The sequence below is a fragment of the Anaerostipes hadrus ATCC 29173 = JCM 17467 genome (assembly GCF_030296915.1).
GTDB lineage: Bacteria > Bacillota > Clostridia > Lachnospirales > Lachnospiraceae > Anaerostipes > Anaerostipes hadrus.
This window is the reverse complement of record NZ_AP028031.1, coordinates 534,044-764,729: the sequence shown is the minus strand read 5'-3', so window position 1 is coordinate 764,729 and position 230,686 is coordinate 534,044. Positions and strand designations below refer to the sequence as shown.

Genomic DNA, 230,686 nt, shown 5'->3' with positions numbered 1-230,686 from the left:
TATTATCAATGTAACGTTATTAATCATTGCCATTCTGAATTAAAAAAAATAGCCATTCTGCTCCCTGGCAAGAATAGAATGGCTATTTAGCAACTATATCCGCCGGGACGGATGGGCTTTATCCATCGTACCGACTTCTTTGTTAGGTTTATTATAATCGATTTTTGTTAAAATACCAATATAAATTTATTACCTGACACTTCCACCTTCAATAAATTCATATCCCACAATCTGTTTCTTGGATACTGGTTCTCCTGTAATCATCTTAAGAATCGTTTCCGCTCCAAGGTATCCCATTCCATAGGAATCAAACTTTAGCGTTGTAAGCTCTGGCGTCAGGAGTGTACTTTCATCATATCCTCCAAACGCTGCCACAGACACTTCTTCTGGAATCCTCTTCTTATGTTCGTGTAAAATCTTATATGCACCAAACGCAAGCCGGTCTGTTGCACAGATGATCGCATCTAAATCTGATTCCATCTCAAGTAATTCTCTTGTAACCATCTGTCCACCAATAAAACTATAATCACTCTTCCCTGTCACTGGTGTGATCCCATATTCTTTCAATCCATCTAACACACCATTTCTACGCTCGATTCCAACTGCCTGGTCTGTCTCATAGACACCAATATATCCAACCTTTTGATGTCCTTTCTTCCCGATATACTCTCCGATCGTTTTCCCTGCATGATAATCATCATAAATAATGGAAATTCCATCTTCATAATCCTGTGTTAAAACAACCACTGGAATCCCCGCTTTCTTTAACAGCTCTTTGTGGTCCTTTGTGATCGCTATGGAACTGATCAAGATCCCATCCACATTTAACTGGATCAGGCGCTGGATATTCTGTAATTCCTGATCAATATCGTGGTCTGAGTTCTGAATAAGGGTTGTATACCCCTTTTCTCTTAAATACCGATCGATACTTGTGATCACACGACTTGTGATCTTAGAATTTAATGTCGGCACAACTACACCGATCACGTTGCTTTGTTTCGCATTCAATCTTGCAAATGCATTCGGTGTATAGTTGTATTCTTCAATGACCTTCTGAATCTTCGCTCTCGTCTCATCCTTTACATATCCCCCGTTAAAATAGCGAGATACCGTGCTTTTTCCAACTCCTGATAAATTCGCGATGTCTGCCATGGTCATCTTCTTTGCCATATATTTTGATCTCCTTTGTTACTTTATCTCTCATTATCTTAGCACAGAAAAAGCTATAAAGAAATAAGATGATATAAAATTTCTTTCTCATCCAATAAACGAAGTATTTCTTTCCTGCCCGTAAATAAAAAGATCTGACGATCTGTATGGTGACTTAAATACTGCATCGTCTGTGCCAGTCTTTCGTCATCATAATTACCGAACACATCGTCTAAAAACAGCGGAAATGCATCATTTTCATATAAAAGATCGGCCGATGCAAGGCGCAGTGCAAAGTATAATTGTTCTACCGTGGCATTGCTTAAATACTTCATATCGATATGATCAAATCCATCATAAACCATCATCGAAAGATTCTCATCCATGACTGCCTGCGTATATTTTCCATTCGTCATATCACAAAAAATCTCTGAGATCTTCTCATTTAGTTCCTGTCCAAAAGTCTTTTGTACCTGGCTTGCAGCTTCCTCGATCGCTTTCATTGCAAGTTCTATCTCGTGAATCTCAAGTTCTTTCTTCCTTTTCTGCCCCAGCAAAATCTCGTATTCCTGCTTTTTCTTATCTGCCTCTTCCTTTTGCTGCATAAGCTGTGCTTTCTCGATCTCTATGATCTCTAAGCGATGTCTTAGTTCTATTTTGCGAATTCGTTCTTCATCTTCCCCACCAAATAACTTTCGAAACCACAGCAAAATCTTCTGAAGCAGCGTCAACTTTCTCTTTTGTCTTAAACGTTTCCGAATCTCTCTCTCTTCCTGTTCATATTCATTCAACGCTTGTGCATCATACTGCCATGACCCCTGCTGTCTTCGCAAATTGTCAATCTGTGCAAAAACAGGATCTTTTCGCATTTGTCTTCGTCTGGCTTTCAAATGATCGGTCGCTTTTCGAAGGTCGATCGCGGCATCCTTGCTGCTTCGCAGATTCGCCATGGAATTTTGCAAAACTTCCTTCATCTCTCTGCCTGTACGAATCTCTGCCTGTGTCATCGAAACCGTATTCTCAAATGCCTGTTGATCGGATTCGAATAAGTATTCCTTCCCCTTAAGTTCCTCCATCGTATCTGCATCAAATATGCGATACTCTGTCTGCCCTTGTGCGAAGTTTCGCATGATCTTATATCTGATCCCGTCCTTTTCAAAGACCATGGAGCCACCGTAAATGCCGCCATTTACTGGCTGATATCTGGTGAAATCATCATATCTTGCAGCAAGTCCTCTTGATTTCTCCAGCCCAAACAGCATTGCGATCATAAACTTACGAAGTGTTGTCTTGCCAGATTCATTCTTGCCATAGAAAACTTCTAACTTCCCAGATGTCTGGCAATGATATTTATGAAATTTTCCAAATCCATCAATATTGATCTCCTCAATCTTCATCTTTTACTTCTCCCTGGCATATGTTAAAGCTTCCATCGCATAACGCAAAGCCTCTGGTTCATCTTTTAAAATATCTGCAACCTTCTGGATGATAAAATCATCTTCCTCTGATAGCTGTTCGTATTCCCATTGATTCTTCGTTTCATAAATGATATCTGTGACCATATATTGGCTCGTGATCTCATAAAAGTCCAGATGGATCTGTGGATCAATACTTCCTGTCAGTACAATCTCATATATATTCTCTCTTCCACGATATGAAAGTTCCGTTTCTACCCGATCTACGATCTCTAACGCTGACATCTCATCAGATATCATGACTTCCACTTGTGTATACATTCTTTTTGCAAAGGGAACGAAGGTTATCTGTTTCTTTTCTTCGCTGATCTCCCCTTCGATCAGCCCATGATATCCCGTCTCTGTGTGATCCAATGGTTCCAGCGATCCTGCATATGCCATCAGATCTTCGAAAATGATCTCTGGTTTATGGATATGTCCAAGAGCGATATAGTCGAATCCAGACCATTTTAACGCTTCTCTCTGAATCGGGATATGACTTTCATCCCCTCCATGTGCCAGCAGGATTGAAAAATCACTGCCTTCGCTCTCATCTGGTTTCATGTGATCATACAATGGTTTCGTGATCTGATTCTTCCAATAACTAAAGCCATAAATGGTTGTTTCAAGATCTTCAAAAGAAATATGATCTCTTTGTTTTCCATCCAGAAGATAAACTTCCGAATTCCATTTATACTTGGAAAATGCATCATGCGGTTCCAGATGATCGTGATTCCCTGCGATCAAAACCGTTCTTGTATGATTCAATCTGGACAACAGATAATCCACTTCTCTCAGCTCCTGCTGCGTTGGCGGCTGATCAAACAGATCCCCTGCGATCAATAACAGATCTACCTGTTGCTTATTCGCATGATCAATGACTCTTTGAAATGTCTCTTTGATCTCTTGTTCTCTGATCCTTCCAAATGTCTGCTCTCTCTCTGGTCTGGCTCCCCAATGAACATCTGCGATATGAATAAATTTCAAAAAATCACCTGCTTTCTGATCATCTTCTATGATCTTATTCTGTCATCATACGATCGATATTCTTTAATAATTCTTCGATCTGTTCTCCCGTTATATGATCCATGTGCACCCCGCCTGTGCATACCACTACTTTTCCTGTTTCCCTGCATCGATTCTCAGCCAGTCTGCGGCATAGAAATTCGTCTTTGTGACCTGTCAGGTTGATCACAGATGAAGTGACACTGATCGTTCCGTCACCACTCAACGAAGGGCGTGGAACTGCCTGAACAACACAGCCAATATGCGGTTTCTCACCACCGCTTAGAGTTAAAACAAGATCTTCTCCTATTGCTTTTTCACAGATCTCTATCGTAATTCCTGCAATTGTTTTGCTATATTTCATTTTGATCCTCCTTATTCTATTCCAAATCGGACCTCACCAAAACTTCCTCTGAAATAAAACAGGCAGCCAGTTCAACACTGACTGCCCCTAAATTATGCCATATATCTTAGCCCCATAAATTTGCTGGGTAGACACCTTCTTTGATCAATCCGGCAAATGCTTTCTGTACAGCTTCCTTATCTTCCTGATAAGTTACACCGAACCATCGATCCTGTGTCTCTAATACTTTGACGTTTGCACGTCCTTCTTTCAATAATTTATCTACGATGTTTGGTAATAAATATTCTTTCTTTAGATCTCCTTCTTCTACTTCACTTAAGAAAGTCTTGAAGTCTTCTGCAAGGAACTCTAAAAATTCTGGATATGCAGCCCACATATTCATAGAAACCTTATCCTCTGGACTGATCCATTCCTGAACATTTGGAAGATCACACTTGATCTTACCATCTTCCCCCATCATAATTCCTGTTGTCTCATGAACCTGGCTTAATAATCCATTCTCATCTACAACACTAACTCCTCGTGTGACAGTTCCATTGTCACTTAATGTATTCTTCAGGATAAATCCTGCCATTCCCATTGTGAATTCTCTTCCAAGATCTTCTCCAGATACTAAGAAATCATGAAGCTTCACAAAAGCTTCCTTTCCATAGTAATCATCTGCGTTGATGATCACAAATGGTTCCTTGACAACATCCTTGCAGCAAAGAACAGCCTGTCCTGTTCCCCAAGGCTTTGTACGTCCTTCTGGTACTTCAAATCCTTCTGGAAGGTCATCTAATTCCTGAAATACATATTCTACATCAATCTGATCTTTAATTCGATTGCCGATTATCTCTTCAAATTCTTCAAAGATGTCCTTACGGATAATAAATACAACCTTATTAAATCCAGCTTCTTTCGCATCACGAATTGAATAATCCATAATGATCTCACCATTCGGTCCCATCTTCGCAAGCTGTTTGATTCCTGCACCGTATCTTGATCCGATTCCGGCTGCCATAATTATTAATGTAGTATCCATAAATCTCCCCTTCAGTCATCTGACCTGTTTTGTTACCTGTATACTTGTTATATCCTGTGTAAAACATTTCATATATTTGTCTTCACATATACCCTTTATTATAAATATTATTCTCTATAATGTCAATAGATTCTGGCTATCCTTTTCTTAAATACTTCCTTATTGTAAGATCAAAAAGAGCAGGTACTCTGTTTCGTACCTGCTCTTTTATCTCATTGGTCTTATACTTAACAACTTCTTAATGTTCTTGCCCCTGGCTCTCTGGATGTCTTATCTTCTGATACCCATAAATCTTTGTAATTTAATTTTAAAAGCCCTGCGATCATTAAGCTTAACACTAAGATCATTGCAATTGTTCCTAATAAATGCATTGTTATTCTCCTCTTTATATTATGTTGTATTATGTATCCTGTATTTATGCTTTATATTTTATCAAATTAATTTCGGAGAATCAATATGTAGCATTATTTTCTAGGAAATTACAACATTTCACTTGCATTTTCCCTCTGGTGTTAGCAAAATTTTCAGTAATAAATCTGTCTTTGTTATTGTTTTTGTGCAATTTGTAGTACCAATTTCTGAATGGGGTGTTTGTGTTTTGTCGTATTTAATTTCTCATTCGTCTAATCCGTTCTGCCATAGCATTCACTAGAAAATAAATAATTCCTCCTGCTAACCCGCCAATTGTATTAAAAAATAAATCTGATATTTGAAATGTTCCTAATCTTAAAAACAACTGCAACAGCTCAATTGTCAGAGATGACAGAAACGCTATTTGGATACTTTTTAATATGATTTTCCCTATATACACTTTCTTACCAAATATTTTTTCTTCAAAATTCCAAAACATTAATACTATATACGGCATAAGCAGGAAAAAATTTTCTATACACTCTGATGTTAAAATGCGCTGGCCTGTCACTGTATTATATCTGTATATTCCCCATACTCCCCACACATCACATAATGGATTCATCCACATATTTCGGTTGATCAATGTCTTAAATAATACCATGGTAATATAGAAAAACAATATATATTTTTTACGGAATTCTCTATCTCTTTTAAAATGATCGATCCATGTCCGGATAGCTGCTTTCCATCCCTTGCCTGCTCCTTCTGGACATTTTACATACAAATAAAAGAACATTGTCATTATTGATAACAAAATTGCAAACCAAAACGGCTGATAGATTGATGTTAGAATGTCTATTGTGATTTTTCCTATGATAGTCTTCATTCTTGTGCCTTCTCCTGTTCTCCAGTTTCTTTTTCAAATGATATTCCATAATCTTTATTAATAATGTGTCCTATTTCATGTAATGAAATTCATGGGATACCCTCTTCTCTCGTAGAACTATGAGAAGATTATACCAGAAAAAGGGCTCACCTGACAGATGAAAATATAAAACAGGTAACAATAACGGTAATCCCTAATGGATACAGACTTTTTGAAGTCATTGTCGTTTTAACTTCACGGATTCAGGACTATTTTATACTCTTGTACATCAATTGGAAATAGCTTGTATTTCTTCCCTCCTCAGTGTTATAATTTGCTATAGTCACAGCCATCACAACACATATATAAGTTTACAAGATTTGGCTTTGAAAAAGAAAGGAATTTTTTTTATCATGTTCAAATGTCAGCCCGGATATACACTTCGAAAAATCAAAGGTATCAATTATCTCTTACCTTATGGTCAGCAGATTGCCGATCTGAAAAAAGGCTTTGTGCTGAATGAGACCAGTACTTTCCTGTGGAATGTACTTCAGCATCATGAAGGTGCCGAACCGCAGCAACTGGCAGAAATACTTGCCAGGACTTATCAACTGGATGAGTCTTATTATCCTGAACTTCTGAAAGATGTGACAGATTTTCTGACACAGCTTACAGCCATGGGAATGATCACAGAAGATCTCCACCTGATTTCATCAATCCCTTCTGTCTCTATGATAATCGCAGGAATCTGCATAAAACTATACGGTTCTGCAGAACTGATTTCCCCAAATTTCAAACCTTTTTATCATGAATTTTCGGATGATGATACCTCACAGGAAATCGAACTGGTCACCACGCCTCCGCCCAGCCGTTGTTACGGACAGGTTCTTCTGCAGAATTCTGAAATGACTGTTTTTGAAAATCCCAACCGTTATGTTGTCCTTTTTCCACAGATGCAGAACCTTTACGAAGCTCATATGCTGAAAGATGGTACTTATGTACGGGTTTACTGCCACCCACAGGTTTCCGAAACAAATATAGAAAATTTATTTCACGCCATACGGCTGTTTTTCCTTTTCACAGCACAAAGAAACGGACTGTTTGCAATCCACTCAGCTTCTGTTCTCTATCAGGGAAAAGCATGGCTGTTTTCCGGTCATTCCGGAATGGGAAAATCCACACACACTGCTCTGTGGCATGAGCTTTTTGACACACCGTACTTAAATGGAGACCTGAATCTTCTCGGATTGCATAAAGATCATATCATCGCCTATGGCATCCCCTGGTGCGGAACTTCCGGGATTTTTACTGCTGAAGCATATGAACTCGGAGGAATTATCCTCCTTGGGCGTGATCTGCAGACAGATTATCTGGAAGAGTTAAATCCTTCGGAAAAAATCCTCCGTGTCATGCAGCGCATGATCTCCCCTGCATGGACTGAACGCCAGCTTTCAGAAAATCTTTTCTTTGCCGGGGAAATCGCTGACCGCGTGCCGGTACTGCATCTTCTCTGTACAAAGAATTCTTCTGCCGCCTGCATGATGAAAAATACCATTGATCAACTGGAGGAGCTGCAATGAAAGAAAAAATACTCCTGATCTGGAAGCACCTGAAACAGGGAACCCTGAAAAAAATGTGGAAACAGACATTATGGATCTATCAGTACGGCAGACGTTACTGGAAAGCCATGATCCTGTATACACTGCTTGGTCTGGTCGGAACAGGTGTCTCTCTGGTTTCCAGTCTGATTTCCAAAGATCTGGTAGATATTATTACCGGACACCAGACCGGGAAACTTATAAGTACCTTTGTCGCAATGATCGGCTTCTCTGTCGCAAACATTCTGGTTTCGCAGGCATCCGGATATGCCTCTACTTTCATTAACCTGAAGGTGGACTCCGAAATCAAGAACGACATCTTTGCCAAAATGCTGGTAACTGACTGGGAATCCCTGACCGATTACCACACCGGAGATCTGGTGACACGCTGGAGTTCCGATGCCTCCAATATTTCAAGCGGAATCCTGAACTGGATTCCCAACCTGATCATTTATACTTTTCGTTTTATCAGTGCACTGGCAATCGTGCTTTATTATGACCCTACTTTCGCACTTTTTGCTCTGCTTGGAATTCCCTTCAGTGCTCTGCTTTCAAAGCCGCTGCTGAAACGAATGCGTGATAACAATCAGAGAAGTGCAGCTATGAATGCAAAGCTTTATGGATTTAACCAGGAAGCTTTCTCCAATATCCAGACGATCAAGGCTTTCGACCTGATTCACTTTTATACAGAGAAACTGAAATCTCTTCAGAAAGATTATATTAACATGAGACTGGACTTCCAGAAGATGTCCATTCTGACTTCTGTTCTCATGTCCATTATCGGATTTATCGTATCCTACAGCTGTTATGGATGGGGAATTTACCGTGTATGGAGCAATGCAATCAGTTACGGAACTATGACCATGTTTCTGTCTTTGTCCGGTACATTGACAAGTTCGGTAAATTCTCTGGTAAGTCTGATTCCGTCAGCCATCTCACTGACTATTTCGGCAGGAAGACTGATGGATATCGTGGAAATGCCGCAAGAGGACTACAGTCAGGATTCTGCTGTAGGCAACTTCGAAAAGCAGCATAAGTCAGAAGGAATCGGTCTGAACATGCAGGATCTCAGTTATACCTATCATAATGGTACTGCTGTTTTCGCCAATGCTTCCATAGAGGCTTATCCTCATGAGATCGTGGCTCTGGTAGGACCTTCCGGTGAAGGTAAGACAACTATGCTGCGCCTGATCCTGTCTCTTCTGACACCGCAGGAGGGTTCTTCTCATATATGTGCCGGAGCAGATCATGAACACATGATTGATATGTCCCCTTCTACAAGGAAATTATTCTCCTATGTACCACAGGGAAATACAATGTTTTCAGGAACAATTGCAGAAAATATGCGAAATGTGAAACAGGATGCTACAGATGAAGAAATTATTGAAGCGCTGAAACTTGCCTGCGCATGGGATTTTGTGGAAAAACTCCCGGATGGAATTGAAAACATCGTTAAGGAACGGGGCGGCGGTTTCTCCGAAGGTCAGGCACAGAGGCTCTCCATTGCCAGAGCATTACTGCGCAGATCACCGATCCTGCTGCTGGATGAGGCTACTTCCGCACTGGATGTAGCTACTGAGCGAAAAGTCCTGCGAAATATCATGCAGGATACCTATCCCAGAACCTGTATTGTAACCACACACAGACCTACAGTTCTGAATATCTGTAACAGGGTTTATGCAATACGGGATAAGAAATGTGAGATACTAAATGACGTGGAAATTCATGAAATGATACAGACATTTTAAAATTAATTTCATGGATTGAGTTAAACACTCTAACTCAATCCCTTTTCCTGTCAGCCAGATATTCTCTTTAGTTCACAGAATAAGTAAATCCTGTCATCTTAAGATCATCAATACTTGTTCCATGATTTATATGCACTCCAATAGTCAGCGGATTTGATGCTGTACTTGCAAATGTCAGTGTTGCAGTCTTACCTGACCAGGATTTCTTTACAGAAGCATCATCTGTCTCAACCTGATCTAATGTATCATTAAAAGTGATATTTAAAGTAATTGTTCCATTAATACCTGACCAGTCTGCCGTTGCCAGACCCTTGCCACCATTAGTTCCCCATTTGTCCCATACTCCATGATATGTTACATTTAATGTTCCCTGGCTTGCACCACTTGCTGCATAAACACCCTCTGCCATTCCTGCGTCAACAGTTACTACCGGCTTCTTATATGTTTTCATAATTAATCATCCTTTCCTGAAATATGACCTTTACATTGGTTTTATCTTTTTCTTTATCTTATCCATATCCCCTCAGAAAGTCAAGTATGCTTACGCAAAACATACAGTTTTTTATTACAACTGGAAAACACTTTCTGTTGTCCTTTTGTTTTCTTAATGTTATAATACGCCTGTTCAGAACTTTATTTCTGAACATCAGCTATTTTTATAACAGGAATAAGGACAAATACTATGAATACCACAAAATCAGACCCAGTTAAAATCGATCTGGAGCAGCTTCTCCGGGAGGGAAATATTATTCGCATCAAGCCTCAGGGTTACAGCATGTACCCTCTCTTTATTCCCGAACGGGATGAAGCACTGATCCAGCAGACAGACTACACAGACTGCCACAGGAATGATGTAGTCCTCTACAGGCGTGATCAGGGCATCCTTGTGCTTCACCGCATCTGCCGGATAACATCTGACGGCTTTTATATGGTAGGCGACAACCAATACGAAGTGGAAGGTCCTCTGCGTCAGGATCAGATTATCGGAAAACTGATTGCTGTAAATCGTAACAGCAGAGAATTTACTGTAGGAAATCCTTTCTACAAATTTGTTTCTTCCCTGTGGCTTTTTATGCTGCCTGTTCGCCCCTTCTGTTTTAAACTGTCAGCATTTCTCAGAAAGCTTCATCACTCATGATCATCCATTTTTCATAGGAGAATTCATTGACTTCTTCTGTTCTTCTTCCTGACGGAAGTAAGAGATATTCATCCTCCAGTCTCCTGACTATATAACCTTCTGTCTTTTTCATTTTCCCTTTTTCTCTTCCTTTTCCTTTATTTCCACGCAATAACATGATATACTTACTATTATTTATTACTGCCATTCAATCTCTGAACGGTACCCATTTTACGCACTTTCAGGAGACTCCTATGGAACGAATATACAATACTTATCTGAAAATAATAAAAAATATCTGCACCGGTTCTGATCATTCTGTTTCCGTACATCCGGAAGACCTTCCTGCTCTGGCAAAGCTGGCACAGGAACATTGTACTGTCCCATTTGTACTGCCATATCTCCGGTCTGCTTCTGTCTATCCTGCCATGAAGCAACAGGTAAAAGGCATGATGCTGAATTATTATCAGATTGAGCATTTCACCCGGCTTACCGTCTCTCTTTTAAGAAAGAACAATATTGACTGTTATCTTCTGAAGGGTCTGAGTCTGGCTGACTGCTATCCGGTTCCTGAATATCGTAAGCTTGGAGATCTTGACCTATATCTGGCTGATCCTTCTGACCTCGCCAGAGCACAGGCAATTCTTGAAAGCAACGGATATATCTCTGAAGATGAACTCAGTGACCACCATGTAACCTACCGTTATATATTTCCCAAAACCGGGCGCCGTTTTCTCCTGGAGCTTCACTATCGTGTAGTTGGCCAGTACCAGTACAGCCCCGCCAACAAACTTGTGGATTCTGTCTTCTCACCGGAATGTCTGAAAGCATCCACACAGACAATCCACGGATATACTTACACAGTCCTGCCGCCTACAGAATATACTTTCTATATGCTTCATCATATGCTGAAGCATTATCTGTACAGCGGATTCGGTATCCGCCTTCTCTGTGATTTTACCTTTTATCTGAAGCGTCATGAAAAAGAAATCAATTTCCGGCAGATTCATGAATGGTGCAGAGAATCCCGCATCAGCCATCTGTACGAAATTATTCTGGAATGCTGCAGGAAATATCTGGGTCTTCCGGATTCTATAGACGCCCGGACACAGTACAATCCACACGACTGCCATGATTTCATAATACAGATTCTTAAAGACGGCGATATGGGAACCGATATTTCCCAGTCACTAGTTGGAAGCGGTTCGTATCAGAAGGTTAACTTCCTTACTTATTTCAAAGAAGGGCACATCCAGATGAAGGTCCGCTTTCCAAAAGCCAGCCATTATCCAGTCCTCTGGCCTGCACTCTGGTGTATCACATTTATCTGTTTTATCCGCAACACCTACACAGTACGAAATACAACATTCCACCAGACCCTTCACAGCTTTAAGAAAATCAATCAGAAGACAAAATTAATCCATATTTTTGAAAACAGTGACTCCTGACCAGGAGCCACTGTCTTTACTTTTTCCTTATTCCAGTATCAGAAAGTCTTTCATCTACCCGGCAGGAAACCAAGATCTTTATTCCCACAGACATCAACAGATACCACCTCCATTTCATTCCCAACGAAAATGTCCGGATCATAATCTTCCACAATTTTTGCGTGATCTGCAGTTTTTTCCTTCTGTCTGCCAACTCTGTAAAAGCCTTTCTCCCCATCGGATTGCTTCCATATTTCTTAAGAACCTTTCTGACAGCCCACAGAGATTTTTTATGCTGCATATATTCCATTTTTCCGTCAAAAAATGCCGCAAAAATAAGCAAATATCCAATCAATGAAGTATATTCTTTCGGATCCTTGTCTTTTTTCTCTATCCAGCTTTTCAGTTCATATACAAGTTTGAACCAGTTTTCTACAGAATCCGGACGATACTGCCAGGAAACTGACATATCATTTTTTCTGTAAATATACCCTATATCTTCCAGAAATGCATACTTCGCATCACAGATATAACATTGCATATTAAACAGTTTATCTTCTGCATAAGAAAGATCCGCAAAATAAATCTGATGATTTCTCAGGAACTCTCTTCTGTATAATTTCCCCCACGCATAAGAAAGTGTTCCTACTGAGAAAAATCCCTGAAATCTGAATTCTTCAGATGATGGACTACATAATGCAAATGATTGATGTTTAGTAGCCGGCAATATTTTATCTTTCCACAATCTTGCATAATTGCTGACAACAATATCCGCATCTGTCTGCTCTGCAAGATTTATATATTTACAGAATATCTCCTTATCAGGAAGATAATCATCTGCATCGGCAAACACAATGTAGTCACCCTTCGCAAGCTTCAGCCCTCTGTTTCTTGAAGCTCCTGGACCCTTTCCCGATCCTTCAATCATATGGATCTCCGGGTATTTTGCTTCATATTTCTGTATAATATCAGGACTTCTGTCCTTTGATCCATTATCTATCAATATAATTTCAAGATTTTTATAACTCTGCTTTATAATACTGTCCAGAGTTTCTCTGATGTACTTTTCTGCATTGTATACAGGTATGATCACAGAAATCTTTTTCTGCTGTTTTTCCAAAGCTGTCATCTTTTATCTCCTATAAAAACTTTTTCTACAATTTTTTTCAGTAAATTCCATAATACTTTCCACTCTGCAGTTCTCCTGTAGGCAAACCACAATAAAATATTCGGCACAATCAGGCAGATTCCCAGTCTGCATACCAGAATCATAAATGCCTGTCCGGAAATAAATCTGCAAAAATATTCCGTTATTCCCCATACTGCAGCCATCACCCCCAGATATCCTGCATATTTTACAAAGAAGCCGGTAACAGGCTTTTTCAGTCTGTATTTATAAATCACATAGGGTTCTACCCATACAGAAGTAAGTACTGTACTGCAGAATGTACCTGCAAATACTCCTGCCACACCAAAATGTGTAACCAACAGAATGGAAATTACCAGATTTAACACTGCTTCAGCTATCGCTTTGTATCGATCATTCCAGAACAGTCCCATAGATTCCTTAAAAATCAGCACTGCACGTCTCATCCCATTAATAAAAAAATTAATACACAGTATCAAAACAATTTCCTTTGGAAATAAATATTTTTTACCAAATGCCAGCTTCACAAAAGGATTCAGCAGTTCCAGCAAACAGACACCTGCAAAACCAAACAGCCAGTACCCTATAAAAAACAGACTGTCAAAAATCCGTCCTATCTTTTCGTTCTCTTCCGTCACACCAAGATTTCCCACACTTGCCGCAACTCCCAGCATTGCCTGCTCCAGAACCTGCCTGACTGATCCTATGATCAGATAATAATTGGAATAAATCCCTGCACTGATAATTCCCACAAAACTTGAGATCAGCAGATTATCTGTATTATTTACTACTACATTACCAATTTTATGCATCAGCATTGCCTTTACATTCCTTAAAATATCATGACGTTCTTCCTGTGGAAGCTGCTCCTTACACGGTTCTTTCAGATATGGGAACAGCCTGTCTGCCTTTCGGGACATACAGATATTTCCGATTATGGTACATACAACCGCAATAACAAGAAACAGGATAAAGTTTCGTGTCAAAAACAATACTATAATCTGAAGGATATCTTGTAGTACAAGAAAACCATTATGATACATCACCGTAATATAATTCATCTGATGGGCATCTACCAGTGTTTTTTTATAAATCAATAAATACGAAACAACGGAATTAAGCAGATACAGAAGATAAATTATAATCAGATGATTCACATCTGGACGATCCTTCATCAAAATATCCAAAAATGGTATCAGGCATAAGCCGGCAAGCACAACAAAGCCCGCTGTTATCCTGTAGAAATTCCGAAACATCCGCATCAGGATCTGTTGTTTTTTTATATCTCTTCTGGCTATAGGAGCGTAAAGAGCATATGTGATTGCTGTTCCGACCCCAAGTTCTGACAAAGACAATATATTTAATATATCTGTAAACAAACCATTAATTCCTACATAACCTTCACTGAGAGTCCTGGTAAAAACAACTCTTGTAAAAAAACCCATAAAAATTGCCAATGTCTGTGCCAAAAAAGCTACCGTCGTATTCATAACAGAATATTCTGTCCTTGATTTCTGTTTCACTCTTCACTTATCCTTTCTTTTTGGTTATAATACATTATAGTCAATTCATAGTTATATGTATAGATATTTTCAAGTATAAGGAGCAAATATTCATGAAAAAAAAATCATCAATCATCCTGCACAGTCTTTTTTTTGTTATCTGCTCGGTGCTGGCTGTATTATGTCTCTACCACATAATCTCCATCAGACGGCTAAATGTAAAATACACTCCTGCAATGACAGAAGAATCCTCCCGTGAACTGGACAACCCATATCGTGGTTTCTATCAGTTGAGCGGATACATTCTTTCAGATAAGCAGAAGCCGGAGAAATCTGCTGACTGGTGCAGAAAAAGTTGCGCTTCCAATCCATATCCTCTGATGCTTCTGGAGATTAATCTGAAAAATTACTCCAATACCAGCATAAGCACAAATGCCAAAAATCAGTTGGATAAAATACTGGAAGAATGTGTTCGGGCAAAAAAACAAGTTATCCTCCGTTTTCTGTATGACTGGGATGGACAGGCTCTGTCCACGGAACCATCTGACCTGCCTCAGATAAAGAATCATATTTCCCAGATTTCTTCTACTGTCAACAAATATGCAGACTGTGTTTATATTCTTCAGGGTACTCTGACAGGAAATACTGGAGAAATGAATCATTCCAATTACGGAGATATTAATCAGATAAGACAGATTATAGAAGCACTTGATCAGAATATTTCCTCTGATATTTTTCTGGCAGTCCGCACTCCTGGTCAGCTGCGTGGCATACTCCGCACCAGAACGCCCCTGTCCAGTACAGATGCCGGCAATGGCAGCCTGCAGGCAAGACTCAGTCTTTTTAATGACGGCATGCTTGGTTCTGTTTATGATCTGGGTACTTACGATGATACCCCTTTACAGTCGGACAGTAATCTGGATGAGCAAGGCACACGAAGTGAGGAACTTCTTTTCCAGTACAAACTCTGCCAATATGTTCCTAATGGGGGTGAGGTTACAGTTGATAATGAATATAACGATCTGAACAATGCGATTGCCGACCTTTCACAGATGCATATATCTTACCTGAATTCCGAACACGATACCGCAGTTCTGGATAAATGGAAGAATTCCACTTATACAGGATCACGGACAGACGTTTTTTCCGGATGTACAGGGTACGATTATATAAGTACACACCTTGGTTATCGGTATGTTATGAAAGAATCCTCTGTTGATTTTCACTCCGACCTGAGTGACACAGCCTCTCTTTATATAACAATTGCAAACACAGGATTTTCTTCCGCATATACCAGATTCGATACTGTTCTGTTCCTCACTGATGAAAGTACCGGAAAATCAAAGAAAATAGAAACAAATATTGACAACCGTACCATAGCAGGCAATGACTGCTCCACATTTAAAACAGATCTGGATATCCGTTCCCTGAGAAAAGGAACTTACTCCATTTCACTGCGTATGGAAGATCCATACACAGAAAATTCTATCCACTTTGCCAATCAGGGGGCAGAAAACAGCAAGACAGTTCCTGTAGGTACTCTTATTCTTCACTAAGATAAATTTTTCCACAGTGCAGACTTCCCAGGTAAAGGGTGTCTGTACTGTTTTTATTTGCAAAATGAATGATCCGTCCATCTTTTTTTCTCTGAAGTTTCAAGGATACTCTGCCCTCCATTAATTTAATCACTGTTTTTCCACATATCCTGGTTCCTGCCTGGATTTTTCTCATATCCATGGATATCGGAACTTCTCTGGTCTCATTCCTGTTTTTCATTATCAGAAACAATTCTGTTTCCTGAAATACCCTTCCAAACCCGGTATTCTCAATTTCAAACATAAATTCTGCTCTTCCTCTTCGAATCGGTTTCAACTCCACAGTTCGCACTACAAGCCGATATCCCAGGTGTTCTCCTATATACTCATAGAGGCTGTATCCCTTCCATATTTTCAAATTATCAAATCCATCCCACGATATACTTTTCCATAAATCCAGTGCTTTCATATCATGAGTACTGTCCAAATAAGTAATATGCATCTTTTTTAACTCGTTGACTATGAACTTTGCCTCATACATTCTGTCGTTCTCAGTACAGGCTACTACTTCTCCACCACATGGCATATCTTCCGTAAGACAATTAACAAATTCCATTTCCTCTTTTCTTGTCCACGCCTGTGCCCAGCCTGCCGCCTCCCTGAGTTCAGTTCCAAAGGTTCCCAGATGAGTCATGGAACCCAGAATCCCATCATCAAATAATGCCAGATGCGCATATTTCTTTTGTCTGAATTCTTTTTCACTTCTCAAAGTTCTCCACTGCGCCGGAGTACGTACAGCAAGATATATCTCATCTCCCAAATACTGCCGCATACAGTTCCACATTCGATTGATACACTCTGGTGACAGATATCTGGAATCATGCATTTCTCCCCAGCTTCCGACAAGCATCCCCTGGAAGATGAATACCGAATGTTGCATATCCCGGAGCAAACCACCAATCTGCTGTAAATGCTCCAGCACCTGTTCAAAACTATCCGGCTCACATTCACGCCCTTTTCCTTCCCGATCATAAACCGGCCGCAGAATCACATCTTTTTTGTAATACATAAAAAAACTGAGAATGCTTCTGATATTATTCAGGGCATTCTCATCCAGTTGCATACTGCGATATATACTGATATCCAGCAATACCAGTGCAAGAAGTTCTCCATCTCTCAGACTCCATCTCAGTTCTTCTGGATTTATGGAATCCTGAACAACAAACGTATAGATTCCATACCATCCTCTGCCTGGATTTTCCAGGCAGACATTACTCTCGATGAGTTCCACCTGTTGGAATACCCAGTTGTTTTTATTCATTATATTTTTCCAGTTCACGTATTTTATCCTCATCCATCTTAAGAATCTTTTCCCTGATCCACACAGTCAGAATAGAAACAGTCATCCTGAACATATAGACGATCGGTTTAAGGCCGGAATGCATACTGACACCGGCAGTTCTGACATGCATCACTGCCGGAATCTCTCTGACTCTGAATCCAAGCAGCAACATCTGCATAAGCATATTTGCATCTGGATATTTGTCATCAAAATTATTATATTTTGAATAAAAAAGAAAAGTTTTCCAGTTCAGTCCCTGAAGACCTGTAGTCGGATCTGTTATTTTTTTCCCTGTTCCAAGTTTCAGAATTGCACGAAACCATACAAATGCAATTTTCTTTGCCCATGAGACCGTATATTCAGAACTTCCTTCCATAAATCTTGAACCAAGGACAATATCCGGCAATTTCCCATTCTCATCCTCTTTCTGCAATTCCTTATAGATTTCCAGAAGGTTACATACGTCATGCTGACCGTCTGCATCCATTTGTATAACATAGCTGTATCCTTTACGCACCGCATATTTATAACCAAGCTGCAGACCACTCCCATAACCCAGATTAAATACATTGGTAATCACCGTATGGTTTCTCTTTTTAGTCACATGATTTGTCTCATCCTGAGACGCATCATTCACGACCAGTACATCTGCAAACTGTGTAATCTCCGGCTGTTCCAGTTTTTCCAGAAGCGGTACAATGTTTTTTTCCTCATTATATGCCGGAATAATAATTAAAACTGCTTTTTTTGATTCTTTTCTGACGTTCTCTCTGTTATCCATAGATGCCTCTCTCTCTTCTTATACTATCTCAAACAGTTTCAGGATATCTCCCTGTTCATCGGATATCCGGACTGTAGCTTTTTTTCCATATTCTCTGCATTTCTCTTCATTTCCCAGCAGTTCAGCTATCTTCCTGCTGATATCCTCCGGTGAAAGCTGACACAGTATACCATCCGTCCCATTCTTCACCTGTTCCCGGTTTCCGCTGCAATCAGATACCAGAATCGTACAGCCCAGAACCTGAGCTTCCTGTATTGCAATACTTTTCCCCTCAAACCGGGTCGCATGCACATACAGATCACATTGCTTATAATATGGATAAGGATTCTCCTTCGCACCCAGTAACAGAAAATCTTCCTTCAGTCCAAGACTGTCTATTTTCTGCTGAAGCTTATTTCGTAATTCTCCCTCGCCCAGAACATACCAGCGCGCTTTTATCCCCTGATCCTTCAGGAGCTTCATCGCATCAACAGCTACTTCATACGCTTTCTGTGCAGTCAGCCTTCCCACTGTCAGTATACGCTTTCCGGTGTATGTATCACTGAATCCACCGGGAAGTTCTGATTTTCTGTATATTTCCTCTCTGTCGATCAGATTATGGAAAATAAAGGTTTTATTCCGGCATTCCGGATATACACTGTCAAATACACTCTTTACTTCCCCTGATACTGTAAAGATCCTGTCAAAGTCCAGGTAACAGTCCCTGTCCAGTCCTCTGCTGTAGCCGGCATATTTATAATCAACATGCAGGAATGTGAACTTCTTCCTGGCCTTAACATGATCATGGACAAAATATGTAGCCCCACCTTCCAGATAAGCAACTGCCATATCATAGCTTTTATTCAGTTTCATACCACTGTCTGACATGATACGCCATAAAAACTTGTCCGGATATATTTTTTTTCTGCCAAGCATGGAAAACGTATTTTTTATAAGATATGGTATATTTTTCAATAATGCCCTGTGTATAAATAATCGTCTGAGAACCTTTCTGTTCAATTCTTTCTTTCCCTCTGCTGAAAGAACTGATTCTGCCGTATAGTCCCTGTTCAGAATATTTACATAACCCGGCACCTGACTGATCAGTTCTCCCTGTTCCAGAAGCACGTACAGATCCACCTCATACCGGTCCGGGGTAAATCTTTTGAGCAGTTCCAGTAATGCCTTCTCTGCACCTGCACCTCCAAGAGTATTAATTACAAACAGTACTCTTTTCATATTTTTATTTCTCTTTCTCTAATTTTTCCAGTTCTTTGATGATTTTCTCGTAATCATTGTTTAATAAAGAAACCTGCATGGCAAGCTCCTGATTTTTTCTTTTCAGGATAGAAACCTGCGTACTGATAAACCATAATCCCCACAGAACACCTGACACAATTATTATAGTCAGAATCAGTCCGCGTGTACTGACATAACGCTTCATCTGAGATGGATTTAAAAGTGCACCTGAAAGAATCATTAATGCAAACAAAAACACCCATGCAAGACAAAATGGTTCTGTCATCTTTCTCTTTGCAAGTGACAGAATTGCCCTCACAACCATAAACACTCCTGATACGATCACAAATAACCTCAGTATATCTCCCACTTCCATTTTTTTCTTTCGTTCCTTTCTTACTATTCATATCTGTCAAATACTTTTGGTGACGGACAATCACCTTTTTTCTTCTTCAGCAGATGACCGTTACAAAATATATGGACATCCAGATGTTTCTCCATCCACCGAAGTCTTCCATAAGCCACTGTCCATCCGGCAAAGCTCCCGACAACAAGCCCCGCCCCATACCATATCTCTGTAAAATGAGAAGATATTATACTTCCCACCAGTGTGATAAGGCAAAACACCAGTCCCGTCAATACGCAACCCTTCATGTCATTAAAATAATACATGAAAATAATCTCCGCATACATCAGAAACAAGATAAAATATCCTGACGCCAGACAGGGATATATCCTCATTGTCATTCCTCCAAAACCAAGCTGCGGAAGAAAAATCATACAGATCAGAAAGATCACCAGCGTAATAATAAACTGCACTCTGGCAAGACTCATAAGCTCTTCGGAAAGAGCACGGAACATCCCCTTCTTTGTAATATCAATATCAGCTCCTCTTCCACCGATAACGGCTTCTGAGTATGCTTTATATCTGCCATGAAAATACATCTCAACTCTACTGATAAAGATAACACTTGCAGAGATATTTGTAAACATTGCAAGACAGGTTGCCATATCATATGTTGTCACACATACAAAAGATTTTACTACTATCATGTGAAGATCTGTTGTCCAGAAAACAAAATTGTGTACATAAAGTCCTAAAGTGTAAAGAAAATTTGTAACCACCAACGGCCAATATTCCTTAAAATAGACCAGAACCTGTCTGTATTTTCCACTGTTTTCCTTAAAATAACTCCGGACTACCGACATTTCCAGACAGGCGATCAGCCAAAATCCAATTGTCAGCGAAAACAGCATTCCATATGTAATACCCCAATGAAATACTTTTACAAGCAGAAAAGATAAAAACACTGTCACTGTCATACCAACGGCAAAGAAGAATGATATTTTTTTGTAATCCTTACAGATAGACAGGTACAACATAGAATAGAACACAAGAACCAGGGCAATGTATCCGCAATAACCTGTAAAAACATAAATAATGCCCACTTTTCCAACCAGATACTCCCGGATACAGAATGGAATTCCCACAAGAGCACTCAGTGAAATATTCAAAAGCATGCCCACATAATAGCACGGCAAAATATCTTCATATGTCTCTTCATAGATCACATCTGACATATATTTGGATAATACAGAGTTAAATGGAGACGCCGTAAGCAAGGAAAAAATAAATATATACAGAACCGTACAGGAAAACAGTTCTCTTGTAACATAACCTACTGAAGAGAAATCCAGAAAATACTCCATGATCATAAGCGCACCGATCACCAGCAGCATGGGGGCGATTGTAACGACCATACTGTATCCCGCACCTATGATATCAGTAGTCAGCGTATTCTTTTTATAGATATTTGTAAGTTTTACACCTATTCCTGCCATATGTCCCCTCCATCCCGTAATTGCTTATCTTATGTTTGTTATCCCGATCTCAGTCACATTATGCTTTCATTTAGATCATCTTTTCATACACACTGATCTGAAAGGGTTCCTCTGTCCACGAAAGATTCTGTCTATCTGAAAATCCTTTGTATATTTCTCTGTATACTTCCTTCATCTGATCAATCCTGTAAAGTGCATTTACACGTCTGTATCCTGCTTCTCCCATACGCCTTCTGTCTTTCTCATTTACAGACATGGTAACCATTGCATGGGCGATCTCTTCTATATTCATAATGTGTGTGAGGATTCCCGCTTCCCCAAATCCGTCATTATTTCCATAGATCAGTTCCCTGCAATTTCCCACATCTGTGGCAATTACAGGTTTGTGAGCCGCATAACTCTCAAGGATTGTCAAAGGCTGTCCTTCACTGATACTGGTAAGCAGTGTGAAATCCATCTTGCCCAGATAATCCTTTACATTAACCCTTCCTGTGAATTCCACATCCTGAACCCCAAGGGATTCTACCAGATCATAACATTCTTTTGCATATTTTTTATCTTCATCTGCCGGTCCCATAATCCAGAGCTTCATATTTTTTACTTTTTTTTTGGCAAAAGCAAATGCCTGTATCATGGTTTTAACATCTTTGATAGGAGTTACACGAAGTACAGCCCCGGCATTGATAAACTGCTTCTCTTCTTCTGTCTTGCCGGGAAGATCTGCAAGCGTCTGTGTATTGATCCCATTTGGTGTCACCCTGATCTTCTCAGGCGGACATCCCAATTCTATCTGCAGGTCCTTTGCATGTTCATACAGACAGGTTACCATATCTGCCTTTTCATATGCAAGAAGTGACATCTTCTTAAACTGTTCAATCCAGATATTCTTATATACTCCCCTTACCCAGGAAGCTTTGATCAGTTCTTCCTCCCTTTCTCTGGTATAAATCCCATGCTCGGAGATCAGTAATGAACTTCCATGAAAATGTTTTGCCATACTTCCAAGAATTCCAGAATAACCGGTGGCCACACAATGATACAAATCCGCCTTCGGTACATCCATTCTCAGTGCCCAGAACATCGGCAGATAAATGGATCGCAGCGTCCAGAGGAAATCCGAGAAATTAATATTTGAATAATTACGGTCATAGCACTCCCTGGCAATCCTGAAGAAATCCTCCCCCATAAGAAAATCATCTACAGAAAGATGCTTTCTGTGAAACAGGTCAAAAATCACACCCCAGTCTGTCCTCCGGTTCAGCACCATATTCAGCATTTCGTCATATTCTTTATGAGAGAGATTGACTTGCCTTAAAGATTTTCTTTTTCTGTTTCCGCTTTCCCATTCACAGTCATCCAGATATACTTCATAAACCTGTGTAAGGTTTTCCGGCAGCTCATAGACAAATTTCCCCCTGAAGGATCTGTTCGCCACAATTGCCAGCAATATAAATTCTACATTCGGAAAAGATCTGATCAGACTGTTGATCCAGCCGGAAACACCTCCGACCACATATGGGTAACAGCCCTCTGCCACAATACAAACTTTCATACTTTTCTGCTCATTTCCTCTCTGTCATAACAGCTATCTGTCATAATGAAGTCCTGATGTTTTTATCTGAATCTTCACAGTAGTATCCTGCGCCTGGATCAGATAAGTTCCATCTTCTATTTCCTTTTCTGTACCGCCTTCTATTTCTGCGATTTCTTCTCCATGCGTCCTGAGAAGAAACCAGCTTCCTTTCTCAGAAGTTTCCAACGTAATCTCATTCTCTGTTCTGGACTCTGAGAAATCCAGATTCAGAAAAGTTCTGATTCTAGTGTTGCTTTCTGAAAGAGTCATACTGTCAAAACCTGTAAATTTTTTCCAATAGGTAAGGATATTACTGGAAAAATGCTTCTGCATAATCTGCCATCTGTCAGTTTTCTGCTGCGGCCAGAAAATATCATGCATATTTAACATAACATTCGTATATGCCAGCGAACTCTGGATACTTCTCATCCGAATATCATCACTATAACTGTAATTCATCCCATCACTTGTCACAGACTGTAAAGTTACAGAATCCGTACAATAAGAAACCACCGGCTCTTTCTCTGTATATTCACATACCAGTGTACTTACATTTTTCAACAATTCAGTATTCATCAATCCTGTTATCGTATCCAAATCCCTTTCTTCCGCAAAAGCAGCTCCATATTTATAACTGCTGTCCGATTTCTGAAAAAAGTCTGCATCCTGATCCAGTTTTTCCCGCAAAGAACCTGCATTTTTATACTCAAGAGAAAGTCCTACTTCCGCTTCCTGCTCTTTCATCTGCTTCAGGTAAAATATCATATCTTTTGTATCCGGCTCTATACCATCTTCATAATCTGCCTGTGGCTGCATAAAGCAGGTCATTTTCAGCTTTCCTTTTTCTACAATGGATACCAGTGATGGCCACATAATATCTCTGGTCATACCTGTCACAGACTGACTGTACAGTTTCATCATTTCTTCATCATTCTCATCTGCAAATGCCGGAAAATTGATCATTGAGAGATTCTGGGCATTTACTACCGGATAAATATAATACTCAGAAGCCTCTGTTATCATACCATTCAACAGTCCCAGTGCTGTGCTGTCCTTCATATAGTCTCCCACTATACAAAAAACACTTCCACCCTTGATTCCATTTCTCCACAAAATCGTAGGAAGATCTTCATTCTCCACCTGAGTTTTTTGTTTACTATGATCCAAAAGTCCGACCATATATGTTTTCGTACCGCTTCCTACCTGATACCATGGTATCTCCAGCTGCAGATCCTGACGTTCTTTCTCTTCTTTTTCCTTCGGAGTTTCATAGACTACTTCTCCGCCCAGCAGAAGACCTTCAAAAAGTTTCACACCTGTCAGTTTTGTTTTCTCAGACACAACCTTATAAATTCCCAGAAAATCCATCAGTTCCTGATTTTTTTCAATATTCTTTGGATTTTCCAGACATCCAAAAACAATGATCACACCTTTTTGTTCCAGTTTCTTTAATTTTTCCAGATTATCACCAAGTGCATATTTCTCTGATTCCAGTATCAGCATCCCCGGCAATGCCTTATCATTCTCCTGGTAATCCTCCAGATTTCTGCACTGTGCCATATCCCACTTTGCATAAATGCACCATCTGCTTACGGCTGTAGCCATATCCGATGAACTGTCTCCTACAAAAAGGGCATAGCTTCTGTCTGTTGTTCTGACAGCCACAGGATCTATCTGTTTATTTTTCCAGACATTTTTACCATCTTTCTGCCTTGTCGTGAAATTTGAATTTACATCATATGTGTTCTGTCTGTCTCTGATAACCATAGAAAACTGAAACAAAAACAAAAGAACAAACATCATGATTGTAATACTGAAAAAATTTCTTTTGGAAACCATTATATTAATTTTTATCCTCCTGTGTCCGGAACTGATTATAACCGTAATCTATTGCAAAATTATACTGATGATACATATTTTGTGGCATTACATAACACACAAAATCTTCTGATTCATAATATACCTTCATATCATTGGGATATCTCTCCTTAAATGCCTGTGCCCAGTAATACATCCGGGACATCAGAATCCATCTTCCCTCCCCTTGATACATAGTTATTCCACCTGAATTTGGTAATGACTGGCTGGCTGCCTTTTTCGAAATGGACTGACCACTGCCTGAGTAAAGTACCGCATAATTCAGCGGGATTTTTTCTATAAAGAAGTATACATTCTTTGTCGGAATAATCAATTTAGTGTCTTTATTCATATACTCCATATTTCGAAGGAAGCTAATTGTCTCGTAATGCCAGCCATGATCAAGCCCCATCTGTGTCTCATCATTTGCTGATACAATCGTCCATGTCTTGTCTTCATTTTCTTTAATAATATTCGACAGACACGTCAATGCTCCATTAGATACATAATCTGAACCGAATCCCGGCATTTTGATCATTCCCTGATGGATCATACTCCCAACAATGGACACAGTCAAGATAAAAGATAACACATTTCGCGGAATTGTAAATAAACGACACATAAAAATCAGATAAAGAATTCCATCCACCAGAACTGTCAGCGTTAATATCAGAAGATACACATAATAAATACTACATCTGGCAGGATCCATCAGCATCGGAAGTCCGAGCCCTGACGCACAGAGCAGCAATGTGAGAATTCCCATACAGAATCCTGCTGACATAAGCATCTCACCATAAGTAGTCTTTCGCAGGATAATAAATATCAGACCAAGCAGAATGACAACTGCAATTCCGATAAGTACCGCATATGCACACCATTGTTTCGGCAAGTTTATGATAAATTCCCCGATACGCTGAGCCATCATATTCCAGATGTTTTTTATTTTCTCCGAAATTTCTCTGACTTTATCTGCAAAAGTGGATTCAGGAGTTTCCGTCATAGCAGGAATCCTTTTTGTCTGCATTGATTTCGCATTATTACTTTTAATATTATTCTTCGAGTTTTCATTCAGACGCGCTGCCATCTCTTCCATGGTTATATCCTGGATTGTTTTATCCTCTGAATCCTCAGTATCTGATTTGCCACCATTGATGACGCTTAATCCCCAGCCAAGTGAGCCCTGCAGAGGTGTTCCTCCTGCAAATGCAATCCCCATAGGAAGCACAGCCAGAAATACACTGATAATACCAGTCATCATAATTCGTTTAAAATACTCTTTATTCAGGAAGCGCGGACAAAAACCGACAGCAATTCCAATACAGCAAAGCCCTGCAATCATAGTTCCATAAAAATGAATCGCCAGAGTCAGCGAAAAAGCCAGCGCAAAGCATCCTGAGAGCAACTTTGTTTCTCTGGTTTTCAGTTTCTCCTTCTCTGTCTGAAAAAAACTGATCAGGAAGTAAACAGACGGAATCACAAAAATCATTCCGAATTCCTGGGGCAGTGATGCCCCAAAACGACTATATGTCTGTTTTGCCCAGAGATTTCCCAATATATATACAAGCACTCCTGCATATGGCAGATACAATGATCTGCATAACAATTTCATCACAGCAAGAAGTACCATATGAATAAAGAATACCTGTACAAGATAGAACACACACAGAATCGCATACGTATCAACCCTGAAAACTGTATGAAGATAATATATCATACAGTGAAATCCAAACGGATATACACCATCGGAAAAAAGATTTCCTCTGACCATCTCATTAATCCAGTTCAAATGTACCGGTATATCTGAAGCACAATATCCATAAGTGAGCAACAGGTTTCTTCCATAAATCCAGAACAAAGCTATAATAACTGCCCCTACCAGAATCCACTGAAGCGTATTACAGATTACTTTGTAATAAAACAGACGGACTGAGCGTTTTAATACTGCCTTAATCCTGTTACAGACTCTGTATAAAGCCCCCCTCATTCCCATACTTCCCTGAAGTATTTTCTTACAGATAATTCCTGTCTTTATGCAGAGTTCTCTTAGAGAAACCCTGTTCACCCTGCTCCAGATCAGAATCCCTGGTACAGCAGTAAACAATACAAGTGCCCAGAAACCTGAAATATGCAAAAGCTGGACTGCAAACACAATATTTATAATATAAAAATTTCCAAATGTATAACACATCAGAAACTGCTCTGACAGTCCTCTGCCTACCAGTATCCGACGAAACATAATCGCAGGTAACAAAACTGTTAAACCTGTATAAGCAGCAAATATACCTGCAAATCTTAATATAACCAGAGTTGTCATTGACATATCTGTTCATCCTTTTACTCTACATAAATGTTCTGATCAGTTCAAGGGTTTCATTATCAATCGCAATATCCGAATCTCGAAGTTCCTGCATAACCTGAAAGAACTTCTCTTTCTTTCCACATGAGAAATAGAGTTTCATCTGACAGGTATAGCTAGACAAAACTCTCGGATATTGTTCCATTGCCCGGTCACACCACAGTGTGCATTTCTCATAATCCTTTACTTCCAACAGGCGCTGGCAGACCTTTTCATAGACAGTACTGCTGATTTTTATCTTATCAAATTCCCAGGCTTTTTGCAACACCTCCTGCATCCTCTCTGCCATGGAACGCTGTTCCAGATTTGTAAGTACCTGCTGTTCCAGAATCGGATTCATATATTCAACAAGTTTTATACAATTTTCCACCTGCTGTTCATTTTCTTCCTGGCATAAAAGATAATCTGTCTGTACTTTACTTCGAAAATCATTCAATACATCCTGAAGAACAGATGCTGCATAATGGGCAGTCTCTGAATCCTCGCTGTTTAATGCCAGATTAATCGCCGCAAGAGAATTGCGGTAATCTCCTCTGATCACATTCAGCATCAAAGTACGAAGGCTCTTCTTATCTGTAACTTCCAGGGCTTCTTCTAAAGAGACCATATTTCTCTCCATTTCCTCATCAGGACGGAGAAAATTCTCTTTCCTGTCTTTGCTAAATACAACGTCCGACAAATCCATACCCTGGGAAGAAAATAACTTAAAAAGCAGGAATGACAGGAATACAAACGCAGGACCTGTCACCGGACATAAAAGCATCATAACTGCCTTCATCCATACACTTCCGATTTTTTCTTTTCTGCAGACATAATTCCAGATCAGATAGAACACAACCACGATCAGATTTATGATCAGCAGGAAAATAAACAACTTCATTCTCTGTGACATACTGACATCATCTCCACGTATTCTGTTTTATAGCCATTCTTCTCAAATCTGTCCTGTACAATAACAGCACCCTCTCTGGTTGTGTTGGTAAGCAGGACATACAGATTTCCATCAGGCAGCATTCCCATGTAATCACTGTCCCTCATATATCCGGACATCTGCTCATCCGTTTTTTGATATTCCGAGTTCTGAACATCTACTTTAATTAATACACATTCTACAAGATTTTTCAGTTTTGCCTTCATATATGCCTGAACCAGGGACTCAAATGCTTCCGGTTCCAGGATTCTGGAATTCTGGCTATAACGCTTCTCTTCCAGTGCCTGCATATATCTCTGTGCCCTGAGGACTGCATTCTGAATCAGATAGCTGACGACTGTAAGAAAATTGGCTTGTCCAAGGGTCATTTTTTCCCAGCTTAGTCCCCACATCATAACGATCATCTGTACCTCTTCACCTTCGTAGATTCCTCTTGCCATAAGTGGATACTGCTCATCCATTTTCTTATTAATATATACCTTCTGCTCTTTTAATGCATCATAAATGTCCGTCATCTCCCTGTAACGGATTGAATTTCCAAGACTTCTCGCCTTTTGGGAACTTGCAGAAAAGATACGGGCATAATCTTTACTGACCACATTATAGAGGGCTACATCCTTTGTCTTCATAAGTTTTCCCAGCATTTCCACTGCATAGAAAATAACCTCATCCGGCATATGCTGTTCCAGTCCTGCTGTAATGCTGTAAATTTTACCGATACTGTCCTTATGGTCGATCAGCTGCTGCTCCATGACCTCTTTTACACGGACATTACTTTCATTGATATCCTGGATATCCACAATCTGTCTGTGCAAATGTTCTTCCAGTTCCTGACTCTCCAGGCGCATGATACGTATCTGGTCTCTCATATATCCTACTACAAGCCCCAGGATAAAAAGCTGTGCGATCCAGACATAAGTGTTATAATCTATCAGTACCTCAAAACTATTTCTGGTATACATCTGCCGGAACATATAACCTGCAACTGCCAATATTGCAGAAAACGTCGCCTGCTGCTGCCCATATACAATTGCAAATAGCAGCACATACAAAAGAAACGGATCCAGATTTGCAAAATATTCACTGCCCACAGTCCTGTTATTCATCATGAAAAACGGAACAAAACATACCAGATTCTCGAAAAACGGAAAAAGTGTCCTGATCAGCCATTTCCATTTTTCATAAAGCATTTTCCACCATGAAAGCTTTAAGTCATCCCCCTTCAGGAAAACTGATTCATGTTTCTTCATATAAGAAACCATGTCTTTTATATTCTTCTCAAGATTACCAAATGCATGAACTCCAAATTCTCTTTCAAAACGATTGCCCGACAAAACACATCTTCCATTACTGTCGGAAAAAGCGACAATATTCGATTCGATTTCCATAGCTTTCTGAATCATAGCTGCAAGTTTTACTTCACTTACTACATCATTAGAAGATAAATTATAAAGACTATATTTGTGGTTGCTGGTTTTTATAAACTGGTAAATATACTCTACTGCATCATTTTCATAGAGAAGTGAAAATGTATGGTCTGTTTTTGCCTTAATATGCCCGTCACACATGCAGTTCAGACACATATCTGCACAAATATTATTTACGTCTTTTCTCTCTTTCGGAATATTGTAGAGATGATCCAGACGCAAAGTTATAATATCCAGACTTCTGTTGATTCTGAAATTATCGCAGATCTCTTCTGCCTGTGACAGTGCATCCGCTCTGATTCCCACTCCGGAAAAGGGTTCTTCTTCCTTTATATCTTCCGTGTAGTTTCCATTATAAATTTCATCTGAAGAAAGAAAAATCAATCTTTTTTTGTTTTTTACTGAATAAGCAACCAGAATATTGACAAGATGAGAAATAAAAAAAACTGTCTCTCTTTCCTCCCCATTCCAACAGTAATTTGTATCAAACGCACCCATAAGAATTGTTACATCTGCATTTACACTTTCCAGAATATCATTCAGATTCTCGCAATCATAAGAAAACTCGTATTTTTCAAATACTCTTTCATATTTATTATGTCTATATTTATCTCCCGTCAGCAGAAAAATTCTGTGTCCCTCTTTTCTTAATTTCAGGATCATACTGTTTATCAGGCTGCAGGAGCCTCCGACCAGCAGAATATTCATTTTTATACCTTTCTTATCTTAATTTTGTAACTCCAATATTCAATATATTTCTATCATTCTTCCCATATATATCCACTGCACATTACTTTGAACATAAGTATACCATATCTGTTTAGCTTATGGAATAATAGCTGAGTAAATTCTATCATAAAAGAAAATACTGCTACAACTTTTGTGGCTTTCCAAACGGTCTTTCCAAATCTAATATTCTCAGATTCATCAAGTAATTCTTTTTGAAATGCCCAGAAGGAATTAGAAAAACTAGCACCATGGAATGAAGAAGTGCAAAAGATGTTTGCTAGGAAAATGAAGTAAAGTAATAGCATTCTATTATTCTAGCAACACCCTAAGATAAAGCGCTTACAACTGATCCTTCACGATCGAATATAATCCATCGATCTGTTTTCTCATATCCGTATATCCACAGACAATATAAATATCATCCACAACAGAGATATCGCCTAACATGAGAATGCTCCTATAAGTTTTAATGTCTGTTCCAGTAATCGTGGATCGGTCTGATTACTGATCCGCAGAACAGCCTGTCCGATCTGAAGTTCCATTGTTGCAACGGGTTTTGTGATCTCTGCAATATCTTCTGTAGAAGACGGTCCATAAAGATCGGTTGACTGGTCTGGAATGATCTCCATTTTTACAACTTCCTGATGGATCGCCTGAAACCGGTCTTTTCCTGCTGGTGCTGGAAATTCACAAGCCTGCTTGCGAAAACGACGGACCCAGTTATAAAAAGTTCCTGGATTGATGTCATGTTCCAGACACCACTGGTGATCAGAAAGTCCGCTCTGTCTGCATTCCATAATGATTTCATACTGTTCCTGTTCGGTACGTCTTTTTGCTCTCATTGTACTCCTCCATAATTGTAGTAAAGTACTAGCATTTTCATTCATCTAGCAAACGATGGAAGTAAAACACTAGCATCTAGCAATCATTATGACAGGATTTGTGTGCATTGAAAATCCACCCTTAGATAAAGCGCTTACGTTTGAAGGGTTACACAAACTTTAGGATACTCCCTAGGCGTTGTGGTGCCACTGAGATGTTTATTTGTACTGCCAATACAACACCTCATCTCTATTATCCTTTTGTATTTAATATTGTTTAGTTATCTTAATTTGTTTTTGTAGCCATACGATAAACAATGACTGATTGTAACAGATGTCTTGTTATATTATGCAAGTCCCATTTGCAAAGAATCCTAATATCTCCTTAAAGTCTTAGACTACAGGTAGAAATACTTTTTATTCAAAAATATCTTTTCTCATACTAATAGTATGTTTTGCATTTCTACGCTTATCAAAAATCACTTTTTCATATGTACTTTTATCACATCCATGAAAACCAAAGACAAGATTAGGTAATTTCTCATACATCTGATTATACCCCATCATACTCCTCATCTCCATTCAATTAATCACAAATTTGTTTCTTAGGATTTCCTTCTTCATCCAAAACACCAGATTCAATCAAGCTTTCCTTTGCTCTTATTTTAGCCTCTTGTGGGTTTTCTTTTTTTAGTTTTTCAAATTCTTTGATATAATCATCCATCCCTTTTATATAGCTTTTATAATTAATATCTATTTCAAAACTCATATCTACTCACTCCTTAATAAATCACCATTGCCTCTGCTTCCTTATATGCTTCCATATAGCTAGCTTTAATTTCTAATATTTTTTTCCCTACTCTCTTTATATTGTTCTTATATTCTACATTATTGGGTGATTGTATTATGATTATTTGCTCCTCATATTCCCTTTTGATATCAGGTATTATTCTTGTCATGATAAATATCCTTTCAAATTATCTCCATTAAATTGATACGGTTCAATTTTTTCCTTTAGCATCTTCCATTCTTCTTTATCATAAAATTTAATGCTAGTATCATCATGAACCAACAACCATGGAGATGTATCACCAGCTGAATCTGTACTATCTGCAATAATTCTTGCAGATACCTTATTCTTTGTATACATATTTGGGCATCTCAAGTCTCAATAATATATCTTGCAATTTAGGATTTATCTCTGTATTTTGTAATACTTTTTCTTTTAACTTATTAGATGATAATAAACAAATTTTTACAATTATTCCTGATTTTACATTTAAATTATTTGTCTCTATATAACTTTTAACTCTTTCATACAATGCTCTGTATTCCAAATGAATTCGGTTATATAAGGGTATTACTGCAAAATCAATATCACTAATTGTAATATCTGCTTCAGCCTTCGCTTCTCTTTTGCATTCTATTTTTCGATATGGCAAATAATTATCATCACTAATATATAGTTCATCTATATATTCTGCATGCATAATAAATTCTTTATTATCTTCTATATCATTTCTATTTTTTATTTCTCCATGTCCAATTATAGAAAATACATGCTCTTTTGTATTAGATACTGCTAATACTGGTATTCCTGATTCAATATATGCCAATACCTCTCTAAAAAACTCATCCTCCTTTCCTTCTTCTCTTTTTATAATAATCGGTGTAAAATTATATGCTTTAAATATACTAGAAATTTGTTGCAAATTCAAACCTGTAGAGGGTAATTTCCTATTTGCTTGTTCTGATAAATGTTCAACTATTTCCCCTATTGATAAATTCTTACCACCCGTCAAACTGAAACTATTTTCATAATATTTCAGAATACTCCATGCAGCAATATGTCCACACATTGAAAAATCTCTTTGCTGATTCATCCAAGGAAATGCTTCTATATAATACTTTTTTCCGTATATATGTGATTTGAATCTTTCACATATAAGATATGCCGGACTTTCTAATAATAATTCTGGATTTAAAAAACTTTTACTGAAATTAAAATAATGTTTTGTTTGGAATATTTTTAATAATTGTGTTTAATATTGCAATTTATTTTGTAGACTGAATTCTTAATGTCCCTGGGAACTTAAGTTCTTCTCAGTGAATAAGCCACAGCTATGAGCATTCTGTACTATTCTTAGCTTAATTTAAGTTTCTCTCATCTAGTAATGCCTCCGCCTCCTGTTTCATGTCCCGCTCTACTTGATCACGTATATATTCTATTTCTTCACAATCATGTAATAATGAATTAATTCGAATTTTATTATTTCTACTTGTTGTTTCATCTTTTTTTATATCTACCAATACTTTTTGTGCAACCAATGTATTATTAATTATTATACTTGATAATTTACGCATTATAATTTCACAATTCTTTTGGTCTTTCATACTTTTTAATACTTCTTCAATTAATTTTTTACATTCTTCTTCTTGCAAATCTCTTCTTGTTTCATATTCTTCTAAAATATCCTTTCCTTCAATTCTTATTTTAGATTGCTCTAAATCACCATTCTCTTCTATTACTTTTTTCTTTCTTTCATTCAAATCCTTAACTTTGTTAATAAATTCTACCAATCCTTTAGGTTGATATTCTCTTTGATCTATTGATATATAAAACCAATCATCTACATTAAAACTTTCTGATTTTTCAAAACCTTCTATAACCTGAAGCATAAGTTCTGCACATTTTTTTGATACCAATTTCTTTTCATACATTTCATAAAACACCCTAACCACATTTTCTTGATTTTGAAAATATTTTGTATCTCTATCTGTTATCTTCATTTTTAATTTAGCCAACAAATTATCCATTTCCTCATCATTCATTTTATCTAAAATTGATAATTTTCTTATATCTCTTTCTACATCAAATGTACTATCTTTAATTTTTTTCATATCTGTTTGTTTGATAAATTTTATTTGGTTTTTCAATCGTTCTAATAATTCTTCTCTTCCTATTAATTTAATCAAATTGGCAATTTGACTTCCGTATGCTTTTTTATCTTTATAAAATATGTACACTTCACAATTCTTATTTTTTAAAAATTCTAGCAATATATCTTTATCTGTGACATCTAATGAATGACCAAATATATAAACTTTTATTTTATTATTTTTATTTTCATCTTTTAATTGTTCCAGCCATTTATTGAATGAAAAATATGTTTGCTTTTTAATTCGTTGATAATATTTTTGAAATTCTAAAAAATCATCATTTTCTTGTCTCTCATCATCTTCTAAATACTCATCTATACCTAGTATCATATTACAACTTTCTTTTTTATTTCTTCGTATTTTTCCATGAATATAACAATATAATTTTTCTTCATCTCCCAACTTATATATTTTTTCATATGTATCTGTATAATTAAATGAAAGTATATATTTAGGATTCAAATCTATAATATTTTGACTATAACTATCTATATCATATTTTCCCACATAATCTCTTAAATATGTTTCTAATGCCTCTATTAAATTTTCTAAATCTTTTAACAATATTTTATTGATATTTTCAAAATCCTTTGAGGTGATTTTATTCCCATTTGGATTTTTATCCAATCCCATACAATCCAAAAAAATATCATATTCTTTTATACCTTCTATCTCATCTATTTTTCTTACAGCCTTCACATAATATTTTTTTCTAATTTCTTCCAATAATTTAATAACATCTGCTATTTCACTTTCAAAATCAATCCAATTTTCTTTTCTGTTTTCCTTATTTGTTTTAAAATAATATACCCATTTATTATTATTTAATAACTCTACTAATTTAATATCTATCTGGGCATTTTCTATCAGAAATTTTTCTACCTTTTCATCTTTTCCATCTTTCAACTCACATTTTTCTTCTAATAATGTCTTTATTATTCTCGATGCCTTTTCTTGATTTTGATTCTCATAAAAACTTGTATCTGATAATGCTAATACATATTCTGTAAATTTTAAAAATTCTTCATATTTTGTTGGTAAATCATGTGCTAAATCAAATCCATTTCCTAAAATCAATACTTGCTCTTTTTTACTCATTTTCACATCCTCCATTATTTTCAAATTTAATATGACAATTCACCAACAATACTATTTGAAAAATCAATTAAATTATCATAATGTAATAACTTTATATTCTCTTTTAAAAATGATTCTCTGGCTATTCGATAAGTCAAATCATTAAAATCTGATCTTCTCCCTGCAACGACTACATAATGCATTCTACTTTCATCATATTCAATAAATTCTTCTGGTAAACATTCTTCTCTATTTTTTAACTCTTTAAATTTTCCAAACAAAGAATCATAATTTGCTTGCAACCATCTTGACCAATCTTTCACTTGATATATTCCTTTGTGAAAACACTCTCCCAATTGCCCATCTTTAGTCGTAATTCTTCCATATACACTTTCTAATTCTACAAAAATAAATTCGTATCCTCCTGAACTCTTCCCTATCAATAAATAATCTGGTCTCATAGAACTTCCTAATTGAAATTCTGGAAATAAAAACGCATCATGATGACCAAAGTTATATCCTCCACACTTTAATATTGATCCTATTATATGAAACCCATCATTTTTATTTATATACTTTGTAATATTTCTCTCAATACATTCATTATCAGAAATTATTTTACTAAACTCCTGATTTTTCTCTTTTAATAATTCCTCATTTTGCAAATTATTTATATCTAAATAGTTATTAGGAAATAAACTTAAACAATGTCTTACAGCCTTTGGATACTCTCTAAACATATATACTCTTCCAAATCCACCAGCTCGTCTTTTTTCTTCTTCTAAAATTTCCCTGTATTTTTCTTGCTCTTTCTCTGTTAACCCTTCTAAATAATCTCTCTCTTGTAATCTCATATATTCTCCCTGTTTCATATACAAACATAGCCAATAAAACATGATCCTAACAAAAACCACATTCTATTGGCTACCACCTATTCATCTACTCCCAAAGCTTCTCCGCATAAACTCCATCAGCAATCAACTCCCTAAAAGCCTTCTGCACAGTCTCTTTATCTTCCTTATATGTAACTCCAAACCAACGATCCTGTGTCTCCAGCACCTTCACATTCGCTCTTTCTTCTTTCAAAAGCTTGTCCACGATGTTCGGTAACAGATATTCGCTCTTTAAATCTCCTTCTTCCACATTCGCAAGGAAATCTATGAAATCTTCTGCTAAGAAATCTAAAAATTCTGGATATCCTGCCCACATGTTCATGGATACTTTATCTTCTGGACTGATCCATTCTTGTACTTCTTCACTGTCGCATTTGATCTGTCCGTCTTCTCCCATTTCGATTCCTGTTGTCTCATGTACCTGACTTAATAAACCATTCTCATCGACAACACTGACTCCTCTGGTCACTGTTCCATTGTCGCTTAATGTGTTCTTTAAAATGAATCCGCCCATTCCCATGGTAAATTCTCTTCCAAGGTCTTCTCCAGATACTAAGAAATCATGCAGTTTCACAAATGCTTCTTTTCCATAATAATCATCTGCATTGATGATCACAAATGGTTCTTTCACTACATCTTTGCAGCATAAGACTGCCTGTCCTGTTCCCCATGGTTTTGTTCTTCCTTCTGGTACTTCAAAACCTTCTGGCAGATCATCAAGCTCCTGAAATACATATTCGACATCGATCTGTTCTTTGATCCTGTTTCCGATAATCTCTTCGAACTCCTTGAAAATGTCTTTGCGGATAATAAAGACTACTTTATTAAATCCTGCTTCTTTTGCATCATGAATGGAATAATCCATGATGATCTCTCCGTTTGGTCCCATCTGGGCTAACTGTTTGATTCCTTCTCCAAATCTAGAGCCAATTCCTGCTGCCATGATAATTAATGTTGTATTCATTCGTATTTTCTCCCCTTTACAATATAAAAGTTCCTTTTTTATAAAAAGTGAACCTATTTTTCAAATTTTTTCGTATTTTTATTCAATATAACTATTCACTTTGTAGACTGATTTCTTAAGGTCCCTGAGAACTTAAGTTTGTACAAGAAAATATATTATACCTCCTGCTATTCCACCCAATGTATTAAAAAACAAATCTGATATCTGAAACGTTCCAACATGAAAAATTAATTGCAACGTCTCTATCACAAATGAACTCAAAAAAGAAATCAAAAAACTTTTCTTTAATATCTGACTTAATTTCAAATTATCTTTCAATAACCTATCTGAAAAATTATATAATATCAATATCATATATGGCACAAATAATATCACATTTTCTATACATTCTGTTGTTAACACCATTTGTCCAAGATTAACATCAAATTTATATATTCCCCAAACTCCCCATACATCTTCTAATGGATTAGTACTAATTGACCTGTTTAATAATGTCCGAAATAAAATCATCGCACAACAAAATGATAAATAAAACATTTTTCTGAATTTTGAATCTCTTTTTAAATGTTTTCCCCATACTTTAACCGCTGAAAGCCAATTTTTTTGCGACTCTTCTGGATAGTGGACATATAAATACATAAACATAAATAACATCGAAAGCAAAATAGCAAATAATAACGGCTGATAAAACGCTATTAATACATTGGTAACTATTCTTTTTGTAACTTCTTTTAGCATTTTTAGTTCCTCTATTTACTTTTCCTAGATTTTATAATTTTTTATCTTTTTAATATTCTCATTAAATATTTCTTTATTGTTCTAAAATAAATTAAAATCAAAATTAACAGACTTACAATCTGAATTATTATACTTTCTTTCAAAAAATTATTACTTATAATTAATCCTATAGCTTGCACATATAATATTATATAAGCGAATATATCTTTTTTTAAATTTATATTCAATTCCATTCTTTTATATATTTCCCTTAATCGAATTGCCCATATAATCATATATGATACAGATGTCGCTACAGCCGCTCCTATTGCTCCCATGCAATATACTAAAACAATATTTAAAATTGTATTAATAACTGCACCTATCATAATAGTTTTTCCAAAAACCACAGATTCTTTTGTAGCTGCAAATATCCCACCTAATAACTGTACCAATGCTCCAAAAACTACAGAAATCATTAAAAATGGAGCATACTGCCATGCTAAATAAAATCCTTTTCCAAACAAGATTTTTGCAATCACTTTATCAAACAATATTAAAACAGAACATGTCAGTATCATTCCTATATTATAACAATTGTATACATTACTATAAAATTCGTTTTTATTAGAATCGTATTCTTTTACAGCTGATATAGTCCATGCTTGATTAAATATTTGTTGGAACATAGATAATAAAGATGGTATTTTGTAGGCAACTGAATATATTCCATTCACACCTACTCCGCAAATCCATGTAACTATATACCTATCAGAAACATTGTTAATCCACCAACCTATATTTCCTAATCCCATTGGCACACTATATTTTACCATTTCTTTCTGAACTTCTTTATTAATATTTTGTACTTTAATATATTTCCATATTTTTAATCGTATAAACAAATAAGCATCTGATAATATATATGCCAAGCAATTAGCTAGAAAATATCCTGTTAATCCCATATGAAAATATACTAAAAATAAAATATTACTTACTAACATTGTAACTGAACTAATAATTCCAGCTATACCAACATCTAAAATCTTTTCTGTACCTCTTGCAAATTGGCTTAAAATATCAAACAATAAGCTAACAGCAAAATATATACAAAAAAAGTGTATATACGAATTAAATACTTTAAAAATATTTAATTTATAATTTATAACTGTTAAAACAATACAAACAGCTGTTGCTTTTAGAAATATTCTAAATGCAATTCCTATAATTTCTTCTAATTTTTGATTTTTATCCATGCTGAAACGCATGATTGCATCTGCTATATTCAATGATAAAATAGGAACAAATAAAAATAATGTTGTTTGATATAAATCATATGTACCATATTCACTAGTTGAAAGTAAATTAGTATACAATGGAACCATTAAAAATGAAAGTATTTTTGTTCCAAAATTACTAATAGTCATAATCCCTATATTTTTAAATAAATATTTATACTTTCCCATCTTTACTCCTATTTTTTATTTCTATTTTTGCTATAACTTCCACCTAATACCATTCCTATTGCAATTGCACTAATAACGCCTGCTGAACTAGACAATATTGCTGAACCAACAGCATGTATTAACTGTGCCGCATACGCTGCATAACAAAAAGCTCTCTGTTCTAAATTCAATTTCACTTTCTTTATGCTATTAAAAATTCTAATATAAACAATAACATATAAAGCAAAACCAATCCACCCAAATTGTCCCAATGCCATCGCCCAGAACGTATCACTCAAAAATGAACCATCTTTTTGATTCATACCAAATAATCCATTAAAACCATATCGAAAATATAATTCAGAATAATTTCTTGCAGCTTGATCAGATCCAAACGTTGAAAAACCAGCTCCAAAAGGGAAATAAGTATTTGCTGTTTTTCCTCCATAATAAAAGAACAAATATCTTGGAGCATTCTCATTTAGCAGATATGTCTGTATTTGAAATGTTCCTAGTATTAATACTAATATCCCTAATATTACAAGTGTACTCGTTTTTAGTTCTTCTCTCTTTTTAAAATACACTAATAATATTAAGAAAAATACCGAGAATAATAATGGTGAACTTTTAGTTGCTAAAATCAAAGCTATACACATACAAATGTAATATCTATAATTTTTTCTTGATTGTTTATTTGATATTACAGCAACTGCTACCATTGCTACTGCTAAAAACTGAAATGACATAGGAAAGAAAAATTTAAATTCCTTCAATCCATATCTTTCACTCCCCGTCATCCCTATATTTACAACTTGAGATATTAATGCAAAAATCATAGCCGTAACAGCAAAAAGCTTTGCAAATGGTCTTAGAATCCTGCTTACATCCTTCATTTCTACTTGTGTAACAAAATATTTTGCTCCAAAGAATACCCATAAAAATTTAGATTCTACGACAAGATCTATTAAAATAGAATACAGTGATACATTAATTTTACTATAGATATTAGATAATACCCCAATACATATTACTGTTAACAATAACAAAACCGATATTTTATCTTCATTTGTCAGCCTTCTAGCAAACAATAGTAATATCATATATAACATGCTACATAAACCTAATATCTCATCAAAATAGCTTCTACCACCAAGCACTTCAAATAAGATTAAAATAAATAATATAGCGATAGTTATAATAGCTTTAACACCATATTTTTTTGTTCTACAGACTACAGTATATCTAGACATTTTGTAACTCCAATTCAATTTAATTTCTTGTATAAATTTTCTAATTCATCTGCGGTTATATTATCTTTATTTTTTCTACTATATTTATATGTTAATTTATGTACTGATGTTATTTTCATGATTTCTTGACATCTTTTTTCATCATACTTTTTATCCAACTCTCTCATCATATAATGAGCATCCATTTGTCCAATCATCGGAATATTTTCTAGTTCCTTTGGATTTTTTTCAACTATCATTCTAAAAAACATATGCCAAAAAAAATAATTTTTAACATAATTATATTTGTCCCAGTATTTATAAATTAATCTCTTTGTCTCTACTAATAAAAAATTATTTGTTTTCTTAGCGCTAATTAACCAATTACCAATATTTATTAATTCCATGTCCATCCAACCATTTCTATAGACAAAAAAATCATTATTTTCTATGTAATCTGGTAATGGTCCTGTTAAATATGTAGTCGCATCCAACCATAATCCACCATGGTTTATCAATAATTCTAATCTCAATAAATCAGAAAAATGCGTATTACTTATAATACCCTTTTCCCATTTTTCAATAATATAATCTGGAAACTCTACATATTGTTTATAATTTTCTTTCGTTATTACAATTATTTCCTTATCTTTTAACCAGTATCTTATTGAATTATAACAATCTTGTACCAACTTTGGTGCTGAATCAATTCCTTGTAACCAACAAAACCATACATAATCTTTTTTTGCTGGCATTTCATTTAGTTCCAACTCTTCTTTTGTCTGAACTTCTTTCCAAAATCTTTTTTTTAACCAACTATATGATTTATACATAGTAACTTGACCAGCTAAATATTTATCTGCAAATTTAGTTACAATTAAACCATATCCAAAAATATCTGTTAGTAATGTTTTCGACTTAATACTTTTAAAAACCAATTCCTTAATTCTCATTTTTCTTCCTTTTCATTTTCAATGCCTTTACTGGTTCAAACCAAAATAATAACATCCAATTCTTAGATGCAATCTCATATATGACAATAGGAATTAATATACTTGCTATCAATTCTATAGAAAAATGTAATAGAAAATTTTCTATTCCTATTTTTAATAATATACTTCTTAACATAGCTGCAACTATAGTATGTAACACGTATACAGGCATAAAACACTGATTTAATTTATGTACAAATCTTCCTTCTTTGTCTGGACTTATGCTCATAAAAAAATAAAGTATCGGAAAGATCATACAGCTACCTATTATAAATTGTAGTACATTATTTTCAAGGGGGGTTGAATAATATATCCATGATATTCCTAATCCCAATCCAAAAATCACGACATTCATCCAAGCTTTCATCAATGTCTTAGATATATAAATTTCTGATATCAACATTCCTAGCAAAAACCATACTAAATTTGCTAAAATCTTGTTTACTACATCTGGAAGATTGAAATTACAAAGCCATACTACATATAATACTTTTAAAAATACAGCTCCTACAAAAATCTTTTTTATAAACTGTTTATCTTTAAAATATGGAACAAGACAAAACAAAAAAAACAATGTATACAAATACCAATATGGAGCTATTGGTTCTATAAATAATGTTCTTACTATTGGTGTTGCTTGATTATTAACCTCTGATGAAAATACAATTTTCAACACTAATGTTATAATGGAAAATGTAAAATACGGAACTCCTAAAGCTAACAATTTTCGTTTCACATTCTTAACATGTTTTTCTAATGTCCATTCTTTGTTTTTATTAGAAGATTGATATAAGAAACCACTACATATAAAAAATAATGGCACATGAAATGTATAAATTGTTTGTACTGGCCAACAATAATATCGTGCCGTTTCTTTTATCCAACCACCTGCCATCATTGACATATATAGGTGACCAAATACAACCAATAAACATGCAAATATTTTTATATAATCAACCCACACATATCTTTTTTGACTTTTTCCCATTAATTTGTAGCTTCCTTTCATTTCATAATCACTTCTTAATTTTCTTCATCATCTCTTCAACTGTACATGGTTCCCTCAATCCCATATCTAAATATGGTTTAGAAAATTCTTTTGCTTTTCTCTTAGCATCTTCATATGTTCCAATCTGTTTCGCTGGAACACCTCCCATAACACTTCCTGCCGGAACATCTTTAGTCACTACAGCACCTGCAGCAATAATGCAATTATCTCCAATTGTAACTCCATAATTAATTATTGCATCTGCTCCTATATAAACATTATTTCCAATTTCAACTTTGCCATATCTGCATAAATAAGTATCTGTATTTTCTTCATGATTAAAAACCGTATTTACGGCACTATGCGTAACTAAACGTACTCCTGCAGAGATAGCAACATTATTATGTAAATACACTAGAAACGGTTCTGCTGGTAATATATTAGATTGAAAATAACAATTCTCTCCAACCTGCGCAAACATATTATGTTTTTTTATGTAATCCATCTTTTTCCATCCATCGCGTATTGTTAACATATGTATTTGTCTCCAATACCTTCTGAATTTATCAAATATCACATATAATCTCATTGTTTTATTGCCTCTAATCTTCTTTATATTTTAACATACCTTTAATATTAAATATAATTCTTTCTAACGTTATCTTTTTTCGATTAAACCATAATACTTTTGTATAAAATTTTATCTTACTTCTTTTACTTCTCTTCATTATTAATTCAGGCGTAATTTCATAGAATTTATCAGTTGTTGTATCAGCATAAATCAAATACTGTTTCTGCTCTTTGTACTCAGAAATTCTAAACGTCGTTGGTCGACACCAATAATGCAAATACATATATTCTTCTTGATGTATTTTACCATTTGCAAGATAATGTCTAAGTAATTGCCCATTTTTCCATGTGAAAACTTGATGCTCATTTTTATATGCATCCTCTTTTGGTTCCCAATCTAAATAGAATCCGTAATCATACTTCAATAGATTAGCAAAATCGATTTTTTCGTATACCGGAATTTCAAGTTTTTTATAAATATTGTCCATTCCTGGCTCATCAAACGCATAACCTTTATCTGTGGTATACACATCTTTATAATAATCTATACCTTCTATATAAGTTCGATATCTAGCATTAATTTCTGGTGTGTTTTTATATAGCATTGAATGTCCATTAAAACCAACTTTTTCATATTTTTCTAAAATTTCATCTGTGTAAAATTTTCTTATATTTCCCCAAACCAAATCAATATCGCAATTTCCCCAAAAATCATATCCTGCTAATTCATCTTTAAATACTTCTCCATATGATGGTTTATAATCACAAAGTTTATACGGACGTTCCAATGATATTGGAAAATCGAAAATTCTCTGAATTCTTTCTTTCATTTTTTCAAATGAAAAATACGTCACTTTTACATTTTCAGGATAATCATATGGTGTTTGATCATCTGTAAATATCAACCAATCTATCGTAGGATTACATTTGCAACTTAATAACCAAAATTCGAACCCTTTAGGAAACTTTCCAAAAAAAGGAACTACATAAGCTATTTTATACATAACTTCTCTCTCTTTCATAATTTCTTTTGCATCATTTTTTCCAATAGATATTTTACAACACAAGAAAAAATAATCGCACATGCTAATGTCATAATTACAGTAACTATATATGATAAAATTTCATTTCCAAATAAATGATTCATATGTACTTTTTCTATCATTCGATAAAAAACCATATGGCACAAATAAATCTCTAAACTGATATTTCCAATAAACTTAGTAAATTTATTTTGAAGAATTTTTCCTGTATTATTTTGGGATGCAATAGAATAAATTAATAGTAATCCAAATAATACTAACATAATAAATGGTTCCGATTTTCCTTGGTAAAAATATATTCCTGCAATTATTACTGTTAACAATGCTATTAATATTTTTTTCTTTTGGCAAAATTCATATATGCTATTTTTATATAAGAATAGTATTCCACCTAACATAAAAAACATTGCTGAATATATAATATTTCCTCTTACATCAAATCCACTTATTACATGATTATTATCAAAAAAATAAATTCTACATATTATATTAAAAATCATGGAAATAATAAATGCCCCCCATGCTCTATTTCTATTACTAATCAAGTAACAGAAAAATGGAAAAATCATATAAAACACAAATATTAATCCCAAAAACCAACCAATGCCGATTACTGATATATTAGCATTTGGTAAAAGTCCAAAACATAGTGTCAAATTTGCAAACAATTCATATACTGCATTTATACTTGGAGATATTATTGCATCAACAAAACATAAAATGGCAAAAAATGGCCATATTTTCTTATATCTTCTGGCATAAAACTTTTCTACTGATATCTCCTGATTAATTAACCTATCATAATATCCGCAACACATAGAAAATGCACTAATCATCATAAAGAGAAACACTAAATTTCCTAACGATTGTATAAATGGATCAAAAACAAAACCACTTACTTTATATTTTCCATTTGATAAAATATGCATCATCGCAACACCTATGGCTGAATAAGCTCTTAAACCATCTAATCCCCCATAATGTATCTTATTTTGTGTTTTCATCTGCTCTCCTTTATTAATTCTCTTTCATTTTTCTAAAGCAATTCATAAAATCTTCTACCTTTGACAAGGTCGACAATTTTTCACGATATTTTAGGCAATTATTAACATATACTTCGTTATCATTTACTATTTTCATTAGATCCTGTTGATCCCATTCTTTAGCAATACCTAATTTATATTTTTTTATATATGATGCATTTAATGGTATCTCTGTTGTCACTACTGGAGTTCCAACAGCAATAGATTCCACTATAGAAATCATGCTATTATCTTTAATTGTATTAACTAAGAGTGCTTTCGCATGAGCTAAGTATGGTAATAATTCTTCATGATTTAATTTTCCCTTGAAAATAACCTTTTCTTCTAATCCTAACTCTCTACTCTGCTGCTCTAACGAAGATTTTAATTCTCCATCTCCAATTATAATTAATTTGCTTGAGTTTCCACTGATCTTTAAATATTCTCCAAATTTTAATAAAATCCCATCAATTCTCTTTCTTTCAATTAATTGAGAACAAACCACAAAATAATTCTTTTTATCTGTTGAATATATAAATTTATCAAGGTTTACTCCATGTTCAATAATTTTTGAATCTGTTTTTCTGCAATATTTTTTTATAAAATTCTTTGCTTCTTCTGATCTTGCTACTACTTTTACATTTCTCATCAAAAATCGTGCTACAAAATTATACCATATCTTTGATGGTATTTTTTTCATCATAGCATTATGTTTTGCTAACTCATGCCAAACTATAACTTTGTTCTTGTTAGTCAACACAGCATTTAATGTATTAATTGAAAAAACTTCGCTACAAATAATAAAATCTATATTATTGCCATTTTTCTTTATGTATTTTGATAAGTTATACATGTAAGGGAAACAATGTGGCATAAAAATTGATTTAAACTTACATTTTCCCCATATAACTTTGAATGGATATTTTTCTTCATTTACTGGTTTAAATGGTTCAGCAGCATACAACGTCACATTATGACCTTTTTTTTCAAAAGCCAAACATAAATCATAAATCATTGTATCCTTAATAGAATTCGCTCTTATAATATTTTTTGTTTCAGAAGTATATACAATCGGATTTACAATCAATATATTCATCTTCTACTTCTCCATCTGTGCCGCAATATCCGCATCCACAATCTCTTCTCCACTCTTACCAACTAACTGCTCCTTAGAAGCTGCAGACAATCCATCATTGATCGTCGCACACATATCACATGTAGAACACTTATCAAGTTCTTCCTTCGTAACAATACCCTTCTTATAGTCACGAACGATTTTATTCTCATACATACTATATTTTTTCTTCTTAAAGAACCGTAAAAATTTATGTTTCATAACCCAAAGAGCAGGAACCCAAATATACTTATGCATAGCAGGTGATACAGAACCGATCATCCAGCAGTCACGATCGCAGCAACGAACTTTCTTACGAACTTCTTCTGCTTCTTTACTATTCCATAATTCATTCCAGCTCTGTTTATTTAAGTTACCCATAACTTCTTTATCTTTTGTTCCATTACATGGCATAACATCACCATATGGATCAATAAAGAATGTGTCAAAACTCATATCACATGGAAGTAATCTCTTCTGTCCATAGATATAGTTGATCAGTCCATGGTTAAAGTAAGCACGGAACCATTTCTTTGGTGAATTGCTGTTTAACAGTTCGTTTACTAAGTTTTCAAACTGTTTTGCAACCATTGGACGGTTTTTAATAATATTCTTTGCTTCTACAAAGTAAAAACTGTTATGTAAAGAAGCTGTTGCAAATTCCATTCCCATCTTATCTGAAATCTTATAAAGAGGTACTAAGTCTTTACAGTTTGCATCCTGTACTGTCATACCAAATCCAACGTCTTTCATACCCATTTTTCTTAATTTCTTTAATGTTGTATATCCACGCTGGAATCCATTTTCTAATCCACGGATCTTGTTATTTGTTTCTTCTAATCCTTCAATAGAGATACGAATTCCGATGTCAGGGAATTCTTTACACAGATCTACAATACGATCTGTAAAGAAACCATTTGTTGAAATAACGATACGATCTGATTTCTTATATAACTCACGCACAATGTCTTTTAAATCTGTACGGATAAATGGTTCTCCACCAGTAATGTTTGTAAAATACATTGGTGGTAACTTCTTAATTGTCTCTAAACTAATCTCTTCATCTGGTGTAGATGGTTTCTTGTAACGATTACACATATTACATCTTGCGTTACAACGATATGTAACAATAACTGTACCATTTAACTTCTTAACTTTCTTATCTTTACTCATATTTTTCTCACTCAACTTCCCTTTTTGTTTATTTGCTGCTCGATTACCTCGAACTCTTCCTGTATAAATCTTCATCAACTTCTCATAATACTCATCGATTGTATCAAAACTAATATTTTTACAATTTTCTGTATAAGAAGCTGTTAGTTCCTTATCTTCCCACAGATGTTTAATCTTTTCTTTCAAATCAACTGCATCTGCACTTTCAAATAATTCTCCTGTTTTTCCTTCCTGAATCAGCTCTGGAATTCCACCAATGTTCGCTCCTAATACTGGAGTTCCATACATCTGTGATTCCATCACTGAGAATGGGCAGTTTTCATACCATTCTGATGGATAAATAGAAAATCTTGCTTCTCTGATCAGTTTTTCTAAATCTTTGCCTGTCTGGAATCCTACATTCTTAATGTTTGGAATTCCTTCAATTTGATTTTCTAACGGACCAGTTCCAGCAAAGATAAATGGAACATCTGGTAATGACTTACATACATCAATTAATGTCCCAATTCCCTTTTCTTCAGAAAAACGTCCAAAATACAGAACATAGTCTTTTTTCTCTGTATTCTTCCATTCTACTTTATCAATAAAGTTATGTAATGCGATTGTTTTCTTTGCAAACAATGGATTACTATCTAACTTTTTTTTCATAAAATGACTGCAACAGATCATTGCATCAATATATTTATAAGTTCCTTTTAGTTTCCAAAACTCAGCTTCCATGGTTCCAACTGCACTCTTTGCGGTGCTTCCATGGATACATTTTCCTTTTGTACAATTTAAGAAATGTCCACCTAAACATTTTTCACAGTTTTCATGTGTGTTAGGATTGTTACACATATGGTTTGGACAGACAAGCTGATAGTCATGTGCTGTAAATACGATTCTGCAGTTCTTTCCTGTCTCTTTTCTCCATTTCTGGATTTCTACAATAATACTTGGTGTCAACTGATAGTTGAAGTTATTAATATGACACACATCTGGCTGAAAATCATCCAGCACCTGTCTAATCTTTGTTCTTGCTTCTTTGGAATAGATTGTTTTTAATGGATATGTTAACTTTGCAAGTTTACTTCCACCATGAAAGTCCATATCAGATGTATACGCATCTACATTGTTTCCTACACATCTTCCTTCATGTTCCATTCCAAAAAACTCTACTTTATGTCCCTGTTTTTCTAAATATTCTCCTAATTTGAAGATATATGTTTCTGATCCACCATTAGGATATAAAAACTTATTTATCATTAAGATTTTCATTGATCTTTTTTCCCTTCTGATATACTCTCAATGTTCTCTCCACAACATCTTCCCAATTATACTTCCCACAAATATATTCCGAAGCTTCACTCTTATATTTCCGAACGATTTGTTCATCATCACAAACCATCTGCAGCTTTTCTTTCAGATCCTCAACATTAGCCTTCTTAAACAATATCGCCTTATCCTCAACCACATCAGCAATCTCAGCAATATCAGACCCGATCACACAGTTCCCATAACTCATAGCCTCAAGCAGACTAAGTGGCATACCCTCCAACTTAGAAGGCAGCACATAAACATAAGCATTACTATAAATCTCTTCCAGTAACTTTCCAGAAACAAATCCAGTAAAGATAATATTCGGATCATCTCCAGCCATCTCTTTCAGCATCTTCACATACCCATCCGTATCACTCGTAGCCCCAGCGATCACTAGTTTCTTATCTGTTTTAAGTTCCTTATACGCCTCAATCAAGAAATGAATTCCCTTTTCTTCTGTCAGTCGTGATAATGCACAAATATACTCATCCTTATGAAGTCCAAATTTCTGAGTGATCAAATCCGCTTTCTGATTCTCATGCGTCATAACCCCATTCGGAATCAAAACAGTATCTCTATCATAAAACTTCTTAAAATACTTCTGTACTTTTTCACTTAATACAATCACTTCATCTGCATACTTTGCTGCAATATATTCCCCAAACTTAATATATCTGGAACCAAATCCGTGTTTCCATTTATCTCTCGCCCAGTCAATTCCATGAATCGTTACGATACAGCGCTTTCCAAACAGTTTCGGAATCCATAGAAATGCACTTGGTCCTTCTGCATGAAAATGTACAATATCATATTTTCCAAATGCTGCACAAATTGCAGCAGAAAAAGAGGATGTCATCGCTGCTAATCCTCTTTTATTGATCGTTATTACTTTCTTTAACTGAACTCCCCTATACTTTTTCCTTTTTACAGTTTTTACATATTCATTTTCCACTTTATCGCCAGATCGGTTAAAGCATGTTACTTGGTGGCCTTTTTTTATCATTAATGGACACATAATCGTCAATACACGTTCAATTCCACCTCTTCTAGATGGAACAACCTTATGACCGATCATCGCAATTCTTAAATTCTTGTTACCTCTTTTTTTCAATTTGATAGTCCCCTTCATTCAATCAACAATCAACTAATCCACAACTCCACACTCTCAAATCTACCTACTGTGCCCCATCATCCCCACAAACAACAAGCCACACTGTCTTAATCAATATCCCAATATCCCTCCAAATAGACCAATGATCGATATAATCAACATCCATCTGAACAATCTCCTCAAAGTCTGTGATCGTGCTTCTTCCGCTAACCTGCCAAACCCCAGTCAGTCCAGGCTTCTGGCAAAGTCTCTTCTTATGGTAAGTACTATACTGTTCAAACTCATCCACTGTAGGCGGTCTTGTCCCTACCAGACTCATATCCCCCTTCAGTACATTCCAAAACTGTGGAAGTTCATCAATACTTGTCTTCCTGATAAACTTTCCAACCTTGGTAATTCTCGGATCGTCTTTCATCTTAAACATCAAGCCGTCCATCTCATTCTGCGCCATAAGCTCTTTCTTGCGCTCTTCCGCATCCTGATACATCGAACGAATCTTATAGATTTTGAAGATCCTTCCATTCTTCCCAACTCTCTTCTGTGAGAAGAACAGCGGCCCCGGTGATTCTAACTTCACCAGCGGTCCAACAATGATCACTGCGATCGCTGTGATCAACATTCCAACCAATCCCCCGGCAATATCCATTGCTCTCTTCATCATCAGCATGACAAATGATACATTATGACCAGAGAAACTTACACTTTCATAAGGACCAACTTTCTCAAGTGATCGTTCCAGATTCTCATTGATCTGAAACTGGGAAATGTTAAGATTCGTCTTAATTCCCATGTCCTCAAGGTTCTGTATTGTCATCGCGATTGGAAATTCGTCATCCATCGGTATATATAAGAATACTTCATCTACAACCGACCGCATCGCATATTCAAAAATACTTCGATATGAATGTGCTACAACCGGAATCTCGTTGATAAGCCATCCTGTCATATCTTTGTCCACAACTGCAACACTTGTGATCCACAGATCCCAGTTCTTCTCTTCCATGATATTCCCGATCACTTCTTCTGCATGATCACTCGTTGTGATGATCATCATCTTTCTTGCATAAGAATGATCCTTTCTTCTTGATAGCCAATACTTCCGATAAACTCGATGTGTGATCTGCATCCATACAAAACTGAATCCAGAAGTAAAGATATAGATAAATCTGGAGTAATCTTTTGCATCTTGGATCAGGAATGCAACCATCGCCATTCCTGCTGCCATCAGAATGACCGTCTGCAAATTCATTCTCATTTCTTCTATAAATTTGCGCTTAAAAAAACCACGATTCGGACGAAACAGAAAGTAGATCATCATAAGTACTACGATCGCAATGAGCCAACGATAATACGTATCGTTCCCCATCACGGTATACCCTGTTTCAATATTTCCAAACCGCAGCCATACTGCTGCAAAATAACCAACAGTAACTCCCACCAAATCTAATAAAAAGATCAGAAAGTTCTGCATCTGTAATCTTGTTGCTTCCATATTCTATTCCATCCCCATTTATTTTTACACTTTGTGTTAATTATCCATACTTTTCAAAGTATAGCATATATTTTCTAAATTTCAATACGAATCTTTGTTCTTTTTGTCGAACTTTAATTTTTTTCTTATTTCGTATATTGTTTCTTTGAACTTTTGGCTTTTATTTTGAACTTTTCATTGAACTTTTCTTGCTTTTGTGCTATATTAAACAAAATTATTTGAACTTTGAATTTTATTTTGAACTTTTATCGGAGGGTGTTATGAATCAGACATTTACCTTTGCAGATCGTTTGAAGTCTGCAATGGAACAAAAACATATGAAACAGGTTGATCTTATTCATGCAGCAGAGACTGCCGGAGTCAAGGTCGGGAAGAGCCATATCAGCCAGTATGTCAGTGGCAAGACGGTTCCTCGCGCGGAGATTCTTCATTTCTTATCTGAAACTCTTAATGTTGATGCTGACTGGCTTTCTGGAAATGGAGGGAATACTGTGAATCTAGAAACTTCTCCAAAGAGAACATTTAGCAAATCTACCAAATTAGATAATGTACTTTACGATGTACGTGGTCCTGTCGTAGATGAAGCGAACCGCATGGAACGTAATGGAACTCATATCCTGAAATTAAATATCGGGAATCCTGCCCCATTTGGTTTCAGAACCCCGGATGAAGTCATCTATGATATGAGACATCAGTTAGCTGACTGCCAGGGATATTCTGCTTCTCAGGGATTATTTGCTGCAAGAAAGGCGATCATGCAGTATGCGCAGCTTAAGAAGATCCCAAATGTTGATATCGACGACATTTATACTGGAAATGGTGTCAGTGAGCTGATCAATCTGTCAATGTCTGCTTTATTAGATGATGGGGATGAGATCTTGATCCCTTCTCCGGATTATCCTTTATGGACGGCTTGTGCAACGCTTGCTGGTGGGAAAGCAGTTCATTATATCTGTGATGAACAGTCTGAATGGTATCCTGATATGGAAGATATTAAGAAGAAGATCAATCATAGAACGAAAGCGATCGTTTTGATCAATCCGAATAACCCAACTGGGGCTTTGTATCCTAGAGAGGTCTTACAGCAGATCGTTGATATTGCGAGAGAACATCAGCTTATTATCTTCTCTGATGAGATTTATGATCGTCTTGTGATGGATGGAGAGGAGCATGTATCCATTGCTTCTCTTGCTCCTGATCTATTTTGTGTGACATTTTCCGGATTGTCTAAATCTCATATGATCGCTGGTTTCCGTATTGGCTGGATGATCTTAAGTGGTAATAAGGCGGTTGCAAAGGATTATATCGAGGGACTTAATATGCTTTCTAATATGAGACTTTGTTCAAATGTGCCTGCGCAGGCGGTTGTCCAGACGGCGCTTGGTGGTCATCAGAGTGTTAATGATTATATTGTTCCTGGTGGACGTATTTATGAGCAGAGGGAATATGTTTATAAGGCACTTTGTGATATTCCTGGTATTTCTGCTGTGAAACCGAAGGCTGCGTTTTATATCTTTCCTAAGATTGATACGAAGAAGTTTAATATCACGAATGATGAGCAGTTTGCTTTGGATCTTTTACGTGAGAAGAAGCTTTTGATCGTGCATGGTAGTGGATTTAACTGGAAGGATCCGGATCATTTCAGAGTGGTTTATCTGCCTCGTATTGAAGTTTTGGAAGATGCTATGGGGAAACTCGGGGAATTTTTGGAGTATTATAGACAGTAAAGTTTGTTTGCCATAGTCTTTCATATATATCACATATTCAAAAAATAGTTATTGCCGCAAAACACACATTTTATTCAGCATTTTTGACAGGTCGCTGATTCGCTGGCATTCCTGCATAACTCTCTTGGTGCGACCAAAAATGGCCGCACCATCGTTCAGACAATGCCCATGCCAGCTGCGAACCCGTCAAAAATACTGATAAAATGCTAATCGTTTTGCGGCAATAACTATTTTTAAGATATGTGATATATAGCGAAAGGTATTGGAAAGGAAACTGTTGGTTATAAAATACAAGAAACGCTCAAGTTATACATTTATCTAAAATACTACTATTTCCTCATATCCTCTATCAAAAGCCCTATATTACTCCCAATAGAATGTTTTAATCCTTCTATATCTTCGCAGAATTCTTTTTCATTTTTGATTGCTGTATCAATATTCCCTACAAATTCTTCCGCTTTGTAATTGCTTTTCTTATAGCTAGGATAAATTTTATGTAATTCATATTCTGCATATCTTTTTTTAGATGTTACCTTTGGATTTTCTGATAGTTTTTCTTGATCTAAGTCGAAAACTTTTTCTGAATGCATCAGTAGCCAAAATTCAAAACATGGATTGGTTACACAGAAACGAAATCCTTGTTCTTCACATTTTTGTTTTACATATTCATACTGTGATTCTATAAAACTTTCTTTATCTCTGTCTACAATTAAGCAAATTTCATCATAATTTTCTTCATATGTTAAGTCTTCAAACTTGATGATTTCTGGAATATATTGAATAATGTTGTCAATCTTATATTTTTGTCCTAATTCTGTCAAAACTTTATTACAAACAAATTCAGGATCATCAATAATATCTTCTAATGTTTTTTCAAATTCTTCTTCACATATTTGTTTCATTGTTTTCCAGATAGCCCTTTTCAACACTTTACTATTAATTATAATCTGTTTTTCATGAAAATAGTCAATAATTTTATCAAACAGGGTTTTGAAAGATATAGTTCCTGTATCTCTTTCCTTTAAATCTTGAATAACTCTATCCAATATTTTTCGAGGATTACTCCATCCTTCTTCACTAAAACATCTAATAATAGGCACTAGTTCTATTAATGAATTAAGCTCTATTTCTTTTCGCATATCTTCTATTGCATCAAAATATAATACTTCAGTATCTGAGCCTTCATATAGTAAAAAATACTTTTTTATAGCTTGCTTTGATTCTGATGCAACTGAACGTCTACCAAAACCAGAACCTTTTCTTTCTCTCATCCATTACTCATCCACTTTCACAGGAAATACAGTACTGAATTTTGGAACTCCCCCATACCGTCCATCTAAATAGGCCTTATCTATCTTCTGGTCAAATCTTGTATTATATTCTTCCAAAGAATAAATATCACTTTCTCCTGTAATTCTTTTATTAACAAACCACACTTCGTCTCTTCGAAGAATATCAAAATCTAACAATCTTGATTCATGTGTTGTCACAATTAACTGAATATTCCTTTCTGCTGCCAATTGTAAATATGTTTCTACAAATTTACAAGTTAAACTTGGATGTAAACATCTATCCAGTTCATCAATCACATATGTTTTATTTGCTCCCGAAAGTAATACTTCTATTAAATCTAATATTCTAACCGTACCATCTGATTCTTCTGATAAATTAAACAAAATATTCTCTTCCCCATGCAAGAATTTAATTGTCTTTCCTTCAACTTTTCCGTTACTAGCAATATTTAAAATAAAAAAGTCTTTATTGGATCTCATCACAATTCCAATTTCTTTTAATTTCATACGATTTACTGTTACTTTTTTATTCTCTACATCCTTTAATATTTCTTCTTTAATTCTATTTGGAATCATTCTAAATATTTCTTCTGGATCTACATCTACCATCTGAAATCCTGTGATACCTGTTCCAAATGCTTTAATAATTTTACAAACTTCATCTATTTTTTCCGTTTTTGCCATATATGAATAGTCCGAAATTGGTCGATCTGGATAATTAATATCTAATTTTCGTTCTATCCACATATATACATTTCGAAATACTTTAAGATTATTATATTTTTCATATAGAGTTTTCTTATTTTTATTCATTATTGATAATAATAATACTTCTGAATCCTCTTGAATATCTTCGGCATAATTTTTTAATTTTTCATATGACTTTTTATCTCGTTTTAATTCACTGCTAAACTCGGTTTCACCATTTTCAATATCTCTAGTAAAAATATTTTTTTCACTGCCATCACTTTTAAGTTCAACAAGCCATTCTGAAACAAACTTGCTTTGACTTAAAATCACTTCAAATCCATATGCATAATATTTATCATCTAGCATAATTTCTAATTCAAAATAGCTTTTCTTTTCCTTATTTGCTCTGTCAGTTTTACAATACATATCAGTGTGCCCTTTAGGAAGTCCATCTACAATTGTTTTTTTCATAAAATTCAATGCTTTTACTAAATTGGATTTTCCAGATGCATTCGCTCCATAAACAGCTGCAAATTTTAACAATTTAATTTTATCATTATCGTATATGTGCTCTCTCTTACTTCTAACTTTTCCAGCTATCATAGAAAATTCTTCTGATTGCCCTGATTCATTTTCAAAAAACGAAAGAAAATTCTTTACATTAAATCTAATTAACATTTTAGCACCTCCTATATTCATAGTTTACGTGATTTCCTCACTTACGTCAATATTTGACAATGTTTATTCGCATATTTTACATGTATTCTATGTGTTTTTTTCACATTTATTCATATTATTTTTTACATCTGATACAAATAAACAAACACCGGCATTGTAATGATCGACAATAGTGTCGTCATAACATTAATCGCACTTGCATATTTCGAATCATTCCCATACACCTGACACATCTGTGTAACAGTCGATGCGCATGGTGTGATCGCTGCGAGGTATGTGATGAGAATTATCTTATCTCCTTGTGGATGCCATCCTCTCATTCCTAAGAGATTAATGACTGCTAATGCAATCAATGGTTGAATGATTAGTCTTAGTACTGTTACCAGATAGACTCTCTTGTTTGTAAAGATATCTTTTAGGTTTACTTCTGCGATCAGCATTCCTGTGACGATCATGCTTAGTGGGCCGATCATGCCTCCTACAGATGAGAGCGTATTGTTGATGATCTCTGGGAATCTTATTTTTGTGAAGAATAGGATGACTCCTAGAAATACGGAGATCATATTGATGTTTAACAGGATCTTCTTTAGGTTGATCCCTTTTTCCCTGCTGATCATGTTTTTGCCCTGGCTCCAGATGAAGAATAGCTGGATACTCATGAATACACAGCCGTATACGACCCATTTTCCTCCTAATATATAGGTAACTAATGGTACGATCAGGTTTCCGGAGTTTGAGTAGTAGGCGGATGTGAATTCTACAGAGTCTAGGTGGAACATTTTTTTCATGATGTAGGTTACGAAGAGTAGTAAAAACTGCAGGATAATGGATGCTATGCAGGCTGTGATCAGTCCTTTGGTTACGTTTGGGCTGTAGTCTACCTGAAATGCGTTGATGATGACTGCTGGGATGATCAGGTATAGGATGATCTTTGAGAGGACTTTGCTGTCTTCTCCTTTTAGTAACTTTGTTTTGACGATGATGTAGCCCATTAGGATCATTAAGAATAGCTGGGCAATCTGTTTTAGTAGTAATATGCTCATTTGCATGGGTTGTGTTCCTTCTTTCTTTTGTTTATTATTACCTTTTATTTAAAGAAGAGAGCGGCAATTCAAGCCCCTCCCTTATCCATTATCACTAATCTTATGATCCCTCTCCATTCGTAAAACATAAAATTTTTCGCCTTCTCTATATCCAAAACATCTTTTAGTATTTTTACAGCGAAATTTATAAATTTTCTTATCTTTAAATTCAGATTTTCGAAACCAATCATCTTTATTAGAAGCTGGCGAATATCGTTTGAAATTTAAAGTTCTATCTCTAACAATTTCGTCCCATCCTTCTGCTTCTTCAAATCTATCAAACGCTTCAATACAATCTTCTATTTCAGATTGTGAAAAGTCTAAAAATCCATATTCTTTTTCAAACTTTGAAAAATCCAATCTTCTATCAATGTATCTGGCTTTCAAGTAATCGTATATATCCGTTTCTTTGTTCTTCCATAAATACTCTTCCAAATAATCATACGAATACACTGATATTACACTTAAACATTCTTCTTTATTTTTAATTATTTCTAATTCTTTATTTTCATAATCCTTATGTAAAAATGACAATATTACTTTTTCATCTTCTGATGCTTCTGCAATAGATGTTGCTGTAACATCTATTGTCCCTAAAAAATATTTTGATGAAATATCTTGTTTAAAAAACTCTTCTTGATCCCAAAATGGGGGATTATCTGCCATACTTAATAACAATCTTTTTAATCTTCTCGCCTTATCATTTTTCACCCCTCTTAGATCATTAAATTTTTTATCTTTTGTTATTCTTTGATCATAAAAATTTGATTGTTTACTTACTCCTATTCCCTGTTCATTCATATATTTTAAACATTTTATCACAGGCATTGAATCATCTAAAAACTGATCAATATCTCGGAATTGACCCTCTAAAGATAATTCATTTAAGTATACTTTTTCCATCTTATCACAACCCCAGTAATTCATCTAAATCTTCATCAAATTGGTCAAACAATCCTTTTTCTTGATTTTTTATCACTCCATTTTCATCAATTAGAATTTTTACAGGTGTACTTAATAACTCTTTATTTTGTTTAAAGAAATATACACTTGTATCTTCTGCCTGAATTCGTTTAGAATTTATATTCTTTCTTAATCCATTAAAAATATGGTCACTATGTGTTTCTATAATAACTTGCAAACCTTTTGAAGCAAGAAAACTAAAAAAATCAAGTAAACGCGATTGAGCACTTGGATGTAAATGAATTTCTGGATTCTCAACTACAAATAAACTACCTTTTTTACAAGATAATGCTGCTATAATCACATTCGAAATATAACTAATTCCAGTTCCCACATGCTGTGGCTTAACATCCATACTTCCATCTGCATTTTTTCTGTAAGATACTTTTACTATTTCAGTCCCTGGAATTCTTTCTGCTGTAATTGAATATCCCATAATATAATTCAACCAATAGTCTACTTGATTTCCAAAATTGCTCCCTGTTTCTTCTTCCATATTTCGGAAATCCTGCTCTGCAATAGAATTCATACGTTCTTTACTCAAGTAATCAAAAGCATATTCTCCGTGAATTCCAATTCTATATTCTTTTTCTAAATTTTGTTTATACACATCCTCAACACCAATTCTCTCAGCACAAAGATATACAAAATCAAGTCCTTTTATTTTTTCAAAATTGTTTTTTGTGATCTTCTCTTCTGAATTAATTGCTATACTACACTCAAATTCATCATCTGCATTTTTTACTGTCATTCCTATATCTATTTTTTCTGGCATTTATGATTGTATTTCTGACTTCTTGAAATCTACCTAATTTAATATATTTTCCATTTAATAATCCATTTTCACTTTGTCTTTGTTGCAGTAATAATAATATTGCCTGAATCGCCGATGATTTTCCCGCAGAATTCACTCCTGTAAATAATGTCAGATTATTTAGTTCCAATTTTATATCTTTAAAACACTTAAATCCTGCTATTCTCAGTTCCTTTACCATCTATTTATAATCTCCTTATATTTCTCCTTCACTTTTCCAAATCTTTTTTTCACATTAACTGAACTATCAACTGAATGTTGCAAACTCCTTAAATACTCTTCATCTTGTAATAACTCTACCACTCCTTTTTTCATTTCTAAATTACTTACTGATGTCTTATCAAAACATGTAAAATAATAAAATAATGTTTCGAACAAAGTCATACTAATCGGTCTTCTTATTTTTCCATTTGACGGAATACGAAATCCATCTTTTCCTAAACATTGATACGCTCTTGTCATTGTCCTGTCAAATAATTGCTTCAATAAAAATATAGAATTAAGATCCATTTTATTAAACAAGTTCATCCCTGCCCCAAGTAATTCTTCCATATCACTTCGATATTCCATTCTTTTCTTATTTTTATCCAAAATATTTCCACGCCATAACAAATAGAAACACAATGCTCTCAAAATAACATATTTATCTTTCATATGTTTTGGGGAAATTGCTCCTCCTGTAGCATCTTTAAAACTCTTCATCTTTGATAATTCATCCAACAATTTCGTTGCATTTCCTTGATACAACGCATTACGCATTTCCTGTTTATTCAATGGTGTTCCACCACGATTTACTCTATCAAATATATCAAACCTTACTCTATCTTTTGTAGGATATTTAATAATCTGTACTACTAACTGTGTATCCTCAATTATTGTAACATATCTTGAATATAAATGACTTTCTTCTAGCTCATTAAAATTCATTCCATTAATTTGTGGTAATATTTTTAAATCTTTTAAACGAAATTCATTATCCAAAAACTGAAAAAATGTTGTTAACCGCTGTCTTCCATCTACCACCACAAGTTTTCCGTCTTCATTCTCTGCCAAATAAATTAATGGCAATGGTATTTGCATAATCACTGATTCAATCAATTCTGATTTTTGTTTATTGGTCCATACTAAATTTCGCTGAAAATCTGGATCTATACAAATCCTATCCTTATCATACTTTCTTTTCAATTCAAAAATAGAATACTGTGCTTGTTCTATTTTTATACTTAAATTAGGATAATTATCAGTATTTTCATCTTGTTCTTTTTCCTCTGCTTCAATATTTATATCAACTGTATTATAATCTTCTAAATCTTTTTGATCGTCTATATATTTCATATTCATGATAATACCTTACTTTCCACAATTAAATTACCTTACAATTTCTAATTTTATTCATACTTCTTTCTTCATATTATCATATTATTTATATTTTAATCAACTTTCTAGCGTTTTGTTAATATTTTACTTGTAATTTAACCCATGAGGATCATCAGGAATAGTTGTACGATCTGTTTTAGCAGCAGAATACTGATTTGCATGGTGTTTTCCTTCTTTCTTTTGTATGTTTTCTTGATATCTCATCCTAGTATATCATTCTGCTTTTTTTATACAAGAAATGTTTCGAATTTGATACATCTTTCTTCGTTGTTTTTCCTGGAATCATCTTGATAATCTTCCCAAAAAGTATTAAAATCTGTATAGTTTTTTGAAAGAGGGTATTGTATATGAAGAATTCTTCGAAACAGTCCGTGAAGATGGATATGCTTCATGGAAGTTTATTCGATAAGATGTTAATGTTTGCTATGCCGCTTGCTGCCTGTAGTATCTTACAGCAGCTTTTTAATTCGGTTGGTACTGCCGTTGTCGGACGGTTTGCGAGCAGTGAGGCTTTGGCGGCAGTTGGTAGTAATAGTTCTGTAATCGCTTTGATGGTTACATTGTTTTCTGGAATTTCTCTTGGTTCTAATGTTGTGATCGCCAATTATATCGGACAGAATGATACGAAGCGGATTCCTCGTGTGGTACATACCGCTGTGTCTCTTGCACTGCTTAGTGGTGTGTTTTTGCTGATTCTTGGACAGTTTGTGGCTCATCCGATCCTTTTGCTGATGGGTGCACCGAAGGATATCATTCATCTTGCAACGTTATATCTGCGGATTTATTTTCTTGGAATGCCATTTTTTATGTTATATGACTTCGGTGCTTCCATTCTTCGCAGTATCGGAGATACACGTCGTCCGATGTATGCTTTGATCGTGTCTGGTGTTGTGAATGTGATCTTGAATCTTCTATTTGTCGTTGTATTTCATATGGGTGTTGCGGGTGCCGGACTTGCGACGGTTGGTGCGAATGCAACAAGTGCTGTTCAGATCCTTTATTTTCTGACACATGAAGAGCTTCCTATCCGGTTGTCTTTTAAGTCTTTGACGATCGATCGGAATGCCGTTTCTAAGATCCTGAAGATCGGGGTTCCTGCGGGACTTCAGGGAATGGTTTTCTCTCTTGCCAATGTCTGTATCCAATCTGGGATCAACAGTTTTGGAGCTGGCGGGATCGCGGGTTCTGCGGTGGAATTAAATTATGAGTATTTTGCTTATTATCTTGTCAATGCCTTTGCTCAGACGGTGGTTACATTTACCGGACAGAATTATGGTGCGAAGGATGAGGGGCGTTGTAAGAAGATTTTTCGTCTTGGAATGTTGTGCAGTGTGATCTCTTGCGGAATCCTTAGTACGATCTTTGTTGTATTCCGTACGTTCTTTATTGGATTATTTACAAGTGATCCATCTGTCTATCATTATGCCCAGCTTCGTTTTTTGATCGTTCTGACATTCGAATGTCTGACAAGTTCTTATGAGATCAGTGGTGGATGTCTGCGTGGATTTGGACGTTCCATGACTCCTGCGATCCTGACAGTGTTTGGATCTTGTGTATTACGTTTGATCTGGCTTGCAACGGTCTGTAACTGGTTCCATGATTATAAACTTTTGATGGCGATCTATCCGATTTCTTGGGTATTGACTGGAACGATGGTTCTGGTGGCTTATTTTAGGACACGTAAGAAGCTGTTTTTATAATTTGATGATGTAATTAAAATGTCTGTTATACCTATTTGTTTCATAATAGATCTAACAGACATTTTTCTTTGCTATTTTTAATATTTAGCACACAAAAAACCGAACAATTTACGTAAATTGAAATCATATTTACGTGAATTGTTCGGTTTTATTTCACTTATTTACTTCCTATTCATCTTCCTGCAATGCATATGCTCTTTCTTCGATCGATTTCTTCTTTGTTTCTTCATAGTTCTTTAACTCTTTGATCGCCTGTCCTGACATTGCATACAGGATAAAGATATTAAAGATCGTCATTAACCCAATTCCGACATCTCCTAAATCCCATACGAATGTATAGGTCTGGATTCCTCCGATAAATAACATCACAAGTGCTAATACTTTATAGGCTGTCTGCCATCCCCATTTGTCACCGAACAGGTAGGCGACGTTGGATCTTGCATAGAATAAGATTCCAAGGAATGTCGAGAAGCTGAACATCCAGAGGATCACTGCGATAAATACAACTCCGAATCCTCCTAAATGGTAGTTCATTGCTGTCTGTAACAGGTTCATACCAGTTAATCCATCGGTCAGATTCTGTGGTGCTAATAACATTAACATTGCCGTACAGCTGCAGATCACGATCGTGTCGATGAAGACTCCTAATGCCTGTACCAGTCCCATCTGTGCTGGGCGTTCACAGTCTGCTGCTGCGGCTGCACATGGTGCGGATCCTGATCCTGCTTCGTTGGAGAATAATCCTCGTTTCACTCCGTTCATAAGAACTGCTCCAAATCCTCCGGCTGCGACCTGACGGATTCCAAAGGCTTCTTTGAAGATTCTTGCAAAAACTCCCGGAATGCTTGGCAGATTCGTGAGGATCACAAAAATCGTAATCCCGAAGTAAATGACTGCCATGATCGGTACCACGATATCTAATACTTTGACCGTTGCATTCTTCCTTAGTACGATCACTGCTGCCACAATAACAAGTACGATCGTTGTATAAAGTGTTGGAATATGGAAGGCATTGTGGAATGATTCTGCCACGGAATTACTTACCACCTGACTGATCCCACACCAGCAGATCAATCCTGAAATTGCAAATAAGACAGCGATCAGTGTGTGTTTTTTCTTCTTTCCTTGTCTCTCTTCCATAAAGTGGTGAATATAATAGGCTGGTCCTCCTCGATATCCACCATACAGGGGGTCTTTTTCTTTATGTAACTGTGCAAGAGTTGCTTCGATAAAGGCTGTCGATGATCCAAGCAATGCTGTGATCCACATCCAGAATACGGCCCCTGCTCCACCTGCGGATATTGCTGCGACAACTCCTGTCAGATTCCCCATTCCGACACGTGTTGCTGTTGATACGATCAAGGTCTGTAAAGAAGAAAGACTGCTTTTTTCATCTTTTCCATTCTTATTGTTTGCTGTTAGTGCTTTGACCATATCCGGGAACAGACGGATTGGTAAAAATCTTGTTTTGATCGTAAAAACGATACCTGCTGGAAGCAGCAATATAATGAGCAGCGAAAGTCCCAGGCTTCCACCTCCTGGTAACGGAACATGAATCCATTCTCCCCATAAAAACTGATATATATTTTCTATTAGCTGAACAATCATTGACTTGCCTTTCCTTTCATTGTTTTTTCCAAAAAAGAAGGCATGCAGTTTTATTCTGTTATGCATGCCTTCTTTTTATTATATAAAATTTTCTGATAAATGTCAAAAAATTTACTTCGTATACCTGCTTATCAGTGCAAGGATCAGGAAACATACCACCTCGAGCAATACGATCGTTCCTCCTGGCTTAAGACCTACATAATAAGACAGTGTTAATCCGATCACTGTTGTGACCAATGCTGTGATCACACCGATGATCATGACTGCTTTGTAGCTTCGTCCTACCTGCATTCCGCATGCGATCGGGATCACAAGCATGGATGAGACGATCAGTGTTCCAACCGTTCTTGATGCGATCGATACTGTCAATGCGGTCAATAAAGTAAAGATAAAATTGATCGTCTTGACAGGTACACCGCTGATCCTTGCTGCATTTTCATCAAATCCGATATAGAATAGTTCTTTATATAGAAGCAATACACAGAGCAATACTAACACACTGATCACACATACGATCTTCAGTTCGTCTTTGCTGATGGATATGATACTTCCAAATAAGAAACTGTTAAAGTTCGTTCCGTTTTTTACGAATCCGGATAGAATACCAGCAAGTCCGATCCCTGTTGACATGATGATCGATATCGCCATCTCAGAATATCTTGGGATCTTTCTTCGGATCGCTTCAACTCCCAGGGCTGCAAACAGACAGATCCCCATTGCTCCTAAGATTGGATTGATTCCTAATAACAAGCCCAGAGCAACACCTGCCAGGGATGCATGAGAGAGTGCATCTCCGATCATGGACATTCTCTTTAAGACGATCGTGATTCCGATCAATGGTGCGATCACGGCCAGTAAGATTCCTGTAATAAATGCACGCTGCATAAATCCGTATTGTAACATCTCGATCATTCTTCCACGATCCTCCCTTCATCCATTCTTAAAATACGATCACATCCTTTACATTCCTGCAGTCTTCCGTGTGTGATCATAAAAATGGTCGTATTGTATTTTGTATTGATCTCATAGAGCATATCGTACAAGATCTTTGTTGATCTTGCATCTACTCCCGTTGTTGGTTCATCTAAGATCAGAAGTTTCGGATCTCCGATCATTGCTCTTGCGATCATCACTCGCTGCTGCTGTCCACCAGATAATTCACCGATCCGTCTCTTAAGGAATTCTTCCATTCCAAAATTCCTTAGTGTCTCTTTGATCTTATTCTTATGTTTTTTATGTGGCAGATGAAACAAGCCAAGTTCCTGATAAAGTCCTGTGATCATGATCTCTTCTACCGTTGCTGGGAAGCTCTGGTTCTTACTGATCCCATTCTGTGACACGTAACCGATCCGTTTCTTTAATCTTGGATCGTTATTCATCAGGATGATTTCTCCTTCATCTGGTTTCATTTCACCTAAGATCAGACGCATAAGTGTACTTTTTCCGCTTCCATTTTCACCAGTCAGAACGACATATTCGCCTTCATGGATCGTCAGATTGATCTCTTCTAAGACTTCCGTATCACTGTATCCGAATTTTACATGATTTAATTGTATCATCTGTTTTGTGTTTGATTCACTCATTCGCTTAATGCCTCTTTGATCGCAGCGAGATTTTGTTTCATTACGGAAAAATAATCTTCTCCTGCTTTGATTTTTTTGTTACTTAGTCCTTCCAGGGGGTTTAACATCTTTGCATTGGCTCCGGTCTCTTTTGCAATGGTTTTCGCTACTTTCGGACTCACCAGTTCTTCAAAAAAGATTGTTTTTACCTGATGTTCTTTTGCAAAGCGGATCACTTCGCTCATCTGTTTGGGATCTGGTTCATCGTCTGCGGATAATCCCTCAATTCCCATCTGTTCTAACCCATATGCGTGACATAGATAGCCAAATGCTTCATGTGCCACAACAAGTTCTTTCTTTGTAAATTTGGATGTTTCTTCCTTATATAATGTATCTAATTTGTCACATTCTTTTGCGTATCTCTTATAATTCGCTTCGTAATAATCTTTATTCTCTGCATCCACTTTGATCAATGCTTTCTTGATCTTGTTCATCTCATACTTTGCATTCTGTGGATCTAACCAGACATGGGGATCATTCCCACTGTTGTGTTCGTGATCGTGTTCATGTGCATCCTGATCTTTTAGTAACTTGATCCCTTTGGATGCTTCAACGCTTGTAAGTTCTTCCGTATCAAGGCTTTCCAAAACGTCATCTACCCATTGTTCCATGCCGGCTCCATTATAAATAAAGATGTCTGATTTCTCCATCTCGATCAGATCCTTCGTTGATGGTTCCCAGTCATGAGGTTCTGTTCCTGCTGGTACTAAATTGATCACTTCTACTTTGTCTCCACCGATCTTCTTTGCAAAATCATACATGGTGTAAAAACTTGTTGTAATTCTTATCTTGCCATTCGATTTCTTCTTGCTTGTATTGCCAGTACATCCTGCCATGCCAAAACTCATGGATATGATGCATACCAGGATCATCCAAATCTTTTTTCTCATTCTTCTCTACTCCAATTTCTGCGGTTTCTCTCTGGTATTTATAGCAAATCTTTCTTGGTCGTGTCAAGCGTGGTTCACGAATGATCGCTGAAAATAGACGTGCGAAATGCATTCTGTGACCATAATTCATTCCCATAGATGATCCTGTAACATCCAGTATACATCAGGGCTGCGAGCACTACGTCCACCACACTGTGTTGTTTTAAGAACATCGTCGACATGATAATTAATATCGTTAAGACAACACATGCTGTATCGGTGCTTTTCTTATATTTTCTCTGATTCTTCAAAATCGCACCACAGCATGCCAGAGAGTTAAATACATGGATACTTGGAAGTACATTCGTCGGAGTATCCGTGTGATAGATCATCTGTACTGCTTTGATAAAAATGCTGTCTCCAGTAAGAACTGGTCTTAGATCCTGTCCATTCGGAAATACTAATGAGATGATCAAAAACAGGGTCATGCCTGTTCCAAGTGTTATGATCAGCTGATAATATTCTTTCCATTGATTCTTATTAAAAAACATAAAATAAAAAACTGTAACTGCTACAAATAAGAACCATAATAGATATGGTACGATGAAATATTCACAGAATGGTATCTGATCATCTATCGTTGTATGTATGATGTAATGATGCACATCTCGATCTTCAATGTAGGAAAATGTGATCATATAAACTATAAAAAATACTGCGATCATACCAAGATGCCCATTTTTTATGATCTCATTTAATTTTGTTCTCAATTGTGACTCCTTTCTTCAAAATCATTGCCTGTTAGAAAGTGTATACATATAGTAGTACCACGATTTTGTAGAAATTTCAAATCTTTTATCGAAATAGTTGTGGCGGGATCTTCTTAACTAGCACTCCACTTAACACTCCGATGATGATCCCTGCGATCATTCCTGTGATTAGTAATACTGGTGCATAATAATAAATCTTTGTATTCTCCATTAAGAAAACAGCAACACTGAGCTGCCCGATATTATGCGCTACTCCGCCTCCAACGCTGATTCCAATGGGTGAGAATCCTTCGATCTTCTTTAGAAGTCCCATGATGACCAGACTTAAGATCCCTCCTGCCAGACTGTAAGCGATCGTCATTGGATTTCCAAACAAGAATCCTGCCAGTACAACTCGGATCACTGAGATCTCAAGTGTTCTTGTCCATGTTGTAAAGAATAACAAAACCATAATCACTCCATTGGCAAGTCCTAATTTCACTCCGGGAATTCCAACTGGTACCGGGATCAATACTTCTATATAGGATACAACAAGTGCCAATGTTAAAAACATCGCATCTGTCGCTAATCTTTTTGTTGACATATATTTTATTTCTCCTGTTGTTTTCTATCTCATCTGATGTTTATTGTGTTACCCCGTCTAATTCCTGTTCCTTACCATCTTCTGCTTGAATCTCAATCACTACTTTATGTGGCAGACATACGATCGTTTCTCCTGATTTCTCGATTGCTTTATGGTCTGCACAGATCTGGTCTTTACAGTCTGCTTTTTTCATTGTAACTTTTCCATCTTTGATCTGCATGACGTTCGTGCCATTTTTCTCTGGAATCTGATAGATCTGATCTTTCTTGATGGATGTTTTGTACACTTCTTTTCCGTCTTTTTGTGTCATCTTGATCGCTGCCAAACTGATCAGTGAAATTGCCAGTACTGCTGCAATCAAGATTATATCTTTTTTCTTCATCTTTATACCCTGATTCTTCCCAGTACTTCTCCGATTGGGTCTGTAATGCACAAATCTGCCTGTTTATCTCTGCTTGTCGCATCACGATTCAGTACTGCAAGATATTTTCCTTTAAAATAATCGATCATTCCAGCGGCTGGGTAGACAACCAGTGATGTTCCTCCAATGATCAGCATATCTGCCTTGGAAATGGCTCTGACTGCTCCGTTGATCGTCTGAGAATCTAAACCTTCTTCATATAATACAACATCTGGTTTGATGATTCCCCCACATTCATCACAATATGGGACTCCTTTGGCATTCACGACATAATTCACATCGAAGAACTTGCCGCATTTCTGGCAATAGTTTCTGTGAACACTGCCGTGCAGTTCAAAGACATTTTTACTTCCTGCTGCCTGATGAAGCCCGTCGATATTTTGCGTAACGATCGCAGACAGTTTTCCCGCCTGTTCCATCTCTGCCAGTTTTAAATGTGCCTTATTCGGTTTTGCATCCAAGAAGATCATCTTATTCTTATAAAAATCATAAAATTCTTCCGTATGCTGTGTATAAAATGTATGGCTTACCATAACCTCGGGTGGATATTTATAAGTCTGGTGATACAAACCATCCGTGCTTCGAAAGTCTGGAATATGACTCTCTGTTGAAACACCTGCGCCACCAAAGAATACGATATGATTACTTTCATCGATCATCTGTTGTAATTTTTCAATCTTTTCGTTATCCATGACTTTTTCCTCCTTGAAATCTAATTGATCAAAAATCATCTACAAAGTTAGTTGCTTATAACTTATTTTTATATACTTTATCTTTTATTGTACAAGAAAAAAAGACCTCTTGTAAAGAAGCCTTTTCATTTTTTTAATCATTGCTTTGTTCTTGAATCTTACTGATCTGGTGTAAAGTCTGAAAAACTGCTGCCATATCGTCTTTGATCAGTTTTCTTTGTTGTTCATAAATACTGCGATAGTATTTTGTTCTTATTGGATCAGGTTCATAAATTTTCTTGATCTTTCTTGTTTTTTCAAATACCTGACTTGGATCTTCCAGATCTCCTACCGCATATGCTGCGATCACTGCATCTGTAAGAACTGCTCCTTGTGCATTTTCTAATGTGGCACTCTTACATCCTAACATGTCTGCTTTGATCTGATTCCAGACTTCTGAATTGCTTCCACCTTCTGTGATCGTCATAAATTCAAGTGGCACGCCTGCTTTTTTATAAATATCTGTCACACTCATATAATCGTAACCGATTGCTTCTAAAACTGCACGCCACTGTACTCCCTGATCTGTGTCCATCGTCATATTCAGGAAACAGGCACTTGCATTGGATGTTTCTCCAAATCCTCCTGTTAAATATGGAAGGAACAGAACTCCTTTGGATCCGCATGGAACATTTTGTGCTTTCTCATTTAATTCATCAAAATATGCTCCATTTCCTGCTTCGTTGCATACATTATCTCGATACCAACGAAGTGCTAATCCACCAGTTCTTATGAATCCCCAATAAAAGTATGTATTTTCTAAAGTTCCGCTGTTGAAGATCAGTTCATTTTCTGGTTTGCTTAATTCTTCATTGATCCCATCGGTTGCGATACAAAACATTGCACATGTTCCTGCTACATCGGCTGCCTGATCTGGTTTGATCACTCCGCATCCGATCATAGACTGCATCGTATCTCCAGCTCCCGCACAGATTGGGATTCCTGGTTTCAACCCGGTTTCTTTTGCAAATGTCTCTGATAACGTTCCTATGATATCCCATGGTTTTTGAATCTTTGGCATCATTTCCATTGGGATTCCAAGGATCTCTAATTGTTCTTTGGACCATTTTTTCTCTGTTACGCGGTATCCTAGTCCCCATCCAGACATTGTTCCCCAGTCGATAAATGCATCTTCTGCAGACAGTCCTGCAAGATTGGCCAGGATATATGGGGCATTGTGCATGAATTTTCTGCCTTTTTCTTTAAAGCCCTCACAATTGTTCATCATCCAACGTGCAAACATCGCTGGAAACATGCAGTTTGGCTGAGGATTTCCAGTCTCTTTTGCCCAGATCTCATAATGATGGGATGCTAGTTCCTCAACATCTTCTTTTGTTCTGGAATCCAGATAATTGATGTAAGGTGTGATCGCATGGCAGTCCTTATCAACACCGACAATCCCGCAGATGATCCCATCTCCAAAAATAGAGCGGATGTTGTCTGGATCCAGATTCTTTTCTTTCATCTTTGTAACGCAGTTTCTGATCCCTGTAACCGTTGCATGAAGATACTGGTCTGCGTCCATTTCCACCCATCCCGGATGTGGATAATTTAAGATTGTTGCATTGGTATCCTGCACGATCAGGTTCATATCAATATCATAAACTGCTGTTTTTACACTTTGTGTTCCTGCGTCAAATCCTAAATAATATTGTTCCATACTAACTTCCTGCTTTAATTCCTGATTCTTTTTATGCTTCTACTTCTTTGATCAGCTGTACCATTTCGATTGCAGATAATGCACAGTCATATCCTTTGTTTCCTGCTTTTGTTCCAGCACGTTCAATCGCCTGCTCGATATTTTCTGTTGTAACAACTCCGAATAAAACTGGAATTCCTGTATTTAATGATACCTGTGCGATTCCTTTGGATACTTCGTTACATACATAATCATAATGGCTTGTTGCTCCACGGATCACTGTTCCAAGACAGATCACTGCATCGTATTTTTTGCTTTTTGCCATCTTGTCTGCGATCAGTGGAATCTCAAAAGCTCCTGGTACCCATGCGATATCGATATCTTCCTCTTTCACATCATGTCTTTTCAATCCGTCTAAAGCTCCGGATACTAATTTGGATACGATAAATTCATTAAATCTGGCTGCTACGATTCCTACTTTTAATCCGCTTGCTACTAATTTACCTTCTAATACTCTCATTTTAATTACTCCTTTTTTCTTCGTTAATTTCGTTAATCTTAAGGTCCCTGGGGCCTTAATTTTTTTAATTTTTCTGTTAATTTAAACTTCGTATGTTGTCATGTGTCCCATTTTCTTTTGCTTTGTCTGCATATAATATTTATCAAATGGATTGATTGGCATCTGGATCGGTACTCGTTCTACGATCTCGAGTCCATATTCATTTAATCCGTCAATTTTGGTTGGATTGTTTGTCATCAGTCGCAGTTTTTTGATTCCTAGATCCTGTAAGATCATGGCTCCTGCACTGTAATCTCGTTCATCATCTTTAAATCCAAGAGCTAAGTTGGCCTCGACTGTATCCATTCCCTGTTCCTGTAATACATAAGCTTTCAGTTTATTGATCAATCCGATTCCTCGTCCTTCTTGACGCATATATAAGAAAACCCCTCGTCCTTCTTTCTCGATCTGACGCATTGCACGACTTCGCTGTTCTCCACAATCACAGCGTAGAGATCCAAAAGTATCCCCAGTCAGGCACTCAGAATGCACACGGCATAAAACTGGTTCTCCGTCTGCGATATCTCCTTTGACCAGTGCTACATGATGTTCCCCACTTCTCTGGTCTACATACCCATGTGCCTCAAATGTTCCATATTTTGTTGGAAGCTGTGCGATTACTTCGCATACTACATCGCTCATCTTGTCTTTTTCCTCCTCGTTTTTTATTAAAATCCAGCATTTCTTAACATTTCCATTGTTAAGGTGCTGTTTGTATGTTTGTCGTTTGTTTCCTGCTGATCAAAATGCAGCAGTTTATCTATATATTTCCCAACCATGTCATTCTCCAGATTGATCTTATCTCCTGGTTTTTTATATCCAAAATTGGTATTTTTTATGGTATGTGGGATCATGGATACGGAAATGGTATCATCGCTTAACTTAGCGATCGTCAAGCTGATTCCATCGAGTGCGATCGATCCTTTTTCAATACAGTATTTCATGATATTTTCTGGGGCTTTGATCGTAAACCATACAGCATTATCATCTTGTTTTATACTAACAAGTTCCCCTGTATCGTCCACATGGCCTGCTACCATATGACCTCCGAACCTTCCATTGGCTGCCATCGCTCGCTCTAAGTTGACAACAGATCCCTTTTTTAAACTTCCAAGACTGCTTCGGTTGAATGTCTCATTCATCACGTCTGCCTGAAATGTATTGCCTCTAATGTGAGTCGCTGTCAGGCAGACACCATTAACTGCTACGCTGTCTCCCAATTTAAGATCTTCAAAAATAACATTTGCTTTGATCGTAAGGACTGCTGCTTTGCTTCCTCGCTTCAGGGATATGACTGTTCCTAATTCTTCTACGATTCCGGTAAACATGATCTCACCTTCCCTTCCAGTAATATGTCATTTCCAAGTGGTGTTGCCTTTAATTCATCAAATACCAAAGCTTCTTGGATCCTTTCGATTCCTTTGCCTTCTACAGGTGTTTTGGCCTTTTCTCCTCCAAATAATTTTGGAGCAATATAGGCATAAACTTTGTGAACACAGTCGTTTTTGATCAAGGATTCATTCAAGATTCCACCACCCTCAACTAAAACACTGTCAATTTCCATATTTCTTAACTGTTTTAAAACTTCTTTGACATTGACCTTTCCGTCTTGTTCTGACGTTTTTAAGATCTTGCATCCTTTTTGTTCTAATTTTGCAATTTTTTCTTGATCTTCACTTATGGTAGCAATGATCGTTGGAATTTCTCTGGCTGTTTTTACGATATTTGATCCTTCCGAAATCCTTAAGTTTGAATCACATATCACACGGATTGGATCATTTCCATGTTCAATTCTTGCATTTAACATGGGATCATCTGCTAAAACCGTACCGATCCCTGCCATGATTGCTGCATACTGGTGTCGTAATGTATGTGCATGTCTTCTGGCTTCTTCTCCTGTGATCCATTTGGATTCACCGGTTGCTGTTGCGATCTTTCCATCCAATGTCATTGCGTATTTTAACGCTGTATATGGAATATCATTTTGAATATAGTGAAAAAATATATCGTTTAACTGTCTGCACTCTTCTTCAAGGATTCCTGTTTCTGTTTCTATGCCATGATCATTCAGGATTTTGATCCCGCCTCCTGCCACTTTCGGATTAGGGTCTAAGTTCCCGACATATACTTTCTTAATCCCCGCTTCGATCAATGCTTCCGTACATGGTGGTGTTTTTCCATAATGGCAACATGGCTCCAATGTTACATAAATCTCAGCTCCCTCAGGATCTTCTATACAGTTTTTTAAGGCATTTCTCTCTGCATGTAATCCGCCGATCTTCTCATGATATCCTTCCCCAATAACCCTTTGATCTTTTACGATCACTGCTCCGACTAAAGGATTTGGATTGGTATATCCACAGCCTTTCTTGGCAAGTTCGATCGCACGCCGCATATATTCTTCTTTCAAATATTTTTCTCCCTTCCCTTCAGGTTCTTTGATTTTGGGAGGTTGGATTTTGATTGGTATTGAAATCGGAAATATAAAAAGGAGCTCCTGATCTTTGTTCTAATTCTTCAGGAACTCCTTTTTGATATCTTGATATTTCTTTTTGAAATAAAAAATCCTGGAATTATAAAAATCCCAGGACATGATGATCAATATCACTTCTTAAATCTTCTTCCATCCAGACTGTACTGTCGGCCTTGGAATCTCACCAAGTCATGCCATATAAGGCTCGCGGGCTATAACCGCCGGTAGGGACTTGCACCCTGCCCTGAAGACGTTATGTAATTTATTTATAGAATAGCACTCGCTAACTGTTGTGTCAAGTGAATTTTCTATCACTTCAGCATAGCGTTTTTTACATTCTCTTTCGCATAAATACTACAAGTAAAGCAAAAATCACGACTGCAGCTGCTCCGATCGCAATCCCTGTTGTGTGTTTTTTCTTTGTTTCTTTCTGCTCTTTTTTCTTTTTTTCTTCTTTTTGTTGTTTCTGTTCTTTTGTTTCTGTTGTCACTTTGGTCGTTGTTGTTTCTGTTGTTCCTTGTGTTGTTGATTCTTTTGCAGATGTTGTACTGTTGTTTGTCTGTTCTGTAGATGAATTTTCTTGTTTTGTTGTACTATTTTTAGATTGTTTATCTTTTTTTGTTTCTGTCTTCACAGTTGGATTTTTCTTTTCTTCTATGTCATTTTTCTGGTTCTTTCCCATATATGCATCTGCTTCTGGAACATCAATCTTTCCATCCATATAATCCTGATATGCCTGTTCTGCCCCTGCTCTTGTTGGTGGATAACCATGCGAAGACAGCCATGATTTCGCCTGCTGCTTTTCTTCATCTGTATATGCATAAGTCGCCACCGGACGGCTTGTGATCATTACTGCTCCCAGAATCAGCATTAAAACTAATAATAACCTTTTCATTTGATACTCCCTCTTTCATTTTGAAACTGTTTGATTAATCTTGTATATTATAGCATAATTTAGTAAGAGTTCTATAGATTATTCGTTTTTATACAATCCTGATTTGAAGTGGTAGTGTTGGTCATGTATGAGTCAGAAAAAAGATAAGAAGAACTATTTATAAGGATCCAAGGTGACACTCCGCATTTTTGAAAGCGTTTTTTACAAATCGCCGATCCGCGCCTGTTCCTTTGATAACTCCCTGGCTGCGAGCCAAAATGCCCGCAGCTACGGTCAGACAATCAACCACAGGGCGCTGCGAATTTGTAAAAAACGCATTCAAAAAGTGCTCATGTTGTCACCTTGGATCCTTATAAATAGTTCTTCTTATCTTCTTTCTGACTCATACAACAAAACACTATTCAAATCACTACACAGTGTGTATGTTTTACTGTATTGGCGATAATAGTATCTGTCTGCCACTGTCAAAATAAAAAACAATAATGTTTAACATACATCCATCAGCTTAAATTTTCTTATTTTTATGATTGAAAGTCTTCAAGTATTTAGAGAAAAAATGAAAGATAGCCTGTGAGCAACAATCGAATTCCATAGGAGTTTTGACGGAATCGCAGCTGGATCGGGCAATTGTTTGAGCGTCAAAGACTACTGGTTTCAGTACCTTTGAACGCGAGTTATTGCAGGAGATCCAGCGGATAAGCGTTCTGTCAAAACTCCGTCAATGGAATTCGTGTTGCTCACAGGCTATCTTTCATTTTTTCTCTAAATACTCAATGACCTTCAACTCATACAAATTAAATTTTCTCTACTTCATCCAAGTATATACAATTTGGAATCCCACCATCTCTCACTTTCTGAATCAGTTCTTCTTGATCCATCCACATAACCTCTTCGACTTCTTCTTTCTGTAGTTTAAGTTTTGTAATATCCACTGTTTCTTCATACATATAAACCGTGCTGATCTCATGATTCTTAAATTCTCTTCCATAGAAGTTTCCATTCATGCTTCCTTCATGCATACATACTTTTTTAAGTTGTTCTGGTTCTGCTTTGATCCCTAGTTCTTCTTCTAGTTCTCTTAATGCGGTTTCTAATGGTTCATCGCCTGCGCTGATATGACCTGCGGATGAGATGTCGTAGCAGCCCGGGAAGGAGTCTTTTTGTTTGCTTCGTTTTTGGAGTAACAGGTCATATCCTTTTTCTGTTTTTCTTCTGATCCAGATATGCACAGTTCCATGGATATCTCCATCTTCATGGACCAAAGATCTCTCTTTGATCTTTCCTGTTTTGTTTCCATTTTCATCTAAGATATCAAAAAATTCCAAGTCTTTTCCATCTACGACTGCTTGCACCAGATTTCCTTCTTCATATACCAATTTCAACGAAAAAAATGATCTTCTTTCTTGCATATAGCGTAAAAATAACCTGTCACCTTCCCACAGATCAAGGTCTAATATTTTTTCTTTGTCTACCCATTCTAGTACTCCTTCATCACATTCTTTGATCTCGCCTTTGAATTCTTCGATATGGTATAAACACATATATTCCCATGCTTCTTTTTCAGTTCCCATATCGGACAAAAATGTGACGATACCACAAAATCTATATGACAATGGAGTTAGTCCTGTTTCCTCCATAACTTCACGAAACATGCAGTCTTCCGGGCTTTCTCCATGTTCAAAATGACCACCGACTCCGATCCATTTATCTTTATTGATATCATGTTCTTTCTTGATGCGATGCAGCATCAGATATTTGTTATCTTTTTCTATATAGCATAATGTTGTCATTCCCATTTTTATTTTTCCTCCTTTCGTATATTGTAATTGTTTCAAAGAAAAGATACAATATTTTCATATGTGTAAAATATATTACACAATATCGACTATGTATAACAAATGCGAAATCTGGAGGTTTCTTATGAATATAAAATGTATTGCACTTGATCTTGACCGTACAACATTAAATGCAAGTGGACGGCTTTCTGACGGAAATTATAATGCTTTATGTCATGCAATTGAAAATGGTGTTCACATTGTGATCGCAAGTGGACGTTCTTTTGATACGCTGCCTAAAGATGTTCTTGCTGTGCCTGGAATTGAATATGCAATTACTTCTAATGGTGCTGCCATTTACCATATTCCTACAAGCACCTGTCTTCATGAATATAAGATGACACCTGCTTCCGTTGAATGTATAATTCAGATTGCTAAACAGCATGAGACTGCCCTTGAAGTTTTTATTGATGGCAAAGCTTATGCCCTGAAAGCTTATGTGGAAGATCCTGTTTCCTATAGTACAACTCCACAAGCAATTCCTTACATCCAATCTACAAGAATTCCTATTGATGATATTATTTCTTTTATTCGAGAACATATTGATCATATTGACAGTATGGATATTGTTGTCTCTGGCGAGCAGCAAAAGCAGCTCATTTGGAATGAACTTAAATATAATTGTGATGAGATCTATATTACTTCTTCTGTTTCGCAGCTGATCGAGATTTCTCATAAAGATGCCGGAAAACATTCCGGACTTCGTTTTATTCGGGAATATTTGAATCTAAAACCTGGAGAAACCGCTGCCTTTGGTGATGGTGATAATGACATTGATCTGTTAAAAGAAGCTGGTATCGGAATTGCCATGGAAAATGCTTCTTCAAAATGTAAGGATGCTGCGACCTTTATCACAAAACATCATGACAAGGACGGAGTTGCATATGGAATCACTGAATTTCTCAAAATATGACCAAAAAACATAAATTCATCATTTTTTAGACACAATTCTTTCACATTTACTGAGTATACTAAAACCATAGCAAGTAACAAACAAACTTACTTAGCTAAAACTTTTTTTCATACTTTTTCATAATACCGGAGACCCTCCTCGTCTCCGGTTTTCCTCATTTTATAAGCTTATATTTTTGCATAAAAAAAGAGGGAATCCCTCTTTTTTATCGATCTTCCATCTCAATATATTCTTTCTCATCTTGTACACTCTGATACGCAGGACGAATGATCTTATCCACATTTGTTAATTCTTCCAAACGATGGGCACTCCATCCAACGATTCTTGCCATCGCAAAGATCGGTGTGAACAATTCCAATGGGATATCTAACATACTATACACAAATCCACTGTAGAAATCGACATTTGCACTGACCCCTTTGTAGATTTTTCGTTCATCTGCGATTACTTTTGGTGCCAATGTTTCAATCATAGAATAGAGTTCGAAATCTTTTTCTCTTTCTTTTGCAAGGGCCAGTTTCTTTACAAAAGCTTTGAAAATCTGCGCTCTTGGATCTGAAATACTATATACTGCATGCCCCATTCCATAGATCAGTCCTTTTTGGTCAAATGCTTCTTTGTGCAGCAGTTTTCTTAAGTATTCTTCTACCTGACTTTCATCACTGATATCATCCACATTTTTTCTTAAATCCTGCATCATCTCAACAACTTTGATATTCGCTCCTCCATGTTTGGGACCTTTCAATGATGAAAGTGCAGCTGCGATCACTGAATATGTATCTGATCCTGAAGATGTCACGACATGGGTTGTAAATGTTGAGTTATTTCCTCCTCCATGTTCCATATGAAGAACGAGTGCAATATCTAACACTCTGGCTTCCAATTCTGTATAAGATTTGTCTGGACGCAGCATTCTTAAAATATTTTCTGCCATGGAACAGTTTGGATCTGGACGATGGATGTACAGGCTGTCATCATTGACGTAATGATTGTAACCATGATATCCATAAACTGCCATCATCGGCAAAACACTGATCAACATCAGACATTGTCTTAATACATTTTCCATAGAAATATCAGATGCTTTATCATCATACGATGCCAGTGTTAAAATGCTCTTTGTCAACGTATTCATAATGTCTTTCGATGGTGCCTTTAAAATAACATCTCTTGTGAAATTCTTTGGAAGTGTCATACTCTGTGCCAAAATTTCTCTGAATTCTTTCAATTGTTTTTCATCCGGCAGTTTTCCAAATAGTAAAAGATAGGTGATTTCTTCAAATCCAAATTCGCCTCTCTTCATAAATCCATCGACTAATTCATATATATTATATCCTCTATAAAATAACTTTCCTTCACAAGGTACTTTCTCTCCATTGATCATCTCACTGGATTGAATACAGGATATATTCGTAAGACCTGCAAGAACGCCGACTCCATCGACATCTCTGAGTCCTCGTTTCACTCCCAGCTCTTTGTACAGATCTTTCTCTATCTCACAATTATCATGGCAGACTTTCGCCTGGCGTGTCAGAAAATCCTGCATCTGTGTTGTTGTTTCACTCATAGGTTACCTCCTTTGATCAAGGTCATTTTATAGTGTTTCTCCTATTTTATCTTTTTATTTGACTTTTGTCAAATATTGATTTTTGTTGATTATTGATTTTTATTCATAAAGTGGTATACTTTTAGTTAGAAAAACATCGAAAGAGAGGGATTTACATTGAATGATGTTTCTGCACTTTTTGAAATTTTTCCAATCTGTCAGAAATTTCTTTTAAACACGATCGACATACCTTCCATGGATCTTACCAAAACACAGATTCTTATCTTATTTGCACTGTCTGGAGGTCGTTCATTGAATATGTCACAGTTATCTTCTTATCTGGCATCATCTAAGGAACAGGCTACAAGAGCCGTTTCTCCACTTGTGAAGGATGAGTATGTCACACGTTTTAGAAGTGATGAAAACAGAAAAATGGTTTATGTAAAACTCACAGAGAAAGGAAACCAGCTGATCCTTCAGGAAAAAGCGCTTGTCAAAGAATACCTTTCCAAACGTTTTGAATCACTGTCAAAAGAAGATCAGGAATTATTTCATCAGTCATTATCTAATATTTTAACGATCTTAAAGAAAATGGAATAAATATTTTGGAGGTATTTTTTATATAAAAGCAGACTTACATTGTCACACCGTTTTATCGGATGGTGCTATGCGTGTTGACCAGATCATTCCTTATGCGAAACGTATCGGCCTTGATTATATTGCAATCTCTGACCACGAATCAACACATTCCATTCCGGAAGCTGTAAGACTTGGGAAAGAGCTTGGTGTTCATGCGATTCCTGCCGTCGAGGCAAACGCATGGCATGAGGAGACACAGACGAATGTTCATATTTTATGTTATTATCCGATTGACACTGACCGGCTTCAGCATTCTTTAAGCAAAGACTTAAAGAAATTATCCGATGCTGTCACAAAATCTTATCAGTCATTGATGGATGAATATCCGATCACGATGGATCAGCTTTATGAAGTATCCAAAGAAAGTACTGGTGTATACTACACACATATCATGCAGGTTCTTTCCATGATGGGATATACTGGAACTTTATGTCCTAAAGAAGGACTTCATCGATTGATCCTTGCAGGAGAGCAGGCGAACAAAGCTTTCTATGAAAAACATCCTAAATTCAAAAAATAATTTTTTTATAAGGAAGAATCATTCTTTGCAGGATTCTCAAACAGAAAAATCCCTAATGGTTTAGAAACCTGTCAGGGATTTTTGTTTTAATATTTTTATTTGATATTTTATTTATTTAAGATACTCTTCGCAACGCTTAATCCATTCGCAGATGCCTGCTGTAATCCTCTTGTTACAGATGCTCCGTCACCGATTGCGCGTAGTCCTTTGATATTAGTTTCAAAGTCTTTGTTTGTTAAGATCTTATTTGAATAGAATTTAACTTCTACACCGTAAAGAAGTGTCTCATCACTTGCCATACCTGGTGTTACTTCATCTAATGCATAGATCATCTCTTCGATGTCTTTCATGATTCGATATGGGAATACAAGTGAAAGATCTCCTGGAACAGCATCTTTTAATGTCGGTGTAATGTTATTTCTTACCAGACGTTCTTCGGTTGTTCTTCTTCCTCTCACAAAATCTCCAAATCTCTGTACTAAGATCTTGCCATCACAAAGCATATTGCTTAACTGTGCGATATGTTTTCCATATTGAATCGGCTCTTTAAATGGTTTTGTAAAGTTCTTAGATACTAGTAATGCAAAGTTTGTGTTGTTTGTCTTGTATTCGTCTGCTTTGTATGCATGACCATTTACCACTGCCAGACCATTTTCATAATATTCTGTTGCTACTTCCCCCGATGGATTGCTGCAGAATACGCGGACTTTATCGTCGAATGTTGGCGTGTAATAAACAAGTTTTGCTTCATAAAGACTTTTATTTAATTCTTCCATGATCTCGTCTCGAACTTCTACACGGACTCCGACATCAACGGTTCCTACCTGTGTTTCAATGTCGTATTTTCTACAGATTCCGCTTAGCCATTCAGATCCTTCTCGTCCTACGGCTGCTACGATCTCATCGGCTGTATATGTCTCACCTTTGTCTGTGACAACACCCTTTGCAACCCCATCTTCAATGATGATATCTTTGACCATGGTATCAAAGATCATATCAACACCTTCATTTAATAAATGTTCCTGAAGTCTTGAGTAGATCTTGTACCCTTCTTCTGTTCCCAAATGTCTAATCGGACATTCGATCAGCTTCAAGTTCGCCTGAATTGCTTTCTTACGGATGCTTGCAATCTCTTCCGCTTCATCAATTCCGTATACTTTCTCATCAGCTCCGAATTTTAAATAAATGTCATCGGATTCTTTTAATAATTCGATCGTTCTGTCATATCCTAATATCTCTGGAAGGTTCCCTCCTACATCTGGAGATAAAGATAATTTACCGTCAGAAAATGCTCCAGCTCCGGCAAATCCTGTTGTGATAGAGCATGGTTTACATCCAACACATACCTTTGTATTTCGTTTTGGACAGGCTCTTCTTTCGATCCTTCGTCCCTTTTCGATCATAAGAACTTTCATATCTGGCTTATTTCTCTTTAATTCATAAGCACAAAATATAGCAGAAGGTCCTGCTCCGATCATAATAACATCATACTGATCACTCATAGTCATTTCTCCTTTTCCATGATGATACGTTGCATACCACCATATTTTGACATTTGTCTTGCTTCCCTGTAACCTGCTTTGACAAAGTTTGTCCGACTGTAGATATTATCCGGATGAACGGTTCCAAGGAAGTATTCATATATCGTGTCTTCTAATTGTTTCTCTGCCTCTTTGAAAAATCTTCTCTGAAGCCCCAAACCTCTTGCTTTACTTGTCACAACTGCGTAGTCCATATGTGCAACTTTGTGTATCTTATGATCGTCATAATTCAGATCATATCCAAGATTATGTTTTGACTCTCCCGGAAGATCGACAATAAAAAAGCCCAAGATCTCATTGTTACTTGATAAAGCCTTCAATGTAAATCCCCGGTCGCTTATGTGTTCTTCTATATATTGTCTGTTATCTGGCAGAAACCAATCGGAAACCTTCACAGTATCCACTGCTTCTTGCATCAATTGCATGATCACATCGACATCTGCCTGCTCTGCTCTCTTGATCGTTATATGTTTCATATACTTCCTTACCTATTATTCCCTTGGTTACGTATTATTATAGCATGATTTTCACTTTTTTTGCAAAAATTATTTCAATAAGGTATACTGTTTTTATAGTTTTTAAGGACTTTTCCTTATACACATTATTTAGAAAAGGAATGTATATATGATCAATCGTTTATGTAAAAGATTAAATCAAAATATCGAAGTACGTCAGTCTTTAAGTTCCCTGCGTCAGGAGATCAAAGATTCTTCTAAAAGAGAGCTTTTGTTGTCTTGGATCCATGATGGTGATCTGGACTTATCCGTATTTTTAGAAAATGAAGATGCAAAAACAAGAAAAAATGCTGCTCTTTTGATCGGTGATCTGGCACTTTCTTCTGAAAGCGATGCTGTATTTCATGCTTATCAGACAGAAGATACACGTTTTGCAAAAGAGGCTTATTTAACTGCTTTAAAATCTTTAAATGCGGCTCCTTATGTAGATGTTTTCCGAAAACGTTATGAAGAATTATCTCTTTATGAAGCTTCTGACGATGAGAAAAAGCATGTAGAACATGAACTTCATGCACTTTCTGAACTGATCAATACTATCGAACCATTTAAGAAGCATAGATTTTTAGGCGGCCGCCAGACATTTCATTGTATTTTCCGCACTAACCCATTACACCCGGAAATTACTGCTGCCTTGATGGAAGAATCTTCAGCTGCTTCTTCAAAAATGGGCGTGCGTGTAAAGACAAATCATCTGAATCGTTTATTACCGATCCGCACATACAATGAATTGTTATTTCAGATTCCAGGCATGGTTTCATGTAAACCTGATGCTGATGTTGCTGCATCCGTGATCGCTGGTTCGAATTTAATGGCATTATTAGAAAATACTCATGAAGGGGATTTTCCTTTTTATTTCCGAATCGGAGTGAAAAGCCGTATGGCACTTTCTGAACGTTCCAAATTTGCGAAGAAAGTTGCTTCGAAATTAGAAGAGCTGACAGCACATAAATTAAGAAATTCTACGTCTCATTATGAATTTGAGATCCGTATGATAGAAGGTAAATCTGGGGATTATTATTTATTAGTGAAATTAAATACGATCGTTGATCGTCGTTTTAGTTACCGCGAGGAGTTCATTCCAACAAGTATCAAACCAGTCAATGCTGCTTTGCTTGTGGAACTTGCCAAAGATTACATGATCCCAGATGCGCAGATTCTTGATCCTTTCTGTGGGGTTGGTACGATGCTGATCGAGCGTCAGAAGGTTGTAAAAGGGAATACTTCTTATGGTATCGATCATTCTCCAGAAGCCATTGAGAAAGCGATCTATAACACAAATCTTGCAGACCAGATCGTTCATTATATCAATAAGGATTGTTTTACATTTACCCATGACTATCCTTTTGATGAAATCTTTACGGAGATGCCTTATGCGACTGGCCAGAAGACAGAAGCGGAGATTCGTGAGGTTTATGAGAAGTTCTTTCCATTTGCCAAAAGAGTTCTTGGACCTGAAGGAACAATCATTATGTATACAAGAAACCGTGAATATGTAAAACAGTTCGCTGTAAAATCCAATTTTAGAATTCTGAAAGAAATCAAGATCACACAGCGGCCGGAAAGTTATCTTATAATCTTAAAATAGGTTTTTTTAGGAAATTTATAATACAAGAACCATTCTGTAACATCATTTATACGGAATGGTTCTTCTTATTTTAGATCGTCTTATATTTATTTATGAAATTTTTGATTCTTCGTTTTCCCTCTTCCATATCTTTTGAAAATGCTAGTGCGTGTCCTGCTCCTGAAACAATATAGAGTTCTTTCTTTGATGCACAGGCTTCATAATTTTTGATTGTCATACACATCGGAACGTAATCGTCTGCATCTCCATGGATAAACAACACTGGAATCTTGTTTCGTTTCATGATTTCTGGGATGCTGACTTCTTTCAATCCAAATCCTGCTACTACTTCACTGATCAAATCTACCATGTACATTAATGGAAATGGTGGAAGATGAAATCTTTCTTTGGCTACGTGTTTGATGATATCCCATGGAGAAGTGAATCCGCAGTCAGCAATAATTCCTTTTACATTGTCTGGAAGGTCCAGATCTGCTGCCATTAAGGTTGTAGCACACCCCATAGAAATTCCACATAGAAAAATATCTTTGTTCTTGGCTGCCAGATGCCGATTGGTATACAAAATCCATCGTTTGAGATCATGGCGTTCTTTCACTCCATAAGTAATATAGCGTCCTTCGCTTTTTCCGTGGCTTCTCTGCCATGGAAGAAGAATGCTGTATCCAAGATTCCATAGAAATCGGACTTCCGGTACGAATTCGATATCGTTTGTTGAATGGTAACCGTGCATGCAGATAATAGTTCCTTTGGTATTTTCTCTTGGGATGTAGGCTGCCCGTAGTGTTAGTCCGTCTTTTGATCTGATCTCTTTTAATTCTTGTTCTTGGTGTTCTTTTAGCCATTCTTGTTCTTTTAAAACGTAATCAAGATATGGTTTCCATTTTTCTTTTTTACGGACATCTGGCTGTTTTTTTCTTCGACAGATCGCATAATCGAAGACAGTAAATGCAGATGCACTGACAATAGTTCCTGTGATCGCTGTTGCGGTTAATAGTTTTTGTTTGTTGTTCATATTTGGATCCTCATTTTACTGTTCACTGTTTTATTCTGTGATATCTAAGGTTGTTTCCCCTGTGATTTTGATTCCATGTTCTTTTAATAATCTAGCTGTGATTCCGTCCCCATTGATCAGCGTGCCTGTAAATGTTCCATCATAGACTTTGCCACAGCCACAAGATGGACTTTTTTCTTTTAGGATCGCTGTGTGACAGTTATATAACTTTGCAATTTTTAGTGTCTCTTTGGCACCTTTTTGGTATTGTTTTGTAACATCTTTGCCATCTTTTGCGATAACTTTGTTTTGATGTATTTCTGCCGGAATTCTTGGTGTTGGCAGTCCTCCCATGATCTCTGGACAGACTGGAATTAGTTCATGGTCTTTTAGTAATTCTATGATTTTATCATTTTTGTTGTTTTTTCCGTTATATTTGCAATCGATTCCTAACAGGCAGGCACTGACTAATATTTTCATTAATTTTCCTTTCTTCTACAAAGCTAATTCAAATCCATAACAGCTTTTTTCAAATCCATAGTGTTCATAAAATCCGTGAGCTTGTACTCTTGGCAGTCCGGAGTCTAAAGTGATTGCTTTACATCCTCGTTCTTTTGCCAATTTCTTTGCATGATCTAATAATTTTACACCATATCCTTTACCTCGGTCTTCTTCGTTTGTGATCAAACTTGATACATAGCAGGTAAGCCCTGACATCCAGAAGGTCTGAAAATAATCTCCATGGCAGAATCCATGAAAAGTTCCATCGTCTTCTATTGCCAAAAATGCAAAACTGTTTTCGTCTTGTAGTACTTTTTCGTAGACTTCTTTGGTTGTTTCATAGTCGTAGGTGTTGTAGTCCCAGAGTTTTTTGATGTATTCATAGGCTGTGTCAAAATCTTTGATTGTTACATTTTTGATCTTCATGTTGGTGTCCTTCTTTGATGTCTGTTTTTTATTATTGTAGCATGTAAAATTTTTTTGGTAAATAAAAAGACAGGAAGCTGACCTTCTTTGGTCTGTTTCCTGTCTTTTTTTTAATCTTATAATCTCTAATTAATCTCTAACCTTAATATGCACTTCACGAAGCTGCTGTTCTGTAATTTCGTTTGGTGCTCCGCACATCAGATCCTGTGCTGTTCCGCTCATTGGGAAAGCGATGATCTCTCGGATGTTCTCTTCGTTGCGAAGTAACATGATCATACGGTCTACTCCTGGTGCCATTCCTGCATGTGGTGGTGCACCGAACTGGAATGCATTGTATAATGCTCCAAATTTGTCTTTTAATGTTTCTTTGTCATATCCTGCGATGTCGAATGCTTTTTCCATGATCTCCATGTCATGGTTACGAACGGCTCCTGATGATAATTCTACTCCGTTACATACGATATCATACTGGTATGCTAAGATATCTAATGGATCTTTTTCATTTAATGCTTCTAATCCACCCTGTGGCATAGAGAATGGGTTATGTGTAAATCCTAATTTACCTGTTTCTTCATCGATTTCATACATTGGGAAATCATTGATGTAGCAGAAACGGTATGCGTCTTTTTCTAACAGGTCTAATCTGCTTCCTAATTCATTACGGATCTGTCCTGCATAGATGCAAGCAGCTTTTTCTGGTGCTGCGATGAAGAAGATCGTATCTCCTTCCTGTAATCCAGCCATTTCAGCTAATTCCATCTTCATATCATCTGGAATAAATTTATCAATTGGTCCTTTGTATTTCAGTTCTTCTTTGACTTCTAAGTATCCAAGTCCACCCATACCGATTGACTGAGCGAATTTTAACAGTTTTTCATGCTGTCCTTTGGAAAGTTTTGCATGAACATTGATCGCACGTACTGTCTGTCCATGGAATGGTTTGAATGTACATCTCTGGAAAAAGTCTGTCACATCGATGATTCTTAATGGGTTACGAAGGTCTGGTTTGTCACTACCAAACTGCAGCATTGCTTCTTTGTAGCTGAAGATTGGGTATGGTGCTTCTGTGATCACACTTCCTTCTGGTGCAAATTTCTTAAATGTCTCTGTTAATACTTCTTCTCCGATCTTGAAGACATCTTCCTGTGTTGCAAATGCCATCTCGAAGTCTAACTGATAGAATTCTCCTGGAGAACGGTCTGCACGAGCATCTTCATCTCTGAAGCATGGTGCGATCTGATAGTATTTGTCGATTCCAGATACCATCAGTAACTGTTTATACTGCTGTGGTGCCTGTGGTAATGCGTAAAATTTACCTTTGTATTTTCTTGAAGGCACTACGTAGTCACGAGCTCCTTCTGGTGATGATGCACAAAGGATCGGTGTCTGAACTTCTACGAATCCCATGTCTTCCATCTTTTCTCTTAAGAAACGGATGACTTTGGAACGGAATAAAATGTTATCTTTTACCTTTCTGTTTCTCATATCAAGGTAACGATATTTTAAACGAACATCTTCACGGATTTCTTTACTTGTTGCGATCTCGAATGGAAGATCTCTGTATACTTTTCCTAAGATATCGATCTTGTGTGCTTCTAATTCGATCGTTCCTGTAGGAATCTTAGGGTTAAATGTTTCTTCGTCTCTGTGCTGGATCACACCTTCTACAGATAAACATTCTTCTTTTCTTACATGGTCTAATAAACTTGTATCTCTTAATACAACCTGCATCACTCCATACATATCGCGTAAGTCGATAAATGATACTCCACCGTGGTCACGGATATTCTCTACCCATCCGGCGATCTTTAATTGTGCTCCGATGTCACCTTCAGAAATCTGGTCCATGGTTCTGGTACGGTACATGTCTGACATTTTCTTTTCTCCTTTTTCTTGTATTCTCTATCTTGCGTTCAGGCGGTTTTCTTAGTTCCCTGTCACCTTAAAATCAGGTACAAAAAAAGCCCGTCCTGAAATTGTTACTTCAGGACGAACTGTATATCTCTAGTCCGCGGTACCACCTGATTTACTGTCTTGCAGTCTCTCTTGTGTGCCGGTTAACGCCCAGCTTACGTCGCACCTACTGACAGGGTTTGAATCTTGTTCTATTCATGTTCTGCGTTCAGATTGATGCTCGGGAGTGTTCTTCGCATAAATTCACTTTGCAGGATTCTCACTATCGCCTACTCACTGGGAACGATAATTTATGGTACTTTTCTCCGTCTTTGCCTATTGAGTGATTATATTATATTGGGGCTTGTGTTGTCAATAGGCTTTCTATATGTATATTTAGATTTTTATTTTTATTTGATCAGTTCCTGATCATTAAATAACGCATTCACTGCCTGTTCGTAATTCTTTAACGTCTGAACTTTACGGATCTTCTTTGCGTATTTTTCGTGGTTTGTAAACATGACCGCTGCATTGTTCCAGAATTCTTTCATCTTATAGAGAACATTTTTGTCGCCGCTTAGGTAATCATGATATGCTTCATAAAGTGTATCATGCATTTTCAGTAATTCTCTTTTGGTCAGTTTCTGTCCATATTTGATTTCTCGTACAAGGGCTGGATTTCTTAACAGACCTCTTCCGATCATCACTGCATCTACATCTGGAAACCTTGTTGTGATATTGTCGTAGTCTTCTTTTGTTACGATATCTCCATTGTAGCAGAGTGGATTTTCGCTGTGGTTTACTGCATATTCAAAGACATCAAGGTGTGGTTTTCCTTTATAGAATTCCTGCTGTAGTCTTGGATGGATCGTTAGTTCATAGACTGGATGGCGGTTGTAGACGCTTAAGATTTCTTCAAATTCTTCTGTGTCTCTTAATCCGATTCTTGTTTTAATCGAGATCTTCATATCTAATGCTTCGAAGATCTCTGTAAGGAAATCATCTAATACTTCTGGTTCTCGCAGGAATCCTGAGCCTTTTTGTTTGGCTACAACGGTTCTTGACGGGCAGCCAAGATTTAAATTGACTTCATCGTATCCCAGTTCTTTTAATTCTTTTGCTGTTCTGATAAAATCTTCAGAACTTTTCGTTAAAATCTGTGGTACGATATGTAATCCTTCATTATGTTCCGGCAATACATCCTGAAATTCTCTTGTTTTGAATGTTCTTTTTCCATTTGGCATAATAAATGGTGTGTAGTATTTATCGATTTCTCCAAATAGTTGTTCGTAAATGTTTCGGTATAAGTAAATCGTGATACTTTCCATTGGGGCATAATAAAATTTCATAATAACGATCAGTTTCCTCCATTTAAATTATACTTCTTGACACTCATACCATTATATATGATTTACGAACCGAGGGCAAAATATATTACAAATACTGAAATCGCCAATCCAGACTTTATTTTTTCAACAATTGATGTTATATTAGTAAACAACGAGTGAAAATTTGAGAAACATTGATACAATTTATCAGCGAGGTATGAATAATGAAAGAAATGAAACCGATCAAAGAAGGTAAAGTTCGTGAGATTTATGACAATGGTGACAGCCTGATCATGGTTGCAACTGACCGTATCAGCTGCTTTGATGTCATCTTAAAGAATGATGTCACAAAGAAAGGAACTGTTTTAACACAGATGTCCAAATTCTGGTTTGACCTTACAAAAGACATCGTTCCTAACCATATGATCTCTGTTGATGTCAAAGATATGCCTGAATTCTTCCAACAGGAAAAATATGATGGAAACAGCATGATGTGTAAGAAACTTACTATGCTTCCAATCGAATGTATCGTTCGTGGATATATCACAGGAAGCGGTTGGGCAAGCTATCAGGAGAATGGTACAGTCTGCGGAATCAAACTTCCTGAAGGATTAAAAGAATCTGATAAACTTCCTGAACCAATCTACACACCATCTACAAAAGCAGAAATCGGTGATCATGATGAGAACATTTCTTTTGAAAGAAGTATTGAAGTTCTTGAGAAAGAATTCCCAGGTAAAGGACAGGAATACGCTGAACAGTTACGCGATAAGACGATCGCACTTTATAAGAAATGTGCTGATTATGCATTAGAACACGGAATCATCATCGCAGATACGAAATTTGAATTTGGTCTTGATGAAAACGGTAACATCGTCATCGGAGATGAAATGTTAACACCAGACAGCTCTCGTTTCTGGCCAGCAGACGAATACGAACCAGGTCATGGACAGCCATCCTTCGACAAACAGTTCGCCCGCGACTGGTTAAAGAGCAACGAACATGACTGGAAACTGCCTCAGGACATTGTTGATAAGACAATCGATAAATATTTCCAGGCTTATGAGATGCTTACTGGGAAAGATTTGTAAGTAGTATTTTGTTGTATGGAATATAAATAAAAGAAAAAGAAAGATCATGAATAAGCAAAGTGGCACTCCGCATTTTTGAAAGCGTTTTTTACAAATCGCTGGTCCGCGCCTGTTCCTTCGATAACTGATATGTAATGACTTTTGTCAATAGTAAATTAACAGAAATCACAACAAATGTTTATTTTATTGTTTCTGAAGACATCCAGAAAGAGTTCCGATGTATCAGTTCCCGGCATTGGCCACTCTGATATACGTGGATTGGTTACCGACAGGTCAATGGTCCGCCGCGAACTCTAGCTGTCTCACTGGCGTGGATCACAGATATTACTGCGCCAACAGAGTTATCTCGTAGATAGTTCAAACCTAAACATATTCGAAACTCTTTCGGGATGCCTTCAGTTGCAACTTTAATTACAGGCTGGATGATGTATGCGGCAGAGACCGGCTTACATCATCTTGATTATCATTTCTAGCACATCGATCAGTATGTCAAGACTACGCAGTACCGCCTTTGGCGGCTTGGTCTTGATATAGTGATCAATGTGCTATATTTATATCAGTAAATATTATCTGTCATCATTCCCCATATAAAACAAGCAAGCTCTCTTGCAACTGCTATTTTTGCAATATTATATTTTTTACCATCTTTCAGAACCATCTGGTAATAACGCCGTCTCAGACGTTCATTTGCCCTGTCTGCATAATTGATTATCTGCGGTGAATTTCCCGCCTGTCGTGATCTTAAGACTCTTGATTTATATCCGATCTTTCCACGGGTATAACTTTGTGCGGATTCTACCAACAGTCTGCGTACATGGGTGTTCCCTGCTTTTGTAATGCCAAGTCCGTTTCTGTCATCGCCACTGGAATGTTGTCCAGGTACCAATCCAAGATACCCTGCAAACTTTCGTGCAGATACAAAACGCTGAAAGTCTCCAACTTCAACAATTACAGATAACGCAGTATGTATCTTGATTCCTAGAAAACAGGTTAACTTACTGACAGATTCTTTATACTCTTCTTTGGATGCTAGTTCTTCAATCCTCTGATCCAGACGGTTCAGTTTATCTGTCAGGATTGTATAAGTCAGCAGATATTCATCAAGTATTTCTTTATAAAGACCCTCTGTTTTTAATGATCTCAGCCATTTCACATGTTTTGCTGTCCAGTTACCACTTCCATCATACTGATAACCCTGACGTAAACAGAAGGCAAGGATCTGTTGTTTAATCTTTTTCAATTCCGCTTTATGATCATCACGCATACGGATGAATTCTTTTGTCTGATTATCCATTTTCGTTGGAATATGTACCGGACTGTAATTGTGCTGTGCCAGAGATTTTGCAATGATCTCTGCATCTCTTTTATCAGTCTTAATCCTTCTTTTGCTGCGTTGTTCGAGCATTGTAGTTGGTGCAAGGATCACACATTCCACATTAAAATTTTCCAATTGATGATACAAAGAATACCCAAGGCATCCTGCTTCGTAGCCACACACAAATCTTGTATCTTCTCCATATATAGTGCGAAGAAATGCAAGATATCTTAATACATTCTTGTAACTGGCTGGTGTTCTCTGGTAATGAGATGCCTTTTCATCTTCATATTTGCAAGAACAAAGAGTAAAACTTTCCTTATGAACGTCCATTCCTACGTAAACTGTGTTATAATTCATATAATGACCTCCAATTTGTATGCGGTAATCCCTGTTACCATTGTTAGTTTCCAATTCATAGTATACAGGTAAATCCACGATCCTACAAACTTGGGGGTCATTACATATTGTCTCACTGGCTGCGAGCCAAAATGCCCGCAGCTACGTTCAAACAATCGACCACAGGACGCTGCGAATTTGTAAAAAACGCATTCAAAAAGTGCTCATATTGCCACTTTTGCTTATTCATGATCTTTCTTTTTCTTTTATTTATATCCCATACAACAGAACACTATTCAAATCTCCACACAGAGAATGTATGTTAAACGGTATTGGTTGATAATTTCAGTTATCGAAACCACTGGTAGGTGTGTATGTTTTACTGTATTGACAATAATAATATCTGTCTGCCACTACATAAATTGAAAACAATAACATTCAACATACACACCTACATAAGTTTTCCAATCTTATAATTGTCCTCACTTTAGACTTCTGGTATATGATAAAAACTAAATAAGCAACCGAAAGCGCAGCATTGGAATTTTGCCATATTTTGAACAAATTCGCAGCCCAATTGGACGAATGTCTGAGCGTCAAAGACTACTGGGTTCAGTAACTTTCAACGCGAGTTTTCGTAGGAAATTGGGCGGATCAGCGATTTGTTCAAAATGTGAGCAAAATTCCACCGCTGCGCTTTCGGTTGCTTATTTATTTTTTATCATATACTCAAAATCTACAGTTAGCCAACTACAAATTTAAAATTAAAATTTATCTTAAAATTTCTCGTCCAGTAAACACCACAATAGACCGAGGTTTCATCACATATTCACGATCAATGCGAATCTCTTCTCCTTCTTGATAGAAGTACTTTCCTTTCTCATCTCCATAAGTATCCACACTTAAGTACCATGCTCCATGATTTGCAAGGTTTGGAAGTGTAATCTTTACTTCTTCCCAATAAGCATTGACTGCTACATATACAAGATCGTCTTTTCCTTTTTTGCGGTCATATCCTGCAAAGCTTACTGCCAGTGTTTTTGCATTTTGTGGTACTTCCATACGTTCTGCATTAACATCGTGTGCATGCATTGCTTCCATTCCGCAAACTGCATTGTCCAGTTTCTTGCGGATAACTGGATGTTTTTTTCTGTAATCGATCATAAATTTAAAGAATTCAAATAAATCTTTATTCTTCTCTAATAAGCTCCAATCAATCCATGAGATTTCATTATCCTGACAGTAGCTGTTATTATTTCCAAACTTCGTATTTCCGAATTCATCGCCTGAGAAGAACATTGGCGTTCCACGGCTGCACATTAAGATAGCACAAGCATTTCTGATCATGCGGTAACGTAATTTGAGTACTTCCGGATCTTTTGTATCTCCTTCCATACCACAATTCCAGCTTCGATTGTCATTTGCCCCATCGGTATTGTTCCAACCATTTGCCTCATTATGTTTATTATTGTAAGAATAGAGATCATACATTGTAAATCCATCGTGACATGTGAGGAAGTTGATACAGGAATTGTATCCAGCGTAATTACTGTTTCCATCAGAGTAATATCCGCCATACAAGTCACCTGAACCACAAATTCTCCATGCAGCACTGTTAGCTTCCCAGAAATCACCTTTTAGATAGCCTCGCATCGTATCACGGTACTGTCCGTTCCATTCTGCCCATCGTTTGCTGGCTGGAAAGTTTCCTACCTGATATAATCCACCTGCATCCCATGCTTCTGCGATCAGTTTTACATTCCTTAAAAGTGGATCATAGGCCAGACTTTTTAGTAATGGTGGATTATTCATTGGCATTCCATCTTCATCTCGTCCAAGAATGCTTGCAAGATCAAATCGGAATCCATCTACACGATAATGAACCGTCCAATGTCTTAAACATTCAAGGATCATCTGCTGTACTACTGGATGGTTGCAATTTAGAGAATTCCCACATCCACTAAAATTATAATAATTACCTTCTGGAGTTAATAAATAGTAGATATTGTTGTCAAATCCCTTGAAACTGAAGAATGGTCCATTTTCATTTCCTTCTGCAGTGTGATTAAATACAACATCCAGAATAACTTCGATTCCATTTTCATGAAGTTCACGGATCAATTCTTTTAATTCCTTTCCTTCATTATTAACTTCCTCAGCAGCTGCATAACTAGCATTTGGTGAAAAAAAATCAACCGTATTATATCCCCAATATTCAACAAGTTGTTTCCCATCCACTTCTCTTGCGTTGATCATCTCGTCAAATTCAAAGATCGGCATCAATTCTACCGCATTGATCCCTAATTCTTTTAAATATGGGATCTTTTCTTTTAATCCTGCAAAAGTTCCTGGATGTTTGACTCCTGAGGATGAATGATTTGTAAATCCTCTGACATGTAACTCATAAATGATCAGATCACTCATCTCTCTGCTTGACTGTGGCTGTACACCCCAGTCAAAACTATCTCTTACAACTCTTGCATGATACGTTCTGGTTCTTTTATGTCCCCAGACTTCCTGTCCTGCAACAGCCTGAGCATACGGATCCAACAAAACTTTTGTTTTATCAAACAGTAATCCTTTTTGTTCATCATATGGTCCATCCACACGATAAGCATATTCAAAATCTTCAGATTTCAGATCATAAACAATCATAGAATAGACATCTCCGATCTTATATGATTCTGGAAATGGAATGATTGCATATGGTTCTTCTTCTCCTGGATGAAATAATAGCAGCTCACATGATGTTCCATTGCTTGTATGCACTGTAAAATTCACCCCACATGAAAATTCTAATGCTCCATTTAAATCAAAAAATCCTGGTCTTACTTTAAAACCATTAATTTCCATCATTGGATTTACCATTCTGACATCGTCTGTAATATAATCATTCAAAATATATCGTTTCAAAACTATCACCCGTTCTATCTTATTTTATCATCTTTCTTATTTCTATTCTCTTAATTCCCTATATCGTCTGTTTACTTAAGACCGATGCAAAAGTAACTCTCTGATCGATCCAACTGCCTGTGATCGAAACCATTTTACCCATCGTAAATGCAGCAACGATCGTTCCAATACCTAATCCATCTAAATATCCAAGCATCAGACATGTTAAAAGCCCAGTTGTGGCAAGACATAAAACATCAAATATGATCTTAACCCTTGCATATGGTTTGTCAATGATTTCTGATAATTCTCTTGGAAATAAATCCGTTGGAATGATCGGAAGCTGGCATCTGTTCTCTAAAGCAATTCCTATACTTAACAAGAAATAACTGATCAGGAAATACGCAATCCTGCATGGGATCGTCTGTGGCAGGATCCCAATCCATAATTCATTGACATCTAATAATTCACTAAACGCAAATCCTGCAACGAAGCTGAATAAATAAGATGGTACAAACTTTCTTCTTAGGATCATCAGACTTAACACCAATGCTCCCTGAAATATATATGTCCATGTACCTAGTGATAACTCCTTAAATACTTCCGAAAATGCATAAGGTACACTTGAGATTGCCGAAATTCCAGAACCTGAATACAGCATCAGTACTACACTAAAACTATTGATCACGATTGCTACCATCAATGCAAGCTCTCCTCTTAGTATTGGTTTTTCATTCTCCATCTTTCATCCTCCAAGTCTACACATAATTATGAATATAAGTTTAGTCCTTATTTACATATTTTACAAGTTAGATTTTTTTCATAAATCTATAGAAGATATCTATTAATTCTCTGTCAAGATTAGATTCTGTACTTTTTTCTGTAAATATGATATGATTGCACTTGTGTCTGTTCATGTTCCATGTCACCTTAAGGTAAGATGGATCTTAATGAGTAAATATCTATTATATAAGAACAGATACAAATTAATAAAAGAAATTTGAAAGAGGTTTGATTTATGTTAGAGCTTATACAATCAGTTAACAGTGCCGTGAACAACTTTATCTGGGGTGTTCCAGCCATGATCTGCATCATTGGTGTCGGATTACTGTTAACGATCAAAACAAAATTTTTACAGATCCGTAAATTCCCTTATGCAATGAAGGAAACGCTTGGTCGTGTCTTTAAGAAGCAAGATGCATCCGACGGATCTATGACTCCATTTCAGGCAGTCTGTACTGCACTCGCTTCCACAGTCGGAACTGGAAATATTGCCGGAGTTGCCGGTGCGATCGCAATCGGTGGTCCTGGTGCTGTTTTCTGGATGTGGATTTCTGCTATTCTTGGAATGTGTACGAAATTTTCCGAAGTAACACTTGCAGTTCACTTCAGAGAACGTAACCAAGAAGGGGATTATGTTGGTGGTCCTATGTACTATATCAAGAATGGTCTTAGCAAAAACTGGCATTTTCTTGCTGTACTATTCTCTGCTTTCGGAGTTTTAACAGTATTCGGAACTGGAAATGCTACTCAGGTAAATACGATCACAACAGCAATCAATTCTGCTTTGTTGAATTTCCACGTGATCAGTCAGTCTTCTGTTGGAACTGCGAATCTGATCATTGGAATCATTGTTGCAATTCTTGTGGCATTGATCTTACTTGGCGGAATCAAAAGAATCGGACAAGTAGCTGAAAGATTAGTACCTTTTATGGCATTTATTTATATCTTCTTTGCCTTAGGTGTTGTTGTTTTAAATATTGATCAGCTGCCTGCTGTTTTTGGTTCTATCATTAACGGAGCATTCCATCCTGCTTCTGTGACTGGTGGTATTGTTGGAAGTTTCTTTATGAGTATGAAAAAGGGTGTCGCACGAGGAATCTTCTCAAATGAAGCCGGACTTGGTACAGGTTCGATCGCTCATGCTTGTGCTGATACAAAAGAGCCTGTAAAGCAGGGACTTCTTGGTATCTTTGAAGTATTTACTGATACGATCTTAATCTGTACATTGACAGCCTTGGTCATCCTCTGCAGTGGAATTCCAATTGGATTTGGTGCGGATGCTGGTGCTGAACTTACGATCAGTGGATTTACTTCTACTTATGGTAACTGGATCTCCATCTTTACTGCAGTTGCGTTATGTTGCTTTGCATTTTCAACCATTATCGGATGGGGATTATATGGAGCTCGTTGTATTGAGTTTCTATTCTCTTCTAAGGTTATCAAACCTTTTATGTTAGTATATTCGTTAGTTGCGATCCTTGGTGCTACTGTAGACCTTGGAATGCTTTGGAGTATCGCAGAAACATTCAACGGTCTGATGGCGATTCCGAACTTGATCGCTTTGTTCCTTCTATCTGGAACTGTAGTAAAATTGGTAAAAGACTATTTTCATGAGAAATAGTTGCACACTCTTGCTTTTCCACTTCGTTTTGCCTGGTAAAGTGCCTGATCGGCGCGTTTATAGAGATCCATGTAGCAGTCCCCGTCTTGTGGGGCTGTGCTGATCCCGATACTGATGGAGATATTATTTCCTGTCAATGCGTCAGTTTGTGCATATTTCAGTAATTCTTTGTTCCTTGTATGATTCTCATAAACAATATACAGGATCAATAAGGTCACCAAAACAATAAATACGATCATAAAGCTTATTTCGTAGTCTTCAATGAAGTTATATGACTGTTGTGCTGCCTGTTCTGGTAATGCATAACAGAGCATCCAACCATTGACCCCCATTGGCATATATGCAAAGTAATGTCTTCTTGTCCATTAAAAAGATCTTCAAACAGCATACGACTTAGAGCTGTTACGTCATAAGAACCTCCAAGAGCTCCGATCACTTTGTGTTTGCTATTATATATAGGAACTCCTAACACAACTCTTGTTGATCCAGAAATACTACTATCTAATGGATCACTTAATGTTCTTTAATGAGCATCCCCATTTGGCTCGATCAATGCAGTCCCACCAAAATCTGTATGTTTTTTGATCTTTGTTCAACAGAACGTTTTATGCAAAAGAAGAAAACAAAAAGTCCTACGATGACTGCCGCTAAGAATATACTGATCACAGCCGCATATTTTTTAATCTGTGTCTGATTCTTCTTCATAACTTTCTATATCTGGATATATGTTTGTTCTATTTAACTATACCAAAATTTGCTATATCCGTCTATTTAATCCTGTGAAAATCTTTTCTATATTAGAATAAAAAAAGAGAAAACTTTCGTTTTCCCTTTTTTCACAATGTTTTATTATTCTTAAGCGTTTTCAAACTGGCTATTATAAAGATCCGCATAGAATCCACCCTTGGCCAGCAATTCTTCATGATTTCCCTGTTCCACAATGTCTCCGTGATTCATAACTAAGATCACGTCGGCATCTTTGATCGTTGATAAGCGATGGGCGATCACAAAACTTGTTCTTCCTTGCATCAGATTATCCATTGCCATCTGAATTCGTTCTTCTGTTCTTGTATCGACCGAACTTGTTGCTTCATCAAGGATCAAAATCTTTGGATCTGCTAAGATTGCTCTTGCGATCGTTAATAACTGTTTCTGTCCTTGGGAGATATTATTGCTTTCTTCGTTGATCTCCATATCATATCCACCTGGCTGTGTTTCAATGAAATGATGTGCGTATGCAGCTCTTGCTGCTCCTTGGATTTCTTCTTCGCTTGCATCTAATTTACCATAGCGGATATTGTCACGGATACTTGCATTGTAAAGCCATGTATCCTGAAGCACCATACCAAACATTTCTCTTAGGTCACTTCTCTTGAATTCTCTGATATCATGACCATCTACTTTAATGCAGCCTCCATTCACATCATAGAAACGCATCAGAAGTTTGATCAACGTTGTCTTTCCAGCTCCAGTTGGTCCTACGATTGCAACTTTTTGTCCTTCTTTGACATCGACGGAGAAGTCATTGATGATCGTTTGATCTTTGTTATATCCGAAGTTTACATGTTCAAATGTTACATTTCCAGCAAGTGTATCAACAGGTACCGCGTCTTTTTCAACTTCGATTTCTTCCTCTTCTTCTAGGAATTCAAAGACACGTTCTGCAGATGCTGCGGTTGTCTGCATCATGTTACCTACCTGTGCTAACTGTGTGATCGGCTGGCTGAAGTTTCTTACATACTGTAAGAATGACTGGATCTGACCTACCTCGATCGTCTTCTTGATTGCTAAATATCCACCTAATATTGTTACTGCTACATAACCTAAATTCCCAACAAACTGCATCAGCGGCATCATTGCTCCTGAGAAGAATTGTGATCTCCATGCAGAATTGTAAAGTTTTCCATTTACTTCTTTAAATTCTTCGATCACGCTTTCTTCTTTGTTAAATGCTTTGACAATGTTATGTCCACTATAGATTTCTTCTACCTGTCCATTTAACTCTCCAAGGTGTTTCTGCTGTGCCTTGAAATATGGCTGAGATTTTGACATGATCAATCCGATCAATCCCATAGATAATGGAAGTGTCAATAAAACTGCGATCGTCATCGGAATACTGATACGGATCATCATAATAAATACACCGACGATCTGTGTCGCTGATGTGATGATCTGTGTCATACTCTGGTTTAAGCTCTGCCCTAATGTATCAACATCATTTGTGACTCTTGACAATACTTCACCATAGGTTCTGCTTTCAAAATATTTCATTGGCATACGATGAATCTTCTCTGAAATATCTTTTCTCATCTGGTAACTGACATTATTTGATACATGTGTCATAATCAGTCCCTGAATAAATGAGAAAATCGCACTTGCTACATATAAGCTTAACAACATCAATAAAATATGTGTAACTTTATCAAAATCAATTCCACTTCCACCAGATACTTTGCGAACCAGTCCTTTGAAGATCTCAGTTGTTGCATCTCCTAAGATCGTTGGTCCAACAATGTTAAACACGGTACTTGCAATGGCAAAAATGATTACCATAACGATCGGAACATAGAAACGTCTCATATATTTGATCAGTTTGACCATTGTTCCTTTTAAATCTTTGGCCTTCTCGCCTGGTGCCATTCCTCTGCCTGGTCCACCCATCGGACCTCTTCTTCGATTATTACTCATGGTCAGACACCTCCCTTGCTTTCTTAAGATCATCTTCTGATAATTGCGATTTGGCAATCTGCTGATAAACCGGACAAGTATTTAATAACTCTTCATGAGTTCCTTTTCCTACGATATTTCCTTCATCTAAGACGATGATCTGGTCTGCATGAAGGATCGTACTGATCCTCTGTGCTACGATCAATGTTGTACTTCCATTTGTTTCTTTCTGAAGTTCAGAACGAAGTTTCACATCTGTCTTATAATCAAGTGCTGAGAAACTGTCATCAAAAATATAGATTTCAGGATCTTTTGCAATAGCTCTTGCAATTGATAATCTCTGTTTCTGTCCACCAGATACGTTGGAACCGCCCTGTGCGATCGGTGAATCATACTTTTCCTCTTTCTCCTCAATGAAATCTGTTGCCTGTGCGATTCTTGCTGCACGTTTCACTTCATCGATCGTTGCATCTTCTTTTCCATATTTTAAGTTGGATTCGATCGTTCCTGAGAACAATACTCCTTTCTGTGGTACGTATCCGATCTTTTCACATAAATCATGCTGTTTTACATCACGGATATCCACCCCATCAACCAAAATACTTCCACGGCTGACATCAAAGAATCTAGGAATCAGGTTGATCAATGTTGATTTACCACTACCTGTACTTCCAATAAATGCGGTTGTTTTACCAGCTGGTGCTGTAAAACTGATATTATGAAGCACTGCTTCATCTGCATCAGGATAGCAGAAATATACATTTTTAAATTCAACTTCACCTTTTTTCTCTGGTAAAAATTCTTTTGGTTCTTCTGGATCTTTGATCATGACTTCCATATCTAAGATCTCATTGACACGTTCTGCTGCAACCTGTGCACGAGGCATCATAATAGATACCATGGAGATAAATAAGAATGCCATAATGATCTGCATTGCATACTGGATAAATGCCATCAGATCTCCAACCTGCATCTTTCCTGCATCAATATTGGATGCTCCAGCATATACGATCAGAACAGTTAAACCATTCATGATCAGCATCATTGTTGGCATCATAAATGTCATAGCTCTGTTTACAAATAAATTTGTCTTCATCAGATCCATATTGGCTTTGTCAAAACGTTCTTCTTCATGTTTTTCTGTACTGAATGCACGGATTACGGAAAGTCCAGTAAGAATTTCCCTTGTTACTAAGTTTAATCGGTCGATCAGTTTCTGTAAGATCTTAAATTTTGGCATCGCTACCTTAAATAATACAAAGATCACTAACATAATCGCGATCACACCGATAGCGATCGTCCATGTCATCTTCGCATTGGTTGTTAATACTTTGAAAATACCTCCGATCCCCATTAATGGTGCGTATACGACGATACGGAATACCATCGTCATAAACATCTGAATCTGCTGGATATCATTCGTACTTCTTGTGATCAATGAGGCTGTTGAGAATTTATCAAACTCAGAGTTTGTAAACGACATAACTTTCTCAAATACTTTCTCTCTCAGAATACGACTTAGTTTCGCAGCTAAACGTGCTGACAATAAAGTAACACTCACTGCTGCTGCCATGATCAAGAACGCAAGCCCGATCATCTTTGCTCCTGTCACTAACAGATAATGTGTCTGCATCTGGTCAATATTAAGTCCGATCGCTTTGTATTCTGAAGTCACAAAAGAAATCGCTGCCTGACTGATGATCGTATCTGGCATGTCTTTTGTATCCATGTTCTTCATCTGCGCCATCATTTTTTTCTGGCTCTTGCTTAAAGAAGCTGCTGCCTGAGAATTGGCCTGAATCTGTTTTACCATCTGCGCTGACAACTTAAGCATTGCCTTTGACATACTCGTATCAAGATGTTCTCTGTCTTTTTTGGAGATATATCTTCTGACATATAAACGTCCGTCTTTATAATCTTTATATTTTGAATCTTTTACCTGATCTTTTGTATAAAGTTTATAAGCATCTTCCATATCATCTGCATCATCTTGTTTCATAAGAGATTTCAATGCCAGAAATGTTTCTTCTCTCATTACATCAGGAACTGCGTCTTCAATACCCTTTTGCTGAATACCTACATTGACGATATTGGATGTAAATGTTGGTAATGTCAGGTCACAACTCGCCTGTAGGATCAGCAATAACACGATCGCAATGACAGGCACATATGCTTTTTTCAAATATCGAAATAATTTAAGCATCTGATTTTTCCTTTCTTTCTTTTTTTAGTATCTCTGTCTGTTCATCCAGACAATCACAAAATTTATTTAACAGTCTCTTGAGTTCTTCCTGCTCCTCTTTTGTAAAATACTCTTGAAGTTTTTCTTGTATCATGACAAATTTTTTATGACCGTCTTCACAGATACTTCTTCCCTTCTCAGTAAAATAAATTCTGCTTTTTCTTGAATCTTTTTCGTCTTGTTTTTTCTCTATATATCCATTCTTTTCCATTCGTCCAATCATTACGTTTAGCGTAGACGGCTTGACCTGCATCTTCTCGGCTAACTCTTTTTGTGTACAGCCTTCGCATTTTTTTAAATGAATGATCAGAGGCATCTGTCTCGGATGTATATTTTCTTCTTTCAAAAGCTCAAATCCATAAATCGCACTCTTATGATTCACTTTGCCGATCAAACTGTAAATTCCTTCACACTTCTTCATGTATGCTCCTTTCTTTACTTTGAGTATTTTAATTAGATAACTAATCATTAGACGACTAATCAAAATTCTAACATCATGTATACAAAATGTCAATAATTTCTGTATTTTTATCTCATATGGGATTTTATCAAAATTTTCTAAAATAAAAGAACCCTTCAGCTATCACATAAGCCAAAAGGTTCTTCCTTGTTTCATTTACATATTCGACTATTTCTTTTAACGAATTAAGCGTTTTTTCCGCAGCATTTTTTGTATTTTTTACCGCTTCCGCATGGGCATGGATCGTTTCTTCCGATCTTCTTTCCTTTTACAACTGTTGTTGAATTTCTGGATTCTTTGTATAACTCTTTTCTTCTTTCTTCTGTAAGAATGTCATCCCATTCCTTTAAGTTGTAAAGCCATTCTGCACGACATCCAACCATGTTGTAATATAATTTCTCGAAGTCGATGTCTAAGCTTACCTGTGTATTTTCATCCATCTCTTCGATTGGGTTTGCTTCTTTTAAGCTGTCGTTGATCCCATCTAAGAATCCTACAAACATCTGTAATTCTGTCTCGTATTTGTCTGCTAATTCTTTCACTGTTCCAGATACAACTGTATCTTTGTCAGCTAATAATTGTTCGTAGATTCCTTTTTCAATGTTGAAGTAATTTAACCAGAACTGCTGTCCTTCTGCTGTTCTATCGTCAAATTTATATGCGTAATCACGCCATTCCTGTAATAAAGCCATGTTCATTCCATCCTTTTCTTTTAAAAATGTTATTTTCCTTTGATACTATAACAAATCTCTGGCTCTTTTTCAACAATCGACAGCAATTTTACATAAAAATCCCCCATTCCACGGCTTCGCAGAGTGGGGGAATACTTAAGGGGAGGATAAGTATTTCTCTATCCAGTTCTTTTATTAACTGGATATTCTTATTATGTCCTCTCTTTTGCTTCTTATTCACTTTCTTTTATAAAATATTTTACTCTTTCAAAACACAATAATCTATGTTAGGATACCTCATAGGTATACATATTTACGAAAGGATGTTATGATGAAAAAACAAAAGCGTATGAAGCAGATCACAGCGATCCTGCTGATCGTGATATTGCTTACCATCATCGGATCTACTATCTATTTTGCAGTGAGTGGAAGCCAGTTATTCTGGATGTCACTGTTTTTGATGTTTTTCTTTCCGATCTTTTTATGGGCAATGTCATTTTTGTATAAATGGAGTAAAAATAAGAACGAGCACTGATGTTTTATTTTCAGTGCTCATTTTTATTTTACTTTCTGATTTTTTCCAAATATTCTTTGATATTTTTCTCATATCCATTTTCCGTTGGTTCATAAAACGTTGTTCCAAGAAGCTCATCTGGAAGATACTGTTGTTTTACATAATGATCTGGATAATCATGCGCATATTTATATCCGATTCCATGTCCTAGTTTCGCTGCGCCTTTGTAATGAGCATCTCTTAAATGATTAGGAACTGCTCCGATCTTATGATTTCTGACAGATTCTAATGCCTGATCAACTGCCATATATGCTGCATTGCTCTTTGGTGCACTGGCTACATAAGTGACTGCCTGTGCCAGTATGATCCTTGCTTCTGGCATTCCGATCCGTTCCACTGCCTGTGACGCTGCAACTGCTACCTGTAATGCCTGCGGATCAGCATTTCCAACATCTTCGGATGCACAGATCATGATTCTTCTTGCAATAAATGTAACACTTTCTCCGGCATCGATCATTCTTGCCAGATAATAAATAGCTGCATCTGGATCTGATCCTCGCATACTTTTGATAAATGCAGAAATCACATCATAGTGATTATCCCCGTCTTTGTCGTATTTTGTTACTCTTCTTTGGATACATTCCTGTGCTACATCGATATCAATATGAATCTTTCCATCTTCAGCAGGTTCTGTTGTTAATATTCCAAGTTCGATCGCATTTAAAGCACTTCTTGCATCTCCTTCTGCCATATCTGAGAGAAAATCCAGTGCATCATCGGTGATCGTTGCCCCATAGATCCCCATTCCTTTTTCGTCATCTGTAATAGCTCTTACGATCAATTTCTTAATATCTTCTTTATCTAATGAATGTAGTTCAAATACATTGGATCTTGAGATCAACGCCTGATTTACTTCAAAATACGGATTCTCTGTCGTTGCTCCGATCAAAATGATCGTTCCATCTTCTACAAATGGCAGCAGGTAATCTTGTTGTGCTTTATTGAATCTGTGGATCTCATCGATAAACAAGATCGTCTTCTTCTGATACATTCCAAGAGATTCTTTCGCATCTGCCACCGCTTCCTGCATATCTTTCTTCCCAGATGTTGTTGCATTCATCTGTACAAAATTTGCTTTGGTCGTATTGGCAATGACTTTTGCTAAGGTTGTCTTTCCTGTTCCTGGTGGACCATAGAAAATGATCGAGCTGATCTTATCCGCTTTGATCGCTCTATATAGTAATTTATCTTTTCCAATAATATGTTCCTGACCCACCACTTCATCGAGGGTTGCAGGTCTCATTCTCCCTGCTAATGGCGACTCTTTATCTTTATTTAATTCTCTTGCATATTCAAATAAATCCATAGTTTTCCTCCAGATTTTATCTTAGCACAGGGTATTGAGAAAATCTATGAATTATTCATACATTTTTTATAAATAAGACATGAATTTATCATATTCCTTTGCTATAATGGAAGAAGTTAATAACAAAGCACGGGTTAGGAGTTATCATGAAAAATACAGCAATTGAAAAACTTTCTTATACCGAAGTTACGAAGAATATCAGCCAGGCTGAATATAACCAGACACAGGAAGAATATATCCTGTCCAAATCTCCTGATAAATATATGATCAGTCTTCCGGTCAAGGTATTAATGTTTGAAGGAGCAAAGGGCAGTTCCCCATTTACATATTATTTTTATATGGAGAATGACGAAGATCTCTATCTGATGCAGAGAAAACGGAACGGATCAGTCGTTGATAAGACAAAAATTCCTCTGACAAAGGAACAGGGACAGAAGATTTTGGATGGCGATTATCAGTTTTTATTAGACAGTGATGAACCGTTACTTAATTCTCTTTATTTCCAGTTTACGGTAAATCAGTTGCATCCTTTGTATCGAAAAGAATGTACGAGAAAGATCTTTCATCAGAATCGTTTCTTAGATGAGATCGTGGATATTCATATCGTGAGAACACCTTTTGAAGAAGATCAGGATTTCTTCGCTACGCATGAGACGATACTTAAGGGTGCTAATAATAATGGATTACGACGAAATACCAGACAGTATCTGAATATGTCGAAACCTATGAGTGAATTGTTGAATTATCAGAATTCTCTAATGTAAATATGATGGAATGACGGAAATTATTGGTGGAATATTATAAAAAGAGATCATGTGTCTGCAGACGTGTTCGTACGGTTGCAGACACATAATCTCTTTTTATAATATTCAAATAATTTACGTGATTCAAACCATTACAGAGTGTGTATGTTAAACTGTACTGAATTTCAACTTTAGATGATTGTTATCGGAATTTTCTTTTTAACATCACAGATATTAATAATCCCTCATATCCATTACATTATCATATTGGTCAATTTCTATTTCTAGTAGTTTTGCTATCTTCTTTCCTGCTGTAGAACTGTTCTTTAATTCTTTGATCAAAGATCGTGCTTCTTTTATATATCCATAAACAATACAACTACTTGACAACATATAAAGGAATTCTTCGGAGCAGATGCGATTTTCTTCTTTGTATGCAAAAAGCTTGTCTATATCTTCTTTCATTCCCGTACTTTCGATGTTGTACAAACGCTCCTGTATACTGCGTGGAAATTCGTATAAATGTTGCTGTTTTGTGTTTTTGAAATTTTCTTTGTCAGACAGCATTCCTATACTCCATGGAGACATTTCTTGTTCCATTGCATATTCATCACGACTTCTTGCCTTTAATATCGGCAATTCCAATTCTATCATGAGATCACTGATCATATTCCACATTTCTGCATAAATGTCTGGAGTCCATGTTTTATTCACTCTGGTTTTTATATTTTCTATAATTACATCCAGCGTATCTCCACTCATGACTGAACTTATCATATTAAATAATATTTCTGATGTTTCCTGCTCTGGCATACGAAATTGCTCTTGCAACATCACAAACAGAATATTGATTGCTTCTGCTCTGTTTGCAATATTATCTGTTAGTTCATTAATCTCCCATTCTGGAAATTCATTAAATGGAAGATCTTTTGCATAAATCTCTCTCTTTTCTATGATCTTGTGGATATCCATTCCATGCATCGCAACATATGCTGTTCCATCTGGTTCTTGGTATGTATTTAATAGATCATTCATTCTTCCTCGCCAGTAAACATATCGAAAGAATTCCCTTTTTCCTTGTTTCGGATCATACGTTTTTTTGTATATTTTGTATAATTCTTCTAATTCGATCACACAGTATAGCTGCGTCAATCTTCCTACTCTGTCATCAAATGTTTCTATCTTTGTATAGATTTCGTCTTCTGTTTTCTGATCCAAAACATCTATATACTCTTTCAGATCGGAGGCCAGATACACTTCTGCTATATCATCTTTAATTTCATATTCCCCAAATCCTAAAACAAATATTTTAGCGCAAACATCAGCTTCATCATATGATATATCTATTATATCTTTATTTGAGTGATCCATCCATTGTTTCAAACCATCATACTCATCTTGGTTCATAACATATAATACATATTCTGGATGTTCTCTTAATGTATCCGAAATACTGCTGATCCTTTCCATATGTGATTTTAATCTGTTTTTTGGAATCCTTAGATATTTACAATAATCGCTGGATTGATCTTCGCTTAGATTTTCCAGTAATTCTTTTTGTGTTTTTGATGAAACACAAAACTTGACCTTACCGTTTTTCTTTATATGATCTTTCCACTCTTCTAATCTATTATCTAAATTGCCCTTTGTATCTTCCAAATACATATCCTGCCATGCATTTTTCAACACATCTTCCAAGTCATATTCTGGCATCTTATTTATTTCGTCAAAAAAACCTTTTAATATATCTATCTTATCCTGTTCGTTGAATACTTTGACCTCATCTTTTTGTTTATGCTTTGGAAATACCATCTGACGAAACTGGCTTTCCACGAATTCTCTGTCAAAAGGAGAAACTTCTTCATTCATTTCCCAGTTCCAGACCCCTCCGCTGTCTTCCATGAAATTATCCCCTTTATATTTGACCAGTTTTGGATATCGTTCTTTATAATCCGGCTCATATTTTTCTATATTGATCTTGTGACGCCAATCATCTCCAAAATCATAGATGTAGCGGATCCATTTGTAATTTTTAAAGAAGAAATCAATATTCGTATCGAAATCATTGTAATGATTTCCCCACGGATCAAATCCTCCTTCATCATCTATCACAATGTCATCCGATGGTATATGAAATCCATGAAGATGAACGTCGTCCCAGTCAAATAATATCTGTATGATCTTGTGCAATTCAAAAAAAGTGATCTGATCTGGTACGATAACTCTTCTCCATACTGGTGGGTGCGTATCTTCTATTACTATTTTACATGTGTAACCTGGCATTTCGTAATCTCCCTTTGATTCTATCTATGAAGATATTTCTCTTTCGTCGCAAGTCCACCCCTGATGTGACGTTCAGATTTATTGATGTCTAGTACCTTTCTTGCTTGTCTGGCAAGTGTTTTGTTGATCGTTTCTAACCGTTCTGTCACATCTTTATGTACTGTGCTTTTGCTGACGCCGAACTGCTTGGCTGTCTGGCGTACTGTAGCATTATGTTCAATGATGTAGATCGCACTTTCAATGACTCTTTCTTCCATGTATTTCTTCAATGGAAAAGCCCCCTGTAAATGTTGTTTTTACAGTGTATGCTTGGGGCAGGGTTGCTATGTCCTTAAAATCTAGAAATATACCAATTGTTCTTTTGGCGGTTCTGATTTTTCGATTCTGATCGCTGTTAAGATTGGCATTGTCTTATCATATGCTTCATTGTATTCTGAATGGATCTGTGCTGTTAATGTTACCCATTCGTTATTGAGAATTCTCTTTAATGTCTTGGATTTCGTCTGGTTTAATCTGCACAGATATCCAATAAATGTCATATCATCTTCACAACATGTCATTGCTTTACGTCCAGGAATGATCATTCCCGGTGGCATCTTTGGACTGCGCTGGACCTGAACACGCATTTCCACAGTCTTTCCTTCGTAAACCTCTGGACGTTCCATCGCATCGATATACCAGATTCCATAATCTTCATCTTCGACTTTGATCACATCTGCATTCACATCATATGGCAGCAGTTCATCCTGTGCCATCTCTTTTCCATCGGCACGTTCGAAACCTACCTGTGCTCTTGGATTGACTGCTTTGATGCTTCTTCGGAAACTTCCCATATTCGTATTGTCATCACAGCGGTTAAAAATGACAAGATCTGCCATCTTAAACATTTCCATAAACATAGATTTCATATTTTTCAAATATAAATCTGCTGTAGATGCATCAACTGTTACGATCACCTGATATAACTCAAGATCTGTCTCATCTACTACATCCATCAGATCGTCAATAGAGTACATTCCATTGTATTCGATCATGACACGGTCTGGATAATAATTTCTCTGACATCCTCTGACAAATTCTTTTGTGAAATCTTCCATATTTTCAATATTCACCACGAATGAATTTGTCTTCTCTAGCATTTCTTTATCGTATTCGACTTCTCCTTCTTCAAACGTAAGGATCATTGTTTTCTCGCCGTCATTAAAATAATCCTGGTTTAATGTTTCTTTGATCAGTGTTGATTTTCCACTTTCTAAAAATCCCCATACCAGGTATGCCGGTAATTCGTACATCTTTTTTCCTCCTGTTATTTAAAAGAATAAACCTTCTAATTCATCTTCTTTTAATTTAGATCCAATGACACAGATTCTTCCTGTGTAATCCGCACTTCCTTCACGGATTTCATATTCCCCTGGAACAAGGTCAAACTGAACCCATGATCCGTCTTCTGTCTGTAAAATACCTTTGGATCTTAAGATCATACCATAGCTGTCATCTTTGGATAATTTCTGTAAGATCGTATCCAGTTCTTCCTTATTATATTTCTTAGGTGTTTCTTTGCCCCAGCTTGTAAATACTTCATCTGCATGATGATGGTGGTGGTGATCATGGTCATGTCCACATCCACAGCTGCATTCTTCATCATGATCGTGATGATGATGATGTTCATGATCATGGTCGTGGTCGTGATCATGTCCGCATCCACAGCTGCATTCTTCATCATGATCGTGATGGTGATGTTCGTGATCATGTTCGTGATCATGGTGTCCACCGCACACAGGGCAGATTTCCTCTTCTTCTAATAATTCTTTGACCATATCATTTCCATCTTCCATAACTTTTAAGATCTGTTCTCCAGAAAGCTCATCCCATGGTGTTGTGATAATCGCAGCTTTTTCGTTATGTTCACGAAGCAGTGCTACACTTTCATTTAATTTATCTTCTGCTACATCTCCTGTACGGCTTAAGATGATGGATCCTGCATATTCTACCTGATTATTATAGAATTCACCGAAGTTCTTTATATACATCTTGCATTTCTTTGCATCTGCAACTGTCACAAAGCTGTTTAAGTCTAGTTCAACATCTTCCGCAACACCTTGTACAGCTTTGATAACGTCTGATAATTTACCAACGCCTGATGGTTCAATGATGATACGGTCTGGGTTGTACTGTGTGACTACTTCTTTTAATGCACTTCCGAAATCTCCAACTAAAGAACAACAGATACATCCAGAATTCATCTCTGTTACTTCAATCCCTGCGTCCTTAAGGAATCCTCCATCGATACCAATCTCGCCAAATTCATTCTCGATCAGTACGACTTTCTCTCCTTTTAATGCTTCTTTTAATAATTTCTGGATCAGAGTTGTTTTACCTGCTCCTAAAAATCCTGATATGATATCAATCTTTGCCATTTTATATTACCTTCCTTTATGTTCTATTCTTATCTTTCCTGTCACCTTAGACTTTCCGTTTTTTTACTTTTGAAAAAAGCAGAAAACTTAAGGTTAGGGAACAAATATATTTTACTACTTCCATAATATTTGTCAAAACATTCTTTCAAGAGTATAATGAAAAAAATTAACAAAACGGAAGGAGTTATATGACTTATGAGAAAATACTACCCAAATTACTCCATTGGAACCGACGCATATGCCGACATCCCTATGGTATGTGAAAAATACGGAACAAAAGCTGTGATCATCGGAGGAACACATGCCTTGGCTGCCGCTGCCGATTTGATCAAAGAAGCTGTTGCTGACAGCAATATCATGATCACCGGTGTCTTTGAATACGGTGGTGAAGCCAGTCGTGAACACATAGATGAATTAAATTCTCATCAAGAAGTTATTGATGCTGATATGATCTTTGCATGTGGTGGCGGAAAAGCGATTGATACTTGTAAAGTATTGTCACAGGAAAGCAACCGACCATTCTTTACATTTCCAACGATTGCTTCTACTTGTGCTTCTTGTACATCACTTGGTATCATCTATCATCCAGATGGTTCACTTCGTGAATATTCTTTCCAGGAGAAACCTTCTGAATGGATCTTTATCAATACACAAGTGATCGCCAATGCTCCTGAAAAGTACCTGTGGGCTGGAATTGGTGATACAATGGCTAAATTTTATGAATGTACAACCAGTGCTCGTGGTGATAATGATCTAGACCATAGCACTTCCATGGGCGTCCAGATCAGTAATCTTTGTGCCAGACCATTAGTAAAATACGGTGTAGAAGCCTTAGAAGAATGTCGAAATCATACTCCTGGAAAAGCTCTGGAAGAAGTCATTCTTGGAATTATCGTTTCTACTGGTTTTGTATCAAATCTTGTTGGAATTGATTTAAATACTGGACTTGCACATGCCTGCTATAACGGATTTACTGTATGTAAATCTACCGAAGAACATGGACATCTCCATGGTGAGATTGTTGCTTATTGTATCCTGATCTTATTAAAAGTTGATCATCAGGAAGAGGAATTTAAGAAAATCTATGAATTCTCCAAGAATATGGGATTTCCTGTGAAACTTGCGGATATTCATGCGACGATTGATGATATGGATGCTGTGATCACAAAGGCTTTATCTGGAATTGATGTACGTGTATGGCCTTATGAAGTAACTCCTGATATGATCCTTGATGCTGTAAAAGAGATCGAGCAAGTTGCTTTATAAAATAACTTTATCAAGGGGATTCCCTTGGAATTTCCTATGATATAAAAAGGATATTGGTGTCACGATCAATATCCTTTTTCTTTATTTTTCTGTATTAAATTTCTTAAATGGCCGCGGTGTCATAAATGTCCCGCTGGCGCTTCCGACGAGTTCTTCTCCTACATAGGCTTTTCCAACAAAATTCATGATCGTTTTTCCTGTGGACACTGCTTCTACCTCTGTTCTTACGGTTGCTCCTGTTGGTATTCCTTTTAAAAATGTTGTAGAAAGCTGCACCGTTGGGGCTACACTATAATCGCCCAATCCAGCAGTCAATGTTCCAAATGCAATATCAAACATCCCTGCCAGAGAACCTCCAAACATGATTCCAAATGCATTTTCATGAAACTTTGTGGCCTCGAACGTCATGGTTAAACTTTTGGTATCATAGTTAAAATCTGTGACAGTTCCTTTTAATTCTTTAAATATTCCATGTTTATTGATCTCATCTAACTGCTCCATTCTTTTTCGGATCTGCTTCTCAAAATTTTCTTTGCTCATCTTTTTCTCCTGCTTATTATTTCTTTTCACCATAAAATCGATGTATGTGGATTTCATTTTATGTCTGCCATTTTATCATATTTCCACTTTTATGTATAGAAACTGTTATATGGAACATCCTATGAACAAAAGGAGTTTTACAATTATGGATAATGAAAATTTATTAAACAGTATTTATCAGAACATTGCAATGGTTTTAGAAACCATTCCTGAGATTCGAAAGGTCACAACAGACTGTGATTTTAAGGCTTTGATCATCAGCCAGGAAGAAGAATATCAAAATTTATCAGATTCTATAAAAGATACGATCACTTCCAATGGTGATTCTACAGAAGAATTAAATGATCTTTTGAAAACATATTCTGAATGGATGACCAAATTAAAGGCTATGTCTGATAAAAATGTCAGTCATCTTTCTGAAATGTGTATTCAGGGATATACGATGGGAATGATCAAAGCAATCCAGAAAAATCATCTTTACTGTGATGCCTCCAAAGAAGCAAAACATTTCGGTGACAAACTTATTTCTCTTCACGAAAAAAGTATTCAGGATTTAAAAAAGTATTTGTAATCGTTAAGTTGTTGTGCTATGATTAATCTTGTTATTGATAGATTTTAATGTTCACGACCGATACGGATGCATTCATTTATTTCTATGAATGCATAAAGCAAGTAACGGTTCGTGGACTTTTTCTTTTTTATAAAGATTTTTATTGAAACACCTGTCATTAACAGTTACATGTATTTTTTATTTAAGAAAGTAGAGGTACCCAGATGAGTAATGGTACAGTAAAATGGTTTAACGCAGAAAAAGGTTATGGATTTATTTCACAAGAATCTGGAGATGATGTATTTGTTCATTTTTCTGCAATTCAGGGAAAAGGATTTAAGACTTTGGAAGAAGGACAGAGTGTAAGTTTTGAGATTGAAGAAGGACCTCGCGGAAAACAGGCATCTAATGTAACAAAGTTGTAATTTGAATGCGTTGTTCAATGCATATAAAAAAACGAAATAATAGGATAAAAGTTCTAAATCTTTTATCCTATTATTTCGTTTTTCTCATATACATGGACAACTATTCAAACTACCACATGTGTGTATGTTAGACGGTGTTGAATTATAATTTTTTTATATATTCAAATAATTCCTGTCCACTTGTTACTTCTACGTCTGGAACGATATCTCCTTCTGGCATTGGGCGGTTTCTGTGGTTGAACCAGATGACATGCCAGCCAGAATTCTTGGCTCCTACGACATCTATTTCAAAGGTGTCTCCGATAAACCATGTTTCCTCTGGATCAAGCTTCATTTCTTTTTGAACGGTATGAAATGCTTTGACATCTGGTTTTGCAGCTCCAATGCTGTCTGAGATGAACATTGTTTTAGGGTTGAACCAGTGGTCTGATCCTAATGTCTCTAATTTCTTTCCCTGATTCTTTGTTGTTCCATTCGTTAAAATTCCGATTCTGTAATTTTCTTTGCAATGATCAAGGATCTGTTTTGTAATTTCTGGTACCTGAATATGCTTTTGGTAATAACGGTATCGTTCTTCGAATTGTTTTGCCTCTTCTTTGCTGACTTCTACTCCAACATCTGCATATGTTTTCTGGACACGATATGCAAATTCTTCGTCTTCAGAGATTTTTCCTTCTCTTGACATACAGAATGCTTCATCACTGTAGGTTCTTGATGCTTCAAATAATTCCTCACAGTCTGCATCTGTGCGGGCTGCCATCAGTTCTTTGTGGGCTTTTTCAAATGGTTCCATTAAATTATATAATGTATCATCTACATCAAAAATAATATTCTTCATCTTAGATCAATCCTAACTTCTTAAGTGCCATTGTAATTCCTTCTTCTTTGACAGTTCCTGTTACCATAGATGCAACTTCTCCTACTTTCTCACTATGACGTCCCATCGCGATTCCTGTTCCAACTGCCTGCATCATTTCTACATCGTTATCTGCATCTCCAAATGCATATGTGTCTTTCTTGTCAATTCCAAGTTTCTCGATCAGTTCTGTGATCGCATCTCCTTTTGTTACACCTTTTAATGTGATATCAATGAAATTTTCGCGAACATGTTTAGCGCAAGTAAATACATCTTTAAATTCTTCTTCAAAATCCTTCTTCACCTGAATATCCTTGTAATTCATAACAAGTTTGCTGATGTGAGTGTTTTTTGTGCGGAATTTCCATGGCGCATACCATCGTTGTGGCAGATTAAAAAGTTTGCAGTGATTTTTGAAAAACTCTTCATCCATATGTAGATAATAACTGATATCTCTTGTCTCAAAATGAATGATCGTATCTCTTGGGAAATATTCGTTAACTACCTGAAATACCAATTCATCTGGAATACAGATATCTCTGATCACTTCTCCCTCAACTTCTGTATGTGAACCATTACATGTGATTGCTCCCATAAATTTATCAATATCCATCTCTAAAAATCGCTGTGTTCTTCCTGAGCATAACATTGTCAGATATCCATTTTCTTTTAATTTATTCAATGATTCTACAGTTGTTGGTGTTGCTGTTTTAATCTCATCTACTTCATCAACTGTTGTTCCATCATAGTCAAAAAATACGACACCTTTGTACTTTTTCATAATTTTGTTTCCTCCCATTTTATTCATTTCTTATTTTCTCTATATATAATACACACTTTATTTTACTTTCTACAGCTTTTAATTTCAAGATTTTACCAATAAAAAATACCAGGTGTGTGTATGTTTGAAAAAAATGCATAAATCAGAAAAAGACACTTCTATCTTCTCTTGATAAAAGTATCTTTTTCACTACTATGCAATTCTCAAGGACTTTAAGGCCTCTTGGAATGCTATGGTTACATATTATCTAAAATCTCGGTTAAGATCTTATTAACGATTCCAGGGTTTGCTTTTCCCTGTGTCGCTTTCATTGTCTGTCCTACTAAGAATCCGATAGCTTTCTTCTTACCAGCTTTGTAGTCTTCGACAGATTTTGGATTATTTGCTACGATCTCTTCGATCGTTGCTTTTAATGCTCCTTCATCATTCATGGATTTTAATCCATGTTCTTCTACGTATGCTGCAGGATCAATATCTTCTTTGAATACTTTCTCGAAGACTTCTTTTCCTACGCTTCGGTTGATCTCATTGTTCTTAATCATCTCGATCAGTTTCGCAAGATGTTCTGGCTTAAATGATACATCATCGATATCCATCTCTGATTCATTGACCAGACGGATCGTCTCTCCCATTAGCCAGTTAGAGACTTCTTTTGGCTCTGATCCAAGTGCGATCGTTGCTTCGAAGATATCTGCAAGGTGTTTTGATCCTGTGATTATGTCGATATCATAATCTGGAAGGTCGTATTCTTCTTTATAACGGACTTTCTTCTCATCTCTGAACTCTGGCTGGGCATCTCTTACTTTGTCCATCCATTCATCACTGATCTCAATCGGTACTAAGTCTGGATCTGGGAAATAACGATAATCCTGTGCGTCTTCTTTGGAACGCATTGCATAAGATGCTCCCTTCGTGTCATCCCAACGTCTCGTTTCCTGTACGACTTTCTCACCTGCTTCGATCAGGTCGATCTGACGTTCCATCTCTCCTTCAATGGCTCTCTTGATAGCTTTGAAAGAGTTTAAGTTCTTCATCTCTGTACGTGTTCCAAATTCTTCCGCTCCCACTTCACGGACAGATAAGTTCACGTCAGCTCTCATGGAACCTTCCTGTAATTTACAATCTGATGCACCTAAGTACTGAATGATCAGGCGTAACTTTTCAAGATATGCGATAACTTCATCTGCAGAACGCATATCTGGTTCTGATACGATTTCAATCAATGGCACTCCAGAACGATTAAAGTCTACTAAAGAATCTCCTGTCCATGGATCATGCACTAATTTACCTGCATCTTCTTCCATATGGATCTCATGGATTCTGATATCTTTCTTCACCCCATCTACATCGATCTCTACTTTACCATTTCGACAGATTGGTAAATATAACTGAGAGATCTGATAGTTCTGTGGATTATCTGGATAGAAATAGTTCTTACGGTCGAATTTACAGTTCTGTGTGATATCACAGTTTGTTGCAAGTCCAACTGCCATCGCATATTCTACCACCTGTTTATTCAACACTGGTAATGATCCTGGCATACCTGTACATACAGGACATGTGTGTGTATTTGGTGCTCCTCCGAATGCTGTGCTGCATCCACAGAAGATCTTTGTCTTTGTTGCTAATTCTACATGGACTTCAAGTCCGATGACTGTTTCGTAATTCTTGCTCATCTATTTAGCCCCTCCTTTAGCAATTGCTGGAGCTTCATATGCTCTTGTCTGCTCAAATGTATATGCTGCCTGAATGATCTTCTTCTCATTGAAGCAGTCTCCGATCAGCTGAAGTCCGATCGGCATTCCATTTTTGTCCTTACCACATGGAAGAGAGATTCCTGGAAGTCCTGCAAGGTTGACAGAGATCGTATAGATATCTCCTAAATACATCTTGATCGGATCACTTAAGCTGTCTCCTAATTTTGGAGCTGTTGTTGGTGCAACTGGTCCTAAGATCACATCGTATTTCTCAAATGCTTTGTCAAATTCTTTCTTGATCAGTGCTTTTGTTCTTAATGCTTTTAAGTAGTACGCATCGTAATATCCTGAACTTAATACGAATGATCCTAACATAATACGACGTTTCACTTCGGCTCCAAATCCTTCGGAACGAGTCTTCTTGTACATGTTGTGAAGTCCTTCGTAGTCTTTGGCTCTGTATCCGTATTTGACTCCATCAAAACGGGATAAGTTAGAACTTGCTTCTGCTGCTGCGATAACATAATATGCTGGAATTGCATATTCAACTAATCCAAGGTCGAATTCTTCTACGATCGCTCCCTTTTCTTCTAATGTTTTTGCTGCTGCTAAAACGGCTTCTTTGACTTCTTCATCAAGACCTTCTCCAAAGTAATCCTTTGGAATACCGATCTTCATTCCTTTGACATCGTCTTTTAACGCTGATGTAAAGTCATAAGATTCTAATCTGACAGATGTAGAATCTTTCTCGTCGTGAGATGCGATCGCTTCTAATAATGTTGCACAGTCTGTCACATCTTTTGCTAATGGTCCGATCTGATCCAAGGATGATCCGTAAGCGATCAGTCCGTAACGAGATACTGTTCCATAGGTTGGTTTGATCCCTGTAACACCACAGTAAGATGCTGGCTGTCTGATAGATCCACCGGTATCAGATCCTAACGCCATGAAACATTCGTTAGCTGCAACAGCTGCTGCTGAACCACCTGATGATCCACCTGGTACTTTCTCTAAATCCCATGGGTTCTTTGTCACACCATATGCAGAAGTCTCTGTTGTACTTCCCATGGCGAACTCATCCATGTTTGTCTTTCCTAAAAATACAACTCCTTCTTTGATCAGGTTCTCAACTGCCTGTGCGGAGTATGTTGGTACAAAGTTCTCTAAGATCTTAGAACTGCATGTTGTTATATATCCCTTTGTACAGATATTATCCTTAATTGCCATTGGAACTCCAGCTAATGCTCCTGTGTAAGTCCCGTCATCGATTCCTTTCTGTACTTCTTCGGCTCTCTTTAATGCACTTTCTTCATCGTAAGAGACATATCCATGTACATCACTTTCGACTGCCTTGATCTGTTCAAGTGCTGCCTTTGTTGCTTCTACAACTGTGATCTCTTTGTCTTTGATCTTCTTGCCTAATTCTACGGCAGTTAATTCTAAAATGCTCATCTTCTGCCTCCTATATGATCGTCTTTGGCACGACAAAGGCGTTGTCCTGCGCTTCTGGTGCGTTCTTTAATGTGTCTTCGCTTCCGTCTCCATTCGTTACCACGTCTTCTCTGAATACATTCTTCACTGGAAATACGTGAGACATTGGTTCTACACTGCTTGTATCTAGTTCGTTTAATTTATCTACATAGTCGAGCATGCTTTCCATATCTTTCTTGGCCTGTTCTTTTTCTTCGCCAGATAATTCAAGCTTTGCTAAAATTCCGACATATTCAATCGTTGCATCATCAATATGATTTGCCATAAGTCTTCCTCCTGTTAAATTGCCTATAGAGTTAATGTTACCATAATTTTTATCTTTTTAAAATATAAAAATGAACAAAAGTCTGCCGTTTTTTCTTAAAAATGACAGACTTTTGCTTACTTTTTTTAAAAATTTAATCCATTCAGGATCTGATTTATAAAATCTTCTATGTGAGTGAATGCCTCTGGTACAAGATCTGCTAAAAATGACAACAGATAAAGAATAAAGACGATCACCGCCCACTTTCCTTTTTTTGATCTCTTCTTTTCTTTTTTATTTTTATAGGTTGATATTTTCCTCTGTGTCTTCATTGACTGCGTCTTTGTATTCTTGATATTTTTAAAATCTGGATGTCGTTTTTCATCATGAATATATTTTGGCTGAGAAGTCTTTTTGTCAGTCGTTAATATATCCCAATGGCCATCTTTTAATATTCTTGACCGATCTAAGCGATTAAAATCATAACCACACATTGGGCAGACACCATTTCTTAACTTTTCTTCACAGATTGGACATTTCTCGTATTTCATAGGCCCTGCTTTCTTACTGATTCGTTTTTATCTTATGGAAATGGTATCATATAATCTTAGTGTTTTCAAGAATTGCTCAACTTTATCTGTTATATATCAACAAAAAAATATGGCAGATTTCTCCACCATATCTTTTCTAAATTAAATTAATTTCCACATTTTCTGGAAATGCACGAAGGGTCATTGTATCTTTTCCATCATTTAGATAAATTTCAATAAATGTATTATCATAATATATCTCAATGTTTTTGAGTTCTTCTGACATGGAAACTTCTCTTTGAATTCCGTATTCTGTACTAAACTGATGCTTAAGTGTACTTCGGTCTGCAACTATATGTCCTGCTGCCCAGTCAATCTTAATACTTAGATGATCTTCTTGATCTCCGATCTGAATTTCTGAGATCTGTTTATCTGTCAGATTGATATACCATGTATCTTCTTCTGGTTTAATTCTTTTACTGTCTATATCAAGATGTGCATATTCATTCTTAATATTTTCTGGCACTTCCTGGCATAACTTTCCTTCTTTGATCGTTAAGAACCTTGGCATTGTCAGACTATGGATCCACATATCTTCTTTTGCATATGGGAGTTCCTGTACCCCACACCCAAGCCACGCAAACATCATTGGTTGTCTGTCTTTTCCATAGAATGCCTGTGGTGCATAAAAATCAAATCCTTTGTCGATCTCATCAAATGATTCCACATGAAATGTTTTATCTTCAAGATTTAACTCTCCGATAAAATATACACTGGAAAACTCATTGTGAAAACGTTCTCCCATTGGTGTACGTCCCATTAATGATAAGAATAAAACATCTTTTCCATCTATTTCAATGTAAGATGGACATTCATACATATAACCAAGCTCCAGGTCAATTCCTGTCAGTTCAATATTTCCCTGATATACCCAGTTTTCAAGATCTGTACTCTTATACAAAATCAATCTTGCCTGCCCATCGGTGCTTCCACCACCTAAAAGCATCCAGTATGCTCCTTCTTTTTCAAAGACAAATGGGTCTCTGATCTCCCCGATCAGTCCTTCTGGCTGTTCATCGATGATCGGATTGTTTGGAGATTTAAGAATTGTACCATCACTGTTCATAACTGCCATTGCCTGTTTTGGGATCTTTCCCTGTTCTGTCTTATAGTTTGCTGTATAATAAAGATAAAGCTTACCATCTGCTTCTATGGAATTTCCTGAATAACATCCATTTTTCTCATATTCCTGATCTGGAATGAGCATCTGATCAGACCGTTCCCATTTTATGAGATCTTCCGAGATCACATGTGCCCAGTGTTTCATTCCGTGTTCTGGTCCAAATGGAAACCACTGATAAAACACATGGTATTTTCCTCCAAAATACGCCAGTCCATTTGGATCGTTCACTAGTCCACATGGGGGATGAATATGATAGGATGGATGCCGTGGAGTATCTTTACAATACTCCATAAGCTCCTTTAAATATGCTTCATGGCTTTTTTGGATCGGTGTATATTTTTCTACATCTAAAAATTTCATATTATTCCCCGATCACGTCTTTTCCTGCTTTGACATTGATTCCTGTCTTAAATGCCACAGGTGTCTGGTTACCTTCATCCGTTTTGACAAATACGACGACTGGATTTAATCCTTTTGCTTCAATCTTTGCTTTGTCAAATTTGAGAATTGGCTGACCTTCCTTCACGTGTTGTCCTTTCTTTACAAGATATTCAAATCCTTCTCCATTCATGGATACTGTTTCGATTCCTACATGGATCAGAAATACACTATTGTTTGTTGTTCGGACACCGATGGCATGTTTTGAAGCTTCCATCACTGTACAGATTTCACCTTCTGCCGGCGCTAAGACTGTTTCACTTGTTGGGATGATCCCCACCCCGTCTCCTAATACTTTTTCAGAGAAGATTCCATCTTTTACATCTTCAATCGCAATAACTTTTCCGTCAACAACTGCTTTGACTGGTACTTTCGCTGTCTCATCAATTGTTAATGCAGATTCAGCTTCTTCCTCTTCTTCACCATGTGGAACACCTTTTGTTTTATTATAAATAACGATCAGTACGATTGGTACGATAAATGCGATCAGGTTTCCAATGACATAAAATACTAATTTATTTGGTACTACGATCAGAAGTCCTAATATTCCTGTTAATCCCTGTCCAATGGCTCTTACGCCTGCAAGTTTCATGAATGCTCCTCCACATCCAGCTCCTAAGCAAGAACATACAAATGGGATCACGGAATATTTTAAGTTTGCAGCAAAGATGGCTGGTTCTGAAATTCCTACTAATGTTGGAATGAAACTTGACATTGCGATATCTCTGTCTTTAGAATGTTTCTTCGCTAACAAGTACATTCCGATGGCTCCACCACCCTGTGCAATGATCGATACAGACCAGATTCCCTGAATGTAGTTAAATCCTGTCGTAGCGATCAGATTTGCTTCAATTCCCTGAATCGCCTGATGTGTTCCTGTAACTACTAATGGCTGTAATAACGCTGCAAAGACAAATGCTCCAAATGCTCCGAAACTGTTGTATAAAACATCGATCACTGCTGCTAATCCGTTACCGATCATATTTCCAACTGGTCCGAATACTGTAAATAATGCTACGTTTGCAAAGAAAATAGTAATTGTTGGTACGAATACAAATGATACCACAGCTGGTACATATTTCTGTGCAATCTTTTCTACTTTAGACATAAACCATGCGGTTAAGATTGCTGGGAATACTCCACCCTGGAATGCAACTTTTGCAATTGCTAATGGTCCGAAATGCCAGTAACTTGCGGCAGATGGGTCTAATACGAATGTATTACGGTTTACAAGATCTGGATGTACCATAACGATTCCGACTAAGATACCAAGGATCGGATTCCCACCGAATCGTTTGACAGCACTATACATTACAAGGATTGGCAGATAATTAAATGTTGTTGCCATGATCGCTAAGAATTCTGCAATATCTGCAACAAGTTTGCTCTGATCTGCTAAGGATCCCTCTAATCCAAATAATCCATTGGCTGTCAATAATGCTTTGACACCAGTCAGGATCGCTGCTGCAACGAATGCTGGAATGATCGGAATAAAGATATCAGAGAATACTTTGAATCCCTGCTGTAATTTTCCCATCTTGCTCATTCCTTCTGCCTTGGCATCAGACTGAGACATTTCTTTGACACCTGTTAATTCAATAAATGCATCATAGACATTGTTAACTGTTCCTGTTCCGAAAATGATCATCAGCTGCCCACTATTAAATAAGACACCTTTAACACCTTCGATATTCTCTAATGCTTTACGGTCATATTTTGTTTCATCATTTAAAATCAGGCGAAGTCTTGTCACACAATGTGTCGCACCTTTGATGTTACTGATCCCACCAACGTGATCTACCACATCTTGTGATATTTTTTTGTAATCCATCTATACTTGTCTCCTTTATTTCTCTCTTTTTATTTGTTTATTTTTGTTGCTATTTTTGTGTTTTTTGCTTCTAGTGTACCATCTGTCACTGTCAGTGCCAATCCATTTCCTGGATGATCACATAATCTTGCATTTAATGCCGTTCCATTAATATATAATGTTGAAATATCCTGGTCTATGATCAGACAGATTTCATATTCTTTGTCTGCTTCCAATTTGATCGGACGCTCAAGTCCAATGTTAAAGCACTGATACCATGGATAATTTGGACATTTGTTAAAGACAACTTTATTTTCTTCCACAAAGAATCTGTATTCATATGAAACTTCTGTTTCTTCATCTTTGTAAAATCTGATAGAAAATTCTTTCGTTCCTTCTTCAAATTTTACAGTGGTTTTGAATGCTGCGATGCTTCCTGTATCTTCACAAAGAAGTGTTTCTTCTTTTGTGTCAATCGTTTTCATACAAGGGTTAAATAAATCTTTCCAACCATCGAATGCTTCCATCATCTGGTCTACCGGTTTTACCCCAAGTGTTCCATCTTCTTTCTGGAATACTTCGTGTGGCACGAAAGTTCCTCCCCACAAGTATGCGTTCTTGTCATCGTTATCGATTCTTGTTGGCACCCATCCAAAAAGTACTCTTCGTTCTCCATCAAATGCTGTACGTCCTGCATAGTATGCTCTACCGTCAAATGCATCATCAAATGGTGCTTCCCAAGGCCCGTATAGGTTCTTGCTTCTTCTGTAATGGATTTTATTACCCTCACTGTATTCTGAGAATACAAGATACCACCAGTCTCCCATCTTAAAGATCTCTGGCATCTCAAACATTGTGTAGATTCCTGGTGCCCAGAAATCTCCTTTAAATTCCCATTTCTTTAAATCTTTTGATGTGAAATGTACGAGACGTCCTGTCTGTTTTCTCTTATCTTCTCCCTTTCTTGCTCCAAGGATCAACAGATATTCTTCTCTTTCCTCATCCCATAGGACAAATGGATCTCTCCAGTTTCTCTTATCATATCCTTCCTGTGGAGGAATCTCTAATGCTTCTTTCGATTTCTCCCATGTGATCCCATCTTTGCTTGTAGCGTGAAGCAATGTCTGTGATGTCTTTCCTGCCTTTAAGAATTCTCTATTATATCCTGTATAAAATGCATGAAATCCTGCCTCTGTTTCAAAAACACTTCCTGCATAGATGAACTGATCTGCTTCTTCATCCGTTCCACGCTTTAAGCTTTCTCCATAGTCTTTGTAATCTACAAAATCTTTTGTTGTTGCTAATGCCCAACCGAATGGTTCTCCAAAAGGTCCTGGATTTCTTGTATCTCTCTGATGATATACATAAAACTGACCTTCTTTTCCATAAGGCATAATATCTCCTACCCAAATACCTTCTGGCTGATAATATAACTGATACATAATTTAATCCTTTCTTTGATTTACCTTGTTGCTTTCTATGGCTTTATTATATGTCAATCGTTTTCATATGTCAATCGTTACCATATTAATTTTTGCACAAAATATTTGGGGGATTTTTGGTAGTTTTGCATAAAACTTATCTTATTTTGTACGTTCTAGCATATTTTTAGGCATCAAAAAAGGAAGAGTAGTATTTTCTCTTCCTTTTTTATTCTCTGTTATGTTGTCTGTCCTTCCAGTAATTTTACTGGAAGATCCATACAGCTTTCTGCTGTTTTTCCTTCAATCAGATCGATCAGCTTATCCACCGCTACCTTTGCAATCTGTTTAACTGGCTGCTGGATCGTTGTCAGTTCTGGAACAAATCCTAAAATCTGCTTTGTTCCATCTACTCCGATGATCTTTAGATCTTTCGGAATATTGATTCCTTTTTGCCTTGCGACATGAAGTGCGATCACTGCAAGCGAATCATCTCCTGCAAAAATACCGTCAATCTCAGGGTGTGCATTTAACATATCATAAATAAGTTTTTGCTTCTCCACATTCTCCATGATGAACGGTACTTCTAAAATCATCTGAGGAAGCCCTACTTTCTCCATCTCTTGAATATAAGCCTGACTTCGATTGTTACCTGGCATCTTTAATTTACTGTTTCCTCGGATACATAAAATGTGCTGACATCCTTTATCGATCAAATGTCTGGTTGCCATCTGCCCTGCTGCATAGTTATCACATGAAACGACTGGAATATGTTCTCCAAGATAACGGTCAATTCCTACGACTGGCATCTTTAACTTGGAGTATGTCTCTACGACTGCGTTATGTGTTCCAACGATCATTCCATCTACCTGATTGCGTCTTAGCATATCAATATAGGCTTTCTCTGTATCCATCTGATTTTTGCTGTTACACAGAAGCATCTTATAATTTTTCTGTGATAAATAATATTCTATCTGTTCTACAACTTCTCCATGAAATGGTGATGTTACAGTAGGAACGATAACCCCGACAAAATACGTTCTGTTATTTAACAACGCTCTGGCAATCTCATTTGGATAATAATTGATCTCTTCCATAGCATCATATACTTTTTTTCTTGTTTCTTCGCTGATGTATCCTCGGTTATTTAATACCCTGGATACTGTTGTGGGAGAAACTCCCGCTACTTTTGCCACATCTTTTATTCCAGGTTTCATTCCATACCTTCCATTTCTAACTGATTCTTAAAGTATCCCATCTTCTCGAAGCAGCTTTCCTACTTCTACATATTCTTCTCTGCTTCCCTCAAGATATTTGATCTCGTCCTCTGTCAATGTACGCTTGACTCTTGCGGGACTTCCCATAACTAAAGATCTATCTGGGATCACTGTATTTTGTGTTACAAGACTTCCTGCCCCGATCAAGCAGTGATTACCGATCTTTGCTCCATTCATAACAACAGATCCCATCCCGATCATGGAATTATCTCCGATCTGGCATCCATGGATCACGCTGTTATGTCCAACTGTCACTCCATCGCCGATTTTTACACTATTCCCTTCATCTACATGGATCGTACAATTTTCCTGTATATTACTCTGATTTCCGATCACAATGGACTCTTCTCCTTCACAGCGCATTGCTGTAAAGAACAGTACCGTAGATTCTTCTCCTATAGTAATATTCCCAACTAAAACAGTTTCTTTTGCTACTTTTGCTGAATCAGCGATCTTTGCCTGTTTGTAATTCATGTTCTATCTCCCGATATTCTTCTTATTGCTCTTCTGAGAGTAGTTCATTCTTCCTTCTTTCCAACCCTTCTTGTCTGTCTTATCCCAGTCTAGGTTGTCTCCGAAGATATATCTTGTCATCCATAATAAGCTGACCGTTGGAACCACTACCCATAATACTCTGTATTCAAGTTCCATTAAAAATGGTAAAAATGCCAGTCCTGCTGCGTGGATCAGTAAGATCACTGCCCATGCGATGATCAGCCAGTAACCGATCTTAAATGCTTCTGGCATATCTCTTCCCATTTCTTTTCCAAAATAAAAACGTTCTGCTGATAAAATGGCGGCAGCTAATACTGTCATGATCACACACATTTTATAGAATACGTTACCATCCATATATTGTCCTAAAAACATTCCGATCAATGATACGATAAACATCAGGATCAGAACAGCCCAGAGAACCTTTTCAAGCTTACTTGTTACTTTGTTTGTTGTTACTTTTTCTTTCTTCATCTTGTATAACCTCAATCTCTACTTTCTATCAGAAGCAGTTTTCCTTCACTAAATGAAATGATTCCTTCTTCTGCTTCTAATTCATTACTAATCGCGAGCGATTGCTCAAACACTAATGTATGGTCTTTTAATGGATATTTAAATCCTGTTAGTGTGACACCTCGTGCCTCATATATTGGTATCAAGGATACATATTTACCAAACTGGTCTTTCTTTGATATTGTATCTTCATGATTTAAAACCCTGATACGATTGTTTGCATCAACAAGTTCTGCCTTCACACCTTTGCTGTGTGCGTAAAACAACTGTCCGAAATTGCCCATAACATGATCGAGTCTTGTTCCAGTTCCACCTATCATAAGGATTTCATCTGCACCTGTCTCAATTGCTTTTTGTATTGCAAGTCCTGTATCAGTATCGTCTTTTTCACATGGTACGATAATCTTCTTGTCTGTTGAAAATTCTTGCATTATATCCTTATTGCAACTGTCAAAATCACCTAAAATAATATCTGGTTTTATATTCAGTCTCTTAGCATAAAGCAGTCCTTTATCAGCTGTAATAACCTGATCTGGGTTCCATTTACTGATATAGTCTTTCGCGAAATTTTCTTCGACTGTTCCGCCTGTTAAAATCAATACTCGCATTACCATTTTCTCTTTTCTTTTAGTTCTGTATAAATATTTACATAATTATCATAACGGATCTTTGAGATCTTTCCTTCTTCCAATGCCTTTTTCACTCCACAGTCTGGTTCATGTGTATGACTGCATCCCTGGAATCGGCATTCATCTTCATATGGTGCGAATTCCTGAAAATAGTCTTTGATCTCATCTTCTTCAAACATATGAATGAATAAAGAACTAAACCCTGGGGTGTCTAGGACATACGTATCTTTCTCGATACGTATCAGCTCTGAATGTCTTGTTGTATGACGCCCTCGCTTGATCTTCTCACTGACTTCCCCTGTTTCCATCTGTGCCTCTGGCTGCAGAAGGTTCATCAAAGATGATTTTCCGACCCCCGATGGTCCAGCAAGAACCGTCGTCTTACCGTGGATCAGTTCCCTGATCTCGTCAATTCCTTCTTCTTCCTTAACGCTGATAAAACGAACGATATGTCCACAGTTTTCGTAGACTTTCTCTAATAATTTCAGTTCTTTTTCTTTTGCAAGATCTACCTTGTTAAAGCAGACGATCACAGGAACATCCTGTTTCTCCATCATCATCAGAAAACGATCTAACAGATTATAATTTGGCTTTGGATTCTTTGCTGCAAATATGATCAGTGCCTGATCTACATTTGACACAGCCGGACGGATCAGCTCGTTATGTCTCTCATAGATCTTTGTAATATTTCCTTCCTGCTCTGTCTCATCTAAAATATCGATTTCTACATTATCTCCGACTAACGGTTTCATCTTCTTGTTTCGGAAGATTCCCTTTGCCTTACATTCATATAATTTATCTTCTGTCTGTACGTAATAAAATCCTGCGATTCCTTTTATGATCTTTCCTTGCATGAAATATCTCCTGCACCTGCTTTTCCTTTATTCTTCATCTGTTGTTGTTGATTCTTCATCCGCTGTTGTCGCTGTCTGACGAGGTCCAAGACTGACATAGATCCCAACGGCTGTTCCCTTCTTAACCTTGCTTCCAGAACTGATCCTCTGACGAATGACAAGTCCTTTTTCCACACTGTCACTATATTCTGTTAAAACACTTCCCAATGATAATCCGACTCTTTGCAGTTTCTGACTTGCTTCAGATTCCGTGTAATAACGAAGATTTGGAACGCTGACCGTCTGATCTTCCTTCTTGCCTTTGCTGACTGTGATCACAACAGTTGTATTTTTCGAAACTTTACTTCCATGTGATGGAGTCTGAGAGATAACTTCTCCTTTCGCAACATCATCACTGTAAGCTTCTTTTATTGAGACTTTGAGTCCTGCTGCTTTTAATTCACTCTGTGCACCAGACTTTGTCTTACTTCGCACATCAGGTACTGAAACTTTATCTTCAATCTTCTGTCCTTTGCTCACAACTAACTTGATCGTTTTTCCTTCTTCTAATTCCGTATCGCTTTCTGGATCTTGCTGCATGACCAGTCCTTTTGCATACGTATCGGAATATTCTTCTGTCACGTTGATCTTGAACTTGTTATCAATCGCCTCTCTAGCTGCTTCTAAAGACAATCCGATATAATTATCAACTGTATATTTTTCTGTAGTATTGTGATGTTTGGCTTCTGTTGTTGCTGCGATCGTACTTTGTGTTGTTGATTTTCCTGATTTGAATAATCCAGAACTTTTGACAACAAATACGACAATAGAAATCAAAATGATCGCACCTACCACTGCTGCAAGAACAATGACAAGTTTCTCGATCTTTGAGTTCATTCCTGTTTCTTCTTCCTCATCATCCTCTTCCAGATATGCATTGCTATCTGAATCTTCCACAGGCTGTGTGTCATCATTTGTCTGGATTCTCTGTGTCAGTTCGTTCTGATCGATCATGATCGTTGGAGAATCATCAATCGTTGGAACAATTCCCACATATTCACCAGAAGTATCTTCAAACACGAGTTTCAGATCTGCGATCAATTCATCTGCTGTCTGATAGCGGTCTTCTGGCTTCTTCATTGTACATTTTAAAATGATCTTCTCTAAACTGTCTGGAATTCCATCTCTGACCTGACTTGGCGGTGTGATCTCATTCTGCAGATGCATCAATGCGATCGTTACACCATTTTCATGATCAAATGGCACATGTCCTGTTACCATCTCATACATCGTGATACCTAAAGAATAAATATCACTTTTTTCATCACAGAATCTTCCTTTTGCTTGTTCTGGAGAAATGTAATGCACAGATCCCATCGCTGTTGCTGTTGATGTAACGGTATTGCTACTTGTTGCCTTCGCAATTCCAAAGTCTGTGACCTTTACATTCCCAATCTCTGAAACTAAAATATTCTGTGGTTTAATATCTCTATGAATAATATGATTCTTATGGGCATGTGAGATCGCTGACGCGATCTGCAGGGAAATCTCTACCGTCTCCTTCGGAGATAAATACCCTTTTCTTCGGATATATTCTTTCAGAGTCATCCCTTCTGCAAGCTCCATAACAATATAATTGATCCCATCTTCAATTCCAACATCGTATACATTCACGATATTAGGATGAGACAGCCTTGCAACTGCCTGTGCCTCTGTCTCGAATTTCTTTAAAAATTTCTCATCTTCTACGTATTCACTTTTTAAAACCTTCACTGCGACGTTCCGGTTTAATTTATGGTCTTTCGCCATATAAACGTCTGCCATTCCACCGCTTCCAACGCGCTTTAGCACTTCATAACGGCCTGACAGCATCGTGCCAATCTCTAACATCTATCATTCACCTCATCTCTTTAAATCCACAATTACCAATGAAATATTGTCTTTTCCTCCGTACTCGTTCGCACGGGTGATCATCTGGTTGACCTTATTGGCAATCTGACTGTGCTCAAGAAGAAGTTCCTTCAATTCTTCGTCGGATATCATATTGGAAAGTCCATCACTGCACAAAAGCAAATATCCATCTTTGGCATCAAACTCAAAGAAATCTGGTGTCGCCATTACGGTACCTAGTGCTCTTGTGATGACATTCTTCTTTGGATGGAATCTTCCTTCCTCTCTTTCCATGATTCCTGCATGAATCAGTTCTTCCACATAAGAATGATCCACTGTAATCTGTGTTAATTCTTGATTTCCATAATATAATCTACTATCACCAATATTCATAACCGTTACTTTGCCATCAGAGATGGTTGCTGCAACGAATGTTGTTCCCATTCCCCTATATTCTTCATTACTCTGGCTTTCTGCGATCATTTCCTGATTCACAGATGCAATGGATGATTTCATTAATTCGATCGGATCGGTCTGTTTCGATTCCTCGATCAGCTGTACAAATCGTTCCACTGCAAAAGAGGAGGCATGCCCACCGGCACGGTGTCCTCCCATTCCATCTGCCACGATATAAAGATTTTTTAAGTTCCCAACAGGCTGGTCATGAAAGAAAATCCTATCCTGATTCTCTGTCCTTACCTTGCCTATATGTGAAGCCCCTACGGATCGCATATCGTTCTCCTTTACAATCTTGACTGCAGTTTTTTTCTTCTAAGCTGTCCACAGGCCGCATTGATATCTGCGCCCATTTCTCTTCTTATGGTAACATTTACACGATTTTTTTCAAGTATCTTTTTAAATTCCATAACGGATTTCGGCATAGATTGCTTAAAATCACGCTCTTTGATCGGATTAACTGGAATCAGGTTTACATGACATGGAAACCCTTTCAATCTGCCTGCTAATTCTTCTGCATGAACTGGCTGGTCATTAACCCCTGCCACAAGGCTGTATTCAAATGTCATCCTACGGTTTGTCTCTTTAAAATAATAATGACATGCATCTAGCAGCTCATCGATTGAATATTTCATTGCGATCGGCATCAGTCCTCTTCTCATCTCATCATTTGGTGAGTGAAGAGAAATGGCCAATGTGATCTGTAAATGTTTCTGAGCAAGTTCTTTGATCTTTGGCACGATCCCGCACGTTGAGATCGTAATATTTCTCTGACTGATATTTAATCCATCCTCTGATGTGATCAGTTCTAAAAATCTCAATACGTTATCATAATTATCCATCGGTTCCCCTGTTCCCATCATGACAACATTGGATACTCTTTCTTCTGTATCTCTTTGAATATAATAAATCTGTGAAAGCATTTCAGATGGCGTTAGATTACGATCTAATCCTCCAAGCGTAGATGCACAAAACTTACATCCCATACGGCACCCTGCCTGAGATGAAATACAAACAGAATTTCCATGTTTATACTTCATCAAAACACTTTCGATAATATTCCCATCATATAACTCAAATAAGTATTTTCTTGTACCATCGATTTTTGAAATAAAGCAGTCTACAGGTTTTACACCATAAATCTCCTGCGTCTGTTCGATCTTTTCTTTTAATTTTTTTGGTACATTATTCATCTCATCAAGAGACAGAGCAAGATGTTTGTGAAACCATTCATAAATCTGTTTTGCACGGAATTTCTTCTCACCAATGGATTCCATATATTCCTGCATCTCCTGAAGTGTCATTGATTTTAAATCCATAACTTTATTTTCTCCTTAATTTACCAATAAAGAATCCATCACATGGATGTATTCCTGGCAACAACTGAATAAATCCTTCTTGGGCAGTTTCAATCTTTAGATCCTTTGGCAGTTCTTTTGTAATATCAACTGCTTCAAAATCAAAGTGATCAAGAATCCATCGGAAATTTTCTTCATTCTCTGCTGGATTGATCGTGCAGGTACTATAGATCAATGTACCTCCATGCTTGACATATTGCACTGCATTTGCAAGAATCTCTCGCTGCAACTTCACAAGATCCTTCATGCCTTCTTCTGAAATGTGGTATTTAATATCATTTTTCTTTCCCATGATCCCAAGTCCTGAACATGGTACATCTGCGATCACAATATCCGCAGCTTCAATATGTTCTTCATCCAACACTCTCGCATCAAATACTTCGGATTCCATATTCGTAAATCCAACACGATCAATGTTATCTTCGATCAGATCTGTCTTATATTCCGTAAGATCCCTTGATAACACTCGCCCGCTTCCCTTCAGCTGATCTGCAACATATAAGGACTTACCACCTGGTGCACTGCAAAGATCCATCACAAACTGCTCTTTCTGGACACTGGCAAGTTTGGCACACAACATAGAACTTTCATCCTGTACATAACAACTTCCTTCACGAAATGCTTTCAAACGATACAAAAAATCATAATCTGAGATCTGCACTGCATTTTCGATCAAACTTCCATCTTCTACTGTAACGCCTTCTGCTTCCAGTTCTTTTCTGACAGCTTCTTTCCCACCCTTGGAGATCAGACAACATAATGTTGTTTTTCTCTCTTCCAGATAAGAAGCTATGATCTTCTCTACTGTTTCGTTATCATATGTCTTCTGAAAGAATTTTATGATCCATTCTGGAATAGAATAAGCAACTGATAAATATGTCTCAAGATTCTTCTCTCTTGATGGATATTGGATCTCATCTTTCTTCCTTGAAATATTACGAAGTACACCGTTCACAAAACCTGATAATCGAGAAAATCCTCGTTTCTTTGCAAGTTTCACTGCCTCATTACATGCAGCAGAATCTGGAACCTGATCCATATAAAGAATCTGATAGATTCCCATACGAAGCAATGCACGGATCAGTGGTTTACATTTTCTGATCTTCGTCTTTGAGAACTGATCTGCAACATAGTCGATCGTGATCTGACGCTCTAAAGTTCCTTCCACCAGTCTTGTAAAAAATGCGCGGTCTCTTTTTTCAGAAAACTGGTATTTTTCTAATACATTTGAAATTGCGATGTGTGATAATTCTTCTTTTTTATCTACTTTGATCAGTACATCCAATGCACATTCTCTCGGATTTTGCATCGTATCATTCTCCTAATTTTGTTCCGGCTTCTACTTGATATCCAAGTAAAAATGCCTGTACCTGCATACGTTTCTTTCCTGCCAGCTGAATCTCATGAAGTGCAAGATCATTGCTTCCTGTTGCTACGATGATTTCTTTTTTGTTGACTTCTACGATCGTTCCTGGTTCTTCTTTACTCTGTGCATCAAGCACATCTGCTTCCCAGACTTTCATTGTCTTTCCATCTAAGGATGTATAAGCACTTGGCCATGGATTCATTCCACGGATCAGACATTCGATTTCTCTTGCTGATTTTGTGAAATCAATCTGTCCCATATCTTTACTTAACATTTTTGCATAACAGCTTTCTTCATCATTTTGTTTTTCTCTGACGGCTGTTCCATCTTCTAATTTCTTTAATGTTTCTAATAATAAATCTGCTCCTAGTACCATCAATTTATCATGCAGAGAACCAGCTGTTTCTTTCTTATCTAAAACAACTTCTGCTTTATCGATCATATCTCCGGTATCTAATCCTTTTTCCATATACATGGTTGTGATTCCTGTCTTTTCTTCTCCATCAAGGACTGCCCATTGGATCGGTGCTGCTCCTCTGTATTTTGGAAGGAGTGATCCATGAACATTGATACATCCATACTTTGGAATATTTAAGATACTTTCTGGTAAGATCTGTCCATAAGCAACAACAACGATCACATCTGGGTTGAGGTTTTTTAACTCTTCAATGAATTCCTCATCTCTGGCTCTCTGTGGCTGATATACTGGGATATCATATTCCACTGCTTTTTCTTTGACTGGAGGAAACTGCATCTTCTTTCCTCTACCTCTTTGTTTATCCGGCTGTGTCACAACAGCAAGCACTTCATGGTGATCGATCAGTGCCTGCAGTGTTGGTACTGCGAACTCCGGTGTTCCCATAAATACTGCTTTCATCTTATTCTACCTCTTCCATCGTGACGTCTCTTGCTGGTTCTTCTGCTACATCTGGATATAAAATTCCATCCAAATGGTCTGTTTCATGGCAGAGCGCTCTTGCAAATAATCCAAATCCTTCTACTGTGATCGGATTCATATCTTCATCAAATGCTTCACAGATCACATGATCTGGACGTTTCACAACTGCTACTTTTCCTGGAAGGCTTAAACATCCTTCTTCTCCTACCTGCTCTCCTTCTTTCAGTGTGATCACTGGATTGACAAGAGTTACACATTCTCCCTCTTCTCCAGTATCAATGACTACGATTCTTTTTAAGATTCCAACCTGAGGTGCTGCAAGACCAACACCCATTGCTTCATACATTGTATCATACATATCTTCTACTAATGTATGCATTCTTGGTGTCATTTCTTTTACTTCTTTACATTTTTTTCTTAAAACATCGTCTCCTAATACTCGAATCTGTCGAATTGCCATAATTGTTCTCCCTTTCTTTTAATAACTATTCATTGGGTTAAAATCAAAATTGACCAGTAAATTTTTCCTGATCTTATTTAAATCGATCCACTGTTCCAGACGGTTCTTTGCTTTCACCAGTGTCTCGTAATCTTTATTCTTAATATATATCACTTTGCGGTATTGATCATTGATCTTGCCAAATCCTGCCTCGCTCGGCCCGATCACCATCAGATCCATATGTTTTACTACATTTGCCATCGCATCCATTACTTTATCAAGCCATGCTTTATCTTCTCCTGATGCAAATACGACCAACATCTGCCATTCTGGTGGATATCTCATCAAGCTTCGGTAGCTAATCTCTTCTTTGTAAAATGCGTGATAATCCTGTTTAGCTGCAGTCTGGATACTGTAATGTTCTGGGGAATATGTCTGGATCACTACTTCTCCTGGTTTGTCGCCTCTTCCTGCTCTTCCCGCAGCCTGTGTCAATAACTGGAATGTTCTTTCTCCTGCCCGGTAATCATTGGCATGCAGGGAAAGATCTGCTGCCAAAACTCCTACCAATGTTACATTCGCAAAATCATGTCCTTTGACGATCATCTGTGTTCCCACTAAAATATCTGCTTCTCCATCAGAAAATGCCGATAAGATCTGTTCATGACTATTTTTTCTCTTCGTCGTATCCATATCCATACGAAGCACTTTTGCTTGTGGAAATTCTTTGTATAATGCAGCTTCCACTTTCTGGGTTCCAAGACCGAATGTTCCAATATACGGACTTCCACACTCTGGACAAACCTTCAGCATCGGCTGTTCATATCCGCAATAATGGCAGCGCAGTCTTCCATCTCTGTGATATGTCATAGAAATATCACAATGAGGACATTCCATGACATGACCACAGCTTCTGCATGAAACGAATCCCGCATAACCACGCCGGTTTAAGAACAACATGATCTGTTCACCTTTATTCAAACGATCCTTTATCAGTTCTTTCAGTCTTCGGCTGAACATGCTGCGGTTTCCCGCTTTTAATTCTTCTCTTAGATCTTCAATATAGACTTGCGGTAACACTGCTTCTTTGGCTCGTTTTGTCAACTCCCACAGCCGATAAGTTCCATCCAGTGCATGTTTATAACTCTCAACTGATGGTGTCGCCGAACCTAAGATCACCGATGCACCTTCCATCTGTGCTTTCTTGATCGCAACTTCTCTTGCATGGTATTTGGGAGTTTGTTCACTCTTGTAACTGCCTTCATGTTCCTCATCGATCACAATCAGCCCAAGATTCAGAAATGGAACAAACAATGCAGAGCGTGGTCCAATAATCACATCCACGTCTCCCCTCTGTGCACGAAGCCACTGATCGTATCTCTCACCTTTGGATAATCGTGAATTCAGAATTGATACACGCTCTCCAAATCGTTTGGTAAACCTTGTAACCGTCTGATAAGTCAGTGCGATCTCTGGGATCAGGACGATTGCCTGTTTTCCTTGTTTGATCACTTCTTCGATCGCTGCGAGATAAACTTCTGTCTTCCCACTTCCTGTGATTCCATGTAAAAGATAGGTTTTGTGGTCTTCTCTTAAAAAATCTTCCCGAAATTCATCGATCAGTTCCTGTTGCTGTTCATTTAACATATGCGCTTCTGCTTTTGCTATACTGAACTCTCCAGGATTCCGGTAATAATATTCTGTCACAACATGAAGAATTCCTTCTTTTTCCATGCTGTCTACTGTACTTTTTGAAATCTTTAGATCTTTCGATGCCATTTCCCATGAGATCTTCCCATGGTCTAATAAAGCTGCAAGAAGTCTTGCTTTCGCCACATAATGCTTACTGAAATATTCATCAAGCATCGCTGGTCCATGCACTTTCTCAATGCATAGCTCAATGTATTTTCTCGCTTTTCGTGCAACTTTTTCCTGCACTGGAAGTACGGTTTTTAATGCCTGGATCATTGTTGATCCATAATTCTCTCTGATCCACGCAGCTAACTCGATCATATTTGACTCCACACCAACATGATCCGTCTCAATCCTTAAGATTTCTTTGACTTTACTCTCATCATAGTCAACTGTCCGTGAAAGGTTGACTACATATCCCGTCTGTTCCTTATTAGAACGTCCAAATGGGACAACGACTTGCTGTCCCACCCGAATATCCTTGATCATGGAAAAAGGCACCTTATAGGCAAACACCTTATCCAGTGCCTCATGTGAAATATTAATAATTATATCCGCATATAATTTTTCCATAGATTATTTGATTACGTGACCTTTCTCTCTTAAAACTTTGACCACTTTATCTACTTTCTCACGGCAGATCTCATGGCTTCTTGCCTCAACCATAACACGTACTAATGGTTCTGTTCCACTTTCACGTACAAGAATTCTTCCTTCATCTCCAAGTTCTGCTTCTACTTCCTTAACTGCTTTCTGTACGTCTTCATCTGCCTGTGCAACTGCTTTGTCATATACACGGACATTTTCAAGGATCTGTGGGAAGATCTCAACGGGTTCTGCTAACTGTGCAAGGCTTTGTTTCTGCTCGATCATTGCTTCCATGATCTTTAAGGATGTTAAAATACCATCTCCTGTTGTTGCAAACTTGCTGAAAATGATATGTCCAGACTGTTCTCCACCTAATGCGTGACCATTCTTCACCATATTCTCATTAACATATTTGTCTCCAACAGCAGTCTTCTCATAAGCAATTCCTGCTGCATCAAACGCTTTATATAATCCAAGATTGGACATTACAGTTGTAACAACTGTATTATTGTTCAAGTCTCCGTGTTTCTTCAGATACTGTCCACATACATAAAGGATCAGATCTCCATCGACAACCTGTCCATTCTCATCGACTGCGATACAACGGTCTGCATCTCCATCATATGCAAATCCAACATCTAAGTGGTTTTCTTTTACATATCCCTGTAAGATCTCGATATGTGTAGATCCACAGTTTGTATTGATATTTGTTCCATCTGGTTCATTATTGATCACATGTGTCTCTGCACCAAGTGCTTTAAATACATTCTCTGCGATTGCAAATGAGCTTCCGTTAGAGCAGTCTAATCCGACTTTGACACCTTTAAATGATCTTGTTGCTGTAGAGATCAGATATCCGATATAATGATTTCTTCCGGCTGCATAGTCTTTTGCTCGTCCAATCTCTTTCTTTGTTGCAAATGGGATTTCATGGATCTCCCCATCAATATATGCTTCGATCTCATTTTCAACTTCTGCTTCCATCTTATGCCCTTTGGCATTGATCAATTTGATCCCATTATCATAGTATGGATTGTGGCTTGCTGAGATCATGATCCCGCAGTCAAACTGTTCTGTTCTTACGACATAAGCCACACTTGGTGTCGTTGTTACATAAAGCATATATGCATCTGCTCCAGATGCTGTCAATCCTGCTACTAAAGCATTCTCAAACATATAGCTGCTTCTTCTTGTATCCTTACCGATGACGATCTTTGCTCTGCTGCTTGACTTCTGGTTAAAATACCATCCAATATAACGTCCAACTTTATATGCATGTTCTACAGTTAAATTTATATTTGCTTCTCCACGGAACCCATCTGTTCCAAAATATTTTCCCATCTTAATACTCCTTGCATCGTATCGTTTTTGTTTTTACCACCTGACATTATACCATGATTACGATCGTCTATCAAATATAGAATCCATGAAGTTTTTCTTAAATATCTGCTTCTTTTCTAAGCCCGATCAGTTCTTCTCTTGTTGCATTTCCTGTTTCCAATGCATTTTTCCTCATAACTTTATAAAATTCTGCCCATGTTGTATTCACATACGGATTCACATATAAAACTCCTACAATCCCAAATGTGATCGTTGATAACAGATTCCATCCGATAAATGACAGATCAAGTACGAATGCATTCCATTTTTCTCCATCCATCATATTTTTACTGATCTCAAACGCTCTCTTCCTTGATATCTGTGGGTTTTCCGCAAGAATATAAGGGATCATTTTATATTCATAACTTTTCACGATCCCTGGTATAATTAAACACAACGTCCACAGCACTGTATAAAGATCCCTGCAAAAGATCGTAGCAACATTTCTTAAGTATGCACCATTGAGGAATCCATCAACGATCAATGCGATTCTTGTCTTATGTTCGCTGTTCTCCTCATAAAAACGACAGCCTCCAACTTCAAACAGATTTCCTACAAAAATCTTAAACAACAAACCTACACTAAAGGCTGTTATGATCAAGATCAGAATAAATGACACATACATTCCATTATACATCGGACCTATCAGATTTTTATAGATCATATCACCTGCAACTCCAAAAAACGAAAACAATGTTTGTATCAAACTTGATGCCGCATCACCATTTCCTGCTGCTATATTACTTCCTTCCTGCAGGGAACCATTCCCTGCTGCATTACCAGTTCCTCCCGTTAATGCTGTCACTACAAGTGTTGCAAGCACAACGATCCAATAATTGCGATGCAGTGCTGCCTTTCCTCGTTCCTTCAATTCACTTCTTGTCCACATATTCATTCACCTCTCCTTTTTGTAAATTGTTTTGATCCTAAAATCATTTTCATCATAACACAAAAGCAGTACACCTGCTACAAAAACAAGTGTACTGCTTTTTATTCTTGGTTTATTATGCTTAAAAGAAAATCTATTTTACAAATTCTTTTACCTTGGCAGCGATACTGTCACCATCTAATCCGAATTCTTTGATCAGTTCTACTGCTGGTCCTGAATGTCCGAATACGTCATTCACACCGATCTTTAATACTGGTGTTGGAAGCTGTTCAGATAATACATCACATACAGCACTTCCTAATCCACCGATCACAGAATGTTCTTCTACTGTAACAACTTTACCAGTTGCTTTCGCTGCTTCTAATACAAGTTCTGTATCTAATGGTTTTACAGTTGCCATATTGATTACCTGAGCATTGATTCCTTCTGCTGCTAATTTCTCAGCTGCATCTAAGGATTCAGCAACACATAATCCATTAGCAATGATCGCTACGTCTGTTCCTTCTCTTAAGACTTTACCTTTTCCGATCTCGAATTTGTAATCTTCATCGTTGATCACTGGTACAGCCAGACGTCCGAATCTCATATAAACAGGTCCTTCCATCGCTGCTGCAGCTTTTACTGCTGCTTTTGCTTCAATATCATCAGATGGAACGATCACTGTCATTCCAGGGATTGTACGCATTAATGCAATATCTTCACAACACTGATGTGTAGCTCCATCTTCACCTACGGAAATACCACCATGAGTAGCTCCGATCTTAACATTTAAATGTGGATATCCAACAGAGTTTCTTACCTGCTCGAATGCACGTCCTGCTGCAAACATCGCAAAACTACTTGCAAATGGAGTCATTCCTGCTGCTGCAAGTCCAGCAGCGATACCGATCATATTACATTCTGCGATACCACAATCAATATGTCTTTCTGGAAAAGCTTTCTTAAACATTCCTGTTTTTGTTGCAGCGGCTAAGTCAGCATCTAAAACTACAACATTAGGGTTTTCCTGTCCTAATTCAACTAAAGCATTACCATAGCTTTCTCTTGTCGCAATCTTCTTTACTTCTGCCATCTTACTCGCCCACCTTTTCTAATTCTTCCAGTGCCTGTTTACATTGTTCATCATTTGGTGCAGAACCATGCCATGAAACCTGATTCTCCATAAAGGATACACCTTTACCTTTGATCGTCTTCATAATGATCGCTGTTGGTTTTCCTTTGCATTCTTTTGCCTGTTTGAACGCATCAGCGATCTGATCAAAGTCGTGACCATCAATTTCAACCACATTAAAGTTAAATGCTTCGAATTTAGCTCCGATCGGATATGGAGAGTTTACTTCATCAATTGGCCCATCAATCTGTAATCCGTTGTTATCAACGATAACTACTAAATTGTCAAGTTTTCTGGATCCTGCAAACATTGCAGCTTCCCATACCTGTCCTTCCTGGATCTCACCATCACCAAGAAGTGTATATGTACGATAGTCTTTATTCTGAAGTTTTGCAGCAAGTGCCATACCAACTGCGGCAGAGATTCCCTGTCCTAATGATCCACTAGACATATCTACGCCTGGAATCTTCTTCATATCAGGATGTCCCTGTAAGTAAGATCCTACATGTCTTAATGTTAACAGATCTTCTTTTGGGAAAAATCCTCTTTCTGCTAATGTTGAGTAATATCCAGGAGCTACATGTCCTTTAGATAATACGAAACGATCTCTGTTTTCATCTTTTGGATTCTTAGGATCAACGTTTAACTCAACGAAATATAAATATGTAAATACATCAGCTGCTGATAAAGATCCACCCGGATGTCCGGATTTGGCAGCATGTGTTGATTTAATGATACCTTTGCGAACCTCATTTGCTGTTTTCTTTAATTCTGCGGTTGTCATTGTATCTACCACCCTTTCTTATTCTCCGAATACTGCTTTGTAATCTGCCTGGAATTTAGCAATTCCCTGATCTGTTAATGGGTGTTTCATCATCTGTTCAAATACGTTGTAAGGTACTGTTGCAATGTCTGCTCCCATCTTAGCACATTCTGTTACGTGGATTGGGTTACGTACACTTGCACAAATGATCTGTGTATCGATATCTCCTGCTGCATCAAAGATCTCTCTGATGTCTGCAATTAAATCTAATCCGTTCTGAGAAATGTCATCCAGTCTTCCTAAGAATGGAGATACATATGTTGCTCCAGCTCTTGCTGCTAATAAAGCCTGATTTGGATTGAAGATCAATGTCAGATTTGTTTTGATCCCTTCAGAAGATAATACCTTTGTAGCTTTTAATCCTTCGATCGTTGTAGGAATCTTAACTACCATGTTTGGATGAATCTTAGCGATTTCTCTTCCTTCTTTGATCATTCCTTCTGCATCAGTTGTTGTAGCTTTTACTTCACCACTGATAGCTCCATCTACAATAGAAGTGATTTCTTTGATCACATCTTCAAACTGTCTTCCTGATTTAGCGATCAGTGAAGGGTTTGTTGTAACTCCACAGATAACTCCCATATCATTTGCTTTACGAATCTGATCTACATCTGCTGTATCCACGAAAAATCTCATAACTTACTTCCTCCTAAAACATTGTTTGTTGTTTTGTTCGTTGTTTTTTTATGGCTTTATTTAAACATGGATAAAATGTCTTGTCAAACTCGAAAAACTGTCAGATTTCAGCAATATTCATTGAATTTATTAATATTTTTCAACTTTATTAATAGTACATGGTTTTTCGTTTTTTTTCAAGATGCTTTCTTCAATTTCTTTCAATTAAAAAAAACTCGTTTTTCCTTGTTTTTCCGTAAAAAAATATGCTATGATAAATGTAGTTTTAATTAATAATTATTATTTTATTACTAATATTTCTGTTTTTTATTAATTGTTATTAATTAATTAAAATAATTTTGATTAAGGAGGATTTTATGGGTTTAAAGAAGAAAGTAACGACCAAAGACATCGCAGATTACGTCGGTCTTTCCCAGTCTGCAGTCTCCATGATCTTAAATAATAAGACTAATGTCTCTTTTTCAGACAGCACCAGACAGAAAGTTTTGGACGCTGCAAAAGAACTTGGCTATCAAAAAAAGAAAAAATCCATTGAGCAGACATCAAAGCCTTTATCGAAAGTCATTTTGATCATGTGTCCGTTCTTATCTAACCATTATTATACAACTCTGGTTCATTCGATCACAGAACGAGCACATGATTATGGATATCTTACCTTTGTTGCACCAACACTGCGAAACCCGAGCACCGAACAATATTATCTGGATCTTATGAAAAATGATCTGGATACTGCTGGAATCGTTTATCTGTATCCAACTTCTTTTCTTCCAGAAGTCAATGATATGTCAAAACAGATTCCGATCGTCAATATCGGGGATAAAAATGACGAGATCACTTTCGACTCGATCCATGTCAGCAGCTCCAAACCTGCCAGACTCGTCGCAGAACATTTGATCTCCCTTGGACACCGCAAGATCACTTATATATCAACACCGATCAGTGATATTGAACGTTCCAGATCAAAACGTTACGATGCACTTGTTGCAACCTTCAAAGAATACGGCTTTGGAGATGACTGCGTCAGTATTCGTTCCCTCTCACCCGGAGAGTATAATCTGCTGTCTCCAAATATGCTGGAATATTCTTCCGGATACAATCTGACAAAACAGATTCTCGAAGAGGGAACTGATTCTACCGCCTTCGTTGGGTACAATGATATGGTTGCATTTGGAATCCTAGATGCATTATATGAATTAAAATACAAAGTACCAAATGACTTCTCTGTCTGTGGTTTCGATAATATCCCAATGGCCGATATGAATCGTATTTCACTTACTACGGTGGAACATTCTATCGAAGCAAAAGGAAGAGAAGCCGTTGATATCATTGTACGCATCCGCGACTCAAAGACCAAGAACCAGCCTCGAAGCTTTGTTACAAAGTTGGAATTTGAACCATTTATCGTGAAACGAAAAAGCACTGGGAGGGCGAAGTTTTAAGTTGTATCACGAAAATGTATCGAGTATTCATAAAAACATAAAGAAAGATAGAGGTACGAAAAACGAATTCTATCATTTCGTACCTCTATCTTTCTTTATGTTTTTATGAATACCTGAAGACATTCTCGTATAAAATCAAAAATTTCCCGTTGGAAAGATTGCATGTTAAACATTATCGTTTTTAATTTTGGCAGTCACTTTCAACGTAAACAGGTTTGTATTCTCCATGACTTCTGCTTCGATCGTTCCAGGAACAGACTGAAGACCAAAATCCTGTGCCAATACTTCTTTAAATGCTCCACTTTTCAAAATATACGGAAAAGATTTTGCCATTTGGTTGGCTGTTGCATTCTCAATATATGTATTGGAATTCTCTGATGTAATACTGGAATTGATCGTAAATGTGGAAGATGCTACATAGTATGGGGAATAGGTAAGTCTCTTGTATCCACAGAACACTACACCACAAATCACAAGAATAATCAAAAATCTCCATTTCATTTGAATGATGCCTTTGATCAAGTCATCAAACAATCCAGCAATAATATTCTTTCATATTATGAACAATCTCTTTTGTATTCAAAATTTCAATCTGAAGTAAATTATCTACACAAGAAGAAACATTAAATACTTGACAGCCTTTCGTCATACGATTAAATTTTTACAAACGAGTAGCAATTGCCTTAATAAACTCTTCACTATTCACAGCATTCACATTCTCAAGAGTTGTAATAAGTGCCAAGTCTTTTGTCATTGTACCACTCTCGATCGTGTCTAATGTAGCTTTCTCAAGTTTATCTGCAAATGCCATTAATTCTTCATTACCATCTAATTCTCCACGTTTTCTTAACGCTCCTGTCCATGCGAAGATTGTTGCTACAGAGTTTGTAGATGTCTCTTCACCTTTCAGATGTTTATAATAATGACGCTGTACTGTTCCATGAGCTGCTTCGTATTCATAGTATCCGTGTGGTGATACTAATACAGATGTCATCATTGCTAATGATCCGAATGCAGATGAGATCATATCACTCATAACATCTCCGTCATAGTTCTTACATGCCCAGATAAATCCACCTTCTGATTTCATAACGCGGGCTACTGCATCATCGATCAGTGTGTAGAAATATTCAATTCCTGCTGCGTCAAATTTCTCTTTGTATTCTGCATCAAAGATTTCCTGGAAGATATCTTTGAATGTGTGATCGTATTTCTTAGAGATCGTGTCTTTTGTTGCAAACCACAGATCCTGTTTTGTGTCTAATGCATATGTAAAGCAGCTTCTTGCAAAGCTTGCAATAGATGCATCAATGTTATGCATTCCCTGGATCACTCCTGGTCCGTCAAAATCATGAATTGTTTCTCTGATCTCTGTTCCATCTTCTCCTGTGAATACTAATTCTGCTTTTCCTGCTCCTGGAACTTTGATTTCCACACCTTTGTATACATCACCATAGGCATGTCTTGCGATCGTGATCGGTTTCTTCCATTTGCTGACGGTTGGTTCGATTCCTTTGACTGTGATCGGTGCACGGAATACTGTTCCGTCTAAGATCGCACGGATTGTTCCATTTGGACTCTTCCACATCTCTTTTAAATCATATTCATCCATACGCGCTGCATTTGGAGTGATCGTTGCACATTTGACTGCAACTCCATATTTCTTTGTTGCTTCTGCGGAATCAAATGTAACCTGATCGTTTGTCTCGTTTCTGTGTTCTAACCCAAGGTCATAATATTCTGTTTTTAAATCAATAAATGGTAATAACAATTCATCTTTGATCATCTTCCAAAGAATTCTTGTCATCTCATCTCCATCCATCTCTACTAATGGAGTAGTCATCTGAATTTTGCTCATGGTCATTCCTCCTGCGTTGCTGTTTATTGTTTTATTCGCTGTTTTCAGCTTATTGTGCTTTATTATACAGAAAAAACTGATATTTGTAAATAAATGTATTAAGAATAATACACGTTATTTGAAAGTTGAAAAACAAAGCTATTCCGATCTCCCCGATATTTCGCAATTGAATATTCAATTGCTGTATGACTTTCATCATATCCTGTGGAATGAAAATAAAATAAAGGATCTCCATTTTTGACATCTAACAGATCCGCACATGTTTCATCTGCAAGGATCACATCCAGCTTTCTCTGTATAGATGTGATATCTCTTCCTTCCTTATGAAATGTCTGATATAAACTCTCCTTTTCAAAATCAACTTCTGACAAATGTTCAAACAGTCTGCATGGCACATACGTTGTAACCAGAACATTAGGCTGATCATCAACGTATCTCAATCTGACCAGTTTATAAACTTTTTCTGTTTCTTTGAGATTCAATTTCTGGCGAACTTCTTCTTCTGCCTTTTCTTGTTTGAATGTCAGAACTTTTGTCGATGGAGTCAGTCCTTTTTCTTTTACTTCTTTATCAAATGTCTGAATCACCTGTGCAAATTCCTGCCGGATCGTTGGATCACATACGATCGTCCCTCGTTTTTTACGTTTTTCTAAATATCCCTCATCCACTAAAATTTGTACCGCCTTACGGATCGTCGGCCGGCTGACGTTGTAGATCTCAGCTAATTCATATTCATTTGGTATGATACTTCCTTGCTGGTAAACTCCACTTAAGATCTTATCTAATAAATCTTTTTTTATATCTAAATAAAATGCTCCCATTTTATACTCTCTTTCTTTTTTCTTTCACTTTATCGGATTTTTTATTTTATGTCAATTTATTTTCTTTTATTTCATTTACATAATATTGACATAATGATTACATAATGTTATACTTTAATTAACATGAAGCAAACATATCAGCAAAAACAGGAGGTTTTTATGAAATCATATACATTAGATGATCTTGCAAGAATGATCGATCACACAAATTTACATACGGATGCTTCTCCTAAAGACATGGAGGTCTTATGTAATGAGGCGAAAGAACATCATTTTGCCATGGTAGCGATCAATCAGGTGCAGTCTGGATTATGTGCAAAGTTACTGGAAGGAACGGATATTCATACAGGAGCTGCTATCTCTTTCCCATTAGGTCAGACAACAATTGCTTCTAAAGTCTTTGATACAAAAGATGCCATTGCAAATGGTGCAAATGAGATTGATTATGTTGTAAATCAGACAGAGATCAAAGCTTCTAACTGGGATTATATCAAGGATGAGATGTCACAGATCGTTGCTGCCTGCCATGAAAAAGATGTTACTTGTAAAGTCATTTTTGAAAACTGTTATCTTAATGATGAGGAGAAGATCAAGCTTTGTGAAATCGCCAAAGAGGTGAAACCTGATTTTATCAAAACATCCACTGGTTTCGGTACTGGCGGTGCTACTTTTGATGATGTGAAATTAATGAAAGAGCATGTTGGAGATGCGGTAAAGGTAAAAGCTGCTGGTGGAATCCGTGATGCCAAGACATTTATGAAAATGATAGAGTGCGGTGCCCAACGTATCGGAACAAGTGCTGGTATCTCGATCATCAAGGAATTCGAAGCTATGATGAAAGAACAAGGCGTTTCCACACTTGAGATCTAGGGCAATTTTTTAGGAGGTATTTTATGAATCAGTTTAACTGGGATCAGGCTTTTACTTTGGATTTTAATCTAAATAACGGACTTTCCAAGCACGCAGATACTACAAAGCGTTATCTTTCCCAGATGAAAAATATGTATCAGGATCAAGAAGCTGTTGAAGAAATTCTTAAACACGAAGACCCTTTGATCTATGAGTTTTATGAACTTGGATGCCCAGAGCGTGCTGGTGATCTTGCATTCGGCACAACGATGATCCATCCTGGGAAGATTGGAAATGAATATTATATGACGAAAGGACATTTTCATCAGATCGTAGACACTGCCGAAGTTTATTATACATTAAAAGGCGAAGGGTATATGATGCTTGAAAGCCTTGACGGTGATTGGCGGGTTGAACGGATGGAGAAAGGAAAAGCATTGTATGTTCCCCGCGGATATGCTCACCGCACCATTAATACTGGAGATGAAGTCCTGACTGCTTTTTATGTATTTGATGCAGATGCAGGACATGATTATGGAACGATCGAAACCAAAGGATACCGCCATATTGTTTGTGAGATCAATGACGAAGTAACTGTACTTGACAATCCAAGATGGTAATGTGATTTAAAAAGAGAGAAACTCCAGACATTTAGAATTTGTATCTTCTAAATGTCTGGAGTTTCTTTATTAAAAGGTATTAACAGCTATTTTTGCACATGCAGTAACTGATGTGCTTTATGACTTCCCGGTGATCCAAAGTATTCATCATACAGATGTTTGATATCTGGATTCTCGTGTGAAAATCTCAAATGGGCTGTCTTATCCAGGAAGTACAGGTTGGATCCACGGTCAGACGCCAGTTCTTTTCCTTCATGGATCGGCTGTCCGCCTCCACCTACACATCCGCCTGGACAGGCCATGACTTCTACAAAATGATAGTGTACTTCTCTCTTCTGGATCGCTTCCATCAGATTCCTTGTATTCTGAAGTCCACTCACAACTGCGATATCTATCGTATTGCCAGCAATTTCAAATTTGGCTTCTGTCCATCCGTTTTTGTTCACTCCACGGATCTGTTTAAATGCATCTACTTCTGGATTCTTTCCTGTGATCAGGTAATACGCAGAACGCAGCGCCGCTTCCATAACTCCGCCAGTTGCTCCAAAGATCACTCCTGCTCCGGTTCCCTCAGTAAACGGAGTATCAAAGGCTGCATCTTTTAATGTCTTTGGATCAATATGGTCAGCACGGATCAGACGGTCCAATTCTCTTGTTGTTAACACACAGTCAACTCCATGTCCTGCAAACTCACCATGGAATAATGGTTTCTCTCTTTCATCTTTCTTCGCAACACATGGCATAATGGATAATGCAAAAATGCGGTCTGGGTCGATGTTCATCTTCTTTGCAAACGCAGTCTTCATCACTGCCCCAAACATCTCCTGTGGAGATTTGGCGGAAGATAATCTGTTTACCATCTGTGGATACTGAGATTTGATGAAACGTACCCATCCTGGACAACAGGATGTAAACATTGGATACATATCAAGATCTCCATTTGTAAATCTCTCGACAAATTCCGTTCCTTCTTCCATGATCGTAAGATCTGCTGAAAATGTTGTATCAAATACATAATCTACACCGATCCTTCGAAGTGCATCTACGATCTTCTCAACTGTTGCTTCTTCTCTTGATAATCCAAGACTTTCTCCCCATGCAGCACGAACTGCTGGTGCAATCTGTGCTACCACGATCGTATCTTTATCTTCTAATGCACGATATAATTTGTCTGTATCATCTCGTTCACGTAATGCTCCTGTTGGACAATGTGTGATACACTGTCCACATAATGCACAATCTGCTGTTTTGATATCTCTGTTTTCTGAAACTCCAATTGTTGTTCTTGCTCCAGTTCCAGATACATCCCAGATATGCATTCCCTGAATCTTGTCGCATACTTGTATACAACGCATACATTTGACACATTTGCTTGCATCACGTACCAATGGATATCTTGTATCCCATTCTTCGATACAGATCTCCTTCTTATAAGGGCTGTCTACAATATTCAGATCATTAGCAACCGTCTGAAGTGTACAATTTCCGCTTCTTACACAAGTTGCACATTGTGCATCGTGCTGGGAAAGGATCATCTCTACCGTATGTTTTCGGTTTCTGCGTACTTTCGGACTGTTGGTATAGATCGTCATTCCTTCTTCTACCACGTTATTACAGGATGTTACCAGATGATCCTGTCCTTCAATTTCTACAACGCAGACTCTGCACGCTCCAATCTCATTGATATCTTTTAAATAACAAAGCTTTGGAATCGGTATATGAATGGAGGCTGCTGCTTCCATGATCGTTGTTCCAGAAGGTACAGCGATCGTGTGGTTATCTATTGTAATATTTACCATTTTGTATCCCTACCTCCTTTGAAAATACCATAACCAAAGTGGTCACAGCGAAGACATCTTCCTGCCTCCTGGCATGCTTCTTTCTCTGTCATACAGTTTTCGACTCCTTCAAAGTCTTTAACTCTCTCTCCAGCTTCTCTCTCTGTAAGATTAACTCTTCCACATGCTGGTTTATCTTCTAACTTAGGTTCTGGAATCTCAACATCTGCTGTAATTTCATGATGATATCCCAGATATTCATCGATATTGGCTGCGATAACTTTACCTGCTGCGATTGCTGAAATAACTGTGGATGGACCTGTCGCACAGTCTCCACCTGCAAATACTCCTGGCATCTCTTCGAATCCACCAAATTTCTCTACGTTGATCTTTCCTCTCTGTACGGGAACTCCTGCTTCTTCGAAGTGCTGATATTCGATATCCTGACCGATTGCTACAATCAGTGTCTGACATGGGATAAATACGTCATCTTCCCCTGTTGGCTTTACAGATGCTCTTCCACCTTTGATATTACTGATCATCTGTGGTGTTACCCATATACCTTTGACATTGCCTTCTTCGTCTTTCTCGATTCTTGAAGGTGCCATCAATGTCTTGATCTCAACACCTTCTGCTTCTGCTCCTGAAATCTCATCTGGAAGTGCTGTCATATCGGCAACTCTTCTTCGATATACGATGCTGACTTTCTTCGCACCAAATCTTACAGATGTACGAACTGCATCCATGGAAACATTTCCACCACCGATCACGGCAACTTCTTTTCCTTCCAGGCTTTCCTGTGTTCCATATCCGACATTTCTTAAGAACTGTACCGCTGAAATAACGCCTTTGGCATCTTCGCCTTCTAATCCTAACTTCTTATCTGTGCTTGCACCGATCGTGATCAGTACAGCATCATATTTTTCTTTTAAATCCACAATGGAATAATCTTTGCCGATAGCTTTTCCACAATCTACTTTGACTCCTGTGTCTAAGATTGCCTGAATATCATCATCTAAGCGTTCTTTTGGCAGTCTGTAGTTTGGAATTCCATAACGTAACATTCCTCCAAGTTTTGGAAGCATCTCATATACGGTTACCTGATGCCCCATCAATTGTAAGAAATATGCTGCACTTAATCCACCTGGTCCACCACCTACAACGGCAATATTCTTCCCTGTAGATTCTGCACATTCTGGCGGTGCAACGTATCCTGCTGCATCTGCTGCCATACGTTTTAATCCACGGATATTCACCGCATCATCGATCATATTTCTACGGCATAATGCTTCACATGGATGCTCGCAGATAAATCCACATGTTGTTGGAAATGGATTATCTTTTCTGATCAGACGGATCGCATCCTCATATCTTCCTTCACGCACCAACGCAATATATCCCGGAATATCCACTCTCGCAGGACATCTGGATACACATGGCACTGGCTGTTTTAACGTACTTAAGCATCGATGATACATGATATGTTCTACATAATCATCTTTAAATCCAATGGCTCCTTTGTATACCATATTGGCTGCCTCATAGCCAATCGCACAATCTGCAGATTCCATAATGGATTTTGCTGTTTCATGTATCTCTGTTAAAGTTCGGATCGTTGCTTTGCCATCTAAAACATCAGTGATCAGATTCTTTAACTGTCCAAGTCCTACACGACATGGAACACACTTTCCACAGCTCTGTGCATGACAGATCTCCAAAAATGCTCTGGACATATCAACCGGACATAACCCTGGCGGGCTTGACTCGATTCTTCGTTCCAAATCCTTATAAAGACCTTCCACAACCAGCTGTGCCTGGTTCGGAGACCTTAATTCCAAACGACTCATGACTCATCCTCCTTAATTCCTCTATATCAGTATATTGACTCTCATTATACGCACATTTTTCGACAAATTCAAGTGTTTTTTTGTGCAATTTGTACGTTAATTTTGTAACAATCCAGCTCATTTTTGTGCATAATCACGTTAATTTTGTAACAATTTTAAGTTGTAGTTAGCCAACTATAGATTTTGAATATATGATAAAAAATAAATAAACGATCGGGAGAGCAAAATTCTAATGCTGCTCTCCCGATCGTTTATTTATTTTTTATCATATATCAGAAGTCTATCGTGTAGACAATTATAAACTTGGAAAATTTAAGTGGATGTTTATTTCTATCACTTATATACACGTCTATTCAAGTAACCAGAATCTAATATGATACAATGATTCCTCCATCGCATGCATACAAACTGCTGACTCCTTTAGTATCTACAATATCAACGTCTTCTGCGTGTAAGTGCTTCTTGATCAATTCTTTCACGTAAACAGCTCTCTCGTAGCAATTGCAGTGTGAAATGACAAATTGTCTTCTTGTGAGATCTCTTCCTTCGCTTCCCATGTGTTCTACCATCTTCGCGAGTGCTTTCTTCATTCCTCTTGCCTGGGCTGCTTTCTGGATCACGCCGTCTCTTGTACCGATCATGACTGGTTTGATATTTAATGCACCGGCGATCGTTGCAGATAGTCTTGATAATCTTCCGTTCTTTCTTAGTACTTCTAGTGTCTCCAAAACAAAATATGTTCTAAGACTCGTTGTATACTCTTCAATCTTATCAACCACTTCTTCAAATGGCATTCCCTGACTTGCATATTCGTTGAGCTTACGTGCGATCAGAACCTGAGTCGTAGCGGCTCCTCTGGAATTCACTACATGAATATTCTTTGTTCCGTTCTCTTCTTCATATAGATTCTTTCCTAAAACTGCACTGTTGTATGATCCACTTAATTCTGCAGATAATGTTACCACATATATATCATCTGCCTTGGAATATGCTTCCATATAACTCTCTGGTGCAGGGCATGCTGACTTCACAGACTCTTTACTTGCTGCAACCTTTGCTAAGAAATCTGCCTGATCAAATGTTTCATCATCTATGATTTCTTCTCCATCCACTAATAATGTCAGGGGTACTAAAGTATAACATCCTTTTTTTAAATCTTCTTCTGTCAAATCCGTACAGCTGTCACAAACAATATGAAAACTCATATTCGTATCTCCTTTTTACAACTTTCTTATCTGGTATTCATTACTACTTATTCTAACATATATCTACGCAAAAAGAAACATGCAAACAAAGTTTCTTTTAAGTTCCCGAAGTTTGTGAAAAATTTTACAGGTACTTTGTTAAAAATCTTTCTTTCACTTCCTGATCCCACGCTTCTTCCAAAGTCTTATCCAGTACAAATGTCTTTCTGGACACTCCTGATGTACACTTTAATCCCTGTCGGTCGTATAAAATGTTGATAAATAATCCTGCTATTTCATCTTCTCGGACTGCAAGATTATATTTGGCAAGAAACTCTGGAGAAAGATCTGGTTTTAACATCATCACAAATTGAAAAGACAGCGGTGTCTTCTTCCCTTTTACGAGAGAAAATATTTTTTCTTTCTCTTCTTCCCACGTTACATATGGATATTGTTTCATCTCTTTCCATTCTTCTGTATCATAAAATTCTTTTAAGATCTTTCCATCAAATTCATACGAAATGTTCATGGACAGTTTTCCTTCGCTCATCAAGAAATCATCAAAAAGATTTCCTCCTAAAAAACCTGCCATAAACTTCTTAATATTTTCAATTTCGATCATAACCATAGGCATATTCTCCTGACTAAAAAATGGAACCCTGCCTACTCACAGGGTTCCATTTTATTGTATCTTTCTTTGGTTCTTTTTTCAACCGGTTTTACTGTCCAAAACTATAATACTGGCTGTTAGAACTTTCATTATTATAATTATTGTTGTAACTATTGCTGTTATTACTATTGCTATTGCTGCTGTTACTGCTTGTGCTTGGTGCATCTGATTTCTTTCCAAGAGTAACTGTCAGTGTCTTCTTCTCATAAGTACCCATCTGATTCTGACGTTTTACAACAACTTTAACTTTCTTGCCTGCTTTCAGGTTTGAAATCTTTTCTTTTAATCCATCCATTGTAGAAACGTTGCTTCCATTAAAGGATACTATCACATCTCCTGCACTGATGCCTGCTTTCTGGGCTGGGGAACTCTTGATCACCTGCTGTACATAAACACCAGATGGCATATCAAACTGGCTTGCCATAGAGCTGTCGATCGTCTGACCTGATACACCTAAATATGCCTGTTCACTCTCACTTGTTGCCTCATTCTTGATCAGTTTATTGATGATCGGTCTTGCTGTATTGATCGGAATCGCATATCCCATTCCTTCTACATCTTCTGAAGAATATTTAACTGTATTAATACCAATTAATTCACCTTTGCTATTTAATAAAGCACCACCACTATTTCCAGGGTTGATCGCTGCATCTGTCTGAATCAGTGTCATTGTCTTGTCTGTCAACTGTACCTGACGATTTAATGCACTGATATAACCACCTGTGACAGACTGTCCATATCCTAATGCATTACCAATTGCGATCGCTCTTTCTCCTGTCTGTAATTTTGAGGAATCTCCTAATGTGATCACTGCGATCTTCTTTAAGGTAGAAGATTTCATGTTCTTTGTATCTACTTCTACAACGGCTAAGTCCGCATCGCTGTCAGTACCACGAATGGTTGCACTTGCACTCTTTCCATCCACAAATCCTACGGATAAAGATTTGGCATCTGCTACAACATGGTTATTTGTAACGATCAAAATCTTACCATCTTTCTTGCCAATGATGATACCTGAACCAACACCTTCGGATTCACTGCTTTGTGTCTGTCCAAACCAACTCTGGCTTGTTGTCTCGAACTTTCCTGTGATCGATACGATCGATGGCATAACATTTTTTGATACACCTGAGAGGTCATTACTGCTGGTACTTGAACTGCTGCTTGTTGTCTTCGTTGTTGCAAGCTGTGTTGCACCATTTCCAATGCCTGCTCTGCTAAATCCATATGTGACTCCCTGCATCACAAGCCCTGCGATCAATCCAAAAGCTACTGCAGATGCTGCTAATTTTGCAACATATTTTCCTCTGCCGCCATTTTTGTTTTTCTTAGGATTGGAATGGTCGTTCGCTTCCTCCGCTCTCCACTGATCGGAAGTCTTCCACTGTCCATCCTGATTTGTATTATATTCACTCATGATTAATTCTCCTTTCAATCCTGATCTTTTATTTCAATCTTTATCTTTTATGAGATAAATATATCTTATAAATGTGTAAAAACTGTGATTAATATGTTACTAAAAAATGATTTCCTCTTTTTTCTCATTTTTCGTGAAAATGATGAGAGTGTCAATAAGTACAAAATACAAAAATAAGAAAAAGTTAAGTCATTTGTCATTGTATGATCTCTTTTTATCCCTTATAATAGAAGGAAGTGAAAAAGGAGTATTTATCATATGATCAAACAAAACCAAACTTACTTAAACAGACTGCATGTCGTGATAGATGCTGTCTGCATTTATTTTGCAGGATTTGCAGCATGGTATATAAGATTTAAATGCACGATCTTTGGATTCTGGCTGAATCAGGAGATTTTCGATCTCAACCGCTATTATCCAGAGTTTTATCAATATCAGAAACCGCTGATCAGCTCTTTGATCCTGTTATTGTTATTGTATTCGTTCTTTGGTCTTTATACACCAAAGCGTTACCAGCGTGGTTCCAAGGAACTTGTGAATCTGGTCAAAGCGAACCTGATCGGACTTGGACTTTCTGCATTTGTGATCACTGTATGGCAGATTCAGAACTTTCCTCGTTCTTTATATCTGTTATTTTATTTATTTAACTTTATTTTTGGTCTTTTATCCAGATATATCATACGCAGGATTTTGAAAACGAATCGTAAGAAAGGACGCAATATCAAACATACGGTATTTATCGGTTTCAGTACTTCAGCAGCTGCATATATCGACCGCATCAAATCAAATCCTCAATGGGGCTTAAAGGTTCATGGGATTTTTGATGATCTTGTCAGTGATAATTTTGAATATCGTGGAATCAAGAAGATCGGTACACTTTCAGATCTTGCCGCTTATCTTGAGAAGACATCTCTTGATGAAGTTGCGATCACTCTGAATCTGAATGAATACCATAAACTGGAACAGATCGTTGCGATCTGTGAGAAGTCTGGTGTGCATACAAAGTTTGTTCCAGATTACTATAACTTTATTTCCACAAACCCATACACCGAAGATCTGGACGGACTCCCAGTTATCAATATCCGTAACGTACCATTAACAAATACGATGAATAAACTGATCAAACGTCTGATCGATATTATCGGTTCTATCATTGCGTTGATCTTATTCTCACCGATCATGCTTATCGTTGCGATCCTTGTGAAGAAGAGTTCTCCTGGACCGATCATTTTTGCCCAAGAACGAATCGGTCTTGGGAATAAACCTTTTAAGATGTACAAATTCCGTTCCATGGGTGTACAGGACCCTAAGAAAGAGGCCAAAGAATGGACAACCAAGAACGATGTCCGTGTTACACCTGTTGGACGTGTGATCCGTAAGACAAGCCTTGATGAACTTCCTCAATTCTGGAATGTATTAAAAGGCGATATGAGTCTGATCGGGCCACGTCCAGAACGACCTTTGTTTGTCGAGAAATTTAAAGAAGAGATTCCTCGTTATATGATCAAGCATCAAGTTCGTCCAGGTATTACTGGATGGGCTCAGGTCAATGGATTCCGTGGTGATACTTCCATCCGAAGCAGAATCGAGCATGACCTGTATTATATTGAGAATTGGTCTTTGGGACTTGATATCAAGATATTATTTCTTACATTCTTTAAGGGATTTGTCAATAAAAATGCATATTAAACAGCAAGAAAAGGATGGAGTTTTTCATCCTTTTTTCTGTACAAACTTAACTATTTAAGGAAATCTGGAGGGATACATTATGACAGCACAGCATACAAAACATGCCAAACACACAAAGCGAAAACGAAGAAGAAGAAGATCTCCACTTCGGATCTTGATCATTCTCATTCTTGTGATCGCTGTATTAGTCGGACTTACGCTTTCCACAGTTCACAAAAAACTTGGGAAAATATCAACAAAAAGTCTTGACCACAGCCAGCTTGTCACTGTAAACAAAGATAGCAATATGACTGACTATACCAACTATGCTTTTTTCGGAATTGATTCTCAGACTGGAAGTATGTCAGATCGTGGAAACCGTTCTGATTCTATCATAGTTGTCAGCATCAACAATTCAACCAAAGATGTCAAACTGTTATCGATCTATCGTGATACATATGTAAGTATTAATGGAAAATACAGTAAGATCAATGCCGCTTATTCCTGGGGTGGTCCAGAGCTTGCGATCAGCACGATCAATCGTAATCTTGATCTGAATATTGAAAAATACGCAACTGTAAACTTTAAGATTCTTGCTGATATCGTTGATGCTGTTGGCGGAATCGAATTAAAAGTCGATAAAAGCATCTTAAAGAATTTAAATGCTTATATCGGTGACATGAATCGTATCAACGGTGGACATTCTCCAAAACTTTCTTCTGCCGGTACTTATACTCTGGATGGAAATCAAGCTGTTGCTTATTCCAGAATCCGTTATACCGCTGGCGGTGACCTTGCCAGAGCCGGAAGACAACGAGAAGTCCTTCAGAAGATTTTTGACAAAGCCAAGAAAAATCCTTTGAAGATGATGTCTGTTATGGATGAGATACTTCCTCAGGTAAAGACAAATATGAGTCAGGATGAATTGTTTGATATGTTCTTATCTGTTTTCAAGTATGACATCAAAGATCAGCAGGGATTCCCTTGGGACCAGAAAGAGCTCCGTTATTATGGTACTTATTATGGATTCCCTTCAACATTGAAAGAAAATGCGATCCGCGCACATAAATACCTCTTTGGTACATCGGATTATCAAGTCAGTGATGAGCTTAGCCGTATCAATCAGAAGATCATTTATCGTGCTGGATATTAATCCTGAATATCAACTCAAAATGCAAAAAGAAGCTTTCGATCTATGGATTCACTCATAGATCAAAAGCTTCTTTTTATTTTATATTCTTCAAGATCCCTAACAATGTTTCGCCAACCATTCCCTGGCCTTCTTTGCAATAAAAGAAATCCCTTGCCTGCCTTCTAACCTCTTTAAAATGATCGTCGCCTTGTACCAGACGTTCGAATTCTTCCATCAAGGCTTCAAATGTCTCTGCCTTATATCCCGGAGCCGCCTTCTCATAATCGCAATACATACCACGATCATGCTCCAGATAATCGTGATAATCAAAATTATAAAAGACTACCGGCCGGTCCAGTAATAGATAATCTATATATGTGCTTGAATAATCTGTAACCAGAATATCCGTATCCATTAATAATTCCTGAATATCCATGGATTTCTCTGTGATATCTGTTATATTAGAATACATGGAGAAATCTACTTTCTCATCTTTATGATAAAAATGGCGCCGGATCACGAACAAAATATCATTTTGGATACACCAATCATTGAGCACTTTAAAATCAAAATGTTCTTCCAAAGGAAATGCCACTTTACCTTCTTTCCTGTGTGTCGGCGTATATAAGATGACTTTCTTTCCTTTTGCCGCTTTTGACAACTGATGAGAAGCATGAAATTTTCCACTTTGATCATAGAATATATCATTCCTTGGCTGTCCCAATGTTATGATATGACTCTTTGATCTTCGAAATGCACTTTCATAGATCGGAGCATAAAAATCACTTGTTGCTACTACATACTCTTTTCCTAATGGGATTTCCTGAATCATTCTTCGGATTTTCTGACCCTTGCTATCCCAATTCTTGACCTTATCATCATCATAGCCAACTTTCTTTAATGGAACCCCATGCCAAAGATTTAAGAATACTGCTCGTCCCATAAATGTATGATTTACATCACTGATCCCATTGCAGACTACCACATATTTGGCCCGAAGCTGCATTAAAATCCCTTTGAAACTGTCAAACATATAAGCTTCATATCCAAGCTTCCTGACTTTTCTGCAGACTGATTCATTCTTCGTGATCCATATCGGACGGATCTCTTTATGTTCTTGTGCTTCTAAAAACAGATATTTGGGATTGTCTGCAAACTGTTCTCCAAGCCATGCTCCAAAGATATATATCTTTCTGCTTCTTGGAAATAAACACGACAGAAACATGATCACATATTTTCCTGCAAGTCCTAATGCTTTTTTCATAAATATTCCTATCCCCAAAGCCACTGCATCAGCTTTCGGATATTTCCTTCCTTTAATACGTGATGATTTTTATAAAAACTCAATCGTTTGATCTTTCCTTTATAATACAATTCTCCATAACTCTCAAGAAGTTCATAAACATCCAGATTATCAATCTCTTCCCCATATGTCTCAACAAATCCCTGCATCTGCTCCATAGATTCGATCATCATACGGCGATAGCTGTTCTTTCCTTCTTTGAGACGATGATACAAAAAGACGGGATTCTTTGCATCTTTCGCACCAACAGAATTATTGCCATGCTGACGGTAATACATCGTTGGCTCATTTACAAAACCAATCTTACCAAACACTTTCGCGATCAATGCCGCCCAATAATCATGCATGATGATCTTAGACATCGGTAACGGCCGTAAAAAATATTGTTGCAGACAACGATTGATCATCATCGTACACCCTGTCACAGAATTTTGTACCATCAATTGATTCAATACAATTCTCTTTGGAATATTCGCATACTGAAAGAATGACTCTGCAACCATCTCTAAGTTATGATCTGCAACTGACAGATCTGAATGAACCAAGATCGGTGTTTTCTCTCCATATCTTGCCTCTAACGCTTCCATCTTCTGTAATGTCAGATAAATCTTATCTGGTTTCCACACATCATCCTGATCACAAAACATAAAATACGGTCCGTAAGAATTTTGGATCAGTGAAATAAAATTGTCTTTGGCACTTCCCTGTGGCGGGTCATTCTTAATGATCGTCACTTGTTCCGGATATTGTTTACTGAATTCTTCAAGAATGCTGATCGTACCATCCGTAGAACCATCATCACCCACGACCAGCTGCCAGTTTTCATAGGTCTGAGCTGCAATTGATTCTAACTGCGCTTTTAAATAATCCTCTCCATTCAATGTCGCTAACAGAATCGTTACCATATTATTTTCAAACCTCCTGACTGTGTTATTGTTCAGCAGATCTCTATCTGCTTACCTTCTTTATCACGTCAACGACCTTCTGTGAAGCATGTCCATCATCTATGCCATTGAATTTATCATGATAATTCTTATATTTTTCTTTCCAACTATCTTCATTATATTCTTTAATATCTTTGATCAACTGATCTGTATCTCTTGAAATCGGTCCTGGAATATCATTGACAAAGTCAAAATAAAATCCTCTCAGATTCTCCTTGTAGTCTTCCAGATCATATGCAAAGAATAACATCGGCCTGTTAAGAATACTATAATCAAACATTACAGAAGAATAGTCCGTGATCAACATATCTGACACAAGGTATAACCATGCAATATCTTTTGTCTCGTCGAATGTATAAACGAATCCTTTATATGGTGTCCAATCAATCTTATCTGATACAAGATAATGATATTTTACAATGAATATATATTCATCTGATAATGCCTCCTTTGCTTTATCAAAATCTAGTTTTGAAGCAAATTTGTACTTTCCTTTCTCGCTATATTCATTATCTCTCCAAGTTGGAGCATATAATATGATCTTCTTATCCAATGGAAGTCCAAGTTTTTCTTTGTATTCTCTGATCTTAGTAGGAGAATTATCATTGATCAAAATATCATTCCTTGGATATCCGATCTGTAAGATCGGACGATCTTTAAATGCAAAACATGATCTGAAAATATCTGTAGAAAACTTATTCTGTGATACTAGATAATCCCAATCCTTACATGTTACTCTAAACTGTTCATGATAATTCTCAATATCCGTACTTCCACCCATATCCATTCGGTCCATATCAAGCGCAAGCTTCTTAAGCGGCGTTCCGTGCCATGTCTGAATGTATGTGATATGCTTCTTCTTACGCACATATAATGGCTGACGACTATCAAATACCCAGATTCCTGCTCTCATTAAATACCAAAAATATGGGAAATAATTATTCCTTATCTTCTTGCATTTACCTGGAACTTCTATACTTGTATCAAAGAAAAACCAGATACATTCATATTCTTGATCAAGGCCTTCTCTTACCATCTCTTCATAGATGTATCTTGGATTTCCTGTATAGTTACGTCCATTGCTGCTCTGAAATATAATCATCTTTTTATTTACTGGAATCAGATATGTTAATACTTTATATATCTGAATCGTAATATTCTTAATCAGTTGCTTCATACGTGCACTCCTATTTACTTACTTCAAAGAATGAATCTCTGCGATTCTTCTTATCAAACATCATATTGTACTGAATCATACGATACTTCTGTATTATACCATAATATGGTGATCCTTTATCATTAATCTGATAAAATTTTCCATTCTTTCCCCAATATCCCTGCGATGTGATCGTTGGAACTTCTTTTCGGACCTCATTTAAAAATCTCTGATATCCTGTCATCTTTACTCCAGCTGTCTTGGTCAGGATACTTTGGATATAATTCATGCTTGTCTTCTCTATATGCTGTTCTTTAATGTCATAATTGGCCCAGATCACGAATGGTACCTGATAACGCTTCATCATCTGTTCGCTGCTCCAAGTCTGATATTGACCGTTTGTGATCTTATTCATAAATTCATCTGTCAATCTTGGCTGATGATCTCCTAAAAATAAAATGATCGTTGGCTCTTTACATTTTTCAAAATAACTTGTCAGCTGTTTTAAACTGTCATCTGAATATTTGATCAGATTTAGATATCTGTTGGCCTCAGCATCATATTTGCTGCTTTCAATCTTGATCGGCTGTTTAAAGTTGGCTGCATCCTTATCATAAGGACTGTGATTCTGGATCGTCATATTATACATATAAAATGGCTGATCTGTCTTCTTACGATTCTTTTCATATTCAGAAATAATGCGATCTACATTTGCCTCATCAGAAATATACTCTCTAACCCTTTTTACATTCTTAGGAAAGTCAAATTTATCAATAAAATCCGTAAATCCAAAATCTTTATATACAGCTGGTCGATTATAATTATACGGATTGAACGGATGCATCGCTTTATTTCCAGAATATCCTTCTGCCTTTAGATTACTAACTAGTGAAGGCATCTGCCCATGAATATAAAGCTGAAATGCTGTCGTTCCAGCTGATAAAAATCCAAGAGTATTCCCTGTCAACAATTCAAATTCTGTATTCGCTGTCTGACCACCTACAATCGATGCATACGTATATCCTGTCACACAATTCTTCTTCAAACTGTGGAAATAGGGCATATAATCTTCGTTCGTCTTAAAATCTCCCAGCACCTTAATATCTGCGAATGTTTCATTGACAACTGTTATGATATTCGGATATTGCTTTACTGTACTTTGCTGTTCATTCGCTGATTTCTTTTCATATTCCTGAATGATCTGATCAACCTTCGCTGTTGTATATCCTTCTGGCTTCTTCACGACCGCATATCCAACACTTCTTGCAAATGTCAGCACGCCTCCATATTTTTGATAACTTTCCATTGGACGGAACATACGAATATTGATCTGGTGCTCTTCCATAAAATCAGACAGTATGATCTGATTTGTGAACAATCCGCATCCTAATGCAACAACAATAAATCCTGCAATGTGAAATACTCTTTTTTCTGTAACCTTTACCTCATGAAGTCTTAAAAATGTAAAGAAAAATGCCATACATACCAAGATCACACTATATTGTTCAAACGTCAATTTGAATGTATAATTACCCATCACGCTAGTAGCCGTCTGTACTGTTAAAATATCTGGTGCCATCATCGGAATCCCGCGAAATTCATATACAACACATACAACTACCGCAAAGATAAACAATACAAATGGTACGATCACTGATCCAACTCTGATGCTGTTCGTCAAAAATATGATCAGCAGATCCACCAAAATGATCATTGCAAAACTTAAAACGATCCAAAGTGGCTCTTTCTGATAGAACTGTGTCGGCGGAAATGCACACTCTGCTTCATTGATCAAAAATTCTGACAAGATCCATCCCATAACTGGTGCGATCACTCCAAGAATGATCACAAAAGCCCTGTCAACCTTCTGACTCAAACGAATGTCGCAAACTGTTACAAATACCATCCAAAAACATGCCAAAAATACAAATCCCATACGTTTCAGGTAAAAATCAGTCTGCACATGATACATTGGCTTATTTGATAAAAAGAATCCAAGCAATGCAAACACGACCAGTAATTTTAAAACTGCGGTAACTTTATATCTCTTTTTTTCACTTTTAAAAATATTGCTAATTTCTATAAACTGCATCAAAAACTAATCCTTTCATCTATAGCATTATCTTAAATTCTTTTTGTTTGATAACGCAGAAAAGAAGAATTCCGTCTCTAGCCGTTCATAACCTCTATTGTCAACGAAATTCCTCTTATATCTTAATTCATAACTCTTGCTATTTATTCGCTGTTGTTCCGTTTAATCCAAGATCCTGTTTGATCTTTGTTGTAGAAATTCCTTCTGTTCTTGGAAGATATACGACTTCACAGTAATCTTTTAAGAAATCAAACTTACCTTTCCAGTCATCTCCCATAACAAATGTATCTACATGATATTCTTTCACATCGGAAATCTTCTGATCCCAATTTTCTTCTGGAATCACAAGATCCACATAACGAACTGCTTCTACCAGTTTTTTTCTTTCTTCATAACTGAAATAACATTTTTTCTGTTTTTCATTCCAGTTAAACTCATCTGTTGATACAACTACAATTAAATAATCACCTAATTCTTTTGCTCTGCGCAATAAATTGATATGTCCCGCATGCAGTAAATCAAATGTTCCATATGTGATTACTTTTCTCATATCACACCTCCGTGTCTTCTATCTTACTTTGTTTTCTCTTCGTATACTTTACTTACTTCTTCAATCGATCCATGAGAAATGATCTTTCCTTTTTCAAGTAGGATTGCCTTATTACATAATCTCTTTACCTGATCTAAAGAATGAGATACAAATAATACTGTAACTCCCTTGTCAAACATACTCATGATCTTTGCTTCACTTTTCTTTCGGAATTTCGCATCTCCGACAGATAATACTTCATCCAGGATCAAGATATCTGGTTCCACTAATGTTGCAACAGAGAATCCAAGTCTTGATTTCATACCTGAAGAATAGTTCTTAACTGGGACATCTATAAATTTGCCCAGTTCTGAGAACTCTATGATCTCATCTAACTTCTCATCTAAGAACTTCTTTGAGAATCCAAGAACTGCTCCATAAAGATAAATATTCTCACGTCCTGTATACTGTTGATCAAATCCAGCACCTAATTCAAGCAATGGAGCGATCTTCCCCTTGGCTGTCACAGTTCCTTCCGTTGCTTTTAATACCCCTGCAATAACCTTTAACAGCGTACTCTTTCCAGCTCCATTCAATCCAAGGATTCCAAGTCGATCCCCTTTGTTAAGGGTAAAATTAATATCTTTTAATGCCCAGAATTCATTATATGAAATCTGATGTTTCAATAACTTGATCACATAATCTTTCAGATCATCAACCTTTTCCTGACTTAAGTTAAACTTCATTCCAACATGTTCAACTTTCAATACTTCTTTCTTTGCCATGATACCCTCCTAAATATGCAGAATGAATTCATCTTGCTTCTTATAGAAGAAAATCAATCCTACAATAACACTTACGATTGCAAACACGATGGATGCAGCTAAAAACTTCATATTCATCGGCATACCAAAAACAGCCTGTCTAAAATTATGGATCAAAAGATATAATGGATTACATTTTAAGATCCATCCAAAACCTGATTTTAATAACTTCTCTGGTTTGTAGAAAATTGCTGAAGCATACATAATGATCATTAATCCTACAGACCATAAATATTCTAAGTCTCTAAAGAATACTGCCATCGTAGATAGGATCATTCCAACTCCAAAAGCTGTGATCAGTAATAAGATCAATGGAATGATCGCCTGTGCCAGATAAATGGTTGGATATACCTTCAAAACAATAGATACTACTACCAACACGATCAAAGAGATAGCAAAAATAATATAATTAAACAATACACTGGATAATGGATAAATATATTTTGGCACATATACTTTCTTGATCATTCCTGCATTCGTCCTGATCGCTTTCATCGCACCATTTGTCGCAGATGAAAAGAAACTATACATCAAACGTCCACATAAGATATATACTGGGAAATGTGGATCCTTGTTTCCAAACAATGTACCAAATACTACACTTAGTACGATCATTGTCATTAACGGTTCTAACAGTGTCCATAAAATACCTAAATATGATCTTCTGTATTTTAACTTAACACCTTTCTTTACAAGTTCCCATAAAAGGAATCTGTACTTTTTAAAATTTTCAATATAAGATTTCACTGTACTTCTCCATTTTGATATTTTTAATTTACACCTTGCTATTATACTATTCCTTAACAGATTATTCAACTATCTAAAATCTTCCGATCAAAAATTTAGCTTTTGTATTAACAAATGTTATTATTGAGTATTCAATGATCATCACAAGGATCATTGCCCCAAGGCAGTCAATATAATATCTCCATGCCATGATCCCTGGCATTCCTGATATGATCTTCCATCCTGCAGTTGCAGTAGAAATAATATAAAACGGTCTTTGTGTACACATTAATATCAAAGAATTCTTTCCAAAATAATTCAGTATCGTAAACGGAATACAATCTTCAAGAAATTCAAAGACAAATAGTGCTCCAAAAGCTCCAATGATTCCTGTAACAAAAAATAGTGGTGGGTGAATACCTAAAGACATATTATTTAAATCTACACCATTATTTTGCTGTGATAAAAAGACATTTCCAATTGTAAATACCAGTCCGATCATAAATCGGATTTCTCTGGATGTTACTTTACTGAATAACATACATCCAATATGTCCTATCTCCAAGAACCATAATGCGATCAATGCTTTACTGATCGGTAAGATCAAAAATGATATTCTTTCAAATGTTAATGGGTCCACTGAAACGATCAAGTGTCTGATAAAATAAGACTCCCAAATTCCAAAAACAGGTATCACGATCAATATCACGATCCTCATCCATTTCGGAAGATATTTGATAAGACAGAAAAACAGGATCTCCGCAATAAATAACACCGGTAAAAACCATAGTGCAAATGTTCCTCTTAATGTGATCGTTGCTAAAATATAAGATTTGATCGCCGGAATATCAATTCTGTGCTTCATGATCATCGTTGCAAATCGAAATCCAATCGACAAAATACTAAATAAGACATATGGCAGCATCAATGACTTCAATAACTTTACTGCATACCCCTTTAATGTCTGTGTCCGATAAGAATCTGCATACTGGATCAGATATCCGGCGGCAACAAAGAAAATTGCCATCTTGAATGATGCCGCCCATGTATCAACTGGATTACCAAGCTTCGTAATATGTCCCCATGTTACCATCAAGATTCCTAAGCCTTTGCACAAATCTATATATTTTATTCTCCTCTTTTTGTCCATTTTAATATCCTTTGCTTATGATATATTCATACGTACGTTTACTGTTATCATTATCACGATATTCAAAATAATAATCTTTTAATTTTGTATATTCTTCTTTTTCTTTAAATCCATTGTGAATATACTCTTCAATTCCATCGATCAATTTCTCATATTCTGTATAACGTTCTCCAAATAGTTCATGCTCCATATCCAGATAACTTCCATGCGCCTGCATATACATATCATAATCAAACTGATAGAATAATACGGGTTTATCAAGATAACATACATCCCAGCATACACTAGAATAATCTGTGATCAGCATAGAACATTTCTTCATGATCTCATTTAATGGCTCTGTTCCAAATGGAATCAACTCAATATTATCTCCACTGACATTAAACTCGCTCAAATAATCTTTAAACTTTGGATGAATGTAAAAAATCAATTTAACATCATTTTCTTTTAAGATTCTTGCAAGTTTCTGACTCTGTAACAGTTTCATATAGTTTTTATAATAATCACTTGCCTTAAACTCTTCTGCACTCTTTTCTTCCAGCCATGATCTCCATGTCGGCATTGCAAGAATGATCTTTTCCTCTGGTTTTGAAGTATCTTCCAGAACATCCCATCTCGTAAATCCAAGAATCGGTGCATCTCCATCTTCATATCCAAAATTCTCTACAATGATCTTATGCTCAAATCTTGATGTCGTTGTAAAATGAGTCATAGGACTTGAACCTTTCATTCCAAAAATCGGATGTACACGTTTTAATGCTGTCACCCCATGCTGTAAAAACAAGATATTATGTTTTGAAATACGATTTGAGATCACATTTGGTTTTGCTCTCCATGTATATAAATGTTTCTTTGAATCAGAAGCTATATATAAATTGGCAACAAGTGAATATAAAATATGTCGAAAACTCATAAATGGAATCACATGTTTTCCATATTGCTTCATCTTATCATAATCAGCAGAATCTGTATCGAGAATATAATAAATATGCTGCTTCTTTTCTTTTGGAAGCTGCTCCATACAATATTTGAAGAAATAATATCCATTATCCTGCGCCATAGAGCAGAATTTTTCAAATACTAACCATACTCGTTTCTTTTTCCAATATGGTAATAACAACGTATAAACACCAAAAGCTACTAATTCCTTGATCTTTACATCAAATCCATCATATTTTGATCTTGTACGATAAGTAAATGCCATTTTGCATGTGATCGTCGAATAAGGGAAAATAATATGCTCTTTATCAACATCACATTGATAATTCATCAGTAATAATTTTAATCTCTGCCATCTGCTCCAATATGCACTTACTCTTACTTCTTCTCCATTCTTCTCTGTTACAGCAAATACATCCCAAAACAGTTCTTCCAGTGATAATACCGACATATCGATCTGAGCATCAATAATATAATGATCACCTGATCTCGTTACTTTATATTCAAATGGATAATCGATCGTCTCCACTTTACTTCGATATGATAATATGACATTTTTGATTCCAGCTTCTTTGTTTTTATATTTCATTTTCACATGAACTTTTGAACCCTTGATTTTGAATTTCAGTACTTGTCCACGCATATTACGAACGGATAACTGTGCCTGATCTCCCATAAATACAGAAAATCTTCCATCTACTTCATTCATATAAGGAATCACACTTGTATCCGCAGGTTCAAATGTATTCTGATAAGTAATATCATGTTTCTTGATTCCTGTCATATATACAGAAGATTTATCTAATTCATCCATCGCTTCTTTTCGTTTTGCATATTCTTTACGATCTACAAAGAAATATGGCAGTTTGTTGCCATTTTCATCTTCTAATTCGATCATCAACTGATATCTTCCGTTCATATCTGCAATTTCAAGCGAAAGAAATTCATCAAAATATTCCTTGATACAATGATCTTTCCATTCTTTTTCTGTCAGATCCCTTGTATAAATGATCTGACTTTTCTTATTTACAAGTAACAGCTTCTTTGGCTGACCTTTCTTGCCTTCCTCAAACTTAATCTCCAAATGGTCTTCCATTACTCGCATGGATGCATTGATCATTTTTTTCTTATTGAAAGAAAATGTCTCTCCTGCTTCTCCATGATAGTATTCTGTCTCAAACTTTGAATATACTGGAAGATCTGCAAAGCATCTCTTGATCTCCCTCTTATGAAGTTCTTTTCTGACCTTGGCACTCTTTCTCTTTAACACTTCTTCTGCATAGGTTCTTGGAAGTGTTCGTGTAATAAAAATATAATCAAAATCATCAAGATAATTATCATGTAGATGACTGCTTAATTCTGGATTGAAGAAACGTTTTTCAAAGATCACTACATCTTCATCTTTCTTAGCAATCTGCGCGATCGTATCGATCGTCTGTGCTGTTTTTACATTTGGATAGTGCAAAACTCTTCGTTTCTTTTCTTTGTTAAAACTGTAATCGATCGTTGGCATATCGCACATATTTCCATGAAAAACAAGTTCTGCCATATTCTTTGCAGCATCAATAGAATCATACTGAATATATCTTTCTATATATTCCATATCATTTTCATAAGAATCCTCGCGGAATGTCTCGTTGACCAGACAATCTCTTAATGCTTCCTTGTCATAGATCTTTCTAAATGGCAATTCTTTGATATCAAAATACATTCCTCTATCGTGCATGTATTCTTCATAGTCATACATATATAATATGATTGGTTTTCTTGTAATCGAGTAATCAAAAAATACGCTTGAATAATCTGTGATCAGTGCATCAACACTATTTAAAAATTCATATTTGTCAACACCACTTGGAAATGGATAAATATGTTCATAATTATCCAGCTTTACAAACTTCTGCACAATTGGATGAAAGTTTACATATAACTTCTGATCATCCTTTAAATTCTCATCTAGATAATGTAACAGCTGATTGATCTCTCTGCTATATTCAGACGTGTTCACATCATGATTGCTCTGTCCACGCCATGTCGGCATATATGCCATCGTTGTATAATCTTCATTTCCAAGCTTCTTTGTTACCTGGTCAGCTTTCTCGTGATCCATAAAAATACTATTTCTTGGATATCCATTCATCACAACAGTTCCTGTATACAAAGCTTCCAGATTATAATCTTCCATAATCACTTTTCTTGTAAATTCATTTGGGAACATGATGTAGTTGGCATGTAAGAAGTTATGTTGCACATTATACATGGATTCAATTCCAAAACGCATTCGTTTTCCTAATGTCTTTAACGGTGTTCCATGCCATGTCTGTAGGTACACCTGTTCATCTCTTCGAATGAAATACGCCGGAAAAGAACTGTTATTGATCAGATACTTAGATGTTGCAAGTACTTTTACATATTTAAAATCTGCAATATCTACAAGTTCTACTTTCAATCCGATAGAATCAATAAATTTCTGATCTCGTTTCTTATCATTCGTCGCAAAATAGATCTTGAAATCTTTTGATTCCGGCATTTTCAAAAACTCCTGCAAGATCGCCAAGGATGAATCTGACACATCCTTGCCGTGAAATGACTCAAAGAGTGCTTGTTTTTCATTGATCTTGCCATGTTTATAATACCAGGCATAGATAAATTTCATCTTTGGAGTTTTTGGAAATAATCTTTTTACAAATCGAATAATTTTTCTTATTTTATCCATGTTTCCTTCTTAAACCTTTCAATGACCTTCTTAAAGATTGTTCTGCCTTATGGCATTGTTTATTTTTTATTTTCCCTGCATCATATTAAATACTTTTTCAGATGAATTTTCACATTCATATGGAATATATGTTTCATGGAATGCATCGACTCTCTGTTTTGAATTTTCAATCGTTTCATCCAAATGCTCAATCGCATCTAACACCTCATCAGACGTATATAGTAATGGTCCTGGTGCTTCTTTTTCGATATCAATATTAAATCCGCGAAGCTTATCTCTATATTCATCCAGATCATATGTAAAGAATAACATTGGTCTGTCGAGAACTGCATAATCAAACATTACAGAAGAATAATCTGTGATCAGGATGTCTGTAATGATATATAAATCTTCAATAGATTCATAATCCGTAAGATCATACACAAATCCATCTGCTGGAACTCCTTTCCAACCTTTTGCTGAAAAGTGATGCAGTCTTAAGATCAATACATATTCATCTGAAAATTTTTCCTTCATCTTCTCAAGATCTAGCATTAATTCAAACTTATCACGCACTCTCCATGTTGGTGCATACATGATGACTTTCTTATCTTTTGGAAGTCCTAATTTTTCTTTTAATCTGCTCATTTCTTCTTCGTTATTAGAAGAATACAAAATATCTGTTCTTGGATATCCAGTATCCATGATCGTATTTTCAAATTTAAATGCAGATGGTGCAAGATCCGCAACAAACTTACTTTGCACGATCAGATAATCCCAACGTTTACACTTTCTAATATACTTCTTTTCTGATTTCTTTGTAGGGAAATCGCCTGGTACATCCAATCCAATTGTCTTTAATGGTGTTCCATGCATCGTCTGTACTTCAATCTGCCCTTTTCTCTTCTCATAAGAATCAGCAAAATTTACATTATTCACAAAGTATTTTGCTCTTGCCATATAATATAAATACTTCCAAGATAGTCTTCTGACTCTAACACCATTTCCCGTGATCGGAATGCATTCATCTTTTAATGACCAGATACACGTATAATCTGGATGATTCTTATCAATATATTCATATAAATATCTAGGGTTACAGCTAAATTTACTTCCCCACATAGATTCAAATACGATCCATTTTTTCTTTAATGGAAGAAGTCTTAATAACGGATATAAGAATCTGTTGACAAAAGCTCTTTTCTTCGCACTTCTTGTCAGGAATTCCTTGACTCTCAGCGTAGTAAAATACAGAAAATCATCTTCTGGATCAATAATAAATCGATATCTTCTTTCTTTCGTGTAGTATTTTTTATCAAAAACTTTATGTTCCCCACCAAGTGCACATACCTTCTGCTGTTCATTATTTTCATATAAAATAAACACCTGACGACGTCTTGCATAAAGATTCTTGATGATTTTTTCGTCCTTTAAACTTAAAGAAATGACTACTTTCTCCTCTTCTCCATGTTGATTCACGGATCCTGTTCCAAGAATAATCTTTTCTTCCTCTAATGGATCTTCTACATACAATGTTGCTCTCTGCCAGTTACCGATATTTTTGTTGATGATCTCAAATGAAAACTGTTCCTCATTCTGTTTTACATCTCGTATCACAGGTACTGCCTTTCGATTTAACAAGTAACATCTATGATTTCCTGATGTTTCTTCTACTAACTGATTCTTCTGGTTTTCTACAAAGATTCTCTTTTTCTTTTCTTTGTATACAGGAATAAATAAATTACCTTTTTTAACTGCAATATATCGTTTATTTTCTGGAATATCTGAAATATCCACAGAAACATCTTCCTGTGTTATAGCTGCTTTTAAGATTTCCGCATTATGTGCATCTTTCGCTTCATATAATGCATCAACTTTCTCAGAAAGTTTTAATCTTAACTGATCACCGTCCAATTTCATATCATTTAATTCAATGTTCTTTTGTGAAATTTTTACTTTAAAATCATATCTGTAAGACTTGCTAAGTTCGATCAGCATATGATCTTTAAAATATGTTTTCTTGTCCAATTTATTGCCAAGAGATTTTAAGATTCCTCTTAAAATAGTTTCTTTCTTCCATCTGTCTCTCTCATAAGTTAATAATATATGGTATTCTCCATCAAGCTTTAATTCTCTGATCTTGGCTGCATCCAGTATGATCCGGTATCCACAACCTTTATAATTTGCTAAATGGATCTGTTTTGTCTCGTTATCAATTTTTAAGCCAAATTTCTTCTGTGCATATTGTGACTTAATACTTTGTATTTCCAGTGGAATCTTCTCTCCTGTACTTAAGCATACCAAATGTGCTGATAATTTTTGTACATTTAAATTTGGCACAGATAATCCTCGTAAGAATACATATCCTTCGATCACACATTGCTCTTTCTGCCATGCCACATCATAAATCAATTGAGTAAGTCTCCACTGATCTAATGCCTCTGTCATATCTGCCTTATCACCAGTTACAATCGCTTTCGGGAATTTTCCAATATATTTGTTGCCCTTTTTCACGATCTTTAAATTCTTATAATTATCAACTTCATATTGACGCAGTTTTACTAATCGTTTTTCATCCAGATTCATCAAAGCCACATATTTTTCACGATATAAAACTGGTAACTTATCGATCGTTTCTAAAGGAATTGTTTCTTCTATATAATCTTTAATGATCTTCATCATCTCGAGTGTTCTGTTATCTGAAAGATAAATACAGTTGTTCACATAGATCATCAGATCAATATATAACCATTTATAATATTTTGCATCCCATAATTCTTGTTCTTTGACATTCTCCTCAAAGAATTTATCTACCATACGTAAAACGGTAATACGATCTCTCATATTCGTAAAGTCATCTGCTCTCTGCGTAATAGACTTATTAGCTCCATCACGAATTCTCCAACGATAACAGACATCCTGCACCATTGTCACATTATTAGCAAGATAATGCATAGGAATCGTTACTGGAATATCTTCATAGAGAATTCTCTCTGGAAATTCAAAATGATTACGATCCCAAAACTCTTTCAAAATTAATTTATTCCATGAGGTTGTATCATAAATCAGATCCGTATTGTCTGTAATATGTGTTTTATCGATATATTTTCTAAATGCAATTTCATGCAGATTCGACACATGGTCTTTCTTTGAGTTAAATCTCGCAACACTTCCAACTACCATCTCGCTATGATTTTTCTCTGCTGCAAGATACATTTTCTCGTATGCATCATCTGGAACAATATCATCTGAATCAAGAAAAATAATGTATTTTCCTTTTGCATACTTCACTCCTGTATTTCTCGCATTTCCAAGTCCACCATTTACCTGTCTTACATACTCAAAATGATCATATCGACTAGCAAATTTCTTGGCAATGTCTGTACTTCCATCCAAAGAACCATCATCAACCATGATGACCTGCAGATCCTCTAATGTCTGATCTACAACTGATTGCAGACATTCTTCCAAATATTCTTCTACATTATAAATTGGTATGATAACACTTACTTTTATCTCTCTCATCACTTACTCCTATCTCTCTGGGAATTTCAATTCAATATCTCCTGGGATATTATAATACATCTTATAACGCCATACCCATGCTGGATTATATACATCTAAACCATAACAGTATGTATCTCCAAGCGGTATTTCCTTTAATTCAATCTTCTTCTCTCCTTGTTTTATCTGTGTTTGTATATATTGAAGTCTGTCATTCACTTGTCCATGAACAAAATAATATACACCAATATTTCCGATCATCACAAAGAAAATACACATCATGATCCCTGTGTTTAAATATCCTTTGCTTATCTTTAAAAATCCACTTCGTATACTATACGATAACAATACTCCAAGATATAAAACGAAAAAGATATATGTTACATAAAAACAACGAATTGCAATCGGACTTGCAACGATCAATGGTCCCATTAAAATCAGTTGTGACCATAAAATGATCTGAACGATCACCTTATCCTTAAAATCTGTAATAAACCATGCACTAAAAGCTGCCAATGCTAAACAATACGTCGTTACTATTACAGCCTGCGCTGCATTGCCCCATGCCAAATAATCTTTCCATGTACCAAAATTCATAAAATTAAATATATAAAATGCTAAAAAACCACTGAACAGAACCAAGAATAATCCTTGTCCTTTCTTCTTTCTCTTTTGGAGTAATATCAAAATCAATCCACATGTCACTATATTTAATAAATGATTCGGCATGATCCAATAATTAATGATCGTGTCTGCGTATACCTTTAATGCAGAGGCAAACCATTCAAAGCTTAATTCAAACGCTGCAATCTCTTTTCCTGTTCCCTGTGATGTATGTGCCGCAGCCATACGATATGCGCTATTCGAGAACATCCAGAATGCACCAATACCAACCATAATCAAATGAAGTAACATTCCTTTATGCAGCTTCTTATATTGTACACCATAAATAATTAAAAAAGCGATACTTAGTACAATTAGATATACCGTTGAATTTTCAAGAACCAAGCTTCCAAGAAATGCATTGATCATTGAAAACCCTGTTTTCAACTTCGACACTTTCTTTTCTTTGAAAATAGATATATGATATAGCAAAAATCCAAGAATCATCGTTGCACTAACACAGAAATTTGAAAATCCTGATACCCATCCATATGTCTGACTCATTAAGCTTGTTGGAATATTAACTACAAAAAAAACACAAATTAAAAATGATAATATCTTATATTCTGTCAATTGATATATCAAGTATAACATTGCGGTCATTATCCCAGAAATAGCCATACTTCTCAATACGATCGGCAATCTTGTTAAAACAATGACCAAAATATCTCCAAAGTAACGTCCATTATATCCTTCAAACCACGTTTTTAATCTCATGATTCCTACTTCACTTCCCCATCGCCAATCATCCAGTGCTTCCGGCACCCATAACTGCCAAATGGAAAATAATACAAAAAATATGATCAATATCCAAAATATTGATGATTTCTTTTCTTTTTTCAATGTACTGTTACTCCTTCTTTTGTTACTAATCTTTTGACCCAATCTATAAACTTCTCATATCGAATTAACTTCTTAAACCATTCTAATACAATCGATGTCACCAATGAAATTGCCATAAGTACTATATAATCTAACCATGCATAATAAAATGAATATGTAAATTCATGGAAAAATACGTCTCTGTAAAATGAATGAATCAAGAAAATATTCATAGAATGTTTTCCAAGGAAGCCTAATCCTTTTACGATCCATTTTCCATTTAATATATATATATATGAAATTACGATCATATACATTGCTGCAAAGCCATCCCAAAAATCTAGATATTTCCATCCAATCCATGCATTTTGTCGGCATTTTATGATAACTGCCAAACCTATCAATGATACTATCAGAGACAACAGTTTTCCTGCCACATTCTGTTCCATAAATTTTTCTTTTATTCTCGCAAGCAAGTCATGTTGTGCAAAATACATTCCCAGTGTGTATGCTAATAGATATCGGAACAAATCTGTTGATTGTCCAAATCCACAAGCTCTTGGAACGATAATAGATGCAACAACCACGACCCATTGATATTTTTCCATAATTGAATGTACAAATGGAAAGATCATGATCAAAACGATCGCAAGACTCATATACCACCATGTCAGACAAAATAACGGTGTTCCCAGTAATTTGGCTAATCCTAATGCATCAATGATCATATAGACCACACTACGAAAATCATGTCCATAAACCTCTATAAAGCGTCCAGTTGGAATCGCAAGAATCTCTGTCACAACAAAAATGATCAAAAATCCTGTCATTAATGTGACCATTCGTTTCTTTATATAATTACTCATCGTTGTTTTCTTTTTCTGACTCTCATAAGAAACCCACATTCCGTATCCAGTCATAAAAACAAACATGGCTACGCATATCTTTGAAAAACTTGCAAGATATTGTATCGTATGAGAAGAAAATGGTGCAAACGAAATTGGGTAATATCCCCATCCCTTCGTCGTCGCAAGTTTCTCATATGGAACCGTAGCCCAACGCTGTGCATTCAAAAAGCAATGATGAAACAACAGGATGATGATCGCAATCCCTTTCATCTGCATTGTATGTTCCTTTGTAAACTTCATTCAATCTTACTCCTCTTAATTTTACTGACCTGTATTATATCACAACGTAATACTTTTGTAAAAACTTTTACTTTATATACACCGCAAAACCTTGTATTTTTTTGCCAACCGGTCTATAATTATCCTGTTTGAGCTAATTTACAAATAAACAAAAAGGGGATGTGATCAATGAAAGTTCAACGCAAATATTTACAACTGGCATGCCTGAATCTGTTTCTTGTCATGTCTGTTATCTTATGTCCTCACCAGACATATGCCAAAGGTAAAAAATTTAAAATCTATTTTACCAATGCAGAAAAATCTATCAAGTTACCTTTAAAATCCAGCCAGACACTATCTGTTCGATACTCTAAGAAGAAAAAAGCTTCCTACAAAATCAAATGGGAATCTTCTAATCCTAAAGTTGTAAAAGTATCAAAAAAAGGTATCCTGACACCAAAGAAAACCGGTAAGTCAGTGATTCGTCATGTGGTCAGAACAAAATCTGGTAAGGTCATTGCAAAAAAATCTATTAAAGTAAAAGTAACACCTGAAATTGCCATCAAAGCAATTTCCTGTGAAGAAGATGCTGCTTCTGCAACACTGATCAAATATCCAAACAAATATCGTTGGAATATTTCTCTCAAGCCTGCGAATGCATCTCTTGCTTCCGTTACTTTTCGAAGCAGCAATAAATCCATTGCCACGATCAGTAAATCTGGTGTTATCACACCTTTAAAAGAAGGCAACATAACAATGACTGCAAAATATAAAAAAGTTATCTTGAAACGACGTTTTCATGTAACGATTCCATTAAAGAAATTAACAACAAGGCATCAAAAGATTAGTATGCCTTACGGAACTTTCAGGACTTTATCTGTGAATTTCAAACCATGGAATGCATCTGACAAAAAACTTACCTGGAGCACAAACAATGATACCGTTGCCGTTGTCGATGAGAATGGTCATGTAACTACCCGTGGAGTTGGTGTTGCTGTGATCACCGCAACTTCTATAAAAAATCCAAGCAGAAAGTGCAATATCACGATCACTGTCACTGCTGAAAATGGTTTATTATCTACTGAAGATTTGGATTATTTTGACTTAAAAGATGGGGACCGTCTGATGATCATTGCCCATCCAGATGATGACCTCTTATGGGGTGGTGGAAATATGATTCAGGAAATTAAAGAATTAAAAGAAACTGGAAATAACTATTTTGTTGTTTGCCTAACCAATGGCTCTTATGATAGTCGAGCTAGGGATTTTGACTCTGCGATGAATGATATCGGGGCAAAACATGTGATTCTCCGCTATCCTGACCTCTATCGCAGACATCAGGTTGCATGGGATCCTTATACTAACTATATCACACAGGATATCCGGCGTGTCATGAATTATCGTAACTGGAGCAAGATCGTAACACACAATCCTGATGGCGAATACGGACATCAGCATCATAAAAAAACAGATGAATTAGTCACTGCTGTAAGTCATGAAAATGCTGAGCATTACGATAAATTATATTACTTTGAAAAATTCTACACACAGGATGCTATTCCAGAAGGTCTTGCAAAACTCCCTTCTGATGTTGCTCAGAAGAAGCATGCTCTGATCTTTAAAAACTATTTTGATCGTGGTGCGATTCGAATGTATGAATATTTTAATGATTATGAAAATTGGGTAAAAGCTACGGATTGGCAATAATACAATATGGTATAAAAAATGCAGCTGTATTTCAATTATACACCTGCATTTTTCTTTCTAAATTTTTATTGATATACACGAAATACCAGATCTGCTTTCCCAATCTTCTTGTTACTCCTATACATACATCCATTTGGGTATGCATCATAATTTCCAGTCCAGTATACCGGAAGTTTGTATTTTTGATCTTTTTTCTGATTTACAATCTCTATTGCATATGTCCCAGAATTCTTAACTTTGTTTAACTTCCACTCATATTGATTTTGCGCATAAGATAATTGATCTTGTCGTGCGCTTTCCATTACTTTTCCTGTTTCATCAAGCAGACGCACAGTAAAATCATTCTCATTATTTAATAAATTGAATGTAATATTCTGAAACCTGATTTTTGTAAGAAAACTTTGTTTTATTGCTTCATTCTTCTTCAATGACAGATTCAACGTCTGACTTTGTGCAAACTGACTAGCTGCATAAGATTGATCTAACGCCTCTGGATTTTGTTTTAAATAATTATGCATTGGCTGCAAACATACAATCAATCCGATTCCGACCAAACATAACATAACATTCCCCATTGAAATCTTTTGTTTTTGTTCTTTCTTTTCTTCTTCACAAAGATTTTCAATTCCTGTTACCATCATAAACATCATTACACCCATAAAGCATATGCTATACTTTGGATTTGCTTCCCAGAATACATGGAAGATCATTCCTCCAAGTAATGTAAGCATCACAACATAATTCCATGGGTTTCTTTTTCTGAGCATTCCAATCGCTGCCACTAATGCAAAGCACCAGACCGCCATCCGCATCAGATAGCTGTACATTAAGATCCATCCATTATGCTTTCCATTTAAGAACTCGTTTGCTGTTCCATAATCTGTTGAAACATAAGACATTTTTGTAAAATCATCATCTCCTGTCAGCCAGACTTCTCTTAACTTCACTCCAGATAACTGTAAAGTTCCCTTTATCCCAAGCTCTTTATAATTATGAATTGTTTTTTCAATTGTCTTTTCTTTTTTTTGTTTTTGCGTTGAAAGTTGTGAAGTAAACCACACATCACCACTATCATATCTCCCAACTCCATGAGAAGACATCATTAACCAATGTGTTGCTGGAAATTCTTGTGTGTTTTGTTTTGGTATCATATTCTGAAATTTGTACTGATATCCAAAAACGGAAACTGCAATTCCCGCTACCATTCCAAGAATCAGACACATATGTCTTACTTTAAACTTATACTGCTTCCAAAAGATAAACAACGTGATCCCCACTGCAATACAGAGAATCAAATTGGTGATCCTGATCTTAATTCCTATATAAATTACAATTCCTAAAAAAGCACTGTACAAAATGCCCTTCCAATTGTCTTTTTCTTTATGTATTAGCACAAACAACAACAGCAACACCATGATCATACCAAATGATATCGTGTGTGTATAATAATAAGCAATCCAGAAATACGTCCACGGATTCAGTAAAAACAACAACATCCATATGTTAGCCAGTTTTATATTTTTAACTATGCGTATTGCAATATATCCACATAAAATTCCAATATCAATTACTAATAAATTCAAAAAATTTCCCGCAAGAACCAGACTTCCGACAGAAATACCGCAAGACACCAACAATTTATAATAGCAATATAAGATTAGTAAATATCCATAATTATTCGGATAATGTGCAAAATACCCACCAAAACGCTGTAACGAAATCATAGGATTTTGAATCATTCGGATTGCTTCATCATGCAAATATAACAAATCATTCACTGGCTGTATCTTAAATACATAGATTGTCATCAATTGCAATGCAAAAATCATCACAAAGATGATAAAAAATAACGATTTTTTTGCAAAAACAGCTTCTAATTTCTTTCTGTATCTTACGATAAAACAAGCTATGATAAAAAATAACAACGTCCCCAGCCACCTAACCGGCTGAGAAACGTCATTCATCTTTTCTTGTGTATATTGAAATGGAAAACTTACGATCAAATATGCTACGATCAAAATAAACAATCTGATCGAATATTTGTATATAAAATCTTTTATCTTCATCTCCATTCTCCTAGTCATTTAATACCTGTTCAATAATAAATTTAGGTCTGGCCTTTGTCTCCAAATATATTTTTCCAATATATTGTCCAACCATCCCAATCGCGATCAGCTGTAAACCACCTAAAAACCATATCGACATAACAAGGCTAGTCCAGCCACTTACCGTGTTGTTTGTAAAATGCCGTACTAAACAATAAATGATTGCCAAAACACTAATTATACAGATTAAAATTCCAACATTAAAAATCATTTTGATTGGTTTTACACTCAACGATGTAATTCCTTCAAATGCAAAAGAAAGCATTTTCTTCAATGGGTATTTGCTTTCTCCTGCAAATCTCTCAGCTCTCTCATACGTGACAATATCACTCTGATAACCAACCATCGGCACCATCCCTCTAAGAAAGATATTAACTTCGTCAAATTCTAATAATCCTTTTAATGCCCGCTTACTCATCAGTCTGTAATCTGCGTGATTGTAAACAAGCTCTCCGCCCATTTTATTGATCAGTTTATAAAATGCTTCTGCCGTAAAACGTTTAAAAAATGTATCTGTATCTCTGGCACTTCGAACACCATATACAATATCGCATCCTTCATAATATTTTTCGATCATCTGATCGACTGCATTAATATCATCCTGAAGGTCCGCATCCATTGATATTACAATATCTGCTTTCTCTGATGCCATTGTCAAACCAGCCAGCAATGCATTTTGATGCCCACGATTTCTGGATAATTTCACTCCTGAAAATATAGAATCCATTTTATGAAATTCATCGATCATATTCCACGTATGATCTTTGGATCCATCATCCACAAAAACAATTCTGCTTTCTTTCGCTATTTTACCATCATGGATCAGCATTTCACATTTTTCCTTTAATCGTTTGGATGTTTCAGCTAATACTTGTTCCTCATTATAGCAAGGCACTACAATATATAATATATTTTTCTCTTTTCTTGATCTTTCTTGCATATTTAATTATCTTTCTCATTATCTATTTTGTTTGTGATCAACTGTAATTTAAATTCGAAATCTTGCCTATTTTTTTGTACAATCGTACTTAAAATCAATCCAGAAAAGAATGCCTGCAACGCTGCAAGTGCTATAAATCCACTTACGATCAAAGTTGGGAAATTCGGTACCAGACCTGTATGAAGATATGTCATAAATACGGGTATAAATAATCCTGCCGCAATAATCATAAGCAAGAATGCCATACTTCCAAAAAACTGAAATGGTCTATAACCTTTAAACAGTTTTATGATCGTAAATAATACCTTCATACCATCTGTATAAGTATTTAATTTAGATTCGCTTCCATCTGGTCTATCTCGATATTCGATGATCACATTATCAACCAGCATATTTTTATCTACTGCATGAATGCTCATTTCAGTTTCGATTTCAAATCCCCTGGATAACACTGGAAATGTTTTAACAAACTGATAGCTAAAAGCTCTATATCCAGTCATAATATCCCGGATATTACTTTTAAAAAGATGATTAATTGCAGCTCTCACCATGCTATTTCCAAGATTATGAAAAGGTCTTTTATTTTCCTCAAAATAGGTAGATGATAATCTGTCCCCTACAACCATATCCACCTTGTATTCTAAAACTTTTTCTGCCATTTCTCGTCCAAATTGGGCAGGATATGTATCATCTCCATCAATCATGATATAACATTGCGCATCAATTTCTCGAAACATCCTTCGGATCACATTTCCTTTTCCCTGTTGATATTCATTTCTTACAATAGCTCCTGCTTCTTTTGCAATCTCTACTGTACGATCTGTGGAATTATTGTTATATACATAGATTGTTGCCTCTGGAAGTTCTTTCTTCCAATCCTCCACTACTTTTTTAATTGTCTTTTCTTCATTGTAACACGGAATCAATACTGCAATTTTTTCCATTACGCATTCTCCTTTGTTAAAATTCATTATATTCTTTATATATTATTTCATTTACAAATGCAACATATAAAATCGTACTCGCTGTAATCGGAAGCATATATCGCATATCGCCATTTACAGGTGATGCCAGACATATAAGGAATGATGTCACTATTGGCAAAAATGCAATCCAATATCTGATCGTCTTTTTAAAAGAACATACCATGCCAAGCAATCCAATCAAAATCCATAAATATATCATCGGTTTTGTAAATAATGTCAATGGAGTTTTCTGATATATTGTATCTAAAACCCCATGATATATATCTCTGATATATTTTGTTTTTTCCAAATAATATATTTCATATTCTTTTTGGTATATATCCATACTTTCTGGCTGTACATAATATCCATATGGATATCTTATTTCTGTCATATAACCCCAATATCCATATGTCCCATTTAACGTTGCCTGAATATAAGCCGTCGGATGCTTCTTAAGCATTTCAAACCATATGTTAAAATAATCTTTTAAATATTCGTCTTTCTGTTTGTAAGTATTCTTTACTGGGTCAGAAAGATCTGGATCATAATTCTTTCCGATCGTATCGTAATCTAATACTTTTCGAATCACTTTTTCCTCTTCCGTCGAAACATCATTTCCATAATATTTTACATATCTCGCTGTCTGTTGAAAAGGGATGGAGAGCATCTCCTGCTTTCCGCCAGGCTTCACACCTGCCATGGGAAGAATTGCTTTTTGGTAAAGCTCCCAAAACGCCACCATTATTATAAATAAAACTATCAATTGTCTTCGATATTTTTTTACACCTACAATACAAAACGGCATCGTAAAAATTAATATATAAAACCCGTTGTGTCTGACCAAACATAATAATAAAGAGACTATTAAAAACAAAATACTCTTAACTTTTGAATCAAATATCTTCTCTGGTTCTAATACTATATCAAATATAAATAACACAAATAAAACAAATATTGGATAAAATAATGTGTCTTTTACTGCTGTCCTTGCATATGCCGACCAGATAGGAAACAATCCATAAAATGCCAATCCTGTAAAGCGAATCCAATACTTTGTATTCTTCTTATGCATCCAATAAAAACATATTGCGAAAACACCACTTGTAAATAACAATGTAAATAACAGATACACTGCGATTCCTACATTTTGACATCCAATGTTTCTTCCAAATTTGACAAACATCCCTTCAAACAATGTCGTCAATATAGGATGATGATTCGTCAGATTTCCACTGAAAAACTGCTCATACTGTCGTATAATATCATAAGTTAAACAACCCGGAAAATACAAAATATAATTTGGAAGCCATAAAACAATCAGAATGCTCCAAGGAACTGCTATAGGATGATGATCAAATATTTTTTCTCCTATCCCACTGTTTACTTGAGTCTTTAACCTTATAAAAGACTTCCCCGCTTTTGAATATAATACATTCATGATCATATGTACGATCATTGTAAGAATCATCGTCATGATCAATGCACTGATCATATGTTTTTTATCGCATATGATCAGTGACCAGTTATCTCTCTGATCATAACTTATAGATATAACCATGCATATTGAAAATAAAAATGATATAATCCATGAAATGATTCGATTATTCTGATGCATTGACTGCCTTTCCTCGTTTCTCTTCTTTTTCTTTTCCCTTAAATAATCCCATCAACTGATAAAATGCCAGGCCAAATACAAATGCCTTTAAATTGTAAGCGGCTGGAAAATATGCTTCTACTCCGCATGCGATAAATCCAATTTCTAAAAGCACCATAGCCCCAAAATATCCCTTTTTATAAAGTACCCATACAGCTATAAGCATAAAAGCACAAAAAAGTCCAAACACAATTGGCCCATATTCCAACAATGTTCTTACAATTCCTAATTCTGTTACGTATCCATCATTGGCCTGTGTATAAATTCCATATCCACAAACCTTTCCACCAATGTTACTTCCAAACAGAGGAATTCCAGCTCCAAGAAAACAGTTCCGTGCAACTGTCAATCGTCCTGTGATCAATTGATCTAATCTCATAAATGTTGGATCTGTCAATTGAGAATAAAGTCCATAATATATAGATAAGAAAATTCCTACAAGATTTCCGATTTCTAATAAAATCAGTGAAATCTTAAACTCATAAATTTTTCTTGCATATCTTAAAATAAAATAGGCAATGATCGCTGCTGATCCACAGTAAAATGCTGTTCTTGATTTTGATAGTTGATAAAACTCATAGTTGAAATAGAACATGATCGCAAATGCCCACCATTTCATTTTCTTATAATAAGCATATAAAAAACTAACAATCAAAACCATGATCATAAGATGAATCGTGTTCGCATGCCATGTGCAAAACTTATATCGTACTTCTATCATTCCTCGCCCATAATCTTTTACTGTTGTTAATTTATCTGGTGCATTCATAAAGAACCATGTAAAACCATAGCTTAACCCAACAAATCCACATGCAAATACTGCTTTCATCACTTTCTTAAGATCTACGTCTTTCATCGCCAGAATGATCAGATAATTTGCGGGGTAATCAATTCCTCCAGAGCTTTTCCAACATAAATACATCAAAACAGCTCCTGCTGCTCCAATAATCACTTCTTTCCATTGATATTTTGTTAATATTATTTTGACCACAAAACAGATTAATCCAATATAAAATAGTCTTTGCACTGGAATTTGTCTTGTCGGATCTTTCTCTACATACCAATAGTAAGCTATATAAAAAAAGTAGTATGTAATATAGAGTATTGTTCCTAATAAAAAGAACAACTCTCCGACCCATTGTCTTTTATTATCAATCTTCATCTCTATTGCTCCTGTTTATTTTTCAAAAAAGCCATCGTATATTCTACGACAGCTTTTGTCTAATGCTATGATAATGAAATAATTAATCTTCTGTTCTATATCCATCCGGATTCATAGACTGCCATTTCCAGGAATCTGCACACATTTCTTTGATTCCTTTTTCTGCAGCCCATCCTAATTCTTCTTTTGCTTTTGTCGCATCACAATAGCATGTTGCAATATCTCCAGCTCTTCGTGGTTTGATCTCATATGGAAGTGTCTTTCCACAAGCCTCTTCATATGCATGTAAGACATCTAATACACTATATCCGATTCCTGTTCCAAGGTTGTAGATACGTACTTCTGGTTTTTCTTCAAATTTCTTTAATGCCTTCACATGTCCTTTGGCAAGGTCTACAACATGGATATAATCACGGACACCTGTTCCGTCTGGTGTGTCATAATCATCACCAAAGACTCCTAATTTCTCAAGTTTACCAACTGCTACCTGTGCAATATATGGTACTAAGTTATTTGGAATTCCCTTTGGATCTTCTCCGATCAGTCCGCTTTCATGTGCTCCGATAGGGTTAAAGTAACGAAGTAATACGACATTCCATTCTGGATCTGCGACATGGAAGTCTGTTAAAATCTGCTCTAACATTCCCTTTGTCTGTCCATATGGGTTTGTGATCTGTCCTTTTGGGCATTCCTCTGTAATTGGAATGAAAGCTGGATCTCCATAGACTGTTGCTGAGGAACTAAAGATAATATTCTTCACTCCATGATTTCTCATCACATCACAAAGAATCAATGTTCCTGTGATATTGTTATGATAATATTCTAATGGTTTCTGTACAGATTCTCCAACTGCTTTTAATCCTGCAAAGTTGATCACAGAGTCAATATCTTCTGCATCAAAGATCTTCTCTAATGCTTCACGGTCTAAAACATCTGCCTCATAAAATTTTACTGTTTTCCCTGTGATCTGCTCTACTCTCTTTAAAGCTTCTTCACTAGAATTATATAAATTGTCTACTACGACAACTTCATATCCTGCATTTAAAAGTTCCACACATGTATGGCTGCCGATATATCCAGCACCACCTGCTACTAAAATAGCCATGATCTCTCCTCCATTATTGTATATATTATTTATCTACACTATTTTTTATCATACCACATTTCACGATATCATTAAAGTTTTTCTTGTAAAGCAATTATTGGGCACTCGTCTATCTCTGAATCTTTCGTCCTTCAATATAATAACGTTTTTCACAAGCATGTCCCATGGAAAATGTCTTTCTTGGCAGTGTTCCGTCTGTCATCACACTTGGAAACAGCTGATCTTTCTCCATTGCTGGAAGTTCAATTCCTATCGTCTGCTCTTCTTTTGACAGTTCTTTTAAGACATCTTCTCCGTGGATATAATCAATACATCCTGAATTGTCTTTGAGATATTTATCTAAAAATGTCTGTATTTTATCAACTGCTAATTGATGTTTATGTAAATTCAAATGGAGAACTTCTTCCTTCTTTCCATAATAGCAGCGAATTGTTTGTCCTTCTTCGCTACAACATTCTGTTTTTAATGCACGTATTAATTCTTCTGGATCTGTTCCAGTAATGACTCTGTGAATTGGTTCAAACTGCTGGGAATCATCATGTAGATTCTCGAGTTCTACCAATGCATATCTCGCTGGATGATCTTTGATATGTTCCCATTGATGATTTTTCTTTAACTTCTCGTAACAGGCTTTTGCTGTTGCCAGAGAATGGTTTCCGTCTCCGACTGCATAGACCATTGGCTCATCACTTAAATCTTTATATTTTTCTGTCATTTGTTCTTCATATGATCGTAGTTTTTCTAAAAATTGTTCTTTGACCTCTCCGTCTACCAGCCATCCTGCGATATGTCCACCTTCCTGCATCAGATCAAATTCATATAATTTCTCAAGATCTGCCTTCTGCTCTGTTACGATTTCTAATACTTCATTTTTCCAATCATCGCATAGCAAGATCACGTGTGGCAATTCAATCGGTGCCTGATAACGAATCTTCATTCTTGGTGGGATTCGCTCCATAACTGTTTTCTCTGTGGAACGGATCTTTGCTTCGTGTTCTGGCGTATAACTATATTGTTCCAGATCGATCGCACCTACGATCCCTCTTCGAATCTTTCCATTCTGCAAAGTTCTTTCCACATAAACCAAAGAATTTTCATAAGTTTTCAACAGATGATCATCTGCATAATTCTTCATTGTGGATTGAATCTTTCGGATCTTTTCATCTTCTTCCTCACTTCCAAGATATGCTTCTGGAAGCATTAGATGTAACGTTGAAGGCGTATTTCCTACATACTCTTTTACTTCATCCCAGTATTCTGGCTGGGATGAAAACTGGTCACAAGCGATCACGGCCCATTTCTTCATAGAATCTACCTGTGGCATTAAAATATTTGCTGGTAAAAATGTTTCGCTCATGTTTCTTGTTCCTCTTTTCTTATATGACATAAATCTTTATAACTCTTTTTCACACATATCTAACGCTGCTGCAATAACCGCATCCATATCGTAATATTTATATTCTCCGAGTCTTCCTCCGAAGATGATATTTTTTTCTTTCTCAGCTAATTTCTTATACTCTTCATATAATTTTCCATTCTTTTCGTCATTGACTGGATAATATGGTTCATCTCCTAATTTCCATTCAGAACTGTATTCACGACTGATAACAGTCTTTGGAAGGTCGTTTCCTTCTTCGTCTTTTCCGAATTCAAACCATTTGTGTTCAATAATCCTTGTCCATGGTGTCTCGGCATCTGTGTAGTTCACAGCTGCATTTCCCTGGAAGTTTGGCTGGTCTAATACTTCTGTCTCAAATCTTACGGAACGATATTCTAATTCACCTAATTTGTAATCAAAGTATGCGTCAATCGGTCCTGTGTAGATTACTTTCTCTGCTAATGCATCCAGTTCTTCTTTGTGTTCAAAATAATCTGTATTTAAACGAACTTCTACATCTCCTAACATATTTGCGATCATCTTTGTATATCCGCCCACTGGGATTCCCTGGTATAAGGCGTTGAAATAGTTATTATCAAATGTTAAACGTACTGGTAATCTCTTAATGATAAAGGATGGAAGCTCTGTACATGGTCTTCCCCACTGTTTTTCTGTGTATCCTTTGATCAGTTTCTCATAAATATCTGTTCCAACCAAGCTGATCGCCTGTTCTTCCAGATTCTTTGGCTCTGTGATCCCTGCTTCTTTCTTCTGCTCTTCAATCTTATCTGCAGCTTCCTGCGGTGTGATCACACCCCACATCTTATTGAATGTGTACATATTAAATGGCAGAGAATATAATTCTCCTTTGTAATTTGCAACTGGTGAGTTTGTGAATCGATTAAACTCTGCAAACTTTGTAATGTAATTCCATACTTTTTTATTGTTTGTATGGAAGATATGGGCTCCGTATTTATGTACATGAATCTTCTCAATATCTTCTGTGTATACATTTCCTGCAATATTTGGTCGTTTGTCGATGACTAAGACCCTCTTTCCTTTTGCTGTTGCCTGCTGTGCAAAGACGGCTCCGTATAAACCGGAACCTACGATCAGATAATCATATTGTTTCATTTTTGTTTTGTCCTTTCTTGTAAACTTCTTATCTATATTATCAAGGTATCTCCCAATATCCATTTTAAAAATAATATTTCTCTGGATAATTATAATCGTTGTAACGTGTGTTCACAATAATATATGGTACATCAACACCACGAAGCACTTTATTCTGCGATGCAATCCTTTGGTATTCTTCTTGTGTAATATGATTATATATCATTGGATATTGCGTTGCCGTATTCTGGTTCTTCCATGGCATACACTGCATAACTCTTGGAAGATTCTGAAACGTACAATCCTCGATATTAATCTCTGAAACACCTCCTCGCACCAAGATTGCTCTGATCTTACGATCCCTGTTATAGGAAGTATATTTTCCTTTACTGTTTTTCCCAATATTCATAAATCTCGTATTGGTCAAAGACACTCTTTGCCAGTTCATCATCTCAATCCCACCGCTGACACAGTTTTTTATCATGCAATCAGAAATTGAGATATCTGTGTGATATTTTTCTACAGAATACTGATGTGTTCCTATTGCTTTTTCGAGATTTGAAAATATACAGTTTGTAATCTGCACATTCTGATTTGGCGTACAGTCATACTGACTCCAGCCATGAGTAAACCCTCTTGTTTTCTTATCTGGAGTATCTAGATTGATTGCCTCGGATGTATGACGTTTACTTGCTTTATATCCTGTAAAGGTACAACGATTGACATTTACATTCTGTGATGCATCCATCTCGATAAAATGTCCATATTTCATATTTTTAAATGTGATTCCCTCAATCGTAACATTTCTGTTATGACACATAACAAGTGCAATACAATTCTGACCAGTTTTTCCCTGATAATCCTGATCGACCACTGCCTTTCCTGTTGAATATATCTTAACATCATGAACCCCATTATATTGTCCATGCACACCCTTTTTCTTCGCTTTCGATGGTTCCAACAATTCAAAAATACCACCACCTGGTTTCATTTTCTTTGCTTTGGTTTTCATGATCTTTTTAATCGTTACACCATCTTTGAGTTCGATCGTAACATTGGATGGAATATATAAAACATTTGGTATCTTATAAGTCCCCTTTTTTATGACTAATTTTCCTCCACCCTTTTTTTCGAGCAGTTCTAAATAAGAGCGGATCGCAAAATACTGTTTTGTTGTGGAATTGTAGTATCCTTTTGCTTTTTTGTACTTTCCTTTATATGGTGATGACTTTGGCGTGATCGTGTATGTCTTCTTTGCTGCAGCTTGCGCTTTTGTGTTTGATGTTAACATCATCGCTGAAAATACCGTGATGGCTGTAATTGCAAACACTAATTTTCTTTTTTTCAAATTTATTTTCTCCTTAGTTTATTTATACTCTTTTTCAAATCCGATTTTGCACTATTAATTGATTTCTGTGTTGCCGCATTGCTGTATAATAATATCATCAAATTTATTCATCAGCTCTTTATTCGGAATTCTTACTTCCCCATTCTCGTAACTTAAGAATCCATATACGATCATTTATAATAAAAAATCTCATCATATGGTCCTGAACTTGTCCAGTAATTTCCAATATTATTATTTGTCAATGCCAAAACTACCGATCTTGGATTATACATTCTCTCTCCTGATTTTGTCGTATAACCATCGTACCATTCTTTCAAATCTTCTCTTGAAATATGAATCTCTCGTGTATTCCTCGTATATTTCTCATACAACTGATCTACTTCTGAATCTGTAAATCCAAAATATTCATTATATTTCGCCTCAGATGCCATTGTATATTCCCAAAACATATTTAATTCCGATCCACTGGAATACTTAGCAATCGGAAGAATTCCTGTCATATAAGTCAATTGTACATATGAACGATCCTTCAAAAGGTTACTTAAAAATTGAATCTGAATCCTGTTTTTTTCCTAAAAAAGCAGTGATCATATTGGCCATGATTTTTCCTCCATTTATGCAAAAATTAGTACTTTTTTGTTATTCTTGACACTTTTTAGTACTTTGTTACTTCTAAATAATACTTATTATACACAATTCTTTATCTTTCGTCTATTATAGTATTCTCCGTCTTTATCCGTTTAAGAACTTCTGATGGCTGATATTTTATTATTCATTTCTTACTCATTCTTTTTGAAAGATTAGATTCATATTGCTATGTCTATTTAATGAATTTAAATCCTTTTCTATATATTCCCACGTTTCTTTATATGATCCTTCTACTGCAACTGATTCATCTGAAATAAATTGAATAAATTCGTCTGATTTTCCTTCATATTGCTCAGCAAAATCATCTGACTTTTCTAATTTTTCATCATCTGTAAAATCTTTCAATTCATCGTATAATACATGTTCTAAGTTACATGAATTATAGTAAACACGGTATTGAATGCCATCAATATTCTTTGTTGTTCTTAATTTAAATAAGACTTCTGATTTCTTTGCATTTCTATTTCTTATTCCATTCACATTCTCTGCTTCTATATGATCTTCATAATATAAAACTTTAGATTTGTTGCTATTTTCTCCTTCTTTTTGCATTACTTTATCATCTGATATATAAACGCCATCCGTATCAATCAAATGAATTATCTTAATATAATCTGTCTTACTATAATTATATTTTTTCTTTAATTCCTTTAATTTTTCCTTTATTTGTTCATTTACCTTAATAATAGCATTATCTTTCGTAATATAATTTTTAATTGTTATATCCCCGTGAACTATCAAAAATTTAATATCTTCACTATTAAAATACTCTTCCATAATAGGTCCTAATGCTGCTCGATCACTCGGACCTTCTACTATAAATAATATTACTTTTTTCTCATTCATTATTTTTTACACACCTACCTGCTTTTCGAAATGCCCTTGCTATCTTCAAGCTACTGGTTTCTTTATAAATTTCTTCTTTCTGTCCTCCAAGTGTTATGCTTCTTAAATAAACATCTCTCAGATTGTTTGATTGTTTTATATTTTTCATATGAATATATTGGTTTGAGGAATTGGTTGTTGAAAACATTATACTTTCTTTTTCCAACATTTCTAATGCTCTAAGATTATGTGATGTAAAAATCAATTGGCCCTTTGCACTCTCATCAAATATTTGCAGCAATTCTCCTAATATATATTCGAATATTCCTGCATCTAATTCGTCTATTGCCAGACAAATAGAAGGATCACTAAACGCTTGAATTAATGCATTTAAGATTGAAATTATTTTTATAATTCCCTCTGATTCCATTCTAATTGGAAATGACGGCATCCCTTCTCTTGATGACATAAGTTCAATTTTATATCCTTCTTCTCCATTATCCATTAACTGGCTGCCATATTCTTTAATTTCAATTCTTAATCCTGGAATAATTGTATACAAAACTGTATTAATTTCTTCAATAATATTTCTTAATATTTTTAAATCTTCATTATCCAAGATAGTCGTTTCTAAAAGAGATACTGGCAAATCTCCTTTTACCCCATTATTTTCACTATCAATTCTAAAAGCCATTGGTAAAACAATGTTTGCTGAAATCACACCTGAATGTACATTATTAATTACAAATAAATCCTTCACCGCAAATTCAAATAATCTTTTTATAATAAAAGAATATTGCTGAAATTTTCCATCATATTTCTTAAAAAAGATTTCCCTGCTATTTGCTCCAAATATATAAGAACAATTTGATTTTTCTGCCATTTTTTTTGCTACTATCAAATCCGTTTTATCTTCTTTATTCTCATCTAATAATTCTTCTAATCTCTTTTTCGGTGTAAAAATATCTTCTCTATTGTCTCTTTTAAATTCCATAAATATTGTTTTATTATTTATTTTTTTATCTTCAATAATTTTTGAACAGCTCAAACTTTCTTTTTTAATAACTGCGAAATTATCTTTTTCTCGTACAATACAAATATTGTAATCTACATCATACATAATATTGTCTTCAAAAATAATAAATGATGCTTTTAATTCTGCACTTTCTTTCTTCATATTAATGTAATCTGTTAATTTTTTTTCTATACTTTCTCCGGTCATAAATTTTTGTAAAAAATACATTGTATCAATAACAGCTGTTTTTCCTGAACCATTTTGTCCATATAGCCCTAATATCTCTGAATTATTATATCTTCTCTCATTTTGATAACTATTAGGCATTTCAATTTTTCCAAATTCAACATTCTTTATATTTCTTAATTCCAATCCTTGTAACCTAACAATTGTTTGACTCATAATCTTCCTCCATACGCCTTCTATTATTTTCTATTTTATGCTATTGCAGAAAAATTATCAATATTTTTTTATTTTTATATTTTTTATTCCATTTTCGCAAAAACAGTGCCAAATTTTATGTAAAAAAAGAATGTTATAAAATTTCAATAACATTCTTCTTTTATTCTTAAGATCTTTGAGAGATCATAAACAGTATACTACGACAATAAAAACCCATAGCCATTTTTGATATGACTTTCTAACTAATTTCGCTCTATACATTAAATCATTATTTAATTTATTTGGAATTTTTTGAATAATTTAGTCTTAATTTTGCAATTTATTTTGTAGACTGATTTCTTAATGTCTACGGGACCTTAATTACTAATTGACAGATTGTCATCAGTATGGATCCGTGCCACAGGCAGGTTTTTTGACTCCTGTTTTTCAGATTTTTCTGATTCAGACATAACAGGAAGTTCCACAAAAATAGTTTCAGAACTCTGAGTTGTTTCAATATAAGCTTCACGGACACGGCGGAGTCTGTAATAGTAGTTAGCCTTTGTGATTCCATTTTGGCTGCACCATGTTTCAACCTTCATGCCTGCCGGACGTGATTTGCATTCATGGATCTGTCTGGCCCATTGCTGAAGTCGGACTTGTGAAGCAACTAAACTTGGTTGAGTTTTTATGTGATCATCTCCTATCCAAGTACAAAAAGTTAAGTACTTAACTTTTTTGACTTTTTATATTTTGTATAGGATAATGATAGCAGAGTAATTTTAATAAAAAAAGGTACGTGCTATTGCGCGTTTACTACTGAATATCCCTATGGAAACAATTATAAAAAGAAAGCTGCAATAAGCCAACGTTTTTTCATGACGTTTTGTGCCTTGAGCAGCGCGAAAGGAATGGATATAAAAATGAAAATAATAATTGAAGTTTTTAAAAATTATCCAGATAGTATTTCTGCATTGTGTGCAACATTTACATTATTTGGATGTATAGTAAGTGGATTTTTTAACCATATTGTTAATAAGAAAAAATTAACATCAACACAAAAATCCTTAGAAGAAAAAATCGAAAAATTACAAATAAAATGTAATGAATATAAAGAGCGTTGTGAAACTTTGGAAAAACTAATTTCCGATGATATTGTTAAAGACAATAATGGCGACTTCTATTATTGGAAATCAAAACATCAAAGGCTATGTCCTGTTTGCTGGATAACACATCATAAAATAGTTCCCATAAACGATAGAGAAAACACTGGTTATTACAAGTGTATTATATGTAATCATAAAGGTATTTACAACAAAAATATTGTTAATCAAGTTCAAAATGAATATTCTTATGCGGCAGAGCCGCCTGTCCAGTTTAGACTGAGCCATCTGTCCAGGCGGAGTGAGCCACTATAATATCTGCGAGTTTACTCGCGTAATGATTTATCTAATCCGTAAACTTCGCGCATAGAAATATCATGTTCAATATCAATACCTCTGATATTGATCCGATAACTGTCATATGCAATACGATCTAATATAGCATCTGCCAATGGACTGTCTGAACCTCCAAGTTGATCATACCATTCTTCAAATTCATACTGAGAACAAAAGATGGTAGATGATTTTTTACGTCTTCTGTGTAAAAGTTCAAAAATATCTCTTTGTTCTGATTCAGTTGGCTTTAATAAAAGCCATTCATCTAAAATAAGAAGAACTGGATTTGCATATTTAGCCATGATCTTTTTGTAATTGCCATTGTCACGAGCCAGCTCAAGATCAATCAAAAGATCAGGTAACCGAACATACTTGGTATTAAAATATTGTTTACATGCTTCCATACCAAAGGCACATGCCATGTACGTTTTTCCGCAACCAGTTGCACCTGTGATAAAGATATTTCTATGTTCAGATATATATTCACATGTAGCAAGACGAGTGATCAATTCCTTGTTCAGTTTACGTCCGGATGTATAATCGACATCCATGATACTTGCATCTGGCTGATCAAACTCAGCTTTTTTGATCAGTCTCTTTAATCGATTACTTTTTCGGTTATTATATTCGATATCTACAATCATACCGAACCGGTCTTCAAAAGGAACTTCGTTAAATTCAGGATCATTCAACTGATTACGAAATGAATCTGCCATGCAGCTAAGTCGCATTTCAATTAATTTATCAATTGTGCTTTGATTTGTCATAGTTATTTACCTCCGATAATAATCAGCACCTCTTGTGATGCCGTGTGCTTTGTGTGTGGATTCTGTATGATCAGCTTCCGATTTCAGTTTTTTTGAACTGGTCACAAGAATGTTTTTAATGCTCTTATAACTCGGTGACGAAGTATAGGATAAGGCTTTTTTACAAGCAGCTTCCAATAAAGTATCAGAGTACTTTTCAGCAAGCTTCAGTAATCCCATACAACTTCGGTAGGTTTGCTGCTCCACACGTTTGGAGGTTAAGATTGCATTGACTGCATGATATGTATTTATTCCAATCTGTTCAGCCCATTTACGGAAACGATCACCATTCCATTCAAGATATTTCTGATGATCCTCTGGCATATGTGCTGTAACAGTACTGTATTGACCCGGACGTCCTTTTAGTCGACGATGAGAAGCAATACGATTGTGATTATAAAAGATCTCAACTGTATTATCTGTTATTTTTACATCAACTTTCTTTTTGATGTATTCATAAGGAACTGAATATAGCATTTTATCCACAGATATGTGATAATTGAACTGAACTGTGGCGGTTTTCCAGTCGCTTAGTTCAAAACGGGTAGCAGGTAATGGGGATAGCAAAGGCTTTTCATTTTCAAGGAATAGCTCCAACCGGCTACCTTCCTTTTTTTGAAAGAGTTTTTGGTTAAAAGTCAAAAGTTTTTTTCTGATAGCCCGATTTAATTCCGCAAGTGAAAAGAACTGTTCATTGCGAAGTGCTGCTGTGATCCACGTAGATATATTTCCAACGGTTCCCTCTGCATTCGGTTTATCTTTAGGACTTCTGACACGAGCAGGTATGATCGCAGTTCCGTAATGTTCAGCTAGTTCCTGATAGATTTGATTGATCTGTTGATCTTTCCGTTTTCCGTTATGGATAACTGCTGTTTTACAATTATCTGGCACGAGGATCTTTGCAACACCGCCAAAATATTCATACATATGAATATGAGCCTTGATCCATGATCGTTGTTTCATATCCAAAAAAGCTTCAACGTAAGTATACTGACTGTATGTCATCACACCAACAAAGATATGTGCCTTGATGATCTCTCCTGTATCTGGATCGATGATCATTGCAGGATCACCAGCCCAGTCAACTTCGATCTGCTCTGCAGGTTTACGTTTGATATGCATGGTAGCACGATGTTTCTGCTCATCCTGTTGAATGTGATAACAGAATTGAGAATACATCAATGGTTCATCTCCATTTGCACGGCAATCTTCAATATATTCTGTCCAGAGAAGTTTTTTACTGACACCATTGCGGAGTAGTTCTTTTCGGATGTAATCATAATCAGGCATCCGACGGTTTGATCTGTTGTGTAGTTTTGGATATAACAACTGCTCTAATACTGCATCTGTCTGATCATCTGATAATGGCCAGGAAAGATTTAACTCCTTAGCACGTTTTAAAACTTTTGAAACAGTATTTCGAGAACATGGAACACTTAAAGCAATGTTCCGATTACTAAATCCCAGACTGGAAAGTCTGAGAATCTCACGATATTTGGTCATCGTTAGGACCTCCTTCATAATAGATTTACACCTAATAAAAGTGTATAAAACTATTATAAAGGAATCGGCTCAATGAATCCGGAACAGTGGCTCAGCCTAAAATGGAATGGTGGCTCAACCATGTCGGACAGATGGCTCAATCAGTCCAAGATTATTCACAAAATACAATAAGTGAAGCAATAAACAATTTTTATGATGAATAATGACACAAAAAATTATCGACTATTAAGGGATACTGTTATTTGTATTATAATACATGATTATATATTTACCAAACTTTCATATTGCTAGTTTTTATTATAAATTAAGGATCTAAACAACATCAATCATTTAGATCCTCAATAATTTCATCACTTCCAAAGCCTCTCCGCATAAACACCATTCTGAATCAACTCTGCGAAAGCCTTTTGAACAATTTCTTTATCTTCTTTATACGTAACTCCAAACCAACGATCCTGTGTCTCTAATACTTTAACATTGGCTCTTTTCTCTTTTAACAGTTTGTCCACAATATTCGGCAACAAATATTCACTCTTTAAATCTCCTTCTTTCACATTGGCAAGGAAATCTTTAAAATCTTCTGCTAAATAATCTATAAATTCTGGATATCCTGCCCACATGTTCATAGATACTTTATCTTCCGGACTAATCCATTCTTGTACTTTAGGATCGTCGCATTTGATTTCTCCGTCTTCTCCCATTTCTATTCCTGTTGTTTCATGTACTTGACTTAGTAAACCATTCTCGTCAACCACACTCACACCTCTAGTCACGGTACCATTATCACTTAATGTATTCTTTAAGATAAATCCACCCATACCCATTGTAAACTCTCTACCTAAATCTTCTCCGTTTACTAAGAAATCATGCAGTTTCACAAATGCTTCTTTGCCATAATAATCATCTGCATTAATAATTACAAATGGTTCTTTCACAACATCCTTACAACATAGTACTGCCTGTCCTGTTCCCCATGGCTTTGTTCTTCCTTCTGGTAATTTAAATCCTTCTGGAAGATCATTAAGTTCCTGAAATACATATTCAACGTCAATTTGTTTTTTTATTCTGCTTCCGATAACTTCCTCAAACTCTTCAAAAATATCTTTACGAATAATAAAAACTACTTTATTGAACCCTGCTTCTTTTGCATCGTAAATAGAGTAATCCATAATAATTTCCCCATTTGGCCCCATCTTTGCCAATTGTTTAATCCCTTCTCCAAATCTGGAACCAATCCCCGCTGCCATAATAATTAATGTTGTATCCATCATATCCTCCTTCCTGTATCTTCTCAAATCCTAAACTCTATAATTCTTTTTCGCACATATCAAGTGAAGCTGCAATCACCGCATCCATATCGTAATATTTGTACTCACCAAGTCTTCCGCCAAAGATGATATTTTCTTCTTTCTCAGCCAGTTTTTTGTATTCTTCATATAATCTGCCATTTTTCTCATCATTGACTGGATAATATGGTTCATCTCCTAATTTCCACTCTGAACTATATTCTCGGCTGATCACTGTCTTTGGAAGATCCTTTCCTTCTTCATCTTTTCCAAATTCAAACCACTTATGCTCAATGATTCTCGTCCATGGTGTTTCGACATCTGTGTAGTTTACGGCTGCATTTCCCTGAAAGTTTGGCTGGTCTAAAACTTCTGTTTCAAATCTTACGGATCGGTATTCTAATGCTCCTAATTTATAATCAAAATATGCATCGATTGGTCCGGTATAAATGACTTTCTCTGCCAATGCATCCAGTTCTTCTTTGTTCTCAAAGTAATCTGTGTTCAAACGTACTTCTACATCTCCTAACATATTGGCTACCATCTTTGTATATCCGCCAACCGGAATTCCCTGATATAAGGCATTGAAATAATTATTATCAAATGTCAGACGTACTGGAAGTCTTTTGATAATAAAGGAAGGAAGTTCTGTACATGGTCTTCCCCATTGTTTTTCTGTATATCCTTTGATCAGTTTTTCGTAAATATCTGTTCCGACCAGACTGATTGCCTGTTCTTCTAAGTTCTTTGGCTCTGTGATCCCTGCTTCTTTTTTCTGCTGTTTGATCTTATCTGCCGCTTCCTGTGGTGTGATTACTCCCCACATCTTATTGAATGTATACATATTAAACGGAAGAGAATATAATTCTCCCTTATAGTTTGCAACTGGTGAATTTGTAAAACGATTAAATTTCGCAAACTTTGTGATATAATTCCATACTTTTTTATTGTTTGTATGGAAGATATGTGCTCCATATTTATGCACATGAATCTTCTCAATATCCTCTGTATATACATTCCCTGCAATATTCGGACGTTTATCAATTATTAATACTTTCTTTCCTTTTGTAGCTGCCTGCTGTGCAAAAACAGCTCCGTAAAGTCCAGAACCTACAATCAAATAATCATATTGTTTCATTTGTTACTTTCCTTTCTTTTTGAGAAAACTCTTCTTAAGTATCCCATCAACTACATAATTTTGTACAAATTTCTCTTTCGTCAGCAATAAAATTGTGCCATAAATCCCAAAGAAGCTGATACCTGCTACTACTAATTTTAAAAATACCATATCAACAAATCCACTGCACTTTATAGATATAATATTTGCCAAAACCAACGCTACCAACACTTTCCAGTATTGAACCTGTTTTGCTATCTTAAAAAACAAATCTTTCAAATACATAATCTGTACAATTAACACAACAAATTCCGCAACTAACGTACCCAGTGATGCTCCTGCTGCTCCCATCTTAGGAATAAAGATAATATTTAAAATCAAATCTGCCACTGCGCCTGCAACAACAGAGTAAACCAACTGTTTTTCTTTATTCAATGGTGTTAATACCTGAATTCCCAATAAATTTGATAATCCAATCAAAACAATTGTTGGTGCAATAATCTGCATCGCCAATGTTGCTCCAATAAACTCTTTTCCTGAAAGAAATACTAAGCAATCTCTTGCATAAAAAATTGTGAATAACATTAACGGCAAAGCAATAACAATAACAAAATTATATGCTTTCCTTATCAATGTCTGGAATTCTTCTTTTCTTCCTTCCATAATATAATATGATAGTCTAGGCAATAAAACCGCCCCTAGGGATGTTACCAAGCTTGTTAAAATAGTCTTTACCTTTACTGCTGCTGCATACAATCCAACATCTACATCCGTTTTCATAAAACCAAGCATGACATTATCCAGATTGGTATAAATATTTACCGCAACAACCTGGGCAAATAATATTAAAATCGGCTTTAAATGCTGTTTAATATCATAATTTCCAACTGGTTTTAACGATACATATTTTCTAAGATTAATAAAATTCAACACATTAGAACCTGCAGATGCCAAAATGGAAGTTACTCCATAAAATACATAATCATCTGGACTATGTATGAACATGAACATCAAAATAACACCTACAAATTTTAAAAATATCGAACGTTTTGCTATGTAACCGTACTGCTCTAATCCTTGATACAGCCAATTAACCCCTAATGGATCTAGTAAAATTGATACTCCTACCACAAGAAACAAAGTTCGATCAGATTGAAATCTTGGAACGAATAAAATTGCTAATATGTATACAATAGATACTAGTAACATCATAAACAAATGAATGCTTAAAATTTCCTGTGTTGTTCTATTCAACTTTTCCTGGTCATCTCTTACTTTCGCTGTTGTCCGAATTCCGTATGTAGGAATTCCTAATGCTGCTACCATTGTAAAATAGCTTACTACAGATATTGCGAAAGAAACTTTTCCTGTTCCTGAAACTCCTAAAATTCTGGATACATATGGAAACGTAATCAACGGAAAAATAAAATTTGATGCAGTTAATATGAAGTTCATTATGAAATTGAATTTTACTGATTTGATTTTCATATGTCACATATACTCTTTCTGTAATATTCTGAAGTGTTCTTTTCAAAACAATTTGAAATGCAAAAAATAAATGGATTAAATGCCAAATCTAACCATAGTGGATCTATCATCCATGCACACGAGCAAAGCATCAATGAAACTGCTAAAAAATAATTTTCCTCAATTACTGTTTTATACTCTAATATTGTAAATAAAATAATAAAAATTACAAATATAATAAGTCCATAATTAATTATTGTATGAATATATGATGAATCTACTATCTGATAATCACCTTTCAATTTACCCGCATTTTCAAAATTATATCCTAACCATTCTATTTTCCGTCCCAACATGTGTATTCCATATTTTTCAAATGCTCGATGACCTAAATGTAATCGATTAGATAAAATTTTATCTAATAAACTCAAAGAATGATTATAGATAATCGTTAATACTAACATACAAGTGGCACATAATAACGTACTATTTTTCAAAATAAATTTAATAACCGCTTTTAATTGTCTTATAACAATTCCATTAGAAACTATAATATGAAGTAAAATTGCTAAAAATACTATAGCAAAATCTACTCTCGTAGCTGATACTCTATATACCAGAATATTCACTATAGTAATCAAAATATATTCATAGAATTTTATAGTATATCTTTTCAAGTATAACCATACAATCACAAGCATTGTATATATATGTGGTAAATACGAAACATAATAAAATCCAACTGTATGTCGAATTCTGTTATCCAAATCAAAGATAACATCTGGAATAACATGCAATCCACATCCTAATAAAGTAAAAAATACAACAATTACTTGTAAAATACATAGACATTTTAATATTTTTTCCAATTCAATTCCTCTTGAGCCAATAATCATTAATCCTATAAATAATAATTCTTTATCTTTTGATATAACTGCACTTAATACAAGAAATATAATGAATATTAACATTTTTATTAAATCTTTTATATAAAATAAATCATATAATATTTTTAATATTATTATCATATAGCCTAAATATCGAACCAGTTTTAAAATTATAGCTACTCCAGGATAAACAAAAGGATATGCTGTTACCATAAATAAATTTCCAAACATAATTGCTATCATGCCTAAAAAAAATAAAATTTCTGAATACTTTACTCTCATTTTTCCTCACTTTACCTATCGATACTCTCTAAAGCCGCTTTTATATAATAACCATTTCTAAGTTTGTTAGAAATCTTTTTTACATTTTGTGCCATAGTATTATATTGCATATCTGAAATTTCCAACAATCTATCTTTAATTTCAGACAAATCATTCACTGCAATCCCCAAATTATTTTCGACTATAAATGGTGCTAAAGCAGCTTTTTCCCATATAATCACTGGTATACCTGATGCTAAATATAAGGATGTTTTATGTGGATTATTTAACTTCAAATACTGTCCAAAAGTTCCTTGGCATCCATTTGCTGAATATCCATCCCATACCAAACCAAACCTACCATTTAATTTTAAAGGTAACTCATTTGCTGGAAACGCTCCGTGATAACAAATGTTATCTAACCCCTCATCTTCATAATGCATTCCATATAAGTCAAAGTCTACATTTTTAGGTAAATGATATATATACTCTGATTTTTCTCTTGAAAGATTTCCCGCAATAATAACACTATTTTTACGTTCTTTTATTGGTATTGTTTTCTTTTCATCAAAATCTGGTATCAAATAATCAAAAATTCCTAATGAAATCATTCTAGATTCATCAATCCCTTTCTTTTTAAGAAAAGATTTCATCGAACTATTATGAACAATAATGAGATCAAATTGTTTCAATGCTGGTATCTCCTGCATTTGATACATTAATTTTGTTTTTTTAGGAATATCATCAACTAATGCATAACGCATAGTTTCTAAATCATGAATAACCGCCACTAATTTTATATTTTTTCTTTTTAATACTTTGAATGTGTGTTTTAAAAAAAAATAATTGGCAATTGGTGGAAATTGTACTAATGCAAATTTCTCTTTTGGTAAAACACTACATTTCTTTATCCATATTTTCGACATGCTATAATGATTTAATAATTTTTTAAAAATATTTTTTTCACTTTGCAAACGATGTACATTCAAATCCAATACATTATAATTTGAATTTTCCAAAATTGTTTGTATATCTGCTCTCGCTTTTCCTAACGCAGTAAAATTATCATTTTCATCTATTACAATTTCATTAATACTTGTAATCATCTTTTCTTCTCCAATTTTCCTTTTAAATTAAGTATTATATGTAAACAATTTAATTTTAACAGTATTTTTTTTATTTTTTCTTTAGATTCTAAATACATGCTATCTTTTAAAATTTCTAACCTTAATTCTTTCATTTCATTCGAATTTTTTTCTAATTTAGATAATGTACAATAACACATTAACAGAATATTAATTTTATGTTTTTTGAAATCATTCTTTAGTTCATTTGAAAGTCTTTTTATATATTCTTCTGCTTCACGATATGTTTTTACTCGATTCCACATATCCTTACTTCTTAAGGTTTTTGTTATTGAATTATTGTGCTGTACATAATGATATCCTTTATATGGAATATATTCTGCCCCATCACTTTCCATAAACAATTTATAAAAGACAGCTTCATCCTCATACAATCGTCCATTTGGAAATTGAATATTTTCAAACAATTTTTTAGGAATTAACATACTCCATAAATAACAAAAAAGCTTTTCATTCCATATTAAATGGAGAAGCTCATCATTTGAGTAATATTCCATCTTTTGTACCAAATGATTTTTATTTGCTAATGTTGGATTTCGTATCACATCTCCATTAACATCACAAATTTCATAATCAAATATTAATATTTCTTTATCTGATTTTATCTTTCTATCTAATAAACTTTTATATAAATCTTTTTCTAAATAATCATCCGAATCCACAAATGAAATATATTGTCCTGTTGCATTTTCTATTCCAATATTTCTAGTTGCCGCAATGCCATTATTTTTTTGATGTATTACTCTTATTCTTTCATCTGCTTTCTCCAATTCATTGCATATTTTCTCTGAACCATCAGTTGATCCGTCATTAATAATTATTATTTCTAAATTACTATAACTCTGATTCATAATACTCATAATACATCTTTTTAAAAATTTTTTCGTATTATATACTGGCACAATCACTGTGATTTTTTTATCCATATTTTATCCTTTCGGTTTTGGCATAATCATTAATATCAAGTAGCCTATTTTGTATTTAAATCTTATTTTAGATTTTATAAATTCTATCGGATAAATTTTCAAATGATTTTTCACAATTAAATAATCATTACATTCTTTCCATCCATATTTATACATTTGCATTAATAAAATTACATTATAAGCAATACATCCAACAGCAATTATCTTTTTTTCTTCCAAACTATCTGTATCATCTAACATTTTATCAAACACTATATTGGCAGTTAATTTTGCAGGATTCATTTCCTTTTTGAACATTGTACTACCTACATTTATTCTATAAAAATACAGAGCATTATTTATAAATACTACATTTTTTATAAATTTCATGTACTCATAATTAAACAATGTATCTTCACATACTTGTACATTTTGGTTGAATCTAATATTTTTTTCCATTATTATTTGTGTCAAATACAATCTATTATAAACAAATGCAGCAATATTTTTCTCTGGAATCATCATTTCACGGAGATAATCCTCCTTTAATAGCAATTCTATTCTTAAATTTGACTCCCTGATATTTTTCTCATAATCTTGACTTTGATATTTACAAACAACAAGTTCTGAATTGTTTTTAATAATTTCTTTAACCATGTATTCAACAGCGTTAAGCACTAGCATATCATCAGCATCTACAAACATCAAAAACTTTCCTCTAGCTCTTTGAATACCAAAATTTCTTGTTGCAGATACCCCTTCATTTTTCTTATGATAAACAATAATTCTATCATCTTTTTCTGCCCAACAATCACAAATTCTTCCAGAATCATCAACTGATCCGTCATCGACTAAAATAATTTCTATATTCTCATATGTCTGATCTACCAAAGATATCAAACAATCTTCCAAATATTTTTCTGCATTATATACTGGAACAACAATACTTACCATTAACTCCATACTCCTCATTCAATTTAACTTCTGTATCCAATGATTTTCGCTGGAACTCCTCCAATTATACTATTTTCTGGAAATTCCTTTGTAATTACTGCATTCGCTGCTATTACACATCCGCTTGCCACACTTGCACCATCTAAAAAGACAACTCCTGATCCAATCCAACAATTATCTCCTATCTTAATTCCCTTATGATTTACTCCTTGATCTTTGATTAAAATATTTAAATTCTCATAATTATGGTTTTCTGAATGAAATCTAATAAACTGCCCAGCTACAACATTTCTTCCCACACTAATTCCACCTGCCGCTCCAAAGAAACAATCATTACCAAATGTAGTTCCATCTCCTATAACAATTCCACTTCCTACATATTGTAAACTTCCCGTGCATTCAATTCTTGTACCACGACCTAGAACTACACCATTTCCAAGTATTACTCCATCTTGTGAAAGAGCATCAATATAAACATCATCATGTATTTTACATTTGCTCTCCATATGCAAATATCTTTTTTCCAATACTTGTACATGTTTCCCAACAAAAATATTATTACTAATGTTCCGTCTACCAATAGAAAATATTCTACCTCGGATCATCATCCAACCATATTTCCAACATACCCTCATTATATAAGCTATACTTATTTTTTCATCTATTTTAAAATCTTTTTTTCCTGTAAATACTAATAATTTATCAATCAATTTCATAATATTACTTTATCAGTTTGCGATAAAGTTGATAATTTTCATCTACAAACTGCTCCCATGTCTTTATTTTATTTTTTTCTGCCTCTGTTTTTAAATCTGAAAGAGTTTCTGGGCTATTTATTAATTTCTCTAGTGTACTTTCTAAATCATCTATATTTCCTGCTTTTATAATAATTCCCGCTTTTCCTACAATATCCTTTGCTCCAACATGCTCACTTACTATAACAGGGACTCCAAAACTCAATGCTTCTAATACTGTAAATCCAAATGTTTCATACCATATACTTGGCGCTACTAAAATATCTGTATCCGACATAATATGTTTCAAATCTGATTGCGTAAACCCCTCCTCATTTATATTAAGATATTCTCGTTTATCTGGAACTGCATTGAACATTCTTAATATAAAATTATGATTACCTGAACTCCACAACTTATCTAAGGCTTCAATCAATATATTGTATCCTTTGAATGGCCTTGCTGGTGCAAGACAAGTTATTCTTAATTTATTATCTTTTTTTCTATTTGCATTTTTGTGATCACTCTTAATATTTTTATGTGATATCGTAATCACTTCATTTTCAGGCAACTTCATATATTTTTCATATATATTTTTTGTCGTCGAAGAATTAAAATGGATAAAACTCATTTTTTGTAACATATCAACATAATAATTTCTCAATTTTCTATATTCTCTCGCTTTATAATTTACTTCTTTCTCATTTAATAAAGGCATTTTATCTGATTTTTCTTCAAAAAAATTTTGTCTATGATTTTTTCTCATTTTTTTCACTAAAAATGAATCTTTTATATTTCTATACAAGGATGATTGCATAATTTGAATTTTCCTTAAAGATAATGCTGTCTGATTACACCTGATACAGTCTCTACATCCATGATCTTCTACACACACACATCCATCCCTATACAATGTAATTTTAGGACAAATTCCAAAATAATCATGAGAAGTAAAAATTGTTTTAATTTTTAATTTTTTTGTAGCTTCTAGAAATTCTCTATGTAACCCCATTAATGTATGGATATGGATAATATCAGGATTAATTTTTCTCAAAAAACTTTTATATACATTTGCATTACATGATTTAGTATATTCTTTGACATTTATAATTCCTTCATCTAAGGAGACCGGAAGCGGATTTATTAATTCATAATTATTAATATTTTTTATATTTTTTCTTTTTTTTATATGTATTTCTTTTGAAATAAATGAAATTTGTCCAGGCCATAATGCTATCACTTTATCTCCCTTATTTTTTTGCGTCTCCATCAAATCCATACAATATCTCGTCAAACCGCCACTTCTATATGGTGGAAACCCTAAAAAATAATGCATAATTACCATAGCCATAAACTCCTTCTATCTTTCACTCACTTATTAAAAATACTCTTTCATATTTATCCCGAATATTCTCCCATGTATATCTTTCTATAATACATTTTTTTGCTTTTTCTTCAAATTGGTTTAATTGCTCTACTGTCATTTGATCTGCACTCGAAATGATGCTTGATAGTGAACCATTATCTTTTGACCAATACATAGCCCCATCTTCCGCCACTTCTCTATTAAACCCAACATCCAACAATAAATTCAACTGTGTACTTCCAAGAGCCTCCAACAAACTAGGATTCGTACCACCTACCTCATGTCCATGGAAATATCCATATGCATCTTCTCTGATTTTCTTTAACAACTCCTGATCATAAACCGTTCCAACAAACTTGATTCTTTTATCCTTTTCAAATCCCGTTTTTTCGCGCAATTCCTCATAGAATTTATTCTGCTCTACATTCGTAATTAACACAAAATCTTTATCTGTATCTGAATTCATAAATTCACGAACCATAGTCTCATAATTGTTTTCTGGAACAAATCGTCCAACAACTAAATAAAATTCCTTAGGCTTCACATTGAATTTCTTATACCAATCAACGAGCTTTTGATCATCATCTTTTAAATTTGATTTTGCTATATCAGCTCCATAAGCAATAAATGTAGTATCCGGAGTATACTGCTTATATTCTTCCTGTATATAATTTTCAATATTCATAGAATCACAAATTAATAATTCTGCATGTTTTACCATAAGTTTTTCTGAAATTTTCCAGTATTTTTTTATCAATCCATTCCATTTTGCTCTTAGCCATTCATGCCCATCTGGATTTACATATAAATGTGCTCCTAATTTATCCATTTGCTTTTTAAAATGACCTATAAATGGTCCTATTCTACATGCTAAAACATAAATGACTGCACCTTGAATATTATGTGCTTTTATATATCCAATACACCATTTCAATGCTGCAATATCATAATAAACTGCTTTGGCTGGCCCAACATCTGGCACTGTAACATTAAAGCATTTAGCCCCATTATGTTTAAATCTTTTTCTTTTTGCATTCATACATGCTACATAATATTGTATAGATTCATCTTTTTGATATTCAGTTAACTTCTCAACAAAAGTTTCAAAACCTCCATATTGGGCTGGAATTCCTTTAGATCCTATTATAAATACATGTTTTTTTTCAGAACTCATTTTCTACCTAACCTTATCTTATAATCTTTTACCTTGCTCCATCACTATGCAACACAACTTGAACTGTCTTCAAAATAATCTCAATATCTCTCTTCAAAGACCAGTTCTTAATATATTCTACATCCATAGAAACAATTTCTTCAAAGTCCGTAATATCACTACGTCCACTTACCTGCCATACTCCAGTTAATCCAGGAGTCATACTTAATCGACGTTTGTGATATCCTTCATACTGCTCAAATTCATCCACCGTTGGCGGTCTTGTCCCAACAAGGCTCATATCACCTTTTAGTACATTCCAAAACTGTGGCAATTCATCCAAGCTTGTCTTACGAATAAACTTTCCTATCTTTGTAATTCTTGGATCATCTGTCATCTTAAACATCAGACCATCCATTTCATTTTGTTCCATCAATTCTTTTTTTCTTTCTTCTGCATCTGCATACATAGACCGGAATTTATAAATCTTAAAGATGCGCCCATTTCGCCCAACTCTCTTCTGTGAAAAGAATAGTGGTCCCGGCGATTCTAATTTAATCATTGGTCCTAGGACAATCGTTACAACTGCTGTAATCAGTAATCCAACGATTCCTCCCAGAATATCCATCAAACGTTTCAGAACAATCATATATAATGGAATCTCTCTTTGTGCAAATGTGATCGTTGGATATTTACCGATTCGATTAAGATACTTACTTCCACTTTCTACATCTAATTCATATAAATTGATATTTAAATCAACTGTAATTCCCATCTCTTCAAATCGTTGCACTAATTTCTGAATCTGTTCATCTGGCTCTTCTGGAATCAGAATAAACACTTCGTCTACTACCTCTCTGATCGCATATTGAAGCATTGTATTCCTATTTGCGACAATTGGAATATCCATAACCTGCTGTCCTGTCAAATCTTTGTCTGTAATGATAATTCCTGTCACCCATAGGTTCCATGTCTTTTCCTTGATGATACTTCTCACCACTTCATCCATTCGATCTGACGTTGTTACAATCAACATCTTTCTTGTGATCGAATTATATGGTCGATACTTTAAAATATACCATCGATAAATCATATGTGATATCTGCATCCACCAAAAACTACATATCATCGTTGTAAGATAAATAAATCTTGAATAATCTCTTGCATCATCAATCAAATAAGCAACTGTTGCCATCAATGCAGCTGTGATCAAGTTTGTTTTGAAATTTGCCCAAAATTCTTTCCAAAATTTTCTTTTAAAAAAATTCTGATTTGGATCAATTACCAAATACACAATCGTTAATACAAAAATAGCAACTAACCAACGATAGATCACTCGATTATCTTGCGCCCATACCCCGTAGATATCCGGATAAAACCTAATATGTGACATTAAAAAATATCCAATTGTAATTCCAAACACATCACCTATATATATGATCAGATTTTGTATCTGTGAACGTTTTACTCCCATACTCTTTGTTCCTTTGTTTTATTAATCCTAATTTCTTTTCGCTTTCTTTGTTAAATCTACAAGATAGAGCACAAAAAATACTCCTGCTACAACTACAAATCCACCGACTGCACCTACAGCTAAAAATTTCTTTGTGCTAACTGTCTGTTCTGCCTTTATCTTAGATGGCTGATCTGCGATCACTAGTTTATTTCTTCCTAAATCTTTCTGCACTACTTTCTGAAATACTGGCAAAACTTCTTTTGAAATCTTCTTCACATCATCTTTATCATCTGATTTTACCTTAATCTCAAGTAATCTTGTTCCATCCACAACTTCTGCTGAAATTGCATCTTTCACATCATCTTTTGCAATTTTCGTTTTCTTCGCAATTTCATTCACAATCAGATCAGTTTTAATTAATTTCTGATAATCATACGCCAAATCCCCAGCATTGTCCCTGATCAGCACCTTATCCGATGTCTTAGGCACAGTAACATATACCTGCATCTTAGAGCTATACTCTGTCACACTCTTCACCTTCGCATACCCAAATCCAGCTCCAGCGAATACTACCATTCCTATCAAAATAAACACCCACTTTGACAGAATATATTTACACATATCCAATAAATCTACCTCGATCAAATCGACTCTTTCCTTCTGGCTCATAACCCTTCTCTCCTTTTGATTCTTTTTCTCTGTATTTTCTGCCTGACTCCTTGGCATATATCTTTTATTTTAACATATATATAACATAATTACTACATTTCTGTAATTTTTCTTTTCATCTTACTTTCTTCTCTGGTATTCTTTTGCTGTCTTCACGATCTGAAAGACTCTTTCTGTGTCCATTTTGCTTTCGCAGAGCATTCTGATCCGTTCTCCTAGCCATGTGACTAATTTATCTCTTCTTGATATTGTGATAAATGGTGATTGATCTTCTTGATAACCACATTGATACTTTACGTAATTCTTAATATCTAATCTATCACATATCATATTCGCCAGGACTTCATTTAATGGTTCTTGTTGTGACTCTCCACTCCCTGATTTCAATAACACTCTTTTTTGATTCTGAATCACCCATTTTTTCTAAGCCATCCGTCAGATGTATTATCTGGTGACATAAAATTGCCGCTAAATGGTCCTCCAAACAAAGCACTTCCTACATCTTCTGAAAATAGATTTTCAAAAAAATTGATATCTTTCCATTGTATCTTTGAGTGATCTGGACGGATCCAGTATTGATCGCTTAATGATAATCCATAGTTTTCTTTTTATTATACCACAAACCATAAGAAAAGAGACAACACATATCTTCATCTGCTGCCTCTTTTCTTATGGTTTCTATTCTTACCAGAACTTTGTATTCGTTGTAATATAATCCACTTTCTGTGCAATATAATCTGCGACTCTTTCTGTATCGTCCACAGTCCAAAGTCCTACATTCACTCCACCATCTTTGAATGCCTTGATGTCTGAGAGTGAAATCTTATCACAATTTGCATCCAATTCAATCTTACGTTTCTTGTAATAATTGATCATTCCCTGATCTGGATTATTTGTTACATGCTGTAATTTTACATTTGTGGATGTTGTTGCGTTATCGTCTAAGACTTTTCTCATCTGTACCATTGTTTCAAAGTCATAGGCAATAAACATGTATTCTTTATTCCCCATGATCTGATTTGTTAATGCATACAAATCTTCCATGTTGTTCTTTGTCACTGCCTGCATTCGAGAATCATTGGTTGTTTCATTTCCGTATTCTACGAATTCCATCTTGATTTCGATAACTGGTACCATATTATACTTCTTGCATGTTGTTAAATAATCTTCTAATGTTGCAACTGTCGTTGCTGATTTTACATTCTTATATTTTGAAATGTTATTTCCAGATTTGATCGTCAGTTTCTGGATCTCTGATAATGTCATATCTTCTGGTTTCTTATCAACTCCGCATAATCTCTTGAATGTCAGGTCGTGCTGCAGAATGAATTTCTTGTCTTTTGTCATACGGACATCTGTTTCTGCTCCCCAGAATCCTGCTCCACCCGCTAATTCATAGGCTTTGATCGTATTCTCTGGTGCTTCGGCACTTAATCCGCGGTGTGCGATAAACTTGGCACTGTTTTTTGTGATCGGTGTTACAACAGTTACTTTGTAACTGTTTTTCTTCTTTGATCCATCGACTGCTGTTGCTGTGATCGTAGCTGTTCCGACTTTCTTTCCTGTTACAACTCCACTTGTGCTGACTGTTGCCACGCTTGTGCTAGAAGATTTGTATGTTACCTTTTTATTTGCTGCGTAAGTTGGTGTTACGATCGCTGGATTGCTGACCTTTTTCCCTTTCTGTACGGCTACGCTTGCCTTTGCAAATGTGATCGCTGTCACTTTCTGTTTTTTCACTGTGACTTTGCATGTTACTTTCTTTGATTTCTGTGATTTCACGTAACATGTGATCGTTACTTTGCCTGCTTTAACAGGTGTAACAACTCCTTTTGTACTGACTTTTGCGATCTTCTTGTTACTTGTTTTCCATTTAAGCTTCGCTTTGGATGCTTTGGCTGGTGTGATCTTCACTGCAAATCTCTGTGCATTACCAACATACATTGTCTTTCTATATGCTGACCATTTGATCTTTGATACTTTCGTTGCTGCGGATACTGGAATCAGGCTTGTCATAAGAAATACACCTAAGATAGTGATCACTGTGAATTTCTTTAATCCTGCCCGCATCATTTTCTTTACGTTTTTCATAGTTCCTCCCACTCTTTTAACATTTTTGTAACATTTGTCTAAGAGCTATTTTATCATGTTTTTTGTATTTTTACCAGTATCTCTTCTTACTTTAATGTTGATTTAACAGCTTTTTTCTGTACTTTTCAAAGTACAATCCATACATTCCCAGTCCGATCCATGCCACCAGACTGATGCATGCCCCTATTTTTAATCCTGGTGTTTCATAATCTAATCTGACACTTTGTGTTCCTTTTTTCATTACGATTCCCATAAACATTCCGTTTGCCTTATAAATCTTTGTGCGATTTCCATTGACTGTTGCTTTCCATCCTTTTGAGTATGGAATCGTTACACACAGAATCTGGTCTTTTTTCGCATGATAGACTCCTCTGAAATGATTTCCTTCGTATTGAATCTGTTTCATTGAGTTCTCCTTGCGTTCCTTTAATCTGGCAAGAACATCTTTTTTAGGAACTGTGATCAAACTGATATCATCAAATTCATATTCACCTGGAGACAAGAAATTTAATCTTACTTTTTCTTTTGCCTTGCTTGTCTGATGATTGATCTTTACAATGTAATCTTTTCTTCCAAAATAGTATGGATTGAAGGTGCTTTGAATATGAATTTTCTGTTGTACATCGTTTTGTGTCACAAGGATTCCTTTTGTTCCCTTTCTTCCAGTCAGTATGAAGTTATCGTCTCCATTTTTCTTTCCATGGTAAACGAGATTTTTAAAATACAGATAAGTTTCCTTGCCTTTCTCTACTGGCATCGTAATATCCGCATATTTCTTCCCTTTTGGAGATGAGATCCTTGTCTCTGGCAATGAGATTGTCTGTATGTCAGGATCGTTTCTTTGTTCGTTGTGTTGAATCTCTTTGTCTGCCGGATGCTGATTCAATATGATCTGTGCAAGCATTGCCTGTTCCTTGCCGATTCCATTTAACTGCTCGTATTGCTGCTCTGTCATATAAGAATCATATGCATATGCAAATGGCAGTGCATATTTATTCTTATATAATGTGATATTTCCTTTTTTACTTTGTTTCTCAACTCCGTATGGTACATCCCCCTTGGAACTTACGTCTTTTGCAACCTGACTGTTATGTGCTACTGTTATGTATTTTACGCCAGCTAATGACAGGAGTCCCAGTCTTTGATCGACTCCTTTATATTTATCTGCATACTGCATTCCCAACGTATCATATCCTTTGATCGTATCTGTCACACATTTTGCTGTGATACTGTAATATCCACTGATCGTATTCAAATGGTTGATCAGTCCATAGTTTTTATATCGATATCCCTCTGCATGTACTCGATAAACAGATGGATCATTTACCTTACTCAGCATACGGATATTATCTTCCTTCAATGTTCGATATGCTTGTCCCTGATCCATAAATTCCTGTGTATAAGCATATCCTTTTGGATCGAATCTGTAATATCCATGCACTCCCACTGATATCAGGAGCAAGATTGCCATGCTCACTCGCACAATTCTCTTCTGTGTATCATAGCCAAGTCTTTGAAAGATCAACAATAGAATATAAAATACTGCAATTAATCCACAGGCTGCCATGATCCCTTTATTCTTCAGGATTTCTTCTCCTGATGCATTTACGATGATACAAAATACAGTATATATGATGATTCCTGCTCCGATCCCGATCTGCTGTCGTTTTGACATCACAAATAGACGTGGATACATTTCTGCTGTCAACAATGCCACAATAAAGCTCAGTGCAAATGCCCACCGGTTGTTTGCATAGGAAAACCCATTAAATGCATATCCAAAGATTGGGAGAATCAAAGCAATGATACTTGCTATAAATGCCGCTCTGTATTTTTTATGTTTCATTCGCTGTGAAAACAGTGTAAATAATACAACGATCCCAACGATCGGCAGATATCCTGCGTTCGTATTGCTGCCCATATTTCCGTATCCAATAAAGTTTTCAATAAACAGTAGATAATATTTCCCTGGATATACGATCAATGATTTCCAGTCAACCCCATTGCCGTAACGGCCATTTCCTAGAAATCCTATGACGGATGGCAGTAAAATCACTGCTGCCATTGCAATTCCAAGTGTATAATATATTCCAAACTTCAAGATCGTCAGAAAAAAGTTTTTCATCTTGTTTTCTTCGGTGTATTTATAAAAACGGATCCACGCATAGATCACCACAAATATCGTCAGCATATATAAAAAATAATAATTGCTCATTGCTGATACGCAGACTGCGAAAATAAATACATACGGTCTTTCTCTCTGATAGATCTTCTCAATCCCAAGACATAACAGCGGAAAATAGATCATCGGATTGATGAAGAATGGATGGCGCAGTCCTAGTCGAAAGCAAAATCCGCTGAATACATAGACCAGTGCCCCGATCACTGTTCCATAACTTCGTTTTTTCATTTTTCTTGCATACATGATAAACGTGATCCCTGCCAGATACATTCGTAACAAGATCATGAAATCATACATAGTTTCTGTATTCTTTGGCGAAACAAATCCATAGAGGAGGTTTAACGGATCACCGATCGCATAGTAATTCAATGTTGAGAGGATATCTGCACCATACCCAAGACTCATATCCCACATCACAAGTTTTGGGTGTCCCGCCAGAAGATTACGGAAAAATTCTCTTAGTGCTTCCCCATAATATGCTAATGCTGAAAAATGCTGGCTTAATCCGTCTTCTACTCCTGCTCCCCATACAAAGCTTTTTCCTTCGGTAAAAAATGGCAGAAATGCCACGATACACATCAGTAAAAACATCAGTGTATAGACTCCATAGCAATACTTTCTTTGTTCTTTTATCATTATACTTTTCCTTTATCCTTTACCCTTTTTTGTTCATTATCACGCTTAGTATACCACATTTTGGATTGAAAATTCCTGAAAAATGTCTTAAGATATTGGATGTATGTACATTTTAGAATATTTTATATCTATCGGAGGTAATATGATATGTTAAATTTGATAAAGAAATTATATAATGATTCGCGAATTCGTTATTTGTTTTTTGGTGGATTGACAACCCTCGTTAATCTTGGAATGTTTGCTTTATTAAAAGGACCATGTGGAATTGATTATAAGATCAGCAACTTTTTCTCTGTTGCGATCGCGATCTGTTTTGCATTTGTTGTAAATAAGCTATATGTATTTCAGTCTAAATCTGAATCCTTCGCAGATACAATTCATGAATTCATCAAGTTTGTTCTCGGTCGTCTTGTAACCATGGCTGTCGAAGTGGGCGGAGTCCCTTTCTGTGTTGAGATCCTTCATCAGCCACAGATGATCGCCAAGTTAGAAACACAAGTTATTGTTACGATCGTCAATTATTTTATCAGTAAATTTCTTGTTTTCAAATCTCAAAAAAAATGATTCCTTGTATCATATAAAATCCCTGAGATCAGATATTCATCTTATCCAATCTCAGGGATTTGTATTGTTATTCTTTGGATTTGATCACTTCTGAGATAATGTATCTCGGACGCATCTTCACTTCATCGTAAATCTTCGCGATATAATATCCGATCACACCTAAACTGAACATCAAAATGCTTCCAACCAACAGTAACAATAAGATCACTGTTGTAAATCCTGCAACTGCATGTCCAGAAAAATACATATAAAGCGATTGTATTCCAAGCAGCACTGCAAATACGAAGAATACAACGCCAAAAAATGTGACGATCTGCATTGGTGCGGCGCTAAATGATGTGATATTATTCACTGCATATTGTACTAATGATTTGAATGACCATTTGGATTCTCCTGCTTCTCGTTCCTGCACATCAAATTCTACGTATGTTGTCTTGAATCCTACCCAGGATGACAATGCACGGAAAAATACATTTCGTTCTGGAAGTTTTAGAAATTCTTCTGCTGCTTGTCGATCCATCAACTTGAAATCAGATGCTCTGGACATATCGATTCCTGTCGCATCACTGATAATACTGTAAAATGTTTTTGCAAACATCTTGTGAATGAAACTTTCTCTTCCTCTGGATGCTTTCACTCCCTCGATCACCTGATATCCGTCTTCCCATAAACGATACATCTTTATAAGTGTTTCTGGCGGATGTTGAAGATCACAGTCCATTACTGCAATACAGTCTCCTTCTGCCTGTGTGATTCCTGCAAAAACGGCTCCTTCTTTTCCAAAATTTCTGGAAAAGCAGACTCCTTTGATATGTGCTCTTTCTTCCTTGAGTTCTAAAATCTTCTCCCATGTATGATCTTTAGATCCGTCATTTACGAATACTAATTCATATGGAATCTGTTCTTTCTCAAGCAGGTCTCCTACCACCTGTGCTGTTTTCTTGATCATCTGTTCTTCGTTATAAGCTGGAAGAACAACCGATAACATCTTATCCATTGTAAATATCTCTCCTTATATTTTATTCTACCGTAATCTTTGCACTGACGTTCTTCTCAATCGACATATTCTTGATCTTTGTCAGCTGAACCTGTACCGTATGCGTCCCTGGTTCGTACAGCTGCATGTCAATCTTTGGATTTAAATCCTTCACTACAACTTTATCTACTACAGAGCGCAATCCGCTGATCTTCACCTTTAACTCTGAGTCATCAAATTTGACATCATAATTCTTCGTATTATTGATCAATGCGATCTGTTCTGTCGGAATCGTCAATGTTCGTTTCGTCTTCTTCTCGATGTTCGCACGGATCACGATATTCTTGATCTTATCTACAGATTTTACAAATGTAATACCATCTGGCAGTTTAATATCGGACGCTTTGATCGTTTTTTCAATACTCTTTGTACTGTCACTGATATCTAAATTCGCCAGTTTGATACTGCTGATCTTCTCCAGATCATCTTCAGCTCCAGTAATTTCTATATGTTTTGGTTCATAATCAATGCTTCCAAGTACATATCCCTTGCCCGGCGTTCCTTTTGTTTCCACTGTAAATGGTATTGTCTTCGTTCTTGATAATCCAATCTTTACTTTAATCTTGGTCGTATCAAGTTTGATGCGGTCCTGACTTACTTCATCTCCGTCTTCATCATAACACTTGACATTCTGAGCCATTGTTACATCTTTCTTCAATCCGGATACATCTACTTTCGCTACGATCTGTTTGATCCTGCTTACCACACTCTTTGGCCCAGATACAGAGATCAGATTCGGCGTTGCTGTCTGCGTGCTTACCGTATATCCACTCGCTGGTGTTCCTTTCACCACAACATTGACTGGTATCTGGTCACTCTTCACATCTTCCAATACGACTTTGACTGTTGCACCACCTGTATCGATATCTAACTGACTCTTGTATCGTAAAGCCTCAACTTCGATCTGGATCGCATGAACATCTGACATAGAAGATACATCTGCCGTTGCGCGGAAATCTGACTTCGTCAAACGATCTACAACATCTTTCTTTCCCTTCACAGTAAAGCTTACGGTATCTCCAGATTCAATCTTATAAGTCTGATTAAGATCGTCTAAAACCTGTTCATTCAGCATATCAACCGGTACATCGCTGAAAGTCTTCTTGATGACCGGGTTATCGGTGTTGATAACAAACATCCAAAGTAGAAAGGCAAAAACAACAGAAATTATTTTTAAAAGCAGATCACTTTCCATTCTTTTTTTCATTTCGATTCCGCCCCTTCCATAGTTTGAATTTCTTATTCTGTCCTTTTTCTTCTCTCAGGACAGCCAGTTCATCTCTCAATCTCTGTGGATCCAGATGTCTGATGATCTTTCCATCCCTTGCGATAGAAATGCCACCAGTTTCTTCGGATACGATCACAGTGATACTGTCTGAAACTTCACTGATCCCTACTGCTGCTCTGTGTCTGGTACCCATTTCCTTTCCAATCTCTACACTATCGCTTAATGGAAGATAGCAAGTTGCTGACACGATCCTGTTGTTGTGAATGATCACCGCGCCATCATGGAGTGGTGTATTGTGTTCAAAGATATTGATCAGAAGCTGGCTGCTGACCTTCGCATCAATTGGAATTCCTGTACGCTCATACTCTCCAAGTGCTACTTCTCTTTGCAGTACGATCAGTGCTCCTGTCTTTACCTTTCCCATCTCAATCGCTGCTCTTGATATCTCTTGCAGAGTTCTTGCTGTATATTCCAGTTCTTCCTGACGGCTATCTGTAGAGAAAATATCAGTCACCCAGTTCTTTCTTCCAAGCTGTTCCAATGCGCTTCGGAGTTCTGGCTGGAAGACGATCAAAATCGCTGTGATTCCCACACTCATTGTATTGGAAAGAATCCATGAAACTGTATGTAATTGCAGTAAATATGCCGCAAATGCAATACAAAGCAAGATAATGATCCCTTTTAATAATACCCAGGCTCTTGTTGTTTTGATCCATTTGACGATCAGATAGATCATAACACTGACGATCAGAATATCTACAATGTCATTCAGACCGATCTTCGGAATCGATGTCCAATATATATATTTTTCAAGTCCATCAAAAAATTTACTCAAATTTCCTCTCCCTTTTCTTTGTCCTGTTCTTTATGTTCTTGTTTATGTTCTTTTCTTTTTAAACTAAATCTATGTGATGGTACCGTGATCTGTGTAACATTAAATTCTTCTTCTTCCACAGTCACTTTCGGTATCGCTCTTACATAATAATAATATTCTTCATCTTCAAATTCAAATGTTTCTTCTCTGGTATAGTCGATCACATTGTATAAAAACTGTATGATCAGGGCAATCGCAATGCTTCCTATGATCGTTCCGATCTGTGATGTGATATTGATCTCATTGTTAACCAGATATCCTCCTATGAACATGCAGATCAGATATACAACTCCTCCTGCAAGGATTGAAATATTCCATCCATGCGCTACTCCCCGCTTGCGAATTGCTGTTACGAGTGCTGTCACCAGACAGAATACCACAAAATACAAAAGCAGATCCTTATTGTCGATCGCTCTTGCCGCGATCAGACTGTAGACCTTCCCATGTGCTGATCCTGATGCCAGCTGGTTCATTGTCTGCTGAAGGATATTGGACAGATAATAGATCACTGTTCCCATTAAGATCGCTGGAAGTCCTGCAATTCCACAAAACATCCCAGCAAAGATTGGTAAACATGCAGGTAGTTGAAAATAAAAGAAGATTGGCACCATCATCAGATAAATCCTTGTCTCTGGAAAAACTCTCTGATATACAAGAAAATATAATACAACTACCAGTGCAAAAAATAATGTCACTTCTAACGATACATGAAGTAACTCTAAGAATATAACGACATAAAAGATCAGTGATAATGCTGATATTGGAATAAAGACACTGATCACTCCCATCATAAAGATAAAAAATGGCTGTGAAAAGGTCTCTGTATATCCAAACAATTTCCCTAATACATAAAATAAAACAGTTCCTCCAAGGAATCTCATCCCTGATTGAATATATCTTCCTCTCGCCGTGAGGAATTTCAAAAATCGTTCTCTATATATCAATAATTTTTCCATCTTCGTCTTCCTCCTCGACTATCGTTGGACTAATGTCTTCATTCTCTTTTTCTTTATATAATGTTTCTAGTTCTTCTAAATGCTTGTCATAGATCAGTACCCTTGCCCTTACCTCATCATACTGCCTGGATGCTCGCATCTTCGTAAAATGCAGGTAGACAAAAAATACCGCAACATAAATTCCTATGATCACAGCCGCAGATACTATAACTTTACCTTCTCTCAGCTTCATGATCACAATATCTAACTGCATGATACACAACAATCCTGTCATGATCAGAAATGAGATCAACAAGGCAATGCTTGTCTTGATCTTCTCCGATCTGACATAATCTTTCTTGGTATATTTGTAAATACGGAAATCACCTTTTCCATAATTCTTCTCATACTTGGCCATCTTAGCCATAATCTTTACTTTCTCTTCTGAAATCATATGCTTTCACCTGCTTTTTCAGTCTTATTTTTATTATAGCATGGAATATAGCAAAAAAAAAGGAGGTATGAAAACTCATACCTCCTAAATCAATTCTTCTTATCCGAAGTATCTCTTTAATAATCCTTCAAATGCTTTACCATGACGTGCTTCGTCTCTTGCCATCTCATGAACTGTATCATGGATTGCATCTAAGTTTGCTGCTTTCGCACGTTTTGCAAGGTCAAATTTACCTTCTGTTGCTCCATGTTCTGCATCTACACGCATCTCTAAGTTCTTCTTTGTGCTGTCTGTTACAACTTCACCTAATAACTCAGCAAATTTTGCTGCATGTTCTGCTTCTTCGTATGCTGCTTTCTCCCAGTATAATCCGATCTCTGGATATCCTTCTCTGTGAGCTACTCTTGCCATTGCAAGGTACATTCCTACTTCAGAACATTCTCCTTCGAAATTTGCTCTTAGATCAGCTAAGATATCTTCGCTGACACCTTTGGCAACACCTACTACGTGTTCTGCTGCCCATTCTTTTTCTCCTTCTACCTGCTCTTTGAATTTATCTGCTGGTACTCCACACTGTGGACATTTCTCTGGTGGCTGTTCTCCTTCGTGTACATATCCGCATACTGTACAAATCCATTTCTTCATAATTCTTGTTCTCCTTTATACTTTATATGATCATTTATGTTGCTTTGCCTTTCGGCTTAGTATCTTTTGTTTAAAACAGTAATGATTACTATTTTTAACTTGTCTTTATATTACCATCACATTTTACTTTTGTCAATGATTTTTTAAACAATTTTTGCAGATTCCTTTAAAATAAACAATATTCTGTGTAATCTTTCCAGGAAAGTTCTCACTTGCGATCTCATTTAACTTCTCATCGATCGGTGCCATCTCCAAATCGATGACTGCTCCACATTCCTGACACACAAAATGATAGTGTGGATCGGTGCATGCATCGTAATGGTCTGCTCCTCCTTCGTAAGATAGCTTTAGTATTTCCCCTCGCTCACTTAATAATGCAAGATTTCGATAGACTGTTCCAAGACTGATCTTAGGAAACTCTTCTTTGATATTCATATATACCATATCGGCAGTTGGATGGTCTTTGCGAGTCATTAAAAACTTTATGATGGCATCTCTTTGCTTGCTTTTTTTCGTTGCTGGCTGCATAACCTCTTCCTTTCCTCTTTAATTCAAATAATAACTGTTACTGTTTTTAGTATATATATTTTTATACATTATGTCAACCATTTCGAAGAAAATTGTATAAATTTATATACACAAAGCAGACAGGTATTTGATTTCCTGTCTGCTTTGTGCATTTTTAAAACTTAGGGAGTATAACCAAAGTGTCAGTTTTAGCTCTGGAATACTTTATGTGGATTCAAGATATTCTTTGGATCAAATGCTTTCTTAATTCCACTCATTAACTCAATTGTTTCTAGATCAAGAGATTCTCTCAAATATGGCTTCTTCGCAAATCCGATTCCATGTTCTCCGGATACTTTTCCACCTAACTGTGCAGCTTTCTCGTAGATCTTCTCCATTGCTTCTGCCATTCGTTTTTCAAATTCTTCCTGACTTAAGTCATCTTTTAAGATATAAGAATGAAGGTTTCCATCTCCAGCATGTCCGAAACTCTTGATACGTATATCTACTTCATTATGTAAGTTATGAAGATATTCTACCATTTCATTGACTTTATTTCTTGGTACGACCATGTCTACTTCATCCATATCAGTTGTAGATCCTTTGATTGCTTCAAGGAAGGCTCCTCTGGCTTTCCAGATAGATTCTTCTCTTTCTTCTGTATCTGAGATCAGTACGTCAAGTGCTCCTGCCTCTAAACAAAGTTTTGCAACTTTATCATAATCTGCTTCAATCTCTTCTGTTGAATTGCCGTCAAATTTGAGCAGAAGGTACGCATCGGATTGGGAATCTGGGAATTTTTTACCTAGGTACTCTTCTGCATCAATGATGACCTCCCTCTGCATAAACTCAATGGCAGTTGGGATTGCTTTGGACTTGATAATGAGAGGTACTGTGTCAATTGCTTCTTTTAAGGTTTTAAATGGTATCAGTAAACTAATTGCCTTTTTAGGCAGAGGGAGTAATTTTAATGTGGCTTTTGTGATAAAGCCTAAGGTTCCTTCGGAACCGATCATCAGGTCTTTTAAGGAATATCCGGAACTGTTTTTTACAACCTTTCCTCCAAATTCCACGATCTTTCCATTTGGAAGGACAACTTCAAGACCTCTGACATAATCTCTGGTCACGCCATATTTTACAGCACGCATACCACCGGCATTTGTACTGATATTTCCACCGATCGTTGCGGATTTCTCTCCTGGATCTGGTGGGTAGAAGAAATCATGATCTTCCACGTAGGCAGCAAGTTCCATTAATAAAACTCCTGGTTCTACGGTGATCGTTAAGTTTTCTTCATCAAGTTCTAATATATGATTCATGAGGCTTGAATCGATCATGATCCCGTGTTCGATCGCTACGGAAGATCCTACCAGACCGGTTCCAGCTCCTCTTGGTGTGACCGGAATATTATTTTCATATGCATATTTCATGATCTCAGAGATTTCTTCTGCAGAAGTCGCTTTTACTACAACATCTGGGTAGCTTTGTGCTCCTCCTAATTCATCATGACTGTATTCTTCGTTGATATTTTCTGCATATAAAATTCTTTCATCGTCTTTTATGATATTTTTGATAACTTCTAAATCAGCTTGATCAAATTTCTTATAACTCATATCTCTTACGCCCCTTTCGCAGCTTTAATCTTCTCGATCAGTTTTGGTACGATATCGTAGACATCTCCTACCAGACAATAATGTGCTGTCTTAAAGATCGGTGCTTTTTCATCGGAATTAATGGATACGATGCAGTCAGAGTGATCCATTCCAGCTACAAACTGAATGGCTCCTGATACACCACAGGTAATGATCAGTTTCGGGCGTACGGTTCTTCCACTTAATCCTACCTGACATTTTGCTTCTACCCATCCTGCTTCTGCAAGTGGTCTTGTGCAGGCTACCTGTCCGTCTAACAGTTCTGCTAATTCTCTGATCATTGCAAGGTCTTCTTCTTTCTTGATTCCTCGTCCTGCAACGACTAAAACATCGGCAGATTCGATAAACTTCTCTGGCTCTTTCTTTACAATATCTAATACATCCACATGTGCTTTGATCTTTTCTTTATCGATCGCACATGAAATGATTTCTCCATGTGTTTCTTCTGTTCTTTCTGGTGCATTCATGACTTTGTATCTTACCGTTGCCATCTGTGGACGGTTATTTGGTGTTAAGATATGTGCCATGATGTTTCCACCAAATGCTGGTCTGATCTGAGAAAGGTCTGTATTCTCATCCATCTCAAGAATCGTACAGTCTGCTGTTAATCCTGTCTTCATTCTTGCAGCTACCCTTGGTGCCAACTGTCTTCCGACTGTTGTTGCTCCTGTCAGGATCGCACATGGCTGATGTTTCTTGATGAAATCTTCAAATACAGATGTATAAGATTCTATTTTGAATCTTGCTAACTCTGGGAAGTCGTAAACAAATACTTTATCAACTCCGTAGTGTAATAATTCTTCTGCCTTATCTGAAATGTTATTTCCCATAAATAAAGCATATACTGGATGATTGATCTTACTTGCCAGCTCTCGTGCTTTTCCGATCAATTCGTATGTTACTGGATGAATTTCTCCATCAACATGATCGACATAAACAGCGATTCCGTTCCACTGACTCTTATCAATTTCTTCTTTTTTCTCATCTTCTACATATTCTACTGCTCCAGCTGGTCCTTTCTTCACACATAATTTGCACATCTTACATGCGGCATTGATAGAAAGTTTTCCGTCTTTTTCTTCCATCGCACCGAATGGACAAATATCAACCAGAACCTGTGGATCTTCTACTTTTTCCTGATGTATTACTAATTTTGGCATTCTCATTTCCCCCTTTTAGATAAATTTCATATCTGTGATCATATGGAATAATTTGTCTGCGACTTCACTTCCGTCTCCGTCCCATACTTCATGATGGTCATTCGCTGTTGGAGGGAAAATTCGTTTTACCTGTGTTGGTGAACCATTTAATCCATAATGTGTTTCGTCTTTGTCTTCCATATCATCTAAGGAATATACTTCAATTTCACGGTCTGCGGTATCCATCTTCTTTACATAGGATGGAAGTCTTGGCTGGAAAATGTCTTTATCTACGGATAACAAACATGGATACTGGACTTTAGCAATCTCCAGTTCTTCCGGCAGATCCATCTCGATCGTGATCGCATCGGATTCTACTTTAGATATCTTCTTTACATTTGATACACTTGGGATATTTAACCATTCAGATACTTCGGAACCAACCTGTGCTGTGTCACCATCAGTTGTCTGTTTTCCACATAGGATCAGGTCAAAATCTCCCATCTTCTTGATTCCCTGTGCGATCGTATAACTTGTTGCCAGTACATCGGCTCCACCAAATCTTCGGTCTGATAATAATGCTCCACGGTCAACTCCCATGGCAAATGCTTCTCTGATCACTGTCATTGCCTGTGGTGGTCCCATACTGATGACACTGATCGTTCCACCTACTTCTTCTCTGATCTTAAGCGCTGTCTCTAACGCATACAGATCATATGGATTCATCTTTGAATCGGCTCCGTTTCTTAACAGCACACCGGTTACTGGATCAACTTCCACTTTATTAGATGCCGGTACCTGTTTGATACATACTAAAATGTCCATTGCTATTCCTCCTCATTCCTAAGACTTTCTATCCTTTATCTTAAGCTCTTCCGCTCTGAATTGGTACTACCAATTTTGTTTGAAAAAAATTTGGATGTTTTCCGCATCCATTGTTTTTATCTGTTTTTGTCTTATTGGTACTACCAATTTATGTTTTTATTATATATACATTGTCTACTTTTGTAAAGTACTATTTGACATTTTTCTTTTTTTTGTTAATCTTGCATAAAAAAGAAGAGCCAAAATGGCTCTTTCCTTAAAGTTCTTTGTGAATAATGTTATCAATCATCTCGAAATGTTTCATCAATGCTTTCTGTCCATTGACCACATCTCTCTTTAATAAACATTCGACAATCTGCTTATGTGCTTCCTGTAACATTCCTTTTCGCTTCTCAGTTCTTAAGATTTCTCGACGCATTTCAAAAATGAAGATATCCATCACTTCAGATAATGCATCTAAGATATTCACGATCAGAACATTGCCTGATGCTTTCGCGATCGCATAATGGATCTTCTTATCATACATTGTCTTCTCGTCGTTATCTGTACTCTGATCTAATGCATTCACATATTCTTGTAATTCTATGATGTCTTTTGTCTCTGCATTCTTCACTGCAAGTGCATATGCCTGCATCTCCAGTCCGATACGGATCTGGTTGATCTGATCATAATCAAGCTTATCAAGCATAAACATCATAGAAAGGGCATCTACCATATATCCCTTAAAATTTCCTGATATATAATTTCCTGCTCCTTGTCTACTTGAGACCACTCCCATGACAGTTAAGATCTTCAACGCTTCACGAACGGAATTCCTGCTGACTCCAATCTTCTCTGAGATCTCTCTCTCTGGTGGAAGTCCTTGTCCAAGAACAAGTTCCTGATTCATGATCTGCTCTTTGATACTATCTATGACAATCTCATAGGCTTTCTTTGTTTTTTCCATATTAACATTCCATTCTGTCTATTACTTTTTTTCTTAATCACATAATAGGTAACATTATACCAGATTCACTTTTTTTTGAAAACCCCTTGCAATATCCTTTGAATAGTTGTAGTATGTAAGAAAGTTAGATGTGGTTTTTAATACTATGTATTGAATTTTATAACACTAGAATGATTGGAGGTTTTACCATGAAACATAAATTAAAAGATCCAGGAAGTGCAATTACCCATTTGATCGGAATGATCCTGGCCGCGATCGTTTCCATTCCATTGATCATCAAGAGCTTTTTAAGCGGTGATTATGTACGCATTATCTCTTTGATCATATTTACTATAAGTATGATTGGTCTTTATGGTGCAAGTACTGCTTATCACTCTTTTAATATTTCACCAACGATCAATAAGAAGTTAAAGAAACTTGACCATGCAATGATCTTTGTTCTGATCGCTGGTTCTTACACACCGATCTGTACGATCGTTCTTGGCAGCACGCTTGGATATGGACTTTTATCCGTAATCTGGATCATAGCGATCCTTGGTATCGTATTTAAGATGTTCTGGGTAACTTGTCCGAAGTGGGTATCTTCTGTCATGTATATCGCAATGGGATGGCTTTGTATCGTTGCGATCGCACCGATCATCCATAGTTTATCCAAGACATCTTTTGGATGGCTGCTTGCTGGCGGTATCATTTATACAGTTGGTGGTGTGATCTATGCACTAAAGATTCCTTGGTTCGAAAATCACTGGAAGAATTTTGGTCTGCATGAGATCTTTCATCTGTTTGTTATGGGTGGAAGTTTATGCCATATGATCTTAATGTTCCAGATTTAATTTTTGCTCCTGTTGGTAGTTTTCTATTAACAGGAGTTTTTCCTTTCTGGTAAGACGTTTAATCTTTGCTTCTTTACTCATTGCTTCCTGCTTTGTATCAAATTCTTCAAGATACACAAGTTCTACTGGTCCTCGTCCTCTTGTATATTTTGCACCTTTTCCTTCATTATGCATCTTCAGGCGATGTTTGATATCGTTAGTCCATCCTGTGTATAAACTGTTATCACTGCATTTTAATATGTACGTTACATTCTTCATCTGTCTTATCCTCTGTCTATCTGTATATTGATCCAGCCCTGATCTTCATTTTCTTTGAAGAAAGGCTGTCAGATGTTCTCTGACCGCCTTTCCTCTACATCAACCAGATATGTTATGGCTGTTATTTTCTCACTTTATTTTATTCCAGATATTTTAAAGGGTCTACACTTTTTTTATCTTTTTCCATCTGAAAATAGAGATTCGTTCCTTCTAATGTGTAATAACTTGTCGGCTCTGCGACTTTTGCAATAACTTCTCCTGCATTGACCATTGTTCCTTCTTTTACTCTGATATCTTTAAGCTGTCCGTATAATACGGTATATTCATTTCCAAGATCCATCAATACCGTTTGTCCATATTCTGCTGATTTTTTAATTTCTCTTACCTTTGCCTTACGTACTGCCTTCACTTCGTCTCCTTCTTTTGCTTCGATCAGGATTCCTTTGTTGATACGGTACTGGTCAAGAGATTCAAAATAGATGGTTGAATTTACACTGTATGGAAGAATGATATTGCCTTTGATCGGCCATGTCAGTTTGGATGTACCATTATACGTAACACTTTCACTCATGGTACGTTTCATTTGTGCCGTTGTCTCTGTTTCTTTCTTGTCTTGCGTTGTTGTTTTTGTTTTTTCCTGTGTTGCGCTGTTATTAGCTCCAATCGATTCTTCTTCCAGGCTGACTTCCTGTTTTGCCTGATCTCTCCTCTGGCGGAATGTAGCACTGTAGTACGCCATGATTCCAAGAAAGAATACGAATCCTATGATCATTGCCCCATAGTATTTGCGCAGCGGAAATGGGTTTTGTTTGTTATTTTTTCTCATTTTCATCACCTCAAACATAGTTTTGCCCATTTCCATCTGTTTATTCATATAGTTTTTGAATCATTGTTTTTGGATAGTAATATTTTAATATTTTTTGATAGGTTTTTCCTTGCTTTGCCATCTGATCTGCACCATACTGGCTTAGTCCTAATCCATTTCCCTTTCCGAGACAGATGATCCTTAAATTTCCTTTATATTGTTCAAAATAAAAATTATTGGATGCCAGTTGCAGCCATCTTGCAAAATCTTCTCCGGAAATGATATATGATCCGGCCTTGATCTGTTTGACATATCCATTCTTTGTTACCGTTAAAAGTCTCAGATTTTTTTGTAATTGTTGTATGGTGATTTTCTTTTTCATGTGTTCTTCTAGTATAATCTGCATCCTTTGATATGAAATTGTCTTAATTGACATATAATCTTTGGATTCAATATCACTTAAACTTTCTTTCTGTCTTAGATAAGGAATCTTTTTCCCGAACCATTCACTTGCATCTAATGTCATCCCCACACTCACTGCATGAAAATATGGTTCGATCAATGCTCCTTTGTATGTGATCACCTTTCCGATTGTTTCTTTGACTGCTTTTTTTCGTTTCTGATCCATGATCTCATAGGCACGATCACCCAGTTTACTTTTATATTGTTCGTCTTTGTACACCTGATATGGTATGCTTTCCATCTTTATCTTCTTTGATCTGCCCATTTTCCGGATCAGATCTGTCCTTAAGATCACAGCCTGACATTTGATTGTTTCTTCTTCTTGATCCATGGAAATCTGTCCTGGGAGGATTTTTAAAAGGTAACTTTCCAAATCAATATCTTGGTCCTTGTCTTGTATTTTATATCCACTGTCATAGTTTTCAAACGAAATATTTTTCTTGTTTTCTTTATTGATATATATCGTAATAATATATGGAATCGTTGTTAACAAAAAAAATAAAAATAATATATATGTCATTTTGTACCTCATTCCAATCCTCCTTTTGTCCGTCTTACTATTTTATGTTACAATAGAAAAAAATATGAAAGGACTCTTATATTTTATGAAAAGATATGATTTTACAATTACATCTGACCGTGGACTTCACGCACAGCCTGTAGCTGCTCTTGCAAGTATCGCATGTAAAAGTGCTTCTTGTGTTACACTAGAATATGATGGAGGAGAAATCGATGTATCCAATGCGATCCATCTAATGTCTGCTTGTATCTCCTACAATGATAAAGTAAATCTGATCGTTTCTGGATCTGACGAGGATGAAACAATGGAGAAATTAAAGGAAATCGTCACTTCACAACTTTTATAAGAATACTGTTCGTTTTTGTCAGATTATGTTATACTGAAGTTGTTATAGGGCAGCTTATCCTGACCCTTCTATTTTTATGTTGAAAAGGAGTATTCAATGGATATAAATCATCTTACCTTGCTCACAGATCTTTATGAATTAACCATGATGCAAGGATATTTTAAAACAGGGAATGATGAAACTGTAGTTTTTGATGTTTTTTACCGTGATAATCCTTCTGGAAGTGGCTATGCGATCACTTGCGGACTCGATCAGGTCATTGATTATATCAAAAACTTATCTTTTTCATATGATGATATTGATTATCTTCGTAATCAAGGGATTTTTGATGAAGATTTTCTGGAATATCTTGCTGGATATCATTTTACAGGAGATATTTATGCGATCGCGGAAGGAACTGTTGTATTCCCAAGAGAACCGCTTCTGAAAGTTAAAGCACCTATCATGGAGGCACAGCTTGTAGAAACTGCGCTCCTTAATATCATCAATCATCAAAGTCTGATCGCTACGAAGGCTTCTCGTGTAGTTTATGCTGCTGGTGGAAGTGGTGTTATGGAATTCGGACTTCGACGTGCTCAGGGACCTGATGCTGGTACTTATGGTGCCCGTGCTGCCGTGATCGGTGGTTGTGATGGTACTTCGAATGTACTTGCTGGTAAATGTTTTGATATTCCGATCCTTGGAACTCATGCACACAGCTGGATCATGAGTTTTGATGACGAATATCATGCTTTCCGTGCTTATGCAGATCTTTATCCAGATTCCTGCACTTTACTTGTTGACACTTATGACACTCTTCGTTCTGGTGTTCCAAATGCGATCCGTGTATTTGAAGAATTAAGAGCAGAAGGTCATATGCCAAAGCACTATGGAATCCGTTTAGACAGTGGGGATCTTGCTTATCTTACAAAGAAAGCCCGTATCATGCTTGATGAAGCAGGTTTTCCTGATGCAGTGATCGCTGCTTCTGGAGACCTTGATGAGAATCTGATCACAAGCTTAAAATCTCAGGGTGCACCGATCACTTCATGGGGTGTTGGTACAAAACTGATCACTTCTGCAGATTGTCCTGCATTTGGAGGTGTCTATAAACTTGCTGCCTCTAAACCAAAAGGTGCTGATGAATTTACTGCTAAGATCAAGATTTCTGAGAATCCTGCAAAGATCACAAATCCTGGAAATAAAACGATTTATCGTATCTACGGAAAGGAAGATGGAAAGATCCGTGGTGATCTGATCTGTCTTGTCGGGGAACATTATGATGAATCTGACGATCTGACAATCTTTGATCCTCAGGCTACTTGGAAGAAGTCTACACTTGCTGGTGGTACTTATACAATGCGTGAACTTTTAGTTCCAATCTTTATCAAAGGTCAATGTGTTTACAAGAGTCCTTCTGTTATGGACATCCGTTCCTATTGTAAGGATGAACTAAACACATTATGGGATGAGAGCAGACGTCTTGTGAATCCACAGGAAGTCTATGTCGATCTTTCCATGCCTCTTTACAAATTAAAGAATGAATTGCTTGATGCAAATCACAAAAAATAAAATCATTTATAGAAGGGAGAACGATCATGATTCGTTTTTTTGCAGATATTATTTATCTGTTCTTTTTCCTGACATTAACCGCACCGCTCTATCCATTGTTTGATCATTGGAACAAAACTGGAAAAGCTCATAAACGTTCATCCATAGCACAACGCATGATCTTACGATCTTTTAAGATCTGTCTTGCTATGGCTGGTACAAAATTAATTGTTGATGGTCAGGAAAACATACCAGAAGATGGTGCTGTTTTATATGTTGGAAATCATAGCAGTTATTATGATATTTTATGCAGCTACGTTGCTACTGAACGTGGAATGGGATTTTTTGCCAAGAAAGAAATGGAAAAGATTCCTTGTCTATCCCACTGGATGCGTTTTATCAACTGCCTGTTTTTAGATCGTAAGAATATCAAAGCTGGACTTGCTACCATGAATGAAGGTACAAAACTTTTGAAAGATGGTTTTTCCATTGCGATCTTCCCAGAAGGTACCAGAAGTCAGGATGAAGATCCTCATGAGTTCAAAGAAGGAAGTTTACGTCCTGCTCTGAAAGCTGGTGTTCCTGTAATTCCGATGGCAATTTCAGGTACTGCTGATATCTTAGAGAATAACAGACGTTTTCAGGTAAAACCAACGACTGTTCATATTACTTTTGGACAGCCAATCTATCCTGATCAGCTTGAAAGAGCTGAGAAAAAGCATCTCGGTGCTACAATTCGTGAAGAAATTATCGAAATGCGAAAAAAACATAAGACAAGTTAAGGAAAAAATGCTATAATAGTTAAGATATTCAAATGTATATATTAGGAGGAGAAGATAATATGAGTGTATGGACAGTTATCCTTATTATTGCGGTAATTGCTGCGATCATTCTTGGTGTTCTGTATTTTGTTGGTAGAAAGATGCAGGCAAAACAGGAAGATCAGCGTGCGCAGTTAGATCAGATGGCACAGACAGTGAATATGCTTGTCATAGATAAGAAGCGAATGAAGATCATGGAAGCTGGATTTCCTAAGATGGTAACTGATAACATTCCGAAACGTGCTAAGATGTCTAAGGTACCAGTTGTTAAAGCAAAGATTGGACCAAAGATCACTCCATTATTGTGTGATGAGGCAATCTTCGATGACGTTCCTGTAAAGGCTGAGATCAAAGCTGTTGTCAGTGGTATTTATATCACATCCATCAAGAATCTTCGTAATGTTGCACCACCTGAACCTGAAAAACGTGGTCTGCGTGCAAAACTTACTAAGAAGAGTGCTGAATTTATGCGTAAGAATTAATTTCTTATTATTGTATAAGAATCTAAAATGCAAAATACCGGAAACTTATCATGTGAAAGTTTCCGGTATTTTTTGTTGTAAAATATTCTTTTATTTTCTTTCCTGAATCTTAACGATGACATATCCTTTTTCCGTTGAAATATAACCAATCTTGAGATACTGACCGTCTTTCTTGATATATCCACCCTGTGTCGATGGTCTGTGGTAACCAAACTTCTTAATAAATTTATCACCATAGGAAAAATGAACACCCTTGATATCAAAGCTTTCTTCTTCCATATCTTCCTGATCTTCTCCACCACTGGATGCTGGTATAAAATTCTCTACATATCCTTCAACACTCTTGTAATTTCCTTGCTTATATGCTTGGATCACCTGCACATATCCAAAACAGAATCTAAGTGCTGCGATCGCACAGATTACAAGACACACTGCAGATAACAGTTTAAAAAATGGTTTTTTTGAACATAAGAGCAGTAAAACTCCTATAATTCCTAAAACAGCAAATGGAATGACCCATCTTGCCTGTATTGTAAAATTGCTGGCTTCATATAATAGTTTCATATATTCAAGCCTCCCTTCCATACTCTTTCCACTCCATGTGAAAGTATTACTTAATTCAGATTTGTTATCGTTGCATCGCAATATTCTAAGACTTTCGAAAATTCCATATCTCCACCAAATAAGTCTAAGGCACTTCCGATCGTCACATCAATCTTATCATTTCCATAGTTTTTCAGCAATTCCAGATCGTCAAAATTCTTAACTCCACCTGCATATGTGACTTTATTGCCATTATATCGAGCTAATAATTGCACGAGTTCCTGATCGATCCCCTGTGCTTTTCCTTCTACATCAACTCCATGAATCAGATATTCATCACACCATGATTCCAGTTTGTGCAGAAGTTCTATGGTTAATTCTTCTTCCGTAAACTTCTGCCAGCGGTCTGTTGTGATATAGTATTTGTCATCTCTCTTTCGACAACTAAGGTCAAGTACCAGATGTTCTCTTCCTACCTGTTCTTTTAGAGCATCCAGTCTGTCATAATGAACCTTTCCACCTGCAAATACAAAAGATGTTACGATCACATGTGATGCGCCAGATTCAATGAATTCTTTGGCATTCTCATCTGTGATCCCTCCACCGATCTGAAGACCCCCTTCAAATGCTTTCAACGCCTTTAATGCCTGTACCTTATCTTCTTCGTAGTACTTCGAATCTCTGGCATTCAGCATGATGATATGTCCACCATTCAAATGATTCTCTTTATATAATTTTCCATAAAATGTACCATCTTTTTCGGATACAAAATTCTCTGTTGCAAAATCTCCCTGATCAAGAAGACTTCCTCCTACAATCTGTTTGATCTTGCCATTGTGAATGTCAATGCATGGTCTAAATCTCATCTTTTCTTATCATCTCCTGTTTATTCTGTCATCTCTAATAAGTCAAATGCTTCTCCACTTGGATCTGCTTTAAATACCATTCTCTCACCTGTTGTTGGATGTTCAAATGCGATTCGTGCTGCAAATAGACCGATCTCTTTGTATTTCTTCTTTGTCTTTTGATAGATCGGATTATACTTTGTATCTCCCCAGATTCCAAATCCTCTGCTTGATGTCTGAACACGGATCTGATGGTGACGGCCTGTCTCTAAATGGATCAGACAATACGTGTATTTCATCTTGGAATCTTCCATCATATCAATAACTTCATAGTCAAGGATCGCTTCTTTGGCTCCTGGCGTTCCTTCTTTGACAATTTTGGATACATTATTCTTCGGAT

At 36.2% G+C, this 230,686-nt stretch carries 208 protein-coding genes, 3 pseudogenes and 1 riboswitch (1 of these 212 only partly in view); of the genes and pseudogenes, 31 read left to right on the top strand and 180 right to left on the bottom strand.

The window, feature by feature from the left end:
* Nucleotides 1-189: 189 nt before the first annotated feature.
* The 7 genes from QUE18_RS03615 to QUE18_RS03585 form a co-directional block, all read right to left on the bottom strand.
* Nucleotides 190-1,170 (bottom strand): LacI family DNA-binding transcriptional regulator, encoded by a 981-nt coding sequence (locus QUE18_RS03615; RefSeq protein ID WP_009202970.1) that lies wholly within the window; start codon nt 1,168-1,170, stop codon nt 190-192.
* Nucleotides 1,171-1,223: 53 nt separating this feature from the next.
* Nucleotides 1,224-2,546, bottom strand: a complete 1,323-nt coding sequence (locus tag QUE18_RS03610; RefSeq protein WP_009202969.1) for an AAA family ATPase — start codon at nt 2,544-2,546, stop codon at nt 1,224-1,226.
* Nucleotides 2,547-2,549: 3 nt separating this feature from the next.
* Nucleotides 2,550-3,590: a metallophosphoesterase family protein gene (locus tag QUE18_RS03605; protein ID WP_009202968.1), complete on the bottom strand. Its 1,041-nt coding sequence runs from the start codon at nt 3,588-3,590 to the stop codon at nt 2,550-2,552.
* A 34-nt stretch (nt 3,591-3,624) separates the two neighbouring features.
* The gene (gene lpdD / locus QUE18_RS03600; RefSeq protein WP_008394369.1) at nt 3,625-3,972 is read right to left on the bottom strand and encodes a prenylated flavin chaperone LpdD; all 348 of its coding nucleotides are present in this window, start codon (nt 3,970-3,972) and stop codon (nt 3,625-3,627) included.
* A gap of 106 nt (nt 3,973-4,078) precedes the next feature.
* The gene (locus QUE18_RS03595; RefSeq protein WP_009202967.1) at nt 4,079-4,996 is read right to left on the bottom strand and encodes a nucleotidyltransferase family protein; all 918 of its coding nucleotides are present in this window, start codon (nt 4,994-4,996) and stop codon (nt 4,079-4,081) included.
* 227 nt (nt 4,997-5,223) lie between these two features.
* Nucleotides 5,224-5,367 (bottom strand): hypothetical protein, encoded by a 144-nt coding sequence (locus QUE18_RS03590; RefSeq protein WP_009202966.1) that lies wholly within the window; start codon nt 5,365-5,367, stop codon nt 5,224-5,226.
* Nucleotides 5,368-5,603: 236 nt separating this feature from the next.
* A complete protein-coding gene (locus tag QUE18_RS03585) occupies nt 5,604-6,236 on the bottom strand; it encodes a VanZ family protein (protein WP_009202965.1) in 633 nt (210 codons plus the stop codon).
* A 365-nt stretch (nt 6,237-6,601) separates the two neighbouring features.
* Here QUE18_RS03585 and QUE18_RS03580 point away from each other — a divergent pair, with 365 nt between their 5' ends.
* Both QUE18_RS03580 and QUE18_RS03575 read left to right on the top strand, forming a co-directional pair.
* The gene (locus QUE18_RS03580) at nt 6,602-7,795 is read left to right on the top strand and encodes a PqqD family protein (protein WP_242852691.1); all 1,194 of its coding nucleotides are present in this window, start codon (nt 6,602-6,604) and stop codon (nt 7,793-7,795) included.
* Complete coding sequence (locus QUE18_RS03575; RefSeq protein WP_009202963.1) at nt 7,792-9,561, top strand: peptidase domain-containing ABC transporter; 1,770 nt, start codon at nt 7,792-7,794, stop codon at nt 9,559-9,561. Before QUE18_RS03580 ends, QUE18_RS03575 begins: the two co-directional genes overlap by 4 nt.
* A 67-nt stretch (nt 9,562-9,628) precedes the next feature.
* Here QUE18_RS03575 and QUE18_RS03570 read toward each other — a convergent pair whose 3' ends face one another.
* Complete coding sequence (locus tag QUE18_RS03570; RefSeq protein WP_009202962.1) at nt 9,629-10,012, bottom strand: hypothetical protein; 384 nt, start codon at nt 10,010-10,012, stop codon at nt 9,629-9,631.
* 231 nt (nt 10,013-10,243) lie between these two features.
* On the opposite strand from QUE18_RS03570, the gene QUE18_RS03565 reads away from it, so the two are divergent.
* Complete coding sequence (locus tag QUE18_RS03565; protein ID WP_009202961.1) at nt 10,244-10,699, top strand: S24/S26 family peptidase; 456 nt, start codon at nt 10,244-10,246, stop codon at nt 10,697-10,699.
* On the opposite strand, the gene QUE18_RS03560 is transcribed toward QUE18_RS03565, so the two are convergent.
* Nucleotides 10,677-10,886 (bottom strand): hypothetical protein, encoded by a 210-nt coding sequence (locus QUE18_RS03560; protein WP_286259115.1) that lies wholly within the window; start codon nt 10,884-10,886, stop codon nt 10,677-10,679. The genes QUE18_RS03565 and QUE18_RS03560 overlap by 23 nt on opposite strands.
* Nucleotides 10,887-10,932: 46 nt before the next feature.
* On the opposite strand from QUE18_RS03560, the gene QUE18_RS03555 reads away from it, so the two are divergent.
* The gene (locus tag QUE18_RS03555) at nt 10,933-12,126 is read left to right on the top strand and encodes a nucleotidyltransferase domain-containing protein (RefSeq protein ID WP_242852690.1); all 1,194 of its coding nucleotides are present in this window, start codon (nt 10,933-10,935) and stop codon (nt 12,124-12,126) included.
* Between the two features lie 16 nt (nt 12,127-12,142).
* On the opposite strand, the gene QUE18_RS03550 is transcribed toward QUE18_RS03555, so the two are convergent.
* Together QUE18_RS03550 and QUE18_RS03545 are read right to left on the bottom strand one after the other, a co-directional pair.
* Nucleotides 12,143-13,234 carry a glycosyltransferase family 2 protein gene (locus QUE18_RS03550; RefSeq protein ID WP_009202958.1) on the bottom strand — a complete coding sequence of 364 codons (1,092 nt, stop codon included), beginning with the start codon at nt 13,232-13,234 and terminating at the stop codon, nt 12,143-12,145.
* Nucleotides 13,231-14,775, bottom strand: coding sequence for a lipopolysaccharide biosynthesis protein (locus QUE18_RS03545; RefSeq protein ID WP_009202957.1), 1,545 nt, complete (start codon nt 14,773-14,775; stop codon nt 13,231-13,233). The genes QUE18_RS03550 and QUE18_RS03545 overlap by 4 nt, the downstream gene beginning before the upstream one ends.
* 92 nt (nt 14,776-14,867) lie before the next feature.
* Here QUE18_RS03545 and QUE18_RS03540 point away from each other — a divergent pair, with 92 nt between their 5' ends.
* Nucleotides 14,868-16,310: a DUF4832 domain-containing protein gene (locus tag QUE18_RS03540; protein ID WP_242852689.1), complete on the top strand. Its 1,443-nt coding sequence runs from the start codon at nt 14,868-14,870 to the stop codon at nt 16,308-16,310.
* On the opposite strand, the gene QUE18_RS03535 is transcribed toward QUE18_RS03540, so the two are convergent.
* From QUE18_RS03535 to QUE18_RS03375, 33 genes and pseudogenes are all read right to left on the bottom strand, one after another.
* Nucleotides 16,297-17,610 carry a DUF4832 domain-containing protein gene (locus QUE18_RS03535; protein ID WP_040343858.1) on the bottom strand — a complete coding sequence of 438 codons (1,314 nt, stop codon included), beginning with the start codon at nt 17,608-17,610 and terminating at the stop codon, nt 16,297-16,299. The genes QUE18_RS03540 and QUE18_RS03535 overlap by 14 nt on opposite strands.
* Nucleotides 17,603-18,412 (bottom strand): glycosyltransferase family 2 protein, encoded by an 810-nt coding sequence (locus QUE18_RS03530; RefSeq protein WP_009202954.1) that lies wholly within the window; start codon nt 18,410-18,412, stop codon nt 17,603-17,605. Before QUE18_RS03530 ends, QUE18_RS03535 begins: the two co-directional genes overlap by 8 nt.
* 18 nt (nt 18,413-18,430) lie before the next feature.
* Entirely contained in the window at nt 18,431-19,630 is a 1,200-nt protein-coding gene (locus tag QUE18_RS03525) for a glycosyltransferase (RefSeq protein ID WP_009202953.1), read from the bottom strand.
* 4 nt (nt 19,631-19,634) lie between these two features.
* On the bottom strand, nt 19,635-20,006 hold the full coding sequence (locus QUE18_RS03520) for a hypothetical protein (RefSeq protein ID WP_009202952.1): 372 nt from the start codon (nt 20,004-20,006) through the stop codon (nt 19,635-19,637).
* A 23-nt stretch (nt 20,007-20,029) separates the two neighbouring features.
* Nucleotides 20,030-21,472, bottom strand: coding sequence for an exopolysaccharide Pel transporter PelG (gene pelG, locus QUE18_RS03515; RefSeq protein WP_009202951.1), 1,443 nt, complete (start codon nt 21,470-21,472; stop codon nt 20,030-20,032).
* A gap of 70 nt (nt 21,473-21,542) precedes the next feature.
* On the bottom strand, nt 21,543-23,024 hold the full coding sequence (gene pelF / locus QUE18_RS03510; RefSeq protein ID WP_009202950.1) for a GT4 family glycosyltransferase PelF: 1,482 nt from the start codon (nt 23,022-23,024) through the stop codon (nt 21,543-21,545).
* A 33-nt stretch (nt 23,025-23,057) separates the two neighbouring features.
* Nucleotides 23,058-24,650 carry a DUF2194 domain-containing protein gene (locus QUE18_RS03505; protein WP_242852688.1) on the bottom strand — a complete coding sequence of 531 codons (1,593 nt, stop codon included), beginning with the start codon at nt 24,648-24,650 and terminating at the stop codon, nt 23,058-23,060.
* A 238-nt stretch (nt 24,651-24,888) separates the two neighbouring features.
* Entirely contained in the window at nt 24,889-27,225 is a 2,337-nt protein-coding gene (locus tag QUE18_RS03500) for a hypothetical protein (protein ID WP_040343855.1), read from the bottom strand.
* A gap of 19 nt (nt 27,226-27,244) precedes the next feature.
* Entirely contained in the window at nt 27,245-28,153 is a 909-nt protein-coding gene (locus QUE18_RS03495) for a hypothetical protein (RefSeq protein WP_242852687.1), read from the bottom strand.
* Entirely contained in the window at nt 28,138-30,327 is a 2,190-nt protein-coding gene (locus QUE18_RS03490) for an NAD-dependent epimerase/dehydratase family protein (RefSeq protein WP_040343853.1), read from the bottom strand. Before QUE18_RS03490 ends, QUE18_RS03495 begins: the two co-directional genes overlap by 16 nt.
* A 360-nt stretch (nt 30,328-30,687) precedes the next feature.
* On the bottom strand, nt 30,688-30,795 hold the full coding sequence (tnpB, locus tag QUE18_RS03485) for an IS66 family insertion sequence element accessory protein TnpB (protein ID WP_009202944.1): 108 nt from the start codon (nt 30,793-30,795) through the stop codon (nt 30,688-30,690).
* Nucleotides 30,789-31,190 carry an IS66 family insertion sequence element accessory protein TnpA gene (tnpA, locus tag QUE18_RS03480; protein ID WP_040343850.1) on the bottom strand — a complete coding sequence of 134 codons (402 nt, stop codon included), beginning with the start codon at nt 31,188-31,190 and terminating at the stop codon, nt 30,789-30,791. Before tnpA ends, tnpB begins: the two co-directional genes overlap by 7 nt.
* 396 nt (nt 31,191-31,586) lie before the next feature.
* Nucleotides 31,587-31,736, bottom strand: coding sequence for a hypothetical protein (locus QUE18_RS03475; RefSeq protein WP_154662997.1), 150 nt, complete (start codon nt 31,734-31,736; stop codon nt 31,587-31,589).
* A gap of 19 nt (nt 31,737-31,755) precedes the next feature.
* Nucleotides 31,756-31,938 (bottom strand): hypothetical protein, encoded by a 183-nt coding sequence (locus QUE18_RS03470; protein ID WP_009202941.1) that lies wholly within the window; start codon nt 31,936-31,938, stop codon nt 31,756-31,758.
* Between the two features lie 13 nt (nt 31,939-31,951).
* Nucleotides 31,952-32,128 carry a hypothetical protein gene (locus QUE18_RS03465; protein ID WP_009202940.1) on the bottom strand — a complete coding sequence of 59 codons (177 nt, stop codon included), beginning with the start codon at nt 32,126-32,128 and terminating at the stop codon, nt 31,952-31,954.
* Nucleotides 32,125-32,319 carry a hypothetical protein gene (locus QUE18_RS03460; protein WP_009202939.1) on the bottom strand — a complete coding sequence of 65 codons (195 nt, stop codon included), beginning with the start codon at nt 32,317-32,319 and terminating at the stop codon, nt 32,125-32,127. Before QUE18_RS03460 ends, QUE18_RS03465 begins: the two co-directional genes overlap by 4 nt.
* On the bottom strand, nt 32,303-33,052 hold the full coding sequence (locus tag QUE18_RS03455; protein ID WP_009202938.1) for a hypothetical protein: 750 nt from the start codon (nt 33,050-33,052) through the stop codon (nt 32,303-32,305). Before QUE18_RS03455 ends, QUE18_RS03460 begins: the two co-directional genes overlap by 17 nt.
* Before the next feature lie 265 nt (nt 33,053-33,317).
* Entirely contained in the window at nt 33,318-35,207 is a 1,890-nt protein-coding gene (locus QUE18_RS03450; RefSeq protein ID WP_040343844.1) for an AbiH family protein, read from the bottom strand.
* Between the two features lie 26 nt (nt 35,208-35,233).
* Entirely contained in the window at nt 35,234-36,040 is an 807-nt protein-coding gene (locus QUE18_RS03445) for a Shedu anti-phage system protein SduA domain-containing protein (protein ID WP_040343840.1), read from the bottom strand.
* An 85-nt stretch (nt 36,041-36,125) separates the two neighbouring features.
* Nucleotides 36,126-37,043, bottom strand: a complete 918-nt coding sequence (locus QUE18_RS03440; protein ID WP_040343838.1) for a nucleotidyltransferase family protein — start codon at nt 37,041-37,043, stop codon at nt 36,126-36,128.
* Nucleotides 37,044-37,175: 132 nt separating this feature from the next.
* Entirely contained in the window at nt 37,176-37,781 is a 606-nt protein-coding gene (locus QUE18_RS03435) for a VanZ family protein (RefSeq protein WP_009202934.1), read from the bottom strand.
* Nucleotides 37,782-37,822: 41 nt separating this feature from the next.
* Complete coding sequence (locus tag QUE18_RS03430) at nt 37,823-39,226, bottom strand: oligosaccharide flippase family protein (RefSeq protein ID WP_009202933.1); 1,404 nt, start codon at nt 39,224-39,226, stop codon at nt 37,823-37,825.
* An 8-nt stretch (nt 39,227-39,234) separates the two neighbouring features.
* Nucleotides 39,235-40,455 carry a hypothetical protein gene (locus QUE18_RS03425; protein ID WP_009202932.1) on the bottom strand — a complete coding sequence of 407 codons (1,221 nt, stop codon included), beginning with the start codon at nt 40,453-40,455 and terminating at the stop codon, nt 39,235-39,237.
* A 14-nt stretch (nt 40,456-40,469) separates the two neighbouring features.
* The gene (locus tag QUE18_RS03420; protein ID WP_009202931.1) at nt 40,470-41,387 is read right to left on the bottom strand and encodes a capsular polysaccharide synthesis protein; all 918 of its coding nucleotides are present in this window, start codon (nt 41,385-41,387) and stop codon (nt 40,470-40,472) included.
* Nucleotides 41,377-42,414: an acyltransferase family protein gene (locus QUE18_RS03415; RefSeq protein WP_040343834.1), complete on the bottom strand. Its 1,038-nt coding sequence runs from the start codon at nt 42,412-42,414 to the stop codon at nt 41,377-41,379. The genes QUE18_RS03420 and QUE18_RS03415 overlap by 11 nt, the downstream gene beginning before the upstream one ends.
* A gap of 28 nt (nt 42,415-42,442) precedes the next feature.
* Nucleotides 42,443-42,949 (bottom strand): acyltransferase, encoded by a 507-nt coding sequence (locus QUE18_RS03410; RefSeq protein ID WP_276325113.1) that lies wholly within the window; start codon nt 42,947-42,949, stop codon nt 42,443-42,445.
* Between the two features lie 67 nt (nt 42,950-43,016).
* Nucleotides 43,017-44,006, bottom strand: coding sequence for a DUF6625 family protein (locus QUE18_RS03405; protein ID WP_242852686.1), 990 nt, complete (start codon nt 44,004-44,006; stop codon nt 43,017-43,019).
* Nucleotides 44,003-45,031 (bottom strand): acyltransferase family protein, encoded by a 1,029-nt coding sequence (locus QUE18_RS03400; protein WP_009202927.1) that lies wholly within the window; start codon nt 45,029-45,031, stop codon nt 44,003-44,005. Before QUE18_RS03400 ends, QUE18_RS03405 begins: the two co-directional genes overlap by 4 nt.
* 13 nt (nt 45,032-45,044) lie before the next feature.
* On the bottom strand, nt 45,045-46,145 hold the full coding sequence (locus QUE18_RS03395) for a glycosyltransferase (RefSeq protein WP_009202926.1): 1,101 nt from the start codon (nt 46,143-46,145) through the stop codon (nt 45,045-45,047).
* Between the two features lie 3 nt (nt 46,146-46,148).
* On the bottom strand, nt 46,149-47,336 hold the full coding sequence (locus QUE18_RS13790; protein WP_040343882.1) for a radical SAM protein: 1,188 nt from the start codon (nt 47,334-47,336) through the stop codon (nt 46,149-46,151).
* A gap of 129 nt (nt 47,337-47,465) precedes the next feature.
* Nucleotides 47,466-48,581: pseudogene (locus QUE18_RS13785) on the bottom strand (glycosyltransferase); the annotation flags it as partial.
* Nucleotides 48,571-49,764 carry a glycosyltransferase family 4 protein gene (locus QUE18_RS03380; protein WP_009202924.1) on the bottom strand — a complete coding sequence of 398 codons (1,194 nt, stop codon included), beginning with the start codon at nt 49,762-49,764 and terminating at the stop codon, nt 48,571-48,573. The pseudogene QUE18_RS13785 and the gene QUE18_RS03380, both read right to left, overlap by 11 nt.
* A 46-nt stretch (nt 49,765-49,810) precedes the next feature.
* Entirely contained in the window at nt 49,811-51,238 is a 1,428-nt protein-coding gene (locus QUE18_RS03375) for a sugar transferase (protein ID WP_009202923.1), read from the bottom strand.
* Between the two features lie 260 nt (nt 51,239-51,498).
* On the opposite strand from QUE18_RS03375, the gene QUE18_RS03370 reads away from it, so the two are divergent.
* Nucleotides 51,499-52,965 (top strand): aminotransferase class I/II-fold pyridoxal phosphate-dependent enzyme, encoded by a 1,467-nt coding sequence (locus QUE18_RS03370; protein WP_009202922.1) that lies wholly within the window; start codon nt 51,499-51,501, stop codon nt 52,963-52,965.
* Between the two features lie 329 nt (nt 52,966-53,294).
* Here QUE18_RS03370 and QUE18_RS03365 read toward each other — a convergent pair whose 3' ends face one another.
* The 7 genes from QUE18_RS03365 to QUE18_RS03335 all read right to left on the bottom strand — a co-directional run bounded on the left by QUE18_RS03365 (nt 53,295) and on the right by QUE18_RS03335 (nt 59,825).
* On the bottom strand, nt 53,295-54,236 hold the full coding sequence (locus QUE18_RS03365) for an RloB family protein (protein WP_009202921.1): 942 nt from the start codon (nt 54,234-54,236) through the stop codon (nt 53,295-53,297).
* 3 nt (nt 54,237-54,239) lie between these two features.
* Nucleotides 54,240-55,625, bottom strand: a complete 1,386-nt coding sequence (locus tag QUE18_RS03360; RefSeq protein ID WP_040343832.1) for an AAA family ATPase — start codon at nt 55,623-55,625, stop codon at nt 54,240-54,242.
* Between the two features lie 122 nt (nt 55,626-55,747).
* The gene (locus QUE18_RS03355; protein ID WP_009202919.1) at nt 55,748-56,674 is read right to left on the bottom strand and encodes an AEC family transporter; all 927 of its coding nucleotides are present in this window, start codon (nt 56,672-56,674) and stop codon (nt 55,748-55,750) included.
* A 75-nt stretch (nt 56,675-56,749) separates the two neighbouring features.
* Nucleotides 56,750-57,634, bottom strand: a complete 885-nt coding sequence (locus QUE18_RS03350) for a hypothetical protein (RefSeq protein ID WP_009202918.1) — start codon at nt 57,632-57,634, stop codon at nt 56,750-56,752.
* Entirely contained in the window at nt 57,615-58,445 is an 831-nt protein-coding gene (locus QUE18_RS03345; protein WP_286259051.1) for an AAA family ATPase, read from the bottom strand. Before QUE18_RS03345 ends, QUE18_RS03350 begins: the two co-directional genes overlap by 20 nt.
* On the bottom strand, nt 58,399-58,665 hold the full coding sequence (locus QUE18_RS03340; RefSeq protein WP_286259049.1) for an AAA family ATPase: 267 nt from the start codon (nt 58,663-58,665) through the stop codon (nt 58,399-58,401). The genes QUE18_RS03345 and QUE18_RS03340 overlap by 47 nt, the downstream gene beginning before the upstream one ends.
* The gene (locus QUE18_RS03335) at nt 58,659-59,825 is read right to left on the bottom strand and encodes a DUF262 domain-containing protein (protein WP_009202916.1); all 1,167 of its coding nucleotides are present in this window, start codon (nt 59,823-59,825) and stop codon (nt 58,659-58,661) included. The genes QUE18_RS03340 and QUE18_RS03335 overlap by 7 nt, the downstream gene beginning before the upstream one ends.
* A 383-nt stretch (nt 59,826-60,208) precedes the next feature.
* Here QUE18_RS03335 and QUE18_RS03330 point away from each other — a divergent pair, with 383 nt between their 5' ends.
* On the top strand, nt 60,209-61,561 hold the full coding sequence (locus QUE18_RS03330) for an MATE family efflux transporter (protein ID WP_009202914.1): 1,353 nt from the start codon (nt 60,209-60,211) through the stop codon (nt 61,559-61,561).
* Between the two features lie 168 nt (nt 61,562-61,729).
* On the opposite strand, the gene QUE18_RS03325 is transcribed toward QUE18_RS03330, so the two are convergent.
* The 15 genes and pseudogenes from QUE18_RS03325 to QUE18_RS03255 form a co-directional block, all read right to left on the bottom strand.
* On the bottom strand, nt 61,730-63,169 hold the full coding sequence (locus tag QUE18_RS03325) for an alanine/glycine:cation symporter family protein (protein WP_040343831.1): 1,440 nt from the start codon (nt 63,167-63,169) through the stop codon (nt 61,730-61,732).
* Nucleotides 63,170-63,280: 111 nt separating this feature from the next.
* Nucleotides 63,281-64,081, bottom strand: coding sequence for a metal ABC transporter permease (locus tag QUE18_RS03320; RefSeq protein ID WP_009202912.1), 801 nt, complete (start codon nt 64,079-64,081; stop codon nt 63,281-63,283).
* A complete protein-coding gene (locus tag QUE18_RS03315; RefSeq protein WP_009202911.1) occupies nt 64,078-64,752 on the bottom strand; it encodes a metal ABC transporter ATP-binding protein in 675 nt (224 codons plus the stop codon). Before QUE18_RS03315 ends, QUE18_RS03320 begins: the two co-directional genes overlap by 4 nt.
* Nucleotides 64,749-65,639 (bottom strand): metal ABC transporter substrate-binding protein, encoded by an 891-nt coding sequence (locus tag QUE18_RS03310; RefSeq protein WP_416795039.1) that lies wholly within the window; start codon nt 65,637-65,639, stop codon nt 64,749-64,751. The genes QUE18_RS03315 and QUE18_RS03310 overlap by 4 nt, the downstream gene beginning before the upstream one ends.
* 116 nt (nt 65,640-65,755) lie before the next feature.
* Nucleotides 65,756-66,430: a phosphatase PAP2 family protein gene (locus QUE18_RS03305; RefSeq protein ID WP_009202908.1), complete on the bottom strand. Its 675-nt coding sequence runs from the start codon at nt 66,428-66,430 to the stop codon at nt 65,756-65,758.
* A gap of 85 nt (nt 66,431-66,515) precedes the next feature.
* Nucleotides 66,516-67,013: a Gx transporter family protein gene (locus tag QUE18_RS03300; protein WP_009202907.1), complete on the bottom strand. Its 498-nt coding sequence runs from the start codon at nt 67,011-67,013 to the stop codon at nt 66,516-66,518.
* Between the two features lie 40 nt (nt 67,014-67,053).
* The gene (locus QUE18_RS03295; RefSeq protein WP_009202906.1) at nt 67,054-67,395 is read right to left on the bottom strand and encodes a NusG domain II-containing protein; all 342 of its coding nucleotides are present in this window, start codon (nt 67,393-67,395) and stop codon (nt 67,054-67,056) included.
* Between the two features lie 2 nt (nt 67,396-67,397).
* Nucleotides 67,398-68,126 carry an NAD-dependent protein deacylase gene (locus QUE18_RS03290; RefSeq protein WP_040343827.1) on the bottom strand — a complete coding sequence of 243 codons (729 nt, stop codon included), beginning with the start codon at nt 68,124-68,126 and terminating at the stop codon, nt 67,398-67,400.
* Between the two features lie 133 nt (nt 68,127-68,259).
* A complete protein-coding gene (locus QUE18_RS03285) occupies nt 68,260-69,825 on the bottom strand; it encodes an FGGY-family carbohydrate kinase (protein ID WP_009202904.1) in 1,566 nt (521 codons plus the stop codon).
* Nucleotides 69,826-69,856: 31 nt separating this feature from the next.
* Complete coding sequence (gene ribH, locus QUE18_RS03280; RefSeq protein WP_008394334.1) at nt 69,857-70,324, bottom strand: 6,7-dimethyl-8-ribityllumazine synthase; 468 nt, start codon at nt 70,322-70,324, stop codon at nt 69,857-69,859.
* A gap of 81 nt (nt 70,325-70,405) precedes the next feature.
* A pseudogene (ribA, locus tag QUE18_RS03275) lies at nt 70,406-71,011 on the bottom strand (GTP cyclohydrolase II); the annotation flags it as partial.
* 20 nt (nt 71,012-71,031) lie between these two features.
* The gene (gene ribE, locus QUE18_RS03270) at nt 71,032-71,691 is read right to left on the bottom strand and encodes a riboflavin synthase (RefSeq protein ID WP_009202903.1); all 660 of its coding nucleotides are present in this window, start codon (nt 71,689-71,691) and stop codon (nt 71,032-71,034) included.
* Nucleotides 71,673-72,758 (bottom strand): bifunctional diaminohydroxyphosphoribosylaminopyrimidine deaminase/5-amino-6-(5-phosphoribosylamino)uracil reductase RibD, encoded by a 1,086-nt coding sequence (gene ribD / locus QUE18_RS03265; protein ID WP_009202902.1) that lies wholly within the window; start codon nt 72,756-72,758, stop codon nt 71,673-71,675. The genes ribE and ribD overlap by 19 nt, the downstream gene beginning before the upstream one ends.
* Before the next feature lie 216 nt (nt 72,759-72,974).
* Nucleotides 72,975-73,092, bottom strand: a riboswitch (FMN riboswitch).
* A gap of 75 nt (nt 73,093-73,167) precedes the next feature.
* Nucleotides 73,168-73,731, bottom strand: a complete 564-nt coding sequence (locus QUE18_RS03260; RefSeq protein ID WP_154662996.1) for a hypothetical protein — start codon at nt 73,729-73,731, stop codon at nt 73,168-73,170.
* 794 nt (nt 73,732-74,525) lie between these two features.
* A complete protein-coding gene (locus QUE18_RS03255) occupies nt 74,526-75,527 on the bottom strand; it encodes an NUDIX domain-containing protein (protein ID WP_154663018.1) in 1,002 nt (333 codons plus the stop codon).
* A gap of 124 nt (nt 75,528-75,651) precedes the next feature.
* On the opposite strand from QUE18_RS03255, the gene QUE18_RS03250 reads away from it, so the two are divergent.
* Nucleotides 75,652-76,479 (top strand): HAD family hydrolase, encoded by an 828-nt coding sequence (locus QUE18_RS03250; RefSeq protein WP_242852740.1) that lies wholly within the window; start codon nt 75,652-75,654, stop codon nt 76,477-76,479.
* A gap of 205 nt (nt 76,480-76,684) precedes the next feature.
* Here QUE18_RS03250 and QUE18_RS03245 read toward each other — a convergent pair whose 3' ends face one another.
* A complete protein-coding gene (locus tag QUE18_RS03245; RefSeq protein WP_008394326.1) occupies nt 76,685-78,046 on the bottom strand; it encodes a citrate/2-methylcitrate synthase in 1,362 nt (453 codons plus the stop codon).
* 156 nt (nt 78,047-78,202) lie between these two features.
* Here QUE18_RS03245 and QUE18_RS03240 point away from each other — a divergent pair, with 156 nt between their 5' ends.
* Together QUE18_RS03240 and QUE18_RS03235 are read left to right on the top strand one after the other, a co-directional pair.
* A complete protein-coding gene (locus tag QUE18_RS03240; protein ID WP_022091496.1) occupies nt 78,203-78,625 on the top strand; it encodes a MarR family winged helix-turn-helix transcriptional regulator in 423 nt (140 codons plus the stop codon).
* A gap of 13 nt (nt 78,626-78,638) precedes the next feature.
* Nucleotides 78,639-79,184 (top strand): PHP domain-containing protein, encoded by a 546-nt coding sequence (locus QUE18_RS03235; RefSeq protein WP_331489811.1) that lies wholly within the window; start codon nt 78,639-78,641, stop codon nt 79,182-79,184.
* Nucleotides 79,185-79,291: 107 nt separating this feature from the next.
* Here QUE18_RS03235 and QUE18_RS03230 read toward each other — a convergent pair whose 3' ends face one another.
* Both QUE18_RS03230 and QUE18_RS03225 read right to left on the bottom strand, forming a co-directional pair.
* Nucleotides 79,292-80,692: an NAD(P)/FAD-dependent oxidoreductase gene (locus tag QUE18_RS03230; protein ID WP_009204145.1), complete on the bottom strand. Its 1,401-nt coding sequence runs from the start codon at nt 80,690-80,692 to the stop codon at nt 79,292-79,294.
* The gene (locus QUE18_RS03225) at nt 80,689-81,201 is read right to left on the bottom strand and encodes a GNAT family N-acetyltransferase (RefSeq protein ID WP_009204146.1); all 513 of its coding nucleotides are present in this window, start codon (nt 81,199-81,201) and stop codon (nt 80,689-80,691) included. The genes QUE18_RS03230 and QUE18_RS03225 overlap by 4 nt, the downstream gene beginning before the upstream one ends.
* A gap of 148 nt (nt 81,202-81,349) precedes the next feature.
* Between QUE18_RS03225 and QUE18_RS03220 the strand changes: the two genes are divergently transcribed.
* A complete protein-coding gene (locus QUE18_RS03220) occupies nt 81,350-82,825 on the top strand; it encodes a TRM11 family SAM-dependent methyltransferase (RefSeq protein ID WP_009204147.1) in 1,476 nt (491 codons plus the stop codon).
* Nucleotides 82,826-82,895: 70 nt separating this feature from the next.
* On the opposite strand, the gene QUE18_RS03215 is transcribed toward QUE18_RS03220, so the two are convergent.
* The 5 genes from QUE18_RS03215 to QUE18_RS03195 all read right to left on the bottom strand — a co-directional run bounded on the left by QUE18_RS03215 (nt 82,896) and on the right by QUE18_RS03195 (nt 87,985).
* Nucleotides 82,896-83,837, bottom strand: coding sequence for an alpha/beta hydrolase (locus QUE18_RS03215; protein ID WP_009204148.1), 942 nt, complete (start codon nt 83,835-83,837; stop codon nt 82,896-82,898).
* Between the two features lie 30 nt (nt 83,838-83,867).
* Complete coding sequence (locus tag QUE18_RS03210; protein WP_009204149.1) at nt 83,868-84,296, bottom strand: 2-thiouracil desulfurase family protein; 429 nt, start codon at nt 84,294-84,296, stop codon at nt 83,868-83,870.
* 15 nt (nt 84,297-84,311) lie between these two features.
* On the bottom strand, nt 84,312-84,743 hold the full coding sequence (locus tag QUE18_RS03205) for a GNAT family N-acetyltransferase (protein WP_009204150.1): 432 nt from the start codon (nt 84,741-84,743) through the stop codon (nt 84,312-84,314).
* Nucleotides 84,744-84,872: 129 nt separating this feature from the next.
* Nucleotides 84,873-86,618, bottom strand: a complete 1,746-nt coding sequence (aspS, locus tag QUE18_RS03200) for an aspartate--tRNA ligase (RefSeq protein WP_009264700.1) — start codon at nt 86,616-86,618, stop codon at nt 84,873-84,875.
* A 428-nt stretch (nt 86,619-87,046) separates the two neighbouring features.
* Nucleotides 87,047-87,985, bottom strand: a complete 939-nt coding sequence (locus QUE18_RS03195) for a tRNA dihydrouridine synthase (protein WP_009204151.1) — start codon at nt 87,983-87,985, stop codon at nt 87,047-87,049.
* A gap of 203 nt (nt 87,986-88,188) precedes the next feature.
* On the opposite strand from QUE18_RS03195, the gene QUE18_RS03190 reads away from it, so the two are divergent.
* The gene (locus tag QUE18_RS03190; protein ID WP_008394307.1) at nt 88,189-89,055 is read left to right on the top strand and encodes a phosphoribosylaminoimidazolesuccinocarboxamide synthase; all 867 of its coding nucleotides are present in this window, start codon (nt 88,189-88,191) and stop codon (nt 89,053-89,055) included.
* 556 nt (nt 89,056-89,611) lie between these two features.
* On the opposite strand, the gene QUE18_RS03185 is transcribed toward QUE18_RS03190, so the two are convergent.
* From QUE18_RS03185 to QUE18_RS03175, 3 genes are all read right to left on the bottom strand, one after another.
* The gene (locus tag QUE18_RS03185) at nt 89,612-90,730 is read right to left on the bottom strand and encodes an IS110 family RNA-guided transposase (RefSeq protein ID WP_044925645.1); all 1,119 of its coding nucleotides are present in this window, start codon (nt 90,728-90,730) and stop codon (nt 89,612-89,614) included.
* Between the two features lie 750 nt (nt 90,731-91,480).
* Nucleotides 91,481-93,577, bottom strand: coding sequence for a glycogen debranching protein (locus tag QUE18_RS03180; RefSeq protein ID WP_009203901.1), 2,097 nt, complete (start codon nt 93,575-93,577; stop codon nt 91,481-91,483).
* Nucleotides 93,578-93,680: 103 nt separating this feature from the next.
* Nucleotides 93,681-94,343, bottom strand: coding sequence for a DUF6198 family protein (locus QUE18_RS03175; protein ID WP_009203902.1), 663 nt, complete (start codon nt 94,341-94,343; stop codon nt 93,681-93,683).
* 276 nt (nt 94,344-94,619) lie between these two features.
* Here QUE18_RS03175 and QUE18_RS03170 point away from each other — a divergent pair, with 276 nt between their 5' ends.
* Nucleotides 94,620-96,005, top strand: coding sequence for an alanine/glycine:cation symporter family protein (locus tag QUE18_RS03170; protein WP_009203903.1), 1,386 nt, complete (start codon nt 94,620-94,622; stop codon nt 96,003-96,005).
* Here QUE18_RS03170 and QUE18_RS03165 read toward each other — a convergent pair.
* The 5 genes from QUE18_RS03165 to QUE18_RS03145 all read right to left on the bottom strand — a co-directional run bounded on the left by QUE18_RS03165 (nt 95,993) and on the right by QUE18_RS03145 (nt 102,066).
* Complete coding sequence (locus QUE18_RS03165; protein ID WP_051040963.1) at nt 95,993-96,319, bottom strand: diguanylate cyclase; 327 nt, start codon at nt 96,317-96,319, stop codon at nt 95,993-95,995. The genes QUE18_RS03170 and QUE18_RS03165 overlap by 13 nt on opposite strands.
* 541 nt (nt 96,320-96,860) lie before the next feature.
* Entirely contained in the window at nt 96,861-98,693 is a 1,833-nt protein-coding gene (locus tag QUE18_RS03160; protein ID WP_009203906.1) for an ABC transporter ATP-binding protein, read from the bottom strand.
* On the bottom strand, nt 98,686-100,875 hold the full coding sequence (locus QUE18_RS03155; RefSeq protein ID WP_009203907.1) for an ABC transporter ATP-binding protein: 2,190 nt from the start codon (nt 100,873-100,875) through the stop codon (nt 98,686-98,688). Before QUE18_RS03155 ends, QUE18_RS03160 begins: the two co-directional genes overlap by 8 nt.
* A complete protein-coding gene (locus QUE18_RS03150; protein ID WP_009264708.1) occupies nt 100,868-101,335 on the bottom strand; it encodes a MarR family winged helix-turn-helix transcriptional regulator in 468 nt (155 codons plus the stop codon). Before QUE18_RS03150 ends, QUE18_RS03155 begins: the two co-directional genes overlap by 8 nt.
* Nucleotides 101,336-101,559: 224 nt before the next feature.
* Nucleotides 101,560-102,066 (bottom strand): SEC-C metal-binding domain-containing protein, encoded by a 507-nt coding sequence (locus tag QUE18_RS03145; RefSeq protein WP_008394298.1) that lies wholly within the window; start codon nt 102,064-102,066, stop codon nt 101,560-101,562.
* 307 nt (nt 102,067-102,373) lie between these two features.
* Here QUE18_RS03145 and QUE18_RS03140 point away from each other — a divergent pair, with 307 nt between their 5' ends.
* Nucleotides 102,374-102,580 (top strand): hypothetical protein, encoded by a 207-nt coding sequence (locus QUE18_RS03140; RefSeq protein WP_286259001.1) that lies wholly within the window; start codon nt 102,374-102,376, stop codon nt 102,578-102,580.
* Between the two features lie 28 nt (nt 102,581-102,608).
* On the opposite strand, the gene QUE18_RS03135 is transcribed toward QUE18_RS03140, so the two are convergent.
* Nucleotides 102,609-103,925 carry a replication-associated recombination protein A gene (locus QUE18_RS03135; protein WP_009203910.1) on the bottom strand — a complete coding sequence of 439 codons (1,317 nt, stop codon included), beginning with the start codon at nt 103,923-103,925 and terminating at the stop codon, nt 102,609-102,611.
* A 146-nt stretch (nt 103,926-104,071) separates the two neighbouring features.
* Between QUE18_RS03135 and QUE18_RS03130 the strand changes: the two genes are divergently transcribed.
* Nucleotides 104,072-104,689, top strand: coding sequence for a hypothetical protein (locus QUE18_RS03130; protein WP_009203911.1), 618 nt, complete (start codon nt 104,072-104,074; stop codon nt 104,687-104,689).
* Between the two features lie 213 nt (nt 104,690-104,902).
* Here QUE18_RS03130 and QUE18_RS03125 read toward each other — a convergent pair whose 3' ends face one another.
* The 4 genes from QUE18_RS03125 to QUE18_RS03110 form a co-directional block, all read right to left on the bottom strand.
* On the bottom strand, nt 104,903-106,951 hold the full coding sequence (locus QUE18_RS03125; protein WP_009203912.1) for a plasmid pRiA4b ORF-3 family protein: 2,049 nt from the start codon (nt 106,949-106,951) through the stop codon (nt 104,903-104,905).
* 20 nt (nt 106,952-106,971) lie between these two features.
* Nucleotides 106,972-107,220, bottom strand: a complete 249-nt coding sequence (spoIIID, locus tag QUE18_RS03120; protein ID WP_070097253.1) for a sporulation transcriptional regulator SpoIIID — start codon at nt 107,218-107,220, stop codon at nt 106,972-106,974.
* 69 nt (nt 107,221-107,289) lie between these two features.
* On the bottom strand, nt 107,290-108,243 hold the full coding sequence (locus QUE18_RS03115; protein WP_009203913.1) for a TIGR03943 family putative permease subunit: 954 nt from the start codon (nt 108,241-108,243) through the stop codon (nt 107,290-107,292).
* Nucleotides 108,244-108,261: 18 nt separating this feature from the next.
* Nucleotides 108,262-109,368 (bottom strand): CobW family GTP-binding protein, encoded by a 1,107-nt coding sequence (locus QUE18_RS03110; RefSeq protein ID WP_009203914.1) that lies wholly within the window; start codon nt 109,366-109,368, stop codon nt 108,262-108,264.
* Nucleotides 109,369-109,563: 195 nt separating this feature from the next.
* On the opposite strand from QUE18_RS03110, the gene QUE18_RS03105 reads away from it, so the two are divergent.
* Nucleotides 109,564-110,634 carry an iron-containing alcohol dehydrogenase family protein gene (locus QUE18_RS03105; RefSeq protein WP_009203915.1) on the top strand — a complete coding sequence of 357 codons (1,071 nt, stop codon included), beginning with the start codon at nt 109,564-109,566 and terminating at the stop codon, nt 110,632-110,634.
* Nucleotides 110,635-110,715: 81 nt separating this feature from the next.
* Here the strand turns inward: QUE18_RS03105 and QUE18_RS03100 are convergent, their stop codons facing one another.
* The gene (locus QUE18_RS03100) at nt 110,716-111,174 is read right to left on the bottom strand and encodes a PaaI family thioesterase (RefSeq protein WP_009265244.1); all 459 of its coding nucleotides are present in this window, start codon (nt 111,172-111,174) and stop codon (nt 110,716-110,718) included.
* 145 nt (nt 111,175-111,319) lie between these two features.
* Here QUE18_RS03100 and QUE18_RS03095 point away from each other — a divergent pair, with 145 nt between their 5' ends.
* Nucleotides 111,320-111,745 carry a hypothetical protein gene (locus tag QUE18_RS03095; protein WP_015530731.1) on the top strand — a complete coding sequence of 142 codons (426 nt, stop codon included), beginning with the start codon at nt 111,320-111,322 and terminating at the stop codon, nt 111,743-111,745.
* Nucleotides 111,746-111,948: 203 nt separating this feature from the next.
* The gene (locus QUE18_RS03090) at nt 111,949-112,149 is read left to right on the top strand and encodes a cold-shock protein (protein ID WP_008394287.1); all 201 of its coding nucleotides are present in this window, start codon (nt 111,949-111,951) and stop codon (nt 112,147-112,149) included.
* A 142-nt stretch (nt 112,150-112,291) separates the two neighbouring features.
* On the opposite strand, the gene QUE18_RS03085 is transcribed toward QUE18_RS03090, so the two are convergent.
* From QUE18_RS03085 to fsa, 26 genes are all read right to left on the bottom strand, one after another.
* Nucleotides 112,292-112,987, bottom strand: a complete 696-nt coding sequence (locus QUE18_RS03085) for an HAD family hydrolase (RefSeq protein WP_009203916.1) — start codon at nt 112,985-112,987, stop codon at nt 112,292-112,294.
* A gap of 1 nt (nt 112,988) precedes the next feature.
* Entirely contained in the window at nt 112,989-113,786 is a 798-nt protein-coding gene (locus QUE18_RS03080; RefSeq protein WP_015530730.1) for a Cof-type HAD-IIB family hydrolase, read from the bottom strand.
* A gap of 236 nt (nt 113,787-114,022) precedes the next feature.
* Entirely contained in the window at nt 114,023-115,462 is a 1,440-nt protein-coding gene (gene gatB, locus QUE18_RS03075) for an Asp-tRNA(Asn)/Glu-tRNA(Gln) amidotransferase subunit GatB (protein WP_009203919.1), read from the bottom strand.
* A complete protein-coding gene (gene gatA / locus QUE18_RS03070; protein ID WP_009203920.1) occupies nt 115,463-116,935 on the bottom strand; it encodes an Asp-tRNA(Asn)/Glu-tRNA(Gln) amidotransferase subunit GatA in 1,473 nt (490 codons plus the stop codon). It abuts the gene before it with no gap.
* Between the two features lie 10 nt (nt 116,936-116,945).
* Nucleotides 116,946-117,239 carry an Asp-tRNA(Asn)/Glu-tRNA(Gln) amidotransferase subunit GatC gene (gatC, locus tag QUE18_RS03065; RefSeq protein WP_008394280.1) on the bottom strand — a complete coding sequence of 98 codons (294 nt, stop codon included), beginning with the start codon at nt 117,237-117,239 and terminating at the stop codon, nt 116,946-116,948.
* Between the two features lie 125 nt (nt 117,240-117,364).
* On the bottom strand, nt 117,365-117,769 hold the full coding sequence (locus tag QUE18_RS03060) for a hypothetical protein (RefSeq protein ID WP_009203921.1): 405 nt from the start codon (nt 117,767-117,769) through the stop codon (nt 117,365-117,367).
* A gap of 136 nt (nt 117,770-117,905) precedes the next feature.
* Nucleotides 117,906-119,291, bottom strand: a complete 1,386-nt coding sequence (locus QUE18_RS03055) for a glycoside hydrolase family 32 protein (RefSeq protein WP_009203922.1) — start codon at nt 119,289-119,291, stop codon at nt 117,906-117,908.
* A 1-nt stretch (nt 119,292) separates the two neighbouring features.
* Nucleotides 119,293-121,200: a PTS sucrose transporter subunit IIABC gene (locus tag QUE18_RS03050; protein ID WP_008394277.1), complete on the bottom strand. Its 1,908-nt coding sequence runs from the start codon at nt 121,198-121,200 to the stop codon at nt 119,293-119,295.
* 29 nt (nt 121,201-121,229) lie between these two features.
* The gene (locus tag QUE18_RS03045) at nt 121,230-122,621 is read right to left on the bottom strand and encodes a family 43 glycosylhydrolase (protein ID WP_009203923.1); all 1,392 of its coding nucleotides are present in this window, start codon (nt 122,619-122,621) and stop codon (nt 121,230-121,232) included.
* Between the two features lie 218 nt (nt 122,622-122,839).
* Nucleotides 122,840-123,817 (bottom strand): LacI family DNA-binding transcriptional regulator, encoded by a 978-nt coding sequence (locus QUE18_RS03040; protein WP_008394275.1) that lies wholly within the window; start codon nt 123,815-123,817, stop codon nt 122,840-122,842.
* A 27-nt stretch (nt 123,818-123,844) separates the two neighbouring features.
* Entirely contained in the window at nt 123,845-124,351 is a 507-nt protein-coding gene (locus QUE18_RS03035) for a gamma carbonic anhydrase family protein (protein WP_008394274.1), read from the bottom strand.
* Nucleotides 124,352-124,354: 3 nt separating this feature from the next.
* On the bottom strand, nt 124,355-124,846 hold the full coding sequence (locus tag QUE18_RS03030) for a hypothetical protein (RefSeq protein ID WP_008394273.1): 492 nt from the start codon (nt 124,844-124,846) through the stop codon (nt 124,355-124,357).
* 11 nt (nt 124,847-124,857) lie between these two features.
* Nucleotides 124,858-125,493: a thiamine diphosphokinase gene (locus tag QUE18_RS03025; RefSeq protein WP_242852731.1), complete on the bottom strand. Its 636-nt coding sequence runs from the start codon at nt 125,491-125,493 to the stop codon at nt 124,858-124,860.
* Nucleotides 125,493-126,368: a ribosome small subunit-dependent GTPase A gene (rsgA, locus tag QUE18_RS03020; protein ID WP_009203925.1), complete on the bottom strand. Its 876-nt coding sequence runs from the start codon at nt 126,366-126,368 to the stop codon at nt 125,493-125,495. The genes QUE18_RS03025 and rsgA overlap by 1 nt, the downstream gene beginning before the upstream one ends.
* Before the next feature lie 27 nt (nt 126,369-126,395).
* Entirely contained in the window at nt 126,396-128,237 is a 1,842-nt protein-coding gene (gene pknB, locus QUE18_RS03015; protein WP_009203926.1) for a Stk1 family PASTA domain-containing Ser/Thr kinase, read from the bottom strand.
* Nucleotides 128,238-128,249: 12 nt separating this feature from the next.
* A complete protein-coding gene (locus tag QUE18_RS03010; RefSeq protein ID WP_009203927.1) occupies nt 128,250-128,969 on the bottom strand; it encodes a Stp1/IreP family PP2C-type Ser/Thr phosphatase in 720 nt (239 codons plus the stop codon).
* 11 nt (nt 128,970-128,980) lie between these two features.
* On the bottom strand, nt 128,981-130,012 hold the full coding sequence (gene rlmN / locus QUE18_RS03005; protein ID WP_009203928.1) for a dual-specificity RNA methyltransferase RlmN: 1,032 nt from the start codon (nt 130,010-130,012) through the stop codon (nt 128,981-128,983).
* A 4-nt stretch (nt 130,013-130,016) separates the two neighbouring features.
* The gene (rsmB, locus tag QUE18_RS03000; protein WP_009203929.1) at nt 130,017-131,360 is read right to left on the bottom strand and encodes a 16S rRNA (cytosine(967)-C(5))-methyltransferase RsmB; all 1,344 of its coding nucleotides are present in this window, start codon (nt 131,358-131,360) and stop codon (nt 130,017-130,019) included.
* A gap of 4 nt (nt 131,361-131,364) precedes the next feature.
* Complete coding sequence (gene fmt, locus QUE18_RS02995; RefSeq protein WP_008394265.1) at nt 131,365-132,294, bottom strand: methionyl-tRNA formyltransferase; 930 nt, start codon at nt 132,292-132,294, stop codon at nt 131,365-131,367.
* A 1-nt stretch (nt 132,295) separates the two neighbouring features.
* On the bottom strand, nt 132,296-132,775 hold the full coding sequence (def, locus tag QUE18_RS02990) for a peptide deformylase (protein ID WP_008394264.1): 480 nt from the start codon (nt 132,773-132,775) through the stop codon (nt 132,296-132,298).
* 18 nt (nt 132,776-132,793) lie between these two features.
* The gene (gene priA, locus QUE18_RS02985; RefSeq protein WP_009203930.1) at nt 132,794-135,019 is read right to left on the bottom strand and encodes a replication restart helicase PriA; all 2,226 of its coding nucleotides are present in this window, start codon (nt 135,017-135,019) and stop codon (nt 132,794-132,796) included.
* Between the two features lie 3 nt (nt 135,020-135,022).
* Nucleotides 135,023-136,375: a phosphoglucosamine mutase gene (gene glmM, locus QUE18_RS02980; RefSeq protein WP_008394262.1), complete on the bottom strand. Its 1,353-nt coding sequence runs from the start codon at nt 136,373-136,375 to the stop codon at nt 135,023-135,025.
* A 97-nt stretch (nt 136,376-136,472) separates the two neighbouring features.
* Nucleotides 136,473-137,309: a DUF975 family protein gene (locus tag QUE18_RS02975; RefSeq protein WP_009203931.1), complete on the bottom strand. Its 837-nt coding sequence runs from the start codon at nt 137,307-137,309 to the stop codon at nt 136,473-136,475.
* A 127-nt stretch (nt 137,310-137,436) separates the two neighbouring features.
* Nucleotides 137,437-138,375 carry a transketolase family protein gene (locus tag QUE18_RS02970; protein ID WP_008394260.1) on the bottom strand — a complete coding sequence of 313 codons (939 nt, stop codon included), beginning with the start codon at nt 138,373-138,375 and terminating at the stop codon, nt 137,437-137,439.
* 1 nt (nt 138,376) lies between these two features.
* Nucleotides 138,377-139,198: a transketolase gene (locus QUE18_RS02965; RefSeq protein ID WP_008394259.1), complete on the bottom strand. Its 822-nt coding sequence runs from the start codon at nt 139,196-139,198 to the stop codon at nt 138,377-138,379.
* A gap of 18 nt (nt 139,199-139,216) precedes the next feature.
* Complete coding sequence (gene fsa / locus QUE18_RS02960) at nt 139,217-139,873, bottom strand: fructose-6-phosphate aldolase (protein ID WP_009203932.1); 657 nt, start codon at nt 139,871-139,873, stop codon at nt 139,217-139,219.
* A gap of 356 nt (nt 139,874-140,229) precedes the next feature.
* Here fsa and QUE18_RS02955 point away from each other — a divergent pair, with 356 nt between their 5' ends.
* The gene (locus QUE18_RS02955) at nt 140,230-141,312 is read left to right on the top strand and encodes a LacI family DNA-binding transcriptional regulator (RefSeq protein WP_009203933.1); all 1,083 of its coding nucleotides are present in this window, start codon (nt 140,230-140,232) and stop codon (nt 141,310-141,312) included.
* A gap of 165 nt (nt 141,313-141,477) precedes the next feature.
* Here the strand turns inward: QUE18_RS02955 and QUE18_RS02950 are convergent, their stop codons facing one another.
* The 3 genes from QUE18_RS02950 to QUE18_RS02940 all read right to left on the bottom strand — a co-directional run bounded on the left by QUE18_RS02950 (nt 141,478) and on the right by QUE18_RS02940 (nt 143,991).
* Nucleotides 141,478-141,813, bottom strand: a complete 336-nt coding sequence (locus tag QUE18_RS02950) for a YveK family protein (RefSeq protein WP_009203934.1) — start codon at nt 141,811-141,813, stop codon at nt 141,478-141,480.
* A 160-nt stretch (nt 141,814-141,973) separates the two neighbouring features.
* Nucleotides 141,974-143,170: an NADP-dependent isocitrate dehydrogenase gene (locus QUE18_RS02945; protein ID WP_009265266.1), complete on the bottom strand. Its 1,197-nt coding sequence runs from the start codon at nt 143,168-143,170 to the stop codon at nt 141,974-141,976.
* Between the two features lie 98 nt (nt 143,171-143,268).
* On the bottom strand, nt 143,269-143,991 hold the full coding sequence (locus QUE18_RS02940) for a GntR family transcriptional regulator (protein WP_009203937.1): 723 nt from the start codon (nt 143,989-143,991) through the stop codon (nt 143,269-143,271).
* Nucleotides 143,992-144,150: 159 nt separating this feature from the next.
* Between QUE18_RS02940 and deoC the strand changes: the two genes are divergently transcribed.
* Nucleotides 144,151-144,861: a deoxyribose-phosphate aldolase gene (gene deoC, locus QUE18_RS02935; RefSeq protein WP_040344384.1), complete on the top strand. Its 711-nt coding sequence runs from the start codon at nt 144,151-144,153 to the stop codon at nt 144,859-144,861.
* A 23-nt stretch (nt 144,862-144,884) separates the two neighbouring features.
* Nucleotides 144,885-145,460, top strand: coding sequence for a glucose-6-phosphate isomerase family protein (locus tag QUE18_RS02930; protein ID WP_009203939.1), 576 nt, complete (start codon nt 144,885-144,887; stop codon nt 145,458-145,460).
* Between the two features lie 86 nt (nt 145,461-145,546).
* Here QUE18_RS02930 and QUE18_RS02925 read toward each other — a convergent pair whose 3' ends face one another.
* The 5 genes from QUE18_RS02925 to QUE18_RS02905 form a co-directional block, all read right to left on the bottom strand.
* A complete protein-coding gene (locus QUE18_RS02925; protein WP_009203940.1) occupies nt 145,547-147,259 on the bottom strand; it encodes a [FeFe] hydrogenase, group A in 1,713 nt (570 codons plus the stop codon).
* Nucleotides 147,253-149,085, bottom strand: a complete 1,833-nt coding sequence (locus QUE18_RS02920) for an NAD(P)-binding protein (protein ID WP_009203941.1) — start codon at nt 149,083-149,085, stop codon at nt 147,253-147,255. Before QUE18_RS02920 ends, QUE18_RS02925 begins: the two co-directional genes overlap by 7 nt.
* A 368-nt stretch (nt 149,086-149,453) precedes the next feature.
* Nucleotides 149,454-150,290, bottom strand: coding sequence for a DegV family protein (locus QUE18_RS02915; protein WP_008394231.1), 837 nt, complete (start codon nt 150,288-150,290; stop codon nt 149,454-149,456).
* A 124-nt stretch (nt 150,291-150,414) separates the two neighbouring features.
* The gene (locus tag QUE18_RS02910; RefSeq protein ID WP_015530723.1) at nt 150,415-150,897 is read right to left on the bottom strand and encodes a DUF5721 family protein; all 483 of its coding nucleotides are present in this window, start codon (nt 150,895-150,897) and stop codon (nt 150,415-150,417) included.
* Between the two features lie 91 nt (nt 150,898-150,988).
* Nucleotides 150,989-152,356: a S1C family serine protease gene (locus QUE18_RS02905; protein WP_009203942.1), complete on the bottom strand. Its 1,368-nt coding sequence runs from the start codon at nt 152,354-152,356 to the stop codon at nt 150,989-150,991.
* Nucleotides 152,357-152,614: 258 nt separating this feature from the next.
* Here QUE18_RS02905 and QUE18_RS02900 point away from each other — a divergent pair, with 258 nt between their 5' ends.
* Both QUE18_RS02900 and QUE18_RS02895 read left to right on the top strand, forming a co-directional pair.
* The gene (locus QUE18_RS02900; protein ID WP_009203944.1) at nt 152,615-154,045 is read left to right on the top strand and encodes an undecaprenyl-phosphate glucose phosphotransferase; all 1,431 of its coding nucleotides are present in this window, start codon (nt 152,615-152,617) and stop codon (nt 154,043-154,045) included.
* A gap of 79 nt (nt 154,046-154,124) precedes the next feature.
* Nucleotides 154,125-155,177 (top strand): LCP family protein, encoded by a 1,053-nt coding sequence (locus QUE18_RS02895; protein WP_009203945.1) that lies wholly within the window; start codon nt 154,125-154,127, stop codon nt 155,175-155,177.
* A 73-nt stretch (nt 155,178-155,250) separates the two neighbouring features.
* On the opposite strand, the gene QUE18_RS02890 is transcribed toward QUE18_RS02895, so the two are convergent.
* The 12 genes from QUE18_RS02890 to QUE18_RS02835 all read right to left on the bottom strand — a co-directional run bounded on the left by QUE18_RS02890 (nt 155,251) and on the right by QUE18_RS02835 (nt 173,651).
* On the bottom strand, nt 155,251-156,420 hold the full coding sequence (locus QUE18_RS02890) for a CDP-glycerol--poly(glycerophosphate) glycerophosphotransferase (RefSeq protein WP_009203946.1): 1,170 nt from the start codon (nt 156,418-156,420) through the stop codon (nt 155,251-155,253).
* 8 nt (nt 156,421-156,428) lie between these two features.
* Nucleotides 156,429-157,364: a glycosyltransferase family 2 protein gene (locus QUE18_RS02885; RefSeq protein WP_008394224.1), complete on the bottom strand. Its 936-nt coding sequence runs from the start codon at nt 157,362-157,364 to the stop codon at nt 156,429-156,431.
* A 43-nt stretch (nt 157,365-157,407) separates the two neighbouring features.
* Complete coding sequence (locus QUE18_RS02880) at nt 157,408-158,580, bottom strand: CDP-glycerol glycerophosphotransferase family protein (RefSeq protein WP_009203947.1); 1,173 nt, start codon at nt 158,578-158,580, stop codon at nt 157,408-157,410.
* 10 nt (nt 158,581-158,590) lie between these two features.
* Nucleotides 158,591-160,651: an LTA synthase family protein gene (locus tag QUE18_RS02875; protein WP_009203948.1), complete on the bottom strand. Its 2,061-nt coding sequence runs from the start codon at nt 160,649-160,651 to the stop codon at nt 158,591-158,593.
* A 139-nt stretch (nt 160,652-160,790) separates the two neighbouring features.
* Complete coding sequence (gene tagD / locus QUE18_RS02870; RefSeq protein WP_008394220.1) at nt 160,791-161,201, bottom strand: glycerol-3-phosphate cytidylyltransferase; 411 nt, start codon at nt 161,199-161,201, stop codon at nt 160,791-160,793.
* 23 nt (nt 161,202-161,224) lie between these two features.
* Complete coding sequence (locus tag QUE18_RS02865; RefSeq protein WP_008394218.1) at nt 161,225-161,965, bottom strand: ABC transporter ATP-binding protein; 741 nt, start codon at nt 161,963-161,965, stop codon at nt 161,225-161,227.
* Nucleotides 161,966-161,974: 9 nt separating this feature from the next.
* Nucleotides 161,975-162,751, bottom strand: a complete 777-nt coding sequence (locus QUE18_RS02860) for an ABC transporter permease (RefSeq protein WP_008394217.1) — start codon at nt 162,749-162,751, stop codon at nt 161,975-161,977.
* Nucleotides 162,752-162,824: 73 nt separating this feature from the next.
* Nucleotides 162,825-163,880, bottom strand: a complete 1,056-nt coding sequence (locus tag QUE18_RS02855) for an acyltransferase family protein (RefSeq protein WP_009203949.1) — start codon at nt 163,878-163,880, stop codon at nt 162,825-162,827.
* Between the two features lies 1 nt (nt 163,881).
* On the bottom strand, nt 163,882-167,535 hold the full coding sequence (locus QUE18_RS02850; RefSeq protein ID WP_009203950.1) for a CDP-glycerol--poly(glycerophosphate) glycerophosphotransferase: 3,654 nt from the start codon (nt 167,533-167,535) through the stop codon (nt 163,882-163,884).
* A gap of 66 nt (nt 167,536-167,601) precedes the next feature.
* Nucleotides 167,602-171,039 (bottom strand): bifunctional glycosyltransferase/CDP-glycerol:glycerophosphate glycerophosphotransferase, encoded by a 3,438-nt coding sequence (locus QUE18_RS02845; RefSeq protein WP_009203951.1) that lies wholly within the window; start codon nt 171,037-171,039, stop codon nt 167,602-167,604.
* Nucleotides 171,040-171,048: 9 nt separating this feature from the next.
* Nucleotides 171,049-172,524, bottom strand: coding sequence for a DUF6056 family protein (locus tag QUE18_RS02840; RefSeq protein WP_009203952.1), 1,476 nt, complete (start codon nt 172,522-172,524; stop codon nt 171,049-171,051).
* Complete coding sequence (locus tag QUE18_RS02835; protein WP_009203953.1) at nt 172,521-173,651, bottom strand: acyltransferase family protein; 1,131 nt, start codon at nt 173,649-173,651, stop codon at nt 172,521-172,523. The genes QUE18_RS02840 and QUE18_RS02835 overlap by 4 nt, the downstream gene beginning before the upstream one ends.
* A gap of 168 nt (nt 173,652-173,819) precedes the next feature.
* On the opposite strand from QUE18_RS02835, the gene QUE18_RS02830 reads away from it, so the two are divergent.
* A complete protein-coding gene (locus QUE18_RS02830) occupies nt 173,820-175,337 on the top strand; it encodes an Ig-like domain-containing protein (protein ID WP_009203954.1) in 1,518 nt (505 codons plus the stop codon).
* 65 nt (nt 175,338-175,402) lie between these two features.
* On the opposite strand, the gene QUE18_RS02825 is transcribed toward QUE18_RS02830, so the two are convergent.
* The 12 genes and pseudogenes from QUE18_RS02825 to QUE18_RS02770 form a co-directional block, all read right to left on the bottom strand.
* A complete protein-coding gene (locus QUE18_RS02825) occupies nt 175,403-177,403 on the bottom strand; it encodes a hypothetical protein (RefSeq protein WP_242852732.1) in 2,001 nt (666 codons plus the stop codon).
* A gap of 10 nt (nt 177,404-177,413) precedes the next feature.
* Nucleotides 177,414-178,382: a glycosyltransferase family 2 protein gene (locus QUE18_RS02820; RefSeq protein ID WP_055158941.1), complete on the bottom strand. Its 969-nt coding sequence runs from the start codon at nt 178,380-178,382 to the stop codon at nt 177,414-177,416.
* A gap of 2 nt (nt 178,383-178,384) precedes the next feature.
* Nucleotides 178,385-179,326: a glycosyltransferase family 2 protein gene (locus QUE18_RS02815; RefSeq protein WP_008394203.1), complete on the bottom strand. Its 942-nt coding sequence runs from the start codon at nt 179,324-179,326 to the stop codon at nt 178,385-178,387.
* Between the two features lie 16 nt (nt 179,327-179,342).
* Complete coding sequence (locus tag QUE18_RS02810; protein ID WP_009203958.1) at nt 179,343-180,965, bottom strand: DUF6020 family protein; 1,623 nt, start codon at nt 180,963-180,965, stop codon at nt 179,343-179,345.
* Nucleotides 180,952-182,166, bottom strand: a complete 1,215-nt coding sequence (locus tag QUE18_RS02805; protein WP_009203959.1) for a hypothetical protein — start codon at nt 182,164-182,166, stop codon at nt 180,952-180,954. Before QUE18_RS02805 ends, QUE18_RS02810 begins: the two co-directional genes overlap by 14 nt.
* Before the next feature lie 82 nt (nt 182,167-182,248).
* Nucleotides 182,249-183,271 (bottom strand): UDP-glucose 4-epimerase GalE, encoded by a 1,023-nt coding sequence (gene galE / locus QUE18_RS02800; protein WP_008394200.1) that lies wholly within the window; start codon nt 183,269-183,271, stop codon nt 182,249-182,251.
* Nucleotides 183,272-183,380: 109 nt separating this feature from the next.
* Nucleotides 183,381-184,628, bottom strand: coding sequence for a DUF1015 domain-containing protein (locus QUE18_RS02795; RefSeq protein ID WP_330380027.1), 1,248 nt, complete (start codon nt 184,626-184,628; stop codon nt 183,381-183,383).
* 36 nt (nt 184,629-184,664) lie between these two features.
* The gene (glf, locus tag QUE18_RS02790; RefSeq protein ID WP_040344388.1) at nt 184,665-185,783 is read right to left on the bottom strand and encodes a UDP-galactopyranose mutase; all 1,119 of its coding nucleotides are present in this window, start codon (nt 185,781-185,783) and stop codon (nt 184,665-184,667) included.
* A gap of 64 nt (nt 185,784-185,847) precedes the next feature.
* On the bottom strand, nt 185,848-187,110 hold the full coding sequence (locus QUE18_RS02785) for a glycoside hydrolase family protein (RefSeq protein WP_009203962.1): 1,263 nt from the start codon (nt 187,108-187,110) through the stop codon (nt 185,848-185,850).
* Between the two features lie 54 nt (nt 187,111-187,164).
* A pseudogene (locus QUE18_RS02780) lies at nt 187,165-187,664 on the bottom strand (P-loop NTPase family protein); the annotation flags it as partial.
* A 229-nt stretch (nt 187,665-187,893) separates the two neighbouring features.
* Nucleotides 187,894-188,604, bottom strand: a complete 711-nt coding sequence (locus QUE18_RS02775) for a hypothetical protein (RefSeq protein ID WP_009203966.1) — start codon at nt 188,602-188,604, stop codon at nt 187,894-187,896.
* Nucleotides 188,597-190,000 (bottom strand): AAA family ATPase, encoded by a 1,404-nt coding sequence (locus tag QUE18_RS02770; protein WP_009203967.1) that lies wholly within the window; start codon nt 189,998-190,000, stop codon nt 188,597-188,599. The genes QUE18_RS02775 and QUE18_RS02770 overlap by 8 nt, the downstream gene beginning before the upstream one ends.
* A gap of 902 nt (nt 190,001-190,902) precedes the next feature.
* Here QUE18_RS02770 and QUE18_RS02765 point away from each other — a divergent pair.
* Nucleotides 190,903-191,397, top strand: a complete 495-nt coding sequence (locus QUE18_RS02765) for a hypothetical protein (protein ID WP_286258893.1) — start codon at nt 190,903-190,905, stop codon at nt 191,395-191,397.
* Nucleotides 191,398-191,408: 11 nt separating this feature from the next.
* On the opposite strand, the gene istB is transcribed toward QUE18_RS02765, so the two are convergent.
* The 17 genes from istB to QUE18_RS02680 all read right to left on the bottom strand — a co-directional run bounded on the left by istB (nt 191,409) and on the right by QUE18_RS02680 (nt 212,036).
* On the bottom strand, nt 191,409-192,185 hold the full coding sequence (gene istB / locus QUE18_RS02760) for an IS21-like element helper ATPase IstB (protein ID WP_009203658.1): 777 nt from the start codon (nt 192,183-192,185) through the stop codon (nt 191,409-191,411).
* A 6-nt stretch (nt 192,186-192,191) separates the two neighbouring features.
* Nucleotides 192,192-193,727 carry an IS21 family transposase gene (gene istA, locus QUE18_RS02755; RefSeq protein ID WP_040344287.1) on the bottom strand — a complete coding sequence of 512 codons (1,536 nt, stop codon included), beginning with the start codon at nt 193,725-193,727 and terminating at the stop codon, nt 192,192-192,194.
* 350 nt (nt 193,728-194,077) lie between these two features.
* The gene (locus QUE18_RS02750) at nt 194,078-194,995 is read right to left on the bottom strand and encodes a nucleotidyltransferase family protein (RefSeq protein WP_009204107.1); all 918 of its coding nucleotides are present in this window, start codon (nt 194,993-194,995) and stop codon (nt 194,078-194,080) included.
* Nucleotides 194,996-195,032: 37 nt separating this feature from the next.
* A complete protein-coding gene (gene glf, locus QUE18_RS02745) occupies nt 195,033-196,151 on the bottom strand; it encodes a UDP-galactopyranose mutase (RefSeq protein ID WP_195465717.1) in 1,119 nt (372 codons plus the stop codon).
* 3 nt (nt 196,152-196,154) lie between these two features.
* Nucleotides 196,155-197,618: a flippase gene (locus tag QUE18_RS02740; protein ID WP_009204104.1), complete on the bottom strand. Its 1,464-nt coding sequence runs from the start codon at nt 197,616-197,618 to the stop codon at nt 196,155-196,157.
* Complete coding sequence (locus tag QUE18_RS02735) at nt 197,615-198,766, bottom strand: hypothetical protein (RefSeq protein ID WP_009204103.1); 1,152 nt, start codon at nt 198,764-198,766, stop codon at nt 197,615-197,617. The genes QUE18_RS02740 and QUE18_RS02735 overlap by 4 nt, the downstream gene beginning before the upstream one ends.
* An 11-nt stretch (nt 198,767-198,777) precedes the next feature.
* Complete coding sequence (locus tag QUE18_RS02730; protein ID WP_009204102.1) at nt 198,778-199,851, bottom strand: glycosyltransferase; 1,074 nt, start codon at nt 199,849-199,851, stop codon at nt 198,778-198,780.
* Nucleotides 199,848-200,816 (bottom strand): glycosyltransferase family 2 protein, encoded by a 969-nt coding sequence (locus tag QUE18_RS02725; RefSeq protein WP_009204101.1) that lies wholly within the window; start codon nt 200,814-200,816, stop codon nt 199,848-199,850. Before QUE18_RS02725 ends, QUE18_RS02730 begins: the two co-directional genes overlap by 4 nt.
* A gap of 3 nt (nt 200,817-200,819) precedes the next feature.
* Nucleotides 200,820-201,749, bottom strand: coding sequence for a glycosyltransferase family 2 protein (locus tag QUE18_RS02720; RefSeq protein WP_051040966.1), 930 nt, complete (start codon nt 201,747-201,749; stop codon nt 200,820-200,822).
* Nucleotides 201,750-201,772: 23 nt separating this feature from the next.
* Complete coding sequence (locus QUE18_RS02715) at nt 201,773-202,465, bottom strand: acyltransferase (RefSeq protein ID WP_009204099.1); 693 nt, start codon at nt 202,463-202,465, stop codon at nt 201,773-201,775.
* Between the two features lie 4 nt (nt 202,466-202,469).
* Nucleotides 202,470-203,834 carry a glycosyltransferase gene (locus tag QUE18_RS02710; RefSeq protein ID WP_009204098.1) on the bottom strand — a complete coding sequence of 455 codons (1,365 nt, stop codon included), beginning with the start codon at nt 203,832-203,834 and terminating at the stop codon, nt 202,470-202,472.
* A gap of 16 nt (nt 203,835-203,850) precedes the next feature.
* Entirely contained in the window at nt 203,851-205,023 is a 1,173-nt protein-coding gene (gene cps2T, locus QUE18_RS02705) for a beta 1-4 rhamnosyltransferase Cps2T (protein WP_009204097.1), read from the bottom strand.
* A 28-nt stretch (nt 205,024-205,051) separates the two neighbouring features.
* Entirely contained in the window at nt 205,052-206,476 is a 1,425-nt protein-coding gene (locus tag QUE18_RS02700) for a sugar transferase (RefSeq protein ID WP_009204096.1), read from the bottom strand.
* Nucleotides 206,477-206,503: 27 nt separating this feature from the next.
* Complete coding sequence (locus QUE18_RS02695) at nt 206,504-207,127, bottom strand: Wzz/FepE/Etk N-terminal domain-containing protein (protein WP_242852736.1); 624 nt, start codon at nt 207,125-207,127, stop codon at nt 206,504-206,506.
* Between the two features lie 120 nt (nt 207,128-207,247).
* Complete coding sequence (locus QUE18_RS02690) at nt 207,248-207,541, bottom strand: hypothetical protein (protein ID WP_009204094.1); 294 nt, start codon at nt 207,539-207,541, stop codon at nt 207,248-207,250.
* A gap of 270 nt (nt 207,542-207,811) precedes the next feature.
* Entirely contained in the window at nt 207,812-209,218 is a 1,407-nt protein-coding gene (locus QUE18_RS02685; RefSeq protein ID WP_009204092.1) for a glycerophosphodiester phosphodiesterase family protein, read from the bottom strand.
* A 91-nt stretch (nt 209,219-209,309) separates the two neighbouring features.
* Entirely contained in the window at nt 209,310-212,036 is a 2,727-nt protein-coding gene (locus QUE18_RS02680) for a YfhO family protein (protein ID WP_009204091.1), read from the bottom strand.
* A gap of 147 nt (nt 212,037-212,183) precedes the next feature.
* On the opposite strand from QUE18_RS02680, the gene QUE18_RS02675 reads away from it, so the two are divergent.
* Complete coding sequence (locus tag QUE18_RS02675; RefSeq protein WP_009204090.1) at nt 212,184-212,600, top strand: GtrA family protein; 417 nt, start codon at nt 212,184-212,186, stop codon at nt 212,598-212,600.
* Between the two features lie 67 nt (nt 212,601-212,667).
* Here the strand turns inward: QUE18_RS02675 and QUE18_RS02670 are convergent, their stop codons facing one another.
* The 11 genes from QUE18_RS02670 to QUE18_RS02620 form a co-directional block, all read right to left on the bottom strand.
* On the bottom strand, nt 212,668-213,597 hold the full coding sequence (locus QUE18_RS02670) for a glycosyltransferase family 2 protein (protein ID WP_009204089.1): 930 nt from the start codon (nt 213,595-213,597) through the stop codon (nt 212,668-212,670).
* A 22-nt stretch (nt 213,598-213,619) separates the two neighbouring features.
* Nucleotides 213,620-214,843: a CdaR family protein gene (locus QUE18_RS02665; protein WP_008394156.1), complete on the bottom strand. Its 1,224-nt coding sequence runs from the start codon at nt 214,841-214,843 to the stop codon at nt 213,620-213,622.
* Complete coding sequence (gene cdaA / locus QUE18_RS02660) at nt 214,821-215,699, bottom strand: diadenylate cyclase CdaA (RefSeq protein ID WP_009204088.1); 879 nt, start codon at nt 215,697-215,699, stop codon at nt 214,821-214,823. The genes QUE18_RS02665 and cdaA overlap by 23 nt, the downstream gene beginning before the upstream one ends.
* A complete protein-coding gene (locus QUE18_RS02655; protein WP_009204087.1) occupies nt 215,696-216,694 on the bottom strand; it encodes a hypothetical protein in 999 nt (332 codons plus the stop codon). Before QUE18_RS02655 ends, cdaA begins: the two co-directional genes overlap by 4 nt.
* A complete protein-coding gene (locus QUE18_RS02650; RefSeq protein ID WP_009204086.1) occupies nt 216,672-217,127 on the bottom strand; it encodes a hypothetical protein in 456 nt (151 codons plus the stop codon). Before QUE18_RS02650 ends, QUE18_RS02655 begins: the two co-directional genes overlap by 23 nt.
* Nucleotides 217,128-217,226: 99 nt before the next feature.
* Nucleotides 217,227-217,772, bottom strand: coding sequence for an NADH peroxidase (locus QUE18_RS02645; protein ID WP_008394151.1), 546 nt, complete (start codon nt 217,770-217,772; stop codon nt 217,227-217,229).
* A gap of 132 nt (nt 217,773-217,904) precedes the next feature.
* A complete protein-coding gene (locus QUE18_RS02640; RefSeq protein WP_008394150.1) occupies nt 217,905-218,300 on the bottom strand; it encodes a Fur family transcriptional regulator in 396 nt (131 codons plus the stop codon).
* A 188-nt stretch (nt 218,301-218,488) separates the two neighbouring features.
* Complete coding sequence (locus QUE18_RS02635; RefSeq protein ID WP_009204085.1) at nt 218,489-219,892, bottom strand: FAD-binding oxidoreductase; 1,404 nt, start codon at nt 219,890-219,892, stop codon at nt 218,489-218,491.
* Between the two features lie 5 nt (nt 219,893-219,897).
* Nucleotides 219,898-221,091: an electron transfer flavoprotein subunit alpha gene (locus QUE18_RS02630; RefSeq protein WP_009204084.1), complete on the bottom strand. Its 1,194-nt coding sequence runs from the start codon at nt 221,089-221,091 to the stop codon at nt 219,898-219,900.
* 15 nt (nt 221,092-221,106) lie between these two features.
* The gene (locus QUE18_RS02625; RefSeq protein WP_008394146.1) at nt 221,107-221,895 is read right to left on the bottom strand and encodes an electron transfer flavoprotein subunit beta/FixA family protein; all 789 of its coding nucleotides are present in this window, start codon (nt 221,893-221,895) and stop codon (nt 221,107-221,109) included.
* A 256-nt stretch (nt 221,896-222,151) separates the two neighbouring features.
* Nucleotides 222,152-222,841 (bottom strand): FadR/GntR family transcriptional regulator, encoded by a 690-nt coding sequence (locus tag QUE18_RS02620; protein ID WP_009204083.1) that lies wholly within the window; start codon nt 222,839-222,841, stop codon nt 222,152-222,154.
* A gap of 188 nt (nt 222,842-223,029) precedes the next feature.
* Here QUE18_RS02620 and trhA point away from each other — a divergent pair, with 188 nt between their 5' ends.
* On the top strand, nt 223,030-223,674 hold the full coding sequence (trhA, locus tag QUE18_RS02615; RefSeq protein WP_040344411.1) for a PAQR family membrane homeostasis protein TrhA: 645 nt from the start codon (nt 223,030-223,032) through the stop codon (nt 223,672-223,674).
* Here the strand turns inward: trhA and QUE18_RS02610 are convergent.
* The 3 genes from QUE18_RS02610 to QUE18_RS02600 all read right to left on the bottom strand — a co-directional run bounded on the left by QUE18_RS02610 (nt 223,657) and on the right by QUE18_RS02600 (nt 225,731).
* Nucleotides 223,657-223,932, bottom strand: a complete 276-nt coding sequence (locus QUE18_RS02610) for a GIY-YIG nuclease family protein (RefSeq protein ID WP_008394142.1) — start codon at nt 223,930-223,932, stop codon at nt 223,657-223,659. The genes trhA and QUE18_RS02610 overlap by 18 nt on opposite strands.
* Before the next feature lie 139 nt (nt 223,933-224,071).
* Nucleotides 224,072-224,758, bottom strand: coding sequence for a M23 family metallopeptidase (locus QUE18_RS02605; protein ID WP_226796893.1), 687 nt, complete (start codon nt 224,756-224,758; stop codon nt 224,072-224,074).
* Between the two features lie 40 nt (nt 224,759-224,798).
* The gene (locus QUE18_RS02600) at nt 224,799-225,731 is read right to left on the bottom strand and encodes a SpoIID/LytB domain-containing protein (protein WP_040344410.1); all 933 of its coding nucleotides are present in this window, start codon (nt 225,729-225,731) and stop codon (nt 224,799-224,801) included.
* A 73-nt stretch (nt 225,732-225,804) separates the two neighbouring features.
* Here QUE18_RS02600 and QUE18_RS02595 point away from each other — a divergent pair, with 73 nt between their 5' ends.
* From QUE18_RS02595 to QUE18_RS02580, 4 genes are all read left to right on the top strand, one after another.
* Complete coding sequence (locus QUE18_RS02595) at nt 225,805-226,065, top strand: HPr family phosphocarrier protein (RefSeq protein ID WP_226796892.1); 261 nt, start codon at nt 225,805-225,807, stop codon at nt 226,063-226,065.
* A 96-nt stretch (nt 226,066-226,161) separates the two neighbouring features.
* Nucleotides 226,162-227,616, top strand: coding sequence for a nicotinate phosphoribosyltransferase (locus tag QUE18_RS02590; protein ID WP_009204079.1), 1,455 nt, complete (start codon nt 226,162-226,164; stop codon nt 227,614-227,616).
* Nucleotides 227,617-227,642: 26 nt separating this feature from the next.
* Complete coding sequence (locus QUE18_RS02585; protein WP_008394136.1) at nt 227,643-228,377, top strand: lysophospholipid acyltransferase family protein; 735 nt, start codon at nt 227,643-227,645, stop codon at nt 228,375-228,377.
* A 59-nt stretch (nt 228,378-228,436) separates the two neighbouring features.
* Nucleotides 228,437-228,898: a hypothetical protein gene (locus QUE18_RS02580; protein WP_015530705.1), complete on the top strand. Its 462-nt coding sequence runs from the start codon at nt 228,437-228,439 to the stop codon at nt 228,896-228,898.
* Nucleotides 228,899-228,988: 90 nt separating this feature from the next.
* Here QUE18_RS02580 and QUE18_RS02575 read toward each other — a convergent pair whose 3' ends face one another.
* The 3 genes in view from QUE18_RS02575 to QUE18_RS02565 are tightly spaced (at most 50 nt apart) and all read right to left on the bottom strand, a layout consistent with a single transcriptional unit that may run on beyond the window.
* Nucleotides 228,989-229,462 (bottom strand): hypothetical protein, encoded by a 474-nt coding sequence (locus QUE18_RS02575; RefSeq protein WP_226796891.1) that lies wholly within the window; start codon nt 229,460-229,462, stop codon nt 228,989-228,991.
* A 50-nt stretch (nt 229,463-229,512) separates the two neighbouring features.
* Complete coding sequence (gene hisA, locus QUE18_RS02570) at nt 229,513-230,307, bottom strand: phosphoribosylformimino-5-aminoimidazole carboxamide ribotide isomerase (RefSeq protein ID WP_008394132.1); 795 nt, start codon at nt 230,305-230,307, stop codon at nt 229,513-229,515.
* Between the two features lie 20 nt (nt 230,308-230,327).
* Nucleotides 230,328-230,686: the 3' portion of an RluA family pseudouridine synthase gene (locus tag QUE18_RS02565; protein WP_008394130.1), read on the bottom strand. Its footprint extends 352 nt past the window's final position; only the last 359 of its 711 coding nucleotides appear in the window; its start codon lies beyond the right edge, outside the window; it ends in the stop codon at nt 230,328-230,330.

Coding starts and splice junctions, on each gene's coding strand:
- QUE18_RS03615 (WP_009202970.1), bottom strand. CDS start 1,170: ATGGCAAAGAAGATGACCATGGCAGACATCGCGAATTTATCAGGAGTT.
- QUE18_RS03610 (WP_009202969.1), bottom strand. CDS start 2,546: ATGAAGATTGAGGAGATCAATATTGATGGATTTGGAAAATTTCATAAA.
- lpdD (WP_008394369.1), bottom strand. CDS start 3,972: ATGAAATATAGCAAAACAATTGCAGGAATTACGATAGAGATCTGTGAA.
- QUE18_RS03595 (WP_009202967.1), bottom strand. CDS start 4,996: ATGGATACTACATTAATAATTATGGCAGCCGGAATCGGATCAAGATAC.
- QUE18_RS03590 (WP_009202966.1), bottom strand. CDS start 5,367: ATGCATTTATTAGGAACAATTGCAATGATCTTAGTGTTAAGCTTAATG.
- QUE18_RS03585 (WP_009202965.1), bottom strand. CDS start 6,236: ATGAAGACTATCATAGGAAAAATCACAATAGACATTCTAACATCAATC.
- QUE18_RS03575 (WP_009202963.1), top strand. CDS start 7,792: ATGAAAGAAAAAATACTCCTGATCTGGAAGCACCTGAAACAGGGAACC.
- QUE18_RS03570 (WP_009202962.1), bottom strand. CDS start 10,012: ATGAAAACATATAAGAAGCCGGTAGTAACTGTTGACGCAGGAATGGCA.
- QUE18_RS03565 (WP_009202961.1), top strand. CDS start 10,244: ATGAATACCACAAAATCAGACCCAGTTAAAATCGATCTGGAGCAGCTT.
- QUE18_RS03560 (WP_286259115.1), bottom strand. CDS start 10,886: ATGGCAGTAATAAATAATAGTAAGTATATCATGTTATTGCGTGGAAAT.
- QUE18_RS03555 (WP_242852690.1), top strand. CDS start 10,933: ATGGAACGAATATACAATACTTATCTGAAAATAATAAAAAATATCTGC.
- QUE18_RS03550 (WP_009202958.1), bottom strand. CDS start 13,234: ATGACAGCTTTGGAAAAACAGCAGAAAAAGATTTCTGTGATCATACCT.
- QUE18_RS03540 (WP_242852689.1), top strand. CDS start 14,868: ATGAAAAAAAAATCATCAATCATCCTGCACAGTCTTTTTTTTGTTATC.
- QUE18_RS03535 (WP_040343858.1), bottom strand. CDS start 17,610: ATGAATAAAAACAACTGGGTATTCCAACAGGTGGAACTCATCGAGAGT.
- QUE18_RS03530 (WP_009202954.1), bottom strand. CDS start 18,412: ATGGATAACAGAGAGAACGTCAGAAAAGAATCAAAAAAAGCAGTTTTA.
- QUE18_RS03525 (WP_009202953.1), bottom strand. CDS start 19,630: ATGAAAAGAGTACTGTTTGTAATTAATACTCTTGGAGGTGCAGGTGCA.
- QUE18_RS03520 (WP_009202952.1), bottom strand. CDS start 20,006: ATGGAAGTGGGAGATATACTGAGGTTATTTGTGATCGTATCAGGAGTG.
- pelG (WP_009202951.1), bottom strand. CDS start 21,472: ATGGCAGGAATAGGTGTAAAACTTACAAATATCTATAAAAAGAATACG.
- pelF (WP_009202950.1), bottom strand. CDS start 23,024: ATGAAAGTTTGTATTGTGGCAGAGGGCTGTTACCCATATGTGGTCGGA.
- QUE18_RS03505 (WP_242852688.1), bottom strand. CDS start 24,650: ATGGCTACAGCCGTAAGCAGATGGTGCATTTATGCAAAGTGGGATATG.
- QUE18_RS03500 (WP_040343855.1), bottom strand. CDS start 27,225: ATGTCAATGACAACTCTGGTTATATTAAGATTTGCAGGTATATTTGCT.
- QUE18_RS03495 (WP_242852687.1), bottom strand. CDS start 28,153: ATGTCACAGAGAATGAAGTTGTTTATTTTCCTGCTGATCATAAATCTG.
- QUE18_RS03490 (WP_040343853.1), bottom strand. CDS start 30,327: ATGAATATTCTGCTGGTCGGAGGCTCCTGCAGCCTGATAAACAGTATG.
- tnpB (WP_009202944.1), bottom strand. CDS start 30,795: ATGTTAGGCGATATCTCTGTTGTGGATGATATTTATATTGTCTGTGGA.
- tnpA (WP_040343850.1), bottom strand. CDS start 31,190: ATGAGAGCAAAAAGACGTACCGAACAGGAACAGTATGAAATCATTATG.
- QUE18_RS03475 (WP_154662997.1), bottom strand. CDS start 31,736: ATGATGGGGTATAATCAGATGTATGAGAAATTACCTAATCTTGTCTTT.
- QUE18_RS03470 (WP_009202941.1), bottom strand. CDS start 31,938: ATGAGTTTTGAAATAGATATTAATTATAAAAGCTATATAAAAGGGATG.
- QUE18_RS03465 (WP_009202940.1), bottom strand. CDS start 32,128: ATGACAAGAATAATACCTGATATCAAAAGGGAATATGAGGAGCAAATA.
- QUE18_RS03460 (WP_009202939.1), bottom strand. CDS start 32,319: ATGTATACAAAGAATAAGGTATCTGCAAGAATTATTGCAGATAGTACA.
- QUE18_RS03455 (WP_009202938.1), bottom strand. CDS start 33,052: ATGAATCAGCAAAGAGATTTTTCAATGTGTGGACATATTGCTGCATGG.
- QUE18_RS03450 (WP_040343844.1), bottom strand. CDS start 35,207: ATGAGTAAAAAAGAGCAAGTATTGATTTTAGGAAATGGATTTGATTTA.
- QUE18_RS03445 (WP_040343840.1), bottom strand. CDS start 36,040: ATGAGATTACAAGAGAGAGATTATTTAGAAGGGTTAACAGAGAAAGAG.
- QUE18_RS03440 (WP_040343838.1), bottom strand. CDS start 37,043: ATGAATACAACATTAATTATCATGGCAGCAGGAATTGGCTCTAGATTT.
- QUE18_RS03435 (WP_009202934.1), bottom strand. CDS start 37,781: ATGCTAAAAGAAGTTACAAAAAGAATAGTTACCAATGTATTAATAGCG.
- QUE18_RS03430 (WP_009202933.1), bottom strand. CDS start 39,226: ATGGGAAAGTATAAATATTTATTTAAAAATATAGGGATTATGACTATT.
- QUE18_RS03425 (WP_009202932.1), bottom strand. CDS start 40,455: ATGTCTAGATATACTGTAGTCTGTAGAACAAAAAAATATGGTGTTAAA.
- QUE18_RS03420 (WP_009202931.1), bottom strand. CDS start 41,387: ATGAGAATTAAGGAATTGGTTTTTAAAAGTATTAAGTCGAAAACATTA.
- QUE18_RS03415 (WP_040343834.1), bottom strand. CDS start 42,414: ATGGGAAAAAGTCAAAAAAGATATGTGTGGGTTGATTATATAAAAATA.
- QUE18_RS03410 (WP_276325113.1), bottom strand. CDS start 42,949: ATGTTAACAATACGCGATGGATGGAAAAAGATGGATTACATAAAAAAA.
- QUE18_RS03405 (WP_242852686.1), bottom strand. CDS start 44,006: ATGAAAGAGAGAGAAGTTATGTATAAAATAGCTTATGTAGTTCCTTTT.
- QUE18_RS03400 (WP_009202927.1), bottom strand. CDS start 45,031: ATGAAAACACAAAATAAGATACATTATGGGGGATTAGATGGTTTAAGA.
- QUE18_RS03395 (WP_009202926.1), bottom strand. CDS start 46,145: ATGAATATATTGATTGTAAATCCGATTGTATATACTTCTGAAACAAAA.
- QUE18_RS13790 (WP_040343882.1), bottom strand. CDS start 47,336: ATGAGTAAAGATAAGAAAGTTAAGAAGTTAAATGGTACAGTTATTGTT.
- QUE18_RS03380 (WP_009202924.1), bottom strand. CDS start 49,764: ATGAAGGGGACTATCAAATTGAAAAAAAGAGGTAACAAGAATTTAAGA.
- QUE18_RS03375 (WP_009202923.1), bottom strand. CDS start 51,238: ATGGAAGCAACAAGATTACAGATGCAGAACTTTCTGATCTTTTTATTA.
- QUE18_RS03370 (WP_009202922.1), top strand. CDS start 51,499: ATGAATCAGACATTTACCTTTGCAGATCGTTTGAAGTCTGCAATGGAA.
- QUE18_RS03365 (WP_009202921.1), bottom strand. CDS start 54,236: ATGAGAGAAAGAAAAGGTTCTGGTTTTGGTAGACGTTCAGTTGCATCA.
- QUE18_RS03360 (WP_040343832.1), bottom strand. CDS start 55,625: ATGTTAATTAGATTTAATGTAAAGAATTTTCTTTCGTTTTTTGAAAAT.
- QUE18_RS03355 (WP_009202919.1), bottom strand. CDS start 56,674: ATGCAAATGAGCATATTACTACTAAAACAGATTGCCCAGCTATTCTTA.
- QUE18_RS03350 (WP_009202918.1), bottom strand. CDS start 57,634: ATGAATTACTGGGGTTGTGATAAGATGGAAAAAGTATACTTAAATGAA.
- QUE18_RS03345 (WP_286259051.1), bottom strand. CDS start 58,445: ATGCCAGAAAAAATAGATATAGGAATGACAGTAAAAAATGCAGATGAT.
- QUE18_RS03340 (WP_286259049.1), bottom strand. CDS start 58,665: ATGGTAAAGGAACTGAGAATAGCAGGATTTAAGTGTTTTAAAGATATA.
- QUE18_RS03335 (WP_009202916.1), bottom strand. CDS start 59,825: ATGAATATGAAATATATAGACGATCAAAAAGATTTAGAAGATTATAAT.
- QUE18_RS03330 (WP_009202914.1), top strand. CDS start 60,209: ATGAAGAATTCTTCGAAACAGTCCGTGAAGATGGATATGCTTCATGGA.
- QUE18_RS03325 (WP_040343831.1), bottom strand. CDS start 63,169: ATGATTGTTCAGCTAATAGAAAATATATATCAGTTTTTATGGGGAGAA.
- QUE18_RS03320 (WP_009202912.1), bottom strand. CDS start 64,081: ATGATCGAGATGTTACAATACGGATTTATGCAGCGTGCATTTATTACA.
- QUE18_RS03315 (WP_009202911.1), bottom strand. CDS start 64,752: ATGAGTGAATCAAACACAAAACAGATGATACAATTAAATCATGTAAAA.
- QUE18_RS03310 (WP_416795039.1), bottom strand. CDS start 65,639: ATGAGTTTTGGCATGGCAGGATGTACTGGCAATACAAGCAAGAAGAAA.
- QUE18_RS03300 (WP_009202907.1), bottom strand. CDS start 67,013: ATGTCAACAAAAAGATTAGCGACAGATGCGATGTTTTTAACATTGGCA.
- QUE18_RS03295 (WP_009202906.1), bottom strand. CDS start 67,395: ATGAAGAAAAAAGATATAATCTTGATTGCAGCAGTACTGGCAATTTCA.
- QUE18_RS03290 (WP_040343827.1), bottom strand. CDS start 68,126: ATGGATAACGAAAAGATTGAAAAATTACAACAGATGATCGATGAAAGT.
- QUE18_RS03285 (WP_009202904.1), bottom strand. CDS start 69,825: ATGGAACAATATTATTTAGGATTTGACGCAGGAACACAAAGTGTAAAA.
- ribH (WP_008394334.1), bottom strand. CDS start 70,324: ATGAGAGTATTAGAAGGTAAATTAGTAGCAAGCGGATTAAAAGTAGGA.
- ribE (WP_009202903.1), bottom strand. CDS start 71,691: ATGTTTACCGGAATCGTAGAAGAATTAGGAACAGTCATATCCCTGAAG.
- ribD (WP_009202902.1), bottom strand. CDS start 72,758: ATGCGGCGTGCGATCGAACTTGCCAAGAAAGGCTGTGGATATACCAAT.
- QUE18_RS03260 (WP_154662996.1), bottom strand. CDS start 73,731: ATGAAAAGGTTATTATTAGTTTTAATGCTGATTCTGGGAGCAGTAATG.
- QUE18_RS03255 (WP_154663018.1), bottom strand. CDS start 75,527: ATGGGAATGACAACATTATGCTATATAGAAAAAGATAACAAATATCTG.
- QUE18_RS03250 (WP_242852740.1), top strand. CDS start 75,652: ATGAATATAAAATGTATTGCACTTGATCTTGACCGTACAACATTAAAT.
- QUE18_RS03245 (WP_008394326.1), bottom strand. CDS start 78,046: ATGAGTGAAACAACAACACAGATGCAGGATTTTCTGACACGCCAGGCG.
- QUE18_RS03230 (WP_009204145.1), bottom strand. CDS start 80,692: ATGACTATGAGTGATCAGTATGATGTTATTATGATCGGAGCAGGACCT.
- QUE18_RS03225 (WP_009204146.1), bottom strand. CDS start 81,201: ATGAAACATATAACGATCAAGAGAGCAGAGCAGGCAGATGTCGATGTG.
- QUE18_RS03220 (WP_009204147.1), top strand. CDS start 81,350: ATGATCAATCGTTTATGTAAAAGATTAAATCAAAATATCGAAGTACGT.
- QUE18_RS03215 (WP_009204148.1), bottom strand. CDS start 83,837: ATGAACAACAAACAAAAACTATTAACCGCAACAGCGATCACAGGAACT.
- QUE18_RS03210 (WP_009204149.1), bottom strand. CDS start 84,296: ATGAAAATATTAGTCAGTGCCTGCCTGTTAGGAATCGATTGCAAATAT.
- QUE18_RS03205 (WP_009204150.1), bottom strand. CDS start 84,743: ATGAAGATCAAAAATGTAACAATCAAAGATTTTGACACAGCCTATGAA.
- aspS (WP_009264700.1), bottom strand. CDS start 86,618: ATGTCAGACATGTACCGTACCAGAACCATGGACCAGATTTCTGAAGGT.
- QUE18_RS03195 (WP_009204151.1), bottom strand. CDS start 87,985: ATGAAATTTTATTATGCCCCAATGGAAAGTATCACGATTTACTTATAC.
- QUE18_RS03190 (WP_008394307.1), top strand. CDS start 88,189: ATGAAAGAAATGAAACCGATCAAAGAAGGTAAAGTTCGTGAGATTTAT.
- QUE18_RS03185 (WP_044925645.1), bottom strand. CDS start 90,730: ATGAATTATAACACAGTTTACGTAGGAATGGACGTTCATAAGGAAAGT.
- QUE18_RS03180 (WP_009203901.1), bottom strand. CDS start 93,577: ATGGTAAATCCAATGATGGAAATTAATGGTTTTAAAGTAAGACCAGGA.
- QUE18_RS03175 (WP_009203902.1), bottom strand. CDS start 94,343: ATGGAGAATGAAAAACCAATACTAAGAGGAGAGCTTGCATTGATGGTA.
- QUE18_RS03170 (WP_009203903.1), top strand. CDS start 94,620: ATGTTAGAGCTTATACAATCAGTTAACAGTGCCGTGAACAACTTTATC.
- QUE18_RS03165 (WP_051040963.1), bottom strand. CDS start 96,319: ATGCTCTGTTATGCATTACCAGAACAGGCAGCACAACAGTCATATAAC.
- QUE18_RS03160 (WP_009203906.1), bottom strand. CDS start 98,693: ATGAGTAATAATCGAAGAAGAGGTCCGATGGGTGGACCAGGCAGAGGA.
- QUE18_RS03155 (WP_009203907.1), bottom strand. CDS start 100,875: ATGCTTAAATTATTTCGATATTTGAAAAAAGCATATGTGCCTGTCATT.
- QUE18_RS03150 (WP_009264708.1), bottom strand. CDS start 101,335: ATGAAGAAGTGTGAAGGAATTTACAGTTTGATCGGCAAAGTGAATCAT.
- QUE18_RS03145 (WP_008394298.1), bottom strand. CDS start 102,066: ATGGCTTTATTACAGGAATGGCGTGATTACGCATATAAATTTGACGAT.
- QUE18_RS03140 (WP_286259001.1), top strand. CDS start 102,374: ATGATGAAAAAACAAAAGCGTATGAAGCAGATCACAGCGATCCTGCTG.
- QUE18_RS03135 (WP_009203910.1), bottom strand. CDS start 103,925: ATGGATTTATTTGAATATGCAAGAGAATTAAATAAAGATAAAGAGTCG.
- QUE18_RS03130 (WP_009203911.1), top strand. CDS start 104,072: ATGAAAAATACAGCAATTGAAAAACTTTCTTATACCGAAGTTACGAAG.
- QUE18_RS03125 (WP_009203912.1), bottom strand. CDS start 106,951: ATGCCAGGTTACACATGTAAAATAGTAATAGAAGATACGCACCCACCA.
- QUE18_RS03115 (WP_009203913.1), bottom strand. CDS start 108,243: ATGTACGAATTACCGGCATACCTGGTATGGGGATTTTTAGAAAGTGGA.
- QUE18_RS03110 (WP_009203914.1), bottom strand. CDS start 109,368: ATGGCAAAGATTGATATCATATCAGGATTTTTAGGAGCAGGTAAAACA.
- QUE18_RS03105 (WP_009203915.1), top strand. CDS start 109,564: ATGAGAAAATACTACCCAAATTACTCCATTGGAACCGACGCATATGCC.
- QUE18_RS03100 (WP_009265244.1), bottom strand. CDS start 111,174: ATGAGCAAAGAAAATTTTGAGAAGCAGATCCGAAAAAGAATGGAGCAG.
- QUE18_RS03095 (WP_015530731.1), top strand. CDS start 111,320: ATGGATAATGAAAATTTATTAAACAGTATTTATCAGAACATTGCAATG.
- QUE18_RS03090 (WP_008394287.1), top strand. CDS start 111,949: ATGAGTAATGGTACAGTAAAATGGTTTAACGCAGAAAAAGGTTATGGA.
- QUE18_RS03085 (WP_009203916.1), bottom strand. CDS start 112,987: ATGAAGAATATTATTTTTGATGTAGATGATACATTATATAATTTAATG.
- QUE18_RS03080 (WP_015530730.1), bottom strand. CDS start 113,786: ATGAAAAAGTACAAAGGTGTCGTATTTTTTGACTATGATGGAACAACA.
- gatB (WP_009203919.1), bottom strand. CDS start 115,462: ATGAGCAAGAATTACGAAACAGTCATCGGACTTGAAGTCCATGTAGAA.
- gatA (WP_009203920.1), bottom strand. CDS start 116,935: ATGAGCATTTTAGAATTAACTGCCGTAGAATTAGGCAAGAAGATCAAA.
- gatC (WP_008394280.1), bottom strand. CDS start 117,239: ATGGCAAATCATATTGATGATGCAACGATTGAATATGTCGGAATTTTA.
- QUE18_RS03060 (WP_009203921.1), bottom strand. CDS start 117,769: ATGAAATACGAGAAATGTCCAATCTGTGAAGAAAAGTTAAGAAATGGT.
- QUE18_RS03055 (WP_009203922.1), bottom strand. CDS start 119,291: ATGAAATTTTTAGATGTAGAAAAATATACACCGATCCAAAAAAGCCAT.
- QUE18_RS03050 (WP_008394277.1), bottom strand. CDS start 121,200: ATGGATTACAAAAAAATATCACAAGATGTGGTAGATCACGTTGGTGGG.
- QUE18_RS03045 (WP_009203923.1), bottom strand. CDS start 122,621: ATGTATCAGTTATATTATCAGCCAGAAGGTATTTGGGTAGGAGATATT.
- QUE18_RS03040 (WP_008394275.1), bottom strand. CDS start 123,817: ATGAAACCTGGAATAAAAGATGTGGCAAAAGTAGCGGGAGTTTCTCCC.
- QUE18_RS03035 (WP_008394274.1), bottom strand. CDS start 124,351: ATGAATTACAAACAGGCAAAGATCGCTGATTCAGCAAAAGTAGCAAAA.
- QUE18_RS03030 (WP_008394273.1), bottom strand. CDS start 124,846: ATGAAGAAAGAAAAAGTAACAACAAACAAAGTAACAAGTAAGCTTGAA.
- QUE18_RS03025 (WP_242852731.1), bottom strand. CDS start 125,493: ATGCGAGTATTGATTTTAACAGGCGGAACAGTCGAAGAAAATTTCGCG.
- rsgA (WP_009203925.1), bottom strand. CDS start 126,368: ATGCAAGGAAAGATCATAAAAGGAATCGCAGGATTTTATTACGTACAG.
- pknB (WP_009203926.1), bottom strand. CDS start 128,237: ATGTTAGAGATTGGCACGATGCTGTCAGGCCGTTATGAAGTGCTAAAG.
- QUE18_RS03010 (WP_009203927.1), bottom strand. CDS start 128,969: ATGCGATCCGTAGGGGCTTCACATATAGGCAAGGTAAGGACAGAGAAT.
- rlmN (WP_009203928.1), bottom strand. CDS start 130,012: ATGGATTTAAAATCAATGACACTTCAGGAGATGCAGGAATATATGGAA.
- rsmB (WP_009203929.1), bottom strand. CDS start 131,360: ATGCAAAATCCGAGAGAATGTGCATTGGATGTACTGATCAAAGTAGAT.
- fmt (WP_008394265.1), bottom strand. CDS start 132,294: ATGAAAGCAGTATTTATGGGAACACCGGAGTTCGCAGTACCAACACTG.
- def (WP_008394264.1), bottom strand. CDS start 132,775: ATGGCAATTCGACAGATTCGAGTATTAGGAGACGATGTTTTAAGAAAA.
- priA (WP_009203930.1), bottom strand. CDS start 135,019: ATGGAAAAATTATATGCGGATATAATTATTAATATTTCACATGAGGCA.
- glmM (WP_008394262.1), bottom strand. CDS start 136,375: ATGGGAAAATATTTTGGAACAGATGGGTTCCGTGGAGAAGCAAATATA.
- QUE18_RS02975 (WP_009203931.1), bottom strand. CDS start 137,309: ATGAATATGTGGACAAGAAGTGAATTGAAGGAACGAGGAAAGGCAGCA.
- QUE18_RS02970 (WP_008394260.1), bottom strand. CDS start 138,375: ATGGCAGAAGTAAAGAAGATTGCGACAAGAGAAAGCTATGGTAATGCT.
- QUE18_RS02965 (WP_008394259.1), bottom strand. CDS start 139,198: ATGACAACCGCAGAATTAAAGAAAACAGCAAATGAGGTTCGCAAAGGT.
- fsa (WP_009203932.1), bottom strand. CDS start 139,873: ATGAGATTTTTCGTGGATACAGCAGATGTAGATCAGATTCGTAAAGCA.
- QUE18_RS02955 (WP_009203933.1), top strand. CDS start 140,230: ATGGGTTTAAAGAAGAAAGTAACGACCAAAGACATCGCAGATTACGTC.
- QUE18_RS02950 (WP_009203934.1), bottom strand. CDS start 141,813: ATGAAATGGAGATTTTTGATTATTCTTGTGATTTGTGGTGTAGTGTTC.
- QUE18_RS02945 (WP_009265266.1), bottom strand. CDS start 143,170: ATGAGCAAAATTCAGATGACTACTCCATTAGTAGAGATGGATGGAGAT.
- QUE18_RS02940 (WP_009203937.1), bottom strand. CDS start 143,991: ATGGGAGCATTTTATTTAGATATAAAAAAAGATTTATTAGATAAGATC.
- deoC (WP_040344384.1), top strand. CDS start 144,151: ATGAAATCATATACATTAGATGATCTTGCAAGAATGATCGATCACACA.
- QUE18_RS02930 (WP_009203939.1), top strand. CDS start 144,885: ATGAATCAGTTTAACTGGGATCAGGCTTTTACTTTGGATTTTAATCTA.
- QUE18_RS02925 (WP_009203940.1), bottom strand. CDS start 147,259: ATGGTAAATATTACAATAGATAACCACACGATCGCTGTACCTTCTGGA.
- QUE18_RS02920 (WP_009203941.1), bottom strand. CDS start 149,085: ATGAGTCGTTTGGAATTAAGGTCTCCGAACCAGGCACAGCTGGTTGTG.
- QUE18_RS02915 (WP_008394231.1), bottom strand. CDS start 150,290: ATGAGTTTTCATATTGTTTGTGACAGCTGTACGGATTTGACAGAAGAA.
- QUE18_RS02910 (WP_015530723.1), bottom strand. CDS start 150,897: ATGGTTATGATCGAAATTGAAAATATTAAGAAGTTTATGGCAGGTTTT.
- QUE18_RS02905 (WP_009203942.1), bottom strand. CDS start 152,356: ATGAGTGAATATAATACAAATCAGGATGGACAGTGGAAGACTTCCGAT.
- QUE18_RS02900 (WP_009203944.1), top strand. CDS start 152,615: ATGATCAAACAAAACCAAACTTACTTAAACAGACTGCATGTCGTGATA.
- QUE18_RS02895 (WP_009203945.1), top strand. CDS start 154,125: ATGACAGCACAGCATACAAAACATGCCAAACACACAAAGCGAAAACGA.
- QUE18_RS02890 (WP_009203946.1), bottom strand. CDS start 156,420: ATGAAAAAAGCATTAGGACTTGCAGGAAAATATGTGATCATGTTTCTG.
- QUE18_RS02885 (WP_008394224.1), bottom strand. CDS start 157,364: ATGGTAACGATTCTGTTAGCGACATTGAATGGAGAGGATTATTTAAAA.
- QUE18_RS02880 (WP_009203947.1), bottom strand. CDS start 158,580: ATGAAGCAACTGATTAAGAATATTACGATTCAGATATATAAAGTATTA.
- QUE18_RS02875 (WP_009203948.1), bottom strand. CDS start 160,651: ATGCAGTTTATAGAAATTAGCAATATTTTTAAAAGTGAAAAAAAGAGA.
- tagD (WP_008394220.1), bottom strand. CDS start 161,201: ATGAGAAAAGTAATCACATATGGAACATTTGATTTACTGCATGCGGGA.
- QUE18_RS02865 (WP_008394218.1), bottom strand. CDS start 161,965: ATGGCAAAGAAAGAAGTATTGAAAGTTGAACATGTTGGAATGAAGTTT.
- QUE18_RS02855 (WP_009203949.1), bottom strand. CDS start 163,880: ATGGACAAAAAGAGGAGAATAAAATATATAGATTTGTGCAAAGGCTTA.
- QUE18_RS02850 (WP_009203950.1), bottom strand. CDS start 167,535: ATGGATAAAATAAGAAAAATTATTCGATTTGTAAAAAGATTATTTCCA.
- QUE18_RS02845 (WP_009203951.1), bottom strand. CDS start 171,039: ATGAGAGAGATAAAAGTAAGTGTTATCATACCAATTTATAATGTAGAA.
- QUE18_RS02835 (WP_009203953.1), bottom strand. CDS start 173,651: ATGAAGTTTACAAAGGAACATACAATGCAGATGAAAGGGATTGCGATC.
- QUE18_RS02830 (WP_009203954.1), top strand. CDS start 173,820: ATGAAAGTTCAACGCAAATATTTACAACTGGCATGCCTGAATCTGTTT.
- QUE18_RS02825 (WP_242852732.1), bottom strand. CDS start 177,403: ATGAAGATAAAAGATTTTATATACAAATATTCGATCAGATTGTTTATT.
- QUE18_RS02820 (WP_055158941.1), bottom strand. CDS start 178,382: ATGCAAGAAAGATCAAGAAAAGAGAAAAATATATTATATATTGTAGTG.
- QUE18_RS02815 (WP_008394203.1), bottom strand. CDS start 179,326: ATGGAAAAAATTGCAGTATTGATTCCGTGTTACAATGAAGAAAAGACA.
- QUE18_RS02810 (WP_009203958.1), bottom strand. CDS start 180,965: ATGCATCAGAATAATCGAATCATTTCATGGATTATATCATTTTTATTT.
- QUE18_RS02805 (WP_009203959.1), bottom strand. CDS start 182,166: ATGAAGATTGATAATAAAAGACAATGGGTCGGAGAGTTGTTCTTTTTA.
- galE (WP_008394200.1), bottom strand. CDS start 183,271: ATGGCTATTTTAGTAGCAGGTGGTGCTGGATATATCGGCAGCCATACA.
- QUE18_RS02795 (WP_330380027.1), bottom strand. CDS start 184,628: ATGAGCGAAACATTTTTACCAGCAAATATTTTAATGCCACAGGTAGAT.
- glf (WP_040344388.1), bottom strand. CDS start 185,783: ATGAAACAATATGATTATCTGATCGTAGGTTCCGGTTTATACGGAGCC.
- QUE18_RS02775 (WP_009203966.1), bottom strand. CDS start 188,604: ATGAATGAGAAAAAAGTAATATTATTTATAGTAGAAGGTCCGAGTGAT.
- QUE18_RS02770 (WP_009203967.1), bottom strand. CDS start 190,000: ATGAGTCAAACAATTGTTAGGTTACAAGGATTGGAATTAAGAAATATA.
- QUE18_RS02765 (WP_286258893.1), top strand. CDS start 190,903: ATGAAAATAATAATTGAAGTTTTTAAAAATTATCCAGATAGTATTTCT.
- istB (WP_009203658.1), bottom strand. CDS start 192,185: ATGACAAATCAAAGCACAATTGATAAATTAATTGAAATGCGACTTAGC.
- istA (WP_040344287.1), bottom strand. CDS start 193,727: ATGACCAAATATCGTGAGATTCTCAGACTTTCCAGTCTGGGATTTAGT.
- QUE18_RS02750 (WP_009204107.1), bottom strand. CDS start 194,995: ATGGATACAACATTAATTATTATGGCAGCGGGGATTGGTTCCAGATTT.
- glf (WP_195465717.1), bottom strand. CDS start 196,151: ATGAAACAATATGATTATTTGATTGTAGGTTCTGGACTTTACGGAGCT.
- QUE18_RS02740 (WP_009204104.1), bottom strand. CDS start 197,618: ATGAAAATCAAATCAGTAAAATTCAATTTCATAATGAACTTCATATTA.
- QUE18_RS02735 (WP_009204103.1), bottom strand. CDS start 198,766: ATGAGAGTAAAGTATTCAGAAATTTTATTTTTTTTAGGCATGATAGCA.
- QUE18_RS02730 (WP_009204102.1), bottom strand. CDS start 199,851: ATGATTACAAGTATTAATGAAATTGTAATAGATGAAAATGATAATTTT.
- QUE18_RS02725 (WP_009204101.1), bottom strand. CDS start 200,816: ATGGATAAAAAAATCACAGTGATTGTGCCAGTATATAATACGAAAAAA.
- QUE18_RS02720 (WP_051040966.1), bottom strand. CDS start 201,749: ATGGTAAGTATTGTTGTTCCAGTATATAATGCAGAAAAATATTTGGAA.
- QUE18_RS02715 (WP_009204099.1), bottom strand. CDS start 202,465: ATGAAATTGATTGATAAATTATTAGTATTTACAGGAAAAAAAGATTTT.
- QUE18_RS02710 (WP_009204098.1), bottom strand. CDS start 203,834: ATGGCTATGGTAATTATGCATTATTTTTTAGGGTTTCCACCATATAGA.
- cps2T (WP_009204097.1), bottom strand. CDS start 205,023: ATGAGTTCTGAAAAAAAACATGTATTTATAATAGGATCTAAAGGAATT.
- QUE18_RS02700 (WP_009204096.1), bottom strand. CDS start 206,476: ATGGGAGTAAAACGTTCACAGATACAAAATCTGATCATATATATAGGT.
- QUE18_RS02695 (WP_242852736.1), bottom strand. CDS start 207,127: ATGAGCCAGAAGGAAAGAGTCGATTTGATCGAGGTAGATTTATTGGAT.
- QUE18_RS02685 (WP_009204092.1), bottom strand. CDS start 209,218: ATGAAAAACGTAAAGAAAATGATGCGGGCAGGATTAAAGAAATTCACA.
- QUE18_RS02680 (WP_009204091.1), bottom strand. CDS start 212,036: ATGATAAAAGAACAAAGAAAGTATTGCTATGGAGTCTATACACTGATG.
- QUE18_RS02675 (WP_009204090.1), top strand. CDS start 212,184: ATGTTAAATTTGATAAAGAAATTATATAATGATTCGCGAATTCGTTAT.
- QUE18_RS02670 (WP_009204089.1), bottom strand. CDS start 213,597: ATGGATAAGATGTTATCGGTTGTTCTTCCAGCTTATAACGAAGAACAG.
- QUE18_RS02665 (WP_008394156.1), bottom strand. CDS start 214,843: ATGAAAAAAAGAATGGAAAGTGATCTGCTTTTAAAAATAATTTCTGTT.
- QUE18_RS02655 (WP_009204087.1), bottom strand. CDS start 216,694: ATGGAAAAATTATTGATATATAGAGAACGATTTTTGAAATTCCTCACG.
- QUE18_RS02650 (WP_009204086.1), bottom strand. CDS start 217,127: ATGATTTCAGAAGAGAAAGTAAAGATTATGGCTAAGATGGCCAAGTAT.
- QUE18_RS02645 (WP_008394151.1), bottom strand. CDS start 217,772: ATGAAGAAATGGATTTGTACAGTATGCGGATATGTACACGAAGGAGAA.
- QUE18_RS02640 (WP_008394150.1), bottom strand. CDS start 218,300: ATGCAGCCAGCAACGAAAAAAAGCAAGCAAAGAGATGCCATCATAAAG.
- QUE18_RS02635 (WP_009204085.1), bottom strand. CDS start 219,892: ATGAGTTATAAGAAATTTGATCAAGCTGATTTAGAAGTTATCAAAAAT.
- QUE18_RS02630 (WP_009204084.1), bottom strand. CDS start 221,091: ATGCCAAAATTAGTAATACATCAGGAAAAAGTAGAAGATCCACAGGTT.
- QUE18_RS02625 (WP_008394146.1), bottom strand. CDS start 221,895: ATGGACATTTTAGTATGTATCAAACAGGTACCGGCATCTAATAAAGTG.
- QUE18_RS02620 (WP_009204083.1), bottom strand. CDS start 222,841: ATGGAAAAAACAAAGAAAGCCTATGAGATTGTCATAGATAGTATCAAA.
- trhA (WP_040344411.1), top strand. CDS start 223,030: ATGAAACATAAATTAAAAGATCCAGGAAGTGCAATTACCCATTTGATC.
- QUE18_RS02610 (WP_008394142.1), bottom strand. CDS start 223,932: ATGAAGAATGTAACGTACATATTAAAATGCAGTGATAACAGTTTATAC.
- QUE18_RS02605 (WP_226796893.1), bottom strand. CDS start 224,758: ATGAGAAAAAATAACAAACAAAACCCATTTCCGCTGCGCAAATACTAT.
- QUE18_RS02600 (WP_040344410.1), bottom strand. CDS start 225,731: ATGAGGTACAAAATGACATATATATTATTTTTATTTTTTTTGTTAACA.
- QUE18_RS02595 (WP_226796892.1), top strand. CDS start 225,805: ATGAAAAGATATGATTTTACAATTACATCTGACCGTGGACTTCACGCA.
- QUE18_RS02590 (WP_009204079.1), top strand. CDS start 226,162: ATGGATATAAATCATCTTACCTTGCTCACAGATCTTTATGAATTAACC.
- QUE18_RS02585 (WP_008394136.1), top strand. CDS start 227,643: ATGATTCGTTTTTTTGCAGATATTATTTATCTGTTCTTTTTCCTGACA.
- QUE18_RS02580 (WP_015530705.1), top strand. CDS start 228,437: ATGAGTGTATGGACAGTTATCCTTATTATTGCGGTAATTGCTGCGATC.
- QUE18_RS02575 (WP_226796891.1), bottom strand. CDS start 229,462: ATGAAACTATTATATGAAGCCAGCAATTTTACAATACAGGCAAGATGG.
- hisA (WP_008394132.1), bottom strand. CDS start 230,307: ATGAGATTTAGACCATGCATTGACATTCACAATGGCAAGATCAAACAG.